The organism is Microbacterium sediminis, from assembly GCF_004564075.1.
GTDB lineage: Bacteria > Actinomycetota > Actinomycetes > Actinomycetales > Microbacteriaceae > Microbacterium > Microbacterium sediminis.
The window spans coordinates 1586340-1810408 of record NZ_CP038256.1; the positions used below are offsets into that span (position 1 = coordinate 1586340).

General features: G+C 72.1%; 214 protein-coding genes and 8 tRNA genes (2 of these 222 cut by a window edge). 83 read left to right on the plus strand and 139 right to left on the minus strand.

Features of this window, described 5'->3' with window-relative positions:
* Positions 1 to 449, plus strand: partial view of a M23 family metallopeptidase gene (locus tag E3O41_RS07510; RefSeq protein ID WP_083990807.1) — the 3' portion only. Its footprint begins 163 nt before the window's first position; 449 of the gene's 612 nt are visible here — the last part of the coding sequence; the start codon falls outside the window, past its left edge; the stop codon is at positions 447 to 449.
* Positions 450 to 485: 36 nt separating this feature from the next.
* Here the strand turns inward: E3O41_RS07510 and E3O41_RS07515 are convergent, their stop codons facing one another.
* From E3O41_RS07515 to dprA, 4 genes are all read right to left on the minus strand, one after another.
* Positions 486 to 1388 (minus strand): tyrosine recombinase XerC, encoded by a 903-nt coding sequence (locus E3O41_RS07515; protein ID WP_067023702.1) that lies wholly within the window; start codon positions 1386 to 1388, stop codon positions 486 to 488.
* 122 nt (positions 1389 to 1510) lie between these two features.
* Positions 1511 to 1978 (minus strand): hypothetical protein, encoded by a 468-nt coding sequence (locus E3O41_RS07520; RefSeq protein WP_158231515.1) that lies wholly within the window; start codon positions 1976 to 1978, stop codon positions 1511 to 1513.
* A gap of 175 nt (positions 1979 to 2153) precedes the next feature.
* Positions 2154 to 2570, minus strand: coding sequence for a nitroreductase/quinone reductase family protein (locus E3O41_RS07525; protein WP_067023707.1), 417 nt, complete (start codon positions 2568 to 2570; stop codon positions 2154 to 2156).
* 159 nt (positions 2571 to 2729) lie between these two features.
* The gene (gene dprA / locus E3O41_RS07530; protein WP_083990808.1) at positions 2730 to 3563 is read right to left on the minus strand and encodes a DNA-processing protein DprA; all 834 of its coding nucleotides are present in this window, start codon (positions 3561 to 3563) and stop codon (positions 2730 to 2732) included.
* Between the two features lie 69 nt (positions 3564 to 3632).
* Here dprA and E3O41_RS07535 point away from each other — a divergent pair, with 69 nt between their 5' ends.
* Genes E3O41_RS07535 through E3O41_RS07545 form a run of 3 tightly spaced genes read left to right on the plus strand, consistent with a single transcriptional unit; the run spans position 3633 to position 7682 of the window.
* On the plus strand, positions 3633 to 4757 hold the full coding sequence (locus E3O41_RS07535; protein WP_067023713.1) for a tyrosine-type recombinase/integrase: 1125 nt from the start codon (positions 3633 to 3635) through the stop codon (positions 4755 to 4757).
* Positions 4754 to 5110 (plus strand): helix-turn-helix domain-containing protein, encoded by a 357-nt coding sequence (locus E3O41_RS07540; RefSeq protein WP_067023716.1) that lies wholly within the window; start codon positions 4754 to 4756, stop codon positions 5108 to 5110. The genes E3O41_RS07535 and E3O41_RS07540 overlap by 4 nt, the downstream gene beginning before the upstream one ends.
* Positions 5103 to 7682, plus strand: a complete 2580-nt coding sequence (locus E3O41_RS07545) for a hypothetical protein (protein WP_067023718.1) — start codon at positions 5103 to 5105, stop codon at positions 7680 to 7682. Before E3O41_RS07540 ends, E3O41_RS07545 begins: the two co-directional genes overlap by 8 nt.
* Before the next feature lie 36 nt (positions 7683 to 7718).
* Here E3O41_RS07545 and E3O41_RS07550 read toward each other — a convergent pair whose 3' ends face one another.
* Genes E3O41_RS07550 through cmtR form a run of 3 tightly spaced genes read right to left on the minus strand, consistent with a single transcriptional unit; the run spans position 7719 to position 9090 of the window.
* On the minus strand, positions 7719 to 8066 hold the full coding sequence (locus E3O41_RS07550) for a hypothetical protein (protein WP_067023721.1): 348 nt from the start codon (positions 8064 to 8066) through the stop codon (positions 7719 to 7721).
* Positions 8063 to 8734 (minus strand): cation diffusion facilitator family transporter, encoded by a 672-nt coding sequence (locus tag E3O41_RS07555; protein WP_067023724.1) that lies wholly within the window; start codon positions 8732 to 8734, stop codon positions 8063 to 8065. The genes E3O41_RS07550 and E3O41_RS07555 overlap by 4 nt, the downstream gene beginning before the upstream one ends.
* Complete coding sequence (gene cmtR / locus E3O41_RS07560) at positions 8731 to 9090, minus strand: Cd(II)/Pb(II)-sensing metalloregulatory transcriptional regulator CmtR (RefSeq protein ID WP_067023727.1); 360 nt, start codon at positions 9088 to 9090, stop codon at positions 8731 to 8733. Before cmtR ends, E3O41_RS07555 begins: the two co-directional genes overlap by 4 nt.
* 53 nt (positions 9091 to 9143) lie before the next feature.
* On the opposite strand from cmtR, the gene E3O41_RS07565 reads away from it, so the two are divergent.
* Positions 9144 to 10100, plus strand: coding sequence for a bile acid:sodium symporter (locus tag E3O41_RS07565; RefSeq protein ID WP_067023729.1), 957 nt, complete (start codon positions 9144 to 9146; stop codon positions 10098 to 10100).
* Between the two features lie 75 nt (positions 10101 to 10175).
* Here E3O41_RS07565 and E3O41_RS07570 read toward each other — a convergent pair whose 3' ends face one another.
* The 5 genes from E3O41_RS07570 to E3O41_RS07590 form a co-directional block, all read right to left on the minus strand.
* Positions 10176 to 11201: a cation diffusion facilitator family transporter gene (locus E3O41_RS07570; protein ID WP_067023732.1), complete on the minus strand. Its 1026-nt coding sequence runs from the start codon at positions 11199 to 11201 to the stop codon at positions 10176 to 10178.
* Positions 11198 to 11569, minus strand: a complete 372-nt coding sequence (locus E3O41_RS07575) for an ArsR/SmtB family transcription factor (protein WP_173849887.1) — start codon at positions 11567 to 11569, stop codon at positions 11198 to 11200. The genes E3O41_RS07570 and E3O41_RS07575 overlap by 4 nt, the downstream gene beginning before the upstream one ends.
* A 98-nt stretch (positions 11570 to 11667) precedes the next feature.
* Positions 11668 to 12132: an LOG family protein gene (locus tag E3O41_RS07580; protein ID WP_067023735.1), complete on the minus strand. Its 465-nt coding sequence runs from the start codon at positions 12130 to 12132 to the stop codon at positions 11668 to 11670.
* Positions 12129 to 13646: a YifB family Mg chelatase-like AAA ATPase gene (locus tag E3O41_RS07585; RefSeq protein ID WP_067024283.1), complete on the minus strand. Its 1518-nt coding sequence runs from the start codon at positions 13644 to 13646 to the stop codon at positions 12129 to 12131. Before E3O41_RS07585 ends, E3O41_RS07580 begins: the two co-directional genes overlap by 4 nt.
* Complete coding sequence (locus tag E3O41_RS07590) at positions 13643 to 14005, minus strand: YraN family protein (RefSeq protein WP_067024286.1); 363 nt, start codon at positions 14003 to 14005, stop codon at positions 13643 to 13645. Before E3O41_RS07590 ends, E3O41_RS07585 begins: the two co-directional genes overlap by 4 nt.
* 136 nt (positions 14006 to 14141) lie before the next feature.
* Between E3O41_RS07590 and E3O41_RS07595 the strand changes: the two genes are divergently transcribed.
* Entirely contained in the window at positions 14142 to 14468 is a 327-nt protein-coding gene (locus E3O41_RS07595) for a DUF2469 domain-containing protein (protein ID WP_067023738.1), read from the plus strand.
* Positions 14469 to 14478: 10 nt separating this feature from the next.
* Here E3O41_RS07595 and E3O41_RS07600 read toward each other — a convergent pair whose 3' ends face one another.
* From E3O41_RS07600 to rplS, 3 genes are all read right to left on the minus strand, one after another.
* Positions 14479 to 15138, minus strand: coding sequence for a ribonuclease HII (locus tag E3O41_RS07600; RefSeq protein ID WP_067023741.1), 660 nt, complete (start codon positions 15136 to 15138; stop codon positions 14479 to 14481).
* Positions 15135 to 15875: a signal peptidase I gene (gene lepB, locus E3O41_RS07605; protein WP_135012215.1), complete on the minus strand. Its 741-nt coding sequence runs from the start codon at positions 15873 to 15875 to the stop codon at positions 15135 to 15137. The genes E3O41_RS07600 and lepB overlap by 4 nt, the downstream gene beginning before the upstream one ends.
* 156 nt (positions 15876 to 16031) lie before the next feature.
* Entirely contained in the window at positions 16032 to 16382 is a 351-nt protein-coding gene (gene rplS, locus E3O41_RS07610) for a 50S ribosomal protein L19 (RefSeq protein WP_067023746.1), read from the minus strand.
* A gap of 255 nt (positions 16383 to 16637) precedes the next feature.
* Between rplS and map the strand changes: the two genes are divergently transcribed.
* The 6 genes from map (at position 16638) to E3O41_RS07640 (ending at position 23530) form a co-directional block, all read left to right on the plus strand.
* Positions 16638 to 17411 (plus strand): type I methionyl aminopeptidase, encoded by a 774-nt coding sequence (gene map / locus E3O41_RS07615; protein ID WP_067023748.1) that lies wholly within the window; start codon positions 16638 to 16640, stop codon positions 17409 to 17411.
* A gap of 102 nt (positions 17412 to 17513) precedes the next feature.
* The gene (nirB, locus tag E3O41_RS07620; protein ID WP_067023751.1) at positions 17514 to 20093 is read left to right on the plus strand and encodes a nitrite reductase large subunit NirB; all 2580 of its coding nucleotides are present in this window, start codon (positions 17514 to 17516) and stop codon (positions 20091 to 20093) included.
* Positions 20090 to 20473 carry a nitrite reductase small subunit NirD gene (nirD, locus tag E3O41_RS07625; RefSeq protein ID WP_067023754.1) on the plus strand — a complete coding sequence of 128 codons (384 nt, stop codon included), beginning with the start codon at positions 20090 to 20092 and terminating at the stop codon, positions 20471 to 20473. The genes nirB and nirD overlap by 4 nt, the downstream gene beginning before the upstream one ends.
* A gap of 5 nt (positions 20474 to 20478) precedes the next feature.
* On the plus strand, positions 20479 to 21717 hold the full coding sequence (gene cobA / locus E3O41_RS07630) for a uroporphyrinogen-III C-methyltransferase (protein WP_338060471.1): 1239 nt from the start codon (positions 20479 to 20481) through the stop codon (positions 21715 to 21717).
* Positions 21714 to 22850 carry a uroporphyrinogen-III synthase gene (locus E3O41_RS07635; RefSeq protein WP_067023760.1) on the plus strand — a complete coding sequence of 379 codons (1137 nt, stop codon included), beginning with the start codon at positions 21714 to 21716 and terminating at the stop codon, positions 22848 to 22850. The genes cobA and E3O41_RS07635 overlap by 4 nt, the downstream gene beginning before the upstream one ends.
* Positions 22847 to 23530, plus strand: a complete 684-nt coding sequence (locus E3O41_RS07640) for a sirohydrochlorin chelatase (protein ID WP_067023763.1) — start codon at positions 22847 to 22849, stop codon at positions 23528 to 23530. Before E3O41_RS07635 ends, E3O41_RS07640 begins: the two co-directional genes overlap by 4 nt.
* A gap of 58 nt (positions 23531 to 23588) precedes the next feature.
* Here E3O41_RS07640 and E3O41_RS07645 read toward each other — a convergent pair whose 3' ends face one another.
* From E3O41_RS07645 to rpsP, 5 genes are all read right to left on the minus strand, one after another.
* Positions 23589 to 24470, minus strand: a complete 882-nt coding sequence (locus E3O41_RS07645) for a formate/nitrite transporter family protein (RefSeq protein ID WP_083990810.1) — start codon at positions 24468 to 24470, stop codon at positions 23589 to 23591.
* 134 nt (positions 24471 to 24604) lie between these two features.
* Positions 24605 to 25294 (minus strand): tRNA (guanosine(37)-N1)-methyltransferase TrmD, encoded by a 690-nt coding sequence (gene trmD / locus E3O41_RS07650; protein WP_135012217.1) that lies wholly within the window; start codon positions 25292 to 25294, stop codon positions 24605 to 24607.
* Between the two features lies 1 nt (position 25295).
* On the minus strand, positions 25296 to 25904 hold the full coding sequence (gene rimM, locus E3O41_RS07655; protein ID WP_067023769.1) for a ribosome maturation factor RimM: 609 nt from the start codon (positions 25902 to 25904) through the stop codon (positions 25296 to 25298).
* A gap of 1 nt (position 25905) precedes the next feature.
* A complete protein-coding gene (locus E3O41_RS07660; RefSeq protein ID WP_067023772.1) occupies positions 25906 to 26136 on the minus strand; it encodes an RNA-binding protein in 231 nt (76 codons plus the stop codon).
* Between the two features lie 5 nt (positions 26137 to 26141).
* Positions 26142 to 26555, minus strand: a complete 414-nt coding sequence (gene rpsP / locus E3O41_RS07665) for a 30S ribosomal protein S16 (RefSeq protein WP_067023774.1) — start codon at positions 26553 to 26555, stop codon at positions 26142 to 26144.
* Positions 26556 to 26860: 305 nt separating this feature from the next.
* Here rpsP and E3O41_RS07670 point away from each other — a divergent pair, with 305 nt between their 5' ends.
* Genes E3O41_RS07670 through E3O41_RS07690 form a run of 5 tightly spaced genes read left to right on the plus strand, consistent with a single transcriptional unit; the run spans position 26861 to position 31779 of the window.
* Positions 26861 to 27883 carry an iron-siderophore ABC transporter substrate-binding protein gene (locus E3O41_RS07670; protein WP_067023777.1) on the plus strand — a complete coding sequence of 341 codons (1023 nt, stop codon included), beginning with the start codon at positions 26861 to 26863 and terminating at the stop codon, positions 27881 to 27883.
* An 8-nt stretch (positions 27884 to 27891) separates the two neighbouring features.
* Positions 27892 to 28956 (plus strand): FecCD family ABC transporter permease, encoded by a 1065-nt coding sequence (locus E3O41_RS07675; RefSeq protein WP_083990811.1) that lies wholly within the window; start codon positions 27892 to 27894, stop codon positions 28954 to 28956.
* Positions 28956 to 30002, plus strand: a complete 1047-nt coding sequence (locus E3O41_RS07680; protein ID WP_067023780.1) for a FecCD family ABC transporter permease — start codon at positions 28956 to 28958, stop codon at positions 30000 to 30002. Before E3O41_RS07675 ends, E3O41_RS07680 begins: the two co-directional genes overlap by 1 nt.
* On the plus strand, positions 29999 to 30859 hold the full coding sequence (locus E3O41_RS07685; protein WP_067023783.1) for an ABC transporter ATP-binding protein: 861 nt from the start codon (positions 29999 to 30001) through the stop codon (positions 30857 to 30859). The genes E3O41_RS07680 and E3O41_RS07685 overlap by 4 nt, the downstream gene beginning before the upstream one ends.
* A complete protein-coding gene (locus tag E3O41_RS07690) occupies positions 30856 to 31779 on the plus strand; it encodes a siderophore-interacting protein (RefSeq protein ID WP_067023785.1) in 924 nt (307 codons plus the stop codon). Before E3O41_RS07685 ends, E3O41_RS07690 begins: the two co-directional genes overlap by 4 nt.
* Here the strand turns inward: E3O41_RS07690 and glpK are convergent, their stop codons facing one another.
* Complete coding sequence (gene glpK, locus E3O41_RS07695; RefSeq protein ID WP_067023788.1) at positions 31780 to 33279, minus strand: glycerol kinase GlpK; 1500 nt, start codon at positions 33277 to 33279, stop codon at positions 31780 to 31782.
* A 49-nt stretch (positions 33280 to 33328) separates the two neighbouring features.
* On the opposite strand from glpK, the gene E3O41_RS07700 reads away from it, so the two are divergent.
* Positions 33329 to 35014 (plus strand): glycerol-3-phosphate dehydrogenase/oxidase, encoded by a 1686-nt coding sequence (locus E3O41_RS07700; protein ID WP_067023791.1) that lies wholly within the window; start codon positions 33329 to 33331, stop codon positions 35012 to 35014.
* 3 nt (positions 35015 to 35017) lie between these two features.
* On the opposite strand, the gene E3O41_RS07705 is transcribed toward E3O41_RS07700, so the two are convergent.
* The gene (locus tag E3O41_RS07705) at positions 35018 to 36895 is read right to left on the minus strand and encodes a hypothetical protein (RefSeq protein ID WP_067023795.1); all 1878 of its coding nucleotides are present in this window, start codon (positions 36893 to 36895) and stop codon (positions 35018 to 35020) included.
* Positions 36896 to 36927: 32 nt separating this feature from the next.
* A complete protein-coding gene (locus E3O41_RS07710) occupies positions 36928 to 38931 on the minus strand; it encodes an acyltransferase family protein (protein WP_135012219.1) in 2004 nt (667 codons plus the stop codon).
* Positions 38932 to 39031: 100 nt separating this feature from the next.
* On the opposite strand from E3O41_RS07710, the gene E3O41_RS07715 reads away from it, so the two are divergent.
* A complete protein-coding gene (locus E3O41_RS07715) occupies positions 39032 to 39460 on the plus strand; it encodes a hypothetical protein (RefSeq protein ID WP_083990813.1) in 429 nt (142 codons plus the stop codon).
* A gap of 49 nt (positions 39461 to 39509) precedes the next feature.
* Here E3O41_RS07715 and E3O41_RS07720 read toward each other — a convergent pair whose 3' ends face one another.
* The 4 genes from E3O41_RS07720 to E3O41_RS07735 form a co-directional block, all read right to left on the minus strand.
* Positions 39510 to 41099 carry an HNH endonuclease signature motif containing protein gene (locus E3O41_RS07720; RefSeq protein WP_067023804.1) on the minus strand — a complete coding sequence of 530 codons (1590 nt, stop codon included), beginning with the start codon at positions 41097 to 41099 and terminating at the stop codon, positions 39510 to 39512.
* A 195-nt stretch (positions 41100 to 41294) separates the two neighbouring features.
* The gene (locus E3O41_RS07725) at positions 41295 to 42524 is read right to left on the minus strand and encodes an LCP family protein (protein ID WP_067023807.1); all 1230 of its coding nucleotides are present in this window, start codon (positions 42522 to 42524) and stop codon (positions 41295 to 41297) included.
* A 162-nt stretch (positions 42525 to 42686) separates the two neighbouring features.
* Entirely contained in the window at positions 42687 to 44240 is a 1554-nt protein-coding gene (ffh, locus tag E3O41_RS07730; protein WP_067023810.1) for a signal recognition particle protein, read from the minus strand.
* 123 nt (positions 44241 to 44363) lie between these two features.
* Positions 44364 to 44924, minus strand: coding sequence for a helix-turn-helix domain-containing protein (locus tag E3O41_RS07735; protein WP_083990814.1), 561 nt, complete (start codon positions 44922 to 44924; stop codon positions 44364 to 44366).
* 60 nt (positions 44925 to 44984) lie between these two features.
* Between E3O41_RS07735 and lipB the strand changes: the two genes are divergently transcribed.
* The 6 genes from lipB to E3O41_RS07765 are packed head-to-tail and all read left to right on the plus strand — an operon-like array spanning position 44985 to position 51712.
* Positions 44985 to 45629: a lipoyl(octanoyl) transferase LipB gene (lipB, locus tag E3O41_RS07740; RefSeq protein WP_067023814.1), complete on the plus strand. Its 645-nt coding sequence runs from the start codon at positions 44985 to 44987 to the stop codon at positions 45627 to 45629.
* Entirely contained in the window at positions 45626 to 46636 is a 1011-nt protein-coding gene (gene lipA / locus E3O41_RS07745; RefSeq protein ID WP_240482259.1) for a lipoyl synthase, read from the plus strand. Before lipB ends, lipA begins: the two co-directional genes overlap by 4 nt.
* A gap of 54 nt (positions 46637 to 46690) precedes the next feature.
* Entirely contained in the window at positions 46691 to 48367 is a 1677-nt protein-coding gene (locus E3O41_RS07750) for an ABC transporter substrate-binding protein (RefSeq protein WP_067023817.1), read from the plus strand.
* An 11-nt stretch (positions 48368 to 48378) separates the two neighbouring features.
* Positions 48379 to 49404 (plus strand): ABC transporter permease, encoded by a 1026-nt coding sequence (locus tag E3O41_RS07755; protein ID WP_169817954.1) that lies wholly within the window; start codon positions 48379 to 48381, stop codon positions 49402 to 49404.
* Positions 49401 to 50201: an ABC transporter permease gene (locus tag E3O41_RS07760; RefSeq protein WP_240482260.1), complete on the plus strand. Its 801-nt coding sequence runs from the start codon at positions 49401 to 49403 to the stop codon at positions 50199 to 50201. Before E3O41_RS07755 ends, E3O41_RS07760 begins: the two co-directional genes overlap by 4 nt.
* Complete coding sequence (locus tag E3O41_RS07765; protein WP_067023820.1) at positions 50198 to 51712, plus strand: ABC transporter ATP-binding protein; 1515 nt, start codon at positions 50198 to 50200, stop codon at positions 51710 to 51712. Before E3O41_RS07760 ends, E3O41_RS07765 begins: the two co-directional genes overlap by 4 nt.
* Here the strand turns inward: E3O41_RS07765 and E3O41_RS07770 are convergent.
* From E3O41_RS07770 to glgC, 4 genes are all read right to left on the minus strand, one after another.
* Positions 51658 to 52743, minus strand: a complete 1086-nt coding sequence (locus E3O41_RS07770; protein WP_067023822.1) for a VanZ family protein — start codon at positions 52741 to 52743, stop codon at positions 51658 to 51660. The genes E3O41_RS07765 and E3O41_RS07770 overlap by 55 nt on opposite strands.
* A gap of 28 nt (positions 52744 to 52771) precedes the next feature.
* Entirely contained in the window at positions 52772 to 53272 is a 501-nt protein-coding gene (locus E3O41_RS07775) for a DUF2004 domain-containing protein (RefSeq protein ID WP_067023824.1), read from the minus strand.
* Between the two features lie 63 nt (positions 53273 to 53335).
* Complete coding sequence (gene ftsY, locus E3O41_RS07780; protein WP_067023827.1) at positions 53336 to 54205, minus strand: signal recognition particle-docking protein FtsY; 870 nt, start codon at positions 54203 to 54205, stop codon at positions 53336 to 53338.
* 24 nt (positions 54206 to 54229) lie between these two features.
* Complete coding sequence (gene glgC / locus E3O41_RS07785; protein ID WP_135012221.1) at positions 54230 to 55477, minus strand: glucose-1-phosphate adenylyltransferase; 1248 nt, start codon at positions 55475 to 55477, stop codon at positions 54230 to 54232.
* A 176-nt stretch (positions 55478 to 55653) separates the two neighbouring features.
* Between glgC and glgA the strand changes: the two genes are divergently transcribed.
* Entirely contained in the window at positions 55654 to 56847 is a 1194-nt protein-coding gene (gene glgA, locus E3O41_RS07790; protein WP_067023833.1) for a glycogen synthase, read from the plus strand.
* 8 nt (positions 56848 to 56855) lie between these two features.
* Here glgA and E3O41_RS07795 read toward each other — a convergent pair whose 3' ends face one another.
* The 3 genes from E3O41_RS07795 to smc form a co-directional block, all read right to left on the minus strand.
* On the minus strand, positions 56856 to 57800 hold the full coding sequence (locus E3O41_RS07795) for a diacylglycerol/lipid kinase family protein (RefSeq protein ID WP_067023836.1): 945 nt from the start codon (positions 57798 to 57800) through the stop codon (positions 56856 to 56858).
* Between the two features lie 62 nt (positions 57801 to 57862).
* Positions 57863 to 59014, minus strand: a complete 1152-nt coding sequence (locus tag E3O41_RS07800; RefSeq protein WP_067023838.1) for a class I SAM-dependent methyltransferase — start codon at positions 59012 to 59014, stop codon at positions 57863 to 57865.
* Positions 59011 to 62625 (minus strand): chromosome segregation protein SMC, encoded by a 3615-nt coding sequence (smc, locus tag E3O41_RS07805; protein WP_067023841.1) that lies wholly within the window; start codon positions 62623 to 62625, stop codon positions 59011 to 59013. The genes E3O41_RS07800 and smc overlap by 4 nt, the downstream gene beginning before the upstream one ends.
* A gap of 578 nt (positions 62626 to 63203) precedes the next feature.
* On the opposite strand from smc, the gene E3O41_RS07810 reads away from it, so the two are divergent.
* The 5 genes from E3O41_RS07810 (at position 63204) to E3O41_RS07830 (ending at position 67455) form a co-directional block, all read left to right on the plus strand.
* Positions 63204 to 63497 (plus strand): hypothetical protein, encoded by a 294-nt coding sequence (locus E3O41_RS07810; protein WP_067023844.1) that lies wholly within the window; start codon positions 63204 to 63206, stop codon positions 63495 to 63497.
* 29 nt (positions 63498 to 63526) lie between these two features.
* Positions 63527 to 64621, plus strand: coding sequence for a GNAT family N-acetyltransferase (locus tag E3O41_RS07815; RefSeq protein WP_067023848.1), 1095 nt, complete (start codon positions 63527 to 63529; stop codon positions 64619 to 64621).
* A complete protein-coding gene (locus E3O41_RS07820) occupies positions 64618 to 65691 on the plus strand; it encodes a hypothetical protein (protein ID WP_083990816.1) in 1074 nt (357 codons plus the stop codon). The genes E3O41_RS07815 and E3O41_RS07820 overlap by 4 nt, the downstream gene beginning before the upstream one ends.
* Positions 65688 to 66662, plus strand: coding sequence for a 2-phospho-L-lactate transferase (gene cofD, locus E3O41_RS07825; protein WP_067023851.1), 975 nt, complete (start codon positions 65688 to 65690; stop codon positions 66660 to 66662). The genes E3O41_RS07820 and cofD overlap by 4 nt, the downstream gene beginning before the upstream one ends.
* A 310-nt stretch (positions 66663 to 66972) precedes the next feature.
* The gene (locus tag E3O41_RS07830) at positions 66973 to 67455 is read left to right on the plus strand and encodes a hypothetical protein (protein ID WP_067023853.1); all 483 of its coding nucleotides are present in this window, start codon (positions 66973 to 66975) and stop codon (positions 67453 to 67455) included.
* A gap of 449 nt (positions 67456 to 67904) precedes the next feature.
* Here E3O41_RS07830 and E3O41_RS07835 read toward each other — a convergent pair whose 3' ends face one another.
* Together E3O41_RS07835 and E3O41_RS07840 are read right to left on the minus strand one after the other, a co-directional pair.
* Positions 67905 to 68993, minus strand: coding sequence for a sensor histidine kinase (locus E3O41_RS07835; RefSeq protein ID WP_420845459.1), 1089 nt, complete (start codon positions 68991 to 68993; stop codon positions 67905 to 67907).
* The gene (locus E3O41_RS07840; protein ID WP_067023859.1) at positions 68990 to 69655 is read right to left on the minus strand and encodes a response regulator transcription factor; all 666 of its coding nucleotides are present in this window, start codon (positions 69653 to 69655) and stop codon (positions 68990 to 68992) included. Before E3O41_RS07840 ends, E3O41_RS07835 begins: the two co-directional genes overlap by 4 nt.
* An 86-nt stretch (positions 69656 to 69741) precedes the next feature.
* Between E3O41_RS07840 and E3O41_RS07845 the strand changes: the two genes are divergently transcribed.
* Positions 69742 to 70377: a M15 family metallopeptidase gene (locus E3O41_RS07845; protein ID WP_135012223.1), complete on the plus strand. Its 636-nt coding sequence runs from the start codon at positions 69742 to 69744 to the stop codon at positions 70375 to 70377.
* On the opposite strand, the gene mutM is transcribed toward E3O41_RS07845, so the two are convergent.
* From mutM to E3O41_RS07875, 6 genes are all read right to left on the minus strand, one after another.
* Positions 70269 to 71174: a bifunctional DNA-formamidopyrimidine glycosylase/DNA-(apurinic or apyrimidinic site) lyase gene (mutM, locus tag E3O41_RS07850; RefSeq protein ID WP_067023865.1), complete on the minus strand. Its 906-nt coding sequence runs from the start codon at positions 71172 to 71174 to the stop codon at positions 70269 to 70271. The two genes, E3O41_RS07845 and mutM, sit on opposite strands and share 109 nt — an antisense overlap.
* Complete coding sequence (gene rnc, locus E3O41_RS07855; protein ID WP_067023868.1) at positions 71167 to 71871, minus strand: ribonuclease III; 705 nt, start codon at positions 71869 to 71871, stop codon at positions 71167 to 71169. Before rnc ends, mutM begins: the two co-directional genes overlap by 8 nt.
* A 10-nt stretch (positions 71872 to 71881) precedes the next feature.
* Complete coding sequence (gene rpmF, locus E3O41_RS07860) at positions 71882 to 72091, minus strand: 50S ribosomal protein L32 (RefSeq protein WP_019179169.1); 210 nt, start codon at positions 72089 to 72091, stop codon at positions 71882 to 71884.
* A gap of 30 nt (positions 72092 to 72121) precedes the next feature.
* The gene (locus E3O41_RS07865) at positions 72122 to 72580 is read right to left on the minus strand and encodes a YceD family protein (RefSeq protein WP_067024306.1); all 459 of its coding nucleotides are present in this window, start codon (positions 72578 to 72580) and stop codon (positions 72122 to 72124) included.
* 104 nt (positions 72581 to 72684) lie between these two features.
* Complete coding sequence (gene coaD, locus E3O41_RS07870) at positions 72685 to 73185, minus strand: pantetheine-phosphate adenylyltransferase (RefSeq protein WP_067023871.1); 501 nt, start codon at positions 73183 to 73185, stop codon at positions 72685 to 72687.
* 42 nt (positions 73186 to 73227) lie between these two features.
* On the minus strand, positions 73228 to 75402 hold the full coding sequence (locus E3O41_RS07875) for an ATP-dependent DNA helicase RecG (protein WP_135012225.1): 2175 nt from the start codon (positions 75400 to 75402) through the stop codon (positions 73228 to 73230).
* Between the two features lie 58 nt (positions 75403 to 75460).
* On the opposite strand from E3O41_RS07875, the gene rsmD reads away from it, so the two are divergent.
* Positions 75461 to 76024, plus strand: coding sequence for a 16S rRNA (guanine(966)-N(2))-methyltransferase RsmD (gene rsmD / locus E3O41_RS07880; protein ID WP_067023877.1), 564 nt, complete (start codon positions 75461 to 75463; stop codon positions 76022 to 76024).
* Here rsmD and E3O41_RS07885 read toward each other — a convergent pair whose 3' ends face one another.
* The 3 genes from E3O41_RS07885 to E3O41_RS07895 are packed head-to-tail and all read right to left on the minus strand — an operon-like array spanning position 76025 to position 77413.
* The gene (locus tag E3O41_RS07885; RefSeq protein ID WP_240482261.1) at positions 76025 to 76990 is read right to left on the minus strand and encodes an NAD(P)-dependent alcohol dehydrogenase; all 966 of its coding nucleotides are present in this window, start codon (positions 76988 to 76990) and stop codon (positions 76025 to 76027) included.
* 28 nt (positions 76991 to 77018) lie between these two features.
* On the minus strand, positions 77019 to 77234 hold the full coding sequence (locus E3O41_RS07890) for a helix-turn-helix transcriptional regulator (protein ID WP_067023883.1): 216 nt from the start codon (positions 77232 to 77234) through the stop codon (positions 77019 to 77021).
* Positions 77228 to 77413 (minus strand): hypothetical protein, encoded by a 186-nt coding sequence (locus E3O41_RS07895; protein ID WP_083990817.1) that lies wholly within the window; start codon positions 77411 to 77413, stop codon positions 77228 to 77230. Before E3O41_RS07895 ends, E3O41_RS07890 begins: the two co-directional genes overlap by 7 nt.
* A 422-nt stretch (positions 77414 to 77835) precedes the next feature.
* Here E3O41_RS07895 and E3O41_RS07900 point away from each other — a divergent pair, with 422 nt between their 5' ends.
* From E3O41_RS07900 to E3O41_RS07920, 5 genes are all read left to right on the plus strand, one after another.
* A complete protein-coding gene (locus E3O41_RS07900; protein ID WP_135012227.1) occupies positions 77836 to 78549 on the plus strand; it encodes a hypothetical protein in 714 nt (237 codons plus the stop codon).
* Positions 78546 to 80099 (plus strand): DNA polymerase Y family protein, encoded by a 1554-nt coding sequence (locus E3O41_RS07905; RefSeq protein ID WP_067023889.1) that lies wholly within the window; start codon positions 78546 to 78548, stop codon positions 80097 to 80099. The genes E3O41_RS07900 and E3O41_RS07905 overlap by 4 nt, the downstream gene beginning before the upstream one ends.
* The gene (locus tag E3O41_RS07910; RefSeq protein ID WP_135012229.1) at positions 80099 to 83512 is read left to right on the plus strand and encodes an error-prone DNA polymerase; all 3414 of its coding nucleotides are present in this window, start codon (positions 80099 to 80101) and stop codon (positions 83510 to 83512) included. Before E3O41_RS07905 ends, E3O41_RS07910 begins: the two co-directional genes overlap by 1 nt.
* A 65-nt stretch (positions 83513 to 83577) precedes the next feature.
* Positions 83578 to 84285 (plus strand): SOS response-associated peptidase, encoded by a 708-nt coding sequence (locus E3O41_RS07915; protein WP_067023895.1) that lies wholly within the window; start codon positions 83578 to 83580, stop codon positions 84283 to 84285.
* 20 nt (positions 84286 to 84305) lie between these two features.
* A complete protein-coding gene (locus tag E3O41_RS07920; protein ID WP_067023898.1) occupies positions 84306 to 84860 on the plus strand; it encodes an RBBP9/YdeN family alpha/beta hydrolase in 555 nt (184 codons plus the stop codon).
* Positions 84861 to 84886: 26 nt separating this feature from the next.
* Here E3O41_RS07920 and thiL read toward each other — a convergent pair whose 3' ends face one another.
* Positions 84887 to 85861 (minus strand): thiamine-phosphate kinase, encoded by a 975-nt coding sequence (thiL, locus tag E3O41_RS07925; protein WP_067023901.1) that lies wholly within the window; start codon positions 85859 to 85861, stop codon positions 84887 to 84889.
* Between the two features lie 122 nt (positions 85862 to 85983).
* On the opposite strand from thiL, the gene E3O41_RS07930 reads away from it, so the two are divergent.
* Positions 85984 to 86451, plus strand: coding sequence for a DUF3515 family protein (locus E3O41_RS07930; protein WP_067023905.1), 468 nt, complete (start codon positions 85984 to 85986; stop codon positions 86449 to 86451).
* Positions 86452 to 86454: 3 nt separating this feature from the next.
* On the opposite strand, the gene E3O41_RS07935 is transcribed toward E3O41_RS07930, so the two are convergent.
* The 8 genes from E3O41_RS07935 to E3O41_RS07970 form a co-directional block, all read right to left on the minus strand.
* Positions 86455 to 87549, minus strand: coding sequence for a D-alanine--D-alanine ligase family protein (locus E3O41_RS07935; protein WP_067023908.1), 1095 nt, complete (start codon positions 87547 to 87549; stop codon positions 86455 to 86457).
* Entirely contained in the window at positions 87449 to 88564 is a 1116-nt protein-coding gene (locus tag E3O41_RS07940) for an NAD(P)H-dependent glycerol-3-phosphate dehydrogenase (protein WP_135012231.1), read from the minus strand. The genes E3O41_RS07935 and E3O41_RS07940 overlap by 101 nt, the downstream gene beginning before the upstream one ends.
* Positions 88564 to 89310 carry a lysophospholipid acyltransferase family protein gene (locus E3O41_RS07945; protein WP_067023932.1) on the minus strand — a complete coding sequence of 249 codons (747 nt, stop codon included), beginning with the start codon at positions 89308 to 89310 and terminating at the stop codon, positions 88564 to 88566. The genes E3O41_RS07940 and E3O41_RS07945 overlap by 1 nt, the downstream gene beginning before the upstream one ends.
* Positions 89307 to 90665: a UDP-N-acetylglucosamine 1-carboxyvinyltransferase gene (gene murA / locus E3O41_RS07950; protein WP_067023934.1), complete on the minus strand. Its 1359-nt coding sequence runs from the start codon at positions 90663 to 90665 to the stop codon at positions 89307 to 89309. The genes E3O41_RS07945 and murA overlap by 4 nt, the downstream gene beginning before the upstream one ends.
* A gap of 84 nt (positions 90666 to 90749) precedes the next feature.
* Positions 90750 to 91346, minus strand: coding sequence for a 3-isopropylmalate dehydratase small subunit (gene leuD / locus E3O41_RS07955; protein ID WP_067023938.1), 597 nt, complete (start codon positions 91344 to 91346; stop codon positions 90750 to 90752).
* Position 91347: 1 nt separating this feature from the next.
* Positions 91348 to 92811: a 3-isopropylmalate dehydratase large subunit gene (leuC, locus tag E3O41_RS07960; RefSeq protein WP_067023943.1), complete on the minus strand. Its 1464-nt coding sequence runs from the start codon at positions 92809 to 92811 to the stop codon at positions 91348 to 91350.
* A 224-nt stretch (positions 92812 to 93035) separates the two neighbouring features.
* Positions 93036 to 94112 carry a TerC family protein gene (locus E3O41_RS07965; RefSeq protein ID WP_067023947.1) on the minus strand — a complete coding sequence of 359 codons (1077 nt, stop codon included), beginning with the start codon at positions 94110 to 94112 and terminating at the stop codon, positions 93036 to 93038.
* 327 nt (positions 94113 to 94439) lie between these two features.
* Positions 94440 to 94512: transfer RNA gene (locus E3O41_RS07970), tRNA-Glu, on the minus strand.
* A gap of 167 nt (positions 94513 to 94679) precedes the next feature.
* On the opposite strand from E3O41_RS07970, the gene E3O41_RS07975 reads away from it, so the two are divergent.
* Positions 94680 to 95315, plus strand: coding sequence for an MBL fold metallo-hydrolase (locus E3O41_RS07975; protein WP_067023949.1), 636 nt, complete (start codon positions 94680 to 94682; stop codon positions 95313 to 95315).
* A gap of 3 nt (positions 95316 to 95318) precedes the next feature.
* Positions 95319 to 95540 (plus strand): SCO4848 family membrane protein, encoded by a 222-nt coding sequence (locus E3O41_RS07980; RefSeq protein WP_067023952.1) that lies wholly within the window; start codon positions 95319 to 95321, stop codon positions 95538 to 95540.
* A 2-nt stretch (positions 95541 to 95542) separates the two neighbouring features.
* Here E3O41_RS07980 and E3O41_RS07985 read toward each other — a convergent pair whose 3' ends face one another.
* The 13 genes from E3O41_RS07985 to E3O41_RS08045 all read right to left on the minus strand — a co-directional run bounded on the left by E3O41_RS07985 (position 95543) and on the right by E3O41_RS08045 (position 107675).
* Positions 95543 to 96409: a serine hydrolase domain-containing protein gene (locus E3O41_RS07985; protein ID WP_067023955.1), complete on the minus strand. Its 867-nt coding sequence runs from the start codon at positions 96407 to 96409 to the stop codon at positions 95543 to 95545.
* A gap of 104 nt (positions 96410 to 96513) precedes the next feature.
* On the minus strand, positions 96514 to 97401 hold the full coding sequence (ypfJ, locus tag E3O41_RS07990) for a KPN_02809 family neutral zinc metallopeptidase (RefSeq protein ID WP_067023958.1): 888 nt from the start codon (positions 97399 to 97401) through the stop codon (positions 96514 to 96516).
* Between the two features lie 161 nt (positions 97402 to 97562).
* Entirely contained in the window at positions 97563 to 98216 is a 654-nt protein-coding gene (locus E3O41_RS07995; protein ID WP_067023961.1) for a cyclodeaminase/cyclohydrolase family protein, read from the minus strand.
* Between the two features lie 64 nt (positions 98217 to 98280).
* Positions 98281 to 98352 (minus strand) — tRNA-Gln (locus E3O41_RS08000).
* 83 nt (positions 98353 to 98435) lie between these two features.
* Positions 98436 to 99947, minus strand: coding sequence for a glutamate--tRNA ligase (gene gltX, locus E3O41_RS08005; protein WP_067023964.1), 1512 nt, complete (start codon positions 99945 to 99947; stop codon positions 98436 to 98438).
* 46 nt (positions 99948 to 99993) lie between these two features.
* Positions 99994 to 100791: a putative hydro-lyase gene (locus E3O41_RS08010; RefSeq protein WP_067023967.1), complete on the minus strand. Its 798-nt coding sequence runs from the start codon at positions 100789 to 100791 to the stop codon at positions 99994 to 99996.
* Between the two features lie 37 nt (positions 100792 to 100828).
* Positions 100829 to 102043: an MFS transporter gene (locus tag E3O41_RS08015; RefSeq protein ID WP_135012233.1), complete on the minus strand. Its 1215-nt coding sequence runs from the start codon at positions 102041 to 102043 to the stop codon at positions 100829 to 100831.
* A 2-nt stretch (positions 102044 to 102045) separates the two neighbouring features.
* Positions 102046 to 102813 (minus strand): fumarylacetoacetate hydrolase family protein, encoded by a 768-nt coding sequence (locus tag E3O41_RS08020; RefSeq protein ID WP_135012235.1) that lies wholly within the window; start codon positions 102811 to 102813, stop codon positions 102046 to 102048.
* A 32-nt stretch (positions 102814 to 102845) separates the two neighbouring features.
* Entirely contained in the window at positions 102846 to 103940 is a 1095-nt protein-coding gene (locus tag E3O41_RS08025) for a branched-chain amino acid aminotransferase (protein WP_067024309.1), read from the minus strand.
* 68 nt (positions 103941 to 104008) lie between these two features.
* Positions 104009 to 105061, minus strand: coding sequence for a 3-isopropylmalate dehydrogenase (locus tag E3O41_RS08030; RefSeq protein ID WP_067023972.1), 1053 nt, complete (start codon positions 105059 to 105061; stop codon positions 104009 to 104011).
* 2 nt (positions 105062 to 105063) lie between these two features.
* Positions 105064 to 106653 (minus strand): phosphoglycerate dehydrogenase, encoded by a 1590-nt coding sequence (gene serA / locus E3O41_RS08035; protein ID WP_135012237.1) that lies wholly within the window; start codon positions 106651 to 106653, stop codon positions 105064 to 105066.
* Between the two features lie 135 nt (positions 106654 to 106788).
* Positions 106789 to 107154, minus strand: coding sequence for a hypothetical protein (locus E3O41_RS08040; protein WP_083990818.1), 366 nt, complete (start codon positions 107152 to 107154; stop codon positions 106789 to 106791).
* On the minus strand, positions 107151 to 107675 hold the full coding sequence (locus E3O41_RS08045) for an MFS transporter (RefSeq protein ID WP_067023978.1): 525 nt from the start codon (positions 107673 to 107675) through the stop codon (positions 107151 to 107153). Before E3O41_RS08045 ends, E3O41_RS08040 begins: the two co-directional genes overlap by 4 nt.
* Before the next feature lie 63 nt (positions 107676 to 107738).
* Here E3O41_RS08045 and E3O41_RS08050 point away from each other — a divergent pair, with 63 nt between their 5' ends.
* Both E3O41_RS08050 and E3O41_RS08055 read left to right on the plus strand, forming a co-directional pair.
* Positions 107739 to 108767: an FUSC family protein gene (locus tag E3O41_RS08050; protein WP_067023981.1), complete on the plus strand. Its 1029-nt coding sequence runs from the start codon at positions 107739 to 107741 to the stop codon at positions 108765 to 108767.
* 26 nt (positions 108768 to 108793) lie between these two features.
* Complete coding sequence (locus E3O41_RS08055; RefSeq protein ID WP_067024314.1) at positions 108794 to 109699, plus strand: 5'-3' exonuclease; 906 nt, start codon at positions 108794 to 108796, stop codon at positions 109697 to 109699.
* A gap of 6 nt (positions 109700 to 109705) precedes the next feature.
* Here E3O41_RS08055 and E3O41_RS08060 read toward each other — a convergent pair whose 3' ends face one another.
* Entirely contained in the window at positions 109706 to 110962 is a 1257-nt protein-coding gene (locus tag E3O41_RS08060; RefSeq protein WP_067024317.1) for an MFS transporter, read from the minus strand.
* 43 nt (positions 110963 to 111005) lie between these two features.
* Positions 111006 to 112070 carry an anthranilate phosphoribosyltransferase gene (gene trpD, locus E3O41_RS08065; protein WP_067023984.1) on the minus strand — a complete coding sequence of 355 codons (1065 nt, stop codon included), beginning with the start codon at positions 112068 to 112070 and terminating at the stop codon, positions 111006 to 111008.
* 131 nt (positions 112071 to 112201) lie between these two features.
* Between trpD and ctaE the strand changes: the two genes are divergently transcribed.
* From ctaE to qcrB, 4 genes are read left to right on the plus strand one after another with little or no spacing between them, the layout of a single operon-like run.
* Positions 112202 to 112828 (plus strand): aa3-type cytochrome oxidase subunit III, encoded by a 627-nt coding sequence (ctaE, locus tag E3O41_RS08070; RefSeq protein ID WP_205631737.1) that lies wholly within the window; start codon positions 112202 to 112204, stop codon positions 112826 to 112828.
* A gap of 20 nt (positions 112829 to 112848) precedes the next feature.
* Positions 112849 to 113655, plus strand: coding sequence for a cytochrome bc1 complex diheme cytochrome c subunit (gene qcrC, locus E3O41_RS08075; protein ID WP_067023990.1), 807 nt, complete (start codon positions 112849 to 112851; stop codon positions 113653 to 113655).
* Between the two features lie 39 nt (positions 113656 to 113694).
* Positions 113695 to 114747: a cytochrome bc1 complex Rieske iron-sulfur subunit gene (gene qcrA, locus E3O41_RS08080; protein WP_067023993.1), complete on the plus strand. Its 1053-nt coding sequence runs from the start codon at positions 113695 to 113697 to the stop codon at positions 114745 to 114747.
* Positions 114747 to 116468: a cytochrome bc1 complex cytochrome b subunit gene (gene qcrB / locus E3O41_RS08085; RefSeq protein ID WP_083990820.1), complete on the plus strand. Its 1722-nt coding sequence runs from the start codon at positions 114747 to 114749 to the stop codon at positions 116466 to 116468. The genes qcrA and qcrB overlap by 1 nt, the downstream gene beginning before the upstream one ends.
* A gap of 619 nt (positions 116469 to 117087) precedes the next feature.
* Here the strand turns inward: qcrB and prfB are convergent.
* On the minus strand, positions 117088 to 118197 hold the full coding sequence (prfB, locus tag E3O41_RS08090; protein ID WP_135012239.1) for a peptide chain release factor 2: 1110 nt from the start codon (positions 118195 to 118197) through the stop codon (positions 117088 to 117090).
* A gap of 81 nt (positions 118198 to 118278) precedes the next feature.
* On the opposite strand from prfB, the gene E3O41_RS08095 reads away from it, so the two are divergent.
* Positions 118279 to 119562: an MFS transporter gene (locus E3O41_RS08095; protein ID WP_420845460.1), complete on the plus strand. Its 1284-nt coding sequence runs from the start codon at positions 118279 to 118281 to the stop codon at positions 119560 to 119562.
* Between the two features lie 3 nt (positions 119563 to 119565).
* Here E3O41_RS08095 and E3O41_RS08100 read toward each other — a convergent pair whose 3' ends face one another.
* Genes E3O41_RS08100 through E3O41_RS08125 form a run of 7 tightly spaced genes read right to left on the minus strand, consistent with a single transcriptional unit; the run spans position 119566 to position 124127 of the window.
* Positions 119566 to 120003 (minus strand): pilus assembly protein TadG-related protein, encoded by a 438-nt coding sequence (locus E3O41_RS08100; RefSeq protein ID WP_067023997.1) that lies wholly within the window; start codon positions 120001 to 120003, stop codon positions 119566 to 119568.
* Entirely contained in the window at positions 120000 to 120530 is a 531-nt protein-coding gene (locus E3O41_RS08105) for a TadE family protein (RefSeq protein WP_240482264.1), read from the minus strand. Before E3O41_RS08105 ends, E3O41_RS08100 begins: the two co-directional genes overlap by 4 nt.
* Positions 120505 to 120930, minus strand: coding sequence for a TadE/TadG family type IV pilus assembly protein (locus E3O41_RS08110; RefSeq protein ID WP_342353790.1), 426 nt, complete (start codon positions 120928 to 120930; stop codon positions 120505 to 120507). Before E3O41_RS08110 ends, E3O41_RS08105 begins: the two co-directional genes overlap by 26 nt.
* Positions 120927 to 121103: a hypothetical protein gene (locus E3O41_RS14230; protein ID WP_169817955.1), complete on the minus strand. Its 177-nt coding sequence runs from the start codon at positions 121101 to 121103 to the stop codon at positions 120927 to 120929. Before E3O41_RS14230 ends, E3O41_RS08110 begins: the two co-directional genes overlap by 4 nt.
* Positions 121104 to 121117: 14 nt before the next feature.
* Positions 121118 to 122059 (minus strand): type II secretion system F family protein, encoded by a 942-nt coding sequence (locus tag E3O41_RS08115; RefSeq protein WP_067024326.1) that lies wholly within the window; start codon positions 122057 to 122059, stop codon positions 121118 to 121120.
* Complete coding sequence (locus E3O41_RS08120; protein WP_067024000.1) at positions 122056 to 122913, minus strand: type II secretion system F family protein; 858 nt, start codon at positions 122911 to 122913, stop codon at positions 122056 to 122058. Before E3O41_RS08120 ends, E3O41_RS08115 begins: the two co-directional genes overlap by 4 nt.
* Positions 122910 to 124127 (minus strand): TadA family conjugal transfer-associated ATPase, encoded by a 1218-nt coding sequence (locus E3O41_RS08125; protein ID WP_067024002.1) that lies wholly within the window; start codon positions 124125 to 124127, stop codon positions 122910 to 122912. Before E3O41_RS08125 ends, E3O41_RS08120 begins: the two co-directional genes overlap by 4 nt.
* Before the next feature lie 125 nt (positions 124128 to 124252).
* On the opposite strand from E3O41_RS08125, the gene E3O41_RS08130 reads away from it, so the two are divergent.
* Together E3O41_RS08130 and E3O41_RS08135 are read left to right on the plus strand one after the other, a co-directional pair.
* Positions 124253 to 124334, plus strand: a tRNA-Leu gene (locus E3O41_RS08130).
* 53 nt (positions 124335 to 124387) lie between these two features.
* Positions 124388 to 125083, plus strand: a complete 696-nt coding sequence (locus E3O41_RS08135; RefSeq protein ID WP_067024006.1) for a DedA family protein — start codon at positions 124388 to 124390, stop codon at positions 125081 to 125083.
* Here E3O41_RS08135 and ku read toward each other — a convergent pair whose 3' ends face one another.
* On the minus strand, positions 125084 to 125887 hold the full coding sequence (ku, locus tag E3O41_RS08140) for a non-homologous end joining protein Ku (RefSeq protein ID WP_135012240.1): 804 nt from the start codon (positions 125885 to 125887) through the stop codon (positions 125084 to 125086).
* A 70-nt stretch (positions 125888 to 125957) separates the two neighbouring features.
* On the opposite strand from ku, the gene E3O41_RS08145 reads away from it, so the two are divergent.
* The gene (locus tag E3O41_RS08145) at positions 125958 to 128390 is read left to right on the plus strand and encodes an ATP-dependent DNA ligase (RefSeq protein WP_179954875.1); all 2433 of its coding nucleotides are present in this window, start codon (positions 125958 to 125960) and stop codon (positions 128388 to 128390) included.
* A 133-nt stretch (positions 128391 to 128523) separates the two neighbouring features.
* On the opposite strand, the gene rdgB is transcribed toward E3O41_RS08145, so the two are convergent.
* From rdgB to murI, 3 genes are read right to left on the minus strand one after another with little or no spacing between them, the layout of a single operon-like run.
* On the minus strand, positions 128524 to 129117 hold the full coding sequence (rdgB, locus tag E3O41_RS08150; RefSeq protein WP_240482266.1) for an RdgB/HAM1 family non-canonical purine NTP pyrophosphatase: 594 nt from the start codon (positions 129115 to 129117) through the stop codon (positions 128524 to 128526).
* On the minus strand, positions 129114 to 129857 hold the full coding sequence (rph, locus tag E3O41_RS08155; RefSeq protein ID WP_067024018.1) for a ribonuclease PH: 744 nt from the start codon (positions 129855 to 129857) through the stop codon (positions 129114 to 129116). Before rph ends, rdgB begins: the two co-directional genes overlap by 4 nt.
* 7 nt (positions 129858 to 129864) lie before the next feature.
* Positions 129865 to 130689 (minus strand): glutamate racemase, encoded by an 825-nt coding sequence (gene murI, locus E3O41_RS08160; protein WP_067024021.1) that lies wholly within the window; start codon positions 130687 to 130689, stop codon positions 129865 to 129867.
* Positions 130690 to 130740: 51 nt separating this feature from the next.
* On the opposite strand from murI, the gene E3O41_RS08165 reads away from it, so the two are divergent.
* Positions 130741 to 132069: a nicotinate phosphoribosyltransferase gene (locus E3O41_RS08165; RefSeq protein WP_083990821.1), complete on the plus strand. Its 1329-nt coding sequence runs from the start codon at positions 130741 to 130743 to the stop codon at positions 132067 to 132069.
* Positions 132070 to 132075: 6 nt separating this feature from the next.
* Here E3O41_RS08165 and E3O41_RS08170 read toward each other — a convergent pair whose 3' ends face one another.
* The 3 genes from E3O41_RS08170 to E3O41_RS08180 are packed head-to-tail and all read right to left on the minus strand — an operon-like array spanning position 132076 to position 135677.
* Positions 132076 to 132342, minus strand: coding sequence for a DUF3039 domain-containing protein (locus E3O41_RS08170; RefSeq protein WP_067024024.1), 267 nt, complete (start codon positions 132340 to 132342; stop codon positions 132076 to 132078).
* A 39-nt stretch (positions 132343 to 132381) separates the two neighbouring features.
* Positions 132382 to 133947, minus strand: a complete 1566-nt coding sequence (locus tag E3O41_RS08175; RefSeq protein ID WP_067024026.1) for a hypothetical protein — start codon at positions 133945 to 133947, stop codon at positions 132382 to 132384.
* Entirely contained in the window at positions 133923 to 135677 is a 1755-nt protein-coding gene (locus tag E3O41_RS08180) for an ATP-binding cassette domain-containing protein (RefSeq protein WP_240482270.1), read from the minus strand. Before E3O41_RS08180 ends, E3O41_RS08175 begins: the two co-directional genes overlap by 25 nt.
* Before the next feature lie 197 nt (positions 135678 to 135874).
* Here E3O41_RS08180 and E3O41_RS08185 point away from each other — a divergent pair, with 197 nt between their 5' ends.
* Both E3O41_RS08185 and E3O41_RS08190 read left to right on the plus strand, forming a co-directional pair.
* Positions 135875 to 136567: a phosphocholine cytidylyltransferase family protein gene (locus tag E3O41_RS08185; protein ID WP_067024029.1), complete on the plus strand. Its 693-nt coding sequence runs from the start codon at positions 135875 to 135877 to the stop codon at positions 136565 to 136567.
* A gap of 29 nt (positions 136568 to 136596) precedes the next feature.
* Complete coding sequence (locus E3O41_RS08190) at positions 136597 to 137568, plus strand: hypothetical protein (RefSeq protein ID WP_067024032.1); 972 nt, start codon at positions 136597 to 136599, stop codon at positions 137566 to 137568.
* Between the two features lies 1 nt (position 137569).
* Here the strand turns inward: E3O41_RS08190 and E3O41_RS08195 are convergent, their stop codons facing one another.
* Entirely contained in the window at positions 137570 to 137881 is a 312-nt protein-coding gene (locus tag E3O41_RS08195; protein ID WP_067024034.1) for a helix-turn-helix domain-containing protein, read from the minus strand.
* Positions 137882 to 137904: 23 nt separating this feature from the next.
* Here E3O41_RS08195 and pdxY point away from each other — a divergent pair, with 23 nt between their 5' ends.
* A complete protein-coding gene (gene pdxY / locus E3O41_RS08200) occupies positions 137905 to 138756 on the plus strand; it encodes a pyridoxal kinase PdxY (RefSeq protein ID WP_067024036.1) in 852 nt (283 codons plus the stop codon).
* A gap of 6 nt (positions 138757 to 138762) precedes the next feature.
* Here pdxY and E3O41_RS08205 read toward each other — a convergent pair whose 3' ends face one another.
* The 4 genes from E3O41_RS08205 to pdxS are packed head-to-tail and all read right to left on the minus strand — an operon-like array spanning position 138763 to position 141667.
* Positions 138763 to 139569, minus strand: a complete 807-nt coding sequence (locus E3O41_RS08205) for a MerR family transcriptional regulator (RefSeq protein WP_240482272.1) — start codon at positions 139567 to 139569, stop codon at positions 138763 to 138765.
* Entirely contained in the window at positions 139562 to 140122 is a 561-nt protein-coding gene (locus E3O41_RS08210) for a VOC family protein (protein WP_067024042.1), read from the minus strand. The genes E3O41_RS08205 and E3O41_RS08210 overlap by 8 nt, the downstream gene beginning before the upstream one ends.
* A gap of 46 nt (positions 140123 to 140168) precedes the next feature.
* Complete coding sequence (pdxT, locus tag E3O41_RS08215) at positions 140169 to 140762, minus strand: pyridoxal 5'-phosphate synthase glutaminase subunit PdxT (RefSeq protein WP_067024045.1); 594 nt, start codon at positions 140760 to 140762, stop codon at positions 140169 to 140171.
* Positions 140756 to 141667: a pyridoxal 5'-phosphate synthase lyase subunit PdxS gene (gene pdxS, locus E3O41_RS08220; protein WP_067024048.1), complete on the minus strand. Its 912-nt coding sequence runs from the start codon at positions 141665 to 141667 to the stop codon at positions 140756 to 140758. Before pdxS ends, pdxT begins: the two co-directional genes overlap by 7 nt.
* Positions 141668 to 141708: 41 nt before the next feature.
* On the opposite strand from pdxS, the gene E3O41_RS08225 reads away from it, so the two are divergent.
* Positions 141709 to 143028 carry an aminotransferase class I/II-fold pyridoxal phosphate-dependent enzyme gene (locus tag E3O41_RS08225; protein ID WP_135012242.1) on the plus strand — a complete coding sequence of 440 codons (1320 nt, stop codon included), beginning with the start codon at positions 141709 to 141711 and terminating at the stop codon, positions 143026 to 143028.
* A 159-nt stretch (positions 143029 to 143187) separates the two neighbouring features.
* On the opposite strand, the gene E3O41_RS08230 is transcribed toward E3O41_RS08225, so the two are convergent.
* From E3O41_RS08230 to E3O41_RS08240, 3 genes are read right to left on the minus strand one after another with little or no spacing between them, the layout of a single operon-like run.
* A complete protein-coding gene (locus E3O41_RS08230) occupies positions 143188 to 143748 on the minus strand; it encodes an HIT family protein (protein WP_067024053.1) in 561 nt (186 codons plus the stop codon).
* A 2-nt stretch (positions 143749 to 143750) separates the two neighbouring features.
* A complete protein-coding gene (thrS, locus tag E3O41_RS08235; RefSeq protein WP_218939263.1) occupies positions 143751 to 145691 on the minus strand; it encodes a threonine--tRNA ligase in 1941 nt (646 codons plus the stop codon).
* Between the two features lie 54 nt (positions 145692 to 145745).
* Positions 145746 to 146612 (minus strand): helix-turn-helix transcriptional regulator, encoded by an 867-nt coding sequence (locus E3O41_RS08240; protein WP_135012246.1) that lies wholly within the window; start codon positions 146610 to 146612, stop codon positions 145746 to 145748.
* A gap of 101 nt (positions 146613 to 146713) precedes the next feature.
* On the opposite strand from E3O41_RS08240, the gene E3O41_RS08245 reads away from it, so the two are divergent.
* Positions 146714 to 147475: an SDR family oxidoreductase gene (locus E3O41_RS08245; RefSeq protein ID WP_067024059.1), complete on the plus strand. Its 762-nt coding sequence runs from the start codon at positions 146714 to 146716 to the stop codon at positions 147473 to 147475.
* A 7-nt stretch (positions 147476 to 147482) separates the two neighbouring features.
* Here E3O41_RS08245 and E3O41_RS08250 read toward each other — a convergent pair whose 3' ends face one another.
* Both E3O41_RS08250 and E3O41_RS08255 read right to left on the minus strand, forming a co-directional pair.
* The gene (locus tag E3O41_RS08250) at positions 147483 to 147869 is read right to left on the minus strand and encodes an ankyrin repeat domain-containing protein (protein ID WP_067024062.1); all 387 of its coding nucleotides are present in this window, start codon (positions 147867 to 147869) and stop codon (positions 147483 to 147485) included.
* Between the two features lie 81 nt (positions 147870 to 147950).
* Positions 147951 to 148640, minus strand: a complete 690-nt coding sequence (locus tag E3O41_RS08255; RefSeq protein WP_067024065.1) for a CPBP family intramembrane glutamic endopeptidase — start codon at positions 148638 to 148640, stop codon at positions 147951 to 147953.
* Positions 148641 to 148755: 115 nt separating this feature from the next.
* On the opposite strand from E3O41_RS08255, the gene E3O41_RS08260 reads away from it, so the two are divergent.
* From E3O41_RS08260 to E3O41_RS08285, 6 genes are all read left to right on the plus strand, one after another.
* Complete coding sequence (locus tag E3O41_RS08260; protein WP_067024067.1) at positions 148756 to 149898, plus strand: type III polyketide synthase; 1143 nt, start codon at positions 148756 to 148758, stop codon at positions 149896 to 149898.
* Position 149899: 1 nt separating this feature from the next.
* Positions 149900 to 150610, plus strand: a complete 711-nt coding sequence (locus E3O41_RS08265; RefSeq protein ID WP_067024070.1) for a methyltransferase domain-containing protein — start codon at positions 149900 to 149902, stop codon at positions 150608 to 150610.
* On the plus strand, positions 150607 to 151728 hold the full coding sequence (locus tag E3O41_RS08270) for an FAD-dependent oxidoreductase (protein ID WP_067024074.1): 1122 nt from the start codon (positions 150607 to 150609) through the stop codon (positions 151726 to 151728). The genes E3O41_RS08265 and E3O41_RS08270 overlap by 4 nt, the downstream gene beginning before the upstream one ends.
* A 102-nt stretch (positions 151729 to 151830) precedes the next feature.
* Positions 151831 to 152067, plus strand: coding sequence for a hypothetical protein (locus E3O41_RS08275; protein ID WP_067024077.1), 237 nt, complete (start codon positions 151831 to 151833; stop codon positions 152065 to 152067).
* On the plus strand, positions 152060 to 153253 hold the full coding sequence (locus E3O41_RS08280; RefSeq protein WP_067024080.1) for a baeRF2 domain-containing protein: 1194 nt from the start codon (positions 152060 to 152062) through the stop codon (positions 153251 to 153253). Before E3O41_RS08275 ends, E3O41_RS08280 begins: the two co-directional genes overlap by 8 nt.
* A gap of 48 nt (positions 153254 to 153301) precedes the next feature.
* The gene (locus E3O41_RS08285) at positions 153302 to 153787 is read left to right on the plus strand and encodes a DUF4383 domain-containing protein (protein WP_067024082.1); all 486 of its coding nucleotides are present in this window, start codon (positions 153302 to 153304) and stop codon (positions 153785 to 153787) included.
* 88 nt (positions 153788 to 153875) lie between these two features.
* Here the strand turns inward: E3O41_RS08285 and E3O41_RS08290 are convergent.
* The 9 genes from E3O41_RS08290 to E3O41_RS08330 all read right to left on the minus strand — a co-directional run bounded on the left by E3O41_RS08290 (position 153876) and on the right by E3O41_RS08330 (position 159430).
* Positions 153876 to 153947 (minus strand) — tRNA-Val (locus E3O41_RS08290).
* A 27-nt stretch (positions 153948 to 153974) separates the two neighbouring features.
* Positions 153975 to 154045 (minus strand) — tRNA-Cys (locus tag E3O41_RS08295).
* A 55-nt stretch (positions 154046 to 154100) separates the two neighbouring features.
* Positions 154101 to 154173 (minus strand) — tRNA-Gly (locus E3O41_RS08300).
* Between the two features lie 101 nt (positions 154174 to 154274).
* Positions 154275 to 154697 (minus strand): siderophore-interacting protein, encoded by a 423-nt coding sequence (locus E3O41_RS08305; RefSeq protein WP_240482274.1) that lies wholly within the window; start codon positions 154695 to 154697, stop codon positions 154275 to 154277.
* Between the two features lie 186 nt (positions 154698 to 154883).
* Positions 154884 to 154957 (minus strand) — tRNA-Val (locus E3O41_RS08310).
* A 74-nt stretch (positions 154958 to 155031) separates the two neighbouring features.
* Positions 155032 to 155625: a type II toxin-antitoxin system PemK/MazF family toxin gene (locus E3O41_RS08315; RefSeq protein WP_067024088.1), complete on the minus strand. Its 594-nt coding sequence runs from the start codon at positions 155623 to 155625 to the stop codon at positions 155032 to 155034.
* A gap of 84 nt (positions 155626 to 155709) precedes the next feature.
* Positions 155710 to 156972 (minus strand): ammonium transporter, encoded by a 1263-nt coding sequence (locus E3O41_RS08320; RefSeq protein WP_067024091.1) that lies wholly within the window; start codon positions 156970 to 156972, stop codon positions 155710 to 155712.
* A 189-nt stretch (positions 156973 to 157161) separates the two neighbouring features.
* Entirely contained in the window at positions 157162 to 158187 is a 1026-nt protein-coding gene (zapE, locus tag E3O41_RS08325) for a cell division protein ZapE (RefSeq protein ID WP_067024094.1), read from the minus strand.
* 43 nt (positions 158188 to 158230) lie between these two features.
* Complete coding sequence (locus E3O41_RS08330) at positions 158231 to 159430, minus strand: alpha/beta hydrolase family protein (protein WP_067024097.1); 1200 nt, start codon at positions 159428 to 159430, stop codon at positions 158231 to 158233.
* A 25-nt stretch (positions 159431 to 159455) separates the two neighbouring features.
* On the opposite strand from E3O41_RS08330, the gene E3O41_RS08335 reads away from it, so the two are divergent.
* The 6 genes from E3O41_RS08335 to E3O41_RS08360 all read left to right on the plus strand — a co-directional run bounded on the left by E3O41_RS08335 (position 159456) and on the right by E3O41_RS08360 (position 165462).
* Positions 159456 to 160037 (plus strand): DUF3000 domain-containing protein, encoded by a 582-nt coding sequence (locus E3O41_RS08335; RefSeq protein WP_067024100.1) that lies wholly within the window; start codon positions 159456 to 159458, stop codon positions 160035 to 160037.
* Positions 160030 to 161229: an HRDC domain-containing protein gene (locus tag E3O41_RS08340; RefSeq protein ID WP_067024103.1), complete on the plus strand. Its 1200-nt coding sequence runs from the start codon at positions 160030 to 160032 to the stop codon at positions 161227 to 161229. The genes E3O41_RS08335 and E3O41_RS08340 overlap by 8 nt, the downstream gene beginning before the upstream one ends.
* A 74-nt stretch (positions 161230 to 161303) precedes the next feature.
* On the plus strand, positions 161304 to 162509 hold the full coding sequence (locus E3O41_RS08345; protein ID WP_067024106.1) for a thiolase family protein: 1206 nt from the start codon (positions 161304 to 161306) through the stop codon (positions 162507 to 162509).
* An 8-nt stretch (positions 162510 to 162517) separates the two neighbouring features.
* On the plus strand, positions 162518 to 164659 hold the full coding sequence (locus tag E3O41_RS08350; RefSeq protein ID WP_067024109.1) for a 3-hydroxyacyl-CoA dehydrogenase NAD-binding domain-containing protein: 2142 nt from the start codon (positions 162518 to 162520) through the stop codon (positions 164657 to 164659).
* Between the two features lie 105 nt (positions 164660 to 164764).
* Positions 164765 to 165259, plus strand: a complete 495-nt coding sequence (locus E3O41_RS08355; protein WP_067024112.1) for a DUF2975 domain-containing protein — start codon at positions 164765 to 164767, stop codon at positions 165257 to 165259.
* The gene (locus E3O41_RS08360; protein WP_067024116.1) at positions 165259 to 165462 is read left to right on the plus strand and encodes a helix-turn-helix domain-containing protein; all 204 of its coding nucleotides are present in this window, start codon (positions 165259 to 165261) and stop codon (positions 165460 to 165462) included. Before E3O41_RS08355 ends, E3O41_RS08360 begins: the two co-directional genes overlap by 1 nt.
* 12 nt (positions 165463 to 165474) lie before the next feature.
* Here E3O41_RS08360 and dxs read toward each other — a convergent pair whose 3' ends face one another.
* The 5 genes from dxs to dut all read right to left on the minus strand — a co-directional run bounded on the left by dxs (position 165475) and on the right by dut (position 172366).
* Complete coding sequence (gene dxs, locus E3O41_RS08365) at positions 165475 to 167433, minus strand: 1-deoxy-D-xylulose-5-phosphate synthase (RefSeq protein WP_067024120.1); 1959 nt, start codon at positions 167431 to 167433, stop codon at positions 165475 to 165477.
* 106 nt (positions 167434 to 167539) lie between these two features.
* Positions 167540 to 170416: an aconitate hydratase gene (locus E3O41_RS08370; protein WP_067024123.1), complete on the minus strand. Its 2877-nt coding sequence runs from the start codon at positions 170414 to 170416 to the stop codon at positions 167540 to 167542.
* Positions 170417 to 170553: 137 nt separating this feature from the next.
* Positions 170554 to 171300, minus strand: a complete 747-nt coding sequence (locus tag E3O41_RS08375) for a DUF3159 domain-containing protein (RefSeq protein ID WP_067024125.1) — start codon at positions 171298 to 171300, stop codon at positions 170554 to 170556.
* Positions 171297 to 171896, minus strand: coding sequence for a DUF3710 domain-containing protein (locus E3O41_RS08380; RefSeq protein WP_099566276.1), 600 nt, complete (start codon positions 171894 to 171896; stop codon positions 171297 to 171299). The genes E3O41_RS08375 and E3O41_RS08380 overlap by 4 nt, the downstream gene beginning before the upstream one ends.
* A 17-nt stretch (positions 171897 to 171913) precedes the next feature.
* Entirely contained in the window at positions 171914 to 172366 is a 453-nt protein-coding gene (dut, locus tag E3O41_RS08385; protein WP_173849888.1) for a dUTP diphosphatase, read from the minus strand.
* Between the two features lie 12 nt (positions 172367 to 172378).
* Between dut and E3O41_RS08390 the strand changes: the two genes are divergently transcribed.
* Complete coding sequence (locus E3O41_RS08390) at positions 172379 to 172855, plus strand: DUF3093 family protein (RefSeq protein WP_067024131.1); 477 nt, start codon at positions 172379 to 172381, stop codon at positions 172853 to 172855.
* A 64-nt stretch (positions 172856 to 172919) separates the two neighbouring features.
* Here E3O41_RS08390 and E3O41_RS08395 read toward each other — a convergent pair whose 3' ends face one another.
* Complete coding sequence (locus tag E3O41_RS08395) at positions 172920 to 173213, minus strand: DUF4193 domain-containing protein (protein WP_067024134.1); 294 nt, start codon at positions 173211 to 173213, stop codon at positions 172920 to 172922.
* Between the two features lie 223 nt (positions 173214 to 173436).
* Here E3O41_RS08395 and sepH point away from each other — a divergent pair, with 223 nt between their 5' ends.
* Positions 173437 to 174486, plus strand: a complete 1050-nt coding sequence (sepH, locus tag E3O41_RS08400; RefSeq protein WP_067024137.1) for a septation protein SepH — start codon at positions 173437 to 173439, stop codon at positions 174484 to 174486.
* A gap of 199 nt (positions 174487 to 174685) precedes the next feature.
* Here the strand turns inward: sepH and E3O41_RS08405 are convergent, their stop codons facing one another.
* Positions 174686 to 175513: a hypothetical protein gene (locus E3O41_RS08405; RefSeq protein ID WP_067024141.1), complete on the minus strand. Its 828-nt coding sequence runs from the start codon at positions 175511 to 175513 to the stop codon at positions 174686 to 174688.
* Positions 175514 to 175940: 427 nt separating this feature from the next.
* Between E3O41_RS08405 and E3O41_RS08410 the strand changes: the two genes are divergently transcribed.
* Entirely contained in the window at positions 175941 to 176903 is a 963-nt protein-coding gene (locus tag E3O41_RS08410) for an IS481 family transposase (protein WP_135012250.1), read from the plus strand.
* A 294-nt stretch (positions 176904 to 177197) separates the two neighbouring features.
* On the opposite strand, the gene E3O41_RS08415 is transcribed toward E3O41_RS08410, so the two are convergent.
* Entirely contained in the window at positions 177198 to 178331 is a 1134-nt protein-coding gene (locus E3O41_RS08415) for an alkaline phosphatase family protein (RefSeq protein WP_067027115.1), read from the minus strand.
* A 110-nt stretch (positions 178332 to 178441) separates the two neighbouring features.
* Here E3O41_RS08415 and E3O41_RS08420 point away from each other — a divergent pair, with 110 nt between their 5' ends.
* Entirely contained in the window at positions 178442 to 180892 is a 2451-nt protein-coding gene (locus tag E3O41_RS08420) for a DNA gyrase/topoisomerase IV subunit A (protein ID WP_067027117.1), read from the plus strand.
* Between the two features lie 43 nt (positions 180893 to 180935).
* Here the strand turns inward: E3O41_RS08420 and E3O41_RS08425 are convergent, their stop codons facing one another.
* Positions 180936 to 181937, minus strand: coding sequence for a DMT family transporter (locus tag E3O41_RS08425; protein WP_067027119.1), 1002 nt, complete (start codon positions 181935 to 181937; stop codon positions 180936 to 180938).
* On the opposite strand from E3O41_RS08425, the gene E3O41_RS08430 reads away from it, so the two are divergent.
* Positions 181936 to 183348: an aminotransferase-like domain-containing protein gene (locus E3O41_RS08430; protein ID WP_135012252.1), complete on the plus strand. Its 1413-nt coding sequence runs from the start codon at positions 181936 to 181938 to the stop codon at positions 183346 to 183348. The two genes, E3O41_RS08425 and E3O41_RS08430, sit on opposite strands and share 2 nt — an antisense overlap.
* A 30-nt stretch (positions 183349 to 183378) precedes the next feature.
* On the opposite strand, the gene E3O41_RS08435 is transcribed toward E3O41_RS08430, so the two are convergent.
* Both E3O41_RS08435 and E3O41_RS08440 read right to left on the minus strand, forming a co-directional pair.
* Complete coding sequence (locus tag E3O41_RS08435; RefSeq protein ID WP_067027123.1) at positions 183379 to 183588, minus strand: methyltransferase; 210 nt, start codon at positions 183586 to 183588, stop codon at positions 183379 to 183381.
* A 168-nt stretch (positions 183589 to 183756) separates the two neighbouring features.
* Positions 183757 to 185838, minus strand: coding sequence for a DNA gyrase/topoisomerase IV subunit B (locus E3O41_RS08440; RefSeq protein ID WP_420845469.1), 2082 nt, complete (start codon positions 185836 to 185838; stop codon positions 183757 to 183759).
* Positions 185839 to 186033: 195 nt separating this feature from the next.
* Between E3O41_RS08440 and E3O41_RS08445 the strand changes: the two genes are divergently transcribed.
* Positions 186034 to 186240, plus strand: coding sequence for a DUF7455 domain-containing protein (locus E3O41_RS08445; RefSeq protein WP_067027125.1), 207 nt, complete (start codon positions 186034 to 186036; stop codon positions 186238 to 186240).
* A gap of 60 nt (positions 186241 to 186300) precedes the next feature.
* On the opposite strand, the gene E3O41_RS08450 is transcribed toward E3O41_RS08445, so the two are convergent.
* On the minus strand, positions 186301 to 187731 hold the full coding sequence (locus E3O41_RS08450) for an alanine racemase (protein WP_158231531.1): 1431 nt from the start codon (positions 187729 to 187731) through the stop codon (positions 186301 to 186303).
* 77 nt (positions 187732 to 187808) lie between these two features.
* Between E3O41_RS08450 and E3O41_RS08455 the strand changes: the two genes are divergently transcribed.
* The gene (locus E3O41_RS08455) at positions 187809 to 188825 is read left to right on the plus strand and encodes a sugar-transfer associated ATP-grasp domain-containing protein (RefSeq protein ID WP_067027127.1); all 1017 of its coding nucleotides are present in this window, start codon (positions 187809 to 187811) and stop codon (positions 188823 to 188825) included.
* Positions 188826 to 188882: 57 nt separating this feature from the next.
* Here E3O41_RS08455 and E3O41_RS08460 read toward each other — a convergent pair whose 3' ends face one another.
* The 3 genes from E3O41_RS08460 to E3O41_RS08470 all read right to left on the minus strand — a co-directional run bounded on the left by E3O41_RS08460 (position 188883) and on the right by E3O41_RS08470 (position 191997).
* Complete coding sequence (locus tag E3O41_RS08460) at positions 188883 to 189581, minus strand: coenzyme F420-0:L-glutamate ligase (protein WP_067027129.1); 699 nt, start codon at positions 189579 to 189581, stop codon at positions 188883 to 188885.
* Entirely contained in the window at positions 189578 to 190903 is a 1326-nt protein-coding gene (locus E3O41_RS08465) for an RNA polymerase sigma factor (protein WP_067027131.1), read from the minus strand. Before E3O41_RS08465 ends, E3O41_RS08460 begins: the two co-directional genes overlap by 4 nt.
* A gap of 155 nt (positions 190904 to 191058) precedes the next feature.
* A complete protein-coding gene (locus E3O41_RS08470) occupies positions 191059 to 191997 on the minus strand; it encodes a proteasome assembly chaperone family protein (RefSeq protein ID WP_067027133.1) in 939 nt (312 codons plus the stop codon).
* Positions 191998 to 192116: 119 nt separating this feature from the next.
* On the opposite strand from E3O41_RS08470, the gene E3O41_RS08475 reads away from it, so the two are divergent.
* From E3O41_RS08475 to sucB, 3 genes are all read left to right on the plus strand, one after another.
* Positions 192117 to 193604, plus strand: coding sequence for a leucyl aminopeptidase (locus tag E3O41_RS08475; protein WP_067027135.1), 1488 nt, complete (start codon positions 192117 to 192119; stop codon positions 193602 to 193604).
* Between the two features lie 13 nt (positions 193605 to 193617).
* Entirely contained in the window at positions 193618 to 194991 is a 1374-nt protein-coding gene (gene lpdA, locus E3O41_RS08480; protein ID WP_067027137.1) for a dihydrolipoyl dehydrogenase, read from the plus strand.
* Between the two features lie 118 nt (positions 194992 to 195109).
* Complete coding sequence (sucB, locus tag E3O41_RS08485; RefSeq protein WP_067027139.1) at positions 195110 to 196840, plus strand: 2-oxoglutarate dehydrogenase, E2 component, dihydrolipoamide succinyltransferase; 1731 nt, start codon at positions 195110 to 195112, stop codon at positions 196838 to 196840.
* A gap of 35 nt (positions 196841 to 196875) precedes the next feature.
* Here sucB and E3O41_RS08490 read toward each other — a convergent pair whose 3' ends face one another.
* A complete protein-coding gene (locus E3O41_RS08490; protein ID WP_067027141.1) occupies positions 196876 to 198390 on the minus strand; it encodes a hypothetical protein in 1515 nt (504 codons plus the stop codon).
* A 133-nt stretch (positions 198391 to 198523) separates the two neighbouring features.
* On the opposite strand from E3O41_RS08490, the gene E3O41_RS08495 reads away from it, so the two are divergent.
* Positions 198524 to 199231 carry a DUF4191 domain-containing protein gene (locus tag E3O41_RS08495; RefSeq protein WP_067027143.1) on the plus strand — a complete coding sequence of 236 codons (708 nt, stop codon included), beginning with the start codon at positions 198524 to 198526 and terminating at the stop codon, positions 199229 to 199231.
* Positions 199232 to 199293: 62 nt separating this feature from the next.
* Here E3O41_RS08495 and E3O41_RS08500 read toward each other — a convergent pair whose 3' ends face one another.
* On the minus strand, positions 199294 to 199692 hold the full coding sequence (locus E3O41_RS08500) for an RDD family protein (RefSeq protein ID WP_135012254.1): 399 nt from the start codon (positions 199690 to 199692) through the stop codon (positions 199294 to 199296).
* Positions 199693 to 199827: 135 nt separating this feature from the next.
* Between E3O41_RS08500 and glnA the strand changes: the two genes are divergently transcribed.
* Positions 199828 to 201252, plus strand: coding sequence for a type I glutamate--ammonia ligase (gene glnA / locus E3O41_RS08505; RefSeq protein WP_067027147.1), 1425 nt, complete (start codon positions 199828 to 199830; stop codon positions 201250 to 201252).
* 66 nt (positions 201253 to 201318) lie between these two features.
* Here the strand turns inward: glnA and E3O41_RS08510 are convergent, their stop codons facing one another.
* From E3O41_RS08510 to E3O41_RS08565, 12 genes are all read right to left on the minus strand, one after another.
* Positions 201319 to 204330, minus strand: a complete 3012-nt coding sequence (locus E3O41_RS08510) for a bifunctional [glutamine synthetase] adenylyltransferase/[glutamine synthetase]-adenylyl-L-tyrosine phosphorylase (RefSeq protein ID WP_067027149.1) — start codon at positions 204328 to 204330, stop codon at positions 201319 to 201321.
* A gap of 19 nt (positions 204331 to 204349) precedes the next feature.
* Positions 204350 to 205687, minus strand: a complete 1338-nt coding sequence (locus E3O41_RS08515; RefSeq protein ID WP_067027151.1) for a glutamine synthetase family protein — start codon at positions 205685 to 205687, stop codon at positions 204350 to 204352.
* Between the two features lie 82 nt (positions 205688 to 205769).
* Complete coding sequence (locus tag E3O41_RS08520) at positions 205770 to 205985, minus strand: hypothetical protein (RefSeq protein WP_067027153.1); 216 nt, start codon at positions 205983 to 205985, stop codon at positions 205770 to 205772.
* 29 nt (positions 205986 to 206014) lie between these two features.
* Positions 206015 to 207580 carry an apolipoprotein N-acyltransferase gene (gene lnt, locus E3O41_RS08525; protein WP_067027155.1) on the minus strand — a complete coding sequence of 522 codons (1566 nt, stop codon included), beginning with the start codon at positions 207578 to 207580 and terminating at the stop codon, positions 206015 to 206017.
* A 44-nt stretch (positions 207581 to 207624) separates the two neighbouring features.
* On the minus strand, positions 207625 to 210012 hold the full coding sequence (locus tag E3O41_RS08530) for a DEAD/DEAH box helicase (RefSeq protein WP_135012256.1): 2388 nt from the start codon (positions 210010 to 210012) through the stop codon (positions 207625 to 207627).
* A gap of 4 nt (positions 210013 to 210016) precedes the next feature.
* Positions 210017 to 210772 carry a twin-arginine translocase subunit TatC gene (gene tatC / locus E3O41_RS08535; protein ID WP_067027376.1) on the minus strand — a complete coding sequence of 252 codons (756 nt, stop codon included), beginning with the start codon at positions 210770 to 210772 and terminating at the stop codon, positions 210017 to 210019.
* A gap of 60 nt (positions 210773 to 210832) precedes the next feature.
* Entirely contained in the window at positions 210833 to 211096 is a 264-nt protein-coding gene (locus tag E3O41_RS08540; protein ID WP_083990998.1) for a twin-arginine translocase TatA/TatE family subunit, read from the minus strand.
* Between the two features lie 82 nt (positions 211097 to 211178).
* Positions 211179 to 212147 (minus strand): helix-turn-helix transcriptional regulator, encoded by a 969-nt coding sequence (locus E3O41_RS08545; RefSeq protein ID WP_067027159.1) that lies wholly within the window; start codon positions 212145 to 212147, stop codon positions 211179 to 211181.
* A complete protein-coding gene (locus E3O41_RS08550) occupies positions 212144 to 213127 on the minus strand; it encodes a helix-turn-helix transcriptional regulator (RefSeq protein WP_067027161.1) in 984 nt (327 codons plus the stop codon). The genes E3O41_RS08545 and E3O41_RS08550 overlap by 4 nt, the downstream gene beginning before the upstream one ends.
* A 35-nt stretch (positions 213128 to 213162) precedes the next feature.
* Entirely contained in the window at positions 213163 to 214149 is a 987-nt protein-coding gene (locus tag E3O41_RS08555; RefSeq protein WP_135012258.1) for an FKBP-type peptidyl-prolyl cis-trans isomerase, read from the minus strand.
* 45 nt (positions 214150 to 214194) lie between these two features.
* Positions 214195 to 215202 (minus strand): tRNA (adenine-N1)-methyltransferase, encoded by a 1008-nt coding sequence (locus tag E3O41_RS08560; protein WP_067027165.1) that lies wholly within the window; start codon positions 215200 to 215202, stop codon positions 214195 to 214197.
* Positions 215199 to 215879: an HAD family hydrolase gene (locus E3O41_RS08565; RefSeq protein WP_083991009.1), complete on the minus strand. Its 681-nt coding sequence runs from the start codon at positions 215877 to 215879 to the stop codon at positions 215199 to 215201. The genes E3O41_RS08560 and E3O41_RS08565 overlap by 4 nt, the downstream gene beginning before the upstream one ends.
* Before the next feature lie 102 nt (positions 215880 to 215981).
* Here E3O41_RS08565 and E3O41_RS08570 point away from each other — a divergent pair, with 102 nt between their 5' ends.
* Positions 215982 to 216839 carry a PAC2 family protein gene (locus E3O41_RS08570; RefSeq protein WP_067027167.1) on the plus strand — a complete coding sequence of 286 codons (858 nt, stop codon included), beginning with the start codon at positions 215982 to 215984 and terminating at the stop codon, positions 216837 to 216839.
* Positions 216840 to 216949: 110 nt separating this feature from the next.
* Here the strand turns inward: E3O41_RS08570 and E3O41_RS08575 are convergent, their stop codons facing one another.
* Together E3O41_RS08575 and E3O41_RS08580 are read right to left on the minus strand one after the other, a co-directional pair.
* Complete coding sequence (locus E3O41_RS08575) at positions 216950 to 217783, minus strand: undecaprenyl-diphosphate phosphatase (protein ID WP_067027382.1); 834 nt, start codon at positions 217781 to 217783, stop codon at positions 216950 to 216952.
* A gap of 120 nt (positions 217784 to 217903) precedes the next feature.
* Positions 217904 to 219196: a M20/M25/M40 family metallo-hydrolase gene (locus E3O41_RS08580; protein WP_067027169.1), complete on the minus strand. Its 1293-nt coding sequence runs from the start codon at positions 219194 to 219196 to the stop codon at positions 217904 to 217906.
* Positions 219197 to 219379: 183 nt separating this feature from the next.
* On the opposite strand from E3O41_RS08580, the gene E3O41_RS08585 reads away from it, so the two are divergent.
* Positions 219380 to 219847 carry a hypothetical protein gene (locus E3O41_RS08585; protein WP_067027171.1) on the plus strand — a complete coding sequence of 156 codons (468 nt, stop codon included), beginning with the start codon at positions 219380 to 219382 and terminating at the stop codon, positions 219845 to 219847.
* Between the two features lie 500 nt (positions 219848 to 220347).
* On the opposite strand, the gene E3O41_RS08590 is transcribed toward E3O41_RS08585, so the two are convergent.
* The 5 genes from E3O41_RS08590 to E3O41_RS08610 all read right to left on the minus strand — a co-directional run.
* Positions 220348 to 220433, minus strand: a tRNA-Leu gene (locus tag E3O41_RS08590).
* 93 nt (positions 220434 to 220526) lie between these two features.
* Positions 220527 to 221597 (minus strand): VIT1/CCC1 transporter family protein, encoded by a 1071-nt coding sequence (locus E3O41_RS08595; protein WP_067027173.1) that lies wholly within the window; start codon positions 221595 to 221597, stop codon positions 220527 to 220529.
* Positions 221598 to 221738: 141 nt separating this feature from the next.
* On the minus strand, positions 221739 to 222926 hold the full coding sequence (locus tag E3O41_RS08600) for an acetyl-CoA C-acetyltransferase (RefSeq protein ID WP_067027176.1): 1188 nt from the start codon (positions 222924 to 222926) through the stop codon (positions 221739 to 221741).
* Entirely contained in the window at positions 222923 to 223573 is a 651-nt protein-coding gene (locus tag E3O41_RS08605) for a CoA transferase subunit B (RefSeq protein WP_173849912.1), read from the minus strand. The genes E3O41_RS08600 and E3O41_RS08605 overlap by 4 nt, the downstream gene beginning before the upstream one ends.
* Positions 223574 to 223576: 3 nt before the next feature.
* Positions 223577 to 224069, minus strand: the 3' portion of a protein-coding gene (locus tag E3O41_RS08610; protein ID WP_135012260.1) for a CoA transferase subunit A. The gene runs 311 nt beyond the window's last position; 493 of the gene's 804 nt are visible here — the last part of the coding sequence; its start codon lies off the right edge, out of view — the gene reads right to left on this strand; it ends in the stop codon at positions 223577 to 223579.

Sequence of the window (224069 nt, forward strand, 5' to 3'; positions counted from 1 at the left end):
TCGCGGGCGACGCGGGGGCCGATCCCGGCGAGACGAGCATCGACACCTGGGAGCAGTGGTGGTGGCCCGTGCGCCCCGTCCGCATCGCCGAGCCGTTCGTCGCGCCGGCACACGCCTACGGCCCCGGGCACCGCGGCATCGATCTGCGGGCCGCGGGCGTGGTCACGGCGCCGGCGTCGGGCGTGATCGCGTTCGCGGGCGTCGTGGTCGACAGGCCGCTCGTCACGATCGCGCATCCGGGCGGGCTCGTCACGACGCTGGAGCCGGTGCTCACCCCGCTGCGCCCGGGCACCCCGGTGATCCGCGGCATGCCGATCGGCGTGATCGCCGTCGGCGGCCACGCCGCGCCCGGTACCGTGCACTTCGGCGTGCGCCTGCACGGCGAGTACGTGAATCCGCTGCTGCTGCTCGGCGGCGTCCCGCGTGCGGTGCTGCTCCCCTGCTGCTGAGCCGCGCCGATCGCGGAGCGCGGTTGCCAGACGGGATCAGGCGCGCGGGTGCGCGAGCGCGTACGCGGCGCGCAGGCGCTCGGACGACACGTGCGTGTAGATCTGCGTGGTGCCCAGGCTGGCATGGCCGAGCAGCTCCTGCACGGCCCGCAGGTCGGCGCCGCCGTCGAGCAGGTGCGTCGCGGCCGAGTGGCGCAGGGTGTGCGGGCCGACGGCGGAGGATCCGATCGCGGGGCCCACCGTGCGGGTGACGAGGTCGTAGACCGCCCGCGTGCCGACGCGGCGGCCCCGTGCCCCGAGCAGCAGCGCCGGCGTGGCCTGGTCGCCGCGCGCGGCGAGGACGGGACGGCCGCGCGTGAGGTAGGCGCCGATCGCGCGGGCCGCGGGAGCCCCGAACGGCACGACCCGCTCCTTCGACCCCTTGCCGAGCACGCGGACGGTCGCGCGATCGAGGTCGAGGTCGTCGATGTCGAGCCCGCACAGCTCCGAGACGCGGATGCCCGAGCCGTACAGCAGCTCGAGCGCGGCGTGGTCGCGCAGCGCGAGCGGGTCGCCGCCGGCCGCGCGCTCGGCGGCCGCGTCGAGCACGCCGCGCAGCGCGTCGGCCGTCGCGACCTGCGGCAGGGTGCGGCCCCGCTTGGGCGAGACGAGCCGCAGCGACGGATCCGCCGCCACCAGCCCCTCCTCGTGCGCCCACCCGAAGAAGGCGCGCGCCGACGAGGTCCGCCGCGCCAGCGTGGATCGCGCGTCGCCGCGCTGCGTGGCCGCCCACAGCCACTCGCGCAGGTGCTCCAGGTCGATCCCGCCGACCTCCGGATCGCCGATCGTGCGGGCGAGATCGGTCAGATCGTTGCGGTATGCCCGCACCGTCGCCGACGAGAGCCGCCGCACCCGCTCGAGGTGCGCCGCGAACGCCTCGATCCCCCGCGACAGCTTCATGCCTCCAGCATGCGACGTCCGCACCCCCGAGCGCGATCGACCCGCCCGCAAGCCGCCGGCCCGCATCGCGGTCATCCGCGCCGATCGACCGAGTCAGCGACTGTCGGCGCGTCGACCGGGGCTCATTCTTCGGTGAAGCTCACCAGATCGTCCCAGGGGATGCGGATTGACTTGTTCCCTCTGGCGATGTCGTCCTTGTCAAACCCCAGCTCAGTCGCTGGGGTTTGAAGGTCGACGTATCGCCCGGGATCCGCGACGGGCATGTCACTCGTCATGTCCTCGACGCCGAGTGTGAGCGAGACGAGGTCCGCGTCCTTGCCGGTGACATCAACGATCGTCGTGAGCAACTCGCTGAGGTCACCGGCCTCGATGGTGTCACGCTCCACTTGGGCCACCACCGCAAGGTAGCGGCTGAATCCGTCCAGCTCTACGGAGGCTTCGGCGTTGACGATCTCGAGATCTGAGGCTTCCAGCGCGGCGGGCACCTCGGTCTCCGCGTGCGTGGGCGCGTACCCGGCCACCGGACCGCATGCCGCCACCGCGCAGGCGACAGCGGCCGCCAACGGCAGCAACCATACGCGTCGGCGCATCTCACTCCTCCCAGCGATCCTGCTGATGGTCGACGACTCGCCCGAAGAACTCGAAGCGGCGCTCCTCACGTCCATCATCGTGCTCCGCCGCCACCGCCCAGCGCGACCGATTCCGGGATGTCGACCGGTCCCGTGTGAGCGCAGCGTTCACGGCTCAGCCGGCTTCCGGCGCCGCTCACGCGTCGTCGGTGAAGCGCACGTGCACCAGGGGCGAGCCCTGCATCCATTCCTCGACCGGCTCGACGGGCTGGGCGAGGTACCCGCTGTGCCGCGGATGGTTGAGGTCGGCGACGATCGCGCGGACGTCGCGACGCCGTGCCGGGTCGAGCACCGGCTCGGCCCGCGCCGCGAGGTCGGCGCGGACGCCGTGCCGGAGGTGGAAGGTGAACTCGGGATGGGCGAGGAGGTTGGCGTACCAGCTGCGCACCGCCGGCTGGGTGGTGAGGTAGATCTCGCCATCGACGCGGTAGAACCAGATCTCGATCCGGCGCGGCCGCCCCGTCTTCGCGCCGGTGGTCGTGATGTCGATCGTCCGCGCGGAGGCAGGCGACTCCGGCGTGATGGCCAGTGCCCGCTCGATTCGCTCGTCCATGCTGCTCCCCCTCGTCGGCGCGGCGGCTGACGCCGGTCGCGCAGCAGCCAAGACGCGCCGATCCCGCGCCCGGACCCGATGCGATCACGGTGCGCCTCGCCCCACCACCCTGCCACGCGCGTGCCCGGGGCGGCTCCGATCCGGGAGCATCCGCGGCGCTCACGCCGCCCCGAGCCGCCACGCCGCGCCCTCGCGCTCGGCCCTCCCCTCGAGCGCGAGCGTGCCGAGCGCGGCCTCGACGTCGTCGATCGCCAGGCCGCTGCTGACCGCGAGCTCCTCGGCGGTGCGCCACACCCGGGTGCCGAGGGCATCGGCCACCCGCACGAGGCGGGGATCGGCGATCGGCGACGGCGCTCCCGCGTCGCCGGCGAGGCCGAGCAGCTCCCCGACATCGGCCGCGCACGTGACGCACACCGCGCCGTACTCGCGCAGCAGCCGATGACAGCCGGCGGACTGGGCAGAGGTGATCGACCCGGGGACGGCGCCGATCGGCCGGGCCAGGGACGCCGCGTGGGAGGCGGTGTTCAGCGATCCGCTCGACCAGCCCGCCTCGACGACGACGGTCGCGCCCGACAGCGCCGCGATCAGGCGGTTGCGCTGCAGGAAGCGGAACTTGGTGGGGGCGGTGCCGGGCGCGACCTCGCTGATCACGGCCCCGGTCTCGGCGATGCGCGCCAGCAGATGCGCGTGGCCCGCCGGGTAGACGCGATCGACCCCTCCCGCCAGCACGGCGACCGTGAGCCCGCCCTCGCGCAGCGCGGCGCGATGGGCGGCGCCGTCGATCCCGTACGCCGCGCCCGAGACGACCGCGACGCCCTCGAGCGCGAGATCGCCCGCGAGCTCGGTGGCGACGTGCTCGCCGTACGAGGTGGCCGCCCGGGCGCCGACGATCGCCGCCTCTCGGCGGTATTGCGGCAGATGCAGGATCCTTGGGAACGTCCTTGTCGGAAAAGGTACACCGCGCCGCGTTGCCGTCCTCGTGATGCCGCGGATCGGAGTTGCAGCACTGTTACGCTTCGCGTTAAATGCATGATTAGCGCGTTATGAGAGTGAGGATGGGTGATGGCGAAACGGGTGCCGCATGGGGCGTCGTCGTTGTACTTGGCGAGTGGTGTCTCGTTCCTGAACGCACCCGAGTCGGTGTTCGACGCGATGATCGAGGGCTGGCGGATGCAGCAGATCGGCGGGCGACGGCTCAAAGAGGACTCGGTGACGGCCGGAGTCGGGGTGGTGCGCCGGTTCGAGGCGTATGCGATGAAGAAGCCGTGGGAGTGGTCGGCGAGCGACTTCGACGAGTGGATGACGCTGCTCGTCTCGCAACGACAGGTAGCGGCATCCACGATCCGGTCCTATCAGGGCGCGATACGCCAGTTCTGCGACTACGTGTGTTCACCGCACTACGGGTGGGTCGACGAATGCATGCAGCGGTTCGGCTCACATCCGGTGCAGGTCTGCCATGAGTGGAACACGCTCCCCCACCTGCAGGACTACGAGGGCGGGCCGGGACGGCGGCCGCTGACGCGCACAGAGTTGCAGCGGCTGCTCGATCATGCCGACAACGAGGTTTCTCGGGTGCTGGACGAGCACCGCAAGGGCGCGCTGCCGGCGTTCCGCGACGCGACGCTACTGAAGGTCGTCTATGCGTGGGGTCTGCGCGCGAGCGAAGCGGTCGGGCTGGATGTGACGGACTTCTACCGCAACGCGAAGGCCCCGCAGTTCGGCGAGCTGGGCGTGCTGCAGGTGCGTCACGGCAAGTCGTCGCGGGGCGGGCCGCCGAAGCGGCGGGCAGTGGTATCGCTGTTCGATTGGGCGGTCGAGGCGCTGCAGGAGTACATCGACCACGTCCGGCCCTTGATGGTGCGTTCAGAAGCCACGACGGCGCTCTGGGTGTCCGAGCGCGGCACGCGCCTGCGCACTCGCGAGCTCGCTTCGAGGTTCGCGACCTACCGGGATGCGCTGGGCTTGGACGAGGTACTCACGCCGCACGCGTTGCGGCACTCCTATGTGACGCACCTGATCGAGTCGGGAGTCGACCCGGGCTTCGTGCAGCGACAGGTCGGGCATCTGCATCAGTCGACGACAGCGATCTACACCGGGGTGAGCACGGACTACATGAACACGATGATGAGTCAGGCGATCGAGCGGACACGGCACCGCCCGAGCGATGAGGAAGGAACAGGGTCATGAGATTGATCGGCTACGAATGGCGTCTTCGCGAGGTGATGGCGGCGGCGGGGATGTTCTCCACGACGAAGCTGGTGCCGCTCCTCGAGGAGAGAGGGGTGCATCTGTCGACGAGTCAGGTCTATCGTCTGGCGGCGGAGAAGCCCGAGCGGATGAACATGCAGGCGCTGGTCGCGCTCCTGGACATCTTCGACTGCACATTCGAGGAGCTCGCACCGCGGGTGCTGCTGGGCGGCGAGGCTGCGGCGACGGGAACGACCGACGCGGCCCCGGAGCGAGGAGACTCGGCGACGAACCGTCTTCGCGAGTCGGGATTGCGGCCTCGCCGGGCACGGATTCTTCCGCCGGATGCGTGATCCGGTCTTCGAAGAACTGTCGGCTCGGATCGCCGCCGTCGAGCGCGTCGTCGACCCCGCGCGAATCCAGGAAGTCGTTGAGGCCAGCTTCAAGCAGTTGCCCGTCGCGAAGCGCACACGGGACCTGGTGGATGCCTCACCGCACCTGCTGACCTCGATGGACCCGCACATGCCTCCCGCGTTGGCGGGACTGCTGCTGCGCCTGCGAGACGCGGGGGCGGGAACGGTGCGTCCTCCCGGATGCGTCCTTTGCGGGCAGCAGCGGGAGCTGCGTCAGGTGATCGATCAGGGGCGTATGTGCAACCCGTGCGCGCGTCGCCGCACGGGTCGGAGTGGGAACTGCGACCGCTGTCATGAGGAGCGGTGGTTGCAGTCTGGGCCGGCGGGAGCTGCTTACTGCCGGGGCTGCTGGAGGGAGATGGGGCGCGATGCGCGCGCCCGGATCGTCGACGAGGTCCGTCGCCATCGACGCGTCGCGTCGGAGGTGATCCGCACTGCCCTGGCGAGCATGCCGTCCGCGCGGGATCGAAGCACGAGGCTCATGCTCGAGCTCGCCGCTTACGGACAGGAGTGGTTCGCGGACCCCGCGACCGGGTCGGTGCTGTTCGGCACGTTCTACGATCTGATGCGCGCGGGCGGGGCCCGGCTTCCGGAGCGGCGCTGCGGAGGCTGCGGGACGACCCGCACCCTGACCGAGCGCGTCGAGGGGAAGGTGAGCTGCCGACGCTGCTACCGCGTCGCCCACCACCGTCCCTGCGACGGCTGCGGCGACGTCACCAACCTGGAGCGGGTGCTCTCCGATGGCCGGAGACTCTGCCAGCGCTGCACGAACAAGCTCCCCGACGAGAACGCCGTCTGCGTCAGCTGCGGCAACCATCGCCTTATCGCCTACCGCAGCCCGGACGGGCCGCTGTGCTCGACCTGTCGGAGCTCCTCCCAGCTGGACACCTGCACGGTCTGCGGGCAGATCGCCGCGTGCTTGTTCCACGGCAGTGAGAAGGCGGTCTGCAAGCCCTGCTCCGACAAGGCCAGTGTCGACATCTGCACGATCTGCGGGAACGAGCGGCAATGCCGCTGGCCGGGCACCGCACGCGCCGCTTGCGAACAGTGCTCCAACCCTCGGCAGCCTTGCGTGAGTTGCGGGGAGGTCCGGCTGCGCCATCGACGCGCCGAAGACGGCTCGGGCTACCTCTGCTGGGCCTGCGTCCCGCCGATCATCGAGACCTGCACCAGCTGCGGCGACGACCGGCTCGTGAACGGCCGGATCGAGGGCCGTCCCTTCTGCCCGCTCTGCTATCCCCGCCAACCGGAGTCGTTCCGCCCCTGCACCAGCTGCGGGACCGTGACACGGCTGATCGCGAAACTCTGCCCGCGCTGCCGCGCCGACCAGATGATCCGCGAGATGGTCCCCGACGAACTCGCCGCCACCGACGCCCGCATCGCGCAGCTGCGGGAAAGATGGTTCCAGGGTGCTCCATCGAAGATCGTCTACGCCTTCGAGCGCGGCACCGTCGCCTGCGCCCTGATCACGCAAGTGCTCGCCGACCCGGTCCTGCGCACGCACGCCTTCCTCGACCAGGCCGGCTCCGAGTATCAGACGCGCTCAGTGCGGTCCGTGCTCATCGACCACGGGTTGCTCCCGCCAAGGGACGAGCTGCTCGCCCGGTTCGAGCTCTGGCTCCAGGGCGCTCTCGCGGAGATCCCGGATCCGGGCGAGCGACGCACCGTCACCCAGTACGCGCGATGGCGGCACCTGCGCGCCCTGCGGCGGAACACGATGCCGTCCCGGTCAGGTCAGCTGTCCTGGCGACGGATCGAGATCACGGGAATCATCGAGCTGCTGGCATGGATCCGTGCCCGAGGCGGCTCCCTCGCCTCCCTCGCGCAGGCCGACGTCGATGAATGGCTCACCACCGGCACCCGCCCGTTCCTGCACCATTTCCTGACCTGGGCGGGGCGAAACGGCACCACCCGCCGCCTCACTGCGCCGCGCCCACCGTCCGGAACCTTGAACCCGCAAGCGATGAGCGACGCCGAACGCTGGCAGCTCTTCGCCGACGTCACCTCCGACGCGTCCATCGACCCGCACACGAAATTCGCCGCCGGTCTGATGCTGATGTTCGGCATCCGCGCTGCGAAGATCGTCCAGCTGCGCGCGGAAGACGTCACCGTCACCGATCAGGCCGTGATCGTCCGTCTCGGCAAGGCACCGCTCGTCCTTCCCGCCGAGCTCGCACCGGCCGCTGCCGGAGCGGCCGGCAACCGCACCGCGCCGCGCATGTTCGTGGAGAGCATCGAACAGGAGTGGGTCTATCCCGGAGCTCGCGCTGGTCACCACATGGCACCCGACACGCTCAACGCCCGGCTCCGCGCGGTCGGCATCCCACCACGACTGGCACGCACCAGCGCGCTGATCGCACTCGCGCAGGAGCTCCCGCCGGTCGTCCTCAGCCGATTGACCGGGCTGGAGATCTCCTCCGCGATCGCGTGGTCCAACGCAATTGGGGCGAACAGCACCTCCTACGCAGCCGCCGTCATTGAGCGCACTGGCATGCCCAGCCCACTTCTGTGACTACGCGGACTCCTGCCGCAGTTCACGCCGCGGCAATCACTCCAAACTAATTGCACGAGTTTGCCGACGTGCCCGGACTGGGACGTTGAGAGCCGCGAGCTGTTCCTCGGAGCCGCGTGCGATCAGACGCAGGTCGTTGTCGCTCTCGTCGATGTCCCACTGCACGAATGCGCAGCAGCGTTGCTCGACCTCGACGAGGTCTCGTAGCCGGCTGATCGAGTCATCGACCTTGGCGTAGTGGATGACGAGCTCGGAATCGGTGCGTTCCGAGGAGAGCGCGTAGTCGGCGTCGAACGCCTGCCACTTCTCCACCTGCGTCTTGGCCTCCGCGATGGTGGGGAGCGTGCACGCGATCGGGACGTCTCTGAATGGGCCCTGTGTCATCGGATCTTCTCCTCTGTGTCGTCATCGTCATCTGCCAGGTCTTCGAGGACCTCGAACGGGGACTCCACGTCGCCGCGCCACGCTTCGATGCCCTCGCGGATCGCGAGAACCGCGACGACGAGCGCTGCGACGGAGTCGGCCCACCACCAGCCGAACAGGCTGTTGAGCATGAGGCCGATGAACACCGCTCCGGAGAGGTAGACGCAGAGGATGAGCTGCTTGGCGTCGGCCATCACGCTCTTGGAGTCCAGCTCGCGTCCGGTGCGGACCTCGAACCAGGCCAGCAGCGGCATGATGAGCAGGCTCAGTGCGGTGATGCCGAGACCGAAGGGGCTGTGGTCGGGCCCTTCTGCTTGGATGAGGCTCAGGACGGCGTCGACGGTTACGTAGGCGGCGAGGGCGAAGAACGCGATGCCGATTGCCTTGACGGTGACCTTCTCCCACCGCTCGGGATCCTTGCGCGTGAACTGCCACGCAATCGCGGCAGCCGAGAGCACCTCAACGACGGAGTCGAGGCCGAACCCGATCAGTGCCGCGGAGGAGGCGAGGATGCCGGCCCAGACAGCGACGATGGCTTCGATGACGTTGTAGGTGATCGTGAATCCGACGATGAACCGGACGCGGCGGTGCAGCGTTGTGCGGCGCGCAGTTGTCAGCGTGGCGCTCATGCCTGCGCTTCCGTTTCGCAGCAGCCGGGCACCGTGCAGGCCGCGTCGAGACACGGTGCGTTCTCGTCGACGGCGAGCGTCACGTCGATCAGCGCCGTAAGCGCAGCAGTGAGGTGCGGATCGGCGATCTCGTAGCGGGTCTGCCGCCCTTCAGGTTCGGCGACGACGATGCCGCAATTCCGCAGGCACGTCAGATGGTTCGACACATTCGAGCGCGACAGTTCAAGCGAACGGGACAGTACGGCCGGATAGGACGGCCCTTCCAGCAGGGACATCAGAATCCGGGAGCGGGTCGGGTCGGCCATCGCGCGGCCGAGCCGGTTCATCACATCAAGACGGGAAGCAATAGTCAGCACACGATGACTATACAGCGAACGATGACTTATTGCGAGCCTGGGAGGATGGTCGCATGGCACAGGGCGTGAAGTGGATGGAGCGACACCAAGTCGCGCTCTACCTTGTGGCCTTGGCCGTGGGCGCTGTGGCCGGCCTCCTGTTCCCGGCCCTGGCGCATCCCGCGGAGACAGCGATCAACCCCGTGCTCGGGCTGCTGCTCTATGTCACCTTCCTCGGCGTGCCGTTCGCGCGGCTCCGGCTCGCTTTCCGTGACTGGCGGTTCTTGACGACGCTGCTCGTGGTGAACTTCGTGCTGGTGCCGGTCGTGGTGTGGGTGCTGTCTCGTATCGTCGCGCACGACCAGGTGCTGCTGATCGGTGTGCTCTTCGTTCTGCTGACGCCGTGCGTGGACTACGTCATCGTGTTCGCAGGACTGGCCGGCGGCTCCCGGGAACGGTTGCTCGCGGCCGCGCCGCTGCTGATGCTTGCCCAGATCCTGCTGCTTCCCGCATACCTGTGGCTCTTCGTCGGAGAGGAGTTCGTGCAAGCAGTTGACCTGCGACCGTTCGCGGAGGCGTTCCTGCTGCTCATCGTCCTACCGCTCGCGGCTGCTGCTCTCACGCAGCTCGCGGCGGCACGAACACGCTGGGGACGCGTGCTCGAACGGGTCGGGCTGGCAGCGATGGTGCCGCTCATGATGCTCACGCTCGCCGTGGTCGTGGCCTCCCAGATCGCAGGCGTCGGGCAGCAGATCACCGGCCTGCTCCTCGTGATCCCTGTCTACGTGTTCTTCGCCGCGGTCATGGTCCCCGTCGGCATGCTCGCCGGGGCTGCTGCAGGGCTGGACGTTCCAGCGAAGCGGACGGTCGTATTCAGCGGCGCGACGCGGAACTCGCTCGTCGTGCTCCCCCTGGTCCTGGCACTTCCTGTCGCCTTCGACCTCGCCCCACTCATCGTCGTCACTCAGACGCTCGTCGAACTCGTCGTCATGGTCGTCTTCGTCCGCCTCATCCCGCGGCTGGTCCCGTAGCGGGTACCGTCAGACGCCACCGCCTGAGAGCACTGACCCGCTCGGGCTAGCTCGCCGTTTGACGACGCACGTGCCCTATTTCGTGGCCGTCACGCGGACAGCCATCTCGTCGACGTTAGGCATGTGCTCTTTCACTGACGCCTCGGCCGCAACGGCCAGGCGGTCGGCTTCGGCCAAACTCATCGGTGCGACCGTGACGACCGCGTCGCCGCGGAGGCGGTGGCCGACCCACCGCAGTCGCACCTGTTCCACGGACTTGACCTGAGCCAGATGCGTCAGTGCGTGCTCGGCCCGGTCGACGAGCTCCGGCTCGATGCCGTCCATAAGTCGGCGACCGACCGAGCGCACCGTGCCGACCAGGAGCACCGCGATCATCGCCGAGATCAGCAGACCGACGATCGGGTCAGCCAGGGGGAAGCCCAGTAGCACGCCGACCCCGCCAGCGACCACCGCCAGAGACGTGAACCCGTCCGTGCGGGCATGCACGCCATCAGCGACCAGCGCGGCCGAGCCGATCTTCCTCCCCACACGAATGCGGTAGACGGCGACGGCTTCGTTGCCCAGGAACCCGACGATGCCCGCGGCGATCACCCAGCCGATGTTCTCGACTGGCCGAGGGTTCACGATGCGGTCGATCGCCTCATATGCGGCGACGATCGAGGACAGCGCGATCATCAGCACTATGAACAGGCCCGCCAGGTCCTCGGCCCGGTTGAACCCGTACGTGTACTTGCGCGTCGCGACCCGGCGGGACAGCACGAACGCGATCCACAGCGGGACCGCGGTGAGCGCGTCGGACAGGTTGTGGATCGTGTCGGCCAGCAGCGCGACCGACCCGGAGAACGCGACGATCACGGCCTGCACCACGGTCGTCGCGAGCATGACCACGAGGCTGATCTTCAGTGCCCGGATGCCCTGCGCGTGGGCCTCCATCGCGTCGTCGATCGAGTCCACAGCATCGTGGGAGTGCGGCACGAAGATTCCGTAGAGGAAGCCCTTGAACCCCGTCGGGTGCGAGTGCCCGTGCTCGCCGTGACCATGAGAATGATCGTGCCCGTGAGGTCCTGCGCCGTGATCGTGCACGTGGTCGTGCTGGGTCATGCTCGTTCTCGTTCCTCGTGGTGGTGCGCCGGGGTCGTGCCGTCGGCGATGGCGTGCTCGGCCTGGAAGATCGCGTCGGATACCAACTGGGAGGCGTGCTCGTTCGCCAGCCGGTAGAAGACCCGCTGGCCCTCCTGCCGGGTCGACACGATCCGCGCCATCCGCAGCTTCGCCAGGTGCTGCGAGACCGCCGCTGGCGACTTGTCCACGATGTCGGCGATGTGATTCACCGACAGCTCGTCGTTGGTGCGCAGGGCCAGGATGATCCGCACTCGGGTCGCGTCCGCGAGGAGGCCGAACACCTCGACCGCAAGTTCCACGTACTGGCTGTCCGGGTCCATTCCACATCTCTGCTTATCTGCATCCATACGCAGATTATTGCATCATTCGTCGCGCGAGGAGTGAACGCGACAAGCATTCCCCAGCCGCTGGATCCCCCCAATATCGCCAGAAGGAACAGCGCGCACTACCAATAGCCGCGATGCAGACCGGCCAGCCCGACCGGGTCGCCGCGCACCCACAGCGCCGGCGGCGCGTGGTCCCCGAGGTCGGCGAGCTGCTCGGGCCACAGCGGGCCGTCCTCGGGGACCAGCAGCGTGAGCCCGCGGCGGCGCATGGTCTCGAGCGCCGCCGCCACGAGGCGCGCGCCCTCCGCCAGGCGCGGCCGCCAGCGCGACACCGCGGCGGCCCACTCCGCCTCCGCCACCCCGGGCGGGGCGGCACCCGAGCCGGCCGCCGCCCGGCCCGCGGCGACGAGCGCGTCGACGGGCCCCAGCGCGTTCACCGTGCGCCCCGCCACCCCGTCGCCGGTCTCGGCGACGATCGCCCACGCCGCCCGGGCGATGCGCGTCTCGCGCTCGGTGTCGGACGCGTGCGGCCAGAGCGCGGCCGCCGCGCCGGCGACGGCGCGCTCCCTCAGGATGCCGCTCATGAGTCTCCTCCTCGTTTCAGGAACAGTGCGCGCCCCACGTCGGCGGCGCTCGGCACGTCGCGGCCGGCGAGGTCGGCGAGCGACCACGCCAGCCGCAGGATGCGGTCGTAGGCGCGCAGCGTGATGACGCCCCGGCGCAGCGCGGCATCCAGGGGACGACGCTCGTCGGCCGGGATCGCGGGGCCCGAGCCGCGCAGCCACGCGCCCGGCACCTCGGCGTTGAGCCGCCACGGCGTGCCCGCCAGGCGCCGGGCGGTGCGGGCCCGCGCGGCCATGACGCGCTCGCGCGCCTCGCGCGAAGAGACGTCGCCGCGCCCGGCCGCGGCGGTGACGCGCGACAGGTGCAGCTCGATGTCGATCCGGTCCAGCAGCGGCCCCGAGAGCTTGCGCTGATACGTGCGCACCACGTTCGGGGCGCACAGGCACGTGCCGCCGCGCACGCCGAACTCGCCGCACGGGCAGGGGTTCGTCGCCAGCACGAGCTGGAAGCGGGCGGGGAAGCTCGCGGTGAAGCCCGCGCGATGGATGTCGATGCGGCCGCTCTCCAGTGGCTGCCGCAGCGCGTCCAGCAGCCCCACCCGCGACTCGGCCGCCTCGTCCAGGAACAGCACGCCGCGGCTGGCGCGCGAGATCGCGCCCGGTCGCGCCGAGCGGGAGCCGCCGCCCACGAGCGAGGCCGCCGTGGCGCTGTGGTGCGGCGCCTCGAACGGCGGCGTGCGCGAGAGGGCGTCGACGACCTCGCCGCTCAGCGACCGCAGCGCGGCCACCTCGAGGGCGGCGTCGTCGTCCAGCGGCGGCAGGATCCCCGGCAGCCGGCTGGCCAGCATGGTCTTGCCCGCGCCGGGCGGACCGATCATGAGCAGGTGATGGCCGCCCGCGGCCGCCACGATGAGCGACTCGACCGCCTCGCGCTGGCCCACGACCTCGGCGAGGTCCCCCGGCTCCGACGCGGCGGCGACGACGGCCTCGCGCGCGACCGGGGCCAGATCCGGCACCTCGATCTCGGCACCGTGCCGCGCCGCGACCTGCGCGAGCGAGACCGCCCCCAGCACCTGCACGCCGGGCACGAGCTCGGCCTCCGCGCGGTTCGCGTGCGGCACCACCACGCGCTCGAACCCCGCCGCCGCGGCGGCGCGCACGGCCGGCAGCACGCCGGGCACCGGCCGCAGCCGGCCGTCCAGCCCGAGCTCCCCGAGGTGCACGGTGCGCGCGATCGACTCCGGGCGCACGATGCCCTCGATCGCGAGCGTCGAGATCGCCACCCCGAGGTCGAACGCGGAGCCGTGCTTGGGCAGCGCCGCGGGCGAGAGATTGACGGTGATGCGCTGACGCGGCAGCGGCAGGGCGCTGTTCTCGCACGCGCTCACCACGCGACGCGCGGCCTCGCCGAGCGTCTTGTCGGGCAGCCCGATGATCTTGAACTCCGGGGTGTGGGAGGTCACGTCGGCCTCGATCTCCACGAGCTCGCCGTGCAGGCCCGACAGCGCCACCGACCACGTGCGCGCGACCCTCACCACAGCCCCTCGACGTGCTCCAGCCGCGCCGTGGCCGGGTCAGGCCCCACGAGCGCGACCACGTCGACCCGCAGGCGCCGGCCGCGGCTCGCGTCGGGATGCGCGCGGCGCCACGCGTAGGCGAGCCGCCACAGCCGCCGCAGCTTGCGATCGTCGACCGCCTCGAAGGGGTGCCCGAATGCCGTGCCGCTGCGGGTCTTCACCTCCACCGCCACGATGCCGTCGTCGCGCTGGGCCACGATGTCGAGCTCGCCCTCGGCGCACCGCCAGTTGCGGTCGAGGATGACGTAGCCGCACTCACGCAGGTGCGCGGCCGCCCGCTCCTCTCCCGCCCGTCCCAGGTCGTCTTTGCGTGCCATGACGCCCAGCGTCGCGCCGCGCACGGCGCCGCCGGACGGGATCCCGCGGATTGTGGACAGGCCGCGCGCCGGCCGGCCCTGTGAGCGAGCGTTCAGCGGCTCCCCGCGCCCGCGCGACGCATAGGATGGACGCATCATGGATGACGACGTCTTCGAGGACTACGACCGCGAACTCGAGCTTGCGCTGTACCGCGAGTACCGGGACGTCGTCGGGCAGTTCCAGTACGTGATCGAGACCGAGCGCCGGTTCTACCTGGCCAACGAGGTCAGCGTCGTCCGTCACGACACCGAGCACGACTTCTACTTCGAGCTGACGATGAACGACGTCTGGGTGTGGGACATCTACCGCGCCGACCGGTTCGTCAAGTCGGTGCGCGTGCTGACGTTCAAGGACGTCAACATCGAGGAGCTCACCCGCCGCGACTTCCAGCTGCCCGAGGAGCTCTCGCTCGACGGCAGCTGAGCAGCGCGCGTCAGAACAGCGTGGGCGCGTCGGCGATCGCCCACGAGCGCCGGTGATACGCGCTCAGGCCGTTCGCGCGGATCGCGTCGCGGTGCGCCGGGCTGGCGTACCCCTTGTTGCGGCCCCACTCGTACACCGGATGGTCGTCGTGCAGCCGCGTCATCTCGGCGTCGCGCGCGACCTTGGCGATCACCGAGGCCGCCGAGATCGAGGCGCAGTCGCGGTCGCCCTTGATCACCGAGCGCACGTTCAGGCCGCGGCCGCCCGCCGGGGTGATGTAGTCGTAGTTGCCATCGAGCAGGACGACGCCCGACGCGGCCGGGAAGCCGAGCTCCTCGACCGCCGCCAGCGCGCGCAGCGCCGCCAGGCCGAGGGCGCGCATGATGCCGACCTCGTCGATCTCGGCCGCGCTGGCCCACCCCACGGCGCTGGCCCGCACCCAGTCGGCGGCGCGCGCCGCCACATCGGGCCGCCGCGCCTCGGCCACGAGCTTGGAGTCGCGCAGGCCCTCGGGCACGCGCCGACGGGCGCCCGCCGCGTCGATCACCGACGCGCCCACCGCCACGGGCCCTGCCAGCGCGCCGCGCCCGACCTCGTCGCACGCGAACACGAGCGGCGTCTCGCGCAGCAGCTGCCGCTCGAGCGTGAGCCTGGGCGCGACGACCGTCATCCGGCGGGCTCCGGATCGGGCACGCCGGTGAAGGCGTTGGTGCCGTCGATCGGCCCGAACCGGTCGAACGGCCACATGCGCAGGAACACGCGCCCCACGACGTTCTCGACGGGGACGAAGCCGTCACCGGGCTGATCGGTGTTGTACCGCGAGTCCTTGGACATGTCGCGGTTGTCGCCGAGGACCCACAGGGATCCCTCCGGGACCACGACATCGAAGGGGATGTTGGAGGCCTGCGTGTCGCCGGCGGGCAGCTTCAGGTACGACAGCTCGTCGACCGCCTGGCCGTTCACGGTGATCTGCCCCAGCGGGTTGCAGCACACCACGTGATCGCCCGGCAGACCGATCAGGCGCTTGACGAGGTGGTCCTCCGAGTCCGAGGCCGAGACGCCGATCAGCGTGAGGAACCAGTCGACGCCCTCCTCGATCGGCGAGCGAGCCGGCTCGGGCGAGGCGGGCAGCCAGCCGCCCGGATCCGCGAAGACGATGATGTCGCCGCGCTCGTACTCGTTCCAGCGGGGCGTGAGCTCGTCCACGAGGATGCGGTCGTTGACGAGGAGGGTGTCCTCCATCGACGCGGAGGGGATGTAGAACGAGCGGACCACGAAGGTCTTGATGAGGAACGACACCACGACCGCGATCACGATGATCACGGCGACGTCTCGGAGGAAGAGGGCGAGGCCGCGGCCGCCCGAGCGGGGCTTCGCGGCGGCGTCGACGGTGTCTGAACTGCTCATCTGATCCTTCGTCCGGCGCCGGAGCGGGCGCTCCCTCCAGGTTCGCACATCCGAGCGCGCGGCCCCGCACCGGCCCGCCGATTCGCGCCTGACAACTCCCCGGAAACGCGAAAGCGCCCCGGGTCCGCAGACCGGGGGCGCTTCCGAGGGGCCGGATTACGCGTTCTCGCGCTTCTCCTTGATCTTCGCCTTCTTGCCGCGCAGCTCGCGCAGGTAGTAGAGCTTCGCGCGACGCACGTCACCGCGGGTGACGACCTCGATCTTGTCGATGATCGGCGAGTGCACCGGGAAGGTGCGCTCCACGCCGACCTGGAAGCTGATCTTGCGGACCGTGAAGGTCTCGCGCACGCCGCCGCCCTGGCGGGCGATCACGACGCCCTGGAACACCTGGACACGCGAGCGCGAGCCCTCGACGATGTTCACGTGCACCTTGATGGTGTCACCGGGGCCGAAGGCGGGGATGTCGGTGCGCAGCGATGCTGCGTCGACGGCGTCAATGAGGTTCATGGCGCTATCTTTCTGCGGCCGCCACAGGTCGACCGCCATCGAAGGAAAGGAGATTCTCGTGCAGTGAGGCCGGATCCCGGCCCTCGTCCCCCCTGAGGCAGAGCGCGAAGCAGGATGCGCAACGGCGCACCGTGCCACAGCACAGCTCTCCATTCTGCCACGTCCGGGGCCCGTCCCCAAACCGCCCGCCGCGGCGCACAGCCCGCGCATCGGTGCATCCGCGAGAATGGAGACGACACCCCTGGAGGAACCGGAATGATCGAACTGCGCACGCCCGCCGAGATCGAGCAGATGCGGCCCGCCGGCCGCTTCGTCGCCGAGACGCTCGCCACCCTGAAGGACGAGACGAAGGTCGGCACCAACCTGCTCGACATCGACCGCCGAGCGCACGACATGATCCGGGCCGCCGGCGCCGAGTCCTGCTACATCGACTACCACCCGTCGTTCGGCGCGATGCCGTTCGGCAAGGTGATCTGCACCTCGATCAACGACGCCGTGCTGCACGGCCTGCCGTTCGATTACAACCTGCGCGACGGCGATCTCGTCACGCTCGACTTCGCCGCCTCGGTCGACGGCTGGGTCGCCGACTCCGCCGTGTCGTTCGTGGTCGGCACGCCGCGCGACGAGGACCTGCGAATCATCGAGACCACCGAGCGCGCCCTCGACGCCGCGATCGCAGCGGCGGTGCCCGGCAACCGGATCGGCGACATCTCCGCCGCCATCGCGGCCGTCGCGCACGGGGACGGCTACGCGATCAACACCGACTTCGGCGGGCACGGCGTCGGCCGCACGATGCACGGCGACCCGCACGTGCCCAACGACGGCCGCGCCGGTCGCGGGTACCCGCTCAAAGCCGGCCTCGTCCTCGCGCTCGAGCCGTGGCTGCTGCAGACCACCGACAAGCTCTTCACGGACCCCGACGGCTGGACGCTGCGCAGCACCGACGGATCGCGCGGCGCCCACTCCGAGCACACGATCGCGATCACCGCGGACGGCCCGATCATCCTCACCGACCGCTCCGGGCTGTGAGCGCGTTCTCACACGCGGCGAAGGCCGCATGTGAGGGAACTGTTCGCGCGAGGTAATCGCCCGGGCGCGGGCGGGGAAACACCGGCTTCCTAGCCTGGGCGCATGATCGCCGACACGCTCCCCTCCCGCCGCGTCGTCGTCGTGGGCGCCGGCATGGTCGCCCACCGCTTCGTCGAGAGCCTGCTCGCGCGCGGCGACGCGCCGTGGCGGGTCACCGTCGTGGGCGACGAGGGCCGGCTGCCGTACGACCGCGTCGGCCTGACCTCGTACTTCAGCGGGCGATCCGCCGACGACCTCGCGCTCGAGGCCGCCCCGCTGCGCGATCCGCGCGTGACGGTGATCCCCCGCGACCCCGTGGTGATGATCGACCGCGACCGGCGGTTCGTGCGCACGGCCTCCGGCGTCGAGCACGCGTACGACGCGCTCGTGCTCGCGACGGGCTCGTCGGCGCCGCGCCCCGCGGTGGAGGGCGCCCACCTGCCCGGCTGCTTCGTGTACCGCACGATCGACGACCTCGAGCGGCTGACCGCGTTCGTCGAGCGCCGCTCGGCGGAGCTCGGCCGGCCCCTCGTCGGCCGGGTGGTCGGCGGCGGCCTGCTGGGGCTCGAGGCCGCGGGGGCGCTGCGCGGCCTCGGCGTCGACTGCACCGTGCTGCAGTCCGGCACCCACCTGATGAACCAGCAGCTCGACCGCGCGGCCGGCGAGGTGCTGGGGCGCCTCATCACGCGCCGGGGCATCGGCGTGCGCACGCAGGCACGCTCGACCCGCTTCGATCCGGATCACACGGGCCAGGTCGCGGGCATCGAGTTCCAGGACGGCTCGTACGAGGCCGCCGACGTCGTGATCTTCACGGTGGGCGTGCGCGCCAACGACCGCATCGCGCGCGAGGCCGACCTGCCCAGCGCCCCGTACGGCGGCGTGATCATCGACGAGGCGTGCCGCACCGCCGACCCGGCGATCTACGCGATCGGCGAGGTGGCGAGCTTCGAGGGCCGGTGCGTGGGGCTCGTCGCCCCGGGGTACGCGATGGCCGAGGTCGCCGCCGATCGCCTCTCGGGCGGCGAGGCGTCGTTCCCCGGCTACGACGACTCGACCAAGCTCAAGCTCTCGGGCGTCGACGTCGCGAGCTTCGGCGACGCGATGGCCACCACGCCCGGCGCGCTCGACGTCGTCTACACCGATCCGATCGGCGGCGTCTACAAGAAGCTCGTGCTCTCGGACGACGCGCGGACCCTGCTCGGCGGCATCCTCGTCGGCGATGCCTCGGCCTACGGCTCGCTGCGGCCGCTGGTGGGGATGCCGCTCGGGGCCGATCCGGCCGCCTATCTGCTCCCGGCGGACGGTGTCGAGGCGCCGGCGGGCGACCTGCCCGACGAGGCGATCGTGTGCTCGTGCTCGAGCGTGACGGCCGGCCGGATCCGCGGCGCGGTGCACGACGACGGCTGCGCGGACGCCGCGGCCGTGAAGGCGTGCACGAAGGCCGGCGCCACGTGCGGGTCGTGCTTCGTGACGGTGAAGAAGATCGTCGGCAAGGAGCTCACGCGGCTGGGCCAGACCGTCAGCACCGCGATGTGCGAGCACTTCGACCTCTCGCGTCGGCAGCTCTTCGACGCGATCCTCGTGTCGGAGCTGACCACCTTCAGCGAGATCATCGGGCGCTTCGGCCGCGGGCGGGGCTGCGACATCTGCAAGCCCGCGGTCGCGAGCATCCTCGCCGGCCTGGTCGGGCGCCACGTGCTCGACGGCGAGAACGCCGCGCTGCAGGACACCAACGATCACGTCATGGCCAACATGCAGAAGGACGGCTCGTACTCGGTCGTGCCGCGCATGCCGGGCGGCGAGGTGACCCCGGAGGGCCTGATCGAGGTCGGGCAGATCGCGAAGGACTTCGGGCTGTACACGAAGATCACCGGCGGCCAGCGCATCGACATGTTCGGCGCCCGGCTCGAGCAGCTGCCGCTCATCTGGCAGCGCCTCGTCGACGCGGGCTTCGAGTCGGGGCACGCGTACGGCAAGTCGCTGCGCACCGTGAAGTCGTGCGTGGGATCGACGTGGTGCCGCTACGGCGTGCTCGACTCCGTGGGCATGGCGGTGCGGCTCGAGCTGCGCTACCGGGGCCTGCGGGCGCCGCACAAGCTCAAGCTCGGCGTCTCGGGCTGCGCGCGGGAGTGCGCGGAGGCGCGCGGCAAGGACGTCGGCGTGATCGCGACCGAGCACGGCTGGAACATGTACGTGGGCGGCAACGGCGGCTTCAGCCCGCGCCACGCGCAGCTGCTGGCCGAGGGACTGAGCGACGCCGAGCTCATCACGGCCATCGACCGGTTCTTCCTGTATTACATCCGCACGGCCGATCGCCTGCAGCGCACGGCGCCGTGGCTGGAGGAGCTCGAGGGCGGCATCGACGGGCTGCGCGCGGTGATCTTCGACGACGCGCTCGGCATCTCCGCCGATCTCGACGCCGCCATGGCCCGGCACGTGGACGGCTACGAGGACGAGTGGGCGGCGACCCTGCGCGATCCCGAGAAGCTCACGCGCTTCCACTCGTTCGTCAATGCGCCCGACACCCCCGATCCCTCGCTCGCCTACGTGCCCGAGCGCGGCCAGGTGCGGCCCGCGACGCGCGAGGAGCGCGAGGGCGGCGCGGTGCTCATCGCCGGCACGACGCTGGAGGTGCGCCGATGACCATCGTCGAGACCCGGACGGCCGCGTGGGTGCGCGTCTGCGCGCTCGCCGACCTCGAGCTCGAGCGCGGTCGCGCGGCGCTGATCGGCGACGTGCAGGTGGCGCTGTTCCTGCTGGCCGACGGCTCCGTCCGCGCCGTGTCGAACTATGACCCCTACGGCGGGGCACACGTGCTGTCGCGGGGTATCGTCGGCTCCAAGCTGCTGGCCGACGGCACCGAGATCCCGACGATCGCCTCTCCCCTGCACAAGCAGGCGTGGGATCTGCGCACGGGCATGGTCGTCGAGACGCAGGGCAAGGACGAGCGCTCCGTGCCGGTGTATCCGGTCGGAATCGAGGACGGCACGGTCTGGGTGCGGATGCGGGAGGTGACATCGTGACGACGATGCTGGGGGTCTCGCTCGCGGGGCGGAAGGTCGTGCTCGTCGGCGGCGGCGCCGTCACCGCGCGGCGCCTCGCGCGCCTGCTCGACGACGGCGCGGCGGCCGAGGTGGTCGCGCCGCAGCTCGCGCCCGAGACCGCCGCGATCGTGGCCGAGCGCGGCGTGCCGTGGCGCGCGCAGCCGGTGGCCCGGCGCGACCTCGCCGGCGCGTGGCTCGTGCACACCGCGACCGGCGACGCGCGCACCGATGCCGAGGTCGCCGCCTGGTGCGACCAGGAGCGGATCCTGTGCGTGAACGCCTCCGACGGCGCGCACGGCAGTGCGCGCATGACGTCGGAGGTGCGGGCCGGCGACGTGCTCGTCGGCGTCACCAGCGACGCGGGCGTCGACCCGCGGCGCACGGGCCGCGTGGCGGCGGCGATCCGCGAGCTGGTCGAGTCGGGCCGGGTGCCGCTGCGGCGCACCCGCGAGGGCGCCGCCGGCCGCGTCTCGCTCGTCGGCGGCGGGCCCGGGCCCGTCGATCTCATGACCGTGCGCGCGCGGCGGCTCCTGGCCGAGGCCGACGTCGTCGTCGCCGATCGCCTGGGCGCGGTGGACGTGCTGGAGGAGCTCGACCCCGACGTCGAGGTGATCCACGTCGGCAAGGAGCCCGGCCACCACCCCGTGCCGCAGCACGAGATCAACGCGCTGCTCGTGGCGCACGCCCGCGCGGGCCGGCGCGTGGTGCGCCTCAAGGGCGGCGACCCGTTCGTGTACGGCCGCGGCGGCGAGGAGGTCACGGCCTGCCTCGAGGCGGGGGTGCCCGTCGACGTCGTGCCGGCACCGTCCAGCGCGATCGCCGTGCCGCAGGCGGCCGGGATCCCCGTGACCCACCGCGGCCTGGCGTCTGCCCTGCACGTGATCAACGGGCAGAGCGGGCTGTCGGCCGCCACCCTCGCGTCGCTGCACGACGACGCCGTCACCACGGTGCTGCTGATGGGCGTGGGCTCGTTCGCCGCCCTGGCCGACGAGGCGCTGCGGCACGGGGTGCCCCGCGACCGTCCCGTGGCGTTCGTCGAGAACGGGCACACCGACCGCCAGCGCACGACGCGCGCGACGCTCGGCGAGGCGGCCCGCGTCGCCGCGCGGGCGAACGTGCGCAACCCCGCCGTCATCGTCATCGGCGAGGTGGCCCGCGCCGATATCCTGCTTCCCATGACCACTCCGAGCTCCGCCGTCGTCGAGCCCGGCGCGACGGGATGACGGCCGGCACCACGGCACGGCTGTCGTCCGCCCTGGAGGGCTGCCGCATCGTCATCGCCGTCGACCGTCGCTCGAGCGAGCTCACCGCCGCGCTGCAGCGTCACGGTGCGAGCGTGATGCAGGCACCGGCGCTCACGATCGAGTCGCACATCGACGACGATGCGCTGCTCGAGCGGACGGCCGAGCTCATCGCGCACCCGCCCGACATCGTCGTGGCCACCACTGGCGTCGGGTTCCGCGGCTGGATCGAGGCGGCCGACGAGGCGGATCTGCTCACGGGGCTCGAGGCGGCGCTGGCCGGGGCGCAGATCGTGGCGCGCGGCCCCAAGGCGCGGGGCGCGATCCAGCAGGCGGGCTTCACGGCGGACTGGGTCGCGGAGTCGGAGACCGCGGCCGAGCTCGGCGCGTACCTCGTCGCCGAGGGCGTCGCCGGCAAGCGGATCGCGGTGCAGCACCACGGCTCGGGCGCCGACGGCCTCGACGAGCTGTTCACCGCCCACGGCGCCGACGTCGTGAGCCTCACGGTCTACCGCTGGGGCCCGCCGCCCGATCCTGAGCCCGTGCGCCGGTCGGTGCTGCAGGCCGCGGCGGGCGAGGTCGACGCGGTGCTGTTCACCTCGGCTCCCGGCGCGAGCGAGTGGCTCGCGGAGGCGCGCCGGGCCACCGTCATCGACGCGCTGCGCGATCGCGCCGAGCGCGGCCGGCTCGTCATGGCCGCCGTCGGGCCCGTCACGGTCGTGCCCCTGCAGGAGGCGGCGATCCCCGCGCTGATCGCCGAGCGCGGCCGCCTGGGATCGCTCGTGCGCACGGTCGTGACCCACTTCGGCGGCGGCCACGCGCCCGGGCTCGCCACGGCCTGCGGCCGCCTGGAGCTGCGCAGCGGCGGTGCCGTGCTGGGCGGCCGGTTCATCGCGCTCTCCCCCGCCGGCGTCGCCCTGCTCGACGCGCTCTTCGATGCGGGCGGCGCCGTCGTCACGCGCGCCGCGCTGCAGGAGGCGCTCCCCGGGGCCGGGCGCAACGCGCACGCCGTCGAGATGGCGATCGCCCGCCTGCGCGAGGCGCTCGCGGCGCCCGAGCTCATCAAGACCGTCGTCAAGCGCGGCTACCGCCTGAACGTGGAGGACCCCGAGTGACCGCGCCCGTCCTCGTCTGCTGCTCGCACGGCACCGACTCCCCCGACGGCCGCGCGGCCGTCAGCGCCATCGTCGCCGGCGCGCGTGACGCCCTGGGCGTCCCCGTGCGCGAGACCTACGTCGACGTCCAGGAGCCGCAGGTCGACGAGGTGATCGCCTCGTTCGCGCAGCCCGCGATCATCGTGCCGCTGCTGCTCTCGCCCGGATTCCACACCGCCGTCGACATCGGCCGCGCGGCCCGCTCGCGGCCGGACGTGGTCGCGACCGGTACCCTCGGGCCCCATCCGCTCCTGGCCGAGCTCCTCGCCGAGCGCGTGCGCGACGCCGGCCTGCGCGACGGGGACCACGTCGTGCTCGCGGCCTCCGGCTCATCGCGCCCCGAGGCGGCCGAGCGCGTCGGCGAGGTCCGTACCGCGCTCGGCGCCCTGATCCCCGCCCCGCTCACCGTCGGCTACGCATACGGGGCGACGCCGAAGGTCGCCGAGGCCGTCGCCGCCGCCCGCCGCGCCGGCGCCGCCCGCGTGATCGTGGCGAGCTACGTGCTCGCCCCCGGCCACTTCGCGAACCTCATCGCGGGCGCCAGCGCCGACATCGTCACGCCGCCGCTGGGGGCCGATCGCCGCGTGATCCGCATCGTCGCCGAGCGGTACCGCGAGGGCCTCGCCCTGCTGGCCGACTGACCGGCCGCGCACGCAAGGGAGGGCCGGGATCAGCGCGATCCCGGCCCTCGTGCGTGCGTCAGAGCTGATCGACGAGATCCGCCGGCACGCGCGTGGGGTGCGCGGCGAAGCGCTTGCCGTTCGCCCGCGTGAGGGGCACCCGCTTGGGCGCCGTGCGGGCGTGGGTGATGTAGATCGTCAGGCCGACGAAGCTCAGCCCGCCCACGAGGTTGCCCACCACGGTGGGGATCTCGTTCCAGATCAGGTAGTCGCCGATCGTGAAGTCGGCGCCCAGCAGCAGGCCGGTCGGGAACAGGAACATGTTCACGATCGAGTGCTCGAAACCCATGTAGAAGAACAGCATGATCGGCATCCACATCGCGAGGATCTTGCCCGGGACGTCCTTGGCGATCATCGCCGCGACCACGCCGGTCGAGACCATCCAGTTGCACAGCACGCCGCGCACGAACAGCGTGAGCATGCCGCCGGCGCCGTGCTCGGCGTAGCCGACCGTCCGGCCGTGCCCGATCTCGCTGAGGGCGACGCCCACGGCGCTCGGCTCCGTCGTGAAGCCGTAGGTGAAGTAGATCGCCATGCACACGGCCACCGTGAATGCGCCGGCGAAGTTGCCGGCGAACACGAGGCCCCAGTTGCGCAGCACGCCGGCCAGGTTGATGCCGGGGCGCTTGTCGATGAGCGCCATCGGCGCGAGCGTGAACACGCCCGTGAGCAGATCGAACCCGAGCAGGTACAGCAGGATGAACCCGACGGGGAAGAGCACGGCGCCGAGCAGCGGCTGCCCGGTCTGCGTCGACACGGTGATCGCGAACGCGGCGGCCAGCGCGAGGATCGCGCCGCCCATGAACGCACGGATCAGGGTGTCACGGGTGGACATCAGGACCTTGGACTGCCCGGTCTCGATCATGGACTGGGCGAGGTCTGCGGGCGGGACGTACGACATGGGGGCCTCCGGTGCGAGCGATCGGTGGTGCGTGAGACCACTGTGCTCGCGTGCCGTTACCGCGGCGGTCGCCGCCGATCACGCGCAGCGAACGTTCTGTTCACTCCGCGCGCGGCCCGCGTGTGAGAACGCGCTCAGACCTCGTCGGGCAGCAGGTCGGGCCGGTGCCGCCGGGTGCGCTCGATGCTCTGCTCGCGGCGCCACGCCGCGATCGCACCGTGATTGCCGCTCAGGAGCACGTCGGGCACCGCCCGGTCGCGCCACACCGCGGGTTTGGTGTAGATCGGGTACTCGAGCAGGCCCTCGTCCTCGTGCGACTCCTCCACGAGGCTCTCGGGGTTGCCCACCATCCCGGGAATGAGTCGGGCGACGGCCTCGATCATCGCCATGGCCGCGACCTCGCCGCCGTTGAGCACGTAGTCGCCCAGGCTGACGAGGCGCACGCGGCCCCGCGCGGAGTATTCGTCGATGACGCGCTGATCGATGCCCTCGTAGCGGCCGCACGCGAAGGCGAGCTGCGACTCCTGCGCGAGCTCGCGCGCCATCTTCTGCGTGAAGCGCTCCCCGGCCGGCGACGGCACGATCAGCACGGCGTCGTCGCCGAGGATCTCGTCGAGCGCCTCGCCCCACGGCTCCGGCTTCATCACCATGCCGGCGCCGCCGCCGTACGGGGTGTCGTCGACCGTACGGTGGCGATCGTGCGTCCAGTCGCGCAGATCGTGCACGCGCACGTCGAGCAGCCCGCGCTCGCGGGCCTTGCCGACGAGCGAGACGTCGAGCACATCGAAGAACGCCGGGAAGATCGTGACGATGTCGATGCGCATGTCAGTCCTCGCGGTCGGCGTCCCCGGCAGGCTCGGCGCCGTCATCCTCGGACGCCGGCGCGTCCTCGGGCAGATCCTCGAAGAGCCCGGCCGGAGGCGTCACGACGACGCGGCCGCCGTCGACGTCGACCTCGGGCACGATGGCAGCCACGAAAGGCACCATCACCTCGCGCTCACCGGCCTTGACGATGAGCAGATCCTGCGCCGGGAAGTGATCCACGCGGGCGACCGTGCCCACCACGGCCCCGTCGCGGACGACGTCGAGGCCGACCAGCTGGTGGTCGTACCAGGCATCGGGTTCGGCCGGCTCGTCCTGATCCTGATCGATCCACAGGATGGCGCGGACGAGGGTCTCGGCCTCGGTGCGGTCCTCGACTCCCTCGAGGAAGACCACGGGGTGACCGTTCATCCACTTGAACTCGCGGACGGTCACGCTCTTGCCGTGCCACTTGGACGCCTCGGGCACCTGCAGGGTGAACGACGCCCCCGGCGTGAACCGCCGGTCGGGATCGTCGGTGTACAGCTCGACCTTCAGGGCTCCCTTGAGCCCGTGCGCCTTCAGCAGGCGTCCGACGCGGAGCTGCGTCCGGCCTGCGCGCGGAGTCGCCACGTCAGTCGTCCGCGACGTCGACGCGCACACGGCTGCCGTCCGCGAGGGCGGCCACGACGGTGCGCAGCGCCTTCGCGGTCCGGCCGCCGCGCCCGATCACGCGTCCGCGGTCCTCGGGCGCGACGTGCACTTCGAGCACGTCGCCCCGCGGGGACGAGGAGGACACGATGCGCACGGCGTCAGGCTGATCGACGATCCCCTTGACGACGTGCTCGAGCGCGGCGGCCAGCACGGCGATTACTCGGCGGTCTCGTCGGCCGCAGCCTCGGCGGCCTCGTCGGCGGGCTCCTCGGCCTTCTTCTCGACCTTGGGCTTGACGACCGACTTCTTGCTGGCGTCGAGCTCGAACGCGGGCTTCTCGCCCTTGACCTGGACGGTGTTCTTCGCGTCCTTCTCGCCCTTGAAGGTGCCCCAGTCGCCCGTGAGCTTGAGGATGGCGCGGACCTGCTCGGTCGGCTGCGCGCCCACCGACAGCCAGTACTGCGCGCGCTCCGAGTCGACCTCGATGAACGAGGGCTCCTCGGTCGGGTGGTACTTGCCGATCTCCTCGATCACGCGACCGTCGCGCTTGGTGCGCGAGTCGGCGACGACGATGCGGTAGTAGGGCGCACGGATCTTGCCCAGGCGCTTCAGACGGATCTTGACAGCCACGATTCTCCTGTGGTGTGTGAAAGTGAACGAACCATTCGCCGGTGCGTGGGGTCATGCACGCCGACGGAAGCTCAAAAGGGTGGATCGCCGCGCTGATTAGAGGGTCGAGCGCGCGCTCCAAACCTCTATTCTGCCAGATCCGGCGACGCGCGACGAATCCCGACACGACCGCCTCCCTGTGGGGATCCCGAGCGGACTTGCATATATCGGCTCTTTAGGTGAGCCTTACCTACGGCCCCACCGAGTTAGGTGAGGCTCACCTGCAACCCGAACAGCATCCGCTTCCCTCGAAAGAGAGGCCCGCCGTGGTCCGCAAGCCCCTCCTCGTCCTCGCCTCCGGCCTGGGCGCCGTCGCTCTTCTCGCGTCCTGCGCGAGCGGTGACACCACCGCCGCCACCGAGCCCGCCGGCGGCGGCGAGACCATCACGGTCGAGCACGCCCTCGGCACCACCGAGATCCCGGCGGACGTGGAGCGCGTCGCGACGATCGGCTGGGGCAACCACGACGTGGCGCTCGCTCTCGGCGTGGCCCCCGTGGGCGTGGACGACCAGACCTGGTCGATGGACGGCGGCGACGGACTGGGTCTGTACGACTGGTCGCTCGAGGCCTACGAGGAGCTGGGCGCCGAGGAGCCGGTCATCTTCGACACCGCCGACGGCACCGACTTCGAGGCGATCGCCGACTCCGAACCCGACCTCATCCTCGCCGGCTACTCCGGGCTCACCGAGGAGGAGTACGCGACCCTCAGCGAGATCGCGCCGGTCGTCGCCTATCCCGAGGTGCCCTGGTACACGCCGTGGCGCGAGACCATCCGCATCGACTCGGAGGGCCTCGGCAAGGCCGACGAGGGCCTCGCGCTCATCGACGACCTCGACGCGCAGATCGCCGACGCCGTCGCGGATGAGCCCGCCATCAAGGGCAAGAAGGCCGCCTTCTTCTTCATCAACGCCGCCGACCTGTCGACCCTGTCGGTGTACGCCACGGGCGACTCGCGCACCGCGTTCCTCGGCGACCTCGGCTTCGACTTCCCGCAGGTCGCGGTCGACGCGGCGGCCGAGGGCTCGTTCTACGCCGACATCTCGGCCGAGAACATCGATCAGCTCGCCGATGTGGACGTCATCGTCTCGTACGGCGACGACAGCATGCTCGAGGCGCTGCAGGCCGACCCGCTGTGGAGCACGCTGCCCGCCGTGCAGAACGGCGCCGTCGTGACGGTCGGCCTCGGCGACGCGTTCAGCGGCGCGGTCACGCCCACGGCCCTGTCGATCCCGTGGATGCTCGACGACTACGTCGCGCTCCTCGGCGACGCCGCGGCGAAGGCGGAGTAACAGCCCGCGTGGCCACCGACACCCTCGTCGTCCGCACCCGGCGCGACGCGCCCGGCCGCCAGGCCGGCACGTCGCGCCGGGTCGGGCTCGTCGTCATCGGGATCGTCGCCGTGCTCGCGGCGGCGGCGCTCTCGCTCGCGTTCGGCTCGCGGCTCGTCTCGCTCGGCGAGATCGCCGACGGCCTGGGCGCGTTCGCGCGAGGCGAGGTCCCCGCCGATGTCGGCGCCATCGCGGTCCAGGAGCGGATCCCGCGCACGGTGCTCGCGATCGTCGCCGGCGCGGCGCTCGGCCTCTCGGGCGCCGTGATGCAGGCCATCACCCGCAACCCGATCGCCGATCCCGGCATCCTCGGCGTGAACACGGGCGCCGCCCTGTTCGTCGTGTGCGGCATCGCCTTCTTCGGCATCTCGTCGGTGTACGAGTACCTCGGCCTGGCCCTGCTGGGCAGCGCCCTCGCCGCGCTGTTCGTGTATCTCGTGGGGTCGGTCGGCCCGGGCGGCACCACCCCGATCAAGCTCGCGCTCGCGGGCGCGGCCACGACCGCCGCCCTGTCGTCGCTCGTCAGCGCCGTCCTGCTCCCCCGCGCCCAGGCCATGACCGAGTTCCGCTTCTGGCAGGTCGGCGGCGTCGGCGGGGCGCAGTGGGGCTCCATGGCGGTCGTCGTGCCGCTGCTGGCCGTCGCCGCCCTCGTGGCGTTCGCCCTCGCCTCCGGCATGAACGCCCTCGCGCTGGGCGACGACGTGGCCGTGGGGCTCGGCGTGCGCGTCGGACCCACCCGGGCGCTCGCGGCGATCGCCGGCGTCGTGCTCTGCGCCGCGGTGACCGCGGTGTGCGGCCCGATCGCCTTCGTCGGTCTCATGGTGCCGCACGTGATGCGCCTGCTCTCCGGCCCGGATCAGCGCTGGATCCTGCCCCTGTCGGCCCTCGGCGGCGCCGTGCTGCTCGTGCTCGCCGACACCGCCGGGCGCGTCATCGGCTCGCCGGGCGAGGTCGAGGCCGGCATCCTCACGGCGTTCCTCGGCGCGCCGGTGCTCGTGATCATCGCCCGCCGCACGCGGATGAGGGGGCTGTGATGACCGCCGCCGTGCTGACCGCGCCCCTCGACGCCATCCGCGTCGGCCGCCGCGCGCGCGTGCGCCGCCGCACGATCGGCATCTCGGTGCTCGCCGTGCTGCTCGTCGCGCTGCTGGCCGGCGAGATCCTGCTCGGCCGCACCATCTACCCGCTCTCCGAGGTGCTCGCCGTCATGGCCGGACAGGACGTGCCGGGCGCCTCGTTCACCGTGGGCCAGCTGCGCATTCCGCGGGCCGTGACGGGGGCGCTGGGCGGCATCGCGTTCGGCATCGCCGGATCGACCTTCCAGACGCTGCTGCGCAACCCGCTCGCGAGCCCCGACGTCATCGGCATCACCTCCGGCGCCAGCGCCGCCGCGGTGTTCTCGCTCGTCGTGCTGCACCTGTCGGGCGGGCTGACCACCCTCATCGCCCTGGCGGTCGGCATCGCGACGGCCGTCGTGATCTACGCGGCCTCTCGCGGCGGCGACGCGACGGGCGGCCGCCTGATCCTCATCGGCATCGGCATCGGCGCCATGCTCGAGGCGGTCGTGTCGTACCTCATCCAGCGCGCGGCCGAGTGGGACGTCGCCGTCGCGATGCGCTGGCTCACCGGGAGCCTCAACGGCTCGCGCATGGAGGACCTGCCTCCGCTCGTGGGAGCGGTGATCATCCTGGTGCCCGTGGTGCTGCTGCTCTCGCGCGACCTCGACGCCCTCGCACTGGGCGACGCCTCGGCGACGGCGCTGGGCGTGCGCGTGGATCGCACCCGCATCCTGCTCATCGTCTGCGCCGTGGCGCTGGCGTGCTTCGCCACGGCGACGACGGGACCGATCGCCTTCGTCGCGTTCCTCGCCGGGCCGATCGCGGGGCGCATCGTCGGGGCGGGCTCGTCGCTCGTGGTGCCCTCGGCGCTCGTGGGCGCGTGCCTCGTGCTCGGGGCCGATCTGCTGGGCCAGTTCGCCTTCGACACCAAGTTCCCCGTCGGCGTGATCACGGGCATCCTCGGCGCGCCGTACCTCATCTACCTGCTCATCCGCACGAGCCGCCGTGGAGGTTCCGCATGACCGTGCAGCATTCCCTCGAGGCGCAGGGCCTCTCGTCCGGCTACGGATCGGTGACGGTCGTCGACGGCATCGACCTCGCGCTCCCGCCGGGTCGGATCAGCGTGATCGTCGGCGCGAACGCCTCGGGCAAGTCCACGCTGCTGAAGACCCTCGCGCGGCTGCTGCCCCCGAAAGCGGGGTCGGTCGTCCTCGACGGGCGGCGCATCGACGAGCTCCACACGAAGGACATCGCCCGCACGCTCGGTCTGCTGCCGCAGTCGCCGGTGGCGCCGGAGGGCATCGCCGTGGCCGACCTCGTGGGCCGCGGACGCCACCCGCACCAGAAGCTGTTCCGCTCGTGGACGGCCGACGACGAGCGCGCGGTCGCGCAGGCGCTCGTCGAGACCGGCGTGGCCGAGCTCGCCGATCGCGCGGTCGACGAGCTCTCCGGCGGTCAGCGCCAGCGCGTGTGGATCGCCATGGCGCTCGCGCAGGAGACCGAGGTGCTGCTGCTCGACGAGCCGACCACCTTCCTCGATCTCGCGCACCAGATCGAGGTGCTCGACCTGCTCACCGACCTCAACCGCGAGCGCGGCACCACCGTCGCGATGGTGCTGCACGACATCAACCTCGCGGCCCGGTACGCCGACCACCTCTTCGCGATGCGCAACGGCCGCCTCGTGGCCTCGGGGGCTCCGGAGGACGTCGTCACCGCCGACCTCATCCGCGACGTGTTCGGCCTGGAGGCGCAGGTCATCGCCGACCCCGTGAGCGGCACGCCGCTCATCCTCCCGATCGGGCGGCACCACGCCCACCCCGCGGCGATCGACGCCCCCGCGTCCGCCGCGCCCGCGACCCCCACCGGAGCCCACGCATGAGCACCCCCACGATCACCGACACCCGCCCGTCGCGCTTCTTCCGCGGGCGCGTCACCCGCATCCAGGACCTGACGCCGAGCTTCCGCCGCTTCACCTTCACGAGCGACGACATGCACGAGTACGGCGACCCGGGCTACGACCAGCGGATCAAGGTCGTCTTCCCCACCGACGCGGCGCCGCTGGAGACCATGCCGACGGGCGAGGACTGGTACCTGCAGTGGCGCGAGCTGCCGGCCGGGCAGCGCCATCCGTTCCGCACCTACACCACCCGTGCGGTGCGCCCCGAGGCCCGCGAGGTCGACATCGACATGGTCGCGCACGGCGTGCAGGGACCGGCCTCCGCCTGGATCGAGCGGGCCGTCGTCGGCGACGAGGTGCTCATCTACTCCCCCACGATCCACCACGAGGGCGTGAGCCTCGGCGTGGACTTCGTGCCGCCCGCCCGCACCGGCGACTACCTCCTCGTCGGAGACGAGACCGCCGCCCCGGCGATCGCCGTGATCCTCGAGCAGCTGCCGCGCGAGGCGACGGGCATCGTTGTGCTCGAGGTGCCCGATGAGCGCGACTGCGCCTACCTGCCGCAGCACCCGGGCTTCCGCGTCTATGCCGCCGGCCGCGGGTCCGCGCCGCGCCACGATCACCTCATCCGCGTCGTCGAGGCCCACGCCGGCCTGCTGTGCCCCGACGGGCGCGGCGGCGAGGTCGAGGAGATCGACATCGACCGCGACATGCTCTGGGAGGTCCCGCGCACCGCGAAGGGCGGCGCCGCGCTGAAGTCGGCGCCGCTGTACGCGTGGATCGCCGGCGAGGCCGCCGCCGTCAAGCAGCTGCGCCGCCACCTCGTGCAGCAGGTGGGCGTGGATCGCCGGGCCGTGGCCTTCATGGGCTACTGGCGCCTCGGACGCGCCGAGAACGAGTAGTCAGACCCAGTCGAGGGTGCGCTCCACCGCGGCCTTCCACCGCGCCAGGCGCGCCTCGCGCTCCCGCTCGCCCATCGCGGGCTCCCAGCGCCGGTCCTCGGCCCACAGCGATTCGAGCTGCTCGAGCGAGTCCCAGAAGCCCACCGCGAGCCCCGCGGCGAATGCGGCGCCGAGGCACGTCGTCTCCGACACGGCCGGGCGCACCACGGGCACGCCGAGGATGTCGGCCTGGAACTGCATGAGCAGCTCGTTGTGGACCATGCCGCCGTCCACCCGCAGCTCCGCCAGCGGCACTCCGGCGTCGGCGTTCATGGCGTCGATCACCTCGCGCGACTGGAAGGCCACCGCCTCCAGCGCCGCCCGCGCGAGGTGCCCCTTGTGCGCGAAGCGCGTGAGCCCGGCGATCACCCCCCGCGCATCCGGCCGCCAGTGCGGGGCGAACAGGCCCGAGAACGCGGGCACGATGTGCACATCGCCGTTGTCGTCGACGGTGCGGGCGAGGGTCTCGACCTCCGGCGCGGTGCGGATGATCCCGAGGTTGTCGCGCAGCCACTGGATGAGCGATCCCGTCACCGCGATCGATCCCTCGAGCGCGTACACCGCCGGCCGGTCGCCGAGCCGGTAGGCCACCGTCGTGATGAGGCCGTGCTCGGAGCGGACGATCTCCTCGCCCGTGTTGAACAGCACGAAGTTGCCGGTCCCGTAGGAGTTCTTGGACGCCCCGCGCGCGAACGCCGCCTGCCCGAAGGTCGCGGCCTGCTGGTCGCCGAGGATCCCGGCGATCGGCGTCTCGCGCAGCAGACTGTGCGGGTTGGCGACCCCGTACGTCTCCGACGACGAGCGGATGGCGGGCAGGATCGCGCGCGGGATGCGGAACACCGCGAGCATCTCGTCCGACCAGTCGAGGGTGCGCAGGTCCATGAGCAGCGTGCGGCTGGCGTTGGTGACGTCCGTGACGTGCACGCCGCCCGCGGCACCGCCGGAGAGGTTCCACACGATCCAGGTGTCGATCGTGCCGAACAGCAGCTCGCCCGCCTCGGCGCGGGCGCGCGCGCCGTCGACGTTGTCGAGGATCCAGGCCAGCTTGGAGGCCGAGAAGTAGGCGTTGAGGGGCAGCCCCGTGATGTCGGCGAAGCGGTCGTGCCCGCCGTCGGCGGCCAGCGCGTCGATCGCGTCCTGCGTGCGGGTGTCCTGCCACACGATCGCGTGGTGGATCGGCCGTCCCGTGGCCTTCTCCCACACCACGACCGTCTCGCGCTGGTTCGTGATGCCCACCGCGGCCACGTCGTGCCGCGTGATGTCGGCCTTCGACAGGGCCTGGCCGATCACCTCGCGCACGTTGCGCCAGATCTCGAGCGCGTCGTGCTCGACCCAGCCCGGGGCGGGGAAGATCTGCTCGTGCTCCTTCTGACCGGTCGCGATCGCGCGGGCCTCCCGGTCGAACACGATCGCCCGCGTCGAGGTGGTGCCCTGATCGATCGCGACGACGTACTGCGACACGGCGGCTCCTTCGTTTGCCTCGTCCTGCCTGTGCCTACAGGCTAGGGGTATGAGTTCTCGCACGCCGTCCTCGCCCCTCCGTGCCGCGGTCGCCGAGGCCCGCGAGCGGGGACGTGCGCAGGTGCTCGTGATCGGCGGCGGCATCAACGGGATCGCGACGTTCCGCGACCTCGCGCTGCAGGGCGTCGACGTGCTGCTCGTCGAGCGCGGCGACTTCGCCTCGGGCGCCACGGCCGCCTCCAGCCACATGGTGCACGGCGGCATCCGCTATCTCGAGAACGGCGAGTTCCGGCTCGTGCACGAGTCGGTGCAGGAGCGCAACCGGCTGCTGCGCAACGCGCCCCACTTCGTCAAGCCGCTGCGCACGACGATCCCGATCTACTCGACGTTCTCGGGCCTGCTGAACGCGCCGCTGAAGTTCCTCTTCGGCTTCTCGGGCAAGCCCCGCGAACGCGGCGCCCTCGTCATCAAGGTGGGGCTGACGATCTACGACCTGTTCGCCAACGAGGGACGCGCCACTCCGTGGCACGACTTCCGCGGGCGTGCGCGCTCCCTGCGCGAGCTGCCGAAGCTCAACCCACGCATCCGCTACACCGCCACCTACTACGACGCCTCGATGCACGATCCGGAGCGCCTCGCGCTCGACGTGCTCGGCGACGGCATCGCCGCCGGCGGTCGCGCCCTCAACTACGTCGAGGCGGTGGGCGCCGACGGCGGCGCGGTGCGGCTGCGCGATCTGGTGTCGGGCGAGGAGTTCGCCGTCGCGGCCGACGTGATCGTCAACGCCTCGGGCCCGTGGACCGACCTCACCAACGCGGCGCTCGGCACGCCCACGCGCTTCATGGGCGGCACCAAGGGCTCGCACATCGTGCTCGACAACCCAGAGCTCCTGCGCGCCACGGGCGGGCGCGAGATCTTCTTCGAGCACGAGGACGGCCGCATCGTGCTCATCTACCCGCTCAAGGGACGCGTCATGGTGGGCACGACCGACATCCCCGCCGATCCGGCGGAGCCGGCGCGGTGCACCGACGAGGAGGTCGGCTACTTCCTCGACCTCATCGGCGACGTCTTCCCCGGCGTGCCCGTCTCGCGGGGTCAGATCGTCTACCGGTTCAGCGGCATCCGCCCGCTGCCGCGCAGCGAGGCCGCCCTCACCGGGCAGATCTCGCGCGACTACCGCGTGGAGGTGGGCGACCTCGCCGGTGTGCCGCTGCTGAGCCTGGTGGGCGGCAAGTGGACCACGTTCCGCGCCCTCGGCGAGACCCTGTCGTCTGCCGTGCTCGACCTCATCGGCGCCCCGCGCCGCGTGCGCACCGAGGAGCGGCAGATCGGCGGCGGCCGCGACTACCCCCGCACCCGCGGCGACGTCGCGGTGTGGCTGCGGGCCCACGTCGGCGGCGACACGCCCCGCTCGCGCCTGCTGTTCGAGCGCTACGGCACGCGGGCGGCCGAGGTGTGGCGGCATCTCGGCGCGGGCGAGGACGCCGAGCTGCTCGGCGGCGAGCTGTCCACGCGCGAGCTGGACTGGATGGTCCGCGAGGAGCACGTGGTGCATCTGACCGACGTGGTGCTGCGCCGCACCGCCCTCGCCTTCACCGGGCGCGCCGACCGTGCCGCGCTCGAGGCGATCGCCGACGCCCTCGCGCCCGTGGTCGGCTGGGACGCCGCGCGACGCGACCGCGAGGTCGCCGACACGATCGCGGTGCTGCGCGACGCGCACGGCGTCGACGCCTGAGCGCTATCCGCCGTCGTGCCGGCGGTGCGACAGCCGGCGCCGCAGCTTCACGAGCGTGAGCAGGAGCGTCGATCCGACGAGCGCGCTGAACAGCACGACCGCGATCATCCAGCTCTGCACCACCGACAGCACACCGATGAGAGCCACGGCCAGAAGCAGCATCATCTCGCGCAGCTCCGCCCCGAACTGGTGCAGTCGCGCGGGCCGGGCCCGGATCGTGCCGAGCTGCTGCGCGGAGACGCCGAGCCGGGCGCGGGTGGTGGCGTCGATGAACACGATCGGGATGTCGGGCCACACCCCGAGGGTCTCGCGGACCCCGGGGAAGCGCCCGCCCCACGTGCCGTTGGCCACGCGGCGCCGCTCGCTCAGGACGTCGTCGGGCACCGCGAAGGCCTTGACCGCCATCGTGCGCACCCTCCCGCTCTCGTCGGCGGCGCCCTCCAGCACCACGTAGTCGCCGCTCGCCACGCCGAGCAGCTGCAGCGAGAGCTCGGTCATGAGGCAGACATCGCGCTCCGTCGATGACGGATCGGCCATCGTGACCCGCAGGGTGAGCGAGTTCGGCGGACCGAGCAGCACGTCCGGCCACCGCGCACGGTCCACCTCGACCGGCCGCACGATGATGTGCTCGCCCGCCTCCACGCCCAGACCCATGCGCAGCATCTGGTCGACCTCCACCGCCTGCGGCGCCGGGTCGGGCACGCCGGCGCTTCCGTCGCGGTACACCGTCGCGATCACGCGCGGCGCGCCGTCGCCGACGCGGTCCGCGAGGGCCGCCGACACGATCTCGACGTGGCGCGGACGCCCGAGCAGCGCATCGGCCTCGACGCCCAGCCGCACCACGGAGCGACCGCGGCGGTCGAGCAGGTCGTGCGATCGTCCGGCGACGGCACGCACCGCTCCCCCGGCGAGGGGCATGGCCGATGCCTCGAACAGCGAGCCGTATCGTCGCGGCGATCGGCCGATCTCGTCCCCGAGCTCGTACAGCGGGTTCTCGGCGATGACGAGACCCGCCTCGCGCAGCACGGCGGCCGACCGATCGGCGTCGACACCGGCGCGCACGGCCTCCTCGGGCGTCGCGCCGAGGAGGCTCGCGACGGCGGGCGCGAGGATCAGGCGTTGGAGAACGGCGGCCTGATCGGCCATCCAGCGTCCCTGCGGCACCTCGTCCGGGCGCGAGACGCCGGCGGCGCCCATGACCCACCCGCCTCCGTCATCGCCCAGGTATCCGCCGCGCGAGACGTACGCGTAGGCGCCCGGCAGCCGCTCGCCCGAGGCGAGCACGATCTCGGCCTCGAGCCAGATGCGCCGATACAGCGGCGCCTCCGTCGCGTCGATGATGGCGAGGTGGCGGTCGTCGAGCAGCTGCAGCGCCATCTCGGTGACGGCCTCGGTGTCCGGAAAGAGCGTGGCCGGAACGTACCCCAGCGGCGACGCGAACGCCGAGAACCCGGCACGCACGCCGCGCACACGAGCCGGAATGGAGGGGACGGCGAGGGCGGCGCCCAGCCCGAGGAACTTGTGTCGCAGCTGCGACGGTGCCGCGTTCGAGCCGATCGCCAGCACCGGCACGCGCGCGTCGACGGCCACGCCGTAGCCCTCCTCGAGCACGGAGTTGAGGTACGGCGGCGCCGCGTGCGACAGCGAGAGCGCCTCGCGCTCCTCGCGGCCGAGCATCACCCGCGCCAGGCCGAGACGCAGCGGATGGTCCGCCCGCCAGGCGAACGGCGCCCCGTCGCGGTCGCGGATCTCCCACAGCTCCTCGTCCGCGATGAGCGCGGCGTACGGCGGGCGCACGCCGGGATAGGTGAGCGGTTGGACCCGCGGCGCGCTCGAGGCGGCGTAGGGATCGGCGGGAAGGGATCCGGCGGCGGGGTTCACCCCGCGAGCCTATCGATCACCTCGCGCCGTCCTCAGTCGCGCAGGCCGAGCGCCTCGGCGAGCGGCTCGGCCAGCTCGCGCGCGTAGGTCGCCGTGAGGTGGTGCTGGTCGCGGTAGACCGTGTGGCGGCCGATGATCACGGGGCAGATGCGCTCACCGTCGCGGTCCAGGCAGAGATAGTCGTTCAGGTCGACCAGCTCCGCGTGCGAGTCCTCGGCCACGGCCGCCATCGCGTCGGTGCCCGGACCACCCAGCGCCTCGTCGGCCGGCGCCGCGCACTCCAGCGCGCTCTCGAGGTTCTCCGCGAGGCACTCGATCGGCTCGAAGTCGAAGCGCGGGGTGTCGACGAGGAACGCGATCCGGGTCTGCGGCAGGGCCTCGACGATCTCGCGCAGCCCCGATCGCCACGCCTCGCCGGAGTCGACGTCCTCGGGCATCTTCTCCCACGAGTACGAGGCAACCACGAGCAGCTGCGGCGGGTCGGCGGCCAGCTCCTCCAGCACCGCGGCGCGCCACCGGTCGCACGCCTCGTACGCGTGGCCGTCGAGCACGTGCGCCGCGAAGCCCGACGAGCAGCCGCTCTTGGTGTGGGTCTCGAGGCGAAGCCCATCCTCGCGGGCGATCTGCGCGAGGGCCGGCGCCCAGCTGGCCGCGTGGGAGTCGCCCCACAGCACCACGCGCGAGCCGTCCTCGTCGCCGTACACACCGGGATCCGGCGCGTCCTCCCCGTAGCCGAGGTTCGCGTCGTCCGCGTACGGCTCGGCCTCGTCGCCCAGCGCGTCCTCGAGCGACGGCGTCACGTTGCCCGGCACCACCGACGTCACCGCCGGTGGGCTCGAGGCGGGGACGTCGGCCACGTCCTTGTCGGTGGTGGTCCGGGCGACCGGTGCCCACGCGGCGGTCGCCAGCGCGAGCACCGCCACGCCGCCGGTGGCGAGCGCCGCCAGGCCCAGCGAACGCCGCGGCCGCGCGCCGACCAGGGCGGGGGCGCGGCGCACCGGCTGCTCGACGAGGCGGTACAGGGCCCACGCGATCGGCACGCCGGCGAGGGCGAGCGCCGCATGCCACGCCCACCCCTCCGGCACCAGCGGGGCGCCGAGCAGCAGCAGCGGCCAGTGCACGAGGTACAGCGAAAACGAGATGGCACCGAGGAACTGCATCGGTCGCGGCGCGAGCACCCGAGCCACGGCGAGGCGGTCGTCGGGCGCCACGGCCGATCCCGCGACGATCACCGCGGCGGTCGAGAGCACCGGCAGCAGCGCCGCGGCACCCGGCCACCCCGCCTCGGTCACCGCCACGACCGAGAGCACGATGCCGCCGAGACCCGCCCATCCGATCGCGAGCAGCAGCGGCCGGGGCAGGCGCGCGATCGCGGCGGCCGGCAGGAGCGCCGCGAGCGCCCCGATGCCGAACTCCCACGCGCGGGTCCACAGCGCGAAGAACGCCCACGAGGGCGAGGCGGCGGTCAGCACAAGGCAGCACGCGAGCGAGGCCGCCGTCACGGTGACGAGGAGCACGAGCACCGCCGTGTGCCGTGACCGGCCCAGGCGGCGCGCCAGCCACACCGCCGCCATCAGCAGCAGCGGGCAGACGAGGTACCACTGCTCCTCCACGCCGAGCGACCAGTAGTGCTGGAAGATCGACGGCGCGTCGTCGCCGAAGTAGTCCGTCTCGCGCGCCGCGAAGACGTAGTTCGGCACGAACAGGGCCGAGGCGAGGGCGTCGACGAGTGCCGGCCGGCGCTCCAGGGGCGGCGCGAGCAGCACGGCCCCGACGGCGGTGAGCACGATCACCACGAGCGCCGCGGGCAGGATGCGCCGCGCCCGCCGCGCCGCGAACGCCGGCAGATCGATCCGCCCGGTGCTCTCGATCTCGCGCACGAGCACGCCCGTGATGAGGAAGCCCGAGACGACGAAGAACACGTCGACCCCCACGAACCCGCCGCGGGCCCACGCGAATCCCGCGTGCTGCAGCACCACCGCCGCCACCGCGATCGCTCGCAGACCCTGGATGTCCGCGCGGAATCCGCCACTCATCCCCGGGATCCTCCGTCACCCAGGTGAACGCGAGGTGACAGCGCCCGGCTCGTGGCGCGCCGCTGGCGGTCCACACGGGCGGGATGCTTGAGTGGTCGGCATGACGATCGCGCACGAGGCGGCCACCCCGACCAGCACGGCGGGGACCGTCCGGGTGCTCAGAGTCTTCCTCATCCGCGTGCTGATCGCGGCCGCCGTGTACGCGTGGCTCGTGCACGGGAGCAAGAGCGGCGCGGTAGGACCGGAACCGGATGCGGCGAGGGTCTCGTTCGCGATCGGCCCGAATCCGATCATGCTGATCGTCTTCGCGGTGATCGCGATCAGCGGATTCCGCGCCGCGGAGCGCGGGGAGCCGGAACTTGCGGCCCTGCTTCGCCGCCGTCTGCGGCTGATCGTCGCTCTCGTCGCGCTGTCGCTCGTCGTCACGGTCTGCTGGATCTCGCTCTACCCGCTCGAGGGGTGGCCGCAGCCGAACACGTGGTTCTTCCCGTTCCCGTTCGCCGCCGTGGAGATGGTCGGCCCGAGCTGACCCGTTTCTCCACGGCGTCAGCGCGGCCAGAACGGCGGCGTCGACGCGGTCAGAACGGGGCGTCGCCGGCCGGCGGCAGGCGGTCCCACTCGCTCGCGTACGCCATCGCACCCCGTCGCGGCGACCCTCGTTCCGCCGCCGCGTCCGCTCCGGGCGGCGCCCCGGGCCGCGGTCCAGGATCGGGGAACTCGTCGCGGAAGACGACGCGCGTGGGTGGGTGGTCGGTGTAGGTGTGTCCGGCGGGGCTGGTCCACTCCAGCACCCCGCCCCGTCGCTGCCGCACTCGCCACGGCGAGTGGTGTTTGAGCATGTGATGCGGTTCGCACACCGCCGCGAGATTGTCGAGGCGCGTCTGCCCTCCGTGCGCCCAGTCGACCGTGTGATCGATATCCGCCTCCCGTGCCGGCACGCCGCATCCCGGGAACCGGCAGGTGCCGTCCCGCGCCGCCAGCCACCGCCGCTGCGCGATCGTCGGCCGATACGTGTCCACCGCCACGAGGGCGCCCGTGTCGGGGCGGACGAGCAGCCGCTCCCACGTCGGCGCGGTCCCGGCCAGGGCCCATGCGCCGAGCGTGTCGATCGGGGTGGCCCCATCCAGGAACGCCACGTGGTCGGCCTCGAGAGGGTCGATCAGCGCGTCGACCGGGATCGTGACCTGCACCCGCGCCGTGAACGCCCGCGATCCGTCGTCGCCTGGCGCATGCAGGTGATGCGCCGTGGGGACCGCCGTGAGCAGCAGGTCGCCCAGGAGGTCGGCCCGCAGCTCGTCCAGACCGCGCGTGTCGCCCGGGTCCGCGGCGACGCCCGCCGCCGCCCGCCCCGAGCTGGCCGTGTCGTCCGCGTCGCTGGACGCGTCGTGCGCCACCGCACCCGCGCCCGGCGCGGTCGCACTCGCGCCCGGCGGCCGAACCCAGGGGTCCGCCGTCTCGAGCATCGCTCGCTCGGTGCCGCCGCGCCCGGCGCGGCGTCGCTCGCGTTTCGCCGCGAGCCCCAGCTGTGTCAGCCGATCGCGGATGCCGTGCGCGACCGGCGAGGCGAGCACGGCGCACAGCTCGCTCATCCCGTCCTGGAGATCCCGCACCCACACCCCGCGCTCGGCCCGGGCCTGCTCATGCCGAGCCTGCATCGACACCGGCGCGAGCTTCGCCGCCAGAACGCGCACGATCCGTCCGGTCTGCGCCGGTGTCCGCACGCGCGCCTCGTCGATCGCCCGCTTCTCGAACAGGCCCAGCCGATCCTCCGCGCCCTCCGCGAACCGGCCCGCCTCCGCCTGAATATGCCGCGCGTGCGCCATCTGCAGCCGGCCCTGCCGCAGCGCCTCCACCACCCGCGGCAGGCGTTCCACCAGATCGGCCGCCTCTTCCAGCCGTGCACGGGCCGACCGCGGCGATTCCCGCAGCGCACACGCGACCTCCGCCGCCATCGACCGCACCGGGAACTCATAGGCCCCCGAGGCCCCCGAACGCTCCTGCTGGTCCCGCGCCAGCGTCAGCAGTCGTGCCCGCACCGCGACCGCTCGCGCCTCGAGCCGCGCGATCTCGCGCTGCACCTCCCGCAGCTCCGCGATCCCCGCACGCACCTCGGCGAGCTCACCCGGCGTGAACTCCCAGGTCGAGGGCGGAATCGCGGTGATCGTCATGACCCGATTCTCCTCGGGGCCACCGACATTCGAAGAGAGAATCGAGGGGGCCGGGATCGGCGTGAGATGGTCGCTTCAGCTCCGCGGCCTGCGGCCGCTCCCTTCAGCAACCGGGCACGCGCGTCGAGATCGTTCAGCAACCGGGCGCGCGCACCGCGATAGCTCAGCAACCGAGCGGCACCCGTCCCGGATCCGTCAGCCGTTGCCGGCCGAGCAGCGCGTCTCGTCCGCGGTCTGCCCGTAGACGTTGTCGGGCTGCGCCGTCGGTGACGCCGACGGCGGCGGCGTCGCGCCCTCGGTCGGCTCCGCGCCCTCCGTCGGCACGGAACCCGAGCCGGGCTGCGGGGCGAACTCGGTGTTGTCGCGGATCGACTGGATCAGCGTGGCGGCGTTGACCTCGTCCGCGACCACCCGATCGGGGTCCTGCGGCCAGTCGTAGACGGGGAAGCGCACGAACCGGAAGTCCGACAGCGGCACGTTCCGCACCGCCAGTGCGACCCGCGCGAGGTAGACCGGGTCGGTGAGGCCCGTGGAGGGCTCGATGGCGCGCACGGCGGTGCGGGCAAGGGCGAAGAGCCGGCCCCAGTCGCTCAGCGTCTCCTCGCTCATGAGCTTGCGGACCAGGGCGGCCATGTACACCTGCTGGTTGCCGATACGGGCGAGATCGCTCCCGCCCTCGAGCCCATGGCGCGTGCGCAGGAACTCGAGCGCCCGCACCCCGTCGATCGTGTGCTCGCCGGCCTCGAAGTACGCGCCGGCCTCCGGGTCGTGGATGGGCGTCTCCACGCACACCGTGACGCCGCCGATCGCGCTCGTCAGGCCGATGACGCCGCCCCACGTGATGCTCGCGGCGTGGTCCACGGGAAGACCCGTGAGCTCCTCGACGGCGGCCGCCGAGCACGCCAGGCCGCCGATCGCGTACGCCGAGTTGAGCTGGCCGAAGTAGCCGCCGTCCTCCTCGCCGCTCTCGGTCTCGCACACCGGCAGGTCGACCATGAGATCACGCGGGAAGCTGAGGACGGTGACGCGGCGCGGCTCCGGCGAGATGTGCAGCAGCATCACCACGTCGCTGTTGGCGACGAGCTCGCGCCCGTCGTCGCCGTACTCCTTGTCGCGGCAGCGATCCCCCATGATCGCCGCATAGTCGCGCTCGCAGATGTCCAGACCGAGCAGCAGGATGCTCACGCCACGGTCGTCCAGCTCGGTGATCCCCGGCGGGACGGCGTCGTCGCCGATCTGCACCGCGTCCTCGGTCAGCGCGGAGTACAGATCGTTCACCGCGAACGCCACGACGCCCGCGCCGGCCACGAGCACCGTGGCGAGGCCGATCCCGAGCAGCGCGAGCAGCTGGCGCACGGGGTGGGGTCTCGGCAGCTGCCCGTGCCGGGCGAGCGTCTGCCTCGTGCGGGCGTGCGACGGGCTCATGCCGCCATTGTGGACCTCGGGCCGCCCGTGCGCCGGAAAGAATCGCGGCGAAAGCCCACGGGCAGGCGTTCGTGCCAGGGATCGAACGCCGCAACCGCGTCGGCGGCGCCGACACCCGCGCGGACTCCTCGCCTCGGGCCACGACGGCCCTGAGGCCCGGGGTCAGCCCTTGCCGAAGAGCCGCTGGATCTCGGCGAGATCGGCCTCGGTCGGCTGCGCGGCGCCACCGCCCAGGCCGAAGCCCGAGCCGCTGGGCGCCTGCGCCGGGAGGCCGGCGTTCTCGGCGGCGCGCTTGGCCGGGTTGCCCGAGCGCGAGCCGCCCTTCTTCTTGGCCTGCTTGCCGCGCTTCGACGACGCGCCCGGACGCCCCATGCCGGGCATCGCACCCATGCCGGGGATGTTCGGGGTGCCGCCGCGGGCGACGGTCTTCATCATCTTGGCCGCCTGCTCGAAGCGGTTCACGAGCTGGTTGACGTCGGTCACGGTCATGCCCGAGCCGCGGGCGATGCGGGCGCGGCGCGAGCCGTTGAGGATCTTCGTGTTCTGGCGCTCCGCCGGGGTCATCGAGCGGATGATCGCCTCGGTGCGATCGATCTCGCGCTCGTCGAAATCGTCGAGCTGCTGCTTCATCTGGCCCATGCCCGGCAGCATGCCGAGCATCTTCTTCATCGAGCCCATCTTCTTGAGCTGCTGCATCTGCTCGAGGAAGTCGTCGAGGGTGAACTGCTCCTTGGCGAGCTTCTCGGCGACCTTCTTGGCCTCCTCCTCATCGAAGGCCTGCTGCGCCTGTTCGATGAGCGTGAGGATGTCGCCGAGGTCGAGAATGCGGCTCGCCATGCGGTCGGGGTGGAACGCCTCGACGTCGTCGAGACCCTCGCCCGTCGACGCGAAGATGATGGGGCGGCCCGTGACCGAGGCCACCGAGAGCGCGGCACCGCCGCGGGTGTCGCCGTCGAGCTTCGAGAGCACCACGCCCGTGAAGCCGACGCCCTCCTGGAACGCGCGGGCGGTGTTGACGGCGTCCTGACCGGTCATCGCGTCGATGACGAACAGGACCTCGTCGGGATCGGTCGCCCTGCGGATGTCGGACGCCTGCGTCATCAGCTCGGCGTCGACGCCGAGCCGGCCGGCGGTGTCGATGATGACGATGTCGTGCAGCTTCTGGCGCGCGTACTCCACGCCCGCCTTCGAGACCTTGACCGGGTCGCCGACGCCGTTGCCCGGCTCGGGGGCGAAGATCGCCGCGCCCGCGCGCTCGGCGACGACCTGGAGCTGGTTGACCGCGTTGGGGCGCTGCAGGTCGGCGGCGACGAGGAGCGGCGTGTGGCCGTCCTTCTCGAGCATCTTCGCGAGCTTGCCGGCGAAGGTCGTCTTACCCGAGCCCTGCAGGCCCGCGAGCATGATCACCGTCGGCGGCGTCTTGGCGAACTGCAGGCGGCGCTGCTCGCCGCCGAGGATCGAGACGAGCTCCTCGTTGACGATCTGCACGACCTGCTGGGCCGGGTTGAGGGCCTTGTTCACCTCGTCGCCCAGCGCCCGCTCGCGCACCTTCGAGGCGAAGTCCTTCACGACCTCGAGCGCGACGTCGGCGTCGAGCAGGGCGCGCCGGATCTCGCGGACGGTGCCGTCGACGTCGGCCGCCGACAGCTTGCCCTTGGTGCGGAGATTGCGGAACGTCTCGGTCAGACGCGAGGAGAGATCGCCGAAAGCAGCCATGATCCGTCAAGTTTACGCGAGCGGCCCGGCTCCCCGGTGGCATCGATCGCGCGCTCCCCCACACGACGCGCCTTCGCGCACACGGATCCGCGCGGAGCGTGTGTGCGAGGGCGGATCTGTGCGTCAGCGCGCGCGCAGACCCGCGGAGTCGAGCGCCTCCGCCACGAGAGCGGCGAGCGGGCGGCGGCCGGCGCCCTGCAGCGCCCACGCCCGGATCGCGGCGATGATCGCCGCCCCGTGCCCGGCGCCGAGGACCTCCGCGGCGAGGGCGGACTCCCCCGCCCGGCGCAGCGCCGGCGCGACGAGGGAGCCGATCCGCACGATCCTCATCGCCGCCTCGCGCTCGAGATCCTCCTCCAGCCCCATCGCCGCGGCCTGGGCGAAGGCGAGCGCGAGGGCGTCGGGCGCGAAGCCGTCGGCCAGCGCCGCCACCGCGTCGGCCGGCGCCGCTCCGGCGGCGAGCGCGTCCGCCAGCGCGTCGATCCGCTCGTCCAGCCCGCCCCACAGCAGCGACGACTTCGTGGGGGCGTAGTTGAAGAAGCTGGACCGGGCGATGCCCGCGCGGCGCGCGATGTCGGCCACCGACGTGCGCTCGAACCCCTGCTCGAGGAAGAGCTCGCAGGCGGCCTCGGCGAGCATGTCGCGCGAGATCGCCTTCGGGCGGCCGGGCTTGGGCGTCGTCACCGCTTCAGTGTAGGGTCGGCTTGTTTTTGGACCGCGTCCGGAAATATCGAGGGAGCGCAGATGTTCGATGTGATGGAGCCTGGCTACGCGCCGCATCCGGTCCCGTACCTGGAGGGCTGGGAGCTGCAGCGCGAGATCCATCGGCAGGTCGCGTCCGGCGAACGACCCGAGACGCTGATCCTCCTCGAGCACGAGGCCGTGTACACGGCCGGCTCGCGCACGGAGGATCACGAGCGGCCCGCGGCGAGCGCCACGCCGGTGATCGACGTCGACCGCGGCGGGAAGATCACCTGGCACGGACCGGGCCAGCTCGTGGGCTACCCGATCCTGCGCGTCGAGGAGCGCGGCGGCATCGTCGCGATCGTGCGGCGCCTGGAGCGCCTGCTCATCGACGTCCTCGCCGAGCGGGGCGTCGCGGGCCGACAGATCGAGGGCCGCAGCGGGGTCTGGGTCGATCAGGCCGACGCCCCGCCCGCGAAGATCGCCGCGATCGGCATGCGTGTGGCCCACGACGTCTCGATGCACGGGTTCGCGCTCAACTGCACGCACTCCCTCGCGCCGTACGACGCGATCATCCCCTGCGGCATCCGCGACGCCGGCGTGACCACCGTCGCGCGCGAGACCGGCCGCGCCCTGAGCCCGCGCGAGGCGGCCGCATGCGTCGCCCGCGCCTTCGCCGACGCCTTCGAGAGGATCCCCGCGTGAGCGCCCCGACATCCCACCCCCAGACGGCGCCGAACGGCCGCAAGCTGCTGCGCCTCGAGGTGCGCAACGCCGCCACCCCGATCGAGCGCAAGCCGGAGTGGATCAAGACGCGCGCGAAGACCGGCCCGGAGTACCGCGAGCTTCACGCCCTCGTGAAGGATCAGGACCTCCACACGGTGTGCCAGGAGGCCGGCTGCCCCAACATCTACGAGTGCTGGGAGGACCGCGAGGCGACGTTCCTGATCGGCGGGTCGCAGTGCACGCGGCGGTGCGACTTCTGCCAGATCGACACGGGCAAGCCCGCCGCCTACGACACCGACGAGCCGCGCCGCGTGGCCGAGTCGGTGCGGGCGATGGGGCTGCGCTACGCGACCGTCACGAGCGTCGCCCGCGACGACCTGGACGACGAGGGCGCCTGGCTCAACGCCGAGACCGTCCGCCAGATCCACGCGCTCAACCCGAACACCGGGGTGGAGCTGCTGGCCAACGACATGTCGGGCAGGCCGGAGCACCTCGGCCAGGTGTTCGACGCCCGTCCCGAGGTGTTCGCGCACAACCTCGAGACCGTGCCGCGCGTGTTCAAGCGCATCCGCCCCGCCTTCACCTACGAGCGGTCGCTGGGCGTGCTCACCCAGGCACACGAGGCCGGCCTCATCACCAAGTCGAACCTCATCCTCGGCATGGGCGAGGAGCCGGAGGAGGTGGTGCAGGCACTGCAGGACCTGCACGACGCCGGCTGCGACATCATCACGCTCACGCAGTACCTCCGGCCCACGCCGCGGCATCTGCCCGTGGCGCGCTGGGTGAAGCCCGACGAGTTCGTCGAGCTCAAGGAGACGGCGGAGCGGATCGGGTTCCTCGGGGTGCTGGCGGGGCCGCTCGTGCGCTCGTCGTATCGCGCGGGACGGCTCTGGGCTCGGTCGATGCGGGGGAAGGGCCGGCCGATCCCAGAGCATCTGCGTCACCTCGTCGAGGAGTCGTCGGAGGAGTTCGCCCAGGCGGTCTGAGCGGGAGGCGCCGCACGGATCCCGCCCCCTCGAACGCGGGTAAGCTGATCCCTCGTGGCTCGTTATTGGACAGCGTCTGAAAATCCCTCCGCCCGCAAGCGCTCCCTGCGCCGTCTGCTGCCCGCGCTCGCGGCCGGTGCGGCCGCCCTCCTGCTCGCCGGATGCGCGGCCGACGCGTTCGACGCACCCTCGACGGCCGAGCCGATCGAGGGCGGCACGCTCGTCTACGCCACCGGCGACGCCGAGCCCACGTGCCTCGACCCGCACGTCGGCGGCAACTACCCCCAGGCGCTCATCTCCACCCAGTACCTCGAGCCGCTCGTGGGCCGCAGCCCCGACGGCGAGATCCTGCCGTGGCTGGCCACCGAGTGGCAGGCGTCCGAGGACGGCCTCACGTGGGACCTCACGCTGCGCGACGACGTGACGTTCACCGACGGCACGCCGTTCGACGCCGAGGCCGTGAAGGCGAACATCGAGCACCTGCAGGACCCGAACACGGGCTCGTCCACCGGCTGGCTGGCCGTGCAGCAGATCGACAGCGTCGAGGTCGTCGACGCGACGCACGTGCGCTTCCACCTGAGCACGCCGAAGTCCGCGCTCATGGAGGTGCTGAGCCAGCAGTGGGCGGCCATGCAGTCGCCGGCCGGCATGGAGCGCGGCAAGGACGAGAACTGCCTCGCGCCGGTGGGCACCGGCCCGTTCATCGTGGAGAGCTGGACCCCGCAGGATCGCGTGGTGCTGATCCGCAACGACGACTACGTGCCGACGAACCCGCAGGGGCACGACGGCCCCGCGTACGTGGAGCGCATCGAGTGGCGCTTCATCCCCGATGCCGCCACCCGCCAGGCGGCGCTCGCCTCCGGGGAGGTCCACGTGATCGACAACCCGCTGCCGGCCGACATCGCGGCCTGGGAGGCGCAGGACAAGCAGCACATCGACGCCCCACGCCCAGCCGCGTCCAACCGCATCGAGCTCAACTCCGCCCAGACCCCGTTCGACGACGTGCGCGTGCGCGAGGCGTTCATCCGCGCGGCCGACCCCAACCCCGGGATCGCGTCGCTGTTCCACGGCACGGCCGAGCGCTCGTACTCGGTGCTCTCGAGCGTGGAGCCCATGCGCCTCTCGGACGAGAGCGTGTTCGCGACCGACGCGGAGCGCGCCGCGGAGCTGCTCGACGAGGCCGGCTGGACCGACACCGACGGCGACGGCGTGCGCGAGAAGGACGGCGCGACCCTCACCGTGCGCTTCCCCGTGTCGACCAACCAGTCCACCGCCGCCGAGCAGTCGCTGTTCGAGCAGATCCAGGCCAACACCGGCGCCGTCGGCTTCGACGTGCAGCTGGAGCCGATGGATCTGTCCAGCTGGTACGGCGCCCTGGCGGCGCACGAGTACGAGGCCGTGTCGGCGCCGTACACGACCGTCGGCCCCGACGTGCTGCGGATCCTCTACCACTCGGACGGGACCATCCCCGCGCCCTCCGGCTACTTCGCCAACAACGCGCAGCTGAAGGACCCCGCGCTCGACGCCCTCCTGGAGTCCGCCCTCGCCACGACCGACGAGGCGGAGCGGGCCGACATCTACACGCAGGCGCAGCGGATCATCCTCGACAGCTACACGGTGCTGCCGCTGTACGACCAGCAGAACCACTTCCTCACGCAGGGCGTCGAGGGCGTCGAGCCGCTGACGACGATCTCGACCCCGCTGCTGCTGAACGCCCGGCTGCTCGGCTGATCGGGGCCGACGTGGGCGGGACCGAGGCGCCGCGCGCGATCCCGGCGTGGCGCACGGCGCTGCGCTGGGTCGCCGCGCGCGTCGGCGGCGCGCTGCTGGTGGTGTGGCTCGTGGCGACGATCGTCTTCTTCGCGCTGCGCTCCTCGGGCGACCCACTGGAGGCGATCCTGGGCGGCCCCGGCTCGCAGGCGGGCCCGGAGGCCGTCGAGGCGGCCCGGCGCGAGTACGGTCTCGATCAGCCGCTGATCGTGCAGTACCTCCTGCAGCTGTGGCGGGTCGGCACCCTCCAGCTCGGCGACTCGTACGCGCGCCGCCAGCCGGTGGCCGACCTCATCGCCGATCAGCTCCCCGGCACCCTGCTGCTCGCGGTGCTGGCGCTGGCCCTCGCGTGGGCGCTGGCGGTGGCGGGCGCCGTGGTCTCCACCTCGGCCCGCGGCCGGGTCGGGGCGGTCGTGAACGCGGTGCTGCGCGGCGTGGAGGTGATCGCGACCGTGATGCCGGGCTTCTGGCTCGGCGCGGTGCTGATCCTCGTGTTCGCCTCGACGCTCGGCCTGCTGCCCGCGACGAGCCAGGGATCGCACCCCGCGGGGCTCGTGCTGCCGGTCGTCACCCTCGCGGTGCCGATCGCGGGCTTCCTCGCGCAGGTCTCGCGCGACGCCCTGCTCGAGGCCGACGCCGCGCCGTTCGCCGTGACCGCCCGCGCGCGCGGCGCGAGCGAGCCGGCCGTGCTGCTGCGCCACACCCTGCGCCACGCCGCGCTGCCGGCCCTGGCTCTGTCGGGATGGGCGTTCGGCAACCTCCTCTCGGGCGCCGTCGTCGTGGAGGTGCTCTTCGCGCGCCCGGGGCTCGGCCGGCTGCTGCAGGACGCCGCGCTGGCCCGCGACGTGCCGCTCGTGATCGGCGCGGTCACGAGCGTCGCGCTCATGTACGTCGCCGTGGTGGTGCTCACCGACATCGTCGAGCTGTTCGTCGATCCGCGCCTGCGGGGGCCGCGCCCCGCCGTGCTGCGCGCCCCGGATGTGGCGGTGGGATCGTGATCCGCCGGCTGGGCGCCTCGGGCCTGGTCGCGCTGCTCGCCCTCGCCCTCATCCTCGTCGCGATCCTGTGGCCGGGCCTGATCGCGCCGTCGGATCCGCTCGCGATCGCCCCGGCCGAGGGGTTCCAGCCGCCCGGCCCCGCCCATCCGTTCGGCACCGACGAGTCCGGGCGCGACATCCTCACCCGCATCGTGCACGGCGCGGCCGCGTCGGCGGGGATCGGGCTGGCCGCCACCGCGCTCGGCATCGGGCTCGGGCTCGTCATCGGCTTCGCGGCCGGGCTGGGCCCGGCGTGGCTGGACGCGGCGCTCGGGCGCGTGATCGAGGTGCTGTTCGCCCTGCCGACGCTCGTCATGGCGCTGCTGCTCGTCGCCGTCCTCGGCGCCGGCACGCAGAGCTCGATCCTTGCCATCGGGCTGGCCACGGCACCCGGTTACGCGCGCATCCTGCGATCGCGGGTGCGCGGCGTCGCCCGCAGCGACTACGTCGGCTACGCCCGGCTCGAGGGCGACGGGCCGTTCACCCTCTTCCGCCGCCACATCGCGCCGAACACCCTGTGGCCGCTCGTGTCGACGGCCACCCTGGGCATCGGCCAGGCGATCGTGTGGGTCTCGGCGCTGAGCTTCCTCGGGCTCGGCTCTCCCCCGCCCTCGCCCGAGTGGGGGGCGATGCTCAACGCGGGCCGCGTGTACATCTCGACGGGATGGTGGATGACGGTGTTCCCCGGCCTCGCGATCGTCGTCACGGCGACCGTGCTCACGGTGCTCGGCCGGCGCCTGGCGGGAGCGGGGCGATGAGCGCGCTGTCGGTGCGGGGGCTGTCGGTGTCGCTGCCGGGAACGGGGCCGGTGCTCCGCGACGTGTCGCTGCACGTCGACGCGGGCGAATGCCTCGCGATCGTCGGCGAGTCCGGCGCCGGCAAGTCCGTCCTGGCCCGCACGCTGCTGGGGCTCACCCACGACGTGCCCGGCGCGCGCGTGACGGCGTCCGAGCTGTCGATCGCCGGCCGCGACCTCACCCGTCTCGGGCGGCGGGGCCGCCGCGCGCTGCGGGGCCGCGACGTGGCGCTCGTGCTGCAGGACGCGCTGCAGTCGCTCGACCCCCTGCGCACGATCGAGGCCGAGGTCGGCGAGGCGCTCGCGCTCCGCGGCGTCCCGCGCGGCGAGCGGCGCCGGCGCGTGATCGCGGCGATGGCGGAGGCCGGGCTGCCCGACGCCGAGGCGCTGCTCGCGCGGCGCTCGGGCGAGCTCTCCGGCGGCATGCGCCAGCGGGCGCTCATCGCCTCGGCGACCGTGGGCGGGGCCGGGCTGCTCGTCGCCGACGAGCCGACCACCGCGCTCGATGCCACCACCGCCGTGCGCGTGCTGGATCTGCTCGCCCGGCTGCGCGACGAGGGGCGGGCCCTCGTGCTGATCAGCCACGACCTGCGGGCGGTCGCGCGCGTGGCCGACCGCATCGCCGTGCTCGATGCGGGGCGCGTGGTCGAGGACGGCGCGGCGCGCCAGGTCCTCACCGCGCCGCGGCACGAGGCCACGCGCGCGCTCCTGGCGGCCGTGCCCACCGGCCCGAAGCCCGGCGCGGCCACCGCCGCGGGCGCCGCCCCGACGCCGGCCGACGCGGACGCGCACCCCGGCGACCCGCTCATCGCCGCGCGGGAGGTCACGCGGCGCTACCGCGACGTCACCGCCGTCGACGACGTGTCGATCGACGTCCGCCGCGGCGAGGTGCTCGGCATCGTCGGCGAGTCGGGCTCGGGCAAGTCCACGCTTGCGCGCCTGCTCATCGGCGCCGAGCGGCCCGACGCCGGAGAGGTGCGCCGTGCCGCCTCGTGCGTGCGCCTCGTGCCGCAGGACCCGCTGGGCTCGTTCGATCCCCGTCACAGCGTCGAGCGGATCCTGCGCCTCTCGCGCCGCGGCGACGCGCCCGAGCCGGCGGAGCTGCTGCGCCAGGTCGGCCTCGACGCCGCGCTGCTGCGCCGCCGCCCGGCGTCGCTGTCGGGCGGTCAGCGCCAGCGGGTGGCGATCGCTCGGGCCCTCGCGGCGCAGCCCGACGTGCTCGTGTGCGACGAGCCGGTCTCGGCGCTCGACGTGACGACGCAGGCCGGCATCCTCGACCTGCTGCTGTCGCTGCAGCGCGAGCGGGGACTGACGATGGTGTTCATCTCGCACGACCTGTCGGTCGTGCGCCGAGTGAGCGATCGCGTCGGCGTCATGCGCGACGGGCGGATCGTCGAGGCGGGCCCGACGGAGCGGATCTACGCCGCGCCGACCGACCCGTTCACCGCCGAGCTCATCGCCGCGGGCGCCTGACGCTCATCCACCGGCCGCGCGCCCGAGACGAGCCCTGGCAGCCCGCCCCGCCGCCGCGCCGCCAGGAGCACGACGATGCTGACGAGCGCGAAGAGCGCATCCCACCCGGGCGCCACGAGGCCCAGCGCCTGCCAGCCGCCGATCCCGCCCGCGTAGCGCAGCAGGCTGCGCAGCACCCCGGGCGCGCCCCCGGTCCAGCGCACCATCACGGCGAAGTCGCCCACGGTGCGTCCGGCGATCAGGGTCACGACGCCGAACAGCACGAGCGGCACGGCGCTCGCCCACGCGCCCGCCACGCCGCGCGGCAGGTCGGCCGGGGCGATGTCGAGCACGTAGAGCTGCCAGCCGTTGATCGCGACCCCGACGACGAACCCGACCATCATCATCGCCAGCGCGTCGCACACCATCGCGACCAGGCGCCGCGCGATCGTCACGGGGCGGGGCTGGGCGGTGCGGGCCGTCGTGCGCCGCGCCGCCCACGGCTTCAGCGCGAGCGAGAGCAGGGATCCGACCAGCGCGCCGGCCGTGTTCGCGAGGAGGTCGTCGACGTCGAAGAGGCGGAACGCGCACGGGTAGATCCCCCATACGCCGGTCAGCTGCGTCGTCTCGATCAGCAGCGAGATGCCCAGGCCCGCGAGCGTCGACACCACGATGCCGCGCCGCCACCCCAGCCGCAGGAAGATGCCCAGCGGCACGAACAGCACCACGTTGAGGGCCACCTGCATGAAGGCCGGATTGTGGCGCAGCTCACCCAGCGAGCCGTGCGGGAACGAGCGGATGTCGGCGACGAACTGCAGCGGGTGCAGCTGTGCGCCCACGCAGGCGATGTCGCCGGGCTCGGGCAGCGGCAGCAGCGTGTAGGTCCACAGCGCCAGGCCGTACACGAGGAACGACGACCACAGCGAGACCTGCCCGAGCGTCAGCCGGCCCTGGCGGCGGTACTGCACCGCGACGAACGGCACGAACAGCACGACGCCGACGACGAGCCCGAGCAGGATCGCGATGACGGCGGGGAGCGTCTGGGCGCTCATCGCACCCCCGTGCGTGCCGCGATCACCGTCAGTCGGCGCTCGTGACCGACAGGATCGCCCCGTCGCTGGCGAGGTTCACGAGGAGCACGTCGTCGGCCGCGTCGGGGTCGAGCGCGTACTCGAACACCGCGAAGGGATCGGATCCGCCGTGCTCGTCGGCGAGGATCGTCACGCTCGTGAGGTTCATCGAACGGATGATGTCGACCGCCGCGTCGCCCGAGATGTCGACGAGGAAGTCCTCGAGCTCGTCGCCCAGCTGCTCCTGCTGCATGAGGATGTACTCGGTCACCTCGCTCGCGCGGTTGTCGACCTCGGCGAGCATCGCCACGCGCGCCCGCCGGTCGAGCTCCTCGAGGCTCGAGACGATCGAGGCCGCGGCGTCGAGGGCGTCCTGCGAGACGTCGTCCTGGTCGGGGGCGGTCAGGTCGACGGTGACCGTCATGTCCCCGAGCTCGACGTTCTCCGACCAGAAGATCGAGCCGTCGGGGCCCGACTCCAGGAGTCCGAAGAAGTCGTGTTCGATCGCCATGCCGCTATACAACCAGCATCGCCGCGGTGTCACCAGACTCCCGCGGATCCCGGGCGCGGCGGATCACGAGACCAGCTGCTCCACGAACACGTGCGGGGTGAATCCGGTGAGGTCGCCGATGCCCTCGCCCTGGCCGAGGAGCTTGACGGGGATCCCCGTGCGCTCCTGCACGCTGAGCACGAATCCGCCCTTCGCGGAGCCGTCGAGCTTGGTGATCACGAGGCCCGTCACGCCGGCGTGCTGCAGGAACGCCTCGGCCTGCTTGACGCCGTTCTGGCCCGTGGTGGCGTCGAGCACGAGCAGCACCTCGCTGATCGGCGCCTGCTTCTCGATCACGCGGCGGATCTTCGTGAGCTCGTCCATGAGCCCGCCCTTGGTGTGCAGGCGCCCAGCCGTGTCGACGAGCACGATCTCGGTGCCGGTCTCCTTCGCGTAGCTGATCGTCTGGAACGCCACCGAGGCCGGGTCCTGGCCCTCGTGCTGCGGCCGCACGATCGCCGCTCCCCCGCGCTCCGCCCACGTGGCGAGCTGATCGACGGCGGCGGCGCGGAACGTGTCGGCCGCGCCGACCACGATCGAGCGCCCGTAGCGGCGCAGGAAGTGGGCGAACTTGCCGATCGTCGTGGTCTTGCCCACGCCGTTGACGCCCACGACGAGCACGACGGCCGGGCGCTCGGTGAGCTTGAGGGTCGTGTCGAAGCGGGCGAAGCGCTCCTCCAGCGACTCGCGCAGCATGCGCTGCAGGTCGGCGGGGTCGGTGGTGCCGTAGCGGGCGACCTTCTCGCGCAGGTCCTCGATCACGGCCTCGGTGATGTCGGGCCCGAAATCGGCCGTGATCAGCGCCGTCTCCAGCTCGTCCCACGTGTTCTCGTCGATCTGCGGACGGACGAACATGCCGCGCAGCGCACGACCCAGGGACCACCGTTCTGCCATGCCACCAGCCTACGTGGCGCGGCCTCAGTCGCGGGTGACGCGAACGCCCTTGCCCACGACCGTGATGCCCGTGTCGGTCACGACGAAGCCGCGCCGACGATCGGCCTCCGGCTCCACCCCGATCGCCGCGCCCGGCTCGACGACGACGTTCTTGTCGATGATCGCCCGCCGCACCGTGGCCCCCGCCGCGATCCGCGCGTGGTCGAACACGATCGAGTCGGTCAGCAGGGCGCCCGATTCCACCACCGTGCGCGCGCCGAGCACGCTGCGCTCGATGTGGGCGCCCGAGATCACCGACCCCAGCGACACGATCGAGTCGATCACGGTGCTCAGGGTGCCGCGGGCGTCGCGGGTGAACTTGGCCGGCGGCATGTTGTCCTGGCGGCTGTAGATCGGCCAGGCGTCGTTGTAGAGGTTGAAGATCGGCAGCACCGAGATCAGGTCCTGGTGCGCGTCGAAGTACGACTCGATCGTTCCCACGTCGCGCCAGTAGTAGCGGTCGCGGGGCGTGCTGCCCGGCACCTCGTTGTCCTTCATGTCGTACACGCCGGCCGTGCCCCGCTCCACGAAATACGGCACGATGTCGCCGCCCATGTCGTGCTTGGAGTCCTCGTTGCCGCCGTCGGCGAGAACCGCCTCGACCAGGGCCTCGGTGGTGAAGACGTAGTTGCCCATCGACGCCAGCACCTCGTCGGGCGCGTCCGGCAGCCCGGTGGGATCGCTCGGCTTCTCGAGGAACTCCCGGATCGCGGTCGGCCGGGCCGGGTCGACGTCGATGACGCCGAACTGGTTGGCGAGCGAGATCGGCTGCCGGATCGCCGCGACCGTGCACTCGGCGCCCGAGGCGATGTGCGCCTCGATCATCTGCTCGAAGTCCATGCGGTACACGTGATCGGCGCCGACGACGACGATGTAGTCCGGCCGCTCGTCACGCACGAGGTTGAGGTTCTGCAGGATCGCGTCGGCCGATCCCAGGTACCAGCGCTTGCCCAGCCGCTGCTGTGCGGGGATCGACGTCACGTAGGAGTTGAGCATGCCGCTCAGCCGCCACAGCGTCGAGATGTGCCGGTCGAGGCTGTGCGACTTGTACTGGGTGAGGACGACGATCTGACGCAGCCCCGAGTTGATGAGGTTGGACAGGGCGAAGTCGATGAGGCGGTACTGACCGCCGAACGGGACGGCGGGTTTGGCGCGGTCGAGCGTCAGCGGCATCAGTCGCTTGCCCTCGCCTCCGGCGAGAACCATTCCGAGCACCTTCTTCGTTGCCGCCATCCAGACTCGCGCTCCTCTCGACCTCCCGTGGTCCCGACACTACTGGCGCGGGACGCCGAGCGGGAGGGGGATATTCCGATTCCCACATCGATTCGCCCGCGCCCCCGGCATACGTCCGCGCCGCGCGACTCGGAACCGCTGGCCCGGGCGGAACGGGCGCGAGTACGGTGGGTCTCATGCGCGTCGATCTGCTCACCCGCGAGTACCCGCCCGAGGTCTACGGGGGCGCGGGCGTCCACGTCGCCGAGCTGGCGAAGGCGCTGCGCGCCCACCCGTCCCGCGAGGTGCTCGTGCGCTGCTTCGGCGCCGCGCGCGATGAGCCGGGGACCTTCGCCTACGCGGTGCCGTCCGGGCTCTCCGGCGCGAACGGCGCGCTGCAGACGATGGGCGTCGACCTGGAGATCGCGCGCGATGCGGCGGGCGCCGACCTGGTGCATTCGCACACCTGGTACGCCAACTTCGCCGGGCATGTCGCCAAGATGCTGCACGGCATCCCGCACATCGCCACGGCCCACTCGCTCGAGCCGCTGCGGCCATGGAAGGCCGAGCAGCTCGGCGGCGGGTACCGCCTCTCGAGCTGGATCGAGCGCGACGCGCTGGCCGCGGCCGACGCCGTCGTGGCCGTCAGCGAGGGCATGCGCCGCGACCTGCTGCGCGTGTACCCCGAGCTGGAGCCCGAGCGCGTCAGGGTGGTCTACAACGGCATCGACCTGACCGACTGGCACCGCGTCGACGACCCCGACACGGTCCGGGCCCTCGGCGCCGATCCGGATCGCCCCTCGGTCGTGTTCGTCGGCCGCATCACGCGGCAGAAGGGCCTGCCCTATCTGCTGCGGGCGGCGCGACTGCTGCCGCCCGACGTGCAGCTCATCCTCTGCGCGGGCGCCCCCGACACCCCGGAGATCATGACCGAGGTCGAGGGCCTCGTCGCGCAGCTGCGCGCGGAGCGCTCCGGCGTGGTGTGGATCGATCGGCATCTCCCCCGGCACGAGCTGTGCGCCCTGCTCTCGGCCGCCACGACGTTCGTGTGCCCGTCGGTCTACGAGCCGCTGGGCATCGTCAACCTGGAGGCCATGGCCTGCGGCGCGCCGGTGGTGGGCACCGGCACCGGCGGCATCCCCGAGGTCGTCGCCGACGGCGTCACGGGCCTCATCGTGCCGATCGAGCAGGCCGACGACGGCACGGGCACCCCGACGGACCCGGACCGGTTCGTCGCCGATCTGGCCTCCGCGCTGACCGAGATCGTCGCGGATCCGGACCGGGCGCGGGCCCTGGGCGAGGCGGGCCGGCAGCGGGCCGAGCGCGAGTTCTCGTGGGCGTCGATCGCCGAGCGCACCCTCGCCCTCTACGACGAGGTGCTGGCCGGCTGAGGCCGGACTCAGCGCACGCGCAGCGCGCCCGGCTGCACCTCGAACGCGAGGTGGGAGGCGGCGCCCACGACGTCGCCGTCGATCTCGATCTCGCGCGGCTCGCCGAGCTCGACCGTCAGCGCCCGCACCCGGTGGTGCGAGGTGGACTCGCTGCTCTCGGCGCGCTCCCCGCCGCCGGGGAGCAGGCGCTTGAGGCCGTTGTCCCACAGCATGTTGCGCATCGTATCCATCCAGCCGCCGATCCCCTCGGCGTCGAGCACGAGGACGTCGAGCTCGCCGTCACTCGGGTCGGCGTCGGGCAGCAGCGTGATGCCGCCCTGCACCGTGCCGCAGTTGCCCACGAGCAGCGTGTGCGCCGTGGCCGCCGACGGCTCGCCGCCGTCCTCGGAGATGCGCACGTCGATCACCTCGCTGGCGGAGACCGCGCGCCCCAGCGACTCGACGTAGGCCAGCCACCCGACGCGGCTCTTCAGGTCGTCGTCGGTCTCGGTGATCATGTGCGCGTCGATCCCGAAGCCCGCCATCACCGCGAACGCGTGGCGCTGCGGGCGCCCGTCGACGTCGAGCTCGATCCAGCCCAGGTCGATCGGCGTGGCGTCGCGGGTGAGCGCCCGCGCGAAGGCGTCGGGCAGGTCGTTGATCGGCACGCCCAGGTTGCGGGCGAGGAGGTTGCCGGTGCCGAGCGGCGCGATGGCCAGCTCCACATCGGCCGACTCCGCGACGCGCTCGGCCACCGCGCGCACCGTGCCGTCGCCGCCCGCCGCGATGACGAGGCGGGCGCCCGCCGCGATCGCCGCGTCGGCCGCGCCGCGGCCGGGATCGTCCTCGGTGGTCTCGACCCACGTCACCTCGGGCCGATCGTCGACGGTGCCGAGCGTCTGCTCCAGCGCGGTGGTCAGATCGTCGCGGGTCGTCTTGCTGGGATTCCAGACGATCCCGATGTGCGGCATCATGGGCGGCCTCCTTCGGCGGACATCCGATGTGCCCCGAGCCTAGTCACGCGCACCGGCCCGCGTCAGCGTCGCGCGGAGGCGGTCACCGTGAACTTGGCGTTGCGATCGATCTGGCGGGTCGGGCCGACGAGCCGCTCGAGCGCGCCGCGGTAGCGCAGGTGCGAGTTCCACACGCACCACAGCTCGCCGCCCGCGCGCAGCACGCGCGCGGCATCGGCGAACAGGCGCGGCGCGAGCTGCGTGGTCACGGCCGCGTCGGAGTGGAACGGCGGGTTGAGCAGCACGAGGTCGGCCGAGGCGTCCGGCTGCGCGCCGAGGCCATCGTCGCGCACCACCTCGACGCGGTCGGCCAGGCCGTTGGCGGCCATCGTGGCGCGCGCGGAGGCGACGGCCGCCCACGAGCGATCCGTGGCGATCACGCGTGCGCCCGGCCGCGTACGGGCGTAGGCGGCAGCGATCACGCCCGTGCCGCAGCCGAGGTCGACGGCGTATGCCGCATCGGGCATATCCGCGAGACGGCTCAGCAGGAAGCGCGTCCCGATGTCGACCGTCGCGCCGGCGAACGCGGCGCCGTGCGCGCACACGGTGAGCCCGAGGTCGTCGTGGCGCTCGCACTTCGGCCACCCGCCGCCGGTGCCGCGCCGCGGGCGCGAGGCCCGCAGCACGCGCGACTTGCCGACGCCGCGATCGGCCGTGACCTCGGCGAAGTGCCGCGCCAGCACGTCGTTCATCGCCGTGCTCATGTGCTTGACCCGGCCGCCGGCGATCACGCGCACGTCCGGGTCGGCGTGCTCGGCGATGAGCCCGGCGATCTCGTCGAGCGCGTCGAGCGAACGTGGCAGCTGCAGCAGCACCGTCGTCGCACCCGCCACCAGCGCCGGCTCGAGGGGGTGCCAGGCCACACCGGGCACGCGCACGGCGTCGGGATCGTCGGCGGCGGGTGCGAGGCCGAGCTCCGCGGCGTTCCGGCGCGCGGCGCGCTCGCCCGTGAGCACGTCCTGGTGCACGCGCACGCTCGCGCCCGTCGCGGCCAGCGGCAGGGTGATCCCGCCGAACCGGTCGCCGATGACGACGGCCGCGGATCCGGCGAGGTCGCCCGCCGAGGCCAGGATCAGCCGGTCGCTCGCGTCGGCGGCCACGAGGTCGTGGGCCTCGAGGTCGGGGCGGCGGCGCAGGTCCGGCGCGTGGGCGTCGAACCAGTCGACCGCGCTCATGCCGTCGCGCGCTCGCTGATGCGCTGCCCGACGACCGCCGAGACGCCGTCCTGGCGCATCGAGACGCCGTAGAGCGCGTCGGCGATCTCCATCGTCCGCTTCTGGTGGGTGATCACGATGAGCTGGCTGCTCTCGCGCAGCGTCTCGAACACGCCCAGCAGGCGCCCGAGGTTGGCGTCGTCGAGCGCGGCCTCCACCTCGTCGAGGATGTAGAACGGGCTGGGCCGCGCCTTGAAGATGGCCGTCAGCAGCGCCACCGCCGCCAGCGACCGCTCGCCGCCCGACAGCAGCGAGAGGCGCTCGATCTTCTTGCCCACCGGGCGCACCGAGACCTCGATGCCGGTCGTGAGCATGTCGTCGGGGTTGGTGAGCGAGATCGATCCCGTCCCGCCGGGGAACAGGATCGGGAAGACCTCGGCGAACGCCGCCCTCGTGTCCTCGAACGCCTCGGCGAAGATCACCTGCATGCGCTCGTCGAGGTCGGCGATGATCGTCATCAGGTCCTTGCGGGTCTGCACGAGATCGTCGAGCTGCTCGGTGAGGAACTTGTGGCGCTGCTCGAGCGCGGCGAACTCCTCCAGCGCCAGCGGGTTCACGCGGCCCAGCTGCGAGAGCTTGCGCTCGGCGTCGCGCAGGCGGCGCTCCTGCATGCGCCGGTCGTACGGGATCGTCGCCGGCTGCTCCTCGTCCGCCCCGACCTCCGCCGGGGCCGGCTCCTCGGCGATCGGCAGCGCGGCGTCATCGGCCTCGCGGATCAGCTCGTCCGCCTCGCGCGCCGGCGTGATGTCGGCGAGGTCGCGCGGCACGGGCTGGTCCGGGCCGTACTCGGCGACGAGGACCGCCTCGCTGAGGCCGAGCTCGCTCGAGACCCGGTCGAGCAGGCTCGACAGGTGCAGCTTCTTCTCGTGGATCTGCAGCTCGAGGCCGTGCACGCTCTCGGTCAGGCCCGAGAGGCGCTCGCGCAGCTGGGTCTCCTGCTGGCGCAGCCCGCGCAGCTCCTCGCTCATCGCCGAGCGCGCGCTCTCGGCCTCCGCGAGCGCGACCCGGGCCTCGGCGACGGATCGATCGACGGAGTCCATGAGGTGGGGCAGCTCGGCGGCGACCGACTCGGCGATCTCGCGCTGCCGGCGCCGGATCACCGCGCGCCGGGCGGCCGCGGCGGCCGCCTCCTTCTCGCGCTCGCGCTGCCGCTCGAGCCCCACGGCGCGGGCCTCGGCCGCCCGCACGCGCTCGCGCAGGGTCTCGACCTCCAGCCGCGCCGACATCTCGCCCTCGCGGGCCTTCTCGAGCGCCAGCAGCAGGCCGTCGCGCGCCGACGCGTCGAGCATCGGCCGGGGCTGCTCCAGCGCCCGCTCCAGCTCCTCGGTCGCCGCGCGCGCCTTGGCCTCGGCCTCCGCGACGGCCGCCTGGGCCTGCGCGAGACCGGCCTCGAGGCGCTCGCACTCGGCGACCGCGGCCTCGTGCCGCACCGTGACCTTGTTGACGTGCTCGGCGTGCTGGGCCAGCTGCGCGTCGTGCTGGCGCAGCTCGTGCAGCGCCTCCTTGGCGCGGGCGCGGGCGGCCTGCAGGCGCTCGGTGGCATCGCGGCGCTGGGCGCCGAGATCGTCGACGAGCACCCGCACCTCGGCGAGACGCTCGGCCGCCGCGTCGTGCTCGGCCTGCAGCTCCAGGCGCGAGCGGCCCTCGCCGGATCCCGCGCGCAGCGTGTGCTCGGTGAGCACCTCGCCCGCGCGCGTCACCACGGTGATCGGCCCGCCCGGTCCGGCCGCCGCGAGCGCCGGAGCTGCCTCGAGGGCCGCATCGAGATCGTCGGCGACGGCGACGAAGGCGAGGATCCCCAGGATGCCGTCGGGCGCGGTGACCACGTCGCGGGCGGGCGTGATCCCGGGTACCGGCGGGACGTCCGCGGCGGCGGCTCGCCCCTCGGCGATGACGATGTCGACCACGCCCACGTCGTTGGCGCGCGCGGCGACGGCCCGGGCGTCCTCGCGCGTCTCCACGAGCACGCCCTCGGCCAGCGGGCCGAGCACCGCGGCGATCGCGGCCTCGTAGCCCGCCTTGACGCTCACGGCATCGCCGACGAGGCCGCGGATGCCGTCGCCGCCGCGCGCGATGAGCTCCGCCGCGCCGTTCTGCACGTCGAGGGCGCTGCGCAGCGCCGCCGTCTTGGCGGTGAGCGCATCGCCCTCGCGCTCGGCGGCGCGGTGCTGCTCGCGGATGCGCTCCAGCTCGGCTTCGGCCTCGGCCGCCGCCTGCTGCGCGTCCTCGTACGCGGCCTGGAACTCCGCCGCGGTGCCGGTGGTCTGCTCGAGGGTCTCGAGCGCGTCGAACGCCTCGGCCGCCTCGACGCGGCGCGCGTGGGCGGCGTCGAGGGCGCGCTGCTGGCGTTCGACCGCGGTGCGCACGGCGACGAGCGCCGACTCCGCCGCCTCGGCCGAGCCGCGCAGCGCGGTGATGCGCATGTCGTGCTCCGAGACGAGCGCGCTCTGCTCGGCGATGTCGGCGTCGAGCGCGTCCAGCTCCGCTCGCGCCGTGACCACCTCGCGCGAGGCCCGCTGCACGGCGTCCTGCGCCGCGCCGAGCCCGTCCGCGATCTCGGTGATCTCGGCGCGCGCCTCGTCGATCGCCGCCTGCGTCACCGTCTGCGCGGTGGCCTGCTCGTCCTCGTCGGTGCCCAGCAGCGCGAGCCGCTGATTGGCCAGGGTGAAGAGCCCGCGCAGCCGCTCCTGCACCTGCTCGAGCCCGAACGCCACCCGCCGGGCCTCGTCCACGGCCTCCGCGTTCTGCTGCGCCTCGATCGCCGCGATCCGGGCCTTGATGCCGTCGGCCTCGTCCTGCAGCACGAGGCGCTCGGTGTGCCGCTCCTGCTCGCTGCGCGCGTGATCGGCCAGCGCCGACCGCAGCTGCACCACGTCGTCGGCGAGCAGGCGGGCCTTCGCGTCGCGCACGACGGCGGCGATGGTCTGCGCCTCGCGGGCGATCTCCGCCTGCCGTCCGAGCGGCTTGAGCTGGCGACGGATCTCCCCCGCCAGATCGCTCAGCCGCGTGAGGTTCTGCTCCATCGCCTCGAGCTTGCGGAGGGTCTTCTCCTTGCGCCGCCGGTGCTTGAGGATGCCCGCGGCCTCCTCGATGAACCCGCGGCGGTCCTCCGGCGTGGCCTGCAGCACGGCGTCGAGGCGCCCCTGGCCGACGATCACGTGCATCTCGCGGCCCAGGCCCGAGTCGCTCAGCAGCTCCTGCACGTCGAGGAGGCGGCACGATTCGCCGTTGATCGCGTACTCGCTCTGGCCGTTGCGGAACAGCGTGCGGCTGATCGTCACCTCGCTGTACTCGATCGGCAGCGCCCCGTCGGAGTTGTCGATCGTCAGCTGCACCTCGGCGCGCCCGAGCGGCCCGCGCGTGGCGGTGCCGGCGAAGATGACGTCCTCCATCTTGCCGCCGCGCAGCGTCTTGGCGCCCTGCTCGCCCATGACCCAGGCGAGCGCGTCCACGACGTTCGACTTGCCCGATCCGTTCGGTCCGACGATCGCGGTGACGCCCGGCTCCAGCACGAAGGTGGTCGGCTGCGCGAACGACTTGAATCCCTTGAGCGTCAAGCTCTTCAGGTGCATTCGCGACCCCCTCCCGAAGTAATCGATCAACGGTACCCGACACACCGCTCGCGGCCCGCCGTTCCGCGCCGCAAGCGACCGGATCGGCGGCGATCGAGCCGCGCGACACGCCCGGACACGCCGCGAATCTGGGTAAATCCTTGACGCCCGCCGCCGCGTTCCCCTAGCGTGACCTGTGATTGCGCGCAGCCGCGTGCAACGGCACGAGAGGAGATCGCGATGATGATCACGACGAAGCACACCACCACCGGTGCCGTCGACGCCGCGCTCCTCGGGGCCGGGAATCCGGATCACATCCTCGGGTTCCTCCGCGGTCGACGCGGCTGACGCCCTCCCGCACCACGCGCATCGCTCCGACCCTCGGGTCGCCGGGCTTCTGATGCGCCGTCGCGCCGCCTGACGGCGCGCTGCTCCGGGACAACCCCGCCCGCGTTCTCGCGCGCCGGCGTCGTCCCGTCTCCCTTCCCGGATCCCTCGATCCTCCGGTTCCGCCACCCCACGGGGATGTCGGATGCCCGGAATAACGTGCGGATCGCACATCCCGCGATCCGTTCATCCCCCCTCACAAAGGACACCTCATGTCGCAGACCGTGCAGTTCCCCACCCGTGACCGGGCGCTCACCGAGCAGCAGCCCCGACCACCCCAACCCCCGCGCCCGCCGTCCGAGGCGATCGCCGTGCTGGAGTCCCGTGCTCCTCGCACCGCGTTCGCCGATCGCGTGGCGATGCGGATCGGACTGTGGCTGATGCTGTGGGGCACCCGCCCCACCGTCATCCGCCGCGATGAGGCCGAGGCGCTCCTGGAGCGCCGGCGGCTTCTGCAAGCCCACCTGGTGCTGGGTCAGACCGGCCCCCGCCATCCGTACGCGTGACCCGCGTCGACGAACGAAAGAGAACCATCATGATCAGCGAGACGCTGACCATCGCCCCGCTGCACGTGCCCGAGTCCCTCGACGCCGAGGACGCCGCCGACTTCCGCGCCATGGTGCGCATCGGCAACGACCAGTGGCGTCGGGACTCGGGCACCGATCTCCTCGATGAGGACGAGCTCGACCTGCTCACCCGCTGGCAGAACACGATCGACTCCACCCACCGCGGCCTCGTCGCGCGGGTGGGCGACCGGGTCGTCGGCGTGGCGGTGTGCACGTGGGACAACTCCACGACGCAGACCGCCGAGGTGTGGGTGAACCTCGAGGAGGAGCACCAGAACGCCGAGCTGCACGACCGCCTGCTCGCGGAGGTCGAGGCCATCGCGGCCGCCGACGGCCGCCGGGCGCTGCAGCTGTACTCGATCCACCGGCCGGGCGGGTCGGGCGACATGCTCGACTCGCCCACCGGGTTCGGGCGCATCCCGCGCGACCGCCTCGCCGACGACCAGCTCCGCAACGGGTACGTGCTGCAGCAGATCGAGCGCGTGAGCGCGTTCGACCTGCAGGCCTCGTTCGACGAGGTCGACCGCCTGCTCGACGAGGCGCTGGCGGCGGCCGGTCCCGACTACCGGATGGTGTCGTGGACCGGCCGCACGCCGGAGGAGCACATCGACGGCTACGCGACGATCGTCGCGCGCATGTCGACCGATGTGCCCGCCGGCGAGATGGTCACCGAGCAGCGGGCCTGGGACGCCGAGCGCATCCGCCGCCGCGACGAGCGGATGGAGCGCGCCGGGCGGCTCATGGGCGTCGTGCTGGTGATCCACGAGCCGACCGGCCAGGTCGCCGCGTTCAACGACCTGTGCATCGGCCCGGACCGCACCACCCCGACCGAGCAGTTCGGCACGCTCGTGGCCCCGGAGCACCGGGGGCGCAAGCTCGGCTCGATCGTCAAGTGCGTGGGCCTGCGCCGCTGGCACGAGGCCGTGCCGGAGTCGCCGTGCGTGGTGACGTGGAACGCCGAGGAGAACCGCTACATGCTCGACGTCAACGAGCGCGTCGGCTTCCGGCCGATCGCGTACTCGGGCGCGTGGGAGAAGAAGCTCGGATCGGAGGAGGGCGCGTGATCATCGAGCCCCTGATCGTCCCCGAGTCCCTCGACGGCCCGGGCGGTGAGGACTTCGTGGCGTTCGTGGAGCTGCTGAACGCCCAGGCGCGGCGCGACGGCGGCAGCGACCTCGTCAAGCGCCACGTCACCGACCTCCTCTCGCAGCACCAGGCGCAGCAGGACTATCGGCGCGCGGCGATCCTCGCGCGGGAGGACGGCGTCATCATCGGCGCGGGCTGCGTCGAATACGATCGCGCCGCCGAGCGCACGTGCGAGGCCGAGATCGCGATGGCGGCCTCGCACGAGTCCGACGCGCTCGCCGACGCCCTCTGGCGCGCGACCGAGGACCTCGCCCGCGCGGAGGGCCGCTCCGTGCTCGCGACGTGGAGCCACCACCGCTACAGCGAGGGAGGCGAGCGGCTCGTGCCGCCCACGGGGGCGGGCTCGCTCCCCCGCGACGCGCAGACCGGCCACCTCCTGCGCAACGGGTTCGTGCTCCAGCAGGTCGATCGCGGCAGCGTGTTCGATCTGCACGGATCGTACGACGGCGTCGACGCGCTGCTCGAGCGGGCGCTCGCGAAGGCCGGTCCCGACTACCGCGTGGAGTGGTGGACGGGCGCCACGCCCGAGGAGCACCTCGAGGGTCTCGCCGCCGCGATCACCCGCATGTCCACCGATGCCCCCTCCGGCGACATGGACGTCGAGGAGACGCCGTGGTCGGGCGACCGGCTGCGCCGGCGCGAGGCGCGCATCGAGCGGGCCGGCGCCCTGCTGGGCGTCACCGCGGTGATCCACGTGCCCACCGGCACCGTCGCGGCCTTCAACGAGCTCGGCGTCCCCGCGGATCGCTCCGAGGTGACCAGCCAGTACGCCACGCTCGTGCTGGCCGAGCACCGTGGCCGCAAGCTGGGTTCGATCGTGAAGTGCGTGGGGCTGAAGCGCTGGCACGAGGCTGTGCCGGAGTCGCCGTGCGTCGTCACCTTCAACGCCGAGGAGAACCGCTACATGCTCGACGTCAACGAGGCGGTGGGCTTCACCCCCATCGTGTCCGGTGGCGCCTGGGAGAAGCGCCTTACGGTAGAGGGATGACACAGCGGATCGTCGTGATCGGGGGCGGCGTCGGCTGCGCCCGCTTCGTCAAGGGCGTGCGCGAGCACGTGGCCCGCGCGGGCCTCGACGCACGCATCGACGTGGTGGTCAACACCGCCGACGACTGGTGGGTGTCGGGCCTGCGCATCGCCCCCGATCACGACAGCCTGCTGTACGCCCTCGCGGGTGTGAACGACACTGAGCGCGGCTGGGGCCGGGCCGGTGAGACCGAGCGGGTCTCGGCCGAGCTGGCTGTCTGGGGCACCGCGCCCGAATGGTTCACGCTCGGCGACCTCGATCTCGGCACGCACATCGCGCGCACCGCGTGGCTGCGGGAGGGCCTGACCGTCTCGGAGGTGTACCGCCGGCTCGGCGCGCGCTGGGAGCTCGGCGCGACCCTGCACCCCGCCACCGACGACGAGATCGATACGCACGTGCTTCTGGAGGACGGCTCATCGATCCACTTCCAGGAGTGGTGGGTGCGTCACCGCGCCCAGCTGCCGGCGACCGGGTTCGTGCAGCACGGCATTGAGCTCGCGCAGCCGTCGCTGGGCGCGGCCGGCGCGATCGAGCTCGCCGACGTCATCCTGCTCGCCCCCTCCAACCCGATCGTGTCGATCGGACCGATCCTCGCGGTCCCCGGCCTGCGGCGGGCCCTCGTCGACTCCCCGGCGCCCATCGTCGGCGTCTCGGGCATCATCGGCGGCGCCGTCGTGCGCGGCATGGCCGACGCGTGCCTGGCCGCCGTCGGCATCGAGACCTCGGCGGCGGCGGTCGCCCGACACTACGGCGCGCGCGGCGCCGGCGGCCTGCTCGACGGCTGGCTCGTCGGCGAGGAGGACGCGGACGCGGTATCGCCGCTGCGCGACGCCGGCATCGAGACCCGCACCGTGCCCCTCTGGATGCGCGACGCCGACACCTCGGCCCGCCTCGCCGCCGACGCCCTCCAGCTCGCCGCCGACGTGCGCTGAGCCCCGACGGCTCGGGCGACGCGGCCGCCGCAGAGACCGGGCTTCGAAGCGGCCGGCGCCGCGGACCCGATATCCCCCGCCCTGCGCCACGTCCCGCATATCGAATACCGCTTCGACCCTGAACGGCTCGTCGACCGAAGGCCGCGAAGCGGCCGCAGCGGAGACGGGTCGAGCGCAGCGCAGCGGAGTCGAGACCACACCGCTGGCTGCTGCACAAAGGCATGTGAACCTCCCCGCAAGCCAACCGAGCGGTCCGGTGCTCAGCACATCCCCAGCTCGTGCCCTCGCCCCGCCCGGCTAGGCTCCGGCCATGAGGCTTCTCTCGGCCGTCGTCGGCGCGTGCGCGATCCTGGGGTACGCGATCTTCGGCGCGTTTCTGATGACGAATGGGGAGGTCACGGCCGGGAGCGGCCGCCCCCTCGCCGACACGATCTCCGCGATGAACGCGGCGGATCAGCCGTACTCGGCGGTGCCCGGAGTGGTCTTCGCCGTCGTCGGCGCGGTACTCGCGCTCGCATGGGCGGCGACGGCCGTCGCCCGGGCGGTGCCGGGGTGGCTCGCCGTCGTCACCTGGGCCGCGATCGTCGCGTGCGGCGCCCCCGCGTACTTCTTCGCCTCCTTCGGGAACCTCAACTCCGTGGGCGACACGTTCGGCGACTGGGATGCCGCTGCCGCCTTCGCCGTGGTCCGACCGCTCTACCTCGCCAGTGCCATCGCCGCGGTCGTCGCCGTCATCGCGCTCGTCGCCGGCACGATCGCGGGCCGACAGCGCGCGGCGCTCGCGGCCCCCTGACCCATCGCCTCGCCACGATCAGCCGTCAGCGGTCGCCGGCATTCTGGTCGCCCACTCCGCGCGGGTCAGCGAAAACTGGAGGAAACGCGACGGGACACCGAGATACTCCTCGGTTCCTCCCCATCCGGTCATCGGCATTCCGATCCCGCGCAGGATTCGCACAGAGCCCGCATTCGCCTCCACCGCCTCTGCCCAGATCCGCGACAATCCGATCACCGAGAACCCGTAGGCGCAGACGCGTCAGTAGCGGATCGGGTTCCGCGATCGCCTTCCGCCACCGCGGGAGCGCCTCATCGGGGAATCGCCGATGCGTCCACCCCGCATGCGCGCAGAACACCGGGTCCGTTGCCCAGGACGCGAGCTCCTCCGCGTCGGACTCGATCATCGCCCGCAACTCGATCGCCATGCCGCCCCCTCTGAACGGACTCGCCGTCACAACCGCCCTGTCCTCAACGCCCCGGGTCGCGCGGCAGCCGCACCTCCACGCGCAGGCCGCCCTCGGCGCGCGCCGAGAGGTGCAGCTGCCCGCCGTGCGCCTCGACGATGCGCGCCGCGATCGCCAGGCCCAGGCCCGCGCCATCGTGGCCGCCCGTCTGCGTGCGGGCGGATCCTCGTTGGAACGGCTCGACGAGCGTCGGGAGCGCCGCGGGGGCGATGTGCGCGCCGCTGTTCTCGATCGTCAGGACCGCCTCGTCGCCGAGTGCCGCGGTGAGGACGCGCACGCGGCCGCCCGAGGGAACGTTGTGGACGATCGCGTTGTGCACCAGGTTGGCGACGAGCTGCCCGAGGAGCGCCGCACTCCCCGCCGCGGCCGCGGCCTCGCCCGTCACCTCGACCGCAACCCCGCGTGCCTCCGCCAGCGGGAGCAGCGTCTCCGCGGCCTCCTCGGCCGCGAGTGAGAGGTCGACCGGCTCGCGCTCGATCCCTCCGCGCTCCACCCTGCTCAGCAGCAGGAGCGCCTCGGTCAGGTCGATCGCGCGCTCGTTCGTCTCGTGCAGCCGTGCGAGCGTCGTGGCGACGTCCGCGTCCGGATCGCGCCGCGCCACGTCCAGGAGCGAGCGCGTGACCGCGAGCGGGGTGCGCAGCTCGTGCGAGGCGTTCGCGGCGAAGCGCCGCTGCTCGTCGACGTGCGCCTCGATGCGGTCGAGCATGCCGTCGAAGGCGTCGGCGAGCTCGCGGAATTCGTCGTCGCGGCCCGTCATGCGGATCCGGTGCGACAGGGAGCCCTCCCCCGCCGCCCGCGTCGCCTGGGTGATCTGCCGCAGCGGGGCCAGCATGCGGCCGGCGAGGAACCACCCGCCGATGAGCCCGAACGCGACGAGGAACGCGAGGGCCCAGGCCGCCCGCGGCCAGAAGGCCCGCTCGAGGTCGGAGCGGTTCGGGATGAACGGACCGGGCGCGCGCATCGGCCCGTCGGGCACGTAGCGCAGCAGGAAGAGCCAGACGACGGCGAGCAGGATCACGCCGGCCACGACGACGATCGCGGCGTAGCTGAGCGCGAGCTTCGTGCGCGCGTCGGGCCCGCGCCGGCGCATCACGCCGGCCCCGCGATCCGATAGCCGACGCCCGGCACGGTCTCGATCAGCTGCGGCTCGCCGAGCCGCTTGCGCAGCGCCGACACGGTGATCCGCACGGCGTTCGTGAATGGATCGGCGTTCTCGTCCCAGGCCCGCTCCAGCAGCTCCTCGGCGCTGATCACGCCACCGCCCGCGTCGACGAGGACCTCGAGCACCGCGAACTGCTTGCGCGTGAGCGCGACGTACCGGCCGTCGCGGAAGACCTCGCGGCGGAAGGGATCGACCCTCAGCCCCGCGATCTCGCGCACCGGCGGGCGGGAGCGGACCCGTCGCCGGTCGAGCGCGCGCAGTCGCAGCACGAGCTCCTGCATGGCGAACGGCTTCGTGAGGTAGTCGTCCGCCCCGAGCTCGAAGCCCGAGGCCTTGTCGTCGAGCCGGTCGGCCGCCGTGAGCATGAGGATCGGCGTGCCGGAGCCCGAGCCGACGATGCGTCGGGCGACCTCATCGCCGGACGGGCCGGGGATGTCGCGGTCGAGCACGGCGATGTGGTAATCGTTCACCGCGAGCGCCTCGAGCGCGGCCTCGCCATCGCCCGCGATGTCGGCGGCGATCGCCGCGAGCCGGAGCCCGTCGCGGATCGCCTCCGCGAGATAGGGCTCGTCCTCGACGATCAGCACGCGCATCCCTCGATGGTAGGAGCCGCGGGTTATCGCCGGCGTATCGAAAACCGCGTACGCCCTCGCAACACGCGCCCGCGTTGCCTGGACGCATGATCATCACCCGCACTCGCGCCCTCGCGGCCCTCGCCCTCGTCACGCTCGCCGCCGCCCTCACCGCCTGCGCCTCGACCGCGTCGGACACGTCGGGCGCGGCGGACGGGGTGCTTCCCGACGGCGCGACCCTGTACGAGGACCTGCCCGGCATCACGGGCCTCGACCCGGATCTCCTCGCGGCCCTGCGGCAGGCCGCCGACGACGCGGCGGCCGACGGCATCGAGTTCGTCGTCAACAGCGGCTGGCGCTCCGAGGCGCTGCAGCAGCAGCTCATGGACGATGCGATCGCCGAGCACGGATCGTGGGAGGCCGCCTCCCGCTGGGTCGCCACCGCACACGGCTCGGCCCACACGACGGGCGACGCGGTCGACATCGGCGGCTGGGACGCGGCGGAATGGCTGCAGCATCACGGCGCGCGCTACGACCTCTGCCAGATCTTCGACAACGAGGCCTGGCACTTCGAGCTGCGCCCCGGCGCCGCGACCAACGGCTGCCCGCGCATGTACGTCCTGAGACCGGGGCGTCAGCGCACCCGCTGGCAGCGCGGGCAGAAGTGGCTCGAACGGTTCGTGAAGGCCACGCGCACGATCGCGCGACCGCAGCGCGGGCACGGCTGGCCGGCGCGGCCGTAGGCATTGAGGCTGTGGGCGAAGTAGCCGACCTCGCCGTTGACGTTGACGTACTGGGCGTCGAAGCTCGTGCCGCCCTCGGCCAGCGCCTTGCGCAGCACGGCGCGCACCTCGGCGAGCAGGCGGTTCGCGGCGCGGGTGGACAGGTCGGCCGCGCGCGTCTCGGGGTGCAGGCGCGCGGCCCACAGCGCCTCATCGGCGTAGATGTTGCCGACGCCGCTGATCACGCTCTGGTCCAGCAGCACCCGCTTGACGGCCGACGACCGGCGGGCCAGCGCGCGGCGGAAGCCGGCGTCGTCGAAGGCCGGATCGAGCGGGTCGCGGGCGATGTGCGCGGCCTGCGCCGGCACGAGCGGCGCGTCGTCGCCGAAGCCTCCGGCGGCACCGTCGAGCGTCGGGATGAGCGGATCGATCGCCAGCGATCCGAAGGTGCGCTGATCGGCGAAGACCACGGCGAGCTCCCCGTGCTCCGGGTGCGCGATCGCGAAGCGCACGCGCTCGTGCCGCTCCGCAGGAGCACCGGGCGCCCGCAGCAGCATCTGCCCGCTCATGCCGAGGTGCACCATGAGGGCCTCGGCGCCGGCGGCGGGATCGTCCGCCAGCATCAACCAGAGGAACTTGCCGCGACGGGCCGTCCCCCGCACGGCGCGGCCGGCCAGGCGCGCCTCGAAGTCGGCCGGGGATCCCGCGTGTCGCGTGAGGGCGCGCGGGTCGAACACCTCGACGCCGAGGATCGTAGCGCCCGTGACGGCGGGAGCGAGTCCCGCGCGGACGACCTCGACCTCGGGGAGCTCAGGCACCGGCGACGGACTCCTGCGCCTGGGCCTCGCGCCACAGTCGCAGGGCCGCGGCCATCTCGGCCTGCTTCTTGCTCGTGCCCTGACCGGAGGCCTGGTGGTCGCCCACGGTGATGACGGCCGTGAAGCGCCGGTCGTGCGACGGGCCCTCGGCCGTCACCTCGTAGCTGGGCGGCGCGACGCCCCAGCGGGCGGCGAGTTCCTGCACGGCCGTCTTGGGATCGACGGCGGCGCCGTAGCGCTCCGGATCCTCGACGAGCGGCGTGATGAGGCGCTGCACGAGCGCGAGCGCCTCGGCGCGGCCGGCCGAGAGGAACACGGCGCCGAAGATCGCCTCGGTGGCGTCGGCGAGGATCGAGTCCTTCTCGCGTCCGCCCGTCTGCTCCTCGCCGCGGCCGAGCTTGAGGTGCTCGCCGAGCCCGATCCCGCGCGCGACGTCGGCCAGCGCGAGCATCGACACGACACTGGCGCGGCGCTTCGACAGCGTGCCCTCCGACTCGTCGGGGAAGCGCTCGTAGAGCAGCGACGTCACGGCGAGGCTGAGCACCGAGTCGCCGAGGAACTCGAGGCGCTCGTTGTGCGGCACGCCGCCGTGCTCGTAGGCCCACGACCGATGCGTGAGCGCCAAATCGAGAAGCTCGGCGTCGATGTCGACGCCGAGCTTCTCGATCAGGGAAATGCGACCCTTGATCTCCGTCACGGGACGGGGATCAGACGTCGGCGACCTTGCGGCCCTTGTACTCCAGGAACAGCTCGGTGCCCTGCGAGTCGGTCACGACCTTGGCCTGGTGGGGACGGCTGTAGACGACCTTGCCGTTCTCGATGGTCTTGACGAGCGTGGGGGCCTCCGCCTTCCACTGCGCGCGGCGCGAGCGGGTGTTGGAACGGGAGACCTTCCGCTTCGGGGGGTTACCTGCCATGACTGACTCTCTTCTGTGCTACGGACGCGTTCAGGGCGCCTGGTTGTCGTTGAGTTCCTGGAGCGCGGCCCACCGAGGATCGATGGGGGCCGGCGCTTCACCAGCACCTTCCGCCAGTCGCTCACCCGTGTTCGGGTCGAGCCCGGGGCAATCCGGCTGGCACACCGGCTGGAATGGAAGCGCGAGGACAATGGCGTCTCTGACCAGATTTTCAAGATCCACGTGGTCGTCTTGAACTTCGAAGTCAGCCGCTTCCCCTCCAGGGTACTCGAAGAGCTCCTGGAAATCGACTTCGACGCGCTCGTCGATCTCGCGCAGGCAGCGCCCGCACTCACCACGGAAGACGGTCTCGACGTCGCCCGACACGAGGATCCCCTCGTGGACGGACTCGAGGCGCACGTCGAGATCGAGCTCCTCGCCCTTCTGAATGGCGACGAGTCCCTCGCCCCAGCGCTCGGGCGCGGGGATGGTCAGACGGTGCTCGCGCATCTCGCCCGGCTTGCGGACGATGTCGCGCGCGGGCAGCACAAAAGGCCCGGAGAGTCGAGGTTTCACCCATCCATCCTACCGGCGCGTGGGCGAGCCAGGGCCGGTCAGAACTCGCTGGAGCTCGCCTGCGCGAGGTAGCGCGCGACGGGTGCCGGCACGTACGGCGAGACGTCGCCGCCGAGCCCGGCGACCTGGCGCACGAGCGAGCTGGAGACGACGGAGTTGGCCGGGTCGGCGAGGACGAACACCGTCTCCACGCCGGCGAGGTGGTTGTTCACGACCGCCATGGGCGTCTCGTACGCGACGTCGCCCTGCGAGCGGATCCCCTTCACGAGCACCCCGGCGCCGACCTCCTGGGCGTAGTCGACGAGCAGTCCCACGCTCCACGAGCCGATGATGATATTGCCCGCGATGCCGGCCTCCTCGATCGACTCCTGCAGCAGCGACAAGCGCTGGGCGATCGGGAGCATCGCCTCCTTGTCCGGGTTGTGCACGACGAGCACGTGCAGCTCGTCGTACAGGCGCGCGGCCCGGCGGATCACATCCATGTGCCCGACGGTGGGCGGATCGAAGGAGCCGGGGACGACGGCGATCCGGTTGCTCATACCGCTCAGCCTACTGGGCGCGCGGGCGGCGCCCCCGCGCGCTCAGGCCTTCGACAGCGCGGCCCGCTCCTCCTGCGTCACCCGCCGCTGGAGGGCGTCGGCGAGGCCCGGATGGGCGGCCAGCGTGGGGTCGGCGGCGAGGATCTGCTCGGCCGCGGCGCGCGCCCGGGCGATCAGGTCGGCGTCCTTGACCACCCGCAGCAGCCGCAGCGACGAACGCGATCCCGACTGCGCGTCGCCGAGCACGTCGCCCTCGCCGCGAAGCTCCAGGTCGACCTCGGCCAGCTCGAACCCGTCGAGCGTGGCGGCGACGGCCTCCACCCGCGCGCGGGCGGGCGTCTCGGCCGGGGCCTCGGTCACGAGCAGGCACAGCCCCGGCACCCCGCCGCGACCCACGCGGCCCCGCAGCTGGTGCAGCTGCGAGACGCCGAAGCGATCGGCGTCGAGGATCACCATGGTCGAGGCGTTGGGCACGTCCACGCCCACCTCGATCACGGTCGTCGCCACGAGCACGTCGATCTCGCCGCGCGCGAACGACTGCATCACGCGGTCCTTCTCGTCGCCGGGCATCTTGCCGTGCAGCGTGGCGATCCGCAGCCGGCCGACCCGCGGGTGGGTGGCGAGGAGCTCGGCGACCTGCACCACGCCCCAGCGGGCGCCCTTCTGCTCCCCCTCGACCTCGGGGGCCAGCGCGTCGGGATCGTCCTCGAGCGCCGCCTCGCCCTTGGCGTCGAGATCGATCGCGGAGCACACCACGAAGACCTGATGCCCCTTCTCGACCTCCTCGGCGGCGCGATCCCACACGCGCCCGAACCAGGCCGGCTTCTCGGCGAGGGGCGCGACGTAGGTCTCGATCCCGGCGCGCCCGGCGGGCATCGTCCGGATCGTCGACACGTCGAGGTCGCCGAACACGGTCATCGCCACGGTGCGCGGGATCGGCGTGGCCGTGAGCACCAGGGCGTGCGGCGCCGTGCCCTTGGCGCGCAGCGTCTCGCGCTGCTCCACGCCGAACCGGTGCTGCTCGTCCACCACGACGAGGCCGAGATCGGCGAAGGTGGTCTTGTCGCTCAGCAGCGCGTGCGTGCCGACGACGATGAGCGCCTGCCCCGACGCCACCCGCAGCGCCGCCTTGCGCCGCTCGGCCGCGCCCATCTGGCCCGTGAGCAGCGTGGGCATCAGCTGCGGCGCCAGCTCGGGGCCGAGCATGCGCGTGATCGAGCGCAGGTGCTGCGCGGCGAGCACCTCGGTGGGCGCGATGAGCGCCGACTGCCCTCCCGACTCGGCCACCTGCAGCATCGCCCGCAGCGCCACGAGCGTCTTGCCGGAGCCGACCTCGCCCTGCACGAGCCGGTTCATCGGCCAGTCCGCCACGAGGTCGCTCGCGATGCGATCGCCCACCGCCACCTGATCGGGCGTGCGCGCGAACGGCAGGGCCGCGTCGAAGCGCTCGAGCAGCCCCCCGGGCGCGGCGGGGCGCGGCCGCGAGTCGAGCTCGCGCACCAGCTGCCGCTGCTGGGCCAGCGCGGCCTGCAGCACGAGCGCCTCGTGCGTGCGCAGCGTGTGACGCGCCTCGTCGGCATCCTCCTCGGACGCGGGCCGATGGATCTTCTCGATCGCCTCACGCGCCGGCAGGAGGTTCTCGCGGGTGCGCATGTCGTCGGGGATCGGATCGGGGACGTCGCCGAGACCGTCGAGCACCACGGCGACCGCCTTCTGGATCTCCCAGCTGGGCGTCTGCGCGGTGGCGGGATACAGCGGCACGGGCTGCTTCGCCCACTCCTCGGCGTGGCGCTGCGCGTCCTCGCCGTCGTCGAAGAGCTGGAAGTTCGGGTGGGCGAACTGCATCTTGCCGGCGTAGTACCCGACCTTGCCGCTGAACACCCCGCGCCGCCCGGGGCGCAGATCGCGCTCCCGCCAGGCCTGGTTGAAGAACGTCAGCGAGGCCTGGCCGCGGCCGTCGGTGATCACGACCTCGAGGATGCTGCCGCGGCGGTTGCGCATCGGCCGCGTGCCGACCGACACCACCTCGGCGACGATCGTGACGGTGTCGCCCTCGGCGAGCCCGCGGATGGGCGTGAGCTCGCCGCGCACGGCATAGCGACGCGGGTAGTGGGCCACCAGATCGCCCACCGTCTCCATGCCGAACGCCTTCTTCAGCCCGCCGGCCTCCTTGGCGGGGAGGGCCGTGGCCAGCGGCGTGTCGAGCGTGAACGGCATGGGGCGAGTCTAGGGCGGCGGTCCGACAGCGCCGCGACGGCGCGGATATCGTGGGCGGGTGACGAGGATCATCGCGGGAGCGGCCGGCGGCGTGCGGCTGGAGGTGCCGGCGGCGGGCACGCGACCCACGAGCGACCGGGTGCGGGAGTCGCTGTTCGGCGCGCTGGAGAGCACCGGGCTGCTCGACGGCACGACCGTGCTCGACCTCTACGCCGGCTCGGGCGCCCTGGGCCTCGAGGCCCTCAGCCGCGGGGCGGCGGCGGTCGACCTCGTGGAGAAGTCGGCGCGCGCCGCCGCCATCGCGCGCGGCAACGCCGAGCGGGTCGCGAAGGCGGCCGGGCGCGCGGCCCGGGTGCACCAGGCGGCGGTGCTCGCCTTCCTCACCACCGCGCGCGGCCCCTACGACCTCGCCTTCCTCGACCCGCCGTACGACGTGCCGAACGACGCCGTCACCGACGATCTGCGCGCGCTGGCCCCGCTGCTCGCGCCCGATGCGATCGTCGTCCTCGAGCGGGCCACGCGCTCGGGCGCGCCCGACTGGCAGGCCGCGGGCCTGGTGCCGCTGCGCGATCGCGGCTACGGCGACACGACGCTGTGGTGGGGCGAGCCGCCGCAGCGCTGATCACTCGGGCTGCACGCGCACGACGGTCTTGCCTCGCCCCTTGCCCCGCCCGATCCGCGCGACCGCCTCGGCGGCGCGATCGAGGGGCAGCTCGGCGTCGATCACCGGGCGCAGCGGGCCCGCCTCGGCGTGCACGGCGAGCGCGTCGAGGGCGTCGGTGGGCTCCGACGAGGTGAGCATGACGAGCCGCTGCCGCGTGAACGACCCCTGCAGCACGGCCGCGAGCGAGCGCCCGAGCCCGCCGAGGCGATCGCCCTCGGGCTCGGCGCCGACGAGCACGAGCGCGCCGCGCGGCGCCAGCGCGCGGCGCAGATCGCGCAGCCGCCGATGCCCTCCCGTGTCGATGATCGCGTCGAACGGGCCGCGCGCCAGGGGGTCGGCGGCGGTGTAGTCGATCGCCTCGTCGGCCCCGGCCGCCCGCACCACGTCGAGCTTCGGGCCGCTGCTCGCGCCGGTCACGGTCGCGCCCGCGGCCCTCGCCAGCTGCACCGCGAGATGCCCCACGCCGCCCGCCGCGCCCAGCACGAGCACCCGCCGCCCGCCCGTCGCGCGCGCCGCGCGCACCGCGTGCAGGGCCGCGCAGCCGGAGACCACGAGGGCGGCCGCCTGGGCGAACGTCAGCGCCCCGGGCTTGCGCGCGAGCCGATCGCGCCGCACGCGGGCGAACTCCGCGAGCCCGCCGTCCGGCATCGAGGCGCTGCCGAACACGGCATCGCCCACGGCGACATCGGTCACGGCCGAGCCGACCGCGTGCACGTGCCCCGCGACCTCAAGGCCGAGCACCCGTTCGCCCTTGAGCGGCAGGGCGTAGCGGATCACGAACGGCTCGCCGGCCAGCAGATGCCACAGGCCGGCGTCGACCCCCGTCGCGACCACGCGCACGACGACCTCGTTCTCGCCGGGCGTCGGAACGTCGCGCTCCGCGAGCCGGAGCACCTCGGGACCGCCGTAGCGATCCTGCACCATCGCCTTCATCCTGCGGTCCCTTCTCGATTCATTCGGGGTAGCTGAACACGTCGTCGAGCCGCACGCCGAGGGCGCGGGCGATGAGGAAGGCGACCTCCAGCGACGGCGAGTACCGCCCGTGCTCGATCGCGATGAGGGTCTGCCGCGTCACGCCCACGCGCCGGGCCAGCTCGGTCTGCGTCATCTCGCCCGCCTCCGCGCGGAGGCGCCGGATGTCGTTGGTCACCTTGGTGGGCTTCACCATCGCAGATCGAAGTCCCCGCGGTAGCAGATCACGCGCGCGACGCCGCTGACGATGGCCGAGAGGAAGAAGCCGAGGAAGATCGCGTTGGCGATCCAGAACGCCGAGGCATCGAGCATGGCCAGGACCATTGCGCCCAGGGCGCCGATGACGAGGAACGACGATCCGACGCGCTCCCCCATCGGGCGATCGCCGTGTCGCGCTCGTCCGGCTTCGCCGCTTCCCGATCGGTGTACACGCGGAAGATCGCGTGCAGCACCATCGAGAGCACGACCGATCCGATGATCGTCCAGATCATGGGCCAGGCGAACGCCTTCTCCGGCAGCGGGAGATCGGGCGAGCCCTGGTGCAGGAGCAGCAGGTAGACGGGGTAGCCGACGATCGCGAGCACGAGGGAGATCCACGCGCTGCGCTCCGCCGGTGCGATCGATGACCCCATGATCCGCTCCTGCCGTGTAAAGAAAATTTGACAGGCCCACGGTATCGCCGCCCGCGACAGAGTGTCAAGAATTTTTTACACACGAGGAATGTCGGATGCGTTCGACAGAATCTTCCCCATCGCTCGATTTCATTCGAACATCCGTTCTAATATGAGGAGATGGGGATGGCCATCGCTTCGATCGCCGCCGCGGAGGACTCGACGACGCGGATGGATGTGCTGCGCCTGCGCGAGCAGATCGATCGGATGCAGCGCCGCACGGCCCGCGTCGACGCCCTGCCCGTGCCCGGACCGCTGTCGCCGCTCTTCCCCGAGGGCGGCCTGCGCCCCGGGGCCGCCTATGCCCTGCCGCCCGGCGAGACGGGGCTGCTGCTGTCGCTGCTCGGCGAGGTGTCGCGGACGGGGGCGTGGTGCGCCGTCGTGGGGGTTCCGGAGCTCTCGGTCGAGGCGGCCGAGGGGCACGGCGTCGACCTGTCCCGGCTGGCGCTCCTTCCCTCCCCCGGCGGCCGCTGGCTGCAGGCCGCCTCGGCCGCCGCCGAGGTGTTCCCCCTCGTCGCCGTGCGCCCGCCCAGCCGGCCCGGCACGACCGAGGTGGCGCGCCTCGAGGCCCGGCTGCGGGATCGCGGGGCCGCGCTGATCAGTCTCGGCGGCTGGCCGGGGGCCGACGCCGAGATCGCCACGGCCGATCCGGAGTGGCGCGGCATCGGCCAGGGGCACGGGCTGATCTCCTCCCGCGCCCTGACGATCTCGCTCACGGGGCGCCGGGTGCCGCGTTCCCGTCGCACCCGCGTGCTGCTGCCCGGCCCGACGGGGCACGTCGAGAACCTGCCGACGCCGGACGCCGCCCGCCGGCCGATCCTGAGCGCGGTGGCCTCATGAGCGCGGCGCCGGAGCGCGTGATCGCCCTGTGGCTGCCCGACTGGCCGGTCACGGCCTTCCTGCGCACGAGCGCGCGCGAGCTCGGCGGCGAGGCGGTGGATCCCCACCGGCCCATCGCCGTGCTGCACGCGAATCGCGTGGTCTCGTGCTCCCCGGCGGCGAGGTCGGCCGGCGTGCGCCGCGATCAGCGCCGCCGCGATGCGCAGTCCGCCTGCCCCGACCTGCTCATCGTCGCCGCCGATCCCGAGCGCGACGAGCGGGCCTTCCACGACGTGCTGCGCCTGCTGGAGGAGCTCTCCCCCGGCGCGGAGCCCCTGCAGCCGGGGCTCGCCGTGCTCCGCGCCCGCGGCCCCGCGCGGTTCTACGGCGGCGAGGAGGCCGCGGCGCGGACCCTCGTCGCCGCCCTCGAGGAGGCCGGCTATCCCGGCGTCCGCGCCGGAGTGGCCGACGGGGTGTTCACGGCCGAGCAGGCGGCCCGATCCCTCCGCGGCGGCGAGCGCCTCCGCGTCGTGCCGCCCGGGGCCTCCGCCGCCTTCCTCGCGCCGCTCCCCGTGAGCACGCTCGGCGATCCCCCGCTCGCGCTGCTGCTCGCCCGCCTCGGCGTGCAGACGCTCGGCGGCTTCGCGGGCCTCGACGCGCCCCTCGTGGCGGCCCGCCTGGGCGAGCACGGATCGCGGCTGCACCGCCTCGCCCAGGGCGCCGACTCCCGGGCGGTCGAGCCGCGCGTGCCGCCGCCGGAGTTCGCGCGCGAGCTCGCGCTGGAGCCGCCCCTGGAGCTCGCCGAGCAGGTGGCCTTCGCCGTCCGCACCACGGCCGAGAGCTTCTGCGACGCCCTGGGGGCCGCCGGCCTGGTGTGCACGGCCGTGCGTGTGACGATCGAGGACGACCGCGGCGGGCGCAGCGAGCGCATCTGGCAGCACCCCGTGAGCTTCGACGCCGCGAGCGTGGTCGATCGGGTGCGCTGGCAGCTGCAGCCGACCCCCGGGCACGAGGTGCCGCACGGCGCCGTCGCCCTCGTGCGCATCGAGCCCGAGGCCGTCGACGACGGCTCCGCCCACCAGCCGGCCCTGCTCGGCCAGGGATCCGACGAGCGGGCGCATCACGCCATGACGCGCATGCAGGCCTCGCTCGGGCACCTCGGCGTCCTGGTGCCCGCGATCGGCGGCGGCCGCTGGCTCGCCGAGCGCGAGGTGCACGTGCCGTGGGGCGAGGCTGCCGCGCCCTCCACCCATCGCGATCAGCCGTGGCCGGGCGCGCTGCCGTCGCCGCTGCCGTCGGAGATCTTCCGGGAACCCCGCCCCGCACGGGTGCACGGGGCCTCCGGCGGGGCGGTGACGATCGACGAGCGCGGGCTGCTCACCGACGCCCCGGCCGTGCTCGACGGGCGGCGCATCGTCTCGTGGGCCGGCCCCTGGCCCGTCATCGAGCGCACGTGGGACGCCGCGCGCGCCCGCCGGGCCAATCGGTTCCAGCTCGTCGACGACCGGGGCGCGGCCTGGCTCGCCGTCCGCGAGGGCGAGCGCTGGTGGATCGAGGGGAGGTACGGCTGATGGGGTTCAAGAACCCGCCGATCCCGTGGAACGAGCTCGAGCGCACCCTCAGCGGCCGGCGCCCCGACCCGCGGCCGGCGAACGCCGACGGCGGCGACAGCCCCGCGTGGAGCCGCAAGCGCGGCGCCTACGCGCCCCCGCCCCTGGAGCGGGGCACGAGCGCCACGCGCTACGCGGAGCTGCACGCGCACTCGTCGTACTCGTTCCTCGACGGCGCCTCGTCGCCCGAGGACCTCGTCGAGGAGGCGGAGCGCCTGGGTCTGGAGGCCCTCGCCGTCACGGATCACGACGGCTTCTACGGCATCGTCCGCTTCGCGGAGGCGGCCGAGCACACCTCGGTGCGCACGGTGTTCGGCTCCGAGCTGTCACTGGGTCTGCCTGCGCCGCAGAAGGGCGAGGCCGATCCGGTGGGCACGCATCTCCTCGCCCTCGCGCGCGGCGAGGAGGGGTACCACCGCCTGGCGGGGGCGATCACCCGGGCGCAGCTGCGCGGCGGCGAGAAGGGGCGCCCGGTCTACGACCTCGACGAGCTGGCCGATCAGGGCCGCGGCCACTGGGCCGTGCTCACCGGGTGCCGCAAGGGGGCGGTCGGGCGGGCGCTGGCCGGGCCCGTCGCGCGGGGCTCGGGCGATCTCTCGGCCGCGGAGGCGGCGCTGCGCGACCTCGTCGACCGGTTCGGCCGCGACGGCGTCTACGTGGAGCTGACCCACCACGGCGATCCGCTCGACGACCGCCGCAACGACGCGCTCGCCGAGCTCGCCGCGCGCGCCGGCCTGCCCACCCTCGCGACGAACAACGTGCACTACGCCACCCCCGGCAAGGCGCGGCTGGCACAGGCGGTCGCCGCCATCCACGCCACCCGCAGCATGGACGACCTCGACGGCTGGCTGCCCGCGCACGATGCGGCCCACCTGCGATCGGGCGACGAGATGGCCCGCCTGTTCGCCCGCTATCCCGGCGCGGTCGAGCGCGCCGCCGCTCTCGCCGCCGAGCTGGAGTTCCCCCTGCGCCGCGCCAAGCCCGCGCTGCCCCGCCAGGAGGTCCCGGAGGGGCACACGCCGATGTCGTACCTGCGCCAGCTCGTGTGGGCGGCGGTGCCGAGCCACTACCCGAACCTCGACGAGGACGGGCGGCGGCGCATCGCGCACGAGCTCGACGTGATCGAGCAGAAGGACTTCCCCGGCTACTTCCTCATCGTCCACGACATCGTCGCCGAGGCCCGCCGCCGCGGCATCCTCTGCCAGGGCCGCGGGTCGGCCGCGGCGAGCGCGGTCTGCTACCTGCTCGACATCACCGCCGTCGACGCGATCGGCTACAACCTGCCCTTCGAGCGCTTCCTCTCGGCGGTGCGCGACGAGGAGCCCGACATCGACGTGGACTTCGACTCCGACCGCCGCGAGGAGATCATCCAGTGGGTCTACCAGCGCTACGGCCGCGAGCGGGCGGCGCAAGTGGCGAACGTCATCCAGTACCGCCCCAAGAACGCCGTGCGCGATGTCGCCCGCGCGCTGGGGTTCTCGCCGGGCCAGCAGGACGCCTGGTCGCGGCAGGTGGAGCGGTGGGGCGCGACGCTCGAGTCGGGGCCGGACCACGACATCCCCGCCCAGGTGATCGAGTACGCCACCGAGCTCATGAAGGCTCCCCGTCACCTCGGCATCCACTCCGGCGGCATGGTGCTCACCGACCGGCCGGTGGGAGAGGTCGTGCCCGTCGAGCACGCGCGCATGGAGAACCGCACGGTCATCCAGTGGGACAAGGACGACGCCGCCTGGATGGGCCTGGTGAAGTTCGACCTGCTCGGGCTCGGCATGCTCTCGGCGCTGCAGCACTGCTTCGACCTCATCCGCGACGCCACGGGCGAGGAGTGGCAGCTGCGCGAGCTGCCCCGCGAGGAGCCCGCCGTCTACGACATGCTGTGCCGCGCCGACTCGATCGGGGTGTTCCAGGTGGAGTCCCGCGCGCAGATGGGGCTGCTCCCCCGCCTGCAGCCGCGCCGCTTCTACGACCTCGTCATCCAGATCGCCCTCATCCGCCCCGGCCCCATCCAGGGCGGGGCGGTGCACCCGTTCGTCCGCCGCAAGATGGGTCGGGAGCCCGTCACCTACCCGCACCCGGATCTCGAGCCGGTGCTGGAGCGCACCAAGGGCGTGCCCATCTTCCAGGAGCAGCTCATGCAGATGGCGATGGTGATCGGCGACTGCACGGGCGAGGACGCCGACCTGCTGCGGCGCGCCATGGGCTCCAAGCGGGGGCTGGAGCGGATCGAGAAGGTCCGCGAGAAGCTCTACGCCGGCATGGCCCGCCACGGACTCACGCCCGAGGCCGCCGACGCGATCTACGCGCAGATCCAGGCGTTCGCGAACTTCGGCTTCGCCGAGTCGCACTCGCTGTCGTTCGGCCTGCTCGTCTACGCCAGCTCGTGGATCAAGCTGCACTACCCCGCCGCCTTCCTCGCGGGGCTGCTGCGCTCGCAGCCGATGGGCTTCTACTCCCCCGCCACGCTCACCGCCGACGCGCGCCGGCACGGCGTCGTGGTGCACCGCCCCGACATCAACCTGTCCGGCGCGCAGGAGACGCTCGAGCCGATCGACCCCTCGCGGCTCGGACCCACCGGGCGCGATGGCTGCCTGCGCTCGTTCGAGGGCGAGCCGCCGCCGTTCGATCCCGACGCCCCGGACGAATCGGCCGCGCATCGCCGCGATGGCGGCTACGCGGTGCGCCTGGGGCTGGCGGGCGTGACCGGGGTGGGCCTGCGCTCCGCGCGGCGCATCGTCGCCGAGCGCGAGGAGAACGGGCCCTTCGCCTCGATGCACGACCTCGTGCGCCGCACCGGTCTCGCCGAGAACCAGCTCGAGGCGCTCGCTACGGCGGGGGCGTTCACGAGCCTCGGGCACGGCACGCGCGAGGCCCTGTGGATCGCCGGTGCCGCCGCCCAGGACCGCCCCGAGTTCCTCCCGGGCACCGTGCAGGCCGTGCAGCCGCCGCTGTTTCCCGATCCGACGAGCTACGAGCGCCTCGCCAGCGACCTGTGGGCCACGGGCGTCTCGACCGACGACCACCCGATCACCCACTTCCGCGCGGCCCTCGACGCCCGGGGCGTGGTCTCCTCCGCCGGCCTGCGCACGCACGAGACCGGGCGGCGCATCGAGGTCGCGGGGCTCGTCACCCACCGCCAGCGCCCCGCGACGGCCTCGGGGGTGACGTTCCTCAACCTCGAGGACGAGTTCGGGCTGATCAACGTCATCTGCTCGCAGGGGGCCTGGAGCCGCTTCCGGGCCGTGGTGCGCGACAGCCCCGCGCTCATCGCGCGCGGCATCCTCGAGCGCTCTCCCGAGGGGGTGATCAACCTCGTGGCCGACGGCTTCGAGGATCTGCGCGTCGGCATCGGCCATCGATCGCGGGACTTCCGATGATCCCGCGGCCGCTCGCTCGCGCCGCCGCCGTCGAGAATGTCCGACCCCCGCCGTAGTCTGGCGGCATGTGCGGACGGTTCGTCGTGGTCAACGTGGGCGGGGAGCTCGTCAGCGAGCTGCGCGTGGATCTCGTGGGCGACGATCTGCCCGAGCCGTCGTACAACGTGGCCCCGACCGATCCGGTCGCCATCGTGCTCGACTCGGCCAAGACCGATCCCCCCACGCGCCGGCTCGAGCGGGCGCGCTGGGGCCTCGTGCCCTCGTGGGCGAAGGACGTCTCGATCGGCGCGCGCGCCTTCAACGCCCGGGCCGAGGAGCTCGAGGACAAGCGCATGTTCCAGAAGGCCCTCGCCAAGCGCCGCGCGATCGTCCCCGCCACCGGGTACTACGAGTGGCAGCAGCAGACCGACCGGAAGGTGCCGCACTTCATCCACCCCGCCGACGGCTCCCCGCTGCTGTTCGCCGGCCTCTACGAGTGGTGGAAGGACCCGTCCAAGGCCGACGACGATCCGCAGCGGTGGGTGCTGAGCTTCACGATCCTCACGCGCGAGTCGATCGGCGCGCTCGGCTCGATCCACGGGCGCATGCCGGTGTTCGTCGACTCCGAGCACGCCGACGCGTGGCTCGATCCCACCATCACGCACCCGCGCGACGTGCTCGACGCCGCGCTGGACGACGCCCCGCGGGTCGCGGAGGGCCTCGAGTACTACCCCGTCGACTCCGCCGTGGGCAACGTGCGCAACAACACCCCGGAGCTCATCGAGCCCGTCTGAGGCCTCGCTACAGTCGTGCCATGAGCATCACGCGCGCGATCATCATCCACGGCTACGGGGCCGATCCGACCTCCCACTGGTTCCCGTGGCTGGCCGAGCAGCTCACCGCCGCGGGCGTCGAGACCGCGATCCCCACGCTGCCGGATCCGCTCGATCCCCGCGAGGACGTGTGGCGCTCCCGCGCCGCCGAGGCCATCGGCACGCCCGACGAGCACACCGCGATCATCGCCCACAGCCTCGGCTGCCTCACGGCGCTGCGGGTGTTCGCCGACGCCGGCCCCGACGCGCGGCTCGGCGCCCTCGTGCTCGTCAGCGGCTTCCTCGAGAGGCTGCCGGGCTTCGCGGCGCTCGACGCATTCATCGGCGACGGCCTCGACGTCGCGGCCATGAGCGAGCGCATCGATCGGGTCACGCTCATCCGCTCCGACGACGACACGATCGTGCCGCCCTCGCTCACCGACGCCCTCGCCCGCGCGCTCGGCGCCGAGGCGATCGTCGTGCCCGGCGCCGGTCACTTCCTCGGCGCCGACGGCAACCTCACCCTCGAGGCGGCGCGCGACGCGGTCCTGGGCTGACCGCGACCGCGCGGACCGGCCGGCGCTCAGCCGGTGCGCGCGTCCCAGTCGGCGTAGGGATCCCAGCCGCCGCGGCGGTCGTACGGTGCGCCGTCGACGAGCACCCCCGAGCCCTCGCGCACCCGGCCGATCGCGCGGAACCCGGGCGGCAGCGGCTCGGCGGCGAACGTCGCCAGCAGCGCGTGGTCCTCGCCGCCCTCCAGCGCGGCCGCGACGTCCGGCCCGAGACCCGAGGGGTCCAGGTCGATCGCCACGCCCGAGGCCTCGGCCATCCGGCTGGCGTCGAGGGCGAGGCCGTCGGAGACGTCCATCATCGCCTTCGCGCCGGCCACCGCGGCCATCGCGCCGAGGCCGATCGGGGGCGCCGGCCGCAGCTGCGCCTCCAGCAGCGCCGCCTCCCCCGCGCGGAGGGCCGCCGCATCGACCGGCACCGGGTCGCCCGCGGCATCGCGGAAGCGCCCGAAGAGGATCGCGAGGCCGCGGCCGGCGAGGCCCAGCTCGCCGGCGATCGCGACGACGTCGCCCGGCTCGGCGCCCGATCGCAGCACCGGTGCGCGGCCCTCGAGATCGCCCAGGGCGGTGACGGCGACCGTGAGCGTGTCCGAGACCGTCAGGTCGCCGCCCACGACCGCGCACCCCGGCGCGAGCGCCTCGCACGCCTCGCGCAGGCCGTCGGCCAGCGCCTCGACGAACGCGATCCGCGTGTCGGCGGGCATCGCCAGGGCCACGAGCAGCGCCGTCGGGCGCGCACCCATCGCCGCCACGTCGGCCAGGTTGACCGCGGCGGCCTTCCAGCCCAGGTCGTAGCCGCGGGACCATGCCAGGCGGAAGTCCGGGCCGTGCACGAGGGTGTCGGTCGTCGCCACCACGGATCCCGCGGGCGCCGCCACCACGGCCGCGTCGTCGCCCGGGCCGACGAGGGCCGCCGACGCGCGTCCCGTGCGTGCCGCGATGCGCCGCAGCACCTCTCGCTCGCTCAGGTCGCCGACGGTCGTGTCCATTCCCGTCAGCGTAGCCGCGGCGCCCCGCGCCCGCCGAACCGGGGCCGCCGCCGGCACGGGCCCACGCCCACGCCGTGCCGCGCACAGCGGTTCCACACGGCGCGGGCGCCTACCCTGGAGGGGTGATCCGTCGCCTCCTCGCCATCGCCGTCGCGACCGCCGGTCTCGCGCTCTCGGGATGCGCCGCGACCGTTCACCTCGAGGCCCAGCCGCTGGCGAACAGCGAGGCGTGCGCCGAGGTGTCGGTGCGCCTGCCCGACGCACTGGGCGACCTGAAGCGGCAGTGGACCGACGCGCAGGCCACGGCTGCGTGGGGCGACGAGGCGGTGGTGCTCGGCTGCGGGCTCGAGGAGCTCGCCCCCACCACGCTGCAGTGCGTGCGCGTGGGCGGCGTGGACTGGGTCGTCAACGACGAGGACTTCCCGCGGCAGTCGCTCGCGACCTACGGTCGCAACCCCGCCGTGATCGTGTCGGTGGACACCGAGGTGATCTCGGGCGGCGACGTCGTGCAGGCGCTGTCGGCGGCGGTCTCGACCCTCGAGGTCACCGGCGCGTGTGTGGACCCCGACGAGGCGACGCCCGTCGAGTAGGCCCTACGCCGCCCGCTCGAGCCCGAGCTCGATGAGCTCGGCGATGAGGTCGGCGTAGCTCAGCCCCGACGCGATCCAGCACTTCGGGTACATCGAGATCGGCGTGAAGCCCGGCATGGTGTTGAGCTCGTTGACGACGACCTCTCCCGCGTCGGTCAGGAACACGTCCACGCGCGCGAGCCCGCGGCCGTCGACGGCGTCGAACGCCCGGGCCCCGACCTCGCGAATCCGCGCGATCTCGTCGTCGGTCAGCTGCGCGGGACACACGACCTCCGCGCCGTCGCCGCCGAGGTACTTGCCCTCGAAGTCGTAGAACTCGCGCGTGGTGAGCACGATCTCGCCCGGCAGCGAGGTGCGCGTCGCCTCGCCACCACGGCCCTCGAGCACCGCGACCTCGATCTCGCGGCCGACCATGCCGACCTCGACGAGCACCTTGTCGTCCTCCGCGAACGCCACGCGCATCGCCTCGTCGAGCTCGGACGCGTCGTGCGCCTTCGACACGCCGACGCTCGATCCGGCGCGGGCGGGCTTGACGAACACCGGGTAGCCGAGCGCGTCGATCCGCCCCCGGACCGCCTCCGGCTCCGAGGCCCACTGCGACGCGCGCACGGTCACCCAGGGCGCCACCGCGATGCCCTCGGCCTGGAGGGCGATCTTCATGAAGTGCTTGTCCATGCACATCGCGGAATCCAGCACGCCGCCGCCGGCGTACGGGATCTCGAGGATGTCGAGGAAGCCCTGCATCGTGCCGTCCTCGCCGTGCACGCCGTGCAGGATCGGCAGCACCACGTCGACGTCGCCGAGGGACTCGATCGTCCCGTCGTCGCGACGCACGCGCAGCTCGCGCCCCTCGCCGGGCATCGGCCACAGCACGCGCGTGCCGTTGTCGACGACCTCGGGCAGCTTCTGCGCGTCCAGCGCGAACCGCGACGGATCGTCCTGCTCGAGGACGAACACCCCCTCGCGCGTGATCCCCACGGGGATCACGGCGTAGCGGTCACGATCGATCGCGCCGAGCACTCCCCCCGCCGTCGCGGAAGAGATCGCGTGCTCGCTGGAACGCCCTCCGAAGAGCACCGCCACGGTCGTCTTGGCCATTCTGCGTCCTCTCGCCCTGCGGGGTGTCGTCATCGGTGGTCAGGTGCGGCGCGATGTCCTTCGGGTTCATCGTCCCGTCGAGCACCATCTTGACCTGCTGCACGATCGGCATCTCCACGCCCTTGGCGCGCGCGAGCTTGAGCATGGGCTCCACCGAGCCCAGCCCCTCGGCCGTCTGCTCCATGTGCGAGACGACGTCCTGCAGCGTGTATCCCTGGCCGAGCAGCCGGCCGGCCGTGTTGTTGCGGCTCAGCGGCGACTGGCACGTGGCGATCAGATCGCCCAGCCCCGCCAGACCGTGCATCGTCTCGGCCTGGGCGCCGTACGCGACCGCGAAGTCGGTCATCTCCACGAGGCCGCGCGTGATGATCGACGCCTTCGTGTTCTCGCCGTAGCCGACGCCGTCGACGATGCCGATCGCGACGGCGATGAGGTTCTTGAGCACGCCGCCGAACTCCGTGCCGGCCACGTCGGTGTTGACGAACGTGCGGAAGTACGGGTTGGACGCCGTGCGGGCGATCAGCTCCGCCGTCTCGAGGCTGGTCGACGACACCACGGCGGCCGTGGGCTGCTCGCGCGCGATCTCGAGCGCGAGGTTGGGGCCGCTGGCCACGGCGATGCGGTCCGGGTCGCAGCCCAGGACCTCCTCGATCACCTGGCTCATGCGCATGCCCGAGCGCTTCTCGACGCCCTTCATGAGGCTCACGATCGGCGCGTCCGAGCGGGCCACGAGCGGCCGCAACTGCTTGAGCGCCTCGCGCGCGGTCTTGCTGGGCACCGACAGGTAGATCTGCTCGGCGCCCTCGACGGCCTTGGCCAGGCGGTGGGTGGCGCGGATCGAGCGGGGCAGGTTGATGCCCGGCAGGTACTGCGAGTTGCGCTTGGCCTCGTCGATCTCGTGGGCCTGCTCGGGGCGCCTGGCCCACATCGTCACGCGGGCGCCGCCGTCGGCGAGGACCTTGCCGAAGGTGGTGCCCCAGCTGCCGGCTCCGAGCACGGCGACCTTCGGGCCCATCACATCCGTCCCGTCTCGGCTTGCCCGTGCTGGGCAGGGTCCCACCGCTGCTCGGGGGCCTTCTCACCCCGCAGCTCCTCCAGCAGCGCCGTGATGGCGGCCATGACGCGCTCGGTGCCCTCCTCGAGCGCCGCGCGCGACTGTGCGCGGTCGGCGAGGTCGGACAGGTCGACGGGGTCGCCCACGACGAACGTCACGGGGCGGCGCGGGGGCCAGAGCTTGAGCTTGCCGTAGCGCGGCATGTACTGCTGCTCACCCCAGTGCGCGACGGGGATTACCGGGATCCCGCCGGCGAGGGCGATCCGCACCGCGCCCGCCTTGCCGCGCATCGGCCACAGGCCGGGATCGCGGGTGAGCGTGCCCTCGGGGTAGACGATCACGCCGCTGCGGTTCTCGACGAGGACCTTGGCCTGCCGCAGCGCCTGCGAGCCCTGGTTGCCGCGGGCGACGGGCACCATGCCGGTGCCGCGCAGGGCCGCGCCGAGGACGGGCACGCGGAACAAGCTCTCCTTGGCGAGGAACCGCGGGAGCCGTCCGATCTTCCACGTCGCCACGGCCACCGTGAGCGGGTCGATCTCGCTGTGGTGGTTGGGCGCCATCACGAACGCGCCGTCCGCGGGCAGCTTGTGTGCGTCGCGGATCTCGATCTTCGCGAACCAGCCGTACAGCGGCACGACCACGGCGGCGAGCACGCGGAAGACGGCCCCCGGCTTCCTGCGCTCCGGAGTCTTCGGCGCCACGCTCAGCCCACGACGTCGAAGTCGGCGCCGAGGGCGCGCAGCTTGTCCAGGAACCGCTCGTAGCCGCGGCTGAGCAGGCGGATCCCGGTGACGCGCGAGGTGCCGGTGGCGGCGAGGGCGGCGATCACGTAGGCGTAGCCGCCGCGCAGGTCGGGCACGACGATGTCGGCGCCGTGCAGCGGCGTGGGGCCGTTGATGACGGCGGCCTGCTCGAGCTCGCGGCGAGGCACGCGGCGCTTGGGGTCGGCGATGCCGTGCGGGTGCACGACGATGTCGGCGCCCATCTGCACGAGCGCCTTGGTGAAGCCCAGGCGGTTCTCGTAGACCGTCTCGTGCACCACCGAGGTGCCCTCGGCCTGGGTGAGGGCGACGATCAGCGGCTGCTGCCAGTCGGTCATGAAGCCGGGGTGCACGTCGGTCTCGACCATGACGGGCTTGAGCGGCTTCTCACCGCGGCGGAACGTGATGCCCTCGTCGGTGATGTCGAAGTCGCCGCCGACCTTGCGGAACACGTTGAGGAAGGTCAGCAGCTCGTACTGGCGCGCGCCCTTGACGAAGATCTCGCCGTCGGTCACGAGCGCGGCGCACGCCCACGACACGGCCTCGTTGCGGTCGAACAGGCTGCGGTGGTCGTAGCCGCGCAGCTCCTCGACGCCCTCGATGAAGATGACGCGGTTGGGCTCGTAGGAGATGATCGCGCCCATCTTCTGCAGCACGCCGATGAGATCCATGATCTCCGGCTCGATCGCCGCGTTGCGCAGCTCCGTGACGCCCTTCGCCTTGACGGCCGTGAGCAGCACCTGCTCGGTCGCGCCGACGCTCGGGTACGGCAGCTCGATCGTGGCACCGTGCAGGCCCTCGGGGGCCGACAGGCGGATGCCGCTGGGCTGCTTGTCGACGATCGCGCCGAACTTGCGCAGCGCGTCGAGGTGGAAGTCGATCGGGCGGTCGCCGATGCGGCAGCCGCCGAGGTCGGGGATGAACGCCTGACCCAGCAGGTGCAGCAGCGGACCGCAGAAGAGGATCGGGATGCGCGACGAGCCGGCGTGCGCGTCGATCTCGTCGAACGTCGCGGACTTGGCGCCGGCCGGGTCGAGCACGAGCGATCCGGGCTCCTCGCCCGGCGTCACGTGCACGCCGTGCACCTCGAGCAGCGAGCGGACGACCTCCACGTCGCGGATGTCCGGCACGTCGCGCAGGATGCTGGGGGTCTCACCGAGCAGCGAGGCGACCATCGCCTTGGTGGCGAGGTTCTTCGCGCCGCGGACGTCCACCTGACCCTTCAGGGGGTGCCCGCCGCGGATCTCGATGATGTCAGCGTCGACGCGCTGGCTGGGCTCCGTGGTGCCGAGAAGAGTCATGGTGCAGGTGGCCTCACATCGTCGGGGCGGCTGGTTACCGCCGTTCGGGGGCCGTCTGCCCCGTTCGGGGGCCTCCGGCCGGGCTCACGTCACCGGGAGGGTGCGTGGCCGCCACGCCTCGCGGCGGGCCTCGAACTGCGTGATCGCATCTGCCTCGCGCAGCGCGAGCCCGATGTCGTCGAGCCCTTCGAGGAGCCGCCACCTAGTGTAATCGTCGATCTCGAACGGGGCCGTGAAGTCGCCGACAGCGGCGGTGCGCGTCGTCAGATCCACCGTCATCTCCACGCCCGGCTGCGCGTCGATCGCCGCCCAGATGCGGTGCAGGTCGCCCTCCGAGACGATGCCCGTGACGAGGCCCTGCTTGCCCGAGTTGCCGCGGAAGATGTCGGCGAACTTCGGGCTCAGCACCACGCGGAACCCGTAGTCGCGCAACGCCCACACCGCGTGCTCGCGGCTCGAGCCGGTGCCGAAGTCCGGCCCGGCCACGAGGATCGACGCGCCGCGGAACGGCTCCTGGTTCAGCACGAACTCGGGGTCCTGGCGCCAGCCGTGGAAGAGGGCGTCCTCGAAGCCGGTCTTCGTGACGCGCTTGAGGAACACCGCCGGGATGATCTGGTCCGTGTCGACGTTGGAGCGCTTCAGAGGTGCGGCCACGCCGGTGTGCGTCGTGAACTTCTCCATGTCAGGCCTCCTGTCCCGCGAACGCCGGCGCGTCGAGCGGGGCGAGATCCGCCGGTCCCGACAGCGTGCCCCGCACGGCCGTGGCGGCGGCCACGAGCGGCGAGACCAGGTGGGTGCGGCCGCCCTTGCCCTGGCGTCCCTCGAAGTTGCGGTTGCTCGTCGAGGCGCAGCGCTCCCCCGGTGCGAGCTGGTCGGGGTTCATGCCCAGGCACATGGAGCAGCCGGCGAAGCGCCACTCGCCGCCGAACTCCTCGACGATCTTGTCGATCCCCTCGGCCTCCGCCTCCAGGCGCACCCGGGCGGAGCCGGGCACGACCATGACGCGCACGCCCTCGGCCTTCCTGCGGCCCTTGATGATCGACGCGAACGCGCGCAGATCCTCGATCCGGCTGTTCGTGCACGAGCCCATGAAGACCGCGTCGACGGCGATCTCCTTCATCGGCGTGCCCGGGGCGAGGTCCATGTACTCCAGCGCGCGCTCGGCGGCCTTGCGCTCGCCCTCGTCCTCGATCGCCGCCGGGTCGGGCACGCGGTCGCCCAGGTTCACGCCCTGGCCGGGGTTGGTGCCCCACGTGACGAACGGCTCCAGCTCGTTCGCGTCGATGAAGATCTCGGCGTCGAACACCGCGCCCTCGTCGGTGGGCAGCGTCTTCCAGTACGCCACGGCCTCGTCCCAGTCGGCGCCCTGCGGCGCGTGGGGGCGGCCCTTGAGGTACGCGAACGTCGTCTCGTCCGGGGCGACCATGCCCGCGCGCGCGCCGGCCTCGATCGACATGTTGCAGATCGTCATGCGCCCCTCCATCGAGAGGGAGCGGATCGCGCTGCCGCGGTACTCGAGCACGTAGCCCTGCCCGCCGCCGGTGCCGATCTTGGCGATGACCGCGAGGATGATGTCCTTCGCCGTCACGCCCGGCTTCAGCTCGCCCTCGACGGTGATCGCCATCGTCTTGAACGGCTTCAGCGGCAGGGTCTGCGTGGCCAGGACGTGCTCGACCTCGCTCGTGCCGATGCCGAAGGCCATGGCGCCGAACGCGCCGTGCGTGGAGGTGTGGCTGTCGCCGCACACCACGGTGATCCCGGGCATGGTCAGTCCGAGCTGCGGGCCGACGACGTGCACGATGCCCTGCTCGGCGTCGCCCAGCGAGTGCAGGCGGATGCCGAACTCGGCGGCGTTGCGGCGCAGCGTCTCGATCTGGGTGCGGCTGGTGAGGTCGGCGATCGGCTTGTCGATATCGAGCGTCGGGGTGTTGTGGTCCTCGGTCGCGATCGTCAGGTCGGGGCGGCGCACCGGGCGGCCCTCGGCGCGCAGGCCGTCGAACGCCTGGGGGCTGGTGACCTCGTGGACCAGGTGGAGATCGATGTAGATCAGGTCGGGCTGACCGTTCTCGCCCTTGGACACCACGTGGGCGTCCCAGACCTTCTCGGCCAGCGTGCGGGGGTGCTCGGGGATGTGTGCAGTCGTCATGTCATTCCGGGTGTCGTCGTCGGATCGGGCGCATCACGTGACTCCGCGACGAGCCTGGCCCTAGGACGACGACTCGGCGCGGCGGAGAAGAAGAAGCACCGCTCGCATGTGGGCCAGCGTAGCACTCTGTCACCGCAATGCCCGTTTCGCGCACATCGTGCACAGAAAACGCCGAAGCGGGACCCCACTCGTTGAGCAGGATCCCGCTTCGGCTGTGCGAAATGTCAGCGCTCGTTGTGCTTGCGCGTCTCCTCCGAGAACGCCGGCTCGTCGTCGGCCGACTCGAACGACACGGGCCCGGCAGCCGGCGCGTCGCCCGCCGGGGCGCGCCGAGCCTCGACGGCGTTGGCCACGAGGCTGGCGATCGTCGCGACGACGATCGAGGCGATGATGACGCCGAGCGACGCCCAGTTGCTGATCTCCGGAGCCCAGTCGACGTGGTCTCCGCCGTTGATGAAGGGCAGCTCGTTCACGTGCAGGGCGTGCAGGAACAGCTTCACGCCGATGAAGGCCAGGATGAACGCGACGCCGTACTTGAGATAGCGCAGGCGGTCGAGCAGATCGCCCAGCAGGAAGTACAGCTGCCGCAGACCCATGAGCGCGAACAGGTTGGCGGCGAAGACGAGGAACGGCTCCTGCGTGATGCCGAAGATCGCGGGGATCGAGTCGATCGCGAAGATGAGGTCGGTCACGCCGATCGAGACGAACACGATGACCATCGGCGTGAGGATCTTCTTGCCGTCGACGACAGTGCGCAGCTTGGCGCCGTCGTACTCGTCGTGGATCGGGATGAACCGGCGCAGCACGCGCACGATGAAGCTCTCGGCGTTCGCCTCCTCCTGATGCTCGTTCTCGAACACCTGACGGGCCGCCGTGTAGACGAGGAACGCGCCGAAGATGTAGAAGATCCAGCTGAAGTTCTCGATCAGCGCGGCGCCGAGCAGGATGAACGCGGCGCGCAGCACGAGCGCGATGATGATGCCCACCATCAGCACCTCCTGCTGGTAGCGGCGGGGCACCGAGAACTGCGTCATGATCAGCACGAAGACGAAAAGGTTGTCGATCGAGAGGCTGTACTCGGTCAGCCATCCGCTCACGAACTGCACCGCGTGCTCGCTGTCGCCGATGAGCCACAGCACCACGGCGAACACGAGCGCGAGGGTCACGTAGAACGCGACCCACAGCGCCGATTCCTTGGTGGAGGGGATGTGCGGCCGCTTCAGGATCAGCAGCAGGTCGGCGATGAGGATCACCGTCAGCACGACGAGCGAGCCGATCTGGAACCAGACAGGAATGTCCAAGGGCGGAATGCCTTTCGGAGGGGACGACGGAATCCGAAAGTCTCTCCCCCGCGACGATCGCGGTGCGCAACCGGAGCCGCTTCATCGGGGCTCGTGATGACGAGTGCGCGCTGACGGGATACTCCCTCTCGCACCTCCAGGGTATCGCGCGCGCGGACCCTTCCCGGCCGCGCGCCCCCGCGGCGCCCCGATGCCCGTCCCGGATCGAGAAGGTGTGAGAAAGGGCGGTTTCGGATCGCCCGATCCGACCACTTCTCATACCTCTGCGGCGGCGCGGCGGGAACGAGAAAACCCCCGGTTCCAAGGAACCGGGGGTTTTCTGAACGGTGACCCCAGCGGGATTCGAACCCGCGTTACCGCCGTGAGAGGGCGGCGTACTAGGCCGCTATACGATGGGGCCGTTCTTGAGTTGTTTTCGTTGCCTCCGTCACCGGGGCAACTAGAAGAGTATGCCACGAGTTCGACGGTCCGAACAAATCGAGACGGTCCCCTCGCGCCGCCCGCGCGTGTCGCGCCGGGTGGAGGGTTTCCGAGCCGGCGCGCGGGCCGCGGTGGTTGGATGAGCGTATGCGCGTCACGAAGCACGAACACGCCACCCTCCGCCTGCACGACCAGGGCGACACCCTCGTGGTCGATCCGGGGAGCTTCACCACCCCGCTCGATGCCCTGCACGATCTCGTCGGCGTCGTCATCACGCACGAGCACCGCGATCACTGGACGCCCGCCCAGCTGGATCACCTCGCGCAGGTCGCGCCCCGCGTGCCCATCTACGCGCCGCAGGGCGTGGCCGACGCCGCCGAGGGCTACGACATCACCGTGGTCGCGCCCGGCGACACCGTGACGGTCGGCGCGTTCACGCTGCGCTTCTTCGGCGGCGTGCACGCGCAGATCCACGAGAGCATCCCGCTCGTCGACAACGTGGGCGTCATGATCAACGATCGCCTGTACTACCCGGGCGACTCGTTCGCGGTGCCCGACGCGAAGGTCCCCGTGCTGGCCGCGCCGATCGGCGCGCCGTGGCTCAAGCTCGGCGAGGCGATGGACTTCGTCCTGGCCGTGGCGCCGGAGCGGGCCTTCCCCACCCACGACATGACGCTGTCCGTCTCGGCGCGCACCATGCACGCCTCGCGCCTGGCGTGGGCGGCCGAGCAGAACGGCGGCGAGCTGGTCGACCTCGCCCCCGGCGACGAGCTGGACGTCTGAGCCGTGGAGAACTTCCTCGCCCTGCTGCTGCTCGTCAACGCGGCGTTCAACGTGATCGTCTGGCCGCGCTTCTGGAAGCGGGTCTCGGATGATCCGCGCGCCCGCGACGAGAGCGGCCGCCCGACGCGCTTCCTCACGGTGCACGCGATCCTCATCGGACTCGCGCTGCTCCTGGCCCTCGGCTCGGCCCTCGCCGGCGGCGCGGTGCTGATCGGCTGGCGCTGAGCTCAGGCCGCGGCGACGGCGTCGACCGCGGCCCGCGCGATCCGATCGGCCCCGAAGTGGTCGTGCGCCGTGAGGGTGATCACGGCGTCGCCGGCGAAGATCAGCAGCTGCCCGTGCGCGCCGTGCAGGCGCCAGGCGTCGCCCGGGCCCGCCCAGCCGCCGAGCGCGTACCGCTCGTACCCGGGGTTCCTCCCCGCCGGGACCCCGTCCTCGTGCATGGCGTCGATCCAGTCGGCCGAGACGATCCGCTCCCCGCGCCACAGGCCGCGGTCGCGGATCAGCAGGCCGAGCCGCGCGAGCTCGCCGGTGCGCAGCGCGATGCCCTCACCGCCGAGCACCGCTCCGAGCGGACAGCGACGCCAGGTCACGTCCGGAATGCCGAGCGGCTCGAAGAGGCGCGCGGACGCCCACGCGCCCACGTCGCCGACCGCGGTCGCCAGGGCGCGCATGGCCGTGTACGTGCTGGCATTCGCATACTGGAACACGCGGCCGCGACTGGGCCGACCGAGGAACTCGTGGGCGAGATCCGGCCAGTCCTCGAACATCGTCTCCGACCAAGGCAGGTCGATGCCGCTCGTCATGGTCAGCAGGTGGCGCGTGGTCACCTCGCCCACGCCCTCGCCGAGCCGCACGCCGGGCAGGTACGACGCGACAGGCGCATCGATGTCGAACCGGCCCTCGTCGGCGGCGATGCCGGCCGACAGCACGGCGACCGCCTTCGCGACGGAGTGGATCTCCTCGCGCACGTCGGGCGTCCAGCGCCGCTCGGCGACCTCGTCGCCGATCCGCACGTGCGCGCCGTGGGCGACGAACCCGTTGGCCTCGATGTCGCGGGCAAGGCGATCGAGCACGGCCTGTGCGCGGCTCACGCCTCCTCCGCCTCGGCGGCGCGCGGGCAGATCTCGGCGCCGCGCTCGCGATCGGCGGGCGCGGAGGGACGACTGTGCATCGATCGAGCGTCTCGAGACGGCGTCTACAGTTGGTCGCCGGACACCGCGAACGTGTCGCAGGCCTGCACGCCGTCGGCGCGACCCGTGTCGAACCAGCGCTGGCGCTGCTCGCTCGAGCCGTGGGTCCAGCTCTCGGGGTTGACGAACCCGCCCGACTGCTCCTGGATGTGGTCGTCGCCGACCGCCGCGGCCGCGTTGAGGGCGTCGGCGATCTGCTGGTCCGTCGGCGGCTGCAGGTACGGCACGCCGTTCTCGTCCTCCTGCTGGGTCATCGCCGCGACCCAGGCGCCCGCGAAGCAGTCGGCCTGCAGCTCGGTGCGCACGCCGTTGCTGTCGGGACCCGTGCCGTTGTTCGGGTACTTCTCGAAGACGCCGATGAGGTTCTGCACGTGGTGCCCGTACTCGTGGGCGAGCACGTACAGCTGGGCCAGGTCGCCGGCGGAGGCGTCGTACTGCTGGCGCAGCAGCCCGAAGAACGTCGGGTCGACGTACACCGTCTCCTCGGGCGGGCAGTAGAACGGGCCGGTGGCGTTGGACGCCGTGCCGCACTGCGTGGGGGTCTGCCCGTCGACGATGATCAGCTGCGGCTCGCGGTAGCCCTCGAGCGTCTCGCCCCAGAACTCGTCGATCGCCAGCGATCCGGCCGCCAGGCGGCAATCGTCGTTCTCGTTGGCGTCCTGGCCGGTCTCGCAGTCGGCGATCACGGACGACTCACCCTGCCCGCTGCCGGTGCCCTCCGTGCCGCCGGCCATGATCCCGAGCAGGCCGCTGAGGTCCTGCCCCGTGAAGGCCTGGATCAGCAGCACGGCGATCACGCCGACGCCGAGCGTGCCGCCGCCGGCGATCGCCGCATTCCGCCCGCGCCGGCGCGCCTTGTTGCCGCCGACGTTGGCGTTCTCGTTGAACGTCATGGGGAAACGCTACCGCCGGCGCTCCCCGCCCGCCGAGCCCTTGACGCAGCCGGCGTCGATCCCGCGCCGGTGCGATGCGGCCTGAGACCCGCGGACTCCCCGGTCGGGATCGGGCTCCTCCCAGACGCCGTCGAGCGGGTGCCTCCGCGGCGACGGCCCGATCACGGGCGTGCCGTCGCTCCCGGCGTGCCCCCGCTCGCCGGGGTGAGCTGCGAGCGCACGCGCTCCGCGACGGCGTCGAGCTCGCGCGTTGCGGCGTCGAGTTCGTCCACGGCGGCGATCAGGTCCGCCCGCCCGCTCTCCTCGGCACGGGCCAGGTCGGCGCAGATGTTCAGGGCGGCGGCGCGGGTGGCCGCGGACAGCGCGGCCGCCGCGATGCCGACGTCCGCGAGCATCAGGCGCCCGGTGTCCTCGGCGAGCTCTCTCAACACCGGCACGAGCGTGGTCGCGAAGCGTCCCAGCGCGGCGGACGATCCGGCCGCGGCCATGCTCGCCTCCCGCTTCGCCGCCGCGCGCTCCTCCGGCTCGCTCCGGGACTCGGCCTCCGCGAACCCGGACGCGACCTCGGTATCGCGATCCGCCATGTCCGGCGCCGCCTCGCGCACCGCTGCGGCGAAGGCCGCCAACGCGCGCTCGCGACGCTCCGCCTCGGGCGCGTCCGGCGTCTTGCGGTAGGCGACCACCATCTCCGCCAGCGCCGCCGCCACGCCCGCCATCAGCGCCGCCGCGGCGCCACCCCCGGGGTTCGGGCCGGTGGAGGCCAGCGCCTCCAGCCACGCGCCGATGCCCTCGTCGGCCGTTGTCCTGCGCTCCATGCGCCGAGGCTACGTGTGCCGCGCACACGAGAAAACCCCCGCCGGAGCGGGGGTTTCTTCAAAGCTGGGGTACCTGGACTCGAACCAAGAACAACTGAACCAGAATCAGCCGTGTTGCCAATTACACCATACCCCAAGGGCCGCGCGGCATCAGCCGCAACGACTGTCTAGCTTACCGCACGCGGCGGGGCCGGCCAAACCGGAGCCCCGCCGCGCGTGTCAGCCCTCGAGATGCGCGACGAGGGCCGCGAGGCGGCGCAGCGACTCGGGCTTGCCGAGCAGCTCCATCGACTCGAACAGCGGCGGCGAGACCCGGCGGCCGGTGATCGCGACGCGCGGAGGACCGAACGCCACGCGGGGCTTCAGGCCGAGGCCGTCGATGAGCGCGGCGGAGAGCGCATCCTGGATGGCGGCGGCGGCGAACTCCCCCTCCGGGACGGCCTCGAGCGCGTCGACGCAGGCCGTCAGCACGTCGGCGGCGTTATCGGGCAGCGAGGCCAGCGCGTCGTCCTCGTAGGCGATCTCGTCGCGGAACAGGAAGCCGATCAGCCCGGGCGCATCGCCCAGCAGCGGCAGGCGCTCCTGGATGAGCGGCGCGGCGGCGAAGATCAGCTCGGTCTCGCGCTCGGTCAGCTCGGCACCCACGACGCCCGCGGCGTACAGGTAGGGGGTGATCCGCTGCGCGAAGTCCTCGGGAGCGAGCATGCGGATGTGGTCGCCGTTGATCGACTCGGCCTTCTTCTGGTCGAAGCGAGCCGGGTTCGGGTTCACGTCGGCGATGTCGAACGCGGCCACGAACTCGTCGAGCGAGAACACGTCGCGGTCGGGACCGATCGACCAGCCGAGCAGGGCGAGGTAGTTGAGCAGGCCCTCCGGGATGAAGCCCTTCTCGCGCTGCAGGAACAGGTCGGCGCGCGGGTCGCGCTTCGAGAGCTTCTTGGTGCCGTCGCCCAGCACGAGCGGCATGTGTCCGAAGCGCGGGATGAAGTCGGTGACGCCGGCGTCGATGAGCGCCTGGTACAGCACGATCTGGCGCCCCGTGGACGGCATGAGGTCCTCGCCGCGCAGCACGTGCGTGATGCCCATGAGGGCGTCGTCCACCGGGTTCACGAACGTGTAGAGCGGGATGCCGTTGGGGCGGACGATCACGAAGTCGGGGAACGAGCCGGCCGGGAACGTCACCTCGCCGCGGATCAGGTCGACGTAGGTGATGTCCTCGTCGGGCACCTTCAGGCGCAGCGCGGGCTGGCGGCCCTCGGCGCGGAAGGCGGCCTTCTGCTCCTCGGTGAGCTCGCGGTCGTAGTTGTCGTAGCCCTGCTGCTTGGGGCGGCCGTTGGCCTCGTTGCGGGCGTCGATCTCCTCGGCCGTCGAGTAGCTCTCGTACACGAGCCCCGCGTCGATGAGCTTCTGCAGCACCTCGCGGTGCAGGTCGTGACGCTCCGACTGGCGGTACGGCGCGTGCGGGCCGCCCACCTCGACGCCCTCGTCCCAGTCGATCTTGAGCCAGCGCAGCGCGTCGAGGAGCTGCTGGTAGCTCTCCTCGCTGTCGCGCGCGGCGTCGGTGTCCTCGATGCGGAAGACGAGCTTGCCGCCATGGTGACGCGCGTAGCCCCAGTTGAACAGGGCGGTGCGGATCAGACCGACGTGCGGCAGACCGGTGGGCGACGGGCAGAAGCGCACGCGGACGTCGGCGCCGGTGGCCGTCGTGGTGCGGGGATCGGGGGTAGACATCCCGTCAATTCTAGGTGCGCGACCCCCTCCCGACGCATCGGCGGTGTCAGGGGACCTGGAACTCGCTGTCGCGCAGGTCGGTGACGAGCATGTGGCCCGGGGCGTGGGTGATCGCCAGCTCCGGGCGCACCTGCATCACCGCCGCCTGCGGCGTCACGCCGCACGCCCAGAACACGGGGATCGTGCCGTCCGGGATGTCCACGGGGTCGCCGAAGTCGGGGCTGGCCAGGTCGGCGATGCCGATCGCCGCGGGATCGCCGACGTGCACGGGCGCGCCGTGGACGGCCGGGTAGCGCGACGTGATGCGCACGGCGTCGGCCACGCGCGAGGCGGGGATCGGGCGCATCGACACCACGACCGGGCCCTCGAACCGCCCGGCGCGCTGCGTCGGGATGCTCGTGCGGTACATCGGCACGTTGCGGCCCTGCTCGATGTGGGCGATCGGGATGCCGGCCTGCAGCAGAGGCGCCTCGAACGTGAACGAGCAGCCGATGAGGAAGCTCACCATCCGCTCGTTCCAGGTCTCGAGCACGTCGGTCGGCTCGTCGACGAGCTCGCCGCGGCGGTACACGCGGTACCGGGGGATGTCGGTGCGGATGTCGCCGTCGGCCAGCAGGTCGCTGGAGACCTGCCCCGGCTCGAGCACGCCGAGGATCGGCAGCGGCTTGGGGTTGCGCTGCGCGAACAGCAGGAAGTCGAAGGCGGCCTCCCGATCGATCATGAGCAGGTTCGCCTGGGCGTACCCCGCCGACCAGCCGGCCGTCGGCACGGCCAGTCCCGCACGGAAGCGCTCGCGCGAGGCGGCGGGCGAGAGGCGGGAGACGTCGTCGAGGGTGAGTGCCATGCCTCGAGGCTAATCCGCGCGGCGCGCCCGCGGGACCTCAGCGCAGGCGACCGGCCGGCGAGAGGAGGACGATCGCGGCGACGACCGCGAGGGCGACGAGCGCGAGCCCGCCGTACCCGATCTGGCCGAGGATCGCGCCGGCGGCGACCGCGCCGAGCGAGCCGGCCAGGCTCATCGCCAGGTCGCTGCGACCCTGACGGCGCGTGCGCAGGGGCGGGGCGGTCGACTCGGCCAGCAGCGCCGAGCCCGCCACGGTCGACGCGCTCCAGCCCAGGCCGAGCAGCACGAGCCCGACCGTCACGAGCACCGTGTCGTCCTGCCCGAACGACGCCACCAGCAGCGCCGCCACGAGCAGCGCCTGGCCACCCAGAACCGTCGGCACGCGCCCGACGCGATCGGCGAGGATGCCGAAGACGGGCGAGAGCGCGTACATCCCGGCCACGTGCAGGCTGATCGTGAGCCCGACCACCTGCAGTGAGGCGCCGTGGTGGCCCAGGTGCACGGGCGTCATCGACATCACCGACGCCATCACGCCGTGGGAGCCGGCCACCGCGAAGATCGCGAACCTCGCCGCCCGCGGCCGGTCCGGCCGGTCCGCCAGCGCCCCGGCGGAGCTCGCGTCGCGCTCGCGGGCCAGCAGCAGCGGGTCGGGCCGCAGCGCCACGAGATACAGCGCGATGACGAGCACCTGCGCCGCGAGCGAGAAGAGGAACGGGCCGGTCAGCGGCGGCATGCCGATGCGCTCGCCGATCCACTCCCCCGCGCCCAGCAGGTTCGGGCCCGACACCGATCCGATCGTCGTGGCCCACACCACGAGCGACAGGTCGCGGCCGCGGGTGGCGTCGGCCGCGAGGTCGGTGGCGGCGAAGCGCGACTGCAGGTTGACGGTCTGCCCCACGCCCGTCAGCGCGAAACCCACGAGCAGCAGCGGGAACGATCGCAGCCCGGCCGCGGCTATCACCACGATCACCCCGACGAGGGCCAGCGCCATGCCGACGGTCAGCGCGAGCCGTCGCCCTCGCTGCTGCGCGGCGCGGGCGAGCGGGATCGCCAGCAGCGCCGAGCCGAGGGTGCTGGCGGCCACCGCCAGGCCCGACAGCTCCTCGACGCCCGAGATGTCGGCCGCGAGCAGTGCGCCGAGCGACACGGTCGCTCCGAAGCCGATGCCGCCGAGGATCTGCCCACCGGCGAGCGTGGCGACCGTGCGGCGCTGGATGCGCGCCAGCAGCGCCGCATCCAGCGGGGCGGCCATCGTCACGCCGCGTCGCGGGCGACGTTGCGCAGGATCCCGATGCCCGGGATCTCCACCTCGACGACGTCGCCGGCGCCGAACGGGCCCACGCCCTCCGGCGTGCCGGTGAGGATGATGTCACCGGGCAGGAGCGTGAACGCGGCCGAGATGTACTCGATGAGGAAGGGGATGTCGAAGACCATGTCGGTGAACGGCGCGCGCTGCTTCACCTCGCCGTTGAGCCGCGTGATCACCTCGCCCTCGGCCGGATCGAACTCGGTCTCGATCGCCGGTCCCAGGGGGCAGAACGTGTCGAAGCCCTTCGCGCGCGCCCACTGCCCGTCGGAGTTCTGCAGGTCGCGCGCCGTCACATCGTTGGCGGCCGTGTAGCCGAACACGTAGTCGAGGGCGTTCTCGGCGGTGACGTTCTTGGCGATGCGCCCGATCACGACGGCCAGCTCCCCCTCCCACTGCGTGTCCTGCGACTGCGCGGGGCGCACGATCGCGTCGCCCGGGCCGATGACGCTCGTGTTCGGCTTGAAGAACAGCAGCGGCTGGGTCGGCACGTCGTTGCCGAGCTCGGCCGCGTGGGCGCGGTAGTTGCGCCCCACGCACACGATCTTCGAGCGCGGGATCACCGGCGCCAGGAGGGCCACATCGCCCACCGGCACGCGCTCCCCCGTGGTGTCGAAGCCGGCGAACATCGGGTCTCCCGCGAGGACGACGAGCTCGCCGTCGTCGAGGATCCCGTACTTGATGGCGTCGTTGTGGCTGAACCGTGCGATCTTCACCGCCTCAGCCTATGGGCAACCGACGGCGACGGTCAGGCATCGAGGCGGTACAGCCAGCCGCGGGTGTCCTCGCGGCGGCCGTACTGGATGTCGGTGAGCTCCTCGCGCAGCGACAGGCCGAGCGAGCCGGCGGGCTGCTCGTCCTCGAAGCCGGCGCCCTTGAGCGCGCCGATCGGCGTGACGACGGCGGCGGTGCCGCACGCGAACACCTCGACGATGTCGCCCGAGGCGACGCCCTCGCGCCACTCCGTCAGCGAGATGGGCCGGCGCTCGACGGCGTGCCCGCGGTCGGCGGCCAGCTCGAGCAGCGAGTTGCGGGTGATGCCGTCGAGGATGCTCTCGGACTCGGGGGTGACGAGGGTGCCGTCCTTCTTCACGAAGACGACGTTCATGCCGCCGAGCTCCTCGATGTTGCCGTCGGCGTCGAGGAAGACCACCTGGTCGCAGCCCTGCGCGGCGGCCTCGGCCTGCGGCAGCAGGCTCGCGGCGTAGTTCCCGCCGGTCTTGGCCGCCCCGGTGCCGCCCTTCGCCGCGCGGGCGAAGTTCTCGCTCAGCCAGATCCGCACCGGCTTCACGCCGCCGGAGAAGTACGAGCCCGCGGGGCTGCCGATGACGTAGTACGCGTACTTCTTGGCCGGTCGCACGCCGAGGAACGCCTCCTTGGCGAACATGAACGGGCGCAGGTACAGCGTCTGGTCGGGCTGCGAGGGCACCCAGGCGCCGTCCACGGCGATGAGCTCGCGCAGCGACTGCAGGAAGTACTCCTCGGGCAGCTCGGGCATCGACAGCCGGCGTGCGCTGCGGTTGAAGCGGCGGGCGTTCTGCTCGGGCCGGAATGTGTACACCGCGCCGTCCGCGTGGCGGTAGGCCTTCATGCCCTCGAAGATCTCCTGCGCGTAGTGCAGGACGGCGGCGGCCGGGTCGAGCGGGATCGGGCCGTAGGGCTGCACGCGCGGGCGGTGCCAGCCGCCCTTCTCCGACCAGCAGATGTCGACCATGTGATCGGTGAAGACGGTGCCGAACCCGGGATCCGCCAGCAGCGCGTCGCGCTCGGCCGGCGACTTCGCCGCCAGGTTCTTGGTCACCGCGAACTGCAGCGGTGCGGTGGTGGTCTCTGCGAACGTCATGTCGGTCCTGTCTGCGAAGAGGGTCACGAACGCTCCCGCCCGGGGCGGGAGGCCGGAGGTTCCTAAGGTTACGCCCGCGCCAGAGCGGCGATCGCGTCGCCGATCTGCGCGGTGCTGCGGGAGGCGTCGCCGCGGTCGGCGATGTCCTGCTCGATCGCGCGGGTGACGCGTTCCGCCTCGGCGCGCAGGCCGAGGTGGTCGAGCATCAGGGCGATCGATCCGATCGCCGCGGTGGGGTCGGCGGTGCCGGTTCCCGCGATGTCGGGCGCCGATCCGTGCACGGGCTCGAACATCGAGGGGAATGCGCCGTCGGGGTTGATGTTGCCCGAGGCCGCGAGGCCGATGCCGCCGGTGATGGCACCCGCCAGGTCGGTGAGGATGTCGCCGAAGAGGTTGTCGGTGACGATCACGTCGAATCGATCGGGGCTCGTGACCATGTGGATCGTCGCCGCGTCGATGTGCATGTAGTCAACCACCACGTCGGAGTGCTCCGCGCCGACCTCGGTCACGATCCGGTTCCACAGCTTGCCGGCGTTGACGAGCACGTTCGTCTTGTGCACGAGCGTGAGGCGCTTCGACCGCCGCTCGGCGAGCTCGAACGCGTAGCGCACCACGCGCTCGACGCCGAAGGCGGTGTTGACGCCGAGCTCGTTGGCGATCTCGTGCGGGGTGCCGGGGCGCAGCACGCCGCCGTTGCCCACGTACGCGCCCTCGGTGCCCTCGCGCACGACGACGAAGTCGACCTCGCCGGGCGCCGTGAGCGGGCCGGGAACCGTCGGGTACAGCTTGGACGGCCGGAGGTTGACGTAGTGGTCGAGCGCGAAGCGGAGCCGCAGCAGGAGCCCCCGCTCGATGTTCGCGTCCTTCAGTCGCGGATCGTTCGGCACGCCGCCGACCGCGCCGAGCAGGATCGCGTCGTGCGCGGCGATCGCGGCGAGGTCGTCGTCGGTGAGCACGTCGCCGGTCGCGAGGTATCGGTCGGCGCCGAGCGAGAACGTCGTCTTCTCGAACGCGACGTCGCTGCCGGCGGTCACCGAGTCGAGCACCTTGACGGCCTCGGCGATCACCTCGGGGCCGATGCCGTCGCCGGGGATGACGGCGAGCCGGATCGCGCGCGCCACGGTCAGTCCTCGACGATCTCGATCTGGCGGATGATCGAGGCGCCGATCGCCTCGCCCATCTCGGCGAGCAGCTCCTCGGGCACGCGCGCGTTGACGGTCACCACCGCGAGCGCCTGGCCGTCGATCGCCTGCGCGACCTGCATGCCCTCGATGTTGATGCCGGCGTCGCCGAACTTCTTGCCGTAGATCGCGACGATGCCGGGGCCGTCCTCGTAGCGCATGACGACGTGGTGCTCGGCGATCGGCACCTCGATCTCGTAGCCGTTGATGCCGACGATCTTCTGCACCATGCGGGTGCCGGCGAGCGTGCCCGCGACGCTCAGGGTGGTGCCGTCGGAGAGCGTGCCGCGCAGGATCGTGATGTTGCGGTACTCCGGGCTCTCCTTCTCGACCACCATGCGGGTCTCGATGCCCCGCTGCTCGGCGAACACGGGCGCGTTGACGTACGAGACGGTCTCGCTGACGACGTTCGCCAGGATCCCCTTCAGCGCCGCCAGGCGGTACACGCTGACGTCGTAATCGGCCAGCTCGCCGCGCACCTCGATCTCGAGGTGCTGCAGCGCGCCGTGGGCCAGGCCGCTGAAGACCTGGCCGAGCTTCTCGACGAGCGCGATGCCGGGGCGCACGAACGGGTCGATGACGCCGCCGGCGACGTTGACCGCATCGGGAACGAGGTCGCCCTCGAGGGCGAGCTTGACCGACTTGGCCACCGAGACGCCGGCCTTCTCCTGCGCCTCGTCGGTCGAGGCTCCCAGGTGCGGGGTGGCCACGACGTTCGGCAGCGCGGTCAGGCGCGTGTCGGTAGGCGGCTCGCTCGTGAACACGTCGAGGCCCGCACCGGCGATCTCGCCCGTGGTGAGCGCCTCGTGCAGGGCGTCCTCGTCGATCAGGCCGCCGCGGGCGACGTTGATCACGTAGGCGGTCGGCTTCATCGCCTTCAGCTGCGCGGCGCCGATCATGCCCGTCGTCTCGGGCGTCTTGGGCATGTGGATGGTGAGGAAGTCGGCCTGCGCGACGAGCTCGTCGAGGCTCAGCAGCTCGACGCCCAGCTGCTGGGCGCGCGCGCTGGTGACGTACGGGTCGTACGCGACCACGCGCATCCCGAACGCCTGCATGCGGGCGGCCACGAGGGCGCCGATGCGACCCAGGCCGATCACGCCGAGCGTCTTCTCGAACAGCTCGACGCCGGTGTAGGCGCTGCGCTTCCACTCGCCGGCGCCGATCGAGGCGCGCGCGGCCGGGATGTGCCGGGCGAGGCTGAGGATGTGGCCACAGGTGAGCTCGGCGGCCGAGATGATGTTGGAGGTCGGCGCGTTGACGACCATGACGCCGGCCTGGGTGGCCGCCTTGATGTCGACGTTGTCGAGGCCCACGCCCGCGCGGGCGATCACCTTGAGGCGGGGAGCGTGGCCGATCGCCTCCTCGTCCATCTTCGTCGCCGAGCGCACGAGCACGGCGTTGGCCTCGGCGAGCGCCTCGAAGAGCGCGGGACGGTCGGTGCCGTCCACGGTGCGCACGTCGAAATCGGGACCCAGGGCCTCGATCGTGGCGGGCGAGAGCTGTTCGGCGATCAGGACGACGGGCTTCGGCACGGATGGATCCTTCGGTGCTTTGCGCAGGCGCGCGCGGTGATGAGGCGATGCGCCGCACGCCGTCGGGGGCGCGATCCGGTCCAGCTTATCGTCGCGGAACGGTGGCTCTTACGGGCGGCGGCGGGGCGGCGCGCGTCAGCCGAGGAGTGAACTCGTGTTGACGCTCGTATATGCCATGACGTCGAGCCAGAAGATCGCCACGATGCTCAGGCCGACGAGGAGCAGGACCGTCAGAGTGCGCAGTCCCCGCGAATGTCCGATCGACACGGCGAGCGCGAACAGCAGGATCGGCAGCAGGATCGCCAGGATCCACACGAGCCACCCCATGGCGTTGAGCGCGAGGCCGCTCGCCGACGCCGCCTGCACGCTCTGCACGAGCTGCGAGATGCCGCTCCACACCGCGTAGGCGTACAGCAGGCCGAAGATGCCCGCGATCGTGGCGATGATCCACGTCGGCCGCTTCATCGATCCGTCGTGTGCGGCGCTCGTCTGCTCCGTCACTGTCCGATCACCCCCACCATCACGAACGGCCACGGCACGAGGACGATCACGCCCAGCACGATCGCCGCGATGCGCACCCACGTCGGGCGGCCGCGCGTGAGGAACCACGCCGCGCCGAACCAGATCGCCGGGGCGAGGATGCCCAGCACCATGCTGCCGTGGAACATCGCGTCGGCCACGGCGCCGGTGCGGATCTGGATCCAGTCGCGCAGCCGCAGCGATCCGAGCACCCAGCCGACCGTCCACAGCAGGTACACGCCGCCGAGGACACCCAGCGAGACCAGCGCCGCGTCGCCGAGGCGCCGGGGCTCGCCCTCGACCGGTTCCTCCCCGGGTGCCGGCTCTTCGGCAACCGGACGTGTCACGGCGGGCTCGGGCTCGGTGGCGGGCTCGGTCGCCGGGGGCGTCTCGACCGGTGCCGACGGGGCCGGGTCCGCGTCGGCGGGGGCATCGACGCGCGTGTCGAGGGTCGGGTCGTCGTCGCCCTCCCACGAGAGCGCGTCGTCGTCAGGTCGCGGCATACCGCTCACCCTAGGGCGGATCGGCTTTCCCGTGCGAGAGGCCCGCGGGGCTACGGTGGGGCCATGCAGCTTCTCGGCGCGCTTCGGGCTCCGCGTCGGACGTCCGCGCTCCAGGCGGTCAAGTCGATCATCGCCACGATCGCCGCATGGCTGCTGGCCGGCTGGCTCATCGCGAGCGGTCCGCCGCCCGTGTTCGCCGCGATCGCGGCGCTGCTGGTGGTGCAGCCGAGCCTGAACCAGTCGTACCTCAAGGGCATCGAGCGCAGCGCCGGCGTGATCGCCGGGGTCATCGTGGCCGCGCTCGTCGGCCTCGCGATCCCCGATCCCGCCTGGGCGCTGCCCATCGCGGTGGCGGCCGCGCTGCTGCTGGCCTGGGCCCTGCGGATGACGCCCGGCACGTCGAACCAGGCGGGCATCAGCGCGCTGCTCGTCATCGCGCTCGGCACGACCACGCCGATGTACGCGGTCGATCGCGTGATCGAGACGATGCTGGGCGCCGCCGTCGGCTTCGTCGTGAACCTCGCCATCGTGCCGCCCGTGGCCGTCGCGCCCGCGCGCGAGGCCGTCGCCCGGCTCGGCGAGGAGCTGGCGCGCTCCCTCGAGCGGCTGGCCGACGCCCTCGGCGCCCGCTGCTCGCGCGCCGAGCTGGAGGAGCTCATGGTCACGGCGCGCCTGCTGCGACCCATGCGCGATGCGGCCGAGGCCGCGCTCGACGCCGCCACCGACTCCCTCGCGCTGAACCCCCGCGGTCGCGCGCACCGCGAGTCGCTCGCGGCGCAGCGCGAGCTGATCGGCACGCTCACGTCGATCACCCGACAGACGATCGGGATGACGCGCGCCTTCTACGACCACTACGACGACGAGATCGCGCAGGAGCCCGCCGTCGGCGGCATCGTCGATCAGCTGCGCCGCGCCGCGCACGACGTCCGACTGCGCACCCGCCGCTCGGCCGCCCCCGTGTCGACCGAGACCCAGACGCTGCCGGCGCTCACGGAACCGCTCTCGCTCGCGCAGCCGACCGGCCCGCACTGGGTGCTCATCGGCTCGCTGCTCGAGGACCTGCGCCGCGTACACGAGGAGCTCACCGCGTAGGAGAGGATGAGCCCGTGACCCGCCTCATGCTGCTCGACACCGCCAGCCTCTACTTCCGCGCGTACTACGGGGTGCCCGACACGTTCCGCTCACCCGACGGCACCGTCGTCAACGCCGCGCGCGGGCTGCTCGACATGATCGCCAAGCTCGTCACGACGTACGAGCCCGACCGGCTCGTCGCGTGCTGGGACGACGACTGGCGGCCGCAGTGGCGGGTCGACCTCATCCCCTCCTACAAGTCGCACCGCGTCGTGGAGCTCCTCGAGGGCGCGCCCGACGTGGAGGAGGTGCCCGATCCGCTCGAGGCCCAGGTGCCGATCATCCGCGAGGCCTTGGCCGCGCTCGGCGTCGCCGTCGTCGGGGCGGCCGCCCACGAGGCCGACGACGTGATCGGCACGCTCGCGACGCGCGCGACCGGACCGGTCGACGTCGTCACGGGCGATCGCGACCTGTTCCAGCTCGTCGACGACGCCCGCGGCGTGCGGGTGATCTACACCGCGCGCGGCATGAGCAATCTCGAGATCGTCACGGACGACGTCGTGGTCGCCAAGTACGGCGTGCACGCCGCCCAGTACGCCGACTTCGCCACCCTGCGCGGCGACGCCTCCGACGGCCTGCCCGGCGTGAAGGGCGTGGGCGACAAGACCGCCGCCACGCTGCTGGCCGCCCACGGCGACCTCGCCGGCATCCGCGCCGCGGCCGAAGCCGGCGAGGGCATGTCGGCGGGCGTGCGGGCCAAGATCGCGGCGGCCGCGGACTACCTCGACGTCGCCCCGCGCGTGGTCGCGGTGGCGCGCGACCTCGAGCTTGCCCCGTTCGACGACGCGATCGGCGGCTTCGACGCCGACGCGGCGCGGGCACTCGCCGAGCGGTGGGGGCTCGCGCAGCCGATGGAGCGCGCCATCGCGGCGCTCACGGCCGCCGCGGGCTGACGGGGTTCAGCGGCGCTGCGAGCCGATCACGGCGCAGATGAGGAACGCCGCGAACCCGATGCCGAGCGCGAGGCTGAAGCTGAGCGACGCGGCCCACCCGCCCGTGGCGTCGTGCAGCGCGCCGGCGACGGGTGCGCCGACCGTGCCGAACACGTACGCCAGCCCCTGCACGAGCGCGGAGCCCGTCGCCGCCTCGGCGTCCGTGCGCGCGACGCGCATGAGCACGGTGAAGATGACGACGAAGCCGCCGGCGTGCGCGACCGAGCCGATCGCCGCCCACAGGGCCAGCAGCTGCGGCGCGACGAGCAGCCCGGCCGACACGGCGATCCAGCAGGCGCTCACGACGACGGCCGGCACCATGAGCGGCAGGTAGCGCGCGAGCACCGGCACGACGAAGGCGCCGACGATCGCCCCGCCCTGGAAGATCGAGGCGAGCGCGCCCGCCGTCGTCGTGTCGACCCCGATGAGATCGGTCGCCATCGCCGGCAGCCACGTGGACAGCACGTAGTACGCGGCCGACTGGCACGCGAACGTGGCCGTGAGCAGCCACACCGCCGGGTGCCGCAGCGCGCGACCGCGTCCGGTGAGGACGGGCACCGGCCCGGTCATCGCGACGGCCTCGGCGGCCGCTCCCGTCGCGCCGGTCTCGCCCGAGTAGCGCTCGCCCCAGGTGGCCCCGGCGGCGCGGTCTCGACCCAGGTGCACGGCCCACAGCGCGACGCCGACGATCGACAGCACGCTCCACGACAGCAGCGCCACCGGCCAGCCGATGGCCTCCGCCAGCGGGGCCGTGCCGAGCGTGGCGAACAGCGAGCCGACGTTGAGCATCGCCGTGTACGCGGCCGTGACGGTGGCCACGTGCCGCTCGGGCACGTCGCGGCGGATGATCACGGGGATCACGACGTTGCCGATCGTGATCGCCGCACCCGTGACGATCATGCCGGCGATCATCCAGCCGTACACGGGGGCCGACCGCACCAGGGTGCCGGCGATCACGCCGGCGAGGCACACGAGCAGGGCGAGCTCGGGGCCCGCCCTCCGGATCACGAGCGCGGCGGCCGGCGTCACGACGGCGAACATGAGCACGGCGCTCGTCATGATGAGCGACGCGCCGGCCGCGTCGAGCCCGAGGTCGTGCTCGATGTCGCGCAACACCGGCGAGACCGCCAGCACGGGAGCCCGCAGGCTCAGCGCCGCGACGAGAACGCCGGCGACCACGAGCCAGGGGAACGCCCGTCTCGCGGCGGAGACGGGAGCGGACATCACCCGGCCAGTCTATGCCCGGGCATGCATGCGCCCTCGGGGCTCAGTCGGTCTGCGCCTCGCGGCTCGCCCGCACCCACGCCTCGAGCTTGGCCTCGGCGCGGCCGTCGTCGATCGCGGCCGCGGCCTCGTCGCGCGCCTCGACGAGGCGCTGGATGAGGTTGCGCTGCGCCTGCCCCGGGTCCTGCGACAGCCGGTAGGCGACGATGCCGGCCGCGGCGTTCAGCAGCACGATGTCGCGCACGGCGCCCTGCTCCCCCGCCAGCGTGCGGCGCAGCACCCCGGCGTTGTGCGCGGGGTCGCCGCCCGTGATGTCGGCCAGCGTCGCCGTCGGCATGTCGAGGTCGCGCGGGTGGATGTCGAACTCGTGCTGGTCGCCGTTGCTGATCTGCCAGATCCGGCTGTACCCCGTCGTTGTGAGCTCGTCGAGCCCGTCCTCGCCCCGGAAGACGAGCGCCGTCGCGCCGCGCGTGCGGAACACGCCCGCGATGAGCGGCACCACGTCGGGATTGGCCACGCCGACCGCGTTCGCCTCGGCGCGCGCCGGGTTCACGAGCGGGCCGAGGAAGTTGAACACCGTGGGCACGCCGAGCTCGCCCCGCACGGCCGCGGCGTGCTTGAAGCCGGGGTGGAAGGCCGCCGCCCACGCGAAGGTGATGCCGGCACGATCCAGCACGCTCGCGACCGCCTCGGGCGAGAGGCCGAGGTCGATCCCGAGCTCCCCGAGCACGTCGGAGGAGCCGGTCTTCGAGCTCACCGCGCGATTGCCGTGCTTGACCACCGGGATGCCGGTGGCGGCGATCACAATCGACGCCGTCGTCGAGACGTTCACGGTGCCGATCCGGTCGCCGCCGGTGCCCACGATGTCGAGCACGTTCGGATCGACGGGGAGGGGCACGGCCGCGTCGAGGATCGCGTCGCGGAAGCCGATGACCTCCTCCACCGACTCGCCCTTCGCGCGCAGGGCGGTGAGGAAGCCGGCCAGCTGCGCGGGCGTCGCTGCCCCGGTCATGACCTGCGTCATCGCCCAGGTCGCCTCCGACACGCTGAGGTCGCGGCCCTCCAACACGGTGGTGAGGACGGCGGGCCAGGAGAGCGATTCGGGCATGCGCAGATCCTATCGTCGGCCGATCCACGGCGGTCTCGGGCCGGATTCCCAGCCGGCACTTAGGCCTCCCTAACTTCGACGCGGCGTCGAAATTGCCATGAGCACGCTCGATCATCGGCAATAATGGACGGGTGACGACCCCCGTGATCTATGCCCCGGCACCGAAAGTGAAGCGACCCGACCCGGTCGCGGTCGGCACGATTGTCTGGCTCGGCAGCGAAGTCATGTTCTTCGCCGGCCTGTTCGCGATCTACTTCACGCTCCGCAGCACCAGCCCGGAGCTGTGGGCGGACCGCACCGAGCTTCTCAACGTGCCCTTCGCTCTGATCAACACGATCATCCTGGTGCTCTCCAGTGTGACGTGCCAGATGGGCGTGTTCGCCGCCGAGCGCGGCCAGCCGTACACGGTCAAGGGGCAGGGCTGGAAGTCGTGGGGCATGGTCCCCTGGTTCTGGCTGACCTTCATCCTGGGCGCGTTCTTCGTCTGCGGTCAGGTCTGGGAGTACGCCCAGCTCGTCGCGCACGGCATGCCGATCCACTCGGACTCGTACGCGTCGGCGTTCTACCTGACCACGGGCTTCCACGCGCTCCACGTCACCGGCGGCCTCGTCGCGTTCCTGCTCACGATCGGCCGTGTGTATGCCGTCAAGCAGTTCCGTCGCAAGGAAGAGACCACCGCGATCGTGGTGTCGTACTACTGGCACTTCGTGGATGTGGTCTGGATCGCCCTGTTCATCGTCATCTACTTCCTCAAGTAAGACCGGAGCTGAAGAATCACATGGCACGAGAGAAGAAGATGCGTCGCTCCGGCGGGCGTCGCAGCCCCCTGGCCACCGCCGCGCTGATCGGCATCGGCCTGCTCATCACGGGCGGCGGCTACGCCGCGGCATCGGCCGCGGTCGCCTCGACCGCCGAGACGTCGCAGGTCCAGACCGCCCTCACGGCGGAGGACGGCGAGAAGCTGTTCCAGGCCAACTGCGCCACCTGCCACGGCCTCGACCTGCAGGGCACCGACAACGGCCCCTCGCTCGTCGGCGTCGGCGAGCTCGCGGTCGAGTTCCAGGTCTCCACCGGACGCATGCCGCTGCAGATGCAGGGCCCGCAGGCTCCGCAGAAGCCGGTGCAGTTCACCGAGGAGCAGATCCTCGCGATGGCCGACTACGTCCAGTCGGTCGCCCCCGGCCCCGAGTACCCGAGCGATCACGTGACCGACGGCGAGGGCGACGTCGCCCGCGGTGCGGAGCTGTTCCGCATCAACTGCGCCATGTGCCACAACGTCGCCGCCGCCGGTGGCGCGCTCACCGAGGGCAAGTACGCGCCGGACATCATGGACACCAGCGGCCTGCACATCTACGCGGCCATGGTCACCGGCCCCCAGAACATGCCTGTCTTCAACGACATGAACCTCACCGAGGAAGACAAGCGCGACATCATCTCCGCGCTGCTGTATCAGCAGCAGATGCAGGCCCCGGGCGGCTTCACGCTCGGCTCGCTGGGTCCTGTCTCGGAGGGTCTGTTCGTCTGGATCTTCGGCATCGGCGCCCTCGTGGCGATCACGGTGTGGATCACCGCGAAGTCGAACTGACGCATGACGAACGAACGTGAAGAAGTGACGAGGAGCACCATGGCACACGAGGACGACACGCAGGCGGTGGAGGCGTACCAGCCTTCCGCTGGCCTCGCCGTCCCTGTCTCGGACCCCGTGCAGAACCCGGGTCTGCCGCCCCACCGCGCGCGGATGACCGACAAGGACCCGAAGGCCGAGAAGGCCGCCGTCCGCACGGTCTACACGCTGTTCTACCTCTCCGCCGCGGCGAGCATCTTCGCCGTCGCCGCCTACATGCTGTTCCCGATCGAGGACGAGTCGTTCCTCTCGATCCGGTACAACAACATGTTCATCGGCCTCGGCATCGCGATCGCCCTGCTGGCGATCGGCATCGGCGCGATCCACTGGTCCAAGGCGCTCATGAGCGACAAGGAGCACGTGGAGCACCGCCACGCGACGCGCGGCTCGGTGCCCACGCGCGAGGCGGCCGTCAAGGCCTTCGCCGACGCGAACGAGGACTCGGGCTTCGGTCGTCGCAAGATGATCCGCAACTCGCTGTTCGTCGCGCTCGGCGCCTCGATCCTGCCCGGCCTGACGCTGTTCCGCGGCCTGGCCCCCATGGACGAGGACCCGGTGCACCTCCTGAACCACACCATGTGGAAGGAGGGCACGCGCCTGGCGCGCGACCCCGAGGGCACGCCGATCAAGGCATCCGAGGTCACGCTCGGCTCCGCGTTCCACGTGATCCCCGAGGACCTCGCGAGCCTCGGCCACGACGAGGGCTACCTCGAGCAGAAGGCCAAGGCGATCGTGCTGCTGATGCGTCTGCTCCCCGAGCAGCTCATCGAGCGCGAGGAGCGCAAGGACTGGTCGTACGACGGCATCGTCGCGTACTCGAAGGTCTGCACGCACGTCGGCTGCCCCGTCGCCCTGTACGAGCAGCAGACGCACCACCTGCTGTGCCCCTGCCACCAGTCGCAGTTCGACGTCACGGAGGAGGCGAAGGTCATCTTCGGCCCCGCCGCCCGCCCGCTGCCGCAGCTGCCGATCACCGTCGACGATGAGGGCTACCTCGTCGCCCGCAGCGATTTCCGCGAGCCTGTCGGCCCGAGCTTCTGGGAGCGTCACTGATGAGCACCGCCACGCTTCAGGAAGAGAAGAAGGCCGCTGACAAGCCGCTGGGCGGCAAGTTCGTCGGCGCCGCCGCGAACTACATCGACGAGCGCACCAGCCTGTCGGGCTTCGTCAAGGAGCTGGGCCGCAAGGTCTTCCCCGACCACTGGTCGTTCATGCTCGGCGAGATCGCGCTCTGGTCGTTCGTCGTCGTGCTCCTCTCGGGCACGTTCCTGACGTTCTTCTTCCAGGCCTCGATGGTCGAGACCCACTACCACGGCGCCTACGAGCCCATGCGCGGCATCGCGATGTCGGCGGCGCTCGAGTCGACGCTGCACATCTCGTTCGACCTGCGCGGCGGCCTGCTCGTGCGCCAGATCCACCACTGGGCCGCCCTGGTCTTCGTGGCCGGCATCGGCGTGCACATGCTCCGTGTGTTCTTCACGGGCTCGTTCCGCAAGCCGCGCGAGCTGAACTGGGTGATCGGCTTCGTGCTGTTCATCCTGGCGATGGCCGAGGGCTTCACCGGCTACTCGCTCCCCGACGACCTGCTCTCGGGCAACGGCCTGCGCATCATCGACGGCATGGTCAAGGGCATCCCGCTGATCGGCACGTGGACCTCGTTCCTCCTCTTCGGCGGCGAGTTCCCCGGCACCGACATCGTGGGCCGCCTGTACACGCTGCACATCCTGATCCTGCCGCTGCTGGTGATCGCCCTCGTGGGCCTGCACCTGGTGCTCATGATCGTGAACAAGCACACGCAGTTCGCCGGCCCCGGCCGCGCGAACGACAACGTCGTGGGCTACCCGATGATGCCGGTGTACATGGCCAAGATGGGCGGCTTCTTCTTCATCGTCTTCGGTGCGATCGTGCTGATCGCCTCGCTGGTGCAGATCAACCCGATCTGGGCGTACGGCCCGTACGACCCGTCGCCCGTCTCGGCCGGTACCCAGCCCGACTGGTACATCGGCTTCGCGGACGGCGCGCTGCGTCTGGCCCCGTCGAACTGGGACGTCCACCTCGGCAACTACACGCTGTCGCTCGGCATCCTGGTGCCGGTCGCCGTGCTGGGCATCTTCATCGTGCTCGTCATGTTCTACCCGTTCATCGAGGCGTGGATCACGGGCGACAAGCGCGAGCACCACATCGCCCAGCGCCCGCGCAACGCCGCGACGCGCACCGCCATCGGCGCCGCCGGTGTCGGCTTCTACGCGACGCTGTGGGCCGCGGCCTCGTCGGACATCATCGCGACCCACTTCGGGCTCACGATGGAGGGAGTCATCCACTTCCTCCAGGCGGCGCTGATCATCGGGCCGTTCGTGCTCTACTTCATCACCAAGCGGGTGTGCCTCGCCCTGCAGAAGAAGGATCGCGAGATCGTCCTGCACGGCTACGAGTCGGGCCGCATCGTGCGCCTCCCCGGCGGCGAGTACCGCGAGGTGCACAAGCCGATGGACGAATACGAGCGCTGGAAGCTCATCCCCGAGCCCGGCTACGAGCCGCTCGTGGTGCGCCCCAACGACCAGGGCAAGATCCCGGCGAGCCAGAAGTTCCGCGCGTCGCTGTCGCGCTGGTTCTTCGAGGACCGCCTCGCTCCCCTCACCCAGACCGAGCTCGACCACGCCGACGAGCACCAGCGCCACGCGCTGGCCGAGTACGGCCCGAGCCCGGAGGAGACGCCGCAGTTCCGCCACGGCGGACACCACGCGGAGCTCGAGTCGGGCGACGACAAGCACTGAGTGCGCCGAAAGGGGCCCGGTCTTCGGACCGGGCCCTTTTCGCGTGCGCCGGAGGTTTCCGCGGGGACTGCGGGGCGGATTCGCCGGGTGCGCCCCCGGGTCGGTTACCGGTTGTGGTCGGGTCCGCGGGGACTGCGGGGTTCCGCCGCCCAGCGGGGGCCCGGTTCGCTGCGCTCACCCCCTGCTGGGCAGCGGAACCCCTCCGTCCCCGCTGGGCGCGTTCGCTGTTGCGGCGCAGCGCGGGTGTCTTCGCGCCGAGACTGCATGTTTGCGCCGAGACAGCGTCCACCGTCAGCTGTCTCGGCGCAGGCGTGCAGTCTCGGCGCATACCGTGCGATCTCGGGACCGGGATCTGCTCCCCCGTCGCGTGCAGGGCGGCCCACCCATGCAGGGCACCCGGACGCGCGTTGCGCGCCCGTCGAGTCCGTGACGCTGTTTCTTCACGCCGAGACTGCATCTTCGCGCCGAGACAGCGTGCACAGGAACCGGTCTCGGCGCAAACATGCTGTTTCGGCGCCCCGCTCCGTAAGCCGAAGCCGACCGCGAGCCGCACGCCAGACGGCGCACCGGGCCGCAACGCAAAAGGCCCCGGCGGGTGCCGGGGCCTGGGGTGCGAGGGTCAGTCCTCGATCTTGCGCTTGCGCCAGCGGATGCCGGCGTTGATGAGCCCGTCGAGGTCGCCGTCGAACACCGTGGCCGGGTTGCCCACCTCGTAGCCCGTGCGCAGGTCCTTGACGAGCTGCTGACCGTAGAGGAAGTACGAGCGCATCTGGTCGCCCCAGCTCGCGGTGATCGTGCCGGCGAGCTCCTTCTTCTTGGCGGCCTCCTCCTCCTTCTGCAGCAGCAGGAGTCGGGTCTGCAGCACGCGCATGGCGGCGGCACGGTTCTGGATCTGCGACTTCTCGTTCTGCATCGAGACGACGATGCCGGTCGGGAGGTGGGTGATCCGCACGGCCGAGTCGGTGGTGTTCACCGACTGACCACCGGGGCCGGACGAGCGGAAGACGTCGACGCGGATGTCGTTCTCGGGGATGTCGACCTCCTGGGCCTCCTCCATCACCGGGATCACCTCGACGGCGGCGAACGACGTCTGGCGCTTGTCGGCGGAGCCGAACGGGCTGATCCGGGCGAGACGGTGCGTGCCGGCCTCGACCGAGAGCGTGCCGTAGGCGTAGGGCGCGTCGACCTCGAACGTCGTGGACTTGATGCCCGCGCCCTCGGCGTAGGACGTGTCCATCACCTTGACCGGGTAGCCGTGGCGCTCGGCCCAGCGCAGGTACATGCGCATGAGCATCTCGGCGAAGTCGGTGGCGTCGTCGCCGCCCGCGCCCGAGCGGATCGTGACGACGGCGGCGCGATCGTCGTACTCGCCGTCGAGCAGCGTTTGCACCTCGAGGTCGCCGATCGCCTTCTCGAGCGCGGCGAGCTCGGTCCGCGCCTCCTGGGCGGCGTCCTCGTCCTCCATCTCGTTGGCGAGGTCGACCATGACCTCGAGATCGTCGAGGCGGCTCTCGATCTTCGTGACCTTGGCGAGCTGCGCCTTCACGCGGCTGAGCGCGCTGGTGACCTTCTGCGCGTTGGCCTGGTCGTTCCAGAGCTCTGGATCGGCCGCCTCCTGCTCCAGGCGGTCCACGTCGGCGCGCAGCGCGTCGACATCGACCACCTCTCGGATGTTCGCGAACGTGGTGCGCAGCGCCTGGATGTCGGCGGAGAGATCGAGCTCAATCATGTCTCCCCCAGCCTACCGGTCGGCCGCTGGGAGCCGGTGTGGGCGCCGGGACGCCCGAGATCGCCGAGGTAACGTGGAGGCGTGACATCCGCCCCTCCACCGCCCGATGGAGACGTGCGGGGCACCCTCCTTCGCTTCGCGCCGATGATCTACGGCCCCACCGCGCTGTACTCGGTCGGGCAGGGCGCGATCGTGCCGCTGCTTCCGGTGGTGGCGGCCCAGTTCGGCGCGCACCTGGCGGCGGCCGCGCTGGTGCCGGCGGCGCTCGTGGTCGGACAGCTGCTCGGGAACATCCCCGCCGGCTGGCTCGTGGCGCGCGCGGGCGAGCGACGGGCGATGACGATCGCGGCGATCGGCTCGCTGCTCGGGGCCATCATCATGCTGTTCGCGCAGAACGTGCCGCTGCTCGCGCTCGCCTCGCTCACGGTCGGGTTCTTCGCCGCCTCGTTCGCCGTGGCCCGGCACACCTTCATGACCACGCGCGTGCCGCTGACGTATCGCGCCCGCGCGCTGTCGCTGCTGGGCGGCTCGTTCCGCCTCGGCGCCTTCACGGGGCCCTTCCTCGCCGCCGCGATGCTGGCCGTGTTCGGCACGGAGCGCGCGAGCATCTGGTTCTTCGCGGCGATGATGATCGGCGTCGGGCTGCTCGTGACGTTCGGGCCCGACCCGGAGACGCGGATCTCGGGCGCCCCCGCGCCCCGCCGGGACGAGGCGATCGCCGAGGACACCGGCGAGCCGGTGACGGGGTCCATCCCCGCCGTCGAGCGCGTGGGGGTGTTCCGCACCATGTGGCGCAACCGCCGCGTGCTCTCGCGGCTGGGCGTGGCCGCGGCGTCGCTCGCGGCCGTGCGCGGGGCGCGTCAGACCGTGCTGCCGCTGTGGGGTGTGTCGATCGGGCTCGACGCCTCCACGATCGCCCTCGTCGTGGGCGTGGCCGGTGCGCTCGACTTCGCGCTGTTCTACGTCAGCGGTCAGGTGATGGATCGGTTCGGGCGCATCTGGGCGGCCGTGCCCTCGGCGGTGCTCATGGGCGGCGCGCTCGTGGCGCTGGCGTTCACCCACGACGTGCCGCAGGCCGTGCTGTGGTTCGGGGTGTTCGCGATCGTCATCGGCGTGGGCAACGGCCTCTCCAGCGGCATCCTGCTGACCGTCGGCGCCGATGTCGCCCCGCAGGACGAGCCGGCGACGTTCCTCGGCGCCTGGCGCACGATCACCGATGCCGGGGGCGCGACGACGCCGCTCATCTTCTCGGGCCTGACCGCCCTGTTCTCGCTCTCGGTCGCGACGGGTGCGATCGGCGCGATCGGCCTGCTCGGCGCCCTCGCGTTCCTGCGCTGGCTGCCCCGCTACGCGCCCGAGCGCTGACGCTCAGTTCAGCGCGGTGCGGCTCGTCGCCGTCGACTCGAGCGTGATGCCGCCGGGCACGAACGGCGACAGCACGGGTGGGTGCCAGGTGTCGGTCACCGTCACCCGCGCGGAGAGGCCGTCCGGCGTGGTGGCGGCCACGAGCCGCGCCTGGCCGCCCGTGACCTCGACGATCGCGCCGGCCTGCTCGAGCACCTCCGCGTCGTCGAGCACCGCGGCGGGGCCGTCCGCGCCGGCCACGACCGAGAATCCGTCGGCGCCCGCGAGCGCCGCGGCGTCGGCGAGGGCATCGAGGCGCTTCTGCGCCAGATAGAGCGAGGTCGCATCGACGCACACGATGACCACCGCGATCGCGAGCAGTGCGTAGCCCAGCGTGAGCAGCAGCACGCTGCCGCGCTCGTCCTGGGCGAGCTCCCGCCGCGGCCGCCGGCGGGCGCTCATCCCGCGCTCCAGAACCGGGAGACCTTCTGCCCCGAGGTCGCCTCCACGGGGATGACCGCGAGCCGGTCCAGCCCGAGGACGTCCGGCACGAACGGCAGCGAGACCGCGGAGCGCACCGTGACGACGACGGTCGCCCCGGCCGCGGGGCACTCGGCACCCGCGGGAACGCACGTCATCGAGACAGTGGTGCGATCCGCGTCGATGCCGTACTCCTCCGTGATGCCGGCGATCGCCGCGTCCGCGCGCTGGGCGGCCTCGGCGGCATCGTCGGACTGCGCGATCGATCGCGCCGCGAACCGCGCCGCCGCCTCCGCGCCGAGCGCGTGGTTCTGCAGGATGCCGAGCGTCACCACGAGGTACACGATCGGCACGAGCATGAGCACCCCGACCGTCATGAACTCCAGCGACGCCGATCCACGCTCGCCCTCCCCCGGCCGCGACACCGGCAGCGACCCCGGCAGCGACCCCGGCGCGGAGCCCGGCAGGGGCCGCCGCCAGCGCTCAGCCCAGCGACTCGACCGGCGCATGCGCCGTCACCTCCAGTCCGCGGGGAACGCCGAGCAGGCCCGCCAGCGGCAGAGTGGCCCGCACCGTGACGACCACGGATTCCGTCCCCGCCACCATCCCCGTGCTCGCGCGGATCTCCTGCGCGTACCCCGATCCGACCGCGCGCGAGATCAGCTCGCCAGCCCGCGCCGCGCCCGACTGCACGGGGACGTCGGCGAGCGCCGCGTGATAGGCGCCCTCGACGGCGGCGTCGTGCACGACGTTGCGCACATAGATCGCGAAGCCCAGCTGCAGCACGGCGAGCGTCAGCACGGTCAGCAGCGAGCCCACGAGCACGAACTCGACGACGGCCGAGCCGCGCTCGTCGCCGCCGAGGTCGAGCCCGTGCCGGGCACGAGCGCGGCGCGGCGCCACGCTCACAACCCGGTGACGCTCGTGATCGCCTGCTGGAACAGTCCCTCGAGCGCGGGCCCGGCGAGCGCCCAGATGGCGACGACCAAGCCCGCCGTCATCAGGGTCACGAGAACCCAGCCGGGCACGTCGCCGCGGTCGTCCTCGGGGAGCGAGCGCTCCCCCGTGTCGAGATCCGTCATCTCTCTTCCTTCCTCTACAGTCCGATGCGCAACATCACGATTCCGGGGAACACGGCGAAGATCACCGACAGCGGCAGCAGCCCGAACACCAGCGGAATGAGCATGCCGATCTCGCGGCGGCCCGCCTGCTCGATGAGCGTGCGCTTGGCCTCCTCGCGCGCGTCGGCCGCCTGCGCCTCGAGCGTCTGCGCGAGCGGGGCACCGCGGTCGATCGCCGCCACCAGGTGATCGATCGCCCGCCCGACCGCGGGCACGTCGACGCGGCGTGCGAGGGCCGAGAGCGCCTCGCCCAGGCTCGCGCCCGTCGCCACCTCGACGACGACGCGGCGCAGCTCCAGGGTGAGCTCGCCGCCCCCGACCGCCGAGACGCGCCGGACGCTGTCGAGGATCCCCTCGCCGGCGGCCAGGCAAAGCGCGAGGAACTCGAGCACGGTGGGCAGCTCCTCCGCGATGCGCGCGCTGCGCCCGCGCGCGCGGGCGGTGAGCAGCGCGTCGCAGCCCAGCGCGCCGGCCGCTCCCGTCACGACCGGCAGCAGCGCCGCAGCCCCCGTGAAGCGCCCCGTGACCGCCAGCGCCACGGTCAGCGCCCCGCCCGCGGCGGCCGCCCCGAGCGCCCACGCGAGCTGGCGGCCGCGGAAGGCCGCGACATCGGGCTCGAGGCCCGCACGCTGCAGGCGACGCGCGACGCTGTCGCCGCCGCCGAGCACACGGGTCACGGCCACGCGCAGCCGCAGCCACGCCGCCCGCGCGCCGCCGGCGAGCGCCGAGCCCGGATCGATCGCGCCGTCGTGGAGCGTGGTGCCCTCGGGATCGGTGACGTCGCGGATGTAGGGCGCGATGCGGCGCCCGAGCGGCACGGCGCCCCACCGCGGCACCAGCGCGAGCAGCGTCCACACCCCGGCGCCGAAGGAGCCGCCGAGCAGGATCGCGAGCGCCGCGTCGGTGAGCACGGTCACGCGAACCACCTCCTCGGCTCCGGCAGGCGGCCGATCCGGATCATGAGGCGGTAGGCCACGAACGAGACGACGGCGCCGGCGAGGATCAGGGCGACGCCCTCGGGGCTGGAGTAGGCGACCGCTCCCTCGGGGCGCGTCGCGAGCAGCACGAGGATCACCCACGGCGCCACGACGCCCAGCACGGCCGCGCCGCGCGTCCACGACTGCCGCGACTCCACCTCCGCCCGCAGCGACGCCTCGGCCCGCACGGACGCGGACAGCGCCCGCAGCACCGGGACGAGCTCCGTGCCGCCCACCTGGCGCGCCATGCGCAGCGTCTCGACGATGCGGTCGGCCAGCGGATCGGCCAGCGCCTGCTTGAGCCGGTCGGCGCTGGAGTCGAAGTGCCCGGAGGCGGCCATGTCGCGCGCGAAGGCCGCGAACGGCCCGCGCAGCGACGGCGGCGCGGACTCCCCGAGACTGCCGATCGCGTCGGGAAGCGACATGCCGGCGCGCACCGACGAGATCAGCAGATCGCAGACATCGGGCCAGAGGCCGCGCCGCGCGCGGGCGAGCGCGAGCCGGCGCGAGCGCAGCCAGCCGATCGGCGCGGCGGCCCCGGCGATGAGCGCGGCGGCGGCGAGCGCGGCGACGCCCGTGGCGAGCCAGGCGATGGCGGCCGCGCCCAGGCCCGCGGCCGCGCAGCCGACGTACAGCACGCGCGGAGGCATGTGCGCGAAACCGGCGGACTCCAGCAGCCGGGCGGCCCGGCTCTCCTGCGCCGACTGCTCGGTGACCGGGCGCGGAGGCCACAGCCACGGCGAGGCGACCAGCAGGAGCCCCGCGGCGAGCGTCAGACCGAGCAGGATCGTCACCAGCTCACCACCCGGGTGTCGGCATCGAGCCACGAACCGCCCTGCGCCGGCCGCGGCAGGCGGATCGGGGCACCGGGCGCGCTCTCGGGGGCGCGATACACCGACTCGGTCGCCACGGCGTCGTCCGTCACCTCGCCCGTGACCCGCGCGATCTCCCGGATCCGGCGCGACCCGTCGGGGCGCCGCTCGCAGTGCACCACGAGGTCGACGCCGCCCGCGATCGCCGGGAGCAGGAAGTCGCGATCGATGTTGCGGCCGGCCAGCAGCGGCAGCATGGCCAGCTTGGCGAGGGCCTCGCTCGCCGAGTTCGCGTGGATCGTCGCGGCGCACGGCACGCCCGTGTTGAGCGCGAGCACGAGGTCGAGTGCCTCCGCGTCGCGCACCTCGCCGATCACGAGACGGTCGGGGCGCATGCGCAGCGCCTCCTTCACGAGCCGCCGCAGCGTGATCTCCCCCGTGCCCTCCAGGCTCGGCTGGCGCCCCTGCAGGGCCACGAGATCCGGGGCGTCGACCCCGAGCTCGAACGTCTCCTCGACCGTGACGATCCGCGCCGTGCCGCACTCGCCCAGGAGCGCCGCGAGCAGGGTGGTCTTGCCCGCGTGGGTGGCGCCCGAGACGAGCACGCTCTCCCCCGCGCGCATCGCCGCGTGCAGAAGGTCGGCGCCCTCCGCCTCGATCGATCCGATGTCCACGAGCTCGTCGAGCGTGCGGTGACCGGAGAGGAAGCGGCGGATGTTGACCGCCCAGTGCCGCCGCGTGACGTCGGGGATCGCGACGTGCAGACGCGAGCCGTCCGGGAGCGAGGCGTCCACGAACGGCTGCGACAGATCCACGCGCCGCCCGGCCGCGTGCAGCATGCGCTCGACGAGGTCGCGCACCTCCTCGTCGGTCAGCTCCAGCGGCACGCGCTCGGTCACCCCGGCCCGGGCGAGGAAGATCCGATCGGGGGCGTTGATCCACAGCTCCTCGACCCGGGGATCACGAAGGTACGGATCCAGCGGCCCCCACCCGCTCATCGCCGCGAGCAGCGAGCGCACCACCCCCGGCTCGTCGTCGATGGGCGCCGCGCCGCGCGCGAGGGCGAGATCGCTGTACCGGCGCACCTCGACCGCGACGGCGTGCTGCGCCGCCACGGCATCGCGCGCGGGGTCGATGCCGTCCTCGCGCAGGCGCCGGCGCACGCGCTCGATGAGGTCGGCGTGCAGGGAGTCCACGCGGGGATCCTCACACAGCAGCGAGGTCCGCCGCGGAAGTTATCCACAGCGCCAAACACCGGCGGATCATGGGGATCTCCCCCTCGTCGGCATCAGGGGCCGTCAGTAGACTGAACGAATCGCTCGCGGGAGTGGTGAAACCGGTAGACACGCAGGATTTAGGTTCCTGTGCCTCTGGGCGTGTGGGTTCGAGTCCCACCTTCCGCACGGGCGGTCGGGGCATCCGCCCTCGCCGTCACCTTCCTTCAGACAGGAACCCCTTGCACCACACAGCTCTCATCCCCTGGCTCGACCCGGAGACGATCATCACGATCGCCGGCCCGTGGGCGCTGCTGGTCGTGTGCCTCATCGTGTTCGCCGAGACCGGGCTCCTCGTCGGGTTCATCCTCCCCGGCGACACGCTCCTCATCATCGCGGGCCTGCTCACGCACACCAATCTCGTCTTCGGCGTCAACATCTGGATCGTGGCGCTGCTCATCGGCCTGTCGGCCTTCGTCGGCGGCGAGGTCGGGTATCTCATCGGCCACAAGGGCGGTCCGGCCCTGTTCGAGCGCCGCGAGTCAGGCCTATTCAGCCGCAAGAACGTCGCCCGGACGAACGCGTTCTTCCAGCGCTTCGGCGGCCTGACGATCATCGTCGCCCGGTTCGTGCCGATCGTGCGCACCTTCGCGCCCGTCGCGGCGGGCATCGGCCACATGCCGTGGCGCCGGTACACGCTGTACAACCTCATCGGCGCCGTGATCTGGGGCGCGGGGCTGACGCTGTTCGGCTACGTGATCGCGTTCATCCCGTGGGTGCGCGACTTCGTCACGCAGTACATCGACCTCATCCTTCTCGCCGCGGTCGCGGGGACGGCCGTGTTCGTGCTGTGGCATTACCTGAAGGAGCGCCGCACCGTGCGCCGCGAGCTCGCGGCCGGCACGCCGGAGCCCGTGATCGAGCCCCAGATCGACTGATCAGCTCGCGGTCTTCTTCGTCTGCCGCGACTTCTCCACGCTCGCGCGCAGGGCCTCCATGAGGTCGATGACCTCGCCGCCGGTCTCCTCCTCGTCGCGGCCGAACGTCGCGTCCGTGTCGATGGCATCGCCCTGCTCGAGCTTGGCCTCGATGAGCGTGCGCAGCTCCTTCTGGTACTCGTCGACGAACTCGTCCGGGTCGAAGTCGCCCGAGTAGCTCTCGACGAGGTTGGCCGACAGCTCGAGCTCCTTCTTGCTCACCGTGGGCGAGTCCTCCAGCGACGGGAACGACACCTGCCGCACCTCGTCGGCCCACAGCAGGGTCTGCAGCATGAGCACGTCGCCGCGCACCCGCAGCGCCGCGAGCCGGGTCTTCTGCCGCAGCGAGAACCGCACGATCGCCGTGCGATCGGTGCGCTCGAGGGTCTCCCGCAGCAGCACGTACGCCTTCGGCGACTTGGAGTCGGGCTCGAGGTAGTACGCCTTGTCGAACGTGATCGGGTCGACCTGCTCGCTGGGCACGAACTCGACCACGTCGATCTCGCGGCTGCGCTCGGCCGGCAGCGCCTTGAGGTCCTCGTCGGTGAGCACCACGGTGCGCTCGCCGTCGTCGTAGGCGCGATCGATGTCGGCGTAGGCGACCACCTCGCCGCACACCTCGCACTTGCGCTGGTATCGGATGCGCCCGCCGTCGGCGTTGTGCACCTGGTGCAGCGACACGTCGTGGTCCTCGGTCGCGGCGTAGAGCTTGACCGGCACGTTGACGAGCCCGAAGGTGAGCGCGCCCTTCCAGATCGATCGCATGGCAACAGTGAACACCGCTCACACCAGTCACACCAGCCCTTGACACCGCCGCGGGCCCTACCCTGGGCTCATGGCAGGCGGCGAGGGGGCGGCGCAGACGGTGCGCGTGGGGTCGCGCCGCGTGCGGATCACCAACCTCGACAAGGTCGTCTACCCCGAGACCGGCACCACGAAGGGCGAGGTGATCGGGTACTACTCGCGCATCGCCCCGCTGCTGCTGCCGCACCTGGCCGATCGGCCCGTCACCCGCAAGCGGTGGGTGGACGGCGTGGGCACCGCCGACGATCCCGCGCCGTCGTTCTTCGCCAAGGACCTGGAGGCCGGCGCCCCGGACTGGATCCCCCGCCGCCGCATCGAGCACTCCACCGGCGCGAAGGAGTACCCGATCGTCGAGGAGACCGCCGCGCTCGTCTATCTCGCGCAGGTGGCGAGCCTCGAGCTGCACGTGCCGCAGTGGACGTTCGACGCCCGCGGCGAGCGCCGAGGCCCCAACCGCCTGGTGCTCGATCTGGATCCCGGCCCGGGCGTGGGGCTGCCCGAGTGCGCGGAGGTGGCCCGCTGGGCCCGATCGATCCTCGGCGGCATGGGGCTCGAGCCGCTGCCGGTGACGAGCGGCAGCAAGGGAATCCACCTGTACGCGGCGCTGCCGGGCGACCAGTCGAGCGACGCGATCTCGGCCGTCGCCCGCGAGCTGGCGCGCGCCCTGGAGGCCGATCACCCCGACCTCGTGGTGAGCACCATGAGCAAGGCGGCGCGGCCGGGCAAGGTGTTCGTGGACTGGAGCCAGAACAACGGCAAGAAGACCACGGTCTCCCCCTACTCGCTCCGCGGCCGCGCGAGGCCCTGGGTCGCGGCACCGCGCACCTGGGAGGAGCTGGACGATCCCGACCTGCGGCACCTGCTGCTGGACGAGGTGCTGGAGCGGGCGGAGCGGATCGGCGATCCCCTCGCGCCGCTCGTGCCGCGTGGCGAGGGGCCGCTCGCCTCGTACATCGCCAAGCGGCGCGCCGATCGCACGCCCGAGCCGGTGCCCGAGTCCGCCCGCCCCGACGGCACCGAGCACGGGAACCGCTTCGTCATCCAGGAGCATCACGCCACCCGCCTGCACTGGGACGTGCGCCTGGAGCGCGACGGCGTGCTCGTGAACTGGGCCGTGCCGAAGGGCATCCCGTCCACGACGACGAAGAACAACCTCGCGGTGCAGACCGAGAACCACCCGATCGAGTACCTCGACTTTCACGGCGTGATTCCGAAGGGCCAGTACGGCGCGGGCGTCATGACGATCTGGGACGCCGGCACGTACGAGACGCACAAGTGGCGCGACGACGAGATCATCGTCACGCTCACCGGCCGCGAGGACGGGCCACTGGGCGGTCCCGTCCGGGTGGCGCTGATCCGCACCGACGGGCAGGGCGAGAAGTCGAGCTGGCTCCTGCACCGCACCAAGACCGACGCGCTGGGCGCGCCGCAGCCCGACGGCCCGCCCGTGGTGCCGTGGAGCGAGCCGCCGCTGGACGAACCGGCCGCTCCCCCGGCCGACGATCGCTTCGCCCCGATGCTCGCCGTGGCGGGGACCGCGCCGGCCGCGCGCGACCTGATCCGCCGCGGGGGCGATCCGTGGGTCGAGTTCAAGTGGGACGGGGTGCGGGCCGTCGCGCACTGGTCCGGCGGGGTGCTGCGCCTGCGCGCCCGCTCGGGCACTGACATCACGCTGCGCTATCCGGAGCTGTCGAACCCGGGCGCGGCGCGGATCGATGCCGACGAGGCCGTGCTCGACGGCGAGATCGTCGCCCTCGACGCCGCGGGGCGCCCGAGCTTCTCGCGGCTGCAGGAGCGGATGCATCTCACGCGCGCGATGGACATCCAGCGGGTCGCGCCGCGGGTGCCGGTGCGGCTGTACCTGTTCGACGCGCTCGAGGTGGACGGCCGCGACCTCACCGGCCGGCCGCTGTCCGAGCGGCGCGCCGCGCTGGAGCGGGTCGCCGCCGACCCCGGCGCCGCGATCGACGTGCCGCCCGTCGCCGACGACCTCGACGTGGCCCTCGAGACCGCCCGGCGCCTCGACCTGGAGGGCGTCGTGGTGAAGGATCCGCGCTCGCCCTATCGCCGCGGCGTGCGCAGCGAGGAGTGGCTCAAGCTCAAGCTGACCCGGACGCAGTCGGTGGTGATCGGCGGCATCAATCCGGGCCAGGGCAATCGCGAGGGCACGATCGGATCGCTGCTGCTGGGCATCCCCGACGGCGACCGGCTGCGCTACGTCGGCAAGGTCGGCACGGGCTTCGGCGAGCGGGAGCTGCGGCGGCTGCAGGACCTGCTGCGGCCCGTCGGCGACAGCCCGTTCGCCGAGGTGCCGCGGCCGCAGGCCCGCCTGGCACGGTGGGTCGCGCCGGAGCACGTCGCCGAAGTGGAGTTCTCGGAGTGGACCCCGGGCGGCAATCTGCGTCACCCCCGCTGGCGCGGGCTCCGCCCCGACCTCACCCCGGGGGACGTCGTCGCGGAGTAGGCACCAGAGCTCTCGACTCGGTCGACGAGCCCGTGCTGATCACGGCTCGTCGACCGGAGCGCGCAGCCCGGAGCGGAGACGGGCCGAGCGCAGCGCCGCAGGCGCGGAGTCGAGGCCGATGCCGGCCGAGTCCCTACAGCGCGGCGAGGAGGGGGCCGAGCTCCTGGAAGGCGCGGGCGCGGTGCGAGACGGCGTTCTTCTCGTGCGCCGTGAACTCGCCCACCGATCGCTCCCGACCGTCCTGACCATCGGGGATGAAGATCGGGTCGTAGCCGAATCCGCCCTCGCCGCGCGGCTCCTCGGCGAGGCGCCCGGGCCAGATGCCCTCGACGGTGTGCTCGATGCCGCCGGGCGTGACGATCGCGATCGTCGAGTTGTAGTGGGCGGTGCGATACGGATCGCGGATGTCGGAGAGCTGATCGAGCAGCAGCGCGAGGTTGGCCCGATCGTCCTTCGCGTGCCCGGCCCAGTAGGCACTGAACACGCCGGGCGAGCCGCCCAGCACGTGCACGCAGATGCCCGAGTCGTCGGCGAGCGCGGGAAGCCCGGTGTGGGCCGAGGCCGCGCGCGCCTTGATGAGCGCGTTCTCGGCGAACGAGACGCCGTCCTCCACCGGCTCGGGGCCGTCGTACGCGACGACCTCGAGGTCGGGGCGGATCGTGGCCACGATCGCCTGGAACTCGGCGACCTTGTGCGCGTTGTGCGTCGCCAGCACCACCCGGCTCACGAGCGCTCCTCCGCCAGCACCGCCTTCTGGATCGCGGTGAGGTCGGCGCATCCCTTGGCGCCGAGCTCGAGCAGCGCGTCGAGCTCGGCCTTGTCGAACGGCGCGCCCTCGGCGGTGCCCTGCACCTCGATGAACTTCCCCGTGCCGGTCATCACGATGTTCATGTCGGTATCGGCGCGGGAGTCCTCGACGTACGGCAGGTCGAGCATGGGGCGCCCGTCGATGATGCCGACCGAGATCGCGGCGACCGAGTCGCGCAGCGGGGTGGCCTTCTTGGCGATGAAGCCCTTCTCGCGCCCCCACTCGATCGCGTCGGCGAGGGCGACGTAGGCGCCCGTGATCGAGGCGGTGCGGGTGCCGCCGTCGGCCTGCAGCACGTCGCAGTCGATGACGATCGTGTTCTCACCGAGCGCCTTCGTGTCGACCACGGCGCGCAGGGCGCGGCCGATCAGGCGCGAGATCTCGTGCGTGCGCCCGCCGATGCGGCCCTTCACGCTCTCGCGGTCGCTGCGGTCGTTGGTCGCCCGCGGCAGCATGGCGTACTCGGCGGTGACCCAGCCGCGGCCCTTGCCGGTGAGCCAGCGCGGCACGCCGTTGGTGAACGAGGCGGTGACGAGCACCTTCGTCTGCCCGAACGAGATGAGCGCCGAGCCCTCGGCCTGCGCGCTCCAGCCCCGTTCGATCGTGACGGGGCGCAGCTCGTCGAGGGCGCGGCCGTCCGCGCGCGGTGATTCGGTCATGATCTCCCTATCGGGTGGTGGGCAGGTCGATGGCGCCGGTGCGCACGAGGCGCACGTCGCGCACCTCGCGGCCCAGCAGGCGGTTGGCGAGAGCGGTGAAGGTGGCGGTGTCGGCGCCGGTGGCCTCGTACACGTGGCGCGGCGTCGCATCGGCGCCGGCCAGCAGGTCGCGACTGACGAGCTCGCGGTAGACGTCCTTGGCCGTCTCGCTGTCGCTGGAGACGAGCGAGACCTCGGGGCCCATGACATAGCTGATCGCGCCCGTGAGGAACGGGTAGTGGGTGCAGCCGAGCACGAGCGTGTCGACGTCGGCGGCCCGCAGCGGGGCGAGGTACTCCTCGGCCACGGCGAGCAGCTCGGGGGTGTCGGTGATGCCCGCCTCGACGAACTCGACGAACCGCGGGCAGGCCGCCGTGAACACCTCCACGCCCGGGGCGATGCCGAGCATGTCCTGATACGCGCCCGATCCAATCGTGCCCTGGGTGCCGATCACGCCGATGCGGCCGGTGCGGGTGGTGGCGATCGCCGTGCGCACGGCGGGGCGGATGACCTCGATCACCGGCACGGCGTAGCGCTCGCGCGCGTCGTGCAGCATGGCGGCCGAGGCCGTGTTGCAGGCGATCACGAGCATCTTCACGCCCTGGTCGACGAGCGAGTCGAGCACCTCGAGGGCGTAGCGGCGCACATCGGCGATCGGCTTGGGGCCGTAGGGCGAATGCAGGGTGTCGCCGATGTACAGCAGGGACTCGCGCGGCAGCTGGTCGCCGATCGCTCGGGCGACCGTGAGACCGCCCACCCCGGAGTCGAAGATCCCGATCGGCGCGTCATCCATCCCCTCCAGGGTAGTCGCTGCCCGGTGCGCGCCCGCCGCTAGAGTGAGGCCGTGAGCGACTCCACCGCCCTGCTGACCGACCGGTACGAGCTGACGATGATCGATGCCGCCCTGCGCGACGGCACCGCCTCACGCCACTCGATGTTCGAGCTGTTCGCGCGCCGCCTCTCCGGCGGGCGCCGCTTCGGCGTGGTGGCCGGCACGGGGCGCCTGCTCGGCCTGCTGCGCGAGTTCCGCTTCGACGACGCCGAGCTGAAGTACCTCGCCGATCACCACGTCGTCAGCCGCGAGACGCTGACCTACCTCGAGAACTACCGCTTCACCGGGTCGATCACCGGCTACCGCGAGGGCGAGCTGTACTTCCCCGGATCGCCGATCCTCACCGTCGAGGGCACGTTCGCCGACGCCGTGATCCTCGAGACCCTCGCACTGAGCGTGCTCAACCACGACTCCGCCGTCGCGACCGCGGCCTCGCGCATGAGCATCGCCGCCGGCGAGCGGCCCCTGGCCGAGATGGGCGCCCGCCGTGCCGCCGAGCGGTCGGCCGTCGCCGCCGCCCGCGCGGCGTACATCGCGGGATTCGGCGCGACGAGCAACCTCGAGGCGGGCCGCACCTGGGGCATCCCGACCATGGGCACGGCCGCCCACTCGTGGACGCTGCTGCACGACACCGAGGAGGACGCGTTCCGTGCGCAGATCGCGGCGCTCGGCCACGACACCACGCTCCTCGTGGACACGTACGACATCGAGAAGGGCGTCGAGACGGCGATCCGCGTCGCGGGACCCCAGCTCGGCGGCGTGCGCATCGACTCCGGCGATCTCGCGATCGTCGCCGCCGAGGTGCGCGCGCAGCTGGACGCGCTCGGCGCGACCGGCACCAAGATCACCGTCACGAGCGATCTCGACGAGTACGCGATCGCCGCGCTCGCCGCCTACCCCGTCGACTCCTACGGCGTGGGCACCTCGGTCGTGACGGGCTCGGGCTACCCGACGGCCGGCATGGTGTACAAGCTCGTCGCGCGCCAGGACGCGAACGGCGGCTGGATCGCCGTGGCGAAGAAGGCGCAGGACAAGGGGTCGCAGGGCGGGCTCAAGACGGCGTTTCGTCGGCTCGACCGCGGCATCGCCTACGAGGAGCTCGTCGAGATCGCCGACGGGTTCGAGCGGTCGGCGACGCCGGCCGACTACCCCGACGCCCGCGCGCTGCAGGTGCCGCTCGTCGTGCGCGGCGAGATCGACACCGCACACGAGGGACCGCAGGGCGTGGCGGCGGCGCGCGAGCACCACCTCCGGGTGCGCGAGGAGCTGCCGGTGCGCGCCCTCGCGCTCAGCAAGTCGGATCCGGCGATCCCCACCGTCTTCGCCGACGCGGGGGCCTGATCGGCGTCAGTCCTTGAGGGACTCGTAGATCTCCTTGCACTGCGGGCAGACCGGGAACTTCTCGGGGTCGCGACCCGGCGTCCACTTCTTGCCGCACAGCGCGCGCACCGGCTTGCCGGTGAGGGCGGACTCGAGGATCTTCTCCTTCTTCACGTAGTGGGAGAAGCGCTCGTGGTCGCCCGGCTCGATGTTCTGCTCTTCGATGAGCTCCTCGAGCTCGCGCTCGAGCAGGCCGGTGCCACCCTGGTCCGGGGAATCGAGGGGTGTGGTCATGCCCCGAGTCTAGTTCGCGCGGGGTGGGGCGGCACCGGCTCAGGTCGCGGCGGCGAACTCCATGACCCGGTAGGAGCGGCGGTCCCACAGCACCGCGCCCGCCGCGACGCCCAGCAGCAGCACGCCCACGCCGGTGCCGAGCCCGGCCCACTGCGCCGCCGTGGCGAGGCGGACGTCCTCGGTCAGCGCGCGCCAGGCCAGCCACAGCGTGGGGGCGGCGATCACGAGCGTGCCGAACATCACCGCGGCCTGCGCGATGACCCCGCCGGATCCGGTGCGCTGCGGCTGACGGAACGGGCTGTCGCCCGGGCGCGAGACCGCGTACGGTGCCACCACCGACGCGACGCTCGAGAGCCCGAGCCCGCCCAGGAACAGCGCCGCGGCCACGCCGAGGAACGCGGGCACGAGGGCCCATCGGCCGTGGAAGCTCGCGGCGACGGGGATCGCCACCGCGAGCGTGGGGATGCCCACGAGCAGCACGGGCACGAGACGCCCGACGCGGTCGGCCAGGCCGCTCACCCCCGCGGTGACGTGCATCCACACCGCCGACGAGTCGTAGGCGACGTCGTTGTGGGCGACCCAGCCCAGGAACAGCGCCATGATCGGCACCGGCACGAGCGCCGCGATCGTGCCGGGCACGCCGGCGACGAGCAGCGGCACCACGGGAAGCAGCCCAACCACGGGGATGATGGCGAGGTTCATGAGGTAGCGCGCGTCGCCGAACCAGTACACGATGCTGCGTGCGGCGATCGCCCCGGCGGGCGTCGCGGGCGTCACCGCGAACCAGCCGAGTCCGCCGCGGTCGCGATCGTCGACCGGGGGCTCGATCGTCGTCATCGCGCGCTGCACGCTCCACGCCCACGCGGCGCCCACGGCGGCGAGCGTCAGCAGCGCCACCGCCACCACCACGCCGGCGCGCGGCCACGCGAACACGACGGCGCCCGGCATCCCGGCCGCGGCGCCGAGCGGGGTGACGGCGAGGCCGTCGATCACGGCCTGCAGCCGGCTCGGCACGTGCCCGCCCCATTCGAGCGACGAGAAGAACACGACCACGGGCAGCACGACCACGATGATGCCGAGCACGAACAGGCTCGTCAGCTCGCGCGTGCGCCGGCCGCGGAGCACGTGTGTGCCGAAGGCGGCGCTCAGGCGCGCCAGACCGAGGCAGGTGGCGACGTGCACGATGGCGGCCGCGATGGCGAGCGCGGGAGGCACGCCGATCCGCGTCCACGTCACGGCGGCGCACACGTCGACGGCGATGAGCGCCAGGGTGGGCACGCTCACGAGCGATGCCAGCGCCAGGGGTCCGATGAGCTGCCGCGCCTCCAGGCCCAGCACCGCGAAGCGCCGCGGGTCCAGCGGATCCTCGGCGCCGCTCATCACGGGGCTGAGCGCGAAGCCGAGCACCAGGGCGGTTCCGGTGAGCGTGAGCAGCGCCGCCGCCACGTCGGGCTCGTCGGCCACGAGGCCGAGGATGCCGGCGCAGGCCAGAACCACGGCCGCGATGACGACGAGCGAACCCGCCAGCCGGGGCACGAGGGCCCCGGGGGCGCGCAGCGCGCCCCACAGCAGCTCGAGCCTCAGTCGGAGGATCTGTGCAACCACTCGAGCCCCTCCGTGCTGCCGCCGCTCGCCGAGAGCTCCACGAAGCGCTCCTCGAGCGTGATCTCCCCCTTCACCTCGTCGACGGTGCCCTCCGCGAGCACGTGCCCCGAGACGATGACCGCGATCCGCGAGCACACGCTCTCCACGAGGTCCATGCCGTGGCTGGAGAGCACGACGGTGCCGCCGTGTGCCACGTAGGACGAGAGGATCTCGAGAATGCTCGCGGCCGAGACCGGATCGACCGCCTCGAACGGCTCGTCGAGCACGAGCAGGCGCGGCGAGTGGATCAGCGCGCCGGCGAGCATGACCTTCTTGCGCATGCCCGCCGAATAGTCGGCCACGACGCGGCCCAGCGCGTCACCGATGTCGAAGGCCCGCGCGAGATCGTCGGTCCTCGTCGAGACGACCGCGGGCTTGAGCCCCCGCAGCACGCCGAAGTAGTACAGCAGCTGCCGGCCCGTGAGCCGATCGAAGGTGCGCACGCGATCCGGCAGCACCCCGATGAGCGCCTTCGCCTGGCGCGGACGCCGCAGCAGATCGATGCCGAACACCTCGATGCTGCCGGCGCCGGGCTTCAGCAGCCCGGAGATCATCGACAGCGTGGTCGTCTTCCCGGCGCCGTTGGGACCCACGATCCCGTAGAACGATCCGGCGGGGACCGTCAGGTCGATCCCGTAGACGGCGTCGGCACCGCCGTAGGCCTTCGTGACGCCGCGCAGTCGCAGGGCGTCCGGCGCCGTGGCCTCGGCCGTCTCGTCCGGCGCCTCGATCGGGGCGCTCGTCGCGGCGGCGACGGCGGCGGGGATCGGGGGAAGCGGCGGCAGCGGCGCCTCGGGGTCCTCGGCGGCCGGAGCGGCGGATTCGTCGGGCGCGTCGGCTCGGGCGGGGTCGGGTGCGGCGGGGGTCGGTTCATCGGCCACGACGGGGTCCGTTTCCGCGGCGGCCGTCTCGGGCTCCGTCGTGGGGTCGTCGGCGGCGGCGTCCCCGTCGTCGGCGGTGCCCTCGCCCTCGCCTTCCTCGGCCGCGGTTTCCTCCGCGACGGCCGCCACCGGCTCGGCCGCGGGGGCGCCAGCGGCCTCCCCGGCGTCCGTGGTCTCCGAGTCCCCGGCGTCGGTGGTCTCCGGCTCGTCGGCGTCCGCGGAGGGCCGGAAGATCGCGGGCGCCTCGTCCTCCGACGTCACGACCGCCCGCACCTGCGGCCCGACGACGGGCAGGGGCTGCGTCGACAGGTCGCGATCGGCCGCGCTCGGCTCCGTGGCGATGTCCTTGGCGGGGGCCGGCTTGCTCGCCGCGGTGCGCGGCTTCGCCGCGGTGCGCGGCTTCGCCGCCGGGGCGGGTGCCTTCGGGGTCCGGGCCGTCGACGCGCCCGCCGTGCTCTTCGATGCACCCGACGTGCTCTTCGATGTTCGCGCGGGGCTCTTCGATGCGCGCCCGGTGCCCTTCGACGCGGTCGTGCGGCCGGTGCTGTTCGCGCTCCCGGACGTCGCGCCGTCCGCGCTGGTCGCGGCGCCACCGGCGCTCTTCGCCGCCCCGCCATTGCTCTTCGGGGTGCGCGCGGCACGCGCGGCGGAGGTCTTCGTCCCGCCCGTGCGGGCCTTCGCCGGCGTGGCGCGAGGTCGCGGCGCCGGCCGCTTCGCCGTCCCGCCCGTCGCGGGGGCGTCCTCGACGATGTGCTCGCGCGGCGTTCCCCCGTCGGGCGCCTCGGCGGTGTCATCTTCTGGAGGCGTCACCGTCCCAACGTACCCATGAGCGCCCCGATGCGCTCCCGGGGCACGCGCCCACGCAGGAATCGCAAAGATTGTGTCAATCCCACGATCGACGGCGTGACATTGTGTCGCTTCTCAGTGATCGCCGCTACCCTGGCAAGCATTCATCACGGTGAACTCTTCGTGAACCCACCGTGAATCACGATCGAGAGCGTGGAGCCATGAACATCCAGACTGTCATTCTCGCCGCAGGAATGGGCACGCGGCTGGGCCGCTCGCTGCCCAAGTCGCTGACCGAGCTGAACGACGGTCGCTCGATCATGCAGCAGCAGCACGACAACATCCGCGCGGCGTTCGGCGCCGATGCGCGCATCACCACGGTCGTCGGCTACCGCGCCGAGGAGATCGTCGAGCGCTTCCCCGACGCGAACTACGTCTACAACGAGCGCTACGACCAGACGAACACGTCCAAGAGCCTCCTGCGCGCCCTGCAGGCCACCGGCAAGAGCGGCGTCCTCTGGATGAACGGCGACGTCGTGTTCGACCCGCGCGTGCTCGGCCGCGCGATCGCCCACATCGAGGCGGACCAGTCCTTCGTCGCCGTGAACACCGCCAAGGTGAGCGACGAGGAGGTCAAGTACACCGTCTCCCCCGAGGGCTACATCGACCAGCTCTCGAAGCAGGTCGTCGGCGGCATCGGCGAGGCCGTGGGCATCAACTACATCTCGCGCGCCGACAAGCGCGCCTTCATCCGCGGCCTGCAGCGCGTGGACGACCAGGACTACTTCGAGGGCGGCCTCGAGCTGGCGATCGCCGAGGAGGGTCTGCGGGTGCTGCCCATGGACATCTCGGACTTCTACGCCGTCGAGGTCGACTTCGCCGAGGACCTCGCGCGGGCGAACCAGTTCGTCTGATCGACGCTCGCGCGACGTAGGATCGCCTCGTGTCCGACAAGGTCGCGAAGATCCACACCCTGCCCGACGACGCACCGTGGCAGGGCGGGCTGCCGCCGCAGGGGTCGCCGGAGCACCCCGCGCACATCCGCGCCCTCGACCGGGTGATGTCGATCCAGCGTCCCGCCGTCATCGCGCACCTGCGCTCGCTCCGGTTGCGCCACCCCGACGCCACGACCGAGCAGATCGTGCGCATGCTCGAGCGGCGCTACCTCCTCGCCGTGACGACGGGCGGCGCCGCCGTGGGCGCGACGGCCGTGGTGCCGGGCATCGGCACCGGCATCACGCTTGCGCTCTCCGGAGCCGAGACGGCCGGCTTCCTCGAGGCCACCACCCTCTTCGCGCAGTCTCTTGCCGAGGTGCACGGCATCGCGATCGACGATCCCGATCGCGCCCGGGCCCTCGTCATGACGCTCATGCTCGGCACGGAGGGCGTCGATCTGCTGCGCCAGCTCGCCGGCCAGGCGCTCGGCAAGGGGGCGGGCCGCACCGCCTACTGGGGTGAGTTGGTGACCAAGTCGCTCCCCCGCGCCGCCATGGGCCAGATCGCGGATCGCCTCAAGACGATGTTCCTGCACCACTTCGCCGCCCGCGCGACCGGCACGTTCGTCGGCAAGGCGCTGCCCTTCGGCGTCGGCGCGGCGGTGGGCGGCGCGGGCAATCACCTGCTCGGGCGCCGCGTGGTCGCCGCCTCTCGGAAGGCGTTCGGCGCCCCGCCCGCCGTGTTCCCCGCCGACCTCGAGCCGCGCGAGGGGGCCGCACGTCTGGAGCACCTCGCCGCCGACACGGCCAAGCGCATCGGCGGCGCCGTCGCGGGCGTGGCCGGCACCGCCTCGCGCGGGGTCATCGCGGCGGGGCGCGGCGTGGGCACGGTCGTCGGCGGCGCCGCGTCGGTCGCCCGCAAGGCGCTCCCGGGAGGCCGGCGCCGCCGGGCGGACACCGCGTCGCCCGGCGACGAGTGAGCTAGCCCGCCGCCTGGCCGCGGGCGGCGCGAACGGCATCGTGCTGCGTGTGGCCGTGCGGGAAGCGCCCGTCCTGCAGGTCGGCCGCGGTGATCCCGCCGACGAGCTCCCCGAGATCGACCTCGAGGGCGATCGCCACCTGCGCGAGCGTCATGAGCGTGGGGTTGCCCTCGCCGCGCTCCAACCGCTGCAGGTGCGTGAGGTCGAGGTCGGCGCACTCCGCGAGCGCCTTGGCGCTGAGGCCCGCCTCGCGCCGCAGCCGCGCCACGCGCTCGCCCACGATCCAGGCGGCCGGCGAGTGGGGCGTTCCCATGGCACCAGCATAGGATCGGGAGGATGAAGATCCTGTCGATCCAGTCGGCCGTGGCGTACGGTCACGCGGGCAACTCCGCCGCCGTCTTCCCGATGCAGCGCATCGGCGTGGAGGTGCTCCCGGTGTACACCGTGAACTTCTCCAACCACACCGGCTACGGCGCCTGGCGCGGTCCCGTCATGGATCCGGCGGACGTCGCCGCGGTGATCACGGGCGTCGAGGAGCGCGGCGCGTTCGGCGAGCTCGACGCGGTGCTCAGCGGCTACCAGGGCTCCGAGGGCATCGCCGATGTGATCATCGACGCGGTCGCCCGGGTGAAGGCGGCCAACCCGAACGCGCTGTACGCGTGCGACCCGGTCATGGGCAACGCGAAGTCGGGCTGCTTCGTGGCCCCGGCGATCCCCGACCTGCTGCGCGACAAGGTCGTGCCGGTGGCCGACATCATCACGCCGAACCAGTTCGAGCTCGGCTTCCTCACCGGCACCGAGCCCGACACGATCGAGTCGACGCTCGCCTCGGCCGACCTCGCTCGGGCGATGGGCCCGCGCACGGTGCTCGTCACGAGCGTCGAGCGTCCCGATCGCGAGGAGGGCACGATCGAGATGATGGCGATCGATGACAAGGGGGCCTGGATCGTGCAGACGCCGTTCCTGCCGATGAAGGCCAACGGCTCCGGCGACGTCACCGCCGCCCTGTTCACCTCGCACTACGTCCGCACCGGCGATGCCGCCGACGCCCTCGCCCGCACGGCGTCGAGCGTGTTCGGCCTGCTGGAGCAGACCTTCGCGGCGGAGTCCAAGGAGCTGCTGCTCGTCGAGGCTCAGGAGCACTACGCGAACCCGCGTCTGGAGTTCGAGGTCCGCCAGGTCCGCTGACGGGGCTCACCGCCAGGTCGCCGATTCCGGGTCGATCCCGCGGCGGCGGGCCGCTTCGTCGATGACGCGGCGGAACCAGCTCGCGAGCCCGGGCCGGATGCCGTCGTAATGCGCGGCGAACCCCGGATCGCTCTCGAACATCCGCGCCAGGCACACCTGCATCGAGACGCTGATCGGGAAGAGCTCGGAGAACAGCTCCCTGTGGCGTTCCGCGAGCTCGTCGGCCTCCGCGTCCCCCGGGGCGACGCCCCGGGTCATCGCCTCTGCAAGCGCGTCCTGGAGCGCGGCGAGGCCCTCGGCCAGTCCGCGCCATTCCGCCCGGCCGCGGCGTGAGGACCGCTCGGCGAACTGCGCCCACTGGGCGGAGCCGCCCCACCGGGTGCGGGCACCCTCGGCCGAGGCCGGATCCCACGCGTCGCCGAAGAGCTCGCGCTGCTCCTCGTCGCTCAGCAGGATGCCGCGCTCGTGCGCGAGGCTCATGCGCTCGAGGTTGGCGTCGAGACGTTCCAGCTCGCGCATCCGCGATGCGAGCCGCGCACGCTGTGCGTGGAGTGTGGCGACGATCCCATCGGTCGCGTCGCCGCCCAGGACCTCCGCGATCGCGTCGAGGCCGAGCCCGGCCTGCCGGTAGGCCGACACCCGCTCGAGTCGCTCCAGATCCGCGTCGGTGTAGAGGCGATACCCGGACGCCGTGCGCCCGGACGGCGAGGCGAGTCCGATCGCGTCCCAGTGGTGCAGCGTGCGCACGGTGACGCCGATCAGCTCGGCCGCGGCGCCGACCGTCGCGCCGGCGGATCGAGTGTGCTCACCCACGAGAGTCATTGTCCCCGCCTTCGACGCGCTTCGGCGCCCTGATCCCCATCTCGGCGAGCGATCGGGCCTCGGGGCCGTCCGGGTCGAACGGTCGTGCGGCGGTGAGGACCACCCGCGCGCCCTCGGGCGTCGTCACCGTGACGTCTCGGGTGTTCCAGGGCGTGTCATACGGATCGGTGGCGCTGCCGGCGCGGAGCGCGCGGCACGCCGCGGCGATCCCGTCGAGCTCGTCGAGGACGCAGGCGAAGGACACGCTGATGCCGGTCGGTGCGGCCCGGGCGTCTTCTGCCTGAGCCGCCGGGATGTCCTCCATCGGCACCAGCAGAACGTCCTGGAACATCCAGCGCCGCAGATGCGTGATCCGTCCGGGAACGCTGAACAGATCGATGAAGCCGATGCCCCTGGTCCAGAAGTCGACCGAGGTCTCGAGATCGGCGGTCGTGATCGTGACGAACGCCGGCATGGCGTAGATGCCCCGGAACGGCTCGGGCGCCGGTGACCCGGCCGCGGGAACCGGGCTCACCTCGAAGGCGTCGAAGGTGGTGGTGGTCATGCCTCCACGATCGACCCTCACGCCGCGTGAGAGTCAAGCCCGAGCCTCAGGCGGCGCGCACGCGATCGAGGAACCGCTCGTGGAAGCGGGTCTCCCCCGTCACCTCGGGATGGAACGCCGTGGCGAGCAGCGCGCCCTGCTCCACCGCGACGATCCGCCCGTCCGGCAGCGCCGCGAGCACGTCCACGCCGGCGCCGAGGTCGGCCACGACGGGAGCCCGGATGAACGCGGCATGGATCGGCGGATCGCCCAGGCGCGGGACATCGAGGTCGGCCTCGAACGACTCGCTCTGCGGCCCGAACGCATTCCGCCGCACCGTGATGTCCAGGCCGCCGAAGGACTGCTGGCCGTCGATGCCGTCCGCGATCCGATCCGCCAGCATGATCATGCCGGCGCACGTGCCGTAGGCGGGCATGCCCTCCCGGATCCGCTCGACGATCGCGTCGCGCACCCCGAAGGCCCGGGAGAGCTTGTCGATGACGCTCGACTCGCCGCCGGGGATCACAAGCCCGTCGATCTCGCGCGCCTCGGCCGCCCGCCGCACCCGCACGACCTCGGCGCCCAGCGCGTGCAGCACGCGCTCGTGCTCGCGCACGTCGCCCTGCAGCGCGAGCACCCCGACGACGGGTGCGCTCACCATCCGCGCTCGGACAGGCGATGCGGCGCGGGCACGTCGGCGACGTTGATCCCCACCATCGCCTCACCCAGCCCGCGCGAGACCTCCGCGATCACGGAGGGATCGTCGTAGAAGGTCGTCGCCTTCACGATCGCCGCCGCGCGCGCGGCCGGATCGCCCGACTTGAAGATCCCCGATCCCACGAAGACGCCGTCGGCGCCCAGCTGCATCATCATCGCCGCGTCGGCGGGGGTCGCCACTCCCCCGGCCGTGAACAGCACCACCGGCAGCGAACCCGTGCGCGCGACCTCGGCGACGAGCTCGTAGGGCGCCTGCAGCTCCTTGGCCGCGACGTACAGCTCGTCGTCGCTCTTGGCCGCCAGCGCCCGGATCTCGCCCGTGATCTGGCGGATGTGCCGGGTCGCCTCGGACACGTCTCCCGTGCCGGCCTCGCCCTTGGAGCGGATCATCGCGGCGCCCTCGGTGATCCGGCGCAGCGCCTCGCCCAGGTTGGTCGCCCCGCACACGAACGGGGCCGTGAAGGGCCACTTGTCGATGTGGTTCGCGTAATCCGCCGGCGAGAGCACCTCGGACTCGTCGATGTAGTCGACGCCGAGCTCCTGCAGCACCTGCGCCTCGACGAGGTGGCCGATGCGCGCCTTCGCCATGACGGGGATCGAGACGGCCTCGATGATCCCGTCGATGAGGTCCGGGTCGCTCATGCGGGCGACCCCGCCCTGGGCGCGGATGTCGGCGGGCACGCGCTCGAGTGCCATGACGGCGACCGCTCCGGCGTCCTCGGCGATCTTCGCCTGGTCGGCCGTGACGACATCCATGATGACGCCGCCCTTGAGCATCTCGGCAAGGCCGCGCTTGACGCGCGCGGTTCCGGTGGACGGGGCGATAGCGGGGGCTGCTTCGTTTGGCATAGGCCATAACATAGCACCGTGTCGACCGTAGAGTGGACGAGATGACAGACGCCGACATCCTGCGGATCTCCGGCGCGACGGCGGCGGAGATCGCCGACTCGATCCGGGCGCTGGTCGAACGCGGCGCCCTCGCCCCCGGCGACGCCCTGCCGCCGGTGCGCACGCTGGCCGCCACGCTCGGCGTCAACCGCAACACCGCCGTCGCCGCCTACCGCCAGCTGGCCGCCGCGGGGCTCGTGACCTCGCAGGGCCGCGCGGGCACCCGGATCGCCGGCACGCCCGCCACGCCCCAGGAGGGCTTCGCGCCGTCCACGGAGCTCGTCGACGTCGGCTCGGCCAACCCCGACCCCGCACTGCTCCCCCGCCTCGAGCCCGCGCTGCGCGCGCTCGAGCCGCGGCCCGTGCTCTACGGCGAGGCCGTGATCGACGCCGGGCTCGAGCGGTGGGCACGGGAGTGGCTCGCCCCCGATACGCCGCGGGATCCCCGCCTGACGATCACGAACGGATCGTTCGACGCCGTCGAGCGCCTCCTCGCGCAGGCCCTCACCCGCGACGACGCCGTGGCGCTCGAGGACCCCTGCTATCTCGCGACCATCCGCACCGCCCGCCTCGCCGGCTATCGCCCCCTCGGCGTGCCCGTCGATGCGGAGGGCATGACGGTCGAGGGCCTGCGCGCCGCCCTCGCCGAGGGGGCGCGCGCCGTCGTCTGCACACCTCGCGCGCAGAACCCCACCGGCGCCGGACTGACGGAAGCCCGCGCCACCGCCCTGCGCGAGGTGCTCGCGGATCACCCGTACGTCCTCGTCATCGAGGACGATCACTACTCGCTGCTCTCACGACACCCGTACCGATCGATGATCGCCCCCGATCATCGCCGCTGGGCGCTCGTGCGGTCGGTGTCGAAGTTCCTCGGCCCCGACATGTCGCTCGCGGTCGTCGCCTCCGATCCGCACACCGCCGATCGCCTCGCGCAGCGCCTCAGCCCCGGCACCACCTGGGTGAGCCACCTGCTGCAGCGCCTCGCGCATGCCCTGCTGTCGGATCCGGACACCCGCGCGTCGATCGATCGCGCGGGCGCCCACTACGCCGCGCGGAACGCGGCCTTCGCCGACCGGCTCGGCTCCCGCGGCCTCGCGGTCGCCCCCGGCGACGGCCTCAGCCTCTGGATCCCGGTCCACGACCCCGCGCGCGAGGTCGCCGCCCGCCTCCGCACGCGCGGCTGGCTCGTGCGCCCGGGCGACGAGTTCTCGATCGATGCCGCCGCGCCCTCGCACCACCTCCGCGTCACGGCGCATCACCTCGACGACGCCGCGCAGGAGCGCCTCGCCGCGGACGTCGCCGCGTCGGCGCGCGGGGCGTAGGGCGCCGCGCGCCCGGGCGGACGCCCCGCGCCGCCCGGGCGGACGCCGCGCGCCCTCCGCAGGAGATCCGCGCTCGGGCGGGCGACATCACGCGAATCCGTCCGCCTTGGCGCGGATCACCGTCAGAGCGCGGCGAACGGCCGACGCCGCGCGCCGAGGTCAGGCGGGCCAGGCGTCGGCGATCGCCTGACGCACGTCGCCGAGCAGCTGGGGCAGCGCCTTGGTCTTCGCGATGATCGGGAAGAAGTTCGCGTCACTCGCCCAGCGCGGCACGATGTGCTGGTGCAGGTGCTCCTCGACGCCCGCGCCCGCCACCTGGCCCTGGTTCATGCCGATGTTGAAGCCGTCGCAGCGCGAGGTCGCGCGCAGCACCCCCATCGCCACCTGCGTCAGGTAGGCGATCTCCGCCGTCTCGGCCGTGGTCGCCTCGTCGTACAGGCCCACGTGCCGGTACGGGCACACGAGCAGGTGGCCCGAGTTGTACGGGAAGAGGTTCAGCAGCACGAAGGCGTGCTCGCCGCGGTGGACGATCAGCCCGTCCTCGTCGGAGCGATCCGGCGCGGCGCAGAACGGGCACCCCGATCCGCGGTTCGCGTCGGCCCCGGCGTTGATGTACGCCATGCGGTGCGGCGTCCACAGGCGCTGGAACGCGTCCGGCACCGCGCCGAACTCGCTCTCCGGCTCGAGCTGCAGGAACTCGTCGCGGGGGCCGTCCGTCATGGTCAGGCCTCGAGCGTGGCGTCGGCGTCGGTGAGCACGAGTTTCTTCGCGGCGATCAGGCCCGTCACGAGCGCGACCGCATCGGCGACCGGCACACCGTTGCGCTGCGAGCCGTCGCGGAAGCGGAACGACACCGTGCCGGCCGAGCGATCCTGCTCGCCGGCGATGAGGATCAGCGGCACCTTGCTCGTGGTGTGGGTGCGGATCTTCTTCTGCATGCGGTCGTCGGAGTGGTCGACCTCGGCGCGCACGCCCGCGGCCCGCAGCTCGTCGACGACGCCCTGCAGGTAGTCGCCGAACTCGTCGGCGACCGGCACGCCCATGACCTGCACGGGCGCGAGCCACACCGGGAAGTCGCCGGCGTAGTGCTCCAGGAGGATCGCGAAGAACCGCTCGATCGAGCCGAACAGCGCGCGGTGGATCATGATCGGGCGCTGCTTCGATCCGTCGGCCGCGGTGTACTCGAGGTCGAACCGCTCCGGCAGGTTGGGGTCGACCTGCACGGTCGACAGCTGCCAGACGCGCCCGATCGCGTCGCGTGTCTTGAGGTCGATCTTGGGGCCGTAGAACGCGGCCTCGCCCGGCACCTCCGTGAGCTTCAGTCCGCTCGCGAGGGCGACGTTGCGCAGCGCGTTCGTGGAGTACTCCCAGAACTCGTCCGAGCCGATCCACTTGGCCTTCTCATCGTCGCGCATCGACAGCTCGAGCTCGAAGTCGTCGAGGCCGAAGTCGCGGAGCATCGAGATGATGAACTCGAGCACCTTCGTCACCTCGGACTCGAGCTGCTCCGGCGTCACGAACAGGTGCGAGTCGTCCTGCGTGAAGCCGCGCACGCGGGTGAGGCCGTGCAGGGCGCCCGACAGCTCGTTGCGGTAGACCGTGCCGTTCTCGGCGAACCGCAGCGGCAGATCGCGGTAGCTGCGCGCGCGCTCCTTGTAGATGAGGATGTGCATCGGGCAGTTCATGGGCTTCAGGTAGTAGTCCTGGCCCTGCTTCGTGATGTTGCCCTCGTCATCGCGCTCCTCGTCCATGACGATCGGCGGGAACATGCCCTCCTTGTACGTGACGAGGTGGTTCGAGGCCAGGAAGAGATCCTGCTTCGAGATGTGAGGCGTGTAGACGTAGCTGTAGCCGTTCTCGATGTGGCGGCGGCGCGCGTGCTGCTCCATCTCGCCGCGGACGATGCCGCCCTTCGGGTGCCACACCGACAGCCCCGATCCGATCTCGTCGGGGAACGAGAACAGGTCCATCTCGCGGCCGAGCTTGCGGTGATCGCGGCGAGCCGCCTCCTCGAGGCGGTCCTTGTACGCGACGAGCTCGTCCTTGCTGGGCCAGGCCGTGCCGTAGATGCGCTGCAGCTGCGGGTTCTTCTCGCTGCCGCGCCAGTACGCGCCGGCGACGCGCAGGATGTCCCAGCCGTTGCCGACCATGCGGGTGGACGGCACGTGCGGCCCGCGGCACAGGTCCTTCCAGGCCACCTCGCCCGTGCGCCCGTCGATGTTGTCGTAGATCGTCAGCTCGCCCGCGCCCACCTCGACGCCCGCGCCCTCGGCGGCCTCCTTGGTGCCGCCCTTCAGGCCGATGAGCTCGAGCTTGAACGGCTCGTGGGCCAGCTCGGCGCGCGCCTCGTCGTCGGTGACGACGCGGCGGCGGAAGCGCTGCGCGTCGCGGACGATGCGCTGCATCTCCTTCTTGATGGCCTTGAGGTCGTCGGGCGTGAAGGGCTCGTCGACGCCGAAGTCGTAGTAGAAGCCGTCGGTGATGAACGGGCCGATGCCGAGCTTGGCCTCGGGGCGCAGCTTCTGCACCGCCTGCGCGAGCACGTGCGCCGTCGAGTGGCGCAGGATGTTCAGCCCGTCCTCGCTGTCGATCGTCACCGGCTCGATCGTCTGCGTGTCCGTGACCTCGGCGGCGAGGTCTTTCAGGGTGCCGTCGACGCGCATGGCGACGACGTTCTTCTCGGGGAACAGATCGAATCCGGTGGTCACCCGACAATCCTACGGCGCGGCGGCCGGCTCCCCGGGCGCCCGTGCGAAGCGCTCCTCGCCCAGCACCGCGAGCAGCTGCAGCTTCTCCCACGCCGGCGTGCGAGGCGGCGCGGTCAGCACGAGCAGCGTCTGAGTCTGGTCCTCGGTGAACAGCGCCTGGCAGTCCACCTCGATCGGTCCGAGCTCCGGGTGCACGAGCGTCTTGTGGTCCTCGAACCGGCGGGCCACCTCGTGCCGCTCCCAGAGCGCCGCGAACTCGTCGCTGGCCGCGCGCAGCACGCGCACGAGCTCGCCGGCGCGCGAGCGGCCGCCCATCAGGCCGTAGGCCGCGCGCAGGTTGGCCACGAGCGCACGCGACTGGCGGTCGCGATCGGCCTCCGGGTACACGGTGCGCGAGGCCGGGTCGGTGAACCAGCGATGGATGTCGCTGCGGTCCCAGCCGGTGCGGGCGGTGTGATCGCCGAAGAGCGCCACCGCCGGGCGGTTGGCGACGAGCGTCTCGCCCAGGTTCGTGAGGATGAGCGCGGGGGTGTCGTGGAGCCGATCGAGCACGCGCAGCAGGCCGGGCGCGACATGACCGGCGCCGCCGAGGCGGTCGGGGGCGGCGTGACCGGCCGCGCGGTAGAGGTAGTCGCGCTCGTCGGCCGTGAGCCGCAGCGTGCGCGCGAGCGCCTGCAGCATCTGCGCGCTCGGCTGCGGGCCCCTGGCCTGCTCGAGCCGGGTGTAGTAGTCCACCGACATGCCGGTGAGCTGGGCGACCTCCTCGCGGCGCAGGCCCGGCGCGCGCCGGCGGGCCCCCGGCGCCAGCCCCACGTCGCCGGGCTGCAGCGCACCGCGGCGACGGCGCAGGAAGTCGGCGAGCTCGGTGCGGTCCATCCGTCCATCATGCGCGGCGCGCGCCGCGGGAGCCAGGGATCGGCGATCCCCCGATGCGCGGGTCTCTCCCGCCGGCGCGGCGGCACGCCCACGCTGGACTCATGGACATCACACGAGACACCGTCTTCATCCCCGGCGCGACCAGCGGCATCGGCCTCGCCCTCGCCCGGCGCCTGCAGCGTCGCGGCAGCACCGTCATCATCGGCGGGCGGCGCCAGGAGCTGCTCGACCGGCTCGCGACCGAGCACGGCTTCGGCACCGTCCGGCTCGATACGACCGATGCCGACAGCATCCGCGCGGCCTCCGAGGAGGTCATCCGCCGCTGGCCCGAGGTGAACGCCGTCGTGCTCATGGCCGGCATCATGGCGCCGGAGGACTGGCGCACCGCGGGCTTCCTCGACACCGCCGAGCGCATCGTCGCCACGAACGTCCTCGGCCCGATCCGGCTCATCGCGGCGTTCGTGGAGCACCTCCGCGCCCGTCCGAACGCCACGATCGTGACGGTCTCGAGCGGGCTGGCCTCCGTACCGCTGCGCCCGACCCCGACCTACAACGCGAGCAAGGCGTTCGTGCACATGCTCAGCGAGTCGATCCGGCTCCAGCTGGCCGGCGAGGGCGTCTCGGTCGTCGAGATCGTGCCGCCGTCGGTGCAGACGGATCTGCTGCCGGGGCAGGCGACCAATCCGCTCGCCATGCCGCTCGACGAGTTCGCGGACGAGGTGATCGCGCTGCTCGAGGCCGATCCGCAGGCGCACGAGATCCTCGTCGAGCGCGTGAAGTTCCTGCGCTTCGCGGAGGTCCGCGGCGACTACGACGCGGTCGTCGAGACGGTCAACGCCACCGACCCGCACGCCGCGCGCTGAGGCGCGCTCAGCCCGGCAGCGGGCGGCCGAACATCTCGGCGGTGGCGCGGGCGCTCGGTGCACCGGCGTCCAGATCGGCGCCGGCGGCGATCAGCTCGCCCACGATGTCGTCGTAGCCCTTGAACACGGCGCCGGCGACGGGCGCCTGCCCGCGGTCGTTGAGCCGGTTGGCGTCGGCGCCGCGCTCCAGCAGGCCGCGCACGAGGTGCAGGTGGCCGCTGTAGGCCGCGAGCATGAGCAGCGTGTCGCCGGCGGCGTTCGTGAGGTCGGAGCTGACGCCCTGATCGATGTACTCGAGCAGGCGGGCGTCGCCCTCACGGGCGAGGTCGAACAGCCGGTTCGCGAACTCCACCACGTCGTCCGGCATCTCGTCGTCGCGCTTGTCGTCGCTCATCTCGCCCTCTCATCACCTCGGCGCCGCCCCGTGCGGGCGGCGCCCCTTCAGGGTAACGAGATCGGCGTCGGCGCGGGACGGTCAGTGCAGGGCGGGCGGCACATAGGCGTTGACGAACACGAACACCGACAGGTTGCCGATGTCGACGAGCGCGTGCGAGAGCGTCGCCCAGCGCAGGCTCCCCGTGACGCGGCGCATCGCGAACCACGCGGCGCCCATGAGCGTCAGCGACGCGTACAGCATCGGCGACCGGTTGCCCTCCGAGAACACGCCCCACATGAGCGGGTGGCTCGCCACGAACAGCGCGGTCGAGTATGCGCCGGCCGCCCAGGCGGGCCACGCCGCCGTCGCATCCGCCAGCGCGCCTCGCCAGTACGCCTCCTCCACGATCGGGTTCACGGCGGCGAAGACCAGCCACGGCGCGATGAGCGCGGCGTGCTCGGCGACGACGTGCAGGTTCAGCAGCAGGATGCCCGCCATCGGGAACACGCCCAGGGCGACGGCCGCCGGGATCACCCACCACGGGCGCCGCGCGGCCGGCGCCCACCAGCGGCGGCGCTGCTCGCGACCGGTCGACAGCGCGATCACCAGCCACATCGCGCCCCAGTAGGCGAACGCCACCGCCACCCACGCCGTGGGCGGATGGATCGCGGTCGCCACGCGGGCGATGAGGTGGCCGAGCAGGATCACCGCGAGGGGCGAGATCAGCAGGATCGCCGACGGGATCCGGGGGCGCGGCGGTGAGGCGATGAGGACGGGTGCGGTGGACATCGACGAGAGCGTAGCGAAGCGGGGAAACGCGCGGTGAACGACGCCCGCGAACCAGGTCGGACGCCGCGACGCAAGCCCCTGCCGCGCCCGTCGGCGGCTGATTACGCTCGCGCCCATGACCGTGACGCTGCAGGGACTGTCCACCGTCGTGCCGCCCACCGTTCTCGTGCAGGAGGAGGTCCGCGACGTGTTCGCGGCCCAGCCCGGGCTGAGCCGGCTCGGGCGCCGGATCGTCTCGACGGCGTTCGGGGAGTCCGGGATCGAGACCCGCCACACCGTGCTCGAGGAGCTCACGCAGCGCCCGCGCGACGACGGCGAGGCGCCGGTGTTCTTCGACGCGGCCTCGGGCGAGCTGCTCCACCCCGGCACGCGGACACGCAACGACATCTACGCCGCGCACGCGAGCCGCCTCTACGTCGACGCGGGCCGGGCCGCGCTGGAGGCGTCGGGGATCGGGACGGAGCGGATCACCCACGTCATCACGGTCTCGTGCACCGGGTTCTACGCGCCCGGGCCGGACTTCGAGGTCGCGCGCGACCTCGGCCTGCGCGCGGGCGTGCAGCGGTACCACCTCGGCTTCATGGGGTGCTACGCCGCCATGCCCGCGCTGCGGCTGGCGACACAGCTGTGCAAGGCCGATCCGCACGCCGCGGTGCTCGTGATCAGCGTCGAGCTGTGCACGCTGCACCTGCGCGCCTCGGACGACCCCGACACGATCGTGGCGACGTCGCTCTTCGCCGACGGCGCCGCCGCGGGCGTCGTGACGAGCTGCCCGCCACCGCCGACGGCCCGCGTGCTGGGGCTGGACCGCTTCGCGACGCGGATCACCCCCGAGGGTGAGGGCGACATGGCGTGGCGGATCGGCGATCACGGCTTCGAGATCGGACTGTCGCCGGCGGTGCCCTCGATCATCGGCGAGCACGTGATCGGCGCGGTCGAGCCGCTGTTCGCCCACGAGCACGAGCTCGCCCGCGCCCTCGAGGACGGGGCGGCCGGCGAGGCGATCGCGCACTGGGCCGTCCACCCCGGCGGCCGCAGCATCGTCGACCGCGTGCAGTCGGCCCTGCATCTGAGCGACGAGCAGGTCGGCCCTCCCCGGGCGGTGCTGCGCGAGTACGGCAACATGTCGAGCGCGACGGTGATGTTCGTGCTCCGGCGCATCCTCGATTCCCCCGCCGCCGACGGCGACCGCATCGCCGCGATGGCGTTCGGCCCGGGGCTCACCGTCGAGTCGGCGCTGCTGACCGTCCGGGGCTGACATGCCCGCGTTCCTCGCCGAACGCGACGCGGAGGCGCGCGAGCTGATGGACGATCCGCGCTGCGACGTCCGCACGCTCGAGCGCACCTACCGCCGCTTCGCGCTCGTGAACGCGGTGGTGTCGGGCCAGCGGGCGCTGTATCGGCGCTGGCTGCGGCCCCGCCTGCGGCGCTCGCGACCGCTGCGGCTGCTCGACGTCGGCACGGGTGGCGCGGACCTGCCGCGCCGGCTGCTGCGCTGGGCCGAGCGGGAGGGTCTGGCGATGACCGTGCTCGGGATCGATCCCGACGAGCGGGCGATCGGCTTCGCGCGCCGGCACCCGGCGCCCGGCCTGGAGCTGCGGGCGGTCGCGACCGGCGCGCTGCGGGCGGACGGCGAGCGCTTCGACGCGGTCGTCTCCAACCACGTGCTCCATCACCTGGGCGACGACGAGGTCGCGGCCGTGCTCGACGACAGCGCGGCGCTCCTGGCCCCGGGCGGGGTGGCGGTGCACGGCGACATCGAGCGCTCGCGTCTGGCGTACGCCGCCTTCGCGGCCGTCACCTGGCCGCTGCAGGCCGGCCCGCTGCGCGACACGTTCATCCGGCGCGACGGCCTCACCTCGATCCGCCGCAGCCGCACCGCGAGCGAGGCGGCGGCGCTCGCCCCGGCCGGATGGCGGGTGCATCGCGCATTCCCATCGCGGCTCGAGCTCGTGCGGGAGACTCCGTGAGCCGTCCGCACGATGTCGTCGTGGTGGGCGCGGGACCCGTGGGCCTGCTTCTCGCGGACCTGCTCGCCGGCGCCGGCGTCGACGTGGCGGTCTGCGAGCGGCGCACCGCGCCGGCGGGCGTGCCCCGCGCGATCGGCATCCACCCGCCGGGGCTCGAGGCGCTGGACCTCGCCCGCGTCGGGGCGCCGGTGCGCGCGGATGCCGTCGCCATTCGGCGGGGCGTCGCGCGCCGCGGCGGGCGCGAGCTGGGCCGGCTCCGCTTCGATCGCCCGGTGCTGTCGCTGCCGCAGGATCGCACCGAGGAGCTGCTCGAGGCGCGCCTGGCGGCCCTGGCCCCCGGCGCGCTGCGACGCGGCCTGCGGGTGACCGGGGTCCGCGCCCGCGCGGCGGCGGTGGATGTCGAGGGCGAGGGCGGGGCGATCGCATCGGCGCGGTATCTCGTCGCGGCCGACGGCGTGCGCAGCACGGTGCGCGGCCTGCTGGGCGTGGACACGCGACGGCGGCGCGGGACCGCGGACTATGTGATGGCCGATGCCCCATCCGGAGGCGATGCCGCCGACGACGAGGCGGTGATCCATCTGGAGCACGACGGCGTCGTGGAGTCGTTCCCGCTGCCGCGGGGCCGGCGCCGCTGGGTCATCCGCGTCGATCGGCAGGCCGCGCCGAGCGATCCCGCCGGCTTCGCGGCGCTGCTGCGCGAACGGGTGGGCGTGCGGATCGCGCCGGGCGACCTCACGCCGCCCAGCCGCTTCACCGCCCGGCAGGGCCCGAGCGCCCGGCTCGCGCGCGGGCGCGTCGCGCTCGTCGGCGACGCGGCCCACGAGATCAGTCCGATCGGCGGGCAGGGCATGAACCTCGGGTGGGTCGGCGCGGTGGATCTGGCGGCCACGCTGCTCGGCGCGCTCGAACGCGGCGCGCCTCCCGCGCCGTTCGGCGCATACGAGCGCCGGCGCACGGCCGCGGCCGATCGGGCGATGCGCCGGGCCGCCTTCAACATGGCGATGGGCGCGCCCGTCGACGGGCTGCGCGGGGCGGCCCGTGACGCGTTCGTCCGCGCGCTCGCCCGCCCGCCGGCGAGCACGACCCTCGCCCGCGCCTTCACCATGCACGGCCTGTGAGCGCCGGGGCGACACGCCTAACGAGCGCCCCGCGTCTCGTCAACCCGATCGATGCCGCGCGGGGCCGCGCCTAGCGTCGAGGGACGGACGAAGGGAGATGACATGAGTGACGCGCAGCGCGGCAACACGACGCACGGGCCGCGAGTGGACGAACAGCTCGAGCAGGAGACCCGCGGCATGGTGCAGGGCCACGGCAGCCCGCACGCCGAGCCATTCCGCGAGACCGAGCCGCTCCCCGACGACACCGACGAGCCCGCCGTCGAGCGCGCCTTCCGCGGCGACGGCGCACGTGACGGCGACGCCGAGGATGCCGAGCAGACCGGAGACGGCGATGAGTGAGGCGACCGATCTCGCCGCCTTCCTGGAGCGCCCGGGTCCGTGGACATACGCCTACGTGGACGGGCACGGCAATGAGCCACAGGCGGCGGAGCGCTCGCGCCGACGGGCGGTCATCGACGCCCTCCAGGACGCCGGTGCCCCCGCGGCCGACATCGAGGAGATCGGCCGCGCGCTCGACGAGGACGGCGGCCTGCCGAGCCCGTCGGCGCGCTACCTCCTCACGCGAGACGGGCGGATCGAGGTCGACGAGCGGTTCGCCGGCCCTCGGCTCGGGCCCGAGGTGATCGGGCACGACGCGCTGCCGCGGGTGCTGCCGCTGGTGCGGCACCGCGCCGCCGATCTTCGGTACCTCGTGGTGGAGACCGGCCGCGACGGCGCCGAGCTGCGCGTGGAGCGCGCCGGGCGGGCGCGTGTCGAGGCGACGCAGCACATCGAGGGCCGTACCGACAGCCTGCCGAAGGTGCAGGCCGGCGGCTGGTCGCACCTCAAGTACCAGCAGCACTCCGAGGAGATCTGGTCGCGGAACCAGGCGGAGGTCGCGGACGCGGTCGAGCGGATCGTGCGCGAGCGCCGGCCACGGTTCGTCGTCATCGGCGGCGACGTGCGCGCGCGGCAGCTGCTGCAGGACCAGCTCGGTCCCGCGACGCGCGATCTCGTGGTGGAGGTCGACGCACACACGCGCGCGCCCGGCTCGGACGGCGCAAGCGTGGACGACGCCGTCGCCGAGGCCGTGGAGGCGGCGGTGCGCGGCGAGCTCGACGCGGTCGTGGCGCGCGCCTCCGCGGGCGACGGGGCGGCAGGGGCGCGCGGCACGGGCGAGGTCGTCGCGGCCCTGCAGCAGGCCCGGGTCGACACCCTCGTGCTCGACGCGCGTCTGCTCGATGCCACCGAGACGCTGGACGCGCTGGATGGCCCGCCCATGGGTGGCCGGCGGCTCCGCGGAGGCCGTGGGTGCCACGCCGATCGCGGCGCTGCCGCTGGCCGAGGCGCTGGCCCGCGCGGCGCTGCTCTCGGGCGCGCGGGTGCTCGTCGCGGAAGAGGAGGACGGCGCGCCGGATGCGCCCCGTTCCGGCCGCGAGACGCAGGCACCGCTCGCGGCGCTGCGCTGGGCCGACGAGTCGGCGTCCGCCTGACGCACGCCGGCGCCGTCGGCGTCAAGTCCCTCGTGCGCGGGTGTCCGCGGTGATTCCCTGAGCTACCGCGGCGGGACCGCGACCGAAGGAAGGACATCATCATGAGCACGGCACGGCACGCAGACAGCGGCAGGTTCGCCGAGACGCCCGTCCAGAAGGCGGCGCTCGTCTACGGAATCGTCTTCCTGATCGTGGGGATCGGCGGATTCATCCCGGGGCTCACCACGGGGATCGACACGCTGCGCTTCGCGGGGCACGGCTCCGAGGCGATGCTGCTCGGGGTCTTCCAGGTCTCGATCCTGCACAACCTCGTCCATGTGCTCTACGGCGCCGCGGGCATCGCGGTCGCGCGGACCTGGGGCGCGTCGAAGCAGTACCTCATCTGGGGCGGCGCGGTCTACGCCGTGCTGTGGCTGTACGGCCTGCTCGTCCCGCACGACCACGGCGCGAACTTCGTGCCGCTCAACACGGCCGACAATTGGCTGCACTTCGCGCTGGCGGTCGCGATGATCGGGCTCGGGATCCTCCTGGGACGCACGCAGCGCCCGCATCGCCGCGGCAACGGCGACGAGCACCTCGCGGTCTAGAGCGGGACGAGCCGCCTCCCGGAGCGCCCCGAGGGGCGGCTCGTCCCGAAAACACAAAACCCCCGGAAGGACCGGGGGTTTTCTTCGGTGCGCGATACTGGGATCGAACCAGTGACCTCTTCCGTGTCAGGGAAGCGCGCTACCGCTGCGCTAATCGCGCTCATGAGAGCTGTTCAGTTTTCAGACGAGGTGGCGACGGGATTCGAACCCGTGTAAACGGCTTTGCAGGCCGGTGCCTAGCCGCTCGGCCACGCCACCGCGGGGGATCGAGGACCCGCATGCCGAGTTCCTCTTTCGAGAAGCCCTGCACTCGAGCGGATGACGAGACTCGAACTCGCGACCCTCACCTTGGCAAGGTGATGCGCTACCAACTGCGCTACATCCGCGTTGTCTCCGGTGTTCCCGGCGACTCATATGACTATAGGCGAGATCCGCCGATCATCCAAACCGAGCCCGCATCTCGGGCGCGTCATCGGATGTTCACCCGTCACCCGATCGTGGCGGCGCCACGCTTCCAGTAACCCGAGAACGTGACCTGCCTGCGATCGATCCCCCGCTCCCGCACGAGGTGCCGTCGCGCACCGGTGGCGAGGGCCTGCTCCCCCACGACGAAGGCGTAGGCGACACCGCCGGGCAGGTCCAGCGCCTGCAGGTACGGCAGCGCACGCGTCCCGGGCGGCATGGCGGGATCGCGGATCAGCCAGTGCACCGTCATCCCCTCGGGCGCATCGACGTGCTGACGGTCACGCTCGTCGAACAGCTCGATGAGCGCATGCCCGACCGCCTCTCGGGGCATGTCGCGCAGGATGCCGGCGGCGGCGGGCAGCCCGCTCTCGTCGGCGACGATCAGCTGCCAGTCGCTCGGCAGCCCGCGCCAGCCGCGGCCCTGGTCGATGCTCCCGGCACCCACGAGGCGCGGCGGCAGCACAACCCCGGCGCCAGCTCTCCCGCGCCAGCCAAAGCCTCCACGCGCCCGTCGCCGGCGCACCGCGCCGCGCGACATCGGGGCCCGCGGGGTCGCCCCCGCGACAGACACAACGAGAAATCCCCCTGTGAAGCGGCATCAGCCGCGACAAGGGGGACCCATAATTTCGAGTGGGCGATGCGGGACTCGAACCCACGACCTCTTCCGTGTGAAGGAAGCGCGCTAACCAACTGCGCCAATCGCCCATGCCCCGCGAAGGGACTTCATAGATACTACCCGATCGGGCGCGATGCTCCCGACACGGCGCATCCCGCGCGCGTCAGTCGGCCGCCTTCCAGCCGTAGCGGCGCTGCAGCTGCTGGGCGACGCGGGCGAAGCGGTCGAGGTCGAGGGCGGACGCCTCACGGCGCATGCCGTCGACGTGCACGCTGTACAGCTGGTCGAGGTCCACCCACGACGGGCGACCCTTCGAGTCCCAGGGGCCGGAGCCGAGCGGGAGGAACTCCCGGCCGTCCTCCTTCTCCTTGCTGGTGAGCTTGACGGCGTAGACGCGATCGGCGGTGTGGCGCCCGATCACGAGGACGGGGCGGTCCTTGCCACGGCCGTCGTTCTCGGCGTACGGCACCCAGGTCCACACGACCTCGCCGGCGTCGGGATCGCGGTCGGGGTGCGGGGCGTAGGCGAGGCGCAGATCCGGCACGCCGCGCGGATCGAGCTCGACGGTCTGGGTCGATGCCGACCAGATGTCGTCGCCCGGCTTGCGCGTCGTCGTCCGCGTGGGGCGCGTGCGCGGCGGCGTTCCGCCCGTGGTGGCGGATCCCGAGGGGGTCTTCGCGCTGGACGACTTCAGCACGGCGCCGAGGATCTGCACCCCGACGTCGAGCAGCTGCTTGAGGATCCCGCTCCTGGCCATGCGCCGAGCCTATCGGCCGCCGCAGACGCGGGAAGGCGCCCCGGCCGCAAGCCGGGACGCCTTCCGTGGATCGAGCGCGAGGGGTCAGCGACCCTCGAGGACGTAGCCCTCCTCGCCGTGCACGACCGAGTCGATGCCGGCGACCTCGTCCTCGCTCTTCACGCGGAAGCCGATCGTCTTCTCGATGGCGAAGGCGATGACGTAGGCGAGCACGAACGAGTACACCAGCACCGCGACCGCGGCGATGAACTGGACGAGCAGCTGCGTGGCGCCGCCGCCCATGAACAGGCCGGTGCCGTTGGCGAAGAAGCCGAGGTACAGCGTTCCGATGAGGCCGCCGATGAGGTGGATGCCCACCACGTCGAGCGAGTCGTCGAAGCCGAGCTTCCACTTCAGCTCCACCGCGAGCGCGCAGACCGCACCGGCGATGACGCCCAGCAGCAGCGCCCAGATCGGGTGCAGCGACGCACAGGCCGGCGTGATGGCGACCAGACCGGCGACGGCGCCCGAGGCGGCACCGACGGAGGTCGGCTTGCCGTCCTTGATCTTCTCGACCACGAGCCAGGCGAGCAGGGCCGCGGCGGGGGCGCCGATCGTGTTGATGAAGGCGAGCGCGGCGGTGCCGTCGGCGGCGAGCTCGGAGCCGGCGTTGAAGCCGAACCAGCCGAACCACAGCAGGCCGGCGCCAAGGAGCACGAACGGCGGGTTGTGCGGGGTGTGCACGCCCTTCTGGAACCCGACCCGCTTGCCCAGCACCAGCGCCAGGGCGAGCGCGGCCGCACCGGCGTTGATGTGCACCGCCGTGCCGCCGGCGAAGTCGATGGCGCCGACGCCGAACATCTCCTGCATGCCGTAGGTGATCCAGCCGCCGTACGAGAAGCTGCCGTCCTCGGCGAGGCCGAAGTTGAACACCCAGCTGGCGACCGGGAAGTACACGACCGTCGCCCACACACCGGCGAAGATCATCCACGAGCCGAACTTGGCGCGGTCGGCGATGGCGCCGGACACGAGCGCCACCGTGAGGATCGCGAAGGTCGCCTGGAAGCAGACGAACGCCATCGGCGGGAAGGCCGCGTCGTCACCGGTCTCGAGCAGGCTGTCGAGTCCGATCGCGCTGAAGTCGATCGACCAGGGGGCGAGCAGTCCCTCAGCGCCCGGGAAGGCGATGGCGTATCCGTAGAGGACCCACAGGACGCCGATGAGCCCGAGGGCGCCGAAGCTGAGCATCATCATGCTGATGACGCTCTTGGCCTTGACGAGACCGCCGTAGAAGAACGCCAGACCTGGCGTCATCAGCAGCACCAGGGCCGCTGCGATGAGCATGAATGCTGTGTTGCCTTGATCCATGTCGAAAGGGAACCTCTCTTCAGGACGCGAAAAGTGGAGCGTCGGGTTTCGACAGTCTCTCGGCTCGCGATTTCCTGGAGCAGGCGACCCATGTTTCGCGGAGATTACGCGGGTGCCGTTTGTGTGAAGATCACGTTTCGGCGGCGTGGCAACCGGCTCACCGCGGGCCCTCAGGACCCTGGGGAGCGCTCAGGAGTTGGTCGAGGCGACGAGCCGCGAGATGGCGCGCAGGTACTTCTTCCGATACCCGCCGGCGAGCATCTCGTCGCTGAAGACGTCGTGCAGCGGCAGGCCGGTCGCGCGGATCGGCAGCTGCGCGTCGTAGACGCGATCGACGAAGGCGACGAAGCGCAGCGCCTCGGACTGATCGGTCAGCCGCCGCACGTCGCGCAGGCCGACCGCCCGGATGCCGTCGATGAGCCGGATGTAGCGCGAGGGGTGCACGTGCGCCAGGTGCGCGATGAGCTCATCGAACGCGTCGTCGGAGGTGACCCCGCCCACCGCGGCGAGCGCGGCCGCGTACTCGTCGGGCGCGAGGGCCGGCGCGTGCCCGTCGAGCGAGCGCTGGCGGAAGTCGACGCCGTCGATGCGGATGGTCTGGAAGCTCGACGCCATGGCGTGGATCTCGCGCAGGAAGTCCTGCGCCGCGAACCGACCCTCGCCCAGGGCGTTCGGCGGCGTGTTGCTCGTGGCGGCCAGGCGCGTCCCCGTGGCGACGAGCTCGCCCAGCAGCCGCGTCATCACCATGGTGTCGCCCGGGTCGTCCAGCTCGAACTCGTCGATGCACAGCAGCGCCGAGCCGCGCAGCAGCTCCACGGTGTTCTTGTAGCCGAGCGCGCCGACGAGGGCCGTGTACTCGATGAACGAGCCGAAGTACTTCCGGCGGGCCGGAACGGCGTGGTAGATCGACGCGAGCAGGTGGGTCTTGCCCACGCCGAAGCCACCGTCCAGGTACACGCCCGGCTTCATGTCGGGCACCTTGGGCTTGCGCGAGAACAGCCCCCGCTTGGCGGGCTGCGCGCCCACCGCGAACGCGGTCAGCAGTTCCTTGGCCTCCTGCTGCGACGGGTAGTCGGCGTCGGCACGGTAGGACTCGAAGGTCGCGTCGTCGAACTGCGGCGGCGGGACGAGGCTCGCGAGCATCTCCTCCCCCGTCAGCTGCGGGTGGAGGTCCGCGAGGCGAACGGTGGAGGTGCCGGCGGGAGCCTGGGTCATGATGCCCGATTCTACCGGCGCGCGGCGGTGCTCCGGCCCGGCCTCAGTCGGTCTCGGGCGCCAGCGCGAGCGCCGCCAGCCAGTCGCGGATGGCGGTGTTCCAGCGGGCCTCGTCGTAGTTCCACAGCTTCGTGTGGCGCGCCACGCTGAACGACACGAGCGTGACGATGTCGGGCCGCAGCTCCGCCAGCCGGTGCGAGGCGTCGGACGGCACGAAGCCGTCGTCGTCGCTGTGGAGGATCAGGATCGGGCAGTCCAGCTCCTTCGCCCGCGCCACCATGTCGAGATCGTCGAAGTCGATGACGCGGCCGATGCGGTGCACGCGCGAGGCGATCCCGGACTCGAGCATGCTCATCGTCGCCAGCGCGGCCAGGGGCGGGACGCCGAGTTCGCGCGCCTGGTACTTCAGCACCGTGCGCCAGTCCACCACGGGCGACTCGAGGATGACGCCGGCGATCGCGTCGCGGTGCGCGGTGTTGACGAGCGTCTGCAGCACGATCGCGCCGCCCATCGACCACCCCATCAGCACGACGCGGCGCGCGCCGCGGGCGAGGGCGAACGAGATCGCCGCCTCGACGTCGGGCCATTCGGTCGTGCCGAGCCCGTACAGGCCGGTGGTACTGGAGGGCGCGACGCCGTCGTTGCGGTACGAGATCAGCAGCGAGGTGATCCCCGCCTCGCGCAGCACGGGGACGGTGCGGATCACCTCGGCGCGGTTGGTGCCGCGGCCGTGCACGAGCACCGCCCAGGTCTCGCCGGGGCCGCCCTCGATCCCGGATGGCACCAGCCACGCCGGCGCCGGGCCGACGGGGGTCGTGATGTCGACCTCCTCGTACGGAACGTGCAGCTCGGCGGGCGACTCGAAGTACCAGCCGCTGAAGGCCGCCGGTTTGCCGATGCGGTAGTCCCGGCCGATGTGGGTGAGCAGCTTGCGGGTGACGGTCTCGTCGTCCGTGCGCAGGACGGCGCCGATCTTGACGTACTCGGTCGTGCCGCTCGTGAACAGGCCGTACCGCCCCGGCAGCTCGGTGTCGGGCGTGCGCGAGAGGGTGATCGTCTGCGCCGCGGTGTCGATCCCCCGCACCTCGAGGTCGGCCACCCGGTTGGCGGGCGTGACCACCACGCGGGCCACGCGCGCGATGCGCGTGGCGACGGTCCCGATGGCTCCCGCGATGAGGCCGATCGCGGTGGCCGCGAGCAGCAGTCCGGCCCCGACCGGTGCGGCGCGCCTGGGATGCTTCATGACCCCCTCAGCCTAATCTGTCGGCGTGACAGATCACGGTCCGAATCCGGACGCCTTCGCCGAGGCGGAGGCACGTGTGCGGGCCGCGGAATTCCGCGACGACTTCGCGGTGCGCGAGATCCCCTCGCCGCAGGGGATCGCCCCGCGCTCCCTCGCCCTGGCCGGCGACGTGCGCCCCGAGGCGCACGGCGACTCCCCCTACGGCACCGGCCGCTTCATCCTGCTGCACGATCCCGAGGAGCCGGAGGCCTGGGGCGGCGCGTTCCGCATCGTCTCCTTCGCCCAGGCGCCGCTGGAGCCGGAGATCGGGACCGACCCGCTGCTGGCCGATGTCACGTGGTCGTGGCTGATCGACGCCCTCGATTCGCGCGGGGCGGCGTACCATTCGGCATCGGGGACGGCCACCAAGACGCTGTCGACCGGATTCGGCGGGCTCGCCGGCGAGGGCGACGGCGCGCAGATCGAGCTGCGGGCCTCGTGGACGCCCGAGGGCGACCCGCTGGTGCACGTCGAGGCGTGGGCGGAGCTGGTCTGCATGCTGGCAGGACTTCCCCCCGGATCCGAGCAGATCGCGGTCTTCGGGGCGAGAAAGGCGGAACGTGACTGAGTACCGGGTGATCGACACGCCGGAGGGGCTGGCCGAGGCGGCCGAGCGCATCGCGGCGGGCGAGGGACCGGTCGCGGTCGACGTGGAGCGGGCATCGGGCTTCCGGTACTCGCAGCGCGCCTACCTGGTGCAGGTGTTCCGCCGCGGCGCGGGCGTGTTTCTGTTCGACCCGCCGCCGATCGGCGACTTCGCTCCCCTGCAGGCGGCGATCGGCGACGTCGAGTGGGTGCTGCACGCCGCCAGCCAGGACCTCCCGTCGCTGACCGAGCTGGAGCTGCGTCCGCCGTCGATCTTCGACACCGAGCTGTCGGCGCGTCTGCTCGGCTGGCCGCGCGTCGGGCTCGCCGCCGTCACCGAGCAGGCCCTCGGGATCGTGCTGAAGAAGGAGCACTCGGCGGCCGACTGGTCGACGCGCCCGCTCCCCCAGGCGTGGCTCGAGTACGCCGCACTCGACGTGGAGCACCTCGTCGACGTGCGCGATGTGCTGGCCGAGGCCCTGGACGAGGCCGGCAAGACCGAGTGGGCCCGCCAGGAGTTCGAGGAGGTGCGCACGCGCGAGCCCAAGCCGCTGCGCACCGACCCGTGGCGCCGCCTCAGCGGCCTGCACCAGGTGCGCGGCCGACGCGGCCTGGCGATCGCCCGCGAGCTGTGGCAGTCGCGCGAGGCGCTCGCGCAGGAAAAGGACGTCGCGCCCGGCCGGCTCGTGCCCGATCGCGCGCTCGTGGCCGCGGTGCTCGCCGCGCCGTCGTCGAAGGCACAGCTGGCCGGCCTGAAGGAGTTCAACGGACGCGCCAGCCGCACGCAGCTGGACCGCTGGTGGGCCGCGATCGATGCCGGCCGCACCACCTCCGACCTCCCACCGGAGCGGCTCCCCGGGGGCGACACGCTGCCGCCGCCGAAGGCGTGGAAGGACCGCAATCCCGAGGCCGACGCCCGGCTGCGCACCGCCCGCCCCGCCGTCGCGGCCCTCGCCGAGCGCGTCGAGATGCCGACCGAGAATCTGCTCACCCCCGAGCTGCTCCGCCGCGTCGCGTGGGAGCCGCCGCACGACGTGACGCCCGAGGCGATCGGCGACGCGCTGCGCGCCTTGGGCGCCCGCGAATGGCAGATCGAGCTCACCGCGCCGGTGATCGCGGAGGCGTTTGTCCATCCGGTGCAAGAGCCCGCCGACGCCCCGGGCGAGAGTTCGTAGGGTCTCCCCAACCGGTTCACCCATCGTTTGTGGGAGCCACCTAGGCTGAGACCACTCGAAACATGGGAGGCAGAGTGGCCGAGCTCTCGGACGTCTTTTTCGTCGATGGAGTCAGGACGCCCTTCGGGCGCGCCGGCGAGAAGGGCATGTACTGGAACACGCGGGCCGATGATCTCGTCGTGAAGGCGATGATCGGGCTCCTGGAGCGCAACGCGGACGTTCCCAAGGACCGGATCGACGACGTCGCGATCGCCGCGACCTCGCAGACCGGCGACCAGGGCCTGACGCTGGGTCGCAGCACCGCGATCCTCGCCGGCCTGCCGCAGACGGTCCCCGGTCTCGCGATCGAGCGCATGTGCGCCGGCGCGATGACCGCGGTGACCACGATGGGCGCCTCGATCGGCGTGGGCATGTACGACCTCGCCATCGCCGGCGGCGTCGAGCACATGGGCAAGCACCCGATCGGCTCCAACGCCGACCCGAACCCCCGCTTCGTCGCGGAGCGCATGGTCGACCCCGAGGCCCTGAACATGGGCAACACGGCCGAGCGCATCCACGACCGGTTCCCGCACCTGACCAAGGAGCGCGCCGATCGCTACGGCATGCTGAGCCAGCAGAAGGTGCAGGCCGCCTACGAGGCAGGCAAGATCCAGCCGGATCTCGTGCCCGTCTCCACGATCGGCGCCGACGGCGGCTGGGGCCTCGCGACCGAGGACGAGGGTCGCCGCCCGGAGACGACGATGGAGGGCCTGGCGACGCTCAAGACGCCGTTCCGCCCCCACGGTCGCGTCACCGCCGGCACCTCGTCGCCCCTCACCGACGGCGCGACCGTGAGCCTGCTGGCCAGCGGCGCCGCCGTCAAGGAGCACGGCCTCACCCCGAAGATGCGCATGGTCTCGTTCGCCTTCAGCGGCGTGCAGCCGGAGATCATGGGCATCGGCCCGATCCCCTCGACCGAGAAGGCGCTGGCCAAGGCCGGCCTCACGATCGACGACATCGGCCTGTTCGAGCTCAACGAGGCCTTCGCGATCCAGGTGCTGTCGTTCCTCGACCACTTCGGCATCGCCGACGACGACCCGCGGGTGAACCCGTGGGGCGGCGCGATCGCGATCGGTCACCCCCTCGCGGCCTCGGGCGTGCGCCTCATGATCCAGCTCGCGGCGCATTTCGCCGAGCGCCCCGACGTGCGCTACGGCCTCACGGCCATGTGCGTCGGCCTCGGCCAGGGCGGATCCGTGGTCTGGGAGAACCCCTACTACAACGGCAAGAAGCGGAAGTGACGACAGCTGTGACCGACTACGAATCGATCGACTTCTCCGACCTCGACGCCGCCTCCGTCGACGAGGTCGTCACGCACTCGATCGTGCGCGATGTCACGCTCGCCAGTGGACGCACGATCGCCCTCATCACGCTGCACAACGGCCGCGACCACACGCGCCCGAACACCCTCGGGCCGCGCACGCTCACGGAGCTGAACGGCGTGCTCGAGGACCTCAAGAAGCGCGCATCGGCGGGCGAGATCGACGCCGTGGCGATCACCGGCAAGCCGTACATCTTCGCCGCCGGCGCCGACCTCTCGCAGATCTCGGCGCTGAAGACCCGCGACAACGCGCGCATGATCGCGCAGCGCGGCCACCAGGTGCTGGGCAAGCTCAGCGACCTGGGCGTGCCCTCGTTCGCGTTCGTCAACGGCCTCGCGCTCGGCGGCGGCGTCGAGATCGCGCTGAACTCGACGTACCGGACGATCGACTCCTCGGCGGCCGCGATCGGCCTGCCCGAGGTCTTCCTGGGCATCATCCCCGGCTGGGGCGGCGCGTACCTGCTGCCCAACCTCATCGGGATCGAGAACGCGCTCGAGGTGATCATCTCCAACCCGCTCAAGCAGAACCGCACGCTCAAGCCGCAGCAGGCGTTCGAGCTGGGCATGTTCGACGCGATCTTCTCGCCGGCCAACTACCTCGAGGACTCGCTGCGCTGGGCCGACGGCGTGCTCGGCGGCACCGTCAAGGTCGAGCGCAAGAACGCGCCCGGCAAGATGGAGAAGCTCACCAAGTGGCCGATCGCCATCAAGATGGCGCGCGGCATGCTCGAGAGCCGCATCGGCACCGTCCCGAAGTCGCCCTACCGCGCGCTCGAGCTGCTCGACAAGGCGCGCTCGGGGTCGAAGGAGGACGGCTTCGCCCGCGAGGACGAGGCTCTGGCCGAGCTGATCACGGGCGACCAGTTCGCCGCGTCGATGTACGCGTTCGATCTCGTGCAGAAGCGCGCGAAGCGTCCCGTCGGCGCTCCCGACAAGGCGCTCGCGCGCAAGGTCACCAAGGTGGGCGTGATCGGCGCCGGCCTCATGGCCAGCCAGTTCGCGCTCCTCTTCGTGCGCCGCCTGCAGGTGCCCGTGCTCATCACCGACATCTCGCAGGAGCGCGTCGACAAGGGCCTGGCGTACATCCGCGACGAGATCGCCAAGCTCGAGTCGAAGGGCCGCATCGACGCCGACGCCGCGAACCGCCTGCGCGCGCTCGTGCGCGGCACCGTCGACAAGGGCGAGTACGCGGACTGCGACTTCGTGATCGAGGCCGTGTTCGAGGAGACGAAGGTCAAGCAGGACGTGTTCCGCGAGATCGAGGCGATCGTCTCGCCCGAGGCGATCCTCGCGACCAACACCTCGTCGCTGTCGGTGGAGGAGATCGGGTCGGTCCTGTCCAACCCCGAGCGCCTCATCGGCTTCCACTTCTTCAACCCCGTGGCCGTGATGCCGCTGATCGAGATCGTCCGCACGCCGCAGGCGAGCGACGAGGCGATCAGCACCGGCTTCGTCGTGGCGAAGAACCTCAAGAAGAACGCGATCGGCACCGCCGACGCCCCCGGCTTCGTCGTCAACCGCCTGCTCGCGAAGGTCATGGGCGAGGCGGCCCGCGCGGTGGATGAGGGCACGCCCCTCGTCGAGGTCGAGAAGGCGTTCGCTCCCCTGGGCCTGCCGATGGGTCCCTTCGAGCTGATCGACCTGGTCGGCTGGAAGGTCGCCGCCCACGTGCAGGACACGATGGTGCGCCACTTCCCCGAGCGGTTCTACTCCTCCGAGAACCTGCACAAGGTGGCCGAGGTCGCCGAGCCGCTCGCCAAGGACAAGCACGGCAAGATCACCGGCTGGTCGAAGGACGCCCTCAAGGTGCTGTCGACGGGATCGAGCCCCGCGTCGGCCGACGAGATCCTCCGCCGCGTCGAGGACGAGCTGGCCCGCGAGATCAAGATCATGCTCGACGAGGGCGTGGTCCCCGAGGTCGAGGACATCGACCTGGGCCTCATCCTCGGCGCCGGCTGGCCGTTCATCGACGGCGGCGCCACCGCGTACCTCGACCGCGTGGGTGCCTCCGAGCGCGTGTTCGGCGGCACGTTCCACACCCCGCCGATCCGCGGCGTCGACGCCCGCTGACGCTCACACACGAAGTCGGGAGGGGTCCACGGATCCCTCCCGCCTTCGCGTTGCGCGCCACGATCGCCTCTTGACATTCCGAGGTGATCTATCGACACTCGATAGATGGATCAGCGTCTGCCTCGCCCCTCGCTCGCCCTCGTCGCGATCACCCAGGCGCTTCTGGGCGCGCTGTTCCTCGTCGGGCTCGGCGCGATCGCGGTCCTGCCCGGCCTCGCCGAGAGCACGGCGGTGGCCCTGCCGGAGTATGCGGAGCTGCGCGTTCCGCTCCTGGCCGTGGCGATGGCGCTGACGATGCTCGGCCTGGTCGCGCTCGCCATGATCGCCCTGCTCGTGCATCGCATTCGCGGCGGGAGCATCCTCACCCGTTCCTCGCTGCTGTGGGTCGACGTGTTCATCGGCACCCTCTCGTGCGGCGCCGCCCTCGTCGCCACGGGGGCGGTCGTGATCAGCAACGGCCAGGCCGGCAGCCCGTTCCTCGCCCTCGTCGAGGCGACGGCCTTCCTCCTCCTCCTCGCGCTGGCCGGCATCACCCTCGTGCTGCGGTCGCTGCTGCGGCACGCGATGCTCCTGCGCACCGAGCTCGACGAGGTCGTGTGATGCCGATCCGCATCTCCATCGACCGCATGCTCGCGGAGCGTGGCATGAGCGTCGGCGATTTCGCCCAGGCGATCGGCATCACGCCGGCGAACGTCGCGGTGCTCAAGAACGGGCGGGCGAAGGCCGTGCGGTTCTCGACCCTCGATGCGATCTGCCGGGTGCTCGACTGCCAGCCCGGCGACATCCTGCACTACGAGGACTGACGCGCGACGGGATCAGTGCCGGCGCGAGCGCTCGATCGGGCCGGTGACGGTCGGGAGGCCGCGGGCACCCTCCGGCCGGGCCACGGGGATGCGGGTGCCCAGCACCTGCGCGACCACGTCGTGGGCGATCTTCGCCGGCGTGAGGCCGGCGTCCTCGAGGATCTCCTCACGCGAGGCGTGGTCGAGGAACGCGTCGGGCAGGCCGAGCTCGTCCACGGCCGTGTCGATCCCCGCCTCGCGCAGCACCTGGCGCACGCGCGTGCCGATGCCACCCACGCGCAGGCCGTCCTCCAGCGTGATCACGAGTCGGTGACGCGCCGAGAGCTCGACGATCGACTCGGGCACCGGCACCACCCACCGCGGGTCGACCACGGTGGCACCGATCCCCTGCGCCTCCAGGCGCCGCGCCACGTCGAGGCCCAGCTGGGCGAACGGGCCGATGCCCACGATGAGCACGTCCTCGGTGCGCCCGCGCGCGAGCACATCGACGCCGTCGCGCAGCCGCTCGATCGCGGGGATCGCGTCGGCGACCCCGCCCTTCGGGAAGCGGATCACCGTGGGGGCGTCGTCGATCGCCACCGCCTCGCGCAGCTCCTCGCGCAGGCGCTCCGCGTCGCGCGGGGCCGCGATCCGGATGGTGGGAACGATGTGCAGCAGAGCCAGATCCCACATGCCGTGATGGCTGGGGCCGTCCGGCCCGGTGACGCCGGCGCGGTCCAGCACGAAGGTCACGCCCGCGCGGTGCAGGGCGACATCCATGAGCACCTGGTCGAAGGCGCGGTTGAGGAACGTCGAGTACAGCGCGACCACGGGGTGCAGGCCACCGTAGGCCAGGCCGGCGGCCGAGGCCACCGCGTGCTGCTCGGCGATGCCGACGTCGTACACGCGGTCGGGGAACCGCTCGGCGAACGGCCCGAGGCCGGTGGGGCGGAGCATGGCCGCCGTCATCGCGATCACCTCGGGGCGGCTCTCGCCGACCGCCACGAGCTCCTCGGCGAAGACGTCGGTCCACGACAGCGCGGACGACGACGAGACGGGCTCGCCCGTCTGCGGGTCGATGCGCCCCACGGCGTGGAACTGATCGGCGATGTCGTCGCGGGCGGGCTGGTAGCCGCGGCCCTTCTCCGTGATCGCGTGCACGATCACGGGGGCGCCATACGACCTGGCCAGCTCGAGCGTCTCGACCATCGCCTTCACGTCGTGGCCGTCGACCGGCCCGAGGTACTTGATGTCGAGCTGCGAGTAGAGCGCGCGGTTGTTGGTCAGCCGCGACAGGAAGCCGCGCGTGCCGCCGCGCACGCCGCGGTACAGCGCGCGGCCCACGCGCCCCAGCAGCCGATCGGCCAGGCGTCCCGACTTCGACTCGAGGTCGCGGTACATCTCGCCCGTGCGCACGCGGTTGAGGTAGCGCGCCATGCCGCCGATCGTGGGCGCGTAGGAGCGGCCGTTGTCGTTGACGACGATCACGAGGTTGCGATCGTTGTCGTCGGTGATGTTGTTGAGGGCCTCCCACGTCATGCCGCCCGTGAGGGCGCCGTCGCCCACGACGGCCACGACGTGGCGGTCCGAGCGGCCCGTGCGCGTGAAGGCGCGCGAGATGCCGTCGGCCCAGCTGAGCGAGCTCGACGCGTGCGACGACTCGACGACGTCGTGCGGGCTCTCGGAGCGCTGCGGGTAGCCCGCGAGGCCGCCGCGGCTGCGCAGGTTCTCGAAGTCCTGGCGGCCGGTGAGCAGCTTGTGCACGTACGACTGGTGGCCCGTGTCGAAGATGATCGGGTCGTTGGGTGAATCGAACACCCGGTGCAGGGCGATCGTCAGCTCGACGACGCCGAGGTTGGGTCCGAGGTGGCCGCCCGTGCGGGCGACGTTCGCGATGAGGAACTCGCGGATCTCCGCGGCGAGCTGCTCCAGCTGCTCCGTCGACAGGGCGTCGAGGTCGCGCGGACCACTGATTCCCTCGAGAAGACTCATGCCGAAAGCCTACGCCCGGCACTCTGGAAAACCCCCGGCGGCCGCCCGGGAACCGCGAACGGCCCCCTCCGCCCGAGGGCGAAGGGGGCCGTGTCGGCGTGTGCGATCAGACCAGGCTGCGCAGCACGTACTGCAGGATGCCGCCGTTGCGGTAGTAGTCCGCCTCACCGGGGGTGTCGATGCGGACGACCGCGTCGAACTCGATCGTCTGCTTGCCGGCGGGCGAGTGCTCGCTCGGCTCGGCCGTGACGCGCACCGTCTTGGGCGTGATGCCCTCGTTCAGCTGCTCGAGGCCATGGATCGAGACGATCTCGGTGCCGTCGAGGCCGAGCGACTCCCAGCTCTCGCCGGCCGGGAACTGCAGCGGGACGACGCCCATGCCGATGAGGTTCGAGCGGTGGATGCGCTCGAAGCTCTCGGTGATGACCGCCTTCACGCCCAGCAGGCGCGTGCCCTTGGCCGCCCAGTCGCGCGACGAGCCCGAGCCGTACTCCTTGCCGCCGAAGATGACGAGCGGGATGTCCTGGGCCTGGTAGTTCTGCGACGCGTCGTAGATGTAGGCCTGCGGACCCTCGGGCTGGGTGAAGTCGCGCGTGAAGCCGCCCTCGATCTGCTGACCGTCGTTGACGGCCTTGACCAGCGCGTTCTTCAGGCGGATGTTCGCGAACGTGCCGCGGATCATCACCTCGTGGTTGCCGCGGCGCGAGCCGTAGGAGTTGAAGTCGCGCTGGGCGACGCCGTGCTCCATCAGGTACTGCGCGGCCGGGGTGCCGGCCTTGATCGAGCCCGCGGGGCTGATGTGGTCGGTCGTGACCGAGTCGCCCAGCGTGGCCAGCACGCGCGCGCCCGTGATGTCGGTGACCGGGGTCAGCTCCATCGTCATGCCGTCGAAGTACGGCGCCTTGCGCACGTAGGTCGAGTTCTCGTCCCACTCGAAGACGGGGCCGCTCGGCGTGGGCAGGTTCTTCCAGCGCTCGTCGCCGTCGAAGACGGTGGCGTACTGCTTGATGAACTGGTCGCGCGAGATCGACGAGTCGATGATCTCCTGCACCTCGTCCGGCGACGGCCAGACGTCCTTGAGGAACACGTCGTTGCCGTCCGCGTCGGTGCCCAGCGGGTCGGTCTCGAAGTCGAAGTTCATCGAGCCGGCCAGCGCGTACGCCACGACGAGCGGCGGCGAGGCGAGGTAGTTCATCTTCACGTCGGGGCTGATGCGGCCCTCGAAGTTGCGGTTGCCCGAGAGGACGGCCGTGACGGCCAGGTCGTTCTCGTTGATGGCGGCCGAGACCTCGTCGATCAGCGGGCCCGAGTTGCCGATGCAGATGGTGCAGCCGTAGCCGACCGTGTAGAAGCCGAGGCCCTCGAGGTCCTTGTCGAGGCCCGACTTCTCGTAGTAGTCGGTGACGACCTTCGAGCCGGGGCCGAGCGTCGTCTTGACCCACGGCTTGCGCTTGAGGCCCTTCTCGCGCGCCTTGCGGGCGAGGAGGCCGGCGGCGATCATGACCGACGGGTTCGACGTGTTGGTGCACGACGTGATCGCGGCGAGCGTGACCGCGCCGTTGTCGAGCAGGTACGACTCGCCCTCGGGCGTGGTGACCTTCACCGGCTTCGAGGCGATGTGCGGGGCACCGCTGGCGACGAGCGTCGACTCGACGTGCTGGTGCGTGTGCTCCTCGTCGTGCTGGTGCGAGACGCCGTTGGACGGCATGTGCTCGCGCTCGACGCCCGGGGTCGTGCCGGGGTCGGAAGCGGGGAACGTGCCCTCGACCTCGACCGAGTCCTCGGGGATCGACGCGTAGCTGACGATGTCCTTCTCGAACTGCGACTTGGCCTCCGACAGCAGGATGCGGTCCTGCGGGCGCTTCGGGCCGGCGATCGAGGGGACGACCGTCGAGAGGTCGAGCTCCATGTACTCGCTGAAGACGAGCTCGCGCGAGGGGTCGTGCCAGAGGTGCTGCTCCTTGGCGTACGCCTCGACGAGCGCGACGGTCTGCTCGTCGCGGCCGGTCAGGCGCAGGTAGTCGAGCGTGACGTCGTCGATCGGGAACATGGCGGCCGTCGAGCCGAACTCGGGGCTCATGTTGCCGATCGTGGCGCGGTTGGCCAGCGGCACCGACGCGACGCCCTCGCCGTAGAACTCCACGAACTTGCCGACGACGCCGTGCTTGCGGAGCATGTCGGTGATCGTGAGGACCACGTCGGTCGCGGTGACGCCCGCCGGGATGTCGCCCGTGAGCTTGAAGCCGACCACGCGCGGGATGAGCATCGACACCGGCTGGCCGAGCATGGCGGCCTCGGCCTCGATGCCGCCGACGCCCCAGCCCAGCACGCCCAGGCCGTTGACCATGGTGGTGTGCGAGTCGGTGCCGACGCAGGTGTCGGGGTAGGCGCGCAGCACGCCGTTCACCTCGCGGTCGTAGACGACCTTGGCCAGGTGCTCGATGTTGACCTGGTGGACGATGCCCGTGCCCGGGGGCACGACCTTGAAGTCCTGGAACGCCGTCTGGCCCCAGCGGAGGAACTGGTAGCGCTCGCCGTTGCGCTCGTACTCGATCTCGACGTTGCGCTCGAGCGCGTTCTCGGTGCCGAACAGGTCGGCGATGACCGAGTGGTCGATGACCATCTCGGCCGGCGAGAGCGGGTTGATCTTGTTGGCGTCGCCGCCCAGCGCCGTGACCGCCTCGCGCATGGTGGCGAGGTCGACGATGCAGGGCACGCCCGTGAAGTCCTGCATCACGACGCGAGCCGGCGTGAACTGGATCTCGGTGCTCGGCTCGGCCGCGGCATCCCACGAGCCGAGCGCGCTGATCTGCTCCTTGGTGATGTTCGCGCCATCCTCGGTGCGGAGCAGGTTCTCCAGGAGGATCTTGAGGCTGAACGGCAGCGACTCGTAACCCTCGACCGCATCGATGCGGTAGATCTCGTAGTCGGTGCTGCCGACCGTCAGGGTGCTCTTCGCACCGAAGCTGTTCACCGTGGACACCGGTTCCGTCTCCTTCGGGATCGACCGCGGAAATTCCCTCCCATCCTGCCCCTGTCATGCCCTCACGGCTACCAAGGAGGACCTAACAGCGCGGCTGCGTCGGAAGGGAAATTTATCTTGATATCAAGATAAATCCATTATGCACGATCCGCCGAATCGCCGCGCGGGTAGAGGGAGCGGACGGTGAGCCAGGTGACCGCGACGAGCGGCGCGAACAGCGGCAGCCCCATGATGAGCTTGGCGGCGCCGAGCACCTGCACGTCGCCGGCGAAGTACAGCGGCAGCTGCACGGCCAGGCGCGCGTAGAACAGCGCCGCCCACGCGATCGCGAGCCAGAAGTACACGCGGCGCTTGCGCCGATCCTCGCGCCACGCGGTGCCCTCGCCCATGAGGAAGCCGCCCGCGAGGCCGATGATCGACCACCCCACCAGCGCCGACACGAGGATCGCCGTGCCGTAGACGACGTTGGTGATCAGGCCCGGCAGGAAGTTCTGCTCCCCCTGCCCCGTCAGCAGGGCGAGGGCGGCGGCCACGGCGGCGGCGATCAGGCCCCCGAGCGCCGCGGCCGGCGTCGACCGCTGCGCGAACCGCAGGATCGTGAACACCGCGGCCAGGCCCACGGAGGCGACGAGCGAGAGCCACAGCGGCTCCGGCCAGAAGGTGTAGACGACGAGGAACGCGAGGCTGGGCAGCACCGACTCGAGCACGCCGCGGAATCCGCCCATCGCATGCCACACCACGCGCCCCGTGCTGGCCTCGGCGGCCGGATCGAGTCCCGCACGGCGCGCCGCCTGGCCGAGCGCCTCGCCGAGCAGCTCGGAGGGCGCCGGTGGCGGCGTCAGGTCGCGAGAGCCCGACTCGCGCGGCGGCTCGGGCTCGCTCACGCCGTGCCCGGGGCCTGCGGCATCTTCAGCGGGATGAGATCGCGCGGGGGCATCGGGTTGCCGCCGCGGACGACCACCAGCGAGCGGAACAGGTCCTCGACCTGCTCGGCCGCCGCCGGGTCGCTCGCCGCCGCGCCGCCGATCACGCCGCGCAGGAACCAGCGGGGGCCGTCGACGCCGACGAAGCGGGCCAGGCGCATCGACGATCCGCCCGACGCGTCGGCGGTGGGCACCTCGGCGAGCAGCTCGGGGCCGAAGGGGCCGCCCCGCTCCTCGACGCGGCCGCCCTGCTGACGCACCTGCTCGCGGATCTGCTCGCGCGTCTCGCCCCACAGGCCGGTGGTGCGCGGCGCGGCGAACGGCTGCACCTGGAGCGTGGATCCCGCGTAGTCCAGGCCGATCGCCACGATGCGCTTGGACTTGTCCTCGACCTCGAGGCGCAGGTTCAGGCCCTCGCGCGGGAGCACCTTGAGGCCGCCCAGGTCGATGTAGGGGCGCACCGGGTTGGCCTCGGACTCGTCGAAGGGTCCGTTCTGCGCGCGGTCTGCGGGGGCCGACTTGGCGGTGGGGTCGTATGCGACCTCTTCGGCCTCGATGGCCTCGTTCTCGTCGCTCACTTGCTCTCTCCTGTCGACTGGTAGCCGGTCGAGCCGAATCCACCCTCGCCGCGGCCGCTCTCGGGCAGCTCCTCGACGGGGAGGAAGCGCGCCTGCGGCACGGGCATGACGATGAGCTGCGCGATCCGATCGCCCACCGCCACCTCGTAGGCCTCGCGGGCGTCGGTGTTCAGCAGCGCGACCTTGATCTCGCCCCGATATCCGGCGTCGATCGTGCCGGGCGCGTTGACGATGGTGATGCCGTGCTTGGCCGCCAGGCCGCTGCGGGGCACCACGAAGGCGGCGTGACCGGCCGGCAGCGCGATGCGCACGCCGGTACCGACAAGCGCGCGCTCCCCCGGCTCGAGGCGCACGGCCTCGGCGGCGACCAGATCGGCCCCCGCATCGTCGGGGTGGGCGTACGCCGGGATCACGGGTGCGACAATGGGCACGTCCACGGTTTCGGTCACCCAACGAGGGTAATGCAGAACACATCCACACCCAGCCGCCCGATCGCCACGTATCGGGAGCGGCTCTCGCCCTCGCTGTGGCTGCTCGGCGGGGCGGCCGTCGTCGCGCCGATGGCGGCGCTCGTGTTCGTGCAGATCGACCGCGCGCTGTCGCTGGCGATCGGCGTCGTCGTGGCGGTCGCGGTGATCGCCGTTCTCGTCGGTTCCGCACCCGTCGTCGAGGTCCGCGGCACCACGCTGCGCGCGGGCCGGGCTCACATCGATGCGAGCTACCTCGGCGAGCCGATCCCCCTCACCGGCGAGCAGGCGCGCACCGCGCGCGGCCGGGACCTCGACCCGCACGGCTGGTACCTCATCCGCGGCGGCATCGACGGCCTCGTGGTGGTGCCCAACACCGACGGCGACGACCCCGTCACGTCGTGGACGATCTCCACGCGCACGCCCGACCGCCTCGCCGCGGCGATCGCCCACGCGCGCCGCGCGTCCTGATCCGTCGCCCCCGGCACGCGAAACGCCCGGTGCCTCCAGGGAGACACCGGGCGTTCCGAAGCGATCAGGCTGCGCAGTCCTTGCAGATCGGGCCGTTGGGGCCTTCCTCGGCGAGCTGCGAGCGGTGCTTCACGAGGAAGCAGTTCATGCAGGTGAACTCGTCTTCCTGCGGCGGGAGGACCACCACGTCGAGCTCGACGTTCGAGAGGTCGGCGCCGCCGAGCTCGAAGCCGGGGTTGTCGGAGTCCTCGCTGTCAGCCGACCCGGGCTGGGGATTGTTCCGCGCCGCCTTCAGTGCCTCGATCGACTCGTTGCTGTCGTCTTCGGACTTGCGAGGGGCGTCGTAGTCGGTTGCCATCGGAGGGCGTCACTCTTCTTTCGTGCGTTGTGGGACGTGCCCGCTTGTCCGGCGGGCGGCGATAGTCTGCACGAGAGTTCCTGAATAAGCAAACGCCTGGCGTGGCGCCCTTCTCGTGCGAATCGCTGCCGGTGAAACCCGCGGCACGCCCGGTGTATTCCCCCGGTTCCCGCCGGGGCCGTGAAACCATGTGATGCACCGCAGGTCGCGGAAGGAGCACAGCATGGATCAGCTCACGGTCATCGGATCGGAGGACGGTGCGATCGTCCTCGCGAACGAATCGGGCCAGCGCTTCACGGTCGCCGTCGACGACGTGCTGCGCTCGGAGATCCGCAAGGCGGGCGCCGTCTCGCGCCCGGCCCGCCGCACGTCGGCGAGCCCGCGCGAGATCCAGATGCATATCCGGGCCGGCATGTCGGCCGAGGAGGTCGCCGAGCTGCTCGGCGCCGATCTGGACGACGTCCGCCGCTTCGAGGGTCCCGTCATCGCCGAACGCGAGCACATCGTCAACCAGGCCCTCGCCGTGCCCGTGCTCATCGGCAGCGAGCTTGACGGCGACCCGAACCCCACGTTCGGGGTGGCCATCCGCGCCAAGCTCGCGGATCTGCACGCCTCGGGCGAGCGCTGGACCAGCTGGAAGGACGAGTCCGGCTGGGTGATCAAGCTGGAGTTCACGGCGAACGAGGTCGACCACGACGCCCGCTGGTCGTTCGAGCCCCGCCGCAGCGCGCTCGCGCCCCTGAACGGCGACGCCACGCAGCTGTCGCGGCAGGGTCCGCTGCCCGAGGGCCTCATTCCCCGTCTGCGCGCGCTCGACGTGCCTACGAAGGACGACACCCGCTTCGACACCGACGCGTTCGGCCCGCGCCGCCTGCCCGAGCCGGAGCCCGAAGTCCCGGCCGAGGCGCCCGCCGCCACGGTGAGCGCGCTGCGCGGCACCTCGAGCTCCGAGGCCCGCGACGGCGCGACCCGCCGTGCGCCGGAGGACCGGGCCACGTCGCCGGAGACCGCCGATCTGCTCGAGGCCCTGCGCCGCCGCCGCGGTCAGCGCGAGGCCGCCCCGATGAGCGACCTCGACGAGAGCGTCGCCCGTCACCCCTCGCGCAACGGCGCGCCGGTCGCCCTGTTCGACGCGATGGACGAGCAGCCGCCCGTGATCACCGAGGCCCCCGAGCCCGAGCCGGACCCCGAGCCCGAGCAGTCCCGCCGCCGTGGCCGCGCCGCCATGCCGTCCTGGGACGAGATCGTCTTCGGCGCCCGCAGCGACGACTGAGGCTCCCCGCTCCGCTCAAGGCCTCGACTCCGCGGCTGCGCCGCTCCGCTCGGCCCGTCTCCGCTCCGGCGCTCCGCGCCTCCGGTCGACGAGCCGTGCCCACCCGGGCTCGTCGAGCGACCGAAGGGAGCCGAGACGGCTCGAGCGAGCGAAGCGAGTCGAGAGCACCCGCAGCTTGGCGACCGTCCGCGTCTCGTCGCTAGAACGCGATGTGGTTGTAGTTGTCGTACATCAGAAACTCATTCGCCTGCTCTGGCACGATGTAGGCCGTGTACCCGGTGAAGGACGAGCCCGGGTACAACGTGGGGCCGTCCGACATCGACGGCATTCCCTCGCCGAAGACGACGTACTCGCTGTGGTAGCCATTGCCCTCGATCGTGGCAAGCTCCATGTCCCACTCGGCGATCGACGGTTCGACACCTTCGGGGTCGATCCCAGTCATCGTGAGTTCGACGACGACGTACTTGAATCCCGCCGGCGCTTCGGAGTTGAACATGTTCCACTCCATCACGGCAGCGTTGGCATTCGCGTTGATGATCCTCGCCGTGAGGCTGTACTTCTCCCCACCGAGGAGACCTGTCGCGACGTACGGCTGCGGCATCGGGTCGTCGACCGTGCCTGCGGCCGTCGCCTGCTCCGGCTCCGCGGGCATGGGCTGCTGGGATGGCTCCGCCGGCTTCGATGGCTCCGGCTCAGCACTCTGCGTCGGTTCGAATTCCGACTTCTCCGTGGACTCCGGCGTCGGAGCCGGCGTTGCGATCGCTGCGGCATCACTGCTTGCCTCGGACTCGTCTGCACTCCCGGCAGCGGCCTGCTCCTGATCCAGTGAGCCGAAATAGCTGGTGACCGAGAAAGCCAGGACGAGCGCGAGCACACCGATCGATGTGCCTGTGGCGGTCAGGGGGATCGACTGCTTGTTGATCAGCGCCAGCACACCCAGCACGACACCGGCAATCGCGACGATCAATCCCAGCCACGGGATCCAAAACAGCAGCAATCCGACAATCGCGACGATGAGCGCCGCCAACGCGAGACCCTTCTTGCGAGTCGGGACCCCCTCCGAGGCACTGGGGCCCTGCGGATACGCAACGAAATGTGACACCGGCGGCACACCCGGCGCAGGATCGTGCCATTCGCGCCCGTCCCAGTACCGGAGCTCATTGTTCGCGTGCGCAGCGGGATACCAGCCTGCGGGAGGTGTGCCTGACATGTGTCCTTGGGTTCCTAGGGTAGGCGCGGACAGCGCGGGCCCAGAATACCGACGGTGCGGCCCCAGAAGGCATGAGCGTTACCCGATGGATACCGGGCGCTGATCCCTTGTGAGGAACGACGCTGCATCCGTCGTTGGCGTCCCTAGCTGTAGTTCCCCGACACGTTGTGAACGTGTGAGCTGAGGCGAGGGCCTCCGGGACGATGTGGGTTACCACACTCACTACGTCACAACGGAGGCCCTCGTGACTCACGCTAACGCGCCCTTGACGCCGGAAGGGCGTCGTCGCCTCGCATCCGCGATCGTCGATGCCGGTTGGACGATCCGGCGGGCAGCGGAACGGTTCAACTGCTCGCCCGCGACCGCGTCGAAGTGGGCCAAACGCTACGCCGCGGGCGAGCCGCTCACCGACAGGTCGTCACGGCCGGTGTCGTCGCCGCATCAGTTGCCACGGCGCACGGAGCGGCGGATCATCGCGTTGCGGTTCACCCGCCGTTGGGGGCCTCACCGGATCGCGTATCACCTGCGCCTGGCTCGCTCGACGGTCGGGCGGGTCCTGGCCCGCTACGGGATGCCGTTGCTCAAGCACCTGGACCGGTTCACCGGACTGCCGGTCCGCAAGCCCAAACCGATCCGTTACGAGGCGTCGCGGCCGGGCGAGCTGGTCCATGTCGACATCAAGAAGCAGGGGCGCATCCCCGAAGGCGGCGGGCACCGCGCCCTCGGCCGGACAGCAGGCAACCGGGACCGACAGCGCGGTGTCGGCTACGCGTTTGTCCACAACGCGATCGACGACCACTCCCGGTTGGCGTATTCCGAGATCCTCGATGACGAGCGCAAGGAGACGGCTGCAGCGTTCTGGATCCGCGCCCGCGCGTTCTTCGCGGATGCGGGGATCACGGTCACCGCGGTGATGACGGACAACGGCGCCTGCTACCGCTCACATGCCTTCCGAGACGCGCTCGGCGACGGCGTGAAGCACCGGCGGACCCGGCCCTACCGGCCGCAGACGAATGGGAAGGTTGAGCGCCTCAACCGCACCGCCGAAGAGGAATGGGCCTACGCCCGCTTCTACCCCAACGAAGCCGCCCGCGTCGCCGCGTTCCCGGCCTGGTTGCATCACTACAATCACCACCGACCCCACACCGCCCTCGGCGGCCAGACCCCGGCCTCACGCGTTCACAACCTCACGGGGAACTACACCTAGCGGTCGCTGAGGCTTTGGCCTCGACTCCGCGGCTGCGGCGCTCCGCTCGGCCCTGTCGTCCCTCCACACGTCGCATTCGCGACGCGTGGAGCCTCCGACTCCAGGGGCCCGGTCTCCGCTCCGGCGCTCCGCGCCTCCGGTCGACGAGCCGTGCGGGGTTTCGGCCGTGAGGGCGCAGATCTGCGTTGTGGCGCACCCGGGAGGGGATCGGCTGCGCGGAATCGCAGATCTGCGCTGTTGTGCCGTGACCACCCGGGCTCGTCGAGCGAGCGAAGCGAGTCGAGAGCCCAGGGGTCAGGCGGCGAAGGCGCCGAGGCGGATGAAGGGGACGATCATCTCCTCGGGGCTCGTCGAGCCGTGCTGGCCGATCATGCGCTGCGAGGCCTTGTCGTCGAGGCGGTCGTCGTAGAAGGCCCACAGGCCGCGCGCGGCGACGAGCACGTCGCCGATCCGGCCGCGCACGTGCGGGGCGACCGGCGATCCGAACAGGCCGGCCGCGATCGCCTCCTCGCGCGTGGCGACATCCGCCGTGCCGGCCGACGCCTCGCGCCACACGCCCGCGAGCGCGTCGACGTCGACGCCCGGCTCCGCATAGACGTGCAGCATGCGCGGCTCGCCGCCGAGGTGCGCCACTCCCTCCAGCCGCGGATCGCCGTCGCGCAGCAGCACGTGGCGGTGCGGCGGGACGTCGATCATGCCGTGGTCGGCGGTGACGATCATGCCCACCCCGCTCGGCAGCCGCTCCGCCGCACGGAGCGCGGCATCGAGGCGCTCGAGCGTCTCCACCCACGCCGGCGACGCGATGCCGTGCTTATGGCCGGCCTGATCGAGCTCCGGCAGGTAGCAGTACACGAGCGCGCCCGGGTGCTGCTCCGCGAGCGCAATCGAGACCCGCAGGCGCTGGGCCGGGTCCTTCTCGCCGACGAACTCCGCCCCGCGCATGATCGCGCGGGTCAGACCGGTCGTGGCGTAGCGCTCCAGGCTCACGGCGTAGGGGTGCAGCCCCGCCTCGCGCGCCCGCTCGAACATCGTCGACGAGCGCTGCCACGCGATCGGATCGAGACCGTCGCGCTCGTATCCGTCGAGCTGGCTCGCGAGCACTCCGCGATCCGGGTCGAGCACGCGGTACCCCACGAGGCCGTGCTCCCCCGGCGCGACGCCCGCGAGCAGCGAGCTGAGCGCCGACGCGGTGGTCGAGGGGAAGACCGTGCGGGCGACGTCGCGCTTGCCCATCGCCGCCGCGAGGAAGCGGGCATGCCCCCGGTGGGCCCGCAGCGGGATCGCGCCGAGCCCGTCGATCACCACGAGCACCGCGGACCGTGCCGGCGGCAGGCCCTCCGGTCGCCCCGTGAGCGCGCCGATCAGGTCGGCCGCCACCCCGGTCAGGATCCGGGCCGTGGCGGGCCCCGCGGGTACGATCGATGACATCCGGGCCAGTCTCGCACAGCACCCGATCGCGATCACCGCGCTGACGATTCCCGAACCGAGACGCCCGGGCCGCTGACCCGTGCGGCACCCAGGCACGAAGAGAGGGCTGAATGGCGCGCAAGCAGGCACCCGCCGCCGAGCCGGTCGAGGAGCGCATCGAGGACATCGACCTCGAGGCCGAGATGCAGGGCTCGTACCTTGAGTACGCATACTCCGTCATCTACTCTCGCGCCCTGCCCGATGCCCGCGACGGCCTCAAGCCCGTGCAGCGCCGCATCCTCTACCAGATGGCCGAGATGGGGCTGCGCCCCGACCGCGGCCACGTCAAGAGCGCCCGCGTCGTCGGCGAGGTGATGGGAAAGCTGCACCCTCACGGCGACAGCGCGATCTACGACGCCCTCGTCCGCCTCGCGCAGGACTTCGCGCTGCGCGTGCCGCTCGTCGACGGGCACGGCAACTTCGGATCGCTCGACGACGGCCCCGCCGCCGCGCGCTACACCGAGGCCCGCCTGGCCTCGCCCGCGCTCGCGCTGACCGAGGACCTCGACGAGGACGTCGTCGACTTCGTCCCCAATTACGACGGCCAGTTCCAGCAGCCCGACGTGCTGCCCGCCGCCTACCCGAACCTGCTCGTCAACGGCGCCAGCGGCATCGCGGTCGGCATGGCCACCAACATGGCCCCGCACAACCTCATCGAGGTCGTGAACGCGGCGATCCACCTGCTCGAGAATCCCGAGGCCACCACCGACGAGCTCATGGAGTTCGTTCCGGGCCCCGACTTCCCGTCCGGGGGCATCGTGATGGGCCTCGACGGCGTGAAGGACGCGTACGAGACCGGCCGCGGCGCCATCAAGGTGCGCGCGAAGACGTCGATCGAGCAGATCGGTCCCCGCCGCACCGGCATCGTCGTCACCGAGCTGCCCTACATGGTCGGCCCCGAGCGCGTCATCGAGAAGATGAAGGACGCGGTGCAGTCCAAGAAGCTGCAGGGCGTCGCCGAGGTGCAGGACCTCACCGATCGCAACAACGGCCTGCGGCTGATCATCACGGTCAAGACCGGCTTCGACCCGGCCGCCGTGCTCGAGCTCCTCTTCCGGCTCACGCCCATGGAGGACTCCTTCAACTTCAACAATGTCGCCCTCGTCGACGGCCAGCCGCGCACGCTCGGCCTCAAGGAGCTGCTGCGCGTCTACATCGATCACCGCCTCCAGGTGGTCACCCGGCGCAGCCGGTACCGCCTGGCGCGCCGGCAGGAGCGCCTGCACCTCGTGCAGGGTCTGCTCATCGCGATCCTCGACATCGACGAGGTCATCCAGGTCATCCGCTCCAGCGAGACGGCCGAGGAGGCGCGCACGCGCCTGTGCCAGGTGTTCGACCTCGACGAGGTGCAGGCCGAGTACATCCTCGAGCTGCGCCTGCGCCGCCTGACCAAGTTCTCGCGCATCGAGCTCGAGAAGGAGCGCGACGAGCTGCTCGCCGAGATCGCGTACCTCGAGGAGCTGCTCGGCTCCGACGCGCTGCTGCGCCGGCAGGTGGCCACCGAGCTCGAGGCCACGGCCGAGAAGCTGGGCACGCCGCGCCGCACGATGCTCATGAACGCCCGGCCGGCCGCGCCGCGATCGGCCAAGGCCTCGGCGGGCACCGATCTGCAGATCGCCGACGGCCCCACGCTCGTGGCGCTGTCCACGACGGGCCGCGCCGTGCGCGTCGACCTCACGGAGGGCCAGGAGCTGGCCGCGCCGTCGCGCCGCAGCAAGCACGACGCGATCCTCGCCACCGCCCAGGGCACGATCCGCGGCGAGCTCGGGGCGATCACCTCGCGCGGCCGCATCATGCGCTTCTCCCCCATCGATCTGCCGTCCGTGCCGGCCAGCTCCGTGCAGCTGGGCGCCGGCGTCAAGCTGCGCGACTACATCGGGCTGCTCGACAAATCGGAGCGGATCGTCACGATCATCGCCCTCGACTCCGACGTGCCCGTCGCGCTCGGCACCGCGCAGGGCGTCGTCAAGCGGATCGTGCCCTCGGGCCTGGCCGCCAAGCCCGAGCTCGAGGTGATCGGCCTCAAGCCCGGCGACGCGGTCGTCGGAGCGGCCGTCGCCCCCGGTGACGCCGAGCTCGTCTTCGTCACCAAGGATGCGCAGCTGCTGCGGTTCGCGGCGTCGTCCGTGCGACCCCAGGGCGCGCCTGCGGGCGGCATGGCCGGCATCAAGCTGGGCGCCGGCAGCGAGGTGCTGTTCTTCGGCGCGGCCACGGGCGATGACACCGTCGTGGTGACGGTGTCGGGCTCCGACGCGATCCTCGCGGGGACCGACCCGGGGCGCGCGAAGATCACGGACTTCTCGGAGTTCCCCGCCAAGGGCCGCGCCACCGGCGGCGTCCGCGCCCACAGTCTGCTCAAGGGCGAGGACCGCCTCACGCTCGCCTGGGTCGGACCCGACCCGGCGCTCGCCGTCGACGCCCAGGGCGCGGTGCGCAAGCTGCCGCAGACTCTCGCGCGCCGCGATGCCTCGGGCCAGCCCCTCGAGGCCGTCATCGGCTCGATCGGCCGCACGCTCGTCTGACGCCGCGCCCGGGGGCGGGACGAATTTCGCGGGGATGTCGCGATCAGCGGATCCCTCGAGCAGATCGATCCGCGTCTGTCGTCATCGTCCGCGGATTCGTGACACGCGGTCCGCGCCCCGAGCCCGTGGCCGCACCGGTCCGCGCCCGCACGGCGATCAAGGCGCAGGCGATCACGGCCGCGCCGCCTGCGATCGTCGCGATGGTGATCGGCTCGCCGAGGATCACAGCCGACCAGCAGATCGTCATCACGGGCTGCGCGAGCTGCACCTGGCTCACCTGCGCCATCGGGCCGATCGACAGCCCCCGGTACCAGGCGACGAAGCCGAGGAACATGCTGACGACGCCGAGGTAGGCGAAGGCGGCCCAGGCCGTGAGCGGTGCGACGGGCGGCGGCGCCGCGATCGCGACGCCGCTGAGCAGAAGCATGACGGGTGAGGCGAGCACGAGGGCCCACGCGATCGTCTGCCACGAGCCGAGCTCTCGTGCCAGCAGGCCTCCCTCCGCATAGGCGATCGCGCACACCGCCACGGCGGCGAACAGCAGCAGGTCCGCGCTCCCGAACCCCGCGACGCCGCCCTGAAGCCCGGCGAACGCGAGGGCGGCGATCGCGCCGGCCGCAGCCGCGATCCAGAACCGACGACCCGGCCGCTCGCCCGTGCGCAGCACCGCGACCACCGCCGTCACGGCGGGAAGCAGGGCGATCACCACGGCTCCATGGGTCGCGGGCACACGCTCGAGCGCATAGGAGGTGAGCAACGGGAAGCCGGCGACCGCGCCGCCCGCCACCACCGCCAACCGCAGCGCCTGCGTCGCACTCGGCAGCTGCTGACGGGTCGCCCGCAGCGCCACGACCGCCAGCAGTGCCGCGACCACGGCGCGGCCGGCGCCCACGAAGAGGGGCGAGAGCCCGCCCGCCACGGCGACGCGCGTCAGCGGGAGCGTGAACGAGAACGCGATGACGCCGAGCAATCCCCACCAGGTCCCCGCAAAGGGACGCTGTAGCGGTCGCGGCGACTGATGGATAGCGCTACTGTTGCTCTTCATGTTCGACAGTAGCAGCGACCGCATTGCATCGGAACTGCGCGCCTGGAGCCTCGCGGCACCGCCGGGAGCCCGGCTGCCATCCACCCGGGAACTGGTCGCTCGGTACGAGGCGAGCCCCGTCACGGTGCAGAAGGCGCTGCGCCTGCTCGCTGCCCAGGGCATCGTCGAGACGCGGCCGGGAGTGGGCACCTTCACCCGCGCGCTCCGCACCGCGCGCCCCGGTGACTTCGGCTGGCAGACCGGCGCGCTCGGCTCCCGGGGACCCCTCGCGCAGGCTCCGTCGGCCGGACTGCGTGCGGTGCCGAACGACGTGATCGCGCTGCACTCCGGGTACCCGGAGCGCGAGCTCCTCCCCGAGCGGCTCGTCCGCGCCGCCCTCGCGCGCGCCTCCCGCGGCGAGACCGCCGTCGATCGCGCGCCGTCGGCCGGCCTGCCCGCCCTGCAGGAGTGGTTCGCCTCCGAGCTCGCCGCGGCGACCTCGGCCGGGCTCACGGCCCCGGCCGCCCGCGACGTCGTGGTGGTTCCGGGAAGCCAGTCCGCCCTGAGCACGCTCTTCCGCGCGCTCGTCGGCGCGGGCCGCCCGCTGGTGATCGAATCGCCCACCTACTGGGGCGCGCTGCTCGCCGCCGCCCAGGTCGGCGTCGAGCTGATTCCCGTGCCGTCGGGTCCGAACGGCCCGGATCCCGAGGAGGTCGAGCGCGCCTTCGCGCAGTCGAGCGCCCGAGCGTTCTATGCCCAGCCGACCTACGCCAATCCCACGGGCGCACAGTGGTCACCCGGCGTGGTCACCGGCATGCTCGACATCGTCCGCCGGCACGGCGCCTTCCTGATCGAGGACGACTGGGCGCGAGACTTCGGGATCACCACCGATCCCGCACCGGTCGCGGGCCGCGACGATGCCGGGCACGTCATCCACCTGCGATCGCTGACCAAGAGCCTCTCCCCCGCGATCCGGGTGGCCGCGATCATCGCTCGCGGCCCGGCGCGCGACCGCATCCTCGCCGACGTCCAGGCGCACGCCATGTACGTCAGCGGGGTGCTGCAGGCCGCCGCGCTCGACGTCGTGACGCAGCCGGGGTGGTCGTCGCACCTGCGCGGCCTGCGGCCACGGCTGCGGTCACGCCGCGACCTCATGGTCGACGCGGTGCAGCGGCACCTCCCCGGCGCACACCTGGAGGCCATACCCCCGGGTGGCCTCAACCTGTGGCTCCGGCTACCCGACGACACGGACCTTCCGCGCCTCGCCCGCACCTGCGAGGAACGGGGCGTGCTGATCGCGCCCGGTGGCGAGTGGTTCCCCGCCGAGCCCCCGGGGTGCTACCTGCGCCTGAACTATTCGGGCGCGAGCCCTGCCGCGTTCGACGACGCCGCGCGGATCATCGGCGAGGCGCTCGAGGGGGCCGCAGGCTGACTGGGCGGAGGATCTCGCGACCCGACACGCTCAGTGGCGCCGGAACTCCGGCCGGGGCGTGCCCGGCTTGAGGTGCGAGCACAGGGCGCCCTTGGCGATGTCGAGCGTGGGATAGCTGCCGATCGGCTCGGACCCGCCGGCCATCGTGACGGCGAAGCCCTCCTCGTCTCGGCGGATGGATCCGACCGCGCCGGCCTGCCCGTAGGCCACCCACAGCGCGCGCGTCTGAGTCATGGACATGGCGTCTCCTCCCGCGCGATCCTCGTCGACCGCACACGGCGACCGTACGCCGACCGCGCGCGGGAATCCACCCCCTGCCCTTGCCCGCATTTCGCGCCCTGCGGGCGCTGCGCTCAATGTTGACCCGCGGCGGATCAACGCCGCTGCGCGGCATTGATCCGCCGCGCGTCAAGCGTCGATGGCCTCGCGGTCGAGGCGATCGGCCGAGTCGATGATGAACTCGCGACGCGGGGCGACCTCGTTGCCCATGAGCATCTCGAACACCCGGCCGGCGGCCTCGGCGTCCTCGAGGCGCACGCGGCGCAGGAGCCGCCCGTCGCGCATCATGGTGGTCTCGGCGAGCTGATCGGCGTCCATCTCGCCCAGGCCCTTGTAGCGCTGGATGGGCTCCTGCCAGCGCTTGCCGGCCTTGCGCAGCTTGGCCAGCAGCGCGTGCAGCTCGCGCTCGCTGTAGGTATAGATCGTCTCGTTCGGCTTCGAGCCGGGATTCATGACGATCACGCGGTGCAGCGGCGGCACGGCCGCGAACACGCGCCCGTGCTCGATGAGCGGGCGCATGTAGCGGTAGAAGAGCGTCAGCAGCAGGGTGCGGATGTGCGCGCCGTCGACGTCTGCGTCGCTCATCATGATCACCTTGCCGTAGCGGGCGGCGTCGATGTCGAAGGAGCGGCCGGAGCCGGCGCCGACGACCTGGATGATCGACGCGCACTCGGCGTTCGAGAGCATGTCGCTGATCGACGCCTTCTGCACGTTGAGGATCTTGCCGCGGATCGGCAGCAGCGCCTGGAACTCGCTGTCGCGCGCGAGCTTGGCCGTGCCGAGGGCCGAGTCGCCCTCGACGATGAACAGCTCGGAGTTCTCGACGTCCTTGGTGCGGCAGTCGACGAGCTTGGTGGGCAGGGTCGACGACTCGAGGGCGTTCTTGCGGCGCTGCGTCTCCTTGTGGGTGCGCGCCGAGATGCGGGCCTTCATCTCCGAGACGACCTTGTCCAGGAGCATCGAGACCTGGTTCTTGTCGTCGCGCTTGCTGCTCGTGAAGCGCTCCTTGAGCGCCTCGCGCACGACCTTGGCCACGATCGATCGCGCCGCGGGCGTGCCGAGGACCTCCTTGGTCTGCCCCTCGAACTGCGGCTCGGGCAGCTCCACGGTGAGCACCGCGGTGAGGCCGGCGAGAACGTCGTCTTTCTCGACCTTCTCGCTCGCTCCCACCTTGAGGCGCCGGGCGTTGGCGGCGACCTGATCGCGCAGCTGCTTGAGCAGCTCCTGCTCGAAGCCCTGCTGGTGCGTGCCGCCCTTGGGCGTGGAGATGATGTTCACGAACGAGCGGACGATCGTGTCGTATCCGGTTCCCCAGCGCAGGGCGATGTCGACGCGGCACTCGCGCTCGACCTCGGTGGAGCGCATCGAGCCGTCTGCCTGCAGCATCGGGACGGTCTCGGTGAAGGTGCCCGATCCCTCCAGGCGCCACGTGTCGGTCACGGGGGCGTCGGTGGCGAGGTACTCCACGAACTCAGAGATGCCACCGTCGAACTTGAAGGACGTGTCGACGGGCTCCTCGCCCCGCTCGTCGCGGATGGCGATCTCGAGGCCGGGCACGAGGAACGCCGTCTGCCGGGCGCGGGTCATGAGGTCGTCGAGCTGGAATGCCGCGTCCTTCGTGAAGATCTGGCGATCGGCCCAGTACCGCACCCGCGTGCCGGTGACGCCCTTGGCGACCTTGCCGACGATCTTCAGCTCGCTGGACTGCTCGAACGGGCGGAACGGCGCGTCCGGGCGCTTGCCGCCCTTGTCGTCGAACACACCGGGCTCGCCGCGATGGAACGACATCGCGTAGGTCTTGCCGTTGCGGTCCACCTCGACGTCGAGGCGCTCGCTGAGCGCGTTGACCACCGACGCGCCCACGCCGTGCAGGCCGCCCGAGGCGGCGTACGAGCCGCCGCCGAACTTTCCGCCCGCGTGAAGCTTGGTGTAGACGACTTCGACGCCCGTCAGTCCGGTGCGGGGCTCGACATCGACGGGCACGCCGCGGCCGCGATCGCGCACCTCGACGCTGCCGTCGGCGTGGAGGATCACGTCGATGCGCGAGCCGTTGCCGGCCACGGCCTCGTCGACGGAGTTGTCGATGATCTCCCACAGGCAGTGCATGAGTCCCGGGGAGCCGTTCGAGCCGATGTACATGCCCGGCCGCTTGCGGACGGCCTCCAGCCCTTCCAGGACCTGCAGATGGTGGGCTGAGTACTCGGCTGTCACAATCTTCGATGCTATCCGCGGCCGGCTGTGCGGCCCCGCAGACACTCCCCGCGTCACGCAGTCGTCACGCCGTCTTCGCCCGCTGCTTCGCGCTGAGCGAAACATGCCGCGGTTCGGGATGGATCCCCAGAGTCGCGTGGTTATATGTGAGGCATCGGAACCTTCGGTGCACACGATTCGAGGAGGCAGATTCACATGACCACCGCAACCGCTGAAGCCCCTGTCCTCCACCGCCTGACGACGGCCGACCGCTGCGACTCGTGTGGCGCCCAGGCCTACATCGCCGCCGAGGTCAACGGCAGCGAGCTGCTCTTCTGCGCCCACCACGGCCGCAAGTACGAGGAGAAGCTGCGCGCCGTCGCCACCAGCTGGCACGACGAGACCGAGCGGCTTCAGGCCTGATCCCAGGACTTCGAAGACGCCCATCCGGATGATCCGGGTGGGCGTCTTCTCGTTTCCGGCTCAGACGTACACGCGCGGCACGAGCGGCGAGATCCGCAGCAGGATCTCCTCGCCCACCGTGTCGATCGCCTCGGCCAGGTCGGTGGCGCTCGGGACGCCGACTGAGGGGGCGCCGAAGATCTCGACCTCGTCGCCCACCGCGGCGCCGTCCCAGCCGCCGACCCACGACATCGTCGGCTCGATGCGCAGGCTTTGGGGCCCACCCGGCGTGACGACCGAGATCCGCCCGCCGAGCGTCGAGGGCAGCCCGTCGACCGATCCGATCCCGATGGCAACGAGCCCGTCGCGCACCGCCGTGACCCGCGCCACGAGGGTGGCCACGGGCGCGATGCCCTCGATCTCGGGCGCGCCGGCGGAGCGCACGCCGTAGCAGAACGCGCCGATGCGCACGAGGTCGTAGCGGAACTCGGCCCGATGCCACGACGCGGCGCTCGCGGCGAGGTGGCGCACCTCGGGGCGCAGACCCGCCTGCCGCGCCGCCTCGACGGCCGCGTCGAAGACCGCGCGCGAGGCGTCGTCCTCGGCGTCGCTGGCCTCGGCGATGTGGCTCCAGATGCCGGCGACCCGGATGCGGCCCGCCGCCTCGAGCTCGACCGCGCGCGCGACGGCGCCGGGCCAGGCCTCGGGCCGGATGCCGTTGCGGTGCAGGCCCGTGTCGATCTTGAGGTGCACCACGGCGCGCTCGCCGCGGTCGCCGGCCACACGCGCGACGCGCTCGAGGGAGTCGGCATCGCCGATCCCGAGCTCCAGGCCGGCATCGAGCGCGACAGCCACCTCCTCGTCGGTCGCGGTCGCCCAGCAGAACACGCGCGCCTCGGGGCGCAGCGCCTTCGCCCTCAGCACGCTGGGCAGATCGATCGCGCCGAACCAGGCCACGCCCTCCGCCGACGCCGCGGTGACCACGGCGTCGACCCCGAGCCCGTACGCATCGTCCTTGAGCACGACGAGCAGCTCGGCCGGCGCCATCCGCTCGCGCAGGGTGCGGATGTTGTGCCGCAGTCGGCCGATGTCGACGCGCAGCTCGGCGTCGGGCCGATGGCCCGCCGGGCGCGCGCCGACGCCCGCCGCGAGCTCGAGCTCGGTCATGCCCGTCACGCGCGCCCAGTGCGCGAGCGCGTCCGGGTGCTCGGGGCCGAGGAACACCGCGTGATCGCCGGGCACGATGTCGGCCGTGCCGATGTCGATGACGCACACGTCCATGGCCACGCGCCCGACGATCGGGAACTCCGCTCCCCGGATCCAGACGGTCGCCTGGCCGCCGAGGGCGCGCACGACGCCCTGGGCGTAGCCGCCCTGCACGAGCGCCACACGCGTGTCGGCCGGGGCGCGGAAGCGGTAGCCGTACGAGACGCCCTCGCCGGCGCGCAGCGGCTTGATCTGCAGCACGCGGCCGGTGAGCGAGGGCTCGTTGCCCGGGTCCTTGGAGGTCACCCGATTTAGACTAGGTGCCGCCCACATCCGCTCGCTCCGAGCTCGCTGGGCGCTCCCGCCACCGACCCGGAGGATCAATGCCCCTCGCTCTCGGACCCAAGCTGCGCTACCTCGTGGGGCGCGCCCGCCGCATCGACATCGGCTCGGTGATCGAGCGAGCGAAGGAGGCCCACGACCAGCACGGCAAGGCGGTCCCGGCGGTCGTCGTCGACATGCTGTGGTCGGCGGCGAAGCACGACGTCGCCTTCCAGGACTACGTCGACTACGACTTCGCGATGCTCACCAAGCAGGAGCGCGCGACGTTCATGACCCACCCCGTGTCGATGCAGCTCGCGGCGCGCTTCTCGAAGCCGGAGGGCCGTGCGATCTTCGAGGACAAGATCGCCTTCAACAAGCGCTTCGCCGATCACCTGCGTCGCGAGTGGATGGTCGTCACCGACGACAACGCCGAGGAGGTGCGGGCGTTCGTCGAGCGGCACGGCACGGTGATCGCGAAGGTTCCCGTGAGCCACATGGGGCTCGGCGTGCGCCGCTATCACGCCGCCGATGTCGAGGACTGGGCCGGGTTCCACAAGCGGCTGCTCGAGAGCGACGAGATCCTCCTCGAGGAGGTCATCCGCCAGCACGACGACATCGCCGCCTACTGCCCCGGCACGGTGAACACGACGCGCATCGTGGCGTTCTTCGACGGCACCGACGTGCACATCATCGCCGTGGCCCAGAAGTTCGGCCGCGGCGCGGTGAGCGACCAGATGTCGTACGGCGGCTTCTACACGATGCTCGACCCCGAGACCGGGCACGCGCTGAGCGCCGGCTACGACTCGCACGGGCACGTTCACGAGACCCACCCCGACTCGGGCCTGCGCATCGCGGACTTCCAGCTGCCGCGCTTCGACGAGGCGGTCGCGCTGATCGATCGCGCGGCGCGGGTCGTGCCCGAGGTGCAGTACGCCGGCTGGGACGTGGTCGTCACCAACGACGGCGTCGACCTCGTCGAGGGCAATTGGGGCGTGGGCGTGTACGAGAACAAGCCCAGCGTCTCGGGCGTGCGCACGGGCAACAAGCCGCGCTACCGCGCCGCCATGGGGTTCTGACCCGCACACGACGAAACCGGCCGGATCCCGAGGGACCCGGCCGGTTTCGCGTGATGGTCAGAGTGCGCGGATGATGCCGAGCGGTGTGGACTGGTGGCCCTGCCCGAGCGGGTTGTCCTTGAGGATCCGCACGAGGCGCTTCTCGCCGTCGCGTCCGAGCGTGGAGCCGAGGATGTTCCCACCGAGGTCGTTGATGTCGACCACGGCGACCTGCGCGTCGGCCTTGAGAAGCGACCTCACGTGCGCCGCGACCTCGCGCGGCCGCTCCGGACCGAGCACCACGGCCGTGTTGTACGGCGGGATGGTGCCGGGCGTGGGGCCGTCGATCGCGCGGGCCTTGTCGCCGGCGATGCGGTAGAAGTCGCCGCGGCGCCCGAACAGCTTCGTCACGGCCGACACGGCCGCGGCGAAGAGGATGCGGGGCGTGCCGACCTCGCGCAGGGCGAACTCCATCGTCTCGGGGATGCCGAGGCCGATGCCGTACGCCGTCTTGGTGACGTACTTGGAGAGGAATCGCGCCAGCGGCCGTGCCTGGATCTCGCTCATCTGGTACGAGCGGCCCTGCATGATCGCCACGATCTTCTCGGTCACGAAGAGGATGTCGCCATCCCGCACGTGATCCGCCGCGTACGACGCGATGACCTCATCCAGCTCGTCGCCGGGCATGATGACCCGGGTCTTGAGCGGGATGCGCTGGTACGTGGTGCCGTCGACGACGACCTCGAGGGCCTTGCCCTCGTTCGCCGCCGCGCTCACTCGAGGTAGTCCCGCAGCGACTGCGAGCGGCTCGGGTGGCGCAGCTTCGCCATCGTCTTCGACTCGATCTGGCGGATGCGCTCGCGCGTGACGCCGAACGTGTCGCCGATCTGGTCGAGGGTCTTGGGCTGGCCGTCGCCGAGGCCGAAGCGCATGCGGATCACGCCCGCCTCGCGCTCGGAGAGCGAGTCGAGCAGGCTCTCGAGCTGACGCTGCAGCATCGTGAAGCCGACCGCGTCGGCCGGCACGACCGCCTCGGTGTCCTCGATCAGGTCACCGAACTCGCTGTCGCCGTCCTCGCCGAGCGGGGTGTGCAGCGAGATCGGCTCGCGGCCGTACTTCTGCACCTCGATGACCTTCTCCGGGGTCATGTCGAGTTCCTTCGACAGCTCCTCGGGGGTGGGTTCGCGACCCAGGTCCTGCAGCATCTGGCGCTGCACGCGGGCGAGCTTGTTGATGACCTCGACCATGTGCACGGGGATGCGGATCGTGCGAGCCTGGTCGGCCATGGCGCGCGTGATCGCCTGGCGGATCCACCAGGTCGCGTACGTCGAGAACTTGAAGCCCTTGGTGTAGTCGAACTTCTCGACCGCGCGGATGAGACCGAGGTTGCCCTCCTGGATCAGGTCCAGGAACTGCATGCCGCGGCCCGTGTAGCGCTTGGCGAGCGAGACGACGAGTCGCAGGTTGGCGCCGAGCAGGTGACTCTTGGCGCGCTGGCCGTCGCGGGCCACCCACTGCAGGTCGAGGCCGAGCTGGCTCGACTTCTCGGCCGCCGACATCTTCGACAGCTTCTCCTCGGCGAACAGACCGGCCTCGATGCGCATGGCGAGGTCGACCTCCTCCGCCGCGTTCAGCAGCGGAACCTTGCCGATCTGCTTGAGGTAGTCCTTGACCGGGTCGGCGGTGGCGCCGGTGATCTGCGTCGAATAGACCGGCACCTCCTCCTCGTCGGCCTGCGAGATGACGATGGCGCCGGTCGGCAGGGGCTCGGTCGCCGGCTTCGGCGCGGCCTCCTCTTCCTCGGTCTCGCCCTCGGCATCGGCGACGACCTCGATGGCCTCGGTCACCGGGGCCTCGTCGACGATCTCCTCGTCGGGCTCGATGTCCTCGGGATCGTCGGCGTCGGCCTTCTTCTTGGCCGTGGTCTTCTTGGCCGGAGCCTTCGCCGCGGTCTTCGCGGCGGCGGTCTTGGTGGCGCGCTTGGCGGGCGCCTTCTTCGGGGCGTCGGCGGCCTCGGTCGTCTCCTCGACGGTCTCGTCGCTCGCCTTCGCCGTGGTCTTCGTCGCGCTCTTGCGCGGGGTCTTCGTGGCAGTGGTCACGTTTCGCCTTTCACCGACGGCGCTGTGCGCGTCGCCCCCGGATGTGTTCGGGCACTAGTAAGACCCTTGTCAAGTCCTGCGCTGCGCGCCGCCTGACAACGGGTCCGTTCGTACATTATAGCGCGCGGACCTTGCGAAATATTCCGCCGAGGGGCTCAGGACGAGGCGCCCTTGTCGTCCTCCGCGGGCCGCGAGGCGAGATACCGCTCCAGCTCGGCGGCCAGCTCGTCGGCGCTCGGCAGGGCGGCCTCGTCGAAGGTGCCCATGCCCGAGGGGGCCGCGCCGCTGGCGAGGCGGGCGGCGTAGGCGTCGTAGCGCTCCTCGAGGCCGCGGACCATGCGCGCCAGCTCCTCGTTCGACTCAATCTGCTCCTCGACGCGGTCGAGGTAGTCGCGGTCCTCCTCGCGCAGGTCGTCGAGGGCGAACACGAGCCCCGTCGAGCTCATGAGCTTCTCCAGGGCCGCCGCGGTCGCCCCGGGGTAGTCGGTGTCCGCGAGGTAGTGCGGCACGAGCAGCACGAAGCCGGTCACCGACGCGCCCGCCTCGGTGAGGCGCACCTCGAGGAGATGCCCGACCGTCGCCGGCACCTGCGTGTGGGGGCGCCAGATGGAGTGCGCCTCGATGAGGTCGCCCCGCGTGCCGCTCACGGTGACGCCGAGCGTGCGCGTGTGCGGCACCGGCATCGCGATCGAGTGGACCCAGGTGACCGACGCGATGTCGAACTCGTCGCGCAGCTCGAGCACCGCGCGGGCGAACGCGTCCCACCCGAAGTCGGGCTCGTAGCCGGCCAGCAGCAGGAACGGCTGCCCGAGCGCGTCGTGCACGAGCGAGAGCTCCAGGCGCGGCGGCCGGTAGTCGATGAGGTGGTCCTGATCGAACGTGACGATCGGGCGGCGCGCCCGGTAGTCGAGCAGCACGTCGTTGGAGAACTTGACGATCAGCTGCGGGTCGAGCTCCTCGCGGGCGAACTCGATCACCCCGGAGACCGCTCCCCCGGCGTCGGTGAACCCGGTCATCAACACGACGAGCGGCAGCCCCTCCGGCACGACCGGGGCGTTCGCGACTCTCTCGTACAGCGGGCCGAATGGGGGCATTCCTCCATGCTACGAGCCGCGCCGCGGTCTGTGGCCGTGCGGGGCGGCTTACGCCACAGGCGAACCGCGGGCGGGGTGGGCCGCCGTCGGCGTCTGCGCGCGAACCTAGGATGGATCGCATGGCGCACCCCTCCATCGAGCTCTCGACCCGACCCTTCCCCGCCGACGATGCCGACGCGCTCGTCCTGGCCCTGCCCCGGCTCGAGGAGGCATCGCTCGACGCCTACCCCGGCCTGCAGGCCGCGCTGGAGGCGGTCGGGTTCACGGGTGCCGCGAAGTCCTACGCCCGCGTGTACGCCCCCGAGGTGACGACCAAGCCCCTCGCCGTCGTCGGCCTCGGCACCGCCGACGACCTCGAGGTCATCCGCCAGGCCGTCGGCGCCGGCGCCCGCCAGCTCACCGGCTTCGACACGATCGCCGTCTCGGTGGACGCCGCGATCGAGGACGCGTGGCTCGCCGGCGCGGAGGGCGCGCTGCTGGGCGCGTACCGCTTCGACGGCTACAAGACCGAGCCCGCCGACAAGGCCGCCAAGAAGCGCCGCGCGACGCGCGTGATCATCCACGCTCCCGAGGGCGCCACCGACGCCGACCTCGTGGCCGTCCGCGCGGGCGCCGAGGCGGTGGCGCTCGTGAAGGACCTCGTCTCCACGCCGGCCGAGTGGCAGAGCCCGGAGCAGCTCGCCCAGCAGGCGATCGACGCGGTCGACGGCCTGGACATCAACGTGACCGTGTACGACGAGGCCGCGCTCGAGGAGGGCGGCTTCGGCGGCATCCTCGGCGTGGGCAAGGGCTCGGATCGCCCGCCGCGCCTCGTGCGCCTCGAGTGGGCGCCGGAGGGCGCCGAGCGTCACGTGGCGCTCGTCGGCAAGGGCATCACGTTCGACACGGGCGGCCTCTCGCTCAAGCCCGCCGCGTCGATGGTCGGCATGCAGGAGGACATGACGGGTGCCGCCGAGGTGCTCGCCACCGTTCGAGCGGCCGCGCAGCGCGAGCTGCCGGTGCGCGTGACGGCGTGGATGTGCATCGCCGACAACATGCCCTCGGGCCGCGCGACCCGCCCCGGCGATGTGCTGCGCATGCTCGACGGGCAGACCGTCGAGGTCACCAACACCGACGCCGAGGGCCGACTCGTGATGGCCGACGGCCTCGTCGCCGCCAGCCGCGAGAACCCCGACGTGATCGTCGACGTCGCGACGCTGACGGGCGCGATCATCATCGGCCTCGGCACCCGCTACACCGGCGTGATGGGCGATCAGGAGGCGGTCGACGCGTTCCTGCGCGCCTCGGACCGCACCGGCGAGCTCGTCTGGGCGCTGCCGCTGCCCGACTACCTCGACGAGGCGCTGGAGTCGCGCGTCGCCGACATGCAGAACGCCAACGTCGGCAACCGCGAGGCGGGCACCCTGTTCGCGGGCCGCTTCCTGCAGCGCTTCGTCGGCCGCACGGGCGACGGCGAGGACGCGCCGCGGATCCCATGGGTCCACCTCGACATCGCCGGCTCGGCCATGTCGGCCGGCGGCGCCTACGGCTACACCGACAAGGGCCCGACCGGCGCGTCGGTCCGCACGCTCATCGACTTCGTCGCCGCCGGCGGCGAGCTGGTCTGACGGGCCGATCCCGATGACCGAGCACACCTTCGACCTCGTCGTCCTCGGCGGCGGCAGCGGCGGCTATGCCGCGGCCCTGCGCGCCGCCGAGCTCGGCAAGTCGGTCGCCCTCGTGGAGCGCGATCGCCTCGGCGGCACGTGCCTGCACCGCGGCTGCATCCCCACCAAGGCGCTGCTGCACGCGGCCGAGGTGGCCGACACCGTCCGTTCGGCCTCGACCTCCGGCGTCCAGGCGACGCTGGGGGGCTTCGACCCGATCGCGATGATCGCCCACCGCCGATCGATCGTCGACAGGAAGACGAAGGGCCTCGAGGGGCTGATCGCCCGCCGCGGCATCACCGTCGTCGCCGGGTCGGGCTCGCTCACCTCCGACCGCGCGGTGCGCGTGGGCGACGACCTGTACCGCGGCACCGACATCGTGCTCGCGACCGGCTCGTTCAGCCGGACGATCCCCGGCATCGAGCTGGGCGAGCGCATCATCACGAGCGACGCCGCCCTCACGCTCGAGCGCATCCCCGAGCGCGTGATCGTGCTCGGCGGCGGCGTGATCGGCGTCGAGTTCGCGAGCGCGTGGCGCTCGCTGGGCGCGGAGGTCACGATCGTCGAGGGCCTGGACCGGCTCGTGCCGAACGAGGACGCCACGCTCAGCGCCTCGCTGGAGCGCGCCTTCCGGCGCCGAGGCATCGTCTCGAAGCTGGGCGCGCGTGTCGCCTCGGCGGTCGAATCGGCCGACGGCGTGCGGGTCACGCTCGAGGGCGGCGACACGCTCGAGGGCGACACGCTGCTCGTGGCCGTCGGCCGCGGCCCGGCGACCTCGGGCCTGGGGCTCGAGCATGCCGGCGTCGCGCTGGAGCGCGGCTTCGTCGTGGTCGACGAGTCGCTGCGCACGAACGTGCCGGGCGTGTGGGCCGTCGGCGACATCACGCCGGGGCTGCAGCTGGCCCACCGCGGCTTCCAGCAGGGCATCTTCGTGGCCGAGCAGATCGCGCAGCTCGCGCCCGCGCCCATCGACGAGCGCCTGATCCCGCGCGTGACGTACTCGAGCCCCGAGCTCGCCTCGGTGGGGATCACCCAGGCCGCGGCGGAGGAGCTCTACGGCGCCGAGGGCATCAAGAGCGTCGAGTTCGACCTGGCGGGGAATGCGCGCAGCGAGATCCTCGGCACGCGCGGGCTCGTGAAGGTCATCCGGAAGGTCGACGGCCCGGTCGTCGGCGTGCATCTCGTGGGCGATCGCGTGGGCGAGCTCATCACCGAGGGGCAGCTCGCGGTGGCCTGGGACGCGCACCCGGAGGACATCGCCCCGCTCATCCACGCGCACCCGACGCAGAGCGAGGCGCTCGGCGAGGCATTCCTCGCGCTGGCGGGCAAGCCGCTCCACTCACTCTGAACATCCGGGTGTGCACACCGCACGCCCATTCCGCCGGAGGCGGCCGTGCGGGTGCCGCACGTCGCTGACGGATCACTAAGCTAGGCATGTCATCGACATTTACGAAGGAGACTTCGACATGAGCACTTCCGTAGTCCTCCCCGCGCTCGGCGAGAGCGTCACCGAGGGCACCATCACCCGCTGGCTGAAGCAGGTGGGCGATACCGTGCAGGCGGATGAGGCCCTGCTCGAGGTCTCGACCGACAAGGTCGACACGGAGATCCCCTCGCCCGTGACCGGCGTCGTGGAGGAGATCCTGTTCCAGGAGGACGACACCGTCGAGGTGGGCGCCGTCCTGGCGAAGATCGGCGACGGCAGCGGCGCCACGCAGGCGCCCGCCGCTCCGGCGGCCGCGGAGCCCGCCGCCGAGGCCGCCCCCGCCGTTCCCGTGGAGGCCACGACCGTTCCCGCCGCGGACTCCCCCGGCGCGGAGGCCGCACCCGTCTCGGCTCCGGCCGGCAGCGCCACGGACATCGTGCTCCCCGAGCTGGGCGAGTCGGTCACCGAGGGCACCGTCACCCGCTGGCTCAAGAAGGTCGGCGACACCGTCGCCGTCGACGAGGCCCTGCTGGAGATCTCGACCGACAAGGTCGACACCGAGGTCCCCTCGCCCGTGGCCGGCGTGATCACCGAGATCCTCGCCGCCGAGGACGAGACCGTCGAGGTCGGCGCCGTGCTCGCACGCGTCGGCTCGGGCGATGCGGCCCCCGCGGCCGCCCCGGCCCCCGCCGCCGAGGCCCCCGCGGCCGCACCGGCTCCGGCTGAGGCCCCGGCCCCGCAGGCCGCACCCGCTCCCGCGGCACCGGCTCCCGCCGCCCCGGCGCCCCAGGCCGCTCCGGCAGCACCGGCACCCGCCGCTCCCGCGGCCCCCGCCGCGCCGAAGCTCACGCTCCCGAGCGATGACGAGAAGGTCTACGTCACGCCGCTCGTGCGTCGCCTCGCCGCCCAGCAGGGCGTCGACCTCGCCACGGTGAAGGGCACCGGCGTGGGCGGTCGCATCCGCAAGGAGGACGTGCTCAAGGCCGCCGAGGCCGCGACGTCCGCTCCCGCCGCGGCGGCTGCCGCCCCGGCCGCGCCGAAGCTCGAGGTCTCGCCGCTGCGCGGCACCACGCAGCCGATGTCGCGCCTGCGCAAGGTGCTCGCCTCGCGGGCCGTCGAGTCGATGACCTCGACCGCGCAGCTGACGACGGTCGTCGAGGTCGACGTCACGAAGCTGGCCGCGTTCCGCGACCAGGTGAAGGGCGACTTCCAGGCCAAGACCGGCGACAAGCTGTCGTTCCTGCCGTTCTTCGCGCTGGCCGCCGCCGAGGCACTGAAGGCGTACCCGATCGTGAACGCGACCCTGGACGGCGAGAACATCGTCTACCCGGCGAGCGAGAACCTCTCGATCGCCGTCGACACCGAGCGCGGCCTGCTCACGCCGGTCGTCCGCGACGCCGGCGAGAAGAACCTCGCCCAGATCGCGCACGAGATCGCCGACCTCGCCGACCGCACCCGCAACAACAAGCTGAAGCCCGACGAGCTCGCCGGCGGCACGTTCACGCTGACCAACACCGGTTCGCGCGGCGCGCTGTTCGACACGCCGGTCGTGTTCCTGCCGCAGTCGGCGATCCTCGGCACGGGCGTGGTCTTCAAGCGCCCCGGCGTCGTGAAGACCGATGGCGCGGAGGCGATCGCGATCCGCTCGTACGTCTACCTCGCGCTGTCGTACGACCACCGCACGATCGACGGTGCCGACGCCGCCCGCTTCCTGGGTGCCGTGAAGGCGCGCCTCGAGGCCGCGGACTTCGCCGGAGACCTCGGCATCTGATCGAACCGCCCTCGAAGGGGCCGGGTGACGCATCGTCATCCGGCCCCTTCGTCGTCGGGGCTCGTCGACGATACGGGCGCGAGATCGTGCACCGCGCGGATCGCCCAGCGATCGTCCTCGTCGGCCACGCGCTCCAGCACGATCGACTGCGGCACGACGCCCGCCTCGCCGTCGACCGATGCCACCTGGACGACGGCGATGTCGCCGAAGTCGTCCAGCGGCGTCACGGCGCGCTCCGCGGCCGGCAGGAGCGCCGCGTCGCCCGGGGCGAGCTCCAGCGCGTCGGCGTTCGGCGCCCGCACCGACGCGCACTCCGCGTCGCCGGCGGCCGCGCACGCCGCGAGGCCGTCGAGCAGCCGCTCGCCGGAGGCAACCGGGTCCTCGGCCGCCGGGTCGTCATCGCCCGGGGCCTCCTCGGCGGGCGCGCCGGGTTCCTCCTCGGTGCCGCCGGCGGGGGCGCGCGAGGGCTCGGGTCCCGCCGTCGGGGATGCCGTGGCGCCGTCGGCGCCCGGCTCGGCCGAGGCGGGCTCGTCGGTCGGCCACATCAGCCCGATCATGAGGACCGCGCCGGCCGCGATGCCGCCGAGGATCAGCGGCGCCCCGCGGCGGGCCCGCAGCGCCCGGACCCGGTCCCGAACGGCGGCGATCACGCTCGAGACGCCGTCGGCGACGCGCCCGGCCAGCGCCGCGTCGACCATCTCGCGCAGGTCCAGCCGCGACGCCCGCTCGCTCGCCCGCACGGCCGCCCGCGTCTCGGCGCCGGCCGTCCACCCGCCCGCGCCGAGCTCGCGCGGCGGCCGACCGGATCGGCTTGCCCGCAGCTCGCGACGCGTCCGCCGCGGCGCCACGGCCTCCGGCGCGGCCGGCCGCTGCACCGCGCCGGCCTCGTCGCGCAGCAGCCGATCGAGTGGTCTCGGCGCGCACGCGTCGAAGAGCCGATCCTCCAGCGGCTCGAGGGTCGTCGTCGGCGCGCCGTCGAGCAGGACGCCGCCGACCTCGTCGAGGAGCCGCCGCACCACCCGATCGTCCAGCGCGTCGGCGACGGCGGCGACGATCCGCGCGGCGGATGCGCCCGGCTCGTCCCCCGGCGGCGCCCCGGGAAGGGCCGGCACGAACACCGGCCGGGCGTCCGCGAGCAGCCACCACGCCCCGGTCGGCGGCGGAGATCCGTGCAGGCGGGCGACGTCGCGCGCCTCGGCCGCCCCGCGCAGCAGGCTGACGGCCAGCGTCACGACCTCGCCGCCGCCGAGCTCGGCGCGGGCGATCGCCTCGTCGAGCGGGCGCACGCAGCGCGGCAGCACCGCGTCGTGGCCGCCGCGGCGACGCACGACATCGCGCACCGCGTAGACGTGGTGAGAGCCGGCGTGCTGCCAGCCGTCCCATCCCGCGATCGCGTCGACGTCGGCCAGCACGACCGTCTCGTCGCCGGCGACCGCCAGCTCGCCGGCCACGGGAGCCTCGGCGAGCGACAGGCGCCGGATCGGCCGGTACACATCGCCCAGCGGCTCGCCGCGCTCCGCCTCGCCCGTCAGCATTCGATCCCAGGTCATGGCTCCAGCGTGCGCCGCCGTCGGCGGGGAACGAACGACACCGGCGCATCTGTGGACGATCGGCGCCGAGATCCGCCTGTGAGCGGGCTCTCCCGACCCGTGAGCACGGCGGCGACTGGGTAGGCTGGAGGGTATGGCAGCACGCGGTACCGAGGCGGAGAAGCGCCCGGGATTCTTCTCACAGCTCCGACAGCTCTACACGTTCACCCGCGAGGTGTTCGGGTGGCTTCCGTGGGCGCTCCTGGGCGTCCTCGTCATCGGCATCGGGCTGGGCGTGCTGCTGGCGTTCCTCCTGCAGCCGAACGTGTGGGGCTTCATCCTGTGGCCGCTGTTCGGCCTCATGCTCGGCTTCCTCGGCGCCATGATCCTCATGACGCGCCTGTCGACCGTCGTGATGTACCGGCGCATCGACGGCATGCCGGGTGCCGCCGGCCACGTCCTCAGCTCGATGCTCGGCCGCAGCTGGCGCGCCGACGACATGCCCGTGGGCATCAACCCGAAGACCCAGGAGGCCGTGTACCGCGCGGTGGGTCGCGGCGGCATCGTCCTCGTCGGCGAGGGCTCCCGCGGCCGCCTGGTCAAGCTCATGCGCGACGAGAAGATGAAGGCCACCCGCGCCGCGCACGGCGTGCCCGTGCACGAGTTCTACGTGGGACACGGCGACGACGAGGTGCCGATCAAGGACCTCGCCAAGCAGATCAAGGCGCTGCCGAAGGCCATCAACCGCGCAACCATGGGCGCGGTCGTGCAGCGCCTGGAGTCGCTCGGCGGCTCGCTGTCGTCGCTGCCGATCCCGAAGGGCGTCGACCCGCTCAAGGCCCGCGCGCCGCGCCCGCGCTGATCCCGCCTGCGACGACGAAGGCCGCCTCCCTCGGGAGCGCGGCCTTTCTCGTTTCGTGCGGATCAGGCGCGCACGAGCACCGTGCCCGGGATCACATCGTGCAGGCCGCGGCCGTCCTGCCAGATCACCGCCGGGATCACGAGCCCCAGCAGCACCGTGCGCAGGATCGGCGGCCACACGCCGACCCACCCGCCGGTCGTCCGATGCAGGCGCATGCCGAGGATGCGGTGGCCCGGGCTGCCGCCGATCGTCGGGATGAAGACGATGTGGATGGCCATGAACGTGAGGTGGATCGCGAGCGCCTCGGATCCGAAGAACGTCGCCGCGATGAGGTAGGCGGCCGCCCAGTCGATCGCCAGACCGCCGATGCGACGCCCGAGGGAGGCGAGGCTCCCGGATCCGCTCTGCGGAAGCCCCAGGTCCTTGCCGGGGTAGTCGGAATCGGTACGAGCCTGCGTCACCCGAACAGCCTAGGCGACCGCCCCTGCGTAACATCCCGGAAACATACGGGACACCCTCGAGCAACGCCCCGCGGATAGGTTCAAGGAGCCACCGGCGACGCGTGGTCCACCCGAGATCCCCAACCTGGAGCCTCAATGTTCAACGATTCCTCCGAGGTGCTCAAGTTCATCAAGGACGAGGACGTCAAGTTCCTCGACATCCGTTTCACGGACCTCCCCGGTGTGCAGCAGCACTTCAACATCCCGGCTTCGACCGTCGACGAAGACTTCTTCACCGTCGGTCAGCTCTTCGACGGCTCCTCGATCCGCGGCTTCGCGAACATCAACGAGTCGGACATGCAGCTCATCCCTGATGTCACGACCGCCTACCTCGACCCGTTCCGCGAGGTGAAGACCCTGATCATGGTCTTCGACATCTACAACCCCCGCAACGGCGAGATCTACTCCAAGGACCCGCGCCAGGTCGCCAAGAAGGCCGAGAAGTACCTCGCCTCCACCGGCATCGCGGACACCGCGTTCTTCGCCCCCGAGGCGGAGTTCTTCATCTTCGACGACGTGCGCTACGAGGTCTCGCAGGGCAAGAGCTTCTACCAGGTCGACTCGGAGGAAGCCGCGTGGAACTCGGGCCGCGAGGAGGAGGGCGGCAACCTCGGCAACAAGACGCCGTACAAGGGCGGCTACTTCCCCGTCTCGCCGGTCGACAAGCAGGCCGACATCCGCGACGACATCGTGCTCAAGCTGATCGACGCCGGCCTCGAGGTCGAGCGCTCGCACCACGAGGTGGGCACCGCCGGCCAGGCCGAGATCAACTACAAGTTCGACACGATGGTCCACGCCGCGGACGACATCCTCAAGTTCAAGTACATCGTGAAGAACACCGCCGAGCAGTGGGGCAAGACGGCGACGTTCATGCCGAAGCCGCTCTTCGGCGACAACGGCTCGGGCATGCACACCCACCAGTCGCTGTGGGCCGACGGCAAGCCCCTGTTCTACGACGAGAAGGGCTACGCGCAGCTCTCGGACGTCGCGCGCTGGTACATCGGCGGCCTGCTCAAGCACGCCCCCGCCGTGCTCGCGTTCACGAACCCCACGCTGAACTCGTACCACCGCCTGGTCAAGGGCTTCGAGGCGCCGGTCAACCTGGTCTACTCGGCCGGCAACCGCTCGGCGGCGATCCGCATCCCGATCACCGGCTCGAACCCCAAGGCCAAGCGCATCGAGTTCCGCGCGCCCGACTCGTCGGGCAACCCGTACCTCGCGTTCGCGGCGCAGCTGATGGCCGGCATCGACGGCATCAAGAACCGCATCGAGCCGCACGAGCCGGTTGACAAGGACCTCTACGAGCTGCCCGCCGAGGAGGCCAAGAACATCCCGCAGGTGCCGAACTCGCTCCTCGACTCGCTCGAGGCGCTCTCGGCCGACCGCGAGTTCCTCACCGCCGGTGGCGTGTTCACCGACGAGCTGATCGACACGTGGATCGAGTACAAGTACGAGAACGAGATCCTGCCGATGCAGCAGCGTCCGCACCCGTTCGAGTACGAGCTCTACTACGGCGTCTGAGCCCCGCTCGCGCCGAGAAGGCCCGGTCCCGCCGCCCGCGGGGCCGGGCCTTCTCGCTGTGCCCGCTCAGCCGTAGAAGAGCTTCTCGAAGTCGCGGCGGGCGCGGCGGGAGGTGCGCAGCCAGTCCTCCTCCACCTCGGTGGCGGAGTGTGCGGGGTATTCGAGGATGCGGCCGATGCCGTCCAGCTCGCGACGGTCTCGGGGCAGCACATCGCTCGTGCGGCCGGTGAGCAGGGTGTTGGCGGAGCGCAGCCGCGAGGCCAGCTTCCACGCTTCCTCGAGCCGCTGGGCCGGCTCGGCGGGCACGAGCCCGGCCTCGACGGCCGCCGCCAGGGCGTCGAGGGTCGAGGTCGTGCGCAGGCCGGGCACCTCGTGGGCGTGCTGCAGCTGGATCACCTGCACGAGCCACTCGACGTCGCTCAGGCCCCCGGGGCCGAGCTTGAGGTGGCGGCGCGGATCGGCGCCCTGCGGCAGCCGTTCGTTCTCGACCCGCGCCTTGATGCGGCGGATCTCGCGCAGCTCCTGCGGGTCGATGCTCGCCGGGTAGCGCACCTCGTCGGCCATCTCCAAGAACGCCGCGATGAGCTTCGCCGAGCCCGCCACGCCCTGGGCGCGCAGGAGCGCCTGGGCCTCCCACGACAGCGACCAGCGGCGGTAGTACTCGCGATAGGCCTCGAGCGAGCGCACGATCGGCCCGTTGCGCCCCTCGGGGCGCAGGCCGGCGTCGAGCTCGAGCGGCAGGCGGTGATCCTCCGACTGCGCCCGCAGCTCGGCGACCATCCGCTCGGCCAGCTTCTGCGCGCGCTCCGGGTCGACGCCCTCCGGCCGGTACACGTAGAGCACGTCGGCGTCCGAGCCGAAGCCGATCTCGGCCCCGCCGAAGCGACCCATCGCGATGACGGCGAAGTCCAGGTCGTCGGCGTCGTCGGGCACGACCTCGCGTCGCACGGCGCGCACGGTCGCCTGGATCGTCACCTCCGTGATCATGGTGAGGGCGTCGCTGAGCTCGCGGATCGTGACGACCCCGAGGATCGAGGCCATCGCCGCACGCAGCAGCTCGCGGCGTCGCAGCGCGCGCACCGAGCGCATCGCCTCGGCGATCGTGGCGTGCCGCGACTGGATCGCCCGGGCCTCCTCCTCCAGCGACGCGCGCGGGCGCGGGCGCAGCTGGGCGTCGTCGTCCAGCCAGGCGACCGACTCCGGGATCCACTCCATCAGCTCGCCGACGTAGCGCGAGCCCGACAGCAGCTTGGCGAGCGCATCGGCGGCACCGGCCGAGTCGCGCAGCACGCGGAGGAACCACGGCGTCTGCCCGAGCGTCTCGCTCACGCGCCGGAACGCGATGAGGCCGTAGTCGGGATCGACGCCGTCGGCGAAGCGCCGCAGCATGACCGGCATGAGGTGGCGGGTGATCGTGGCCTTGCGGCTGATCCCGCTCGTGAGCGCCTCGATGTGCCGCAGCGCGCCGGCCGGGTCACCGAAGCCGATCGCCGCGAGCCGGTCGCGCGCCTGATCGGGGGTGAGCTGGCCCTCGTCGCTCGGCAGCGCGGCCACCGCCGACAGCAGCGGGCGGTAGAAGATGCGCAGGTGGATGTCGCGCACCTCGCGCTTGACCCGCTCCCACAGCGCGACGAGCTCGCCGCCGGTGGGCGCCAGGCCGGTCGCGCGCGCGAGGACGCGCTGCCCGTCGTCGTCGCGCGGCATGAGGTGCGTGCGGCTGAGGCCCTGCAGCTGCAGCCGGTGCTCCATGAGGCGCAGCCGCCGGTAGTGCCCGTCGAACGCCGCCGCGTCGGCGCGGCCGATGTACCCCCCGTCCGCGAGCGCCTCCAGCGCCTCGATCGTGCCCCGCTGGTGCACGGCGTCGTCGGTGCGCCCGTGCACGAGCTGCAGCAGCTGCACCGCGAACTCGATGTCGCGCAGGCCCCCGGGGCCGAGCTTGAGCTGGTACGGCACGTCGTCGGGCGGGATGTGCGCCGTCACGCGCTCGCGCATGCGCTGCACGCCGTCGACGAAGTTCTCGCGCGCGGCGCTCTGCCACACCTTCGGCCGCAGCGCCGCGATGTACCGCTCCCCCAGCTCGAGGTCGCCCGCGAGCGGCCGCGCCTTGAGCAGGGCCTGGAACTCCCAGCTCTGCGCCCACCGGTCGTAATAGGCCACGTGCGATTCGAGCGTGCGGACGAGCGCGCCCTGCTTGCCCTCGGGGCGCAGGTTCGCGTCGACCTCCCACAGCGGCGGCTCCGCCTCGAAGCCCGAGATCCCGCGCATGGTCTGCACGGCCAGGCGCGTCGCGACGTCGATCGCCCGGCTCTCGGGCAGCTCCGAGTCCTCGCGCGGGTCGGCGACGAAGATCACGTCGACGTCGCTGACGTAGTTCAGCTCGCGAGCACCCGCCTTGCCCATGCCGATGATCGCGAACCGCGTCTGCGCCACCTCGTCGCGCGGGAACAGCCCGGCCCCGCCGATCCCGCCGGCCACGCGCGTGCGCGCGACGGCCAGCGACGCCTCCAGCGCCGCACCGGCCAGGTCGGCCAGCGCCGCCGACACGGCGGGCACGACCTCGAGGGGCTCGGGGGCGGCGAGGTCGAACGCGGCGATGCGCGCCAGCTGGACGCGGTAGGCGATCCGCAGATCGGCCCACGCCGTGTCGTCGCCCCGCTCGGCGAAGCCGTCGCGATCCACCCCGACCGAGGCGAGCAGCGCCGAGCGCATCTCGTCGGTCGCGGGCAGCGCGGCGTCGCGGTCGAGCTCGGCCAGGGCGGCGGGGCGGCGCAGGAAGAACTCGCCGAAGCCGCGCGAGGCGCCGAGCAGCCGCCACGCGGCGGCGCGACCGCGCGGCGAGCGCAGCACGGCGGCGATGGGATCGGCGCTGCGGCGCGCGATGAGCACGAGGCTCATGAGCCCCTCGTCGGGGTCGGGCGCTCCCCCGGCGCCGTCCAGCAGCGCGTCGCGGTCCAGGCCCGTGAGCGCGGCGAGCTCGCCGATCCGCTCCTCCGCGTCGTCGACGCGGGCGAAGCCGAGCCGCACGAGCGCGGTGCGCGACGCGGCGCGGCCGGCCGTGCTGCGCGACTCGGGGCTCATGCGCGCCAGCGCCGTCCGATCAGATGATGTCGAGCTGCGTGCGCAGCTCGAACGGCGTGATCTGCGAGCGGTACTGCTCGAACTCGCGGCGCTTGTTCAGCAGCACGTAGCTGAACACCTGCTCGCCGAGCGTCTCGGCGACGAGCTCGCTGTCCTCCATGGCGGCCACGGCCTCGTCGAGCGTCTGCGGCAGCGCCTGGTAGCCCAGCGCGCGGCGCTCGGCGTCGCTGAGGGCCCAGACGTTCTCCTCGGCCTCCGCCGGAAGCTCGTACTCCTCCTCGATGCCCTTCAGGCCCGCGGCGAGCATGAGTGCGTACGCGAGGTACGGGTTCGCGGCCGAGTCGATGCCGCGGTGCTCGATGCGCGCCGATCCGCTCTTGCCCGGCTTGTAGCGGGGCACGCGGACGAGCGCGGAGCGGTTGTTGTGGCCCCACGTGATGTAGCTCGGCGCCTCGTCGCCGCCCCAGAGGCGCTTGTACGAGTTCACGAACTGGTTGGTCACGGCGGAGATCTCGCGCGCGTGCGTGAGCAGGCCGGCGATGAACTGGCGCCCGACGCGCGAGAGCTGGTACTCGGCGCCCTCCTCGTAGAACGCGTTCACATCGCCCTCGAACAGCGACATGTGGGTGTGCATGCCCGAGCCCGGGTGCTCGGCGAAGGGCTTCGGCATGAACGTGGCGTGCACGCCCTGCTCGATCGCGACCTCCTTGACCACCGTGCGGAAGGTCATGATGTTGTCGGCCATCGCGAGCGCGTCGGCGTAGCGCAGGTCGATCTCGTTCTGGCCGGGGCCGCCCTCGTGGTGGCTGTACTCCACCGAGATGCCGAGGTCCTCGAGCATGCGCACCGAGCTGCGGCGGAAGTCGTGCGCCGTGCCGCCCGGCACGTTGTCGAAGTATCCGGCGCGGTCGACCGGCTCGGGCCCCTCGGTGCCGAAGGTGCGCGACTTGAGCAGGTAGAACTCGATCTCCGGGTGCGTGTAGTAGCTGAAGCCCGCCTCGGCCGCCTTGGCGAGGGTGCGCTTGAGCACGTTGCGGGGGTCGGCGACGGCGGGCTGCCCGTCGGGCGTCGTGATGTCGCAGAACATCGCCGCCGTCGGATCGATCTGACCGCGCCACGGCAGGATCTGGAACGTGGACGGATCGGGGTGCGCCAGCAGATCCGACTCGTGCGAGCGCGTCAGTCCCTCGATGACGGAGCCGTCGAAGCCGATGCCCTCGGTGAAGGCCCCCTCGACCTCGGCGGGCGCGATCGCGAGCGACTTGAGAGTGCCGATCACGTCGGTGAACCACAGTCGCACGAACTTGACGCCGCGCTCCTCGATCGTGCGCAGGACGAAGTCCATCTGCTTGTCCATCGAATCCTCTCCGAAGGGGGTGTCGCCGGGGTTCCCAGCCTAGTGGCCGCGCGCCCCCTTCACGGTGCGCCGAGGCTCGATGTCACGCGGCGTCGGGGCCCTCGCCCCACGCATCCTCCTCGGCCTCCTCGTCGGCCCACGCCTTCGCCCGCTCCGCGAGGATCTCATAGGCGCGCGCCGCGTCGTCGGCGGTGTCGAAGGGCCCGATGCGGTCGGCCGCCGGGGACACGAGCCCCTGCTCGACCTGACCGGTCTCGCTGTTGTACCAGAACTGCTTCGTGGGGTCCTGCTCGCTCATCTCGACTCCCTTGCTCGAACAGGGCCAGCCTACGACGCCTCGGCCGCCTGCGAGCGGGGACGTCGACGCGCGATGAACACGCCGACGAGCGCCAGCGGCGAGCCGATCAGCAGGATCCAGACGATCGCCTGCCCCGACACCACCCCGGCGGTGAGCCCCTCGCGCAGCTCGACGTCCGCGACGATCGCGCCCGCCTCGTCCACGCCGATCTGATCGATCGTCGTGCCGTCGGGAGCGATCACCTGGCTGGTGCCCACCGTCGAGAGGTTGACCACGCTGCGGCCGGTCTCGATCGCGCGCATCCGGGCGAACGCCAGCTGCTGCAGATTCTCGTCGGTGCCGCGGAAGTCGGCGTTGTTGGTCTGGAACATGTACGCCTGCGCCCCGTCGAAGACCCCCTCGCGGATCAGGCCGTCGGCGACGACGTCGAAGCAGATGGCGAGTCCGATCGGCACGCCGCCCACGTCGATCACGGGCGAGTCGGTGCCCGGGGTGTACTCGCGCCCGATCATCTGGATCAGCGAGGGCACGATCGCCTCGAAGAACGCGCGATCGGGCACGTACTCCCCGAAGGCCACGGGGTGGCGCTTGGAATGCGTCTGCGCGGGACCGTCCTGCGTCCACAGCATCGACATGTTGAAGATGTCATCGCCCACGGCGCTGGCGGCGTTCATGAGCAGCGGGGCGTCGTAGTCCCGCACGACGTCATCGAGCACGCGCGCGACGCGCTCGTCCGCGCGCGGATCGCCGTCGACCCCACCCTCGGGCCAGAGCACTACGTCGACGTCCTGCCCCTCGAGCTCGCGCGTGGCGGCCAGCTGGGCGCGCAGGACGTCGAGGTACTCGCGGTCGTCCATGTAGGCGGCCGGGCCGTTGCCCTGCACCGCACCGACGCGGATCGTGCCGACGGGCGTGGTCGGGAACTGCGGCACGAGCACGAGCGCGGCGATCAGCCCGAGCGCCGGCAGCACCGCGAGCGCCCGGGCGCGCCGCGGCCCCGCCCCGCGCGTGCGAGCCGCGAACCGTCCGAGCTCGACCAGCATCGCCGCCCAGAGCACGCAGAGGAAGCTCAGCCCGCTGACCCCCACCCACGACGCGGCCTCCGCCAGCGGCGCCTCGGACATCGCCATGCCGATGCGCCCCCACGCGAAACCGCCGTAGGGCCAGCTGCCCATCGCGATCTCGCGCGCGGTCCATAGCCCCGACACGAGCACGGGGACGGCGATCAGCCGCGCCCCGCCCCGCACGCGATCGGTCCAGTGGTAGGCCAGGGCGATCGGGATCGCGCCGAGCCCCATGAAGAGCGACTCGAGTCCCGCCAACGCCACCCACGGCACCCAGGCCAGCTCGTTGTCGCCGAGGAAGCTCGCGGCCCAGTCGATGTGGGGGAAGTAGAACGCCGCCCCGAACACGAGGCCGACGAGGAACGCCGCCCCGGCGCGCCGCCCGATCAGCGTGACGAGCGACATCCCCACCGCCACGAACGCGAGGGGCCAGGTCCCGGCGCTGGGGAAGCTCAGGTCGAGGGCGAGGCCGCCGAGCGCGGCGACGATGAGCGCCGCCCACAGCGGCAGCGGCGGGCGGCGATCGGGCATGGGAGGAAGCCTAGTTCGCGCGGGCCGAGCGCCGGCTGCGGCGGTCACACCGCGCTGTAGGCGACGATGCCGCGGCGCACCTGGTCGAGGGCCTTGCGGGCGGTGCGGGCGAGGTCGTCGTCGGCGACGATCGAGAGCTGATCGAGCAGGTCGATCGTCTGCTTCGCCCAGCGCACGAAGTCGCCCGCCGCCATGTCGGCCTCGCCGAGCACGCGGTCGAGCATCTGACCGCGGGCCCACAGGTGCATGGCCTCGGCCAGCCCCGTGGAGACCTCCTGGGTGCCGGGCAGCCGGTGGTCCTGCTCGAGGTCGTCCAGGCGGGCCCACAGCTCCTGCGTGCGCCCCAGCGCCTCGCGGAACGGGCCGCGCGGCAGGCGGTGGTCGCCGCCGTCGTCGCGACGCGGCTCGTACACGAGGCAGCACGCCAGGGCGGCGAGGGAGGGCGCGTCGAGGCCCTTCCAGATGCCGGCCCGCAGCGACTCGGCCACGAGCAGGTCGCGGTCGCCGTAGATCCGCTTCATGCGCGCGCCGGCCTCGGTGAGCGTGGCCTCGTTGCCGTCGAGCACCACGTACTCGAGCTCGACGAGCACGTCGATGATTCGATCGAACTGGCGGGCGACGGTGCCGGTGCGCGAGGCGATCTGGCGCCGGATCTTGTCGGTCTCGCGCTTGAGCTTCTGATAGCGCTCGCCCCACCGGGCGTGCTGCTCGCGGTCGGGGCACGAGTGGCAGCCGTGCCGCGACATGCGCTTGCGGAGCGACGCGATCTCGCGGTTGCGCTGCTCGCGCTTGCCGCGCGAGGCCCCCACGTCGCGCCGCTGCGCCTTCTCGAGGTCGCTGAGCTCGCGCCGCATGGCCGAGTACTCGACGAAGTCGCCTCGGTCGCAGGCCATGGCCGACGCGTAGCCCTCGAGCGATCCCTCGGCGTCCTTGACCTGCTGCGCGAGCCCGACCACCGAGCGGTCGGCCTGGAACTGGGCGAACGACGACTCCAGGATCCGCCGCGCCCGCTGGCGACCGAACTGATCGATGAGGTTCACGGCCATGTTGTAGGTGGGCCGGAACGAGGAGTTCAGCGGATAGGTGCGGCGCGAGGCGAGCGAGGCCACGGACTGCGGGTCCAGGCCCTCGGTCCACTGGACGACGGCGTGACCCTCGACGTCGATCCCCCGTCGCCCGGCGCGGCCGGTCAGCTGCGTATACTCGCCCGGCGTGATCGCCACGCGCGACTCGCCGTTGAACTTCTCGAGCTTCTCGAGCACCACGGTGCGGGCGGGCATGTTGATGCCGAGCGCGAGGGTCTCGGTCGCGAAGACGGCCTTGAGCAGCTTGCGCTGGAAGAGCTCCTCGACGACCTCCTTGAACGCCGGAAGCAGGCCGGCGTGATGGGCGGCGACGCCGCGCTCGAGGCTCTCGCGCCATTCCCACCAGCCGAGCACGCCGAGGTCCTCGTCGGCGAGCGTCCCCGTGCGCTCGTCGACGACGCGGCGGATCTCCTCGCGCTCCTCGGCCGTCGTCAGGCGCAGGCCGGATCGGCGCACCTGCTGCACGGCGCCGTCGCAGCCGGCGCGGCTGAAGATGAAGAAGATCGCCGGCAGCAGGTTGGCGCGCTCCAGCAGCTGCACCACCTCGGGACGATCGATGCGCGGGATCCGCCGGTCGGGCTTGACGTATCCGCGGCGGAACTCGCGATGGCCCCGGCCGCGCCGGCGCCCCTCGGAGCCGCGGCCGGACCAGTCCCCGCTGCCGGCGCCGCCGATCCGCAGCAGCTCGCGATTGACGCGGTCCGAGCCGGAGTGCCCGTCGAACAGCGGCAGCAGGTCGCCGCGCACGAGCACGTGCTGCTCGAGCGGGACGGGACGGATCTCCGAGACGATCACCTCGGTGTCGCCGCGGACCGTGCCCAGCCAGTCGCCGAACTCCTCGGCGTTCGAGACGGTCGCCGACAGCGACACGAGCCGCACGCTCTCCGGCAGGTGGATGATCACCTCTTCCCACACGGCGCCGCGGAAGCGATCGGCGAGGTAGTGCACCTCGTCCATCACCACGTAGCGCAGGCCGGTGAGCGCCGAGGAGCCGGCGTAGATCATGTTGCGCAGCACCTCGGTCGTCATCACGACGACGCGGGCGTTGCCGTTGATGTTCACGTCGCCGGTGAGGAGGCCGACGTTGGCCTCGCCGTAGACGTCCTGCAGCTCGCGGAACTTCTGGTTCGACAGCGCCTTGATCGGGGTCGTGTAGAACGCCTTGTCGCCCGGGGTCTGCATCGCCAGGTGCACGGCGAACTCGCCGACGATCGTCTTGCCGGCGCCCGTGGGCGCGGCCACGAGCACGCTGCGGCCCTCCTCGAGCGCCTCGCAGCCCGCGACCTGGAAGGGATCGAGCTCGAACCGCTGCGCCTTCGCGAACTGCTCGGTCAGGGGGTGCCGCATGGGCCTACACCTCGATGTACAGGTCGGGGTTCTGCTTCCGCTTGCGGCGGTCGAACAGCAGCGAGACGAGCGCGGCCGCCAGATACAGCACGAACAGGATGAGGCCGAGCACGATCATCGAGATGATGTCGGCCGGCGACGACGCGAGCATCCCGAAGACGAGGCCGATGATGAGCGCGAACCGCCACCCCTTGAGGATCGTCTTGCCGCTCACCACGCCCGCGAGGTTCAGGGCCACGAGGAACACGGGCAGCACGAAGGCGATGCCGACGATCGTGATGAGCTTGAAGACGAAGTCGTAGTACGCCGCCGACTCGTAGAACTGCGAGGCGAACTGCTCCTCCGGCACGAACTCGCTCATCACGAGGATGAGCCGCGGCAGCAGGTAGATGGCGACGGCGCAGCCGCCGAAGAAGAGCGGGATCGCGGCGGCCATGAAGCCGACCGTGTACTGGATCTCCTTCTTCTTCAGGCCCGGCATGATGAACGCCCAGATCTGCCACAGCCAGACGGGCGCCGAGATGATCAGGCCGATCGCGAACGAGATGCGGATGCGCATGTCGAACGGCCCCGTGATCGTGGTGTAGACGAGCCGCGTGAAGTCGTCGCCGAGCTGCTCGGACACCTCACGGATCGGGTACAGCAGCCACTCGATCACCCAGTCGGTGAGGAAGTAGGCGACGACCATGCCGACCACGAGCGCGAGGGCGGCGATCATGAGCCGCTTGCGCAGCTCGAGCAGGTGACCCGCGAGGGTCATCCGCCGCTCGTGGGGCGGTTCCTCCGCGTCGATGGTCACGTCGGGCGTGGCCACCGGGGATTACGGCTTGGGGTCGGTCGCGTCCGACGAGGGCGCGGCCGGCGGCGTCGCGGGGCCCGGCTGCTCGGCGGCGGTCGAGGAAGCGGTCGTCGAAGGGGCGGCACCGTCCTTGGTGCTCTCCTCCTTCATCTGCTTGATCTCGCCGCGGAAGACACGCGCCGACTGACCGAGGCTCTTCGCGAGGGCGGGCAGGCGCGCGGCGCCGAAGATGAGCAGGACGATCGCGAGGATCAGCAGGATCTGCCAGATGCCCGGCATGTGCATGGTGTCTCCGTACGTCGGGGGAAGCGTGCGCGGTCAGTCTAACCCGCCGGTATCCCGAACGACCCGAGGTCCGCCGCCGGGTTCAGCCCTCGCCGTAGAGGGCGAGCGCCGCCTCGGTCCACTCGACCGTCGCCCGCCGGGCCGCGGCCGGCTCGAGGATCTCCACGGCGCCGCCGCGGCGCGCGGCCAGCCGCTTCAGGCTGCGGGCGTCGGCCACCCTCAGCCGCGCGGTGGAGACGCCACCGGCCTCCTCGACCTCGGCCCGATCGAGGTACTCCCCCACGAGCGGCGCGATCTCGCTGCGGAAGCGGATCACGGCCACCTCGTCGTCGGCGCTCGGCTCGAACAGCTCCGGCACGGCCTCGTTCCCGTGCTCGGCCGGCGTGTCGGTGAGGCGCGGATCGCTGATGCGCTCCAGGTTGAACGTGCGCATCGCCCGGCGCAGGTGGCACCAGCCCTGCAGGAACCACTGACCGTTGGAGATGACGACCTTGGCCGGGTCCACGGTGCGGGTCGTGGCCGGGGCGTCGGGCGCGCGATAGGTGAAAGACACCGCCACGCGCTCCCGCAGCGCGCGCGAGACGAGCTCGCGCACCTCGTCGACCCGCGGCGGGACCACGACGACGTCGGCCGGCGCGGCCGACGCCCCCGCGGCGAGCTTGGCGATGAGGCCCTGGACCACCTCGGACTCGGCGACGCCGGGCATCGTGCTCGCCAGGCGCAGGCCCGCCAGGAGCGCGGCGGCCTCGCGCGAGGTGAGGCGCGGCGCCCGGTCGAGCGCGGGGGCGTACGTGATCGAGATGCGGTCGCGCTCCTCGAGCAGGTCCCAGTCGATGTCGAACATCTCGTGCGGCATCTGCCAGAACTCGTCCGAGCCGGGCAGGCCGATCACCGTGAGCTTCTCGACCATCCCGCGCAGCTGGGCGGGCGTGACCCCGAACTCCTCGGCGGCCTCGGCGACGGAGACCTCGCCGCGCTCGAGCAGGTAGGGCACGAGGGTCAGCAGCAGCTGGACGCGATCGCTCGCGACGAGCGCGGCTCGGCGCTTCACGCGCTCACCCCCCGATGCAGATCGCGGGTGGCGCGGAGGCGCTCGATGACGGCCTCACGCAGATCGGCCGGCTCGACCACTCGCACCTCCGGCCCGTACGAGGCGAGCTCGTCGGCCAGCACGTGCCGATCGACGTAGGGCACGCGGATCCCCTGGGCCTGCGGCTCCCCGCGGCGCCCGAGCCGCAGCGATGCCTCCGTGCCCGGCTCGACCTCCAGCAGCGCCGACTGCCGCGCCGCGACCTCCTCGAGGCCCCGCTGTGCGCGCTCGCCCGCCCCCTCGCGCAGCGACGGGTCGAACCGCTCGCGGCGCGTGACGACGTCGCCCACGATGCGGCTGAGCAGGAAGGTGCGCGGCCCTCCCGCGTCCACGTCGTGCACGTAGACGTGCCAGCGCGCCTCGTAGTCGACGAGGGCCAGCGGGAACACGCGGCGGCGGCGCGGATGCTCGTCGCCCGGCTTGAGGTAGTCGAACTCCACGGCGGCGCACTCGTCGATCGCCTCCTGCAGCGGTGCGAACGCCGCCTCGCGGGCGGTCATCCGCGGCGCGAAGCCGAGGATCGGCTCGTCCACGTCGATGCCGAGCGCGCGGATCTTGCGCAGGCCCCGCTGGGCGTCCTGCGACAGCGATCCCTCGCTCCACACGCTGCCGGCCAGGCTCAGCACCGCGAGCTCCGCGGGAGTGAACTCGAGGTTCTCGGGCAGGTCGTACTCCGCCTTCGGGATCCGGTAGCGCGCATCGCGCAGGTCGTTCGGGTCGGCGGCGTCGCCGATCGTCTCCACCGGCACGCCCACGCGGCGCAGCTCCTCCTTGTCGCGCTCGAACATCTTCTCGAGCGCGTCGGTCGAGGCCTCCGCCTGCCGCTGCCGATACCCCGACACGTTGTCGAGGATCTGCTGCTTGGTGAGGCCGATCTCCGTCGCCATGAGCGCGACGACGAGATTCAGCTGCCGCTCTTCGGCGGGGATTCTCTCGGCCACTCGCCCATCCTAGGGAGAGCGAGGGGCCGCCGCGGTCACGACGCGGGCGTCTCCTCCACGCCGACGATGTCGATCACGAAGACGAGCGTGGCATCGGCCGGGATCGTCGCGCCGCTGCCCTGCTCGCCGTAGCCGAGCTCGGGCGGGATGACGGCCATGACCTGCGAGCCGACCTTCTGCCCCTGCAACGCCTGCTCGAATCCGGGGATCATGCCGCCCGGGGTGGCCAGCAGCAGGCTGCCGTTCTCCCACGACGAGTCGAAGACGGTCTTCTCGTCCCACAGCACCCCGGTGTACTGCACCACGGCGGTGTCGCCCTCGCCGATCGTGGGGCCGTCGCCCTCGAGCAGCGTCTGCACGACGAGGTCGGCCGGCGGCTGCGCGTCGGGCACCGTGATGCCGGGACGCCCCTGCGGATCGCGGACCACCGACGGCAGCCCGCCGCCGGTGTTGTACACGGGCGAGCCCCAGGCCGCCGTGGGGTACACGCGGCGCAGGTCGACGACGGCGATGACGCCGCCCTCCTGCGGGAATCCGTTCATGGCGTACTGCGCGCGGGTGGCGTCGGCCACGCCGTCGTCGGAGAGGGCGACGACGGTGCGCGTGCCCTCCTCGGCGCACAGCAGCGCGTCCTCCAGCCCGGGGAACAGGTCGAGCCAGCGGCTCGTGCTGGTGGGCGTGGGCGCCGCCTCGCCGTACGACGTGCCGATGATGGGGTCGCCGGTCTCGGCGGAGAAGAACGACATCTCCAGCACGCTCGGCTGGTCGACGTCCTCGATCGCGGCCCCGTCGCCCGTCTCGAGGTCGGCGTACACGGTGCGGTCGGTCTCGAACGGCTGCGCCAGCGAGAGCTGCGGCGCCTGGCCGAACTCGCCCGTCACCTCGATCGCCGTCGACACGGCGTCGTTCTCGGCGGCACGCGTGCAGCCGGCCGACGAGGTCGCGTCGGAGGCCGGGGCGCAGGCCACCAGGCTCAGACCGGCGAGGGCGGTCAGGGTGAGGACAGCGGGGATCTTACGCACGCTCTGCAGTCTAAGCGCGCGATTCCGAACGCCCGAATCGGGCGATCAGTCCTCGGCGCTCTCGGCGGCGCGGCTCGCGGCGGCGATCCGGGCGCCGTCGCGCGCCTTCTCCGCCTCGCGCACGCGCTTGCGCAGGTTCTTGTCGGTGATCTCGCGATCGCCCACGCCCCCGGGCGTCCAGATCTCGAGGTCCTCGTCTCCGTAGCTGCGCTTTGAGGCGCGCCGCTTGACCTCGGGCGGGATCGCCCCCGGCGCGAGCTTGCGGGCCGAGATGAGGAAGCCGGTGTGGGCGACCATGCGGTGATCGGGTCGCACGGCGAGGCCGTCGACGTGCCAGCCGCGCACCATCGTCTCGTTCGCGTCGGGCTCGGTGAACGCGCCCAGGCCGCGGATGAACTCGGCCACGCGCGAGAGCTGGGTGGCGGTGGCGACGTAGCAGATCACCACGCCGCCGGGCGTGAGCGCGTCGGAGACCGCCGGCAGCACCTCCCACGGCGCGAGCATGTCGAGAACGACGCGGTCGACCGACCCGGGCTCGACCGCCTTCGGGAGCTCGTCGGCGAGGTCGCCCTCGCGCACCTCCCAGTACGGCGGCAGCTCGCCGAAGAACGTCTCGACGTTGGCCAGGGCCACCTCGGCGAACTCCATGCGCCGCTCGAACGAGATCAGACGCCCCTCGGGCCCGACGGCGCGCAGCAGCGAGAGCGAGAGCGCGCCCGAGCCCACACCCGCCTCGACGACGACGGCGCCGGGGAAGATGTCGGCCTGCGCCACGATCGCGGCGGAGTCCTTCGGGTACACGATCGCCGCGCCGCGCGGCATCGACATGACGAAGTCGCGCAGCAGCGGGCGCAGCGCGAGGTACTCGTGCCCGGCGCTGTTCTCGACCACCGAGCCGTCGGGCTGGCCCACCAGCTGGGCGTGGCGGAGCACGCCGTGGTGGGTGTGCAGCTCACCGCCCTCCTTCAGGGTGATCGTGTGCATGCGGCCCTTGGGACCCGTCAGCTGCACGCGATCGCCGTACCGGAACGGTCCGCGGGGCTTGTCGATCATCGGGTCGTCTCCTGCTGGGGGGCGCGGTGCTCGCGGAACAGCGCGGCGAGCGCCTCCGCGTCGCTGCCGGCCAGGGTGCGCCACACGGCGGCCGCGCCGAGGCCCTCGAGCGGGAGGAGGTTCTCCACGCCGAGCGCGACCGCGCCCGAGGCGATCGCCGAGCGCAGCCCGTTGGGCGAGTCCTCGAGCGCCACGCACGCGCGGATGTCGACGCCGAGCGTCTGTGCGGCGTGGAGGTAGGGATCGGGGAAGGGCTTGGGCCGCTCGACGTCGTCGCCGCCGACGATGAGGTCGAACGCGGGGAAGTCGATGAGGTCCACCACGGTACGAGCCATGCGGTGCATCGACATCGTCACCAGCGCCGTCTTCACGCCCGCCTCGCGCAGCGAGAACAGCAGCTCGCGCGCACCCGGCCGGAACGGCACGCCGTCGGTGCGCAGGCGGTGCACCACCTGGGCGGTGAGGTGGTCGACGATCTCCTCGGGCGTCATGTCGACGCCCCGCGCCTGGATGATCGCCGCCGAGTCGAACAGCCCGAGGCCGATCAGCTGCATCGCGTCCTCGTGGGTCCACGTGCCGCCGTAGCTCGCGATGAGCTCGGTCTCCGCCGCGATCCAGTAGGGCTCCGAGTCGACGAGGGTGCCGTCCATGTCCCACAGCACGGCCTGAGGTGTCATCACCGACCAAGCCTATCCGGGGCGCACCTGCGCATCAGCCCGGCGCGACCGGCCCCGCCCGCCGCCGAGCGTCGTAGGGTGTGGGAGACGGAAGGGAGACCGGTGACGGGACGCGATCAGCACAGCCTGGGAGGCAGGATCCTCGTGGCGGCCTTCGACGGCTGGAACGACGCGGGCGAGGCCGCCTCGAACGCGATCGAGCTGCTGCGCCGCGAGGGCGAGTACGAGCCCGTCTTCTCGGTCGACCCGGAGCTCTACTTCGACTACCAGTACACGCGGCCGATGATGCAGGCCGACGGCGAGGGCGGCCGATCCCTGAAGTGGCCGGAGGCCACGCTGTACCGGCCGAAGAAGAAGGCGGCCGTGGAGCTGTGGCTGCTCACCGGTGTGGAGCCGGCCCGCGCCTGGCGGGCCTTCACGGCCGAGCTGCTCGACGTGGCACTGCGCGAGGACATCACCTCGCTCGTCACGCTGGGCTCGATGATGTCGGACGTGCCGCACACGCGGCCGATCGCGGTGACGATGACGAGCGAGAACGACGCCGTGCGCACCGCGCTGGAGCTGGAGCGCAGCACGTACGAGGGTCCGACCGGGATCATCGGCGTGCTCGCCGACGCGGCCGAGCAGGTCGGCATCCCGGCCGTCGCGCTGTGGGCGAGCGTGCCGCACTACGTCGCGAGCCACGCGCCGTCGCCGAAGGCGACGCTCGCGCTCCTCGAGCGACTGGCCGACCTCAGCGCGGCCGACGTGCCCCGGGGCACGCTCGAGACCGAGTCGATGGCGTGGGAGGCGTCGATCGACGCCGCCGCGGCCGAGGACGAGGACATGCGCGAGTACATCCGCCACCTCGAGGAGAACCGCGACACGGTCGAGTCGCCCGAGGCCTCCGGCGACGCGATCGCGAAGGCCTTCGAGCGCTACCTGCGCCGCGACGGCGACGACCCGCGCCGCCCCCACTGACGCGGGGTGACCCTGCGTCTTCGCGCCGAGACAGCATGTTCGCGCCGAGAACGTGGCGTGACGTCACCGCCTCGGCGCGCAGATGCTGTCTCGAGGGTTGACCGTCCGGGTCAGTAGGCGGAGAGCACGCCCAGGCCGAGCAGCACCATGAGCACGGCGCCGAGCGCGACCCGGTAGATCACGAACGGCAGGAAGCTGCCCGTCTTGAGGTAGCGCATCAGGTAGGCGATGACCACCCAGCCCACGACGCCCGCGACGATCGTGGCGAGGATCGTGCCGCCCCAGCCGTACGGGCCCGGGTCGCCCGTCTCGAGTCCCGCGCGCAGCTCCCACAGGCCCGAGGCGAACACCGCCGGCACCGCGAGCAGGAAGCCGAACTCGGCCGCCGCGGTGCGGTCGTAGCCCAGCGCGCGCGCCGCCGTGGTGGTGGCGCCGGAGCGCGAGACGCCGGGGACCAGCGCGAGCGACTGGGCGAGGCCGATCGTGAGCCCGTGCGGGTAGGTCACCTGATCCATCGACCGCTCGCGCCGCGCGAAGTGGTCCACGAGACCCAGGACGATGCCGAAGCCGATGAGCACCGCCGCCACGAGCCAGAGGTTGCGGAAGGTGTCGCGGATGTATTCCTGCAGCAGGAACCCGAGCACGCCGATCGGGATGGTGCCGACGATGACGACCCAGCCCATCCGCACGTCCGGATCGCTGGCCGGGACCTTGCCCGCCAGCGACTGCGCCCACTTCTTGATGATCGTGACGATCTTCGTCCAGAAGTACACGAGCACGGCGATCTCCGTGCCGATCTGCGTGATCGCGGTGAACGTGGCCCCCGGGTCGGCGGCCGAGGGCAGGAACTCGCCGACGATGCGGATGTGCGCGCTGGACGAGATGGGCAGGAACTCGGTCAGGCCCTGCACGAGCCCCAGGATGATCGCCTCGATGTACTGCATGTCGTCCTTCACACTCACCCGTCGCGCCGCTGCGGCACGCCAGGGAAGACCCTATGCCACGCGGGCGGCGCTCCCCCGGCGCGGACCCTCAGGTTGCGCGAATGCGGGGGTTGTCCCACGTCAGTACGAGCGGATGAGATCGGCCAGCACGCGCTGCCCGAACACAAGCGCGTCGATCGGCACCCGCTCGTCCACGCCGTGGAACATGCCCGTGAAGTCGAGGTCGGCCGGCAGCCGCAGCGGCGCGAAGCCGTAGCCGTCGATCCCCAGCGTCGAGAGCGCCTTGTTGTCGGTACCGGCGCCCAGCAGGTACGGCAGCACGGGCACGCCCGGGTCGTGGCGCCCGAGGGCCGCGACCATCGCGTCGACGAGCGCCCCCGAGAACGGGATCTCCATGCCGATGTCGCGCACGACCATCTCGATCTCGATGTCGTCGCCCACGATCCGCTGGATCTCCGCCAGCACCGCGTCCTCCGTGCCCGGCAGCACGCGCACGTCCACGGTCGCCTCGGCGCGATCCGGGATGACGTTGTGCTTGTAGCCGGCCGTCAGCCCCGTGGGGTTCGACACGGTGCGGAACGTCGACTTGATGAACGCCTCCGCCGGCCCCGCGTGCGCGGCCAGGACGTCGGGATCGGTGCTCGTCTCGCCGCTGAGCTCGGCGATCCCGTCGAGCAGCTGCTGCGTCGTCGCCGTCATCTCCACGGGCCACGCGACCCGGCCGAGCGTGGCGAGCGCCTCCGACAGCCGCGTCACCGCATTGTCGGGGTGGAAGCGGCTGCCGTGACCGGCGCGCCCGCGCGCGATCAGCTTGATCCACATCAGCGCCTTCTCGCCCACCTGCAGCAGGTAGGCGCTGCGGTCGCCGATCGGGATCGTGTACCCGCCGACCTCGCTGATCGCCTCCGTGGCGCCCGCGAACCACTCGGGACGATCCTTCACGACGAGCGCCGATCCCTCGACGCCGCCGTTCTCCTCGTCCGCGAAGAACGCGAGGATGAGGTCGCGCTCGGGCTGCTCCCCCGCCCGCAGCACGTCGGCGACGGCGGTGAGGATCATCGCGTCCATGTTCTTCATGTCCACGGCGCCGCGCCCCCACAGCATGCCGTCGCGGATCTCGCCCGCGAACGGGTCGACCGACCAGTCCTCGGCGATCGCGGGGACCACGTCGAGGTGCCCGTGCAGCACGAGCGCCGGCTTGTCGCGGTTGCGACCCTTCACGCGCGCCATGACGTTGGTGCGGCCCGGGATCGGCTCGTAGTACTCCGGCCGTAGGCCGAGCGATTCGAGGTACGCGCCCACGTACTCCGCCGCCTCCCGCTCCCCCCGCGCGTTCCCGCCGCCGAAGTTCGTGGTGTCGAACCGGATCAGATCCGCGGCGATGCGCGCGACTTCGGGAAGCTCTTCCGTCATGCGCTCCAACCTACCGGGCGGGTTGTGTCATGCCGGGCGGTGACCCCTCGGGCTCGTCGACCGGAGGCGCGAAGCGCCGGAGCGGAGACGGGTTGAGCGCAGCGGCGCAGCCGCGGAGTCGAAACCTGGCGGGGTCCGCCCATTGCCGCTGCGCTCGTCGCGCCGCGTCCCTACGATGGGCGCATGATCATCTGGAGGGGATGGGGCGTCCTGGCGTTCGTCTACGGCGCCATCGCGATGATGCTGTTCGCCGGACTGGCGAGCACCATGGTGGCGGAGTCGGCACTGCCGTTCACGATCGCCGCGGGCCTGGCGATCGCGGCCGTCGCGACCTGGTTCACGGGCCAAGCACTCAACGTGACACAGCCGCAGAAGAAGATCGACGAGTGGCACGCGGCCCGGCGGCAGCAGCTCGACGCCCTGGTGTCCTCCGGGCAGTTCCAGCTCGCCCCCGGCCAAGCGCCGCCGAGCTCGCTGGAGGAGGCACGGGCGCAGAGCGAGCAGCTGCTGCAGCACGAGCTGCAGCAGGCCCAGCGGGCGCGCAACGGGCACACCCTGTTCTGGATCCCGATGCAGTACTGGGCGTTCATCTTCGCCGGCATCGCGGTGGTGGTGCTGGTGCTGGGGATCGTGGGGGTTGTGCGCGGCTGAGGCGAACGGGTCCGCGCGAGGATGGGTCGTCGACTGGGAGGAGCGAGCGGAGACGGGTTGAGCGGAGCGGCGCAGCCGCGGAGTCGGAACCTTTCGGGGATCCGCTCGCGTCGCTGCGCTCGCTCGGCCGTGGTTGCGGGCGTTGTGGGTTTGCGGGGGTCGGGTCCGCGAGCGTCGCTTCGCTCGCTCGCTCGGCCCTGGTTGCGGGCGTTGTGGGTTTACGGGGGTCGCGTCCGCGAGCGTCGCTGCGCTCGCTCGCTCGGCCCTGGTTGCGGGCGTGGTGGATTTGCGGCATGGAGCCCAGGGGAACGGCCATGCTCCGCGGCCCCTCGGGCCGCTCCGCTTGTGGTCTGAGGCGGACTTGGTCCCTGTCGCTTCTCCAACCGTCGCATTCGCGACGGCTGGAGCCTCTGCTCCAGGGGCCCTTTGGGTGAAAGTCCGCAACCTCGCGTGCAAAACGAAGAAAGACCCGGCCGTTGGCCGGGTCTTTCTTCGTTTTGTGCGCGAGGGGGGACTTGAACCCCCACGCCCTAATACGGGCACTAGCACCTCAAGCTAGCGCGTCTACCTATTCCGCCACCCGCGCATCTGGGTGTGATCCGCATTGCGGACCGAGGAACAACATTACCACGGGTTGGAGGGGGCGACGAATGGGGACGACGCCCGGGCGCGCCGCCGGCTAGGCGACGCTGACGCCGAAGAGGAGGCCGAGGAGGTAGGTGACCGCGGCGGCGCCGAAGCCGATGCCGAGCTGGCGGAGGGCGCGCGGGATGGGCGCGGCGCCCGAGAGGAGGCCCACGGTACCGCCCGTGAAGAGCAGGGCGATGCCCACCAGGACGAGGGCGACCACCACGGCGGCCACGCCCGTCAGGCCGAAGATCCACGGCAGCACCGGGATCACCGCACCCGAGGCGAAGAAGAGGAAGCTCGACGCCGCGGCCTTGAAGGCGCCGCCCACGACCTCGTGCGCATCGACCGTGGCCGAGCGCGTCGGCATGTGGCCGGCGTGCGCCGCGGCGACGATCTCCCGCGCGTGATCGAGGGCCTCGCCCTCCGACATGCCGCGCGTGCGGTACACGAGCGCGAGCTCGTTGGCGTCGATGTCGAGATCCGGCAGGTACTGATCGCCGTAGTCGCTCGGCTCGGTCGCATCCAGCATCTCGCGCTGCGATCGCACCGAGACGAACTCCCCCGCCGCCATCGACAGCGCGCCCGCGAGCAGGCCCGCAAGGCCGCTGAACAGCACGAACTGCGGCGCCACGCCCGTGGCTCCGATGCCCATCACGAGCGCGAGATTGCTGACGAGGCCGTCGTTCGCACCGAACACGGCCGCGCGGAACGTGCCCGACAGGCGTCGGCGGCTGCGCGCGGCCAGACCCCGCACCACCTCGTGGTGGATCTTCTCGTCGGCGCGCATCGCCGGCGTCGCCCACGGGTCGGTGTCGTACGGCGAGCGCCCCTCGGACATCTGCGCCAGCGCGAGCGTGAAGACCGAGTCGAAGCGGCCCGCCATCCACCCCGTGAACCGGTCGGCCAGGCGCGCGCGCGGCAGCTTGGCCGGCAGGCCGCCGAGCAGCCCGATCCAGTGATCCTCGTGGCGCTTCTCGGCCTGTTCGAGCTGCAGCAGGATCTCGCGCTCCTCGCCCTCGCGCCGCCGGGCCAGGCGCCGGTACACGGCGGCCTCGGCCCGCTCGTCGGCGATGTACTGGGCGAACCGCCGGCGCTCCGCGGCGGTCGGGGTGGCGGGCATCGGGCTCTCGGCAGGGGTATCGCTCACTGGTTCCACGCTAGCCAGCCGACCGCGCCGCTCCCGCACCGGGACAGGGATTGCCAGCATTTCGGAGCGCCGAAGCGGCGCGGCCGACGGGCCCGCCCACGCATGCCCGCCCGCTCAGCGCGTGAGGATCAGCGCGTCGCCCTGTCCCCCGCCGCCGCACAGCGCCACCGCGGCCGTGCCGGTGCCGCGGCGGGCGAGCTCGTGGGCCGCGTGCACGACGAGACGGTTGCCCGAGGCGCCGATCGGGTGACCGATCGCGATGCCGCCGCCGTGGATGTTGACGGCGTCGCTCGGCAGCCCCAGCTCCTTACGCGACTGCGCCACGACGGCGCCGAACGCCTCGTTGATCTCGACGACGTCGAGGTCGGCGGCCGAGAGACCCTGCCTCTGCAGCGCCCGCGCGATCGACTGCGACGGCTGGGTGTGCAGCGAGTTGTCGGGCCCGGCCGTCTGGCCCGACGCGCCCACCGCCGCCAGCACCGTCCAGCCGCGCTCCTCGGCGAGCGCGCGCGTGGTGAGGACCACGGCCGAGGCGCCGTCGGAGATCGGCGACGAGTTGCCGGCGGTGATCGCACCGCCCTCGGCGAAGGCGGGGCGCAGGCCGGCGAGCGACTCCACCGTCGAGTCCGGGCGCACGCCCTCATCGGCCGAGACGATGAGCGGATCGCCCTTGCGCTGAGGCACCGCCACCGGCACGATCTCGGCATCGAAGACGCCCGCGCGCTGGGCCGCCGCCGCCCGCTGGTGCGAGAGGGCCGCGACCTCGTCCTGCTCGGCGCGCGTCAAGCCGTACCGCGCGTTGTGACGCTCGGTCGAGGCGCCCATGCTCTCGCGGTCGTATGCGTCGGTGAGGCCGTCGTGGGCGAGGTGATCGAGCACCTCGACCGACCCGTACGACCAGCCCTCCCGCGACTTCATGAGGAGGTGCGGGGCGTTCGTCATCGACTCCATGCCGGCGGCGACCACGACCGTCGCGTCGCCGAGGCGGATCATCCGGGCCGCCTCGATCACCGCGGTCAGGCCCGACAGGCAGACCTTGTTGACGCCGTGCGCGGGAACATCCCAGCCGATCCCCGCGCCGATCGCGGCCTGCCGGGCCGGGTTCTGCCCCGTGCCGGCCGGGAGCACCTGGCCCACGATCACATGGTCCACCGCCGTGGGGTCGATCCCGCCGCGCTCCAGCGCCCCGGCGATCGCGATCGTGCCGAGGTGCGGGGCGGTGAACGCGGCGAGCTGCCCCCTGAGCCGTCCCTGCGGCGTCCGCGCCGCCGCGACGATGACGACATCCTGTGCCGCGGTCATGCGGCCACCTCCTCCGTGCGAACGATCAATGCGGGTTCGGTCTTCGCGATGACCTCGTCGACGCTCACCCCGGGAGCCGTCTCCACGAGCACAAGGCCCTCCTCGGTCACGTCGATCACGGCCAGGTCGGTGATGATGCGATCCACCACTCCCCGACCCGTCAGCGGCAGGGAGCACTCGTCCACGATCTTCGCCGAGCCGTCCTTGGCCACGTGCTCCATGAGCACGATCACGCGTCCGGCCCCGTGCACGAGATCCATCGCGCCGCCCGGTCCCTTCACCATCTTGCCCGGGATCATCCAGTTGGCCAGGTCGCCCGACGCCGACACCTGCATCGCGCCGAGCACGGCCGCATCGATCTTGCCGCCGCGGATCATGCCGAAGCTCTGCGCCGAATCGAAGAAGCTGGCGCCCGGCAGCACGGTCACCGTCTCCTTGCCGGCATTGATCAGGTCGGGGTCGACGTCGTCCTCGAACGGGTAGGGGCCGACCCCGAGGATGCCGTTCTCGCTCTGCAGCACGAGCGTGGTGCCCTCGGGCACGTAGTTCGGGATCAGGGTGGGCAGGCCGATGCCGAGGTTCACGTACGCGCCGTCCGGGAGCTCGCGGGCCGCGCGGGCGGCCATCTCGTGACGGGTCAGTGCCATGGCTCAGGCTCCTTCCGGGGCGTTCGCGCCCGCATCGGTCGTGCGCTCGCGCACGGTGCGCTTCTCGATCCGCTTCTCGATGTCGCCGCCGACCTCGACGATCCGGTGCACGTAGATCCCGGGCAGGTGCACCTCGTCGGGGTCGAGCTCGCCGGGCTCGACGAGCTCCTCCACCTGCGCGATGCAGACGGTGCCGGCCATGGCGGCGATCGGGTTGAAGTTGCGCGCGGCCCGGTGGAACACGAGGTTGCCGTGCCGGTCCCCCCGCATCGCGTGCACGATCGCGAAGTCGGTGACGATGCTCTCCTCGAGCACGTACTCGGCGGGCACCCCGCCGGGGGCGAAGGTGCGCACGTCCTTCGGCTCGCTCGCGATCGCGACGCTCCCGTCGGCCGCGTAGCGGCGCGGCAGGCCCCCCTCGGCCACCTGGGTGCCGACGCCGGTCTGCGTGTAGAACGCGGCGATGCCGGCGCCGCCCGCTCGCAGCTTCTCGGCG

Bases quoted from the DNA above. Each gene is read 5' to 3' on its own strand.
- E3O41_RS08060 (WP_067024317.1), bottom strand. From the start codon at position 110,962: ATGTCCGCTCCCGTCTCCGCCGCGAGACGGGCGTTCCCCTGGCTCGTG.
- E3O41_RS08415 (WP_067027115.1), bottom strand. From the start codon at position 178,331: ATGTCATCGATCGTACCCGCGGGGCCCGCCACGGCCCGGATCCTGACC.
- rplS (WP_067023746.1), bottom strand. From the start codon at position 16,382: ATGAACCTCATTGACGCCGTCGACGCAGCATCGCTGCGCACCGACATC.
- E3O41_RS07940 (WP_135012231.1), bottom strand. From the start codon at position 88,564: ATGGGCCCGAAGGTCGCCGTGCTCGGAGCCGGCAGCTGGGGCACCACC.
- E3O41_RS08395 (WP_067024134.1), bottom strand. From the start codon at position 173,213: ATGGCAACCGACTACGACGCCCCTCGCAAGTCCGAAGACGACAGCAAC.
- E3O41_RS08250 (WP_067024062.1), bottom strand. From the start codon at position 147,869: ATGAGCGACGACAAGCGCGACGACGAGATGCCGGACGACGTGGTGGAG.
- E3O41_RS08100 (WP_067023997.1), bottom strand. From the start codon at position 120,003: ATGAGCGCCCGCCGGCGGCCGCGGCGGGAGCTCGCCCAGGACGAGCGC.
- E3O41_RS07645 (WP_083990810.1), bottom strand. From the start codon at position 24,470: ATGTCGTACGTCCCGCCCGCAGACCTCGCCCAGTCCATGATCGAGACC.
- rph (WP_067024018.1), bottom strand. From the start codon at position 129,857: ATGACCGAATCACCGCGCGCGGACGGCCGCGCCCTCGACGAGCTGCGC.
- E3O41_RS07935 (WP_067023908.1), bottom strand. From the start codon at position 87,549: ATGGCCAAGACGACCGTGGCGGTGCTCTTCGGAGGGCGTTCCAGCGAG.
- E3O41_RS07545 (WP_067023718.1), top strand. From the start codon at position 5,103: ATGCGTGATCCGGTCTTCGAAGAACTGTCGGCTCGGATCGCCGCCGTC.
- smc (WP_067023841.1), bottom strand. From the start codon at position 62,625: ATGCACCTGAAGAGCTTGACGCTCAAGGGATTCAAGTCGTTCGCGCAG.
- E3O41_RS07810 (WP_067023844.1), top strand. From the start codon at position 63,204: ATGTCGCAGACCGTGCAGTTCCCCACCCGTGACCGGGCGCTCACCGAG.
- E3O41_RS07720 (WP_067023804.1), bottom strand. From the start codon at position 41,099: ATGACGATCACCGCGATTCCGCCCTCGACCTGGGAGTTCACGCCGGGT.
- E3O41_RS08515 (WP_067027151.1), bottom strand. From the start codon at position 205,687: ATGGACAAGCAGATGGACTTCGTCCTGCGCACGATCGAGGAGCGCGGC.
- E3O41_RS08420 (WP_067027117.1), top strand. From the start codon at position 178,442: ATGGCGCGCAAGCAGGCACCCGCCGCCGAGCCGGTCGAGGAGCGCATC.
- E3O41_RS08390 (WP_067024131.1), top strand. From the start codon at position 172,379: ATGCAGAACACATCCACACCCAGCCGCCCGATCGCCACGTATCGGGAG.
- E3O41_RS07895 (WP_083990817.1), bottom strand. From the start codon at position 77,413: ATGGGGGAGCGCGTCGGATCGTCGTTCCTCGTCATCGGCGCCCTGGGC.
- cobA (WP_338060471.1), top strand. From the start codon at position 20,479: ATGCTGGGGGTCTCGCTCGCGGGGCGGAAGGTCGTGCTCGTCGGCGGC.
- E3O41_RS08495 (WP_067027143.1), top strand. From the start codon at position 198,524: ATGGCAGCACGCGGTACCGAGGCGGAGAAGCGCCCGGGATTCTTCTCA.
- E3O41_RS07590 (WP_067024286.1), bottom strand. From the start codon at position 14,005: ATGGCACGCAAAGACGACCTGGGACGGGCGGGAGAGGAGCGGGCGGCC.
- E3O41_RS08530 (WP_135012256.1), bottom strand. From the start codon at position 210,012: ATGCGGCACCCCCTGACCGAGCAGTTCGCGAAGGCGCAGCGGTTCGAG.
- E3O41_RS08600 (WP_067027176.1), bottom strand. From the start codon at position 222,926: ATGACCGCGGCACAGGATGTCGTCATCGTCGCGGCGGCGCGGACGCCG.
- E3O41_RS07800 (WP_067023838.1), bottom strand. From the start codon at position 59,014: ATGAGCGCGGTCGACTGGTTCGACGCCCACGCGCCGGACCTGCGCCGC.
- E3O41_RS08605 (WP_173849912.1), bottom strand. From the start codon at position 223,573: ATGGCACTGACCCGTCACGAGATGGCCGCCCGCGCGGCCCGCGAGCTC.
- prfB (WP_135012239.1), bottom strand. From the start codon at position 118,197: ATGATTGAGCTCGATCTCTCCGCCGACATCCAGGCGCTGCGCACCACG.
- murA (WP_067023934.1), bottom strand. From the start codon at position 90,665: ATGACTCTTCTCGGCACCACGGAGCCCAGCCAGCGCGTCGACGCTGAC.
- E3O41_RS08320 (WP_067024091.1), bottom strand. From the start codon at position 156,972: ATGGATCAAGGCAACACAGCATTCATGCTCATCGCAGCGGCCCTGGTG.
- E3O41_RS08355 (WP_067024112.1), top strand. From the start codon at position 164,765: ATGGATCAGCGTCTGCCTCGCCCCTCGCTCGCCCTCGTCGCGATCACC.
- E3O41_RS08315 (WP_067024088.1), bottom strand. From the start codon at position 155,625: ATGGCCAGGAGCGGGATCCTCAAGCAGCTGCTCGACGTCGGGGTGCAG.
- E3O41_RS08580 (WP_067027169.1), bottom strand. From the start codon at position 219,196: ATGACGGAAGAGCTTCCCGAAGTCGCGCGCATCGCCGCGGATCTGATC.
- E3O41_RS07845 (WP_135012223.1), top strand. From the start codon at position 69,742: ATGATCATCACCCGCACTCGCGCCCTCGCGGCCCTCGCCCTCGTCACG.
- E3O41_RS08225 (WP_135012242.1), top strand. From the start codon at position 141,709: ATGACAGACGCCGACATCCTGCGGATCTCCGGCGCGACGGCGGCGGAG.
- E3O41_RS08490 (WP_067027141.1), bottom strand. From the start codon at position 198,390: ATGACCTGGGATCGAATGCTGACGGGCGAGGCGGAGCGCGGCGAGCCG.
- E3O41_RS08230 (WP_067024053.1), bottom strand. From the start codon at position 143,748: ATGACGGACGGCCCCCGCGACGAGTTCCTGCAGCTCGAGCCGGAGAGC.
- gltX (WP_067023964.1), bottom strand. From the start codon at position 99,947: ATGTCTACCCCCGATCCCCGCACCACGACGGCCACCGGCGCCGACGTC.
- E3O41_RS08435 (WP_067027123.1), bottom strand. From the start codon at position 183,588: ATGTCCATGACTCAGACGCGCGCGCTGTGGGTGGCCTACGGGCAGGCC.
- E3O41_RS08240 (WP_135012246.1), bottom strand. From the start codon at position 146,612: ATGGACCGCACCGAGCTCGCCGACTTCCTGCGCCGTCGCCGCGGTGCG.
- E3O41_RS07715 (WP_083990813.1), top strand. From the start codon at position 39,032: ATGACGATCGCGCACGAGGCGGCCACCCCGACCAGCACGGCGGGGACC.
- E3O41_RS07555 (WP_067023724.1), bottom strand. From the start codon at position 8,734: ATGAGCGCCACGCTGACAACTGCGCGCCGCACAACGCTGCACCGCCGC.
- E3O41_RS08245 (WP_067024059.1), top strand. From the start codon at position 146,714: ATGGACATCACACGAGACACCGTCTTCATCCCCGGCGCGACCAGCGGC.
- E3O41_RS08015 (WP_135012233.1), bottom strand. From the start codon at position 102,043: ATGGCCGCCCCGCTGGATGCGGCGCTGCTGGCGCGCATCCAGCGCCGC.
- glgC (WP_135012221.1), bottom strand. From the start codon at position 55,477: ATGGCGGCAACGAAGAAGGTGCTCGGAATGGTTCTCGCCGGAGGCGAG.
- E3O41_RS08430 (WP_135012252.1), top strand. From the start codon at position 181,936: ATGTTCGACAGTAGCAGCGACCGCATTGCATCGGAACTGCGCGCCTGG.
- E3O41_RS07685 (WP_067023783.1), top strand. From the start codon at position 29,999: ATGACCGTGCAGCATTCCCTCGAGGCGCAGGGCCTCTCGTCCGGCTAC.
- E3O41_RS07770 (WP_067023822.1), bottom strand. From the start codon at position 52,743: ATGAGCGCCCAGACGCTCCCCGCCGTCATCGCGATCCTGCTCGGGCTC.
- tatC (WP_067027376.1), bottom strand. From the start codon at position 210,772: ATGACCCTCGCGGGTCACCTGCTCGAGCTGCGCAAGCGGCTCATGATC.
- E3O41_RS08425 (WP_067027119.1), bottom strand. From the start codon at position 181,937: ATGAAGAGCAACAGTAGCGCTATCCATCAGTCGCCGCGACCGCTACAG.
- E3O41_RS07995 (WP_067023961.1), bottom strand. From the start codon at position 98,216: ATGGAGCGCAGGACAACGGCCGACGAGGGCATCGGCGCGTGGCTGGAG.
- E3O41_RS07795 (WP_067023836.1), bottom strand. From the start codon at position 57,800: ATGATGCCGCACATCGGGATCGTCTGGAATCCCAGCAAGACGACCCGC.
- E3O41_RS07635 (WP_067023760.1), top strand. From the start codon at position 21,714: ATGACGGCCGGCACCACGGCACGGCTGTCGTCCGCCCTGGAGGGCTGC.
- pdxT (WP_067024045.1), bottom strand. From the start codon at position 140,762: ATGGTGAGCGCACCCGTCGTCGGGGTGCTCGCGCTGCAGGGCGACGTG.
- lpdA (WP_067027137.1), top strand. From the start codon at position 193,618: ATGACCGAGCACACCTTCGACCTCGTCGTCCTCGGCGGCGGCAGCGGC.
- E3O41_RS08475 (WP_067027135.1), top strand. From the start codon at position 192,117: ATGGCGCACCCCTCCATCGAGCTCTCGACCCGACCCTTCCCCGCCGAC.
- E3O41_RS07515 (WP_067023702.1), bottom strand. From the start codon at position 1,388: ATGAAGCTGTCGCGGGGGATCGAGGCGTTCGCGGCGCACCTCGAGCGG.
- E3O41_RS08010 (WP_067023967.1), bottom strand. From the start codon at position 100,791: ATGGCACTCACCCTCGACGACGTCTCCCGCCTCTCGCCCGCCGCCTCG.
- glnA (WP_067027147.1), top strand. From the start codon at position 199,828: ATGTTCAACGATTCCTCCGAGGTGCTCAAGTTCATCAAGGACGAGGAC.
- E3O41_RS07920 (WP_067023898.1), top strand. From the start codon at position 84,306: ATGAGCATCACGCGCGCGATCATCATCCACGGCTACGGGGCCGATCCG.
- thiL (WP_067023901.1), bottom strand. From the start codon at position 85,861: ATGGACACGACCGTCGGCGACCTGAGCGAGCGAGAGGTGCTGCGGCGC.
- lipB (WP_067023814.1), top strand. From the start codon at position 44,985: ATGTTCGATGTGATGGAGCCTGGCTACGCGCCGCATCCGGTCCCGTAC.
- E3O41_RS07570 (WP_067023732.1), bottom strand. From the start codon at position 11,201: ATGACCCAGCACGACCACGTGCACGATCACGGCGCAGGACCTCACGGG.
- qcrA (WP_067023993.1), top strand. From the start codon at position 113,695: ATGGCACACGAGGACGACACGCAGGCGGTGGAGGCGTACCAGCCTTCC.
- E3O41_RS07865 (WP_067024306.1), bottom strand. From the start codon at position 72,580: ATGCGCGAGCACCGTCTGACCATCCCCGCGCCCGAGCGCTGGGGCGAG.
- E3O41_RS08210 (WP_067024042.1), bottom strand. From the start codon at position 140,122: ATGACCACCACCACCTTCGACGCCTTCGAGGTGAGCCCGGTTCCCGCG.
- E3O41_RS08055 (WP_067024314.1), top strand. From the start codon at position 108,794: ATGCTGCTCGACACCGCCAGCCTCTACTTCCGCGCGTACTACGGGGTG.
- ftsY (WP_067023827.1), bottom strand. From the start codon at position 54,205: ATGGCAGAACGGTGGTCCCTGGGTCGTGCGCTGCGCGGCATGTTCGTC.
- E3O41_RS08185 (WP_067024029.1), top strand. From the start codon at position 135,875: ATGAACATCCAGACTGTCATTCTCGCCGCAGGAATGGGCACGCGGCTG.
- E3O41_RS07690 (WP_067023785.1), top strand. From the start codon at position 30,856: ATGAGCACCCCCACGATCACCGACACCCGCCCGTCGCGCTTCTTCCGC.
- E3O41_RS08595 (WP_067027173.1), bottom strand. From the start codon at position 221,597: ATGCCCGCCACCCCGACCGCCGCGGAGCGCCGGCGGTTCGCCCAGTAC.
- E3O41_RS08575 (WP_067027382.1), bottom strand. From the start codon at position 217,783: ATGCAGTACATCGAGGCGATCATCCTGGGGCTCGTGCAGGGCCTGACC.
- E3O41_RS07595 (WP_067023738.1), top strand. From the start codon at position 14,142: ATGGATGACGACGTCTTCGAGGACTACGACCGCGAACTCGAGCTTGCG.
- E3O41_RS07775 (WP_067023824.1), bottom strand. From the start codon at position 53,272: ATGGCGATCGAACACGACTTCTTCGGACTCCTGGAGTCGGGCCCCGAC.
- E3O41_RS08145 (WP_179954875.1), top strand. From the start codon at position 125,958: ATGGCAGGCGGCGAGGGGGCGGCGCAGACGGTGCGCGTGGGGTCGCGC.
- nirB (WP_067023751.1), top strand. From the start codon at position 17,514: ATGATCGCCGACACGCTCCCCTCCCGCCGCGTCGTCGTCGTGGGCGCC.
- E3O41_RS07525 (WP_067023707.1), bottom strand. From the start codon at position 2,570: ATGGACGAGCGAATCGAGCGGGCACTGGCCATCACGCCGGAGTCGCCT.
- E3O41_RS07565 (WP_067023729.1), top strand. From the start codon at position 9,144: ATGGCACAGGGCGTGAAGTGGATGGAGCGACACCAAGTCGCGCTCTAC.
- E3O41_RS07680 (WP_067023780.1), top strand. From the start codon at position 28,956: ATGACCGCCGCCGTGCTGACCGCGCCCCTCGACGCCATCCGCGTCGGC.
- E3O41_RS08445 (WP_067027125.1), top strand. From the start codon at position 186,034: ATGACCACCGCAACCGCTGAAGCCCCTGTCCTCCACCGCCTGACGACG.
- qcrC (WP_067023990.1), top strand. From the start codon at position 112,849: ATGGCACGAGAGAAGAAGATGCGTCGCTCCGGCGGGCGTCGCAGCCCC.
- E3O41_RS08255 (WP_067024065.1), bottom strand. From the start codon at position 148,640: ATGTCCACCGCACCCGTCCTCATCGCCTCACCGCCGCGCCCCCGGATC.
- E3O41_RS08455 (WP_067027127.1), top strand. From the start codon at position 187,809: ATGCCCCTCGCTCTCGGACCCAAGCTGCGCTACCTCGTGGGGCGCGCC.
- E3O41_RS14230 (WP_169817955.1), bottom strand. From the start codon at position 121,103: ATGACGGATCTCGACACGGGGGAGCGCTCGCTCCCCGAGGACGACCGC.
- E3O41_RS07885 (WP_240482261.1), bottom strand. From the start codon at position 76,990: ATGGTGCAGGATCGCTACGGCGGTCCCGAGGTGCTCCGGCTCGCGGAG.
- E3O41_RS07840 (WP_067023859.1), bottom strand. From the start codon at position 69,655: ATGCGCGTGCTGATCGTCGAGGACGAGCCCTATCTCGCGGAGGCGATC.
- E3O41_RS07915 (WP_067023895.1), top strand. From the start codon at position 83,578: ATGTGCGGACGGTTCGTCGTGGTCAACGTGGGCGGGGAGCTCGTCAGC.
- ku (WP_135012240.1), bottom strand. From the start codon at position 125,887: ATGCGATCGATCTGGAAGGGCGCGCTCACCTTCGGGCTCGTCAACGTG.
- sepH (WP_067024137.1), top strand. From the start codon at position 173,437: ATGGATCAGCTCACGGTCATCGGATCGGAGGACGGTGCGATCGTCCTC.
- zapE (WP_067024094.1), bottom strand. From the start codon at position 158,187: ATGACCCAGGCTCCCGCCGGCACCTCCACCGTTCGCCTCGCGGACCTC.
- E3O41_RS08025 (WP_067024309.1), bottom strand. From the start codon at position 103,940: ATGACGTTCGCAGAGACCACCACCGCACCGCTGCAGTTCGCGGTGACC.
- sucB (WP_067027139.1), top strand. From the start codon at position 195,110: ATGAGCACTTCCGTAGTCCTCCCCGCGCTCGGCGAGAGCGTCACCGAG.
- E3O41_RS08050 (WP_067023981.1), top strand. From the start codon at position 107,739: ATGCAGCTTCTCGGCGCGCTTCGGGCTCCGCGTCGGACGTCCGCGCTC.
- E3O41_RS07905 (WP_067023889.1), top strand. From the start codon at position 78,546: ATGAGCGCGGCGCCGGAGCGCGTGATCGCCCTGTGGCTGCCCGACTGG.
- E3O41_RS08195 (WP_067024034.1), bottom strand. From the start codon at position 137,881: ATGGGAACGCCCCACTCGCCGGCCGCCTGGATCGTGGGCGAGCGCGTG.
- E3O41_RS08275 (WP_067024077.1), top strand. From the start codon at position 151,831: ATGAGTGACGCGCAGCGCGGCAACACGACGCACGGGCCGCGAGTGGAC.
- rpmF (WP_019179169.1), bottom strand. From the start codon at position 72,091: ATGGCAGGTAACCCCCCGAAGCGGAAGGTCTCCCGTTCCAACACCCGC.
- E3O41_RS07535 (WP_067023713.1), top strand. From the start codon at position 3,633: ATGGCGAAACGGGTGCCGCATGGGGCGTCGTCGTTGTACTTGGCGAGT.
- E3O41_RS08045 (WP_067023978.1), bottom strand. From the start codon at position 107,675: ATGCCGCGACCTGACGACGACGCGCTCTCGTGGGAGGGCGACGACGAC.
- ypfJ (WP_067023958.1), bottom strand. From the start codon at position 97,401: ATGACGTTCAACGAGAACGCCAACGTCGGCGGCAACAAGGCGCGCCGG.
- E3O41_RS07815 (WP_067023848.1), top strand. From the start codon at position 63,527: ATGATCAGCGAGACGCTGACCATCGCCCCGCTGCACGTGCCCGAGTCC.
- pdxY (WP_067024036.1), top strand. From the start codon at position 137,905: ATGAAGATCCTGTCGATCCAGTCGGCCGTGGCGTACGGTCACGCGGGC.
- E3O41_RS07875 (WP_135012225.1), bottom strand. From the start codon at position 75,402: ATGCCGTTCACGCTCGACACGCCGCTGGCCACGGCCCTCCCCGCCAAG.
- leuD (WP_067023938.1), bottom strand. From the start codon at position 91,346: ATGGAGAAGTTCACGACGCACACCGGCGTGGCCGCACCTCTGAAGCGC.
- E3O41_RS07910 (WP_135012229.1), top strand. From the start codon at position 80,099: ATGGGGTTCAAGAACCCGCCGATCCCGTGGAACGAGCTCGAGCGCACC.
- E3O41_RS07890 (WP_067023883.1), bottom strand. From the start codon at position 77,234: ATGGTGAAGCCCACCAAGGTGACCAACGACATCCGGCGCCTCCGCGCG.
- nirD (WP_067023754.1), top strand. From the start codon at position 20,090: ATGACCATCGTCGAGACCCGGACGGCCGCGTGGGTGCGCGTCTGCGCG.
- E3O41_RS07520 (WP_158231515.1), bottom strand. From the start codon at position 1,978: ATGCGCCGACGCGTATGGTTGCTGCCGTTGGCGGCCGCTGTCGCCTGC.
- E3O41_RS08360 (WP_067024116.1), top strand. From the start codon at position 165,259: ATGCCGATCCGCATCTCCATCGACCGCATGCTCGCGGAGCGTGGCATG.
- E3O41_RS07540 (WP_067023716.1), top strand. From the start codon at position 4,754: ATGAGATTGATCGGCTACGAATGGCGTCTTCGCGAGGTGATGGCGGCG.
- E3O41_RS07765 (WP_067023820.1), top strand. From the start codon at position 50,198: ATGAGCGCGCTGTCGGTGCGGGGGCTGTCGGTGTCGCTGCCGGGAACG.
- map (WP_067023748.1), top strand. From the start codon at position 16,638: ATGATCGAACTGCGCACGCCCGCCGAGATCGAGCAGATGCGGCCCGCC.
- E3O41_RS08520 (WP_067027153.1), bottom strand. From the start codon at position 205,985: ATGAGCGAGCAGGACCCCACGAAGCAGTTCTGGTACAACAGCGAGACC.
- E3O41_RS08565 (WP_083991009.1), bottom strand. From the start codon at position 215,879: ATGACACCTCAGGCCGTGCTGTGGGACATGGACGGCACCCTCGTCGAC.
- murI (WP_067024021.1), bottom strand. From the start codon at position 130,689: ATGGATGACGCGCCGATCGGGATCTTCGACTCCGGGGTGGGCGGTCTC.
- E3O41_RS08105 (WP_240482264.1), bottom strand. From the start codon at position 120,530: ATGCGCCGGTCGAGTCGCTGGGCTGAGCGCTGGCGGCGGCCCCTGCCG.
- E3O41_RS07550 (WP_067023721.1), bottom strand. From the start codon at position 8,066: ATGACACAGGGCCCATTCAGAGACGTCCCGATCGCGTGCACGCTCCCC.
- qcrB (WP_083990820.1), top strand. From the start codon at position 114,747: ATGAGCACCGCCACGCTTCAGGAAGAGAAGAAGGCCGCTGACAAGCCG.
- E3O41_RS08285 (WP_067024082.1), top strand. From the start codon at position 153,302: ATGAGCACGGCACGGCACGCAGACAGCGGCAGGTTCGCCGAGACGCCC.
- E3O41_RS08280 (WP_067024080.1), top strand. From the start codon at position 152,060: ATGAGTGAGGCGACCGATCTCGCCGCCTTCCTGGAGCGCCCGGGTCCG.
- E3O41_RS08540 (WP_083990998.1), bottom strand. From the start codon at position 211,096: ATGCACATGCCGGGCATCTGGCAGATCCTGCTGATCCTCGCGATCGTC.
- leuC (WP_067023943.1), bottom strand. From the start codon at position 92,811: ATGACGACTGCACACATCCCCGAGCACCCCCGCACGCTGGCCGAGAAG.
- E3O41_RS08330 (WP_067024097.1), bottom strand. From the start codon at position 159,430: ATGAAGCATCCCAGGCGCGCCGCACCGGTCGGGGCCGGACTGCTGCTC.
- E3O41_RS07900 (WP_135012227.1), top strand. From the start codon at position 77,836: ATGGCCATCGCTTCGATCGCCGCCGCGGAGGACTCGACGACGCGGATG.
- thrS (WP_218939263.1), bottom strand. From the start codon at position 145,691: ATGCGCGTCGACGGCACCCTGAAAGACCTCGCCGCCGAGGTCACGGAC.
- coaD (WP_067023871.1), bottom strand. From the start codon at position 73,185: ATGAGCAACCGGATCGCCGTCGTCCCCGGCTCCTTCGATCCGCCCACC.
- E3O41_RS07575 (WP_173849887.1), bottom strand. From the start codon at position 11,569: ATGGATGCAGATAAGCAGAGATGTGGAATGGACCCGGACAGCCAGTAC.
- cofD (WP_067023851.1), top strand. From the start codon at position 65,688: ATGACACAGCGGATCGTCGTGATCGGGGGCGGCGTCGGCTGCGCCCGC.
- E3O41_RS08585 (WP_067027171.1), top strand. From the start codon at position 219,380: ATGATCATCTGGAGGGGATGGGGCGTCCTGGCGTTCGTCTACGGCGCC.
- E3O41_RS07580 (WP_067023735.1), bottom strand. From the start codon at position 12,132: ATGAGCGGCATCCTGAGGGAGCGCGCCGTCGCCGGCGCGGCGGCCGCG.
- trmD (WP_135012217.1), bottom strand. From the start codon at position 25,294: ATGCGCATCGACATCGTCACGATCTTCCCGGCGTTCTTCGATGTGCTC.
- E3O41_RS07710 (WP_135012219.1), bottom strand. From the start codon at position 38,931: ATGAGTGGCGGATTCCGCGCGGACATCCAGGGTCTGCGAGCGATCGCG.
- pdxS (WP_067024048.1), bottom strand. From the start codon at position 141,667: ATGCCAAACGAAGCAGCCCCCGCTATCGCCCCGTCCACCGGAACCGCG.
- lnt (WP_067027155.1), bottom strand. From the start codon at position 207,580: ATGCCCGATCGCCGCCCGCCGCTGCCGCTGTGGGCGGCGCTCATCGTC.
- E3O41_RS08470 (WP_067027133.1), bottom strand. From the start codon at position 191,997: ATGCCCCCATTCGGCCCGCTGTACGAGAGAGTCGCGAACGCCCCGGTC.
- E3O41_RS07725 (WP_067023807.1), bottom strand. From the start codon at position 42,524: ATGAGCCCGTCGCACGCCCGCACGAGGCAGACGCTCGCCCGGCACGGG.
- E3O41_RS08265 (WP_067024070.1), top strand. From the start codon at position 149,900: ATGCCCGCGTTCCTCGCCGAACGCGACGCGGAGGCGCGCGAGCTGATG.
- E3O41_RS07700 (WP_067023791.1), top strand. From the start codon at position 33,329: ATGAGTTCTCGCACGCCGTCCTCGCCCCTCCGTGCCGCGGTCGCCGAG.
- glgA (WP_067023833.1), top strand. From the start codon at position 55,654: ATGCGCGTCGATCTGCTCACCCGCGAGTACCCGCCCGAGGTCTACGGG.
- trpD (WP_067023984.1), bottom strand. From the start codon at position 112,070: ATGCCCGAATCGCTCTCCTGGCCCGCCGTCCTCACCACCGTGTTGGAG.
- E3O41_RS08510 (WP_067027149.1), bottom strand. From the start codon at position 204,330: ATGAGCCCCGAGTCGCGCAGCACGGCCGGCCGCGCCGCGTCGCGCACC.
- E3O41_RS07830 (WP_067023853.1), top strand. From the start codon at position 66,973: ATGAGGCTTCTCTCGGCCGTCGTCGGCGCGTGCGCGATCCTGGGGTAC.
- ffh (WP_067023810.1), bottom strand. From the start codon at position 44,240: ATGGCTGCTTTCGGCGATCTCTCCTCGCGTCTGACCGAGACGTTCCGC.
- E3O41_RS07975 (WP_067023949.1), top strand. From the start codon at position 94,680: ATGCGCGTCACGAAGCACGAACACGCCACCCTCCGCCTGCACGACCAG.
- E3O41_RS08170 (WP_067024024.1), bottom strand. From the start codon at position 132,342: ATGACCACACCCCTCGATTCCCCGGACCAGGGTGGCACCGGCCTGCTC.
- lepB (WP_135012215.1), bottom strand. From the start codon at position 15,875: ATGAGCAGTTCAGACACCGTCGACGCCGCCGCGAAGCCCCGCTCGGGC.
- E3O41_RS07600 (WP_067023741.1), bottom strand. From the start codon at position 15,138: ATGACGGTCGTCGCGCCCAGGCTCACGCTCGAGCGGCAGCTGCTGCGC.
- dxs (WP_067024120.1), bottom strand. From the start codon at position 167,433: ATGAGTCTTCTCGAGGGAATCAGTGGTCCGCGCGACCTCGACGCCCTG.
- E3O41_RS08260 (WP_067024067.1), top strand. From the start codon at position 148,756: ATGACCGTGACGCTGCAGGGACTGTCCACCGTCGTGCCGCCCACCGTT.
- E3O41_RS08560 (WP_067027165.1), bottom strand. From the start codon at position 215,202: ATGATCGACAAGCCCCGCGGACCGTTCCGGTACGGCGATCGCGTGCAG.